Source organism: Nocardia sp. NPDC050713 (assembly GCF_040654315.1).
Lineage (GTDB): Bacteria > Actinomycetota > Actinomycetes > Mycobacteriales > Mycobacteriaceae > Nocardia.
The window spans coordinates 343,807-520,222 of sequence record NZ_JBFAHS010000004.1; the positions used below are offsets into that span (position 1 = coordinate 343,807).

Sequence of the window (176,416 nt, forward strand, 5' to 3'; positions counted from 1 at the left end):
AGCCGTTTCTTCGAATTCGCCGACCAGGCATTGCGCGAGCATATGACGACACAGAGATCACGAGTCGGGCGCCCGTCGACGAACTCGTGTCGATAATTCACTTCGGAGAAACCACCGATTCGTACCGTGCTGTTCGAAGCATCGATCGAAACCAGCGACGCGAGGCTCGGCCAAGTCAAGACATTGCGTGCACACTCGTTGGCATCCGGCCCGCCGAGCACGACCAGATCGTGATCACATTGACTGGCCAGCCGCGCGGACATTTCTACTCGAAAGTCCTTGCGCGGATACCATTTTCCCAAGGCCGTGCCCACAGCGGCCAAGCCGCGAACCTCCCCTTCGGGGGCCAGCGTTCTGTGCGCGGCCGAAGTACCCCACCTCGACGGCGCGCTCGCGCCGGTCGTGCAGACGATATCGACGCGGCACTTTTGACTGGAGTCGAAATCGATGAGCCTTCGCACACCGAAACCGCGAATCACCCGCTCGTAGAGAAGGGCGAGTACGGGCTGAAGACCAATGAATCCGAGGATAACCCCCAGGATCTCCAATACACACCTCCGCTGGACACCGACCGCGCGGCGATGGTAAAGTTTTTACCCACAATGCGTGACACAACTCAGGCGATCAATGTATGCGCTATGCCCGATGCGCATACAGCGGACAAGATCCTCGATCTTGCCCAATCACTGAACGCAGCTGGGCAACTTTTTCACGTCGATGGTACATCCCGCCATCCGCATCTGACAATATTCATGTCCCAGTTCGCAACGACGAATATCGACTCCTATCTCGATCACCTGAACAGATTGTCGATCGAGGGCCCTGTGCACGCTTCCGCCTTCGGCCTCACATTGTCCGCGAACGGATACCTGGAAATCGGGTACAACAAGTCGACGATTCTGGAATCACTGCAACGTCGAGTCGCAGAGGTCGCGAACGGCCTCTGGACGCCGAGCGGGGATCCGGAAGAATCCGGGGCCTCGGAGCTGGAGAACCGCTATGAACGGACAGCCGGGTACAAGTTGTTCGGTGATCTATACCGACCGCATATCACGTTGGCCGCCTACGCCCGCGTCCCCGAGTTGACTTTTCCGCCGCTCCGGGACTTCCGAGCGTTCGACTTCCGCTTCGACGAGCTCGTCGTGGGCCGAACCGATCAGTACGGCAGCGTGATAGCGGTCATCGATCGAATTCCGCTGCGATCCAAGCGATTCGGATACGGACCCTGATCGAATCGGTGCCCAGGCCGCTCCATCTCCGAAGCACTGACTCCCTGGACTTTCCGAAACGCTGGACGCATCGGGCCGTTGCCCTCAGCAGGCCTTCTGGGGACCGGTGAGTCGGTGTGCCATAAGGAAGTTCATCATCCGGCGCTGCAAGGTGAGTCCCGACGGTGACTGCATGAGCAGACCGCCGCCGATATGGTCCGGTCCGAGGGGTGTGACGAATTGTGCTAGCTCACAGTCGCTTTCGATGTAGTGCTCGATGGTCGCGGGGACCGGATCCGCGGTGGTGGTGACCGCGGTCGGCGTGTCGGCGAGGGTGAGGTTGCCCGCCAGCCGGTCGGCGCCGAGCCACTGCAGGATGTTGGCACGGCCGATCGGGTAGAGGCTGGTCTGATCCGCGAGGTCTTGCAGGAAGAAGGCCGGGACCGGGCGGGCCCGCGGGCCCATCGACGCGACGATGGTGGCGCCGGTGAGATCCGCTCCGGGCGGCTGCAGGCTCATGCCGTGCGGTCCACCCGCCATCGGGGCGATGGCGGCGTACAGATCCGGATACGCGGCCGCCATGACGGTGCTCATACCGCCGCCCGCGGAGTAGCCGCCGACGTAGACGCGGGCGCGGTCGATCCCGAACTCCTGGATCAGGGTTTCGGTGATGCCGGCGACGATCGAGGGCTCACCGGTGTCGCGCTCCTGGTTGGCGGGATCGAACCAATTCCAGCACCAGCGTTCGTTGGCCTCCCTGGTCTGGATCGGGTACGCGAGGACGAAACCGAGCTCGTCGGCGATCCTGGTCAGCGAGAAGCCGTTGTCGGCCAATTGCGCTTCGGGGTCGGTGCAGCCGTGCAGGTAGATCATCAGGGGTTTGCCTGCCGTGTCACCCGGCGGCACGTGCAGGTAGTAGCTGCGGGTGCCCGCCGCGTTGGTGTAGCTGCGTTCGCTGACATCGGCCGCGTACGCGCGTGGACTACCCAGCGTTGCCAGACTCGAGGCCAGGAGCAGGACGGCGATCATGGCCGCCAGCCGATTCCGAGAGATGACGCGGTCGATCAACTGCACTCCCCACACGAAAGCACCAACGACTCGCACCTCGGGCGATCCTTCGATGCGGGATCGGGCTCTGCCGAGCACCGGCTCCATCTGAAGGATAACCACTCCAAATGGGGCGGCCCGTGATCGGCGGGCCACGTCACCGGAACGAGTAACCGTTCCATTGCCCAGCCACCGATTTTCCGCGCCGAACCCACATCGGCCGCGTCGGCCGCAACGCCGCCCGAGAGCTTATACCTGGCCGTGGCGATTGCACGTTGCCCCGAAAACTACGGTCTCCTTGCGAATTCGAGGAAGTACCCTGCCCGGGTACGCTGCAGTGGCAGAGCGAGGAGAAGAGTGCGGATGACGTGGGTGGGTAGGCGGTTGCGGGCGGCGATGGGTGTGCTGCTGACCGCGGTGGCGCTGGTGCTGGTGCTGGCGTCGTGTACGTCGAAGGAATCGGACTCCGGTGCGTCGGCGTCGAGCACGGTGACCAAGTCCGCGGTGAGCGCGACGAAGACGGAGACGCCGACGAGTTCGACTGCGGCGCCGGGCAATCCGGGCGGAGTGCAGGGCCAAGACGGACCGCAGACGGGGTCCGGCAGCCCGGGGCAGATGCAGCCCAACGCCAACTCACCGCAGCCGAACGCACCGGGCACGGACAACTGTGGCGCGATCTACTGTGGCGCGCCCGGCACAGACAACTGCAGTACCGAGAACTGCGGCAACATCGGCGGCACCGACAACTGCGGCGCCATCTACTGCGGCGCACCCGGCACAGACAACTGCAGCACCGAGAACTGCGGCACGGGCGACTACGTGGAGTGCACGAACCGGATCGACTACGCGGGCGATCCCCGATCGAACGACGAGATCAACAGCATCGGCGTGCGAGAAGGCAAGTGCCCCGACCCGATTCGCCCCACCCCGAGCCCAACGGCGACCACGACGCAGCCGCCCACGACCACGTCCGAGGCGCCCACATCGTCTGCCACGCCGACGGTCACAACCACCACGGCGACACAGTGAACGCGCGCACTCGATAGCCCGCGGCGGGTCTACCCGGCGAGTTCCGACGCTGGCCGACGTCAGCGCCGCTCGAGGGCACCGGATGATGACATCATGGACGCTACGCAGATCACCGATGCCCTGGATGACATGTTCGATCAGGCCATCGTCTTCCACGGATTTACCGACTACATGCGTGACTACGACGTCTTCTTCTACGCCACCGCCGACCCTCGGACCGGCATACGGCCCGAGTATCTGCGGTACCGGTTCAAGTACTGCGTTCGTGCGACGGTCGATTCCGCTGTGCCGCCGGATGTTTGGGCGTGCTCACTCGACGAGCGCCTGCTCGACCATGAAACCGGTCGTGACCTCGATGGTTACGTCTGGGGCGTCCGATGGCAATGCCTCTACCCGGGTGCCGAGCTGGTGCGCGATTCCGTGGAAGCCGCAGCATGGTCGGCTCGACTCGGCTTGCCCTTCTACGAGGTGCGGATCGAGACGAACGGACACAACCTCACCGTGGTCTTCGCGGACCTTCAGGTCGATTCCGTCGAAGCGGGACTCGCGCCCTTCGTTGTGCCGGATGAGGACAGCACCGATGCGGAATCCCGGCAATGACGTTCGTGCCTGCCGCGAATCGTCGGCGTCACTGGAGTGCGGCGAGAACTGCGTCCACGCGCCCTGAGAGCGGGCCGGTCAGTTCGACAACAGGAAGCGACTCACACAGCTGCAGCGGATCGGCAGCCCCCGGCACTCGGTTGCACTGCGATTGCTGGACGGGTCTGGCAGCTGTTCGAAACAAGTAGTCGATTACTCGCGTCGGCGTGTCGCGAGCGGCGAAGGCTTGACCTCGAGCACGGATCGAGCATGGACGATCCGGGTTGCGGAGGTGGTGATGACAAGCGGGGCGCGAGCGTTCCTCGTCGCCGTGACGGCGGCGGGGGCGATCGGGGTCGGTCTGGCGCCGACGGCTGCGGCGACGCCCACTACCGACGCGCCCGTATCGCCGACGGAACAGTCCGGATGCTGTGAAACCTCCCCTGTCGAAACCTCCCCTGTCCCGCCGACGAGTTCTACCTCGGTCGTACCTCCGCCCACGTCGACGATCCCGCCGACGACTTCCGATCCTGTCTACGATCCGACTCTGACGGCGCCCGCGACCGCCGAGCGCGGCACCCAGATCTTCGTGCAGGGTTCCGGCTGGCCTTGTGCAGCGGTGCGCGTCTCCCCGAGCTGGTCCGAATCGGTGGACACGCAGGTCGGCGACCGTTCGTTCGGTATTCGCGTCGCCGTCTCCGAGGGGGCCGCACTCGGCGGTCAGACGATTCGGGTCGGCTGCGCCGCGAGCTCGTACGACCGTGTGGAACGGAGAACGGCGATCGAGATTCTCCCCGCGCAGATCGTCACGACACCGCCCACGACGGCGGGTCCGAGCGTCACGACCATCACTGAATCATTGGTCGATTCGACAAGCGCTACGAGTTCGCCGACCACTCTGCCGGACGGCACAGAGAAGCAGGACAGTCGCCTCGCCGACGCGCTGGGCCTCGGCGCGTTCCTCTTGGCACTCGGTGGGGCGGCGCTCGTCACGCATCGGCGGCGCGGACGTCCTGGCCGTTCATCGCCCGAGCACACCCGCGATGCGCTTCCGCCGCAGGTTCGTGTGCAGGTGGTCGGGGATATGAGGCCGTCTATCCACGTTCGCGAGGTCGCCGGGCCCGCCGACGCACCAGCGGTACGAGTTCGGCTGACCGTAGGCGAGCCGCGGCTACAGGTAAGGGAGGTTCCGCGATGACGAGTCCGGCAACGATCACGGCTCGGCTGGCGCTGTTCGGCGGCGTAGCCCGTGAGGTCGTCGAAGACGAGCTGGCCACGCGCCTGCGTACGAGCGGTGTCGAGGAGCTGGCGCTGCGGCGAACGCCGGTGGTCGCGGCGGGCCTGCGGTCCACGGCGCTGGGTGAGGTGGTCAGGACGGTCGACGAGCTGCTCGACATCGACCTCGGCGGGATCGCGGTCGCGGGGTGGCGCCGCTACGAACGGCTGCGCGACGCCGCGCTGCGAACCCGCGCGGGCGGAGTCGAGCGGGTCGAGTTGTCCGCACACGAAGTCACCCGGACCTGCTGCCCGCGCCTCGAGGTCGTCGTCGGTGAGAACCCGGTCGGCGAATTCTCGCTGGAACTCGATGTGGCAGTGCTTGTTCAGCCACTCGTGGCCATCGTTCGCAATGGCATGCTCTTGGCTTTGGGCCCCGGTGACTGCACCGTGACCGTGTCGCTCGGCGCGCCGGAAGTCGGGCCGATCATGAAGCGGGAACGCGTATTCAAGGTGGCGAACGTGGTCGATCTGCGACGGCCGATCCCGCTACTTCGCAACCACCCCGGACCGGCTCCCACATCGCCGTCCGGCGGTATGCCCCGACCGGTGTCGCATCACTGAGCCGGTCGACTCGAAGGACGGAGATTCGGCTACCGCGTTGTCCGCTTAGCCCTCACGACGTGGCCGCGACCGGCGCCGCCGCGATCATCCAGTTGCTGAACTCCACCGCCAGATGCCACTGGTGTTGGCGAATGAGCCTGGCGGGCACGCTGGCCGGGAATTGCACGGTCAGCAGGGCCTCGAGTGTGCCGTCGCGATCACGGAACTGATGGCGCACACCGCCGATGACAACACCGTCGTCGAGCAGGGCTTGGCCCGCGATCTGGATGGGGTAGCCGGGATCGATCGGGATGGTGAGGCTCTCGGTCTTCGCGTAGTCGATGAGGAACCGCGACACCGCCGGTGATCCGCCGGTTGTTTCGACGACTTCCTGACGTCCGTCGCGCAGGCCGCGCAACAGGTAGTGGTCGGGGCAGGCATCGATCATGTCGGTTTCGGCGTTGGCAGCGGTCAGATTGTCGAACCACGCGGCGAACCGCTCGACGGAGAAGCCCGGTACTTCCAGACGAGTGATGGCGTGTTTGGTCCGCCCCCGGCTCGCGGCGACACCGATCCGAGTCATCCGCTCGGAAAGAGCCAGCTCGCGCCCGACCATCGCGTAGACACCGGCATGACCCAGCCGCGTCTTCAGCGTCGTCAACGCGGATCGCCGCACGTCGAGAGGAGCGCCGCGCAACTCATCGAGGGCGCGGTCGGGCATGAGTTCGGCGATACCGCGATGTCCCACGCGTGCGGCGAACTTCTTCAGCACCGCGTCGGCCCGGCGTGATTCCCAGGCCCGCACCTGTTCGCGCGAGACCGCTTCCTCGCCCACGATCGCACGAATTTCGATGGACTCGACCATGGTGGTCCTGCCTCTCCAGCCCTGCATTAACGCTACCGATTCTGGCTTTAAGTATGGGAGCTAGTATCGACTAAACGCAAATCGAAATAGCTTTTAGTCGAGTGGACAGGGCCATGAACCAGCGCGGACACGATCCCGAGAACGAGCAACCCGTGACGCCACCGGTTCCGCGCAAGCGGACCGGGGGACGCTCCGCTCGAGTGCGGGAAGCCGTACTCACCGCGACCCTGGATCAGGTCGTCGAACACGGCATCGAGGGTTTGACCATCGGCGACGTCGCCGCCCGAGCCGGTGTCGCCGAGACAACGATCTATCGACGCTGGGGAACCCGCACCGCCCTGATCGCCGAGGCGGTCACCGAGATGGCGGCCGTGGGCAATCCCGCACCCGACACCGGAACTCTGCGCGGAGATCTCCAACAGCTCGCCGAGCAGATCTCAGACCTGATAACCCGCCCCGGCATCGCGCGACTGCTCGGCACCACCATCGCTCTGTCCGCCGACCAGGGCGTGGCCGCCGCGCGCCACCGCTTCTGGAACGAGCGCTTCGAACGGACCTCTCACGTCATCGGCAGGGCCGTCGACCGTGGCGAACTATCTGACGAGGTGGACCCCCGTGAGGTCCTCGAAACCCTCTCCGCCCCACTGTATTTCCGTCTCCTGGTCAGCGACCAACCCCTCGACAGCGCCTTCGTCACCCGCTGCATCGACCACACCCTGACTCTGTACAGCGCGTCGAAATGACGACACGCGCTCAGGAGACCTTCTCGAGCGCGGGCGGTTCCCATTTCCCCTCGACCGCTTCGGTTTTCGGGGCGTAGAGGCGCATGGTCAGTGAGAACTTTCCGGCGGCGGGGATCGGCAGCCAGTTGCCGGCGGGCACCGCGGGCCCGGGGTCGGCGTTCTGCACGGCGATGTCGGCCGATCCGTCGGCGTTCTTCGTGATCGGGATCTGATGGCCGACGAAGTAGATGTTCGCCGGGTTCGGGATCAGGAAGCTGTCGGCGCCGTAGGCGGTGATGGACCAGAATGCGTCGACCGGTGGGAGTTGGTCGGCGGAGAAATGCAGCCGGAATCGCTGGGCGGCACCGTCCGTGTCGGCCGTGCCGGTGAAGGTCGGATACAGCGCGTCCTCGGGGAGATTCGCGCCGAGGGCGAAGTACGAGGTGCTGGCGCGCAGCGGATAGTTCGTTCCGTAGTCGCCGAGGTCGGTGGAGTACTTCCAGCCGTTGGCGTTGTGGCTCCCCGGGTCCCGAAAATCGGCGATCTGCTTCTTGCCTGCCTGTACGCCCGCGTCAAGAACGCCCGCGTCGGCGGTCGGTGTGCCGCCCGGGGTGATGCCGAGGGTCGCGAAACGACGCACGGCGGGTTCGTCGTCCGGGGTGGGCGGATTGGCCGTCATCAGCGCGGAGAGCACGGCGAAGAAACTCGGCCCGTCCATGTCGGCGACCTCGCGGGACGGGTTGGCCGACAGCCGGCTCTCGTCGGCGACAATGCTCGGGGTGGCGAGGCCGGGGTCGGCCTGCCAGACGCTCAACGGCGCGAGTTTCATCTTCTCCTGAATCGCCCGCACCGCGGCGATGTCGGCGTCGCCGTCGACTTGCACGCGGCCGATCACCCAGACGGTATTGGTGGGCATCGTCAACCGCGTCATGCCGGAGGGAACCTCACCGGACCACTCCGGCCCGGTCAGCAGGTAGGTGAACGGCGGAGTCTGTTGCCCCGATTGCACGTCGGGCCGCACGCTGCTCGGATTGTGCACCGTGTTGGTCCAGGCGTCGAGTATCTGCATCAGCCAGTAACGATCCGGCTCCATCTCGGGGACCTGTAGCACCAGCGGCTCGGGCCGCAGATCCAGCCACGCCTGCGAATAGAGCGTGTCGAGATTCACCCGGACCACCAACCGGTCGTCGGGTGTCGGCAACTGATCAGCGTGGATGAAAATGTTCGGTGGGCCCGCCGCGGCACGTGTCGCGTCCATCAACACGAGCGGGTAACCGAACACGTAGGCGTCGGCCGCCACCGCCGTCGGATCATCCGATGGCGACGTGCCGGTCGTCGCGGTAGTTCCACTGCTCTGCTCGTCGGAATCGCATGCGCTCAACGCGACGCCCGCCGCGAGCGTCACACCGATTCCGAGGAGTGAACGACGGTTGACCACACCGAATCCATCCGACACGAACGCCTCCAACGATTCGTCGACAGCACTGGCACGTCACACGACACTCCGTCTAGCACACAACCGGCAATCGTCAGCGATTAGACGCTAACAAAGCCGACCGAGAACCGGCGGAGAATTCGCGACAGCGCGTGCAGCCCCGGTGGCCCGCCGGATGTCGGTGACACCTGGAAGGATTCCGGGCATGAGTGCCACCGGGGACGATGTCCGTACCTATGCCTTGTCATTGGCGGAGACGAGCGAGCAGTTCGCTTGGGGGATGCCGATTTTCCGGGTGGCGGGGAAGTTGTTCCTGACGTTGCCGGAGAACGAGACGTCGATGGCGGTGCGCTGCCCCGCGGTCGATCGGGACGAGCTGGTGGTGGCGGAGCCGGAGAAGTTCTGGATCGCGGCGCACGAGGCGAACAATCCGTGGATTCGGGTGCGGCTCGCGGCGCTCGACGATCGGGAGGAGCTGGAAGCCATCGTGCTCGACTCGTGGCGGCAGGCCGCGCCGCGGCACCTGCTCGACGAGGGGGAATGAACGACGGCGCCGCCGCCCAGCCGATGCCGGGCGGCGGCGCTCCTCGATCTCGAAGCCGATCAGCGACTTTCTCAGTGCCTGGTGAGCAGCTTGGACCGCACCGCTTCGAGGGTCGCGTTGTCGATGCCGAGTCCCTCGCTCAGGAAGCGATCGAAGGAACCGTAGGACTGCTGGACCTGGTCGAAGGCGGCGTCGAGGAAGCTGCGGTCGACGCCGACGATCGGCTCCCAAAGCGCCCGATCCTGGACGAGCCCCTGCTGGACGAGGGCGTCCAGCAGATGCTTGTTGCCCGCGGCGAGGTTGTCGTTGGACTCCAGGAAGTCGTTGTAGATCTGGCCCTTCGGCACATCGAGCGCGCTCATCAGGATGGCGGTCATCCAGCCGGTGCGGTCCTTGCCCGCGGTGCAGTGGTAGAGCACCGCGCCTTGGGCGCCCGCGATCTCGCGGAACGCGGTGGCGAACTGGCCGCGCGCGGTCGGGTCGGTGACGAACCAGCGGTAGTAGGTGCGCATGATCTCGGCGGCCTTGCCGTCGCCGAGCACCTCCTGCTGCTTGGCCGGACCGGCTTGGATCAGCCCGGACACCATGAGGAAGAAGTCGTTGGCCGGGTCGTAGACCGGCAGCTCGGTGCGGCGAATGCCGGACGGGAGCTTGTCGGGATCGCGGGACGCCTCGGTGGGGCTGCGGAAGTCGATCACCTGGGTGATGCCGAACTCCACCAGCTTCTGCTGTTCACCCGCGTCGAGCTTGGCGAGCGCGTCGGTGCGGTAGACGACGCCGTTGGCGACGCGGTTGCCGCGCTTGGCCGGGTAGCCGCCGATGTCGCGGGCGTTGGGCGCGTGCGCCAAGCCCATCGGGCGGTCGGCCTTGCCCGGCGATTCGAGGACGGGGACAGCCGGGCCCGCCAGGGCAGGGGCGACGGTGACCGGCAGGACTCCGAGCAGGACCGCGGCCGAGGCCGCTACGACACCGCGCATCGCGCGTGAAATGGTCACGGAAAGTGTTCCTTTCGTTCATGGACCCGGTTCTGCACGGTGGGCCCAAGTGAGCACGGCACCGCCCCCGCTCCGCTAACCCGGACGCGGCGGTACCGTCGTTTCCGCCCGAATCGCCTCCGGGACAGAGTTATTCGTGATCAGTCGGCGAGCAGCGTCACCGTGCCAGCCGCGCCGTCGACGCGCACGCGCTGCCCGTCGGACAGGCTGGTGGTCGCGGTCTTGGTGTCCACCACGCAGGGGATGCCGAATTCGCGCGCCACGATGGCCGCGTGCGAGGCGGAACCGCCGATGTCGGTGACCACCGCGGCGGCGTAGGCGAACATCGCGGTGTGTCCGGTATCGGTCACCGAGGCGACCAGGATGTCCCCGGGTTCGATGTCGTCGTCGAGCGAAAGCACCAGCTTCACGGTGCCTTCCACCACGCCGGGGCACACACCGATACCGGTGAGGCTCTCGTCGGCGGCGAGCGCGCCCGCGTCGGCGACCGGTTCCCACTGTCCGGCAACGACATCGGGCATCCGGATGTCGCGCAGGCGTTTGCGCTCGGCGCGGCGGCGCTCGACCCGTTCGGCCGCATCCGCAGGGAGACAGAAGATTTCGTCCAGGCTCAGGTAGCAGACGTCGTCGACCTCGCGCAGCTTGCCGGAGGCGATGAGCCGGTCGGCGCGTTCCCGCACCGCCATACGCAGGCAGTGTGTGATGCGGACGACGGCGTCGCGGGCCCGTTCCCTGGCGACCGTGGCGCCTGCCGCCATCCGGGCGGTGCGGCTCGGCGCGGCGTCCATGGGTTCGCGTGTGGGCGCGGGCATTTGGGCGGCCCGCGCGGCAGCGGTGACCAGCAACGAGGGACGGTCGCCGAAGGTCGGGTTGATCAACTCGCATTCGCCGGGGCCGCGGTGGCCGATGCGCGCCAGTTCCTCGTCCAGCGCCGCGGCGAACCCGGGCGAGGCGGCACGCGCCGCTGCGACGTCACCTGTGCCCGCGACCTCGAGCAGCGCCGAGTCGGCCCGGCAGAGGGCGGCGAGCCGTTCCACCGCGAGCATGGGCTTGGCCGACTCCAGCCGGTTCAGGTCGATCGGGACTTCGCCCGCGTTCTTGCCACGGGCGTGCACGGCGGTGGCCGCGCCGGTCATCATGACGCCGATGGAGGCCGCCTGCCAGGCCTGGTGCAGCCGGTCGCGCCAGAGCAGCGCGCGCACGTGCAGTTGCTCGTCGGTGAGTTCGGCGATCTGTTCGGCGGTCAGCGCCTCGGTGTGCGAGGCGGCGTTGATCAGTTCGGCGGTAGCGGCGAAGCGGCGTGCGGTGGCGATGACCCGGGACGTGGCCCGCGCGGTGGCCGCGGTGCTCGCCAGACCCGTTGGCATCGGCGGCTTCCCGTGCGGCTGGAGCGGGATCTCGTCGGGGATGTTGCCATAGGCGTCACGACGGATGCTCTCCTCGTCCCAGCCCGGCATGTTCTCGGCGGCGAGCACGCCGATCGAGGCGTTGATGTAGATGTGGTGGCCGAGCACGGTGGTCACCCGGCTCGTCCAGTGCTCCAGAGCGATTCCGTCGAGCGCGATCATGGTGCCCATCGCCTCGTTGGCGAGCCGGATGGCGCCCGCGTGCAGGTCGATGGTGAGTGGCGTCATCGGGCCGGGCAGCGCCTCGGAGGTGTTGGTCGCGGTGTGCACCGGATAGCGCGGGTCGACGCGGTCGTCGAACTCGCCCTCGAGGCCCTCGGGCGCGACGTCGACCAAGCGGTGCCGGTCCGAGGTGGCGGCACGCGAGGGAATCACGTGCGAGGGCAACGGAATCGCGCCACTGCGTGTCCGGAAGGAACCGCCCGACGGCTTGCGCCCGACCAGTCCGCGCACCAGATCGGCCGCCGTCTCAGCAGCGCTCCAGCCGCAGCGGAAGCCCCAGTCCTCCTGCGCCGCCGTGGAATTCAGTAGCGGCCTGCGCGCGGACCAGCCCGGCACCCAGGCGGAGTAGCGCACCTTGGCGGCGCGCATCATCGCGCGCACTTCGTCGGTGCTCACCAGGCCCGGCGCGGCGAGTTCGACGACGCCGAGCCGCGTCGAGGTCGCCGCGAGCACCAAGAAGCGGTCCAGATCGTCGCTGTGCAGCAGCTGGAAGCCGCCACCGGACTTGGCGCCGAGGATCGGTTCGAGCGCGCGCCGCGTCTCGTGACCGATGCGGCGACCGGCGACCAGCGCGGTGCGGATCAGCAGGTGGTCGGCTCCCGATACCCGAAGCCGCTCGGCGACGTCGGATTCCGGCACACCGGCCGAGCGCGCCCCCGCGACGACCGGAACCACCACGCGCGCACCGGCGTCCCGCGCCGCCGCGGCCACCGCGCCGACGGCGGGACCGGCCAGGTGGACGACGGTGTCGCACCCCGCGACGGCGCGGGCGCAGGCCGCGACGTCGGCCGGATCACCCGCGGTGAACCGCACGCGGGGGTCGACGAAGCGGTGCCACCGGCGATCCAGACCGGCCACGTCGTGCCCGGCGGCCAACAGCATGCGCGCCACCGCCCGACCGCTCGGTTCGGTGATTCCGGTGATCAGGACCCGCATCGATATCCTCTCCTCACTGCGCCACCCACAAACGTGACGCCGTTCACACACCTTTGCCAGTGCGTGACCGCCCCATCCGGTTCAGTCCCACTGAGCGGGAGGGGCCTATCGGCCACCGAGATGACCGGTGTCCGGGCGCCGGGCGAGGGGCGAACGTCGCAGGTATGAGGGAAACTCTGGGCGCGGCGGCCCGGTCGGTCGCACCGCGGGCGGCGGCGGAGGTCGGCGCCTACGACATCGACACGGACGTCCTCGTCGTCGGCTACGGATGTGCCGGAGCCGCAGCGGCTTTCGAGGCGGCCGAGGCCGGCGCGCGGGTGCTGGTGCTGGAACGCTCGGGCGGGCCCGGCGGCGCGTCGGCGATGTCGGGCGGCGAGATCTACCTCGGCGGCGGCACACCCATCCAGCAGGCCTGCGGCTTCACCGACACCCCCGAGCAGATGGCGGCGTTCCTGCGCGCCGCGCTCGGCCCCGGCGCGGACGAGGCGAAGATCGAACGCTACTGCGCCGACAGCGTCGCGCACTTCCATTGGCTCGTCGCGCGCGGCGTGCCGTTCAAGCCGAGCCTGTGGGACGCGCCCGCCTGGGTGCCGCCGACCGACGACGGACTCATGTGGCTCGGCGAGAACAGCTGGCCTTTCACCGAACTCGCGACGCCCGCCCCGCGCGGGCACCGGCCCGCCGCCAACGATTTCGGCGGCCGACTGCTGATGGAGGTGCTCACCGCGGCAGCCGAAAATGCCGGTGCGCAAGCGCGATTCGATAGCTACGCGACTAATCTGATCCGCGCCGAGGACGGCACGATCACCGGCGTCGTGGCGCGCCGCTACGGCCGCGAGTTCACCGTGCGCGCGCGGCGCGGCGTCGTGCTCACCACGGGCGGCTTCGTCGACGACGACCGGATGCTGGCCGCGCACGCCCCGCGGCTGCTGCACCACACGAAGGTCAGCGCGGGCACCGACGACGGCGGCGGCATCCGGATGGCGCAGGCAGTGGGCGCGGCGGTGCGCCACATGTCCGCGGGCCAGGTCGGCATCGCGTTGATTCCCGGTTTCGCGGCTCGCGGCATGGTCGTCAACGGCCGCGGCGCGCGTTTCGTCAACGAGGACACCTATCCCGGCCGTATCGGTCAGGCCGCGCTGTTCCGGCAGGACATGGACGTCTGGGTGGTGCTGGACGAACAGGCCTACGAGGCGGTGCCCGAACCGCAGCGCTGGGGCGTGCGTCCCACCCACGTCGCCGAGACCGCCGAGGAACTCGAACAGCTGCTCGGCACGCCGCCCGGCGCGCTCGCCGCGACCATCGCGCGATACAACGCATTCGCCGCGCGCGGAACGGATCCCGACTTCCACAAGGCGCCGCGCTGGCTGCGTCCGCTGACCCCGCCGCTGGCCGCCATCGACGTGCGCGCCGGTGTGCGCCCGCCCGCGGAGACCGGCGACCGGCGCGGCACCGGCGCGTCGGTGTTCACCCTCGGCGGCCTGCACACCACCGTGGACGGGGAGGTGCTCGATCTCGGCGGCACGCCGATCCCCGGCCTGTTCGCCGCCGGACGCGCCAGCTCCGGCCTGCACGGTGAGGGCTACATCAGCGGCACCTCCCTCGGCGACGGCATGTTCTTCGGCCGTCTCGCGGGCCGCGCCGCCGCCCGCTGAGTGCGGGGAACTCCAGCTCACACGGTTCCGATCACCGGGACTGACCCCACCGGACGAGGGGCGGACGGCCCTACCGTCACCACCATGGCGGGGCCGCGCAGGCGGTTCCCTGCCCGACGAAACACAGGAGGACACCCGTCATGACCAACAAGGTGCTCGATCGGGTCCGGGACCTGCTTCCGGCGATCCGCGAACGAGCCACGGACACCGACGCGCAGCGGCGGGTTCCGGTGCAGAGCGTCCGGGAGCTGACCGAGGCAGGCGTGTTCCGGATGCTGCAGCCCGCCCGGTTCGGTGGTGACGAGTCCTCCCCCGTGGCCTTCTACGAGGTGATCCGCACGATCGCCTCGGCGTGCCCGTCGACCGGCTGGGTGTCCTCGGTGCTCGGCGTGCACCCGTGGCAGCTGGCGCTGTTCCCGCTGGCGGCGCAGGAGGAGGTGTGGGGCGCCGATCCCGACACGCTGATCTCCTCGTCGTACGCGCCGACGGGCCTGCTCACCCCGGTCGAGGGCGGCTACGAGGTGAGCGGGCGGTGGAGCTTCTCCTCCGGCTGCGACCACGCGCAGTGGGCGTTCCTCGGCGCGCTCGCCCCCGACGAGAACGGCAAGCCGAGCGACTACCTGACGATCCTGGTGCCGCGCGCGGACTACGTCATCGACGACGTCTGGCACGTGGTCGGCCTGTCCGGCACCGGAAGCAACGACATCGTCATCGAGAAGGCGTTCGTGCCGCACCACCGCGCCTACAGCGCCACCGAGCAGTCGCAGCTGCGCGGACCCGGCCAAGAGGCGAATCCCGCCGCGCTGTACAAGATTCCATTCGCGGGTGTCTTCTCCAACACCATCACCGCGCCGATCATCGGCGCCGCGCAGGGGGCGTACGAGGCCCACATCGAGCGGATGCGCGAACGGGTGCGGCTGTCCTACGGCGGCCAGAAGGTGGCCGAGGATGCCTTCGCCCACGTCCGGGTCGCGCGCGCCGCCTCCGAGATCGACGCCGCGATCCTGCAGATGGAGCGCAACATCGGCGAGCAGCTGCGCTATGCCGAAGCGGGCGAACCGATTCCGGACGAGGTGCGCCTGCGCACCCGCCGCGACCAGGTGCGCGGCACCGAGCGGGCGATCCAGGCGATCGAGCTGCTCTTCGACAACTCCGGCGGGCATTCGATCCGCAAGCCGAACGCCATCGAACGGCATTGGCGCGACGCGCACGCGGGCAGCGTGCACGTCATCAACGACGTGGAGCGCGCGCTGGCCATGTTCGGCCGCGGCGAGTTCGGCCTGACGGTCGAAGATCGGATGGTGTGACGGTGACGCTCACCGCGGCGGACACCACCCGCTGGGTGGATGTCGACGGACTGAAACTCCGCTACCACGAGGCGGGTTCGGGTCCGCCGCTGGTGCTGCTGCACGGCTCCGGCCCAGGCGTGTCGGGCTGGGCCAACTTCGGCGGCAATCTCGCGACGCTGTCCGAGCGCTTCCGCTGCCTGGTCCTCGACCAGCCGGGCTTCGGCGCCAGCGCGCGCCCGGAAACGTACGACCGCAACTATCTTCGCATCGCGGCCGACGCGGTGCTCGGCCTGCTGGACAGCTTGGAGCTGCCGAGCGCGCATGTGCTGGGCAACTCGATGGGCGGTGCGGTGGCCACCCTCTTCGCCCTCGAGCACCCGACACGGGTCGACCGGCTGGTACTGATGGCGCCGGGCGGGGTCGGCGTCAACGTGCTGGGTCCCGAACCCTCCGAAGGCATTCGGCGGCTGCTCGACTTCACCGCCGACCCGACGCGCGAGCGGGTGCTGTCCTGGTTGCGCACCATGGTCTTCGACGAGCGGATCCTCACCGACGAGCTCGTGGACGCGCGCCTGGCCGCCGCGGCCGAACCCGCGGCCATCGCCGCCCTCCGTGACGCGTACGCGACGTTCGCCGATCCCGCACTGGCGGAACGGGTTCCGCTCTGGGCGCGGCTGCGCGGTCTGCGCAACGAGGTGCTGATGCTGTGGGGTCGCGACGATCGAGTGACCCCTGTCGAGGGCGCGCTGTTGCCCTCACGGCAGCTGCCGAACGTCGATCTGCGGCTGTTCGGGCGCTGCGGACACTGGGTGCAGATCGAACGCAAGGCGGCCTTCGAACGCGCCGTCACCGATTTCCTCCAGCACGGTCTGTAGTCCGGACGGTGCGGGCGTGCCCACACGAGCCGCCCGCACCGAAAATCGAAAGGCGTTCTCTCTCGCGGGGCGATAGCCTCGGCCCATGACGTGGACCGCCCCCGAGATCGAGCGGACGCCGACCCTGTTCGTCGCCGACGAGCGCCCCCTGCTGCAGAGCTGGCTCGACCGGCACCGGCAGACCCTGCTCTGGAAATGCGCCGGACTGGACGCCGAACAGCTGCGCTCGCGCCCACTCGCCCCGTCGCGCCTGTCGTTGCTCGGATTGGTCCGGCACCTGAGCGAGGTCGAGCGCGGGTGGTTCCGCATCGCCGCGGCGGGCGTGCCGCTGGACTATCTCTACTGTTCCGAGGACAACCCCGACGGCGATTTCGACGACATCGCCGACGCCGACCCCGCGGACGCCTTCGCCACATATCACCGCGAGGTGCGCGCCGCCGACGCCGCCGTCGCCGATCTGCCCTTGACGCACACCTTCGCTCGCCCGGTTCCCGACACCACTTTCAGCCTGCGCTGGGTGTATGTGCACATGATCGAGGAGTACGCCCGCCACAACGGCCGCGCCGATCTGCTGCGCGAACAAATCGATGACCGCATCGGCGACTGACAGCGCGGCTCGGGCTCGCACACATCGCTCCAGGCACATCGCCTCGGCACAGCTCGGATCGCCGCGCCGCACAATGCCTCGGCGAGTGGTGATTCAGGGCAGATGCTCGGCGACCCAGCCCGCGATCCGAGTCCGTGACTCGAATCCGAGTTTGGTCATGATGTGGTCGACGTGGCTTTCCGCCGTGCGGACCGAGATCACCAGTTCGGCCGCGATGCGCTTGTTGCTGTATCCCGCGGCGACCAGCTTGGCCACATCCTTCTCCCGGCGCGTGAGCACGTCGGCCGCAGCGGGTTTCGGCGCCCGTTCGACGACGAGCGGCGCCGTACCCAGCGCGTAGCGCACCGCCTCGTCGGTGCCGAGCGCGGCTCCGCTGTCGAACGCGGCGCGAAACTCCTTGTCCCCCATGGCCCGATGCACCTGGTCGCGCACCTTGTCGCCGACCACCTCGGTCATCGCGTGCGCGAGTCTTTGGGTGCTGCCGCGTCGCACTGTGGCCGCCGCGCCCATCAGGCGCGCCGCCCGCACCCGGTCCCCCTCGGTGGCCGACACCCAGGCCAGGCCGTCGAATCCCGAAGCGGTCCAGACACATCGGTCGAACAGCCGGAATTGCTCGACGGCGCGCCGCAGGTCGCCCGCGGCGCTCTCCGGCTCGCCGCGCCGCCAATGATTCGTGCCCACAGCCCAGTACGCGAGCCCGCCGAGCAGATGCGAACCGTGTTCGGCGGTCTTGGCCAGGAAACGTTCGGCGATGACGTCGGCGCGCTCGTCCTCGAGCACCAGCGCGCACACATAGGCGAAGGCGAAGCTCTCCATCTCGGTGCCGTGGTGGCCGACCTCGCTGGCGCGCTCGGCCGCGGTCAGCGCGATCTCCAGCGCGCGATGCGGATCGTTCTCGGTGAAGGTCAGCAGCGCCGAGAGCAACGTCGCCTCGACCAGGACCTCGGCGGCGTCGAGTTCGGCGGCCAGTTCGACGCATTCGCGTGCGTAACGCGTGGCCTCGGCGTTGTCCGACAGCATGGCCGCGATCACCGACGCAGCCGCCAGTGCTCGGGCCCGATCGACCGTGTGCGCCTTGTCCTTTCCGATCGCCTCCACCAGCCAGCGGTAGCCCTCCAGCAGGAACCGGTAGTGCTCCCAGAACGGACGAAGCTCGGTCGCGATCTCCAGCGCACGGTGCGCGCCGTCCGGATCGGACAGCGAGAACTGAAGGGCCGCACGCATATTCGCGTGCTCCCTGGTGACGTCGCGGAACCAGGCGACGTCCTCGCCGCCCCAATAGGCGGTGCGGCCCCGGCGGGCGATGCGGTGGTAGTGGTCGCGGTGGCGGATGCGCACGGCCCGTTCGTCTCCGGCGGCGGCCAGCTTGGCCAGCGCGAACTGCCGCAGCGGCTCGAGCATGGTGTAGCGGCCGCTGCCGTCGCTGTCGTGCCGGTGCCCGAGCACCGACTTCTCGACGAGTCCGGTCAGCGCGTCGACCAGCGCGTCGGGCGGATCGACGACGCACACCGCTTCGGCCGCGTCCAGGTCGAAGCCGCCCGCGAACACCGCGAGCTGCTCCCACAGCCGCTGCTCGTCGGGCGTGCACAGGTCGTAGCTCCAGCTGATCGCGGCTTCGAGGGTCTGCTGGCGGCGCGGCGCGGTGCGCAAGCCCGTGGTGAGCAGCCGCATGGCGTCGTCGAGGCGGGCCAGCACTTGGTCCGGTGTGAACATCCGCAGCCGCAGCGCCGCCAGCTCCAACGCCAGCGGGATACCCTCGAGGCGGCGGCAGATCGCCGCGAGGACACCGAGATTGGCCGCGCTGACCCGGAATTCGGGATTGGCCGCCGCAGCGCGATCGATGAGCAGGCGCAGCGCTTCGCTCTCGCCCGCGGCGATCTCCCCGGTCAGTTCGTCGGCCGCCGGGACGGGCAGCGGCGAGACCGGCATGACCTGCTCGCCGTCCACGCCGAGCGGCTCCCTGCTGGTCGCCAGGATCCGTACCCCGGTGGTGGCCGGGATCAACCTGTTCACCAGCGCCGCGCAAGCGTCGATCAGGTGTTCGCAGTTGTCCAGGATGAGCAGCAGGTTCTTGTCGGCGAGGAACTCGGTGAGCCCCGCGAGCGGCGCGCTGGTGTCGTCGCGCAGGCCGAGTGCCTGCGCGACGCTCAACGCCACCAGATCCCCCTCGTGGACGTGAGCCACCTCGACCAGCCACACGCCGTCGGGGAACGCCCGCCGCACCGACTCCCCCACCCGCCGTGACAGCCGGGTCTTGCCGACACCGCCCGGCCCGGTCAGGGTGAGCAGCCGCGTGGTGGCCAGCAGTCGCTTCGCCGCGGCGAGTTCATCACCGCGTCCGACGAAGCTCGTCACCTCCGCGGGGAGGTTTCCTGTCACGTGCCGCACCACGCCGAATACCTTCGCACGTACGGCCGACACGGCGGGCGTTTTGCCGCTATTCGGCGGACGATGCCGCCCGGTTCGCGGCACGGACCACCGCCGCGAGCGAGGCCTCGAGCACCGAGTCGGCGCGGCCGCAGCTCCAACCGGACCGCTCGCCCACCCGGTATTCCAGATAGGTGATCGCACTGCTGTCGCTGCCCGCGCCGATCGAATGCTGAGTCAGGCCGAGCACCCGCACCGGCAGCCCCGCCGCGGCGAGCGCCTCGGTGAGCGCTTCGACCGGCCCGACGTCACGGTGCTGGGTGGTCGACGTCGCGCCGTCGACGGTGAGCGTGATGTCCGTGCTCGCGGCGCCGGCGCGCCATTCCTTCAGCACCACCGGCGCGGGTCGCGGGTCGTCCAGGTACGCGGCGGTGAACAGCTCGTGCAGTTCGGCCGCGGTGATCTCCAGGCCGGTGTCGTCGGCGTGCGCCTGGACGCGGCGGGCGAACTCGATCTGCAACCGCCGCGGCAGGTCCAGGCCGTACTCGGTGTGCAGCAGGTACGCGATGCCGCCCTTGCCGGATTGCGAGTTGACCCGGACGACGGCGTCGTAGGAACGGCCGAGATCGGCCGGGTCGATCGGCAGATACGGTACCCGCCAGTCGATCTCGCGCTCCGGTCGTCCGGTCGCCGCGGCGCGGGCGCGGTGTTCGGCCATGCCCTTCTTGATCGCGTCCTGGTGGGTGCCGGAGAAGGCGGTGTGCACCAAGGCGCCGACGTAGGGGTGTCGTTCGTGGACGGGCATGCGGGTGCAGTACTCGACCGTGCGGGCGATCTCGTCCACGTCGGAGAAATCGATCATCGGATCGATGCCCTGCGCGTGCAGGTTCAGCGCCAGCGTGGCCAGGTCGACATTGCCGGTGCGCTCACCGTTGCCGAAGACGCAGCCCTCCACCCGCTGCGCGCCCGCCAGCACCGCCAACTCCGCGCAGGCGACGCCGGTGCCGCGGTCGTTGTGCGGGTGCACCGAGAGGATCACGCTGTCGCGGCGGGCCAGGTTGCGGTGCATGTATTCGATCTGGTCGGCGTACACGTTCGGGGTGGCCACCTCCACGGTCGCGGGCAGGTTCAGCACCACGGGTCGTTGCGGGGTGGCGTCCCACAGGGTCGTCATCCGGTCGCACAGATCGAGCACGAAATCGGGTTCGGTCAGGTTGAACACCTCCGGCGAGAACTCGAACCGCACCGACGGCAGATCACCGGCGAACTCGAGCACGTCGCGTCCGCCCGCCAGGATCAGCTCGCGCAGCGCGTCGCGGTCCTTGCCGAGCACCACCTCCCGCCAGGTCGGCGCGGTGGCCGTGTACATGTGCACGACGACCTCGTTGCGCAAGCCGCGCACCGACTCCACCGTGCGCTCGATGAGGTCGCGGCGGGCCGGGGTGAACACGACGATGGTCACGTCCTCGGGCGCGAGATCGGTCTCGGCCAGCAGCCGGACGAAATCGAAATCGGTCTGGGAGGCCGAGGGATAGCCGACCTCGATCTCCTTGTAGCCCATGGCGACGAGCAACTCGAAGAAGCGCCGCTTACGTTCGGGGTCCATCGGCTCGGCGAGCGCCTGGTTGCCGTCGCGCAAATCCACCGGAACCCAGAGGGGGGCCGTAGTGATTCGCGCGTTCGGCCAATCACGTTGTGTCAGAGGCACTTCCACGCGTTCGTGGACTGGCCGGTAGCGGTGCGACGGCATCGTCGAGCGCCGCTGCCTGTTCCAGTGCGGCGCATCGTCGGCGACGGGGCCCGCTGGGGTGTGGATGGTGGGGAAAACGCGCGTTGTCATGGTCTGCTTTCCGGCCGATACGGCCTGCGCATAGAAAAAGTGACCGGCCACGACGAAGCCCCACGGCGGGCGGCCGGTCGAATCAGGCCCCGCCGTGGCGGCTAAGCAGAAGCATGCGCGTCATGATGGCTAGACTCTACACAACTCCTCAGACAAGCAGAGAGGTTCGGATGGTCTCGCAGGTCCGCCGCCACCCGCTCGCCGCGCAGGCGGCCGAGTTGTTGCTCGCCCGCGTCCGCGCGGGCGAATGGCCGCTCGGGCACCGGCTTCCCGGCGAGACGACCCTGGCCGCGCAGCTCGGCGTCGGCCGCTCCACGCTGCGCGAGGCCATCCGAGAACTGGCGGGCAAGGGCGTGCTGGACAGTCGCCAAGGCGCGGGAGTGTTCGTCACCGCGTTGGATGTGACCGAGGAGTGGGACGCGGTGCTGCGCCGCGCCGCCATCGCGTCGGTGATCGAGGCCAGGATCGCCATCGAAGCCGAGGGCGCCGCGCTAGCCGCCGCCCGGCGCACCCCCGCCGACCTCCGCGCGATCCGCCGCGCCCTGGCGGCACGGGAGTCCCGAGGCGAACCGGTCGACGAGCACGTCGACGCGGACATGGCGTTCCACCGCTCGGTCATCGTCGCCGCGCACAACGACGTGCTGACCCAGCTCTTCGACACCTTCCTGCCGCGCCTGCGCCAGGCCATGATCGACATGCTCAGGATCCGCCCCGTGCCCTCCGAACCCGAGGACCATGAGGCGCACATCCGGTTGGTCGACGCCATCGCGCACCGAAACCCCACGGCCGCAGCCGAATTCAGCCGCGCCCATCTCACCGCCCTGAAAGCGGCGTTCTCGTGATCGTTCCGAGGGAGGAAACATTCGTGACCGTGCTCCAGCTGACCGACGTGACGTTCCGCCGCGAGGGCAAGCAGATCATCGACGGCATCTCGCTCACCGTGCGCGCGGGCGAACACTGGGCGCTGCTCGGCCCCAACGGCGCGGGCAAGAGCACCCTGCTCGGCTTCTGCGGCGCCGTCACCTTCCCGACCTCGGGCACGGTGCGCATCTTCGGCGAACGGATGGGGCGGGTCGAACTGGCCGCGCTGCGCCACGCGATCGGGCACGTGAACCCGCGACATCCGCTGCGCTACCCGCTCACCATCCGCGAGGTCGTGCTCACCGGCCTCACCGCGACCATCGACATCCCGATGCGCTGGACGCCCACCGCCGAACAGGTGCGCAGGGCCGACGCCATGATCGAGTCCGTCGGGCTGAAAGGTAAGGGCGACAATACTTGGCCGACCCTGTCGCAAGGCGAGCGCGGGCGCACGCTCATCGCCCGCGCGCTCATCGCCGAACCCCGGCTGCTGCTGTTCGACGAGCCGACCACCGGTCTCGACGTGGCCGCGCGCGAGCAACTGCTGGAGACGATCGACAACCTCGACCGCACTCACCCCGAGGTCGCCTCGGTACTGGTCACCCACCACCTCGAGGAGCTGCCGACCAGCACGACCCACGCCCTGCTCATCGCCGAGGGGCGCACCGTCGCCGCGGGCCCCGCCCGGGAGATCCTGACCACCGACACTGTGTCCACGACGTTCGACCACCCCGTCGAGGTCGCCTACGACCGCGGGCGCTGGACCGCGCGGGCCGAGGTCGATCCGTTGCGCACGTTCACGCCCTGACCGCTCACCGCGCCGAACGTGCCCGCCCCTGCGCCAGGCCCGTCATCGTCGTGACGACCAGGCGGGTCGCGTGCTCCATGACAGCTGGCAGTTCCACGCCTTGGCGCGAGCCAGCCGCGGAGCGGCGGCGCTGAACACTTTTCGCCGCCGCGTTGCGTTCACTCGGGCCCGGTGACCGCCCGCCGGGCTTCGGCCTCGGCCAGCTCGCGCAAAGTGAGCAGTTGCTTGCGGGTCATGAAGACATCACCGAAGGCGAGCAGCCGGTCGACGATCGGCGGTGTACCGAAACGCGCACGGACCACGAGCCGAGTGCCCGCGCCCTCCGGGCGCACGGCGTAGGTGACGGCGATCCGCCCGGAGACGAGCGTGATGTGGCGGCCGAGGACGAACGAGTCGAGCCGGAAGACCGACATGAACTCCTGGCCGATCTCGAGTTCGGTGAGGTGCGGGTCGCGTTCGCGCGGACTGCGGCGCCCCCAGTTGTCCAGCAGGTCGTAACTATATGGGGCGACCCGCAATTGACACAGCCAGCGGTACACCACCGTCGGCGGCGCGGCGATGCTGATGGCCCGATCCGCTTGCAGCCCGGTGGGTTCCAGCTCGTCGCAGGGTAGGGAGTCGTCGACTTCGGCTTCGGTTGCGCCCCAGCGGGTTCCGCGGATCATGCCGTGGCCGCGATTCGGCCGAGCATTCGCCGCACCACGAAGGCGTGGCCACCGCTGCCGATCACCAGCGCGCGATAGATCTTGCCGTGCAGACCGGGAAAATCCGCCCTGCTCGTGGCTCGCACCTTGGTTCGGCTCTGCCCCTCGTCCTCGAGTTCGAAGATCAGCTCGTAGCGGGAGAACCAGTGCTGCCCGCTCATCGCGAACCGGGCCGGTTCCTCGGCGGCGTCCAGCACGAATCCGGAGGGCACCGTGGCGGGGTCGTGCGGGTCCGTGCAGACGACTTTCAGCAGCGCTTTCCAGGTCCGATCGCGATTCGCGTCGACTTCTCTGGCATGCTGGTCGATATAGGACAATCGCTCCATATAGAAGGAACGTACTAGTAGATGGCGCCACCCCGCAAGCACGACACCGATGTGATCCTCGACGCAGCACGCGCTCTCGTGCTCGCCGACGGCCCCCGCGCGGCGAGCGTGGCGGCCATCGCCAAGGCCAGCGGCGCGCCGGTCGGCACGCTGTACCACCGCTTCGGCAACCGCAATGGCGTGCTCACCGCGGTCTGGTTTCGGTCGCTGGACCGCTTCCAGCAGCGGACCTTGGCGGCCGCGAACCACGCCGACGCCGTCGAGGCGGGTGTGGCCATGGCCGGTGCCGCCATTCGCTTCGGTCGTGAACTGCCCGAGGACGCCCGGCTGCTGCTCGAGCTGCGCCCGCGCGACCTGCTCGACGGCGGACCGGACGACGAGTTCCACGCCCAGCTCGAGGCCATGAATGCCCGGTTGTTCGAGCAGCTGCGCCGCGTCACCCTCGAGTTGCTCGGCGCGGACGGGCACCGGGAGATCGACGCGGTCAGCCGCGCGGTCGTCGACCTGCCGTATGCCGCGCTGCGCAGGCACGCGCACGCGCCCACGCTGCCGGACTGGCTGGACGACGACCTGGCCGCGGCCGCCCGCACTCTGCTCGAGTCGTACCGCCGCTGACCGGCGGTTCGCTCAGTTCCCCGCGACCAGCGCCGGGGTGAGTTCGTCGAGCCCGTCGATGACCTGATCGGCCAGCGCCCGCGCGTCGGGGTCGAGGGGATACTCCGGTCGCGGCGCGGCGATCACCCGCATTCCCGCGGCGTGCGCGGCGCGCAACCCGTTGCTCGAATCCTCCACGGCCGCACAGTCGGTCGACTTCTTGCGCAGGAATCCCGCGACCGCCACGTACACGTCCGGCGCGGGTTTGCCACGGTCGACCTCCTCGGTGGAGAACGTCACGTCGAAGAACTCGATCAGCCCCGTACGCCCGAGCACGGTGTCGATCAGCGTTCTCGGCGAGGAGCTGGCCACCCCGAGCGGCCAGTTCTCGCTCATCCGCTGCACCGCGGAGACCGCGCCGGGCAACAACGGCACACTCCGGTCGTACTGCGCGGCCATTCGCTCGATGACGTCGTCGGCCACGCGTTCGGGCGGCTCGCCGACCCCGAGTTCGCCGCTGAGGTACTCCGACCACTCCCCCGTGCTCATGCCCATCAGTCGCTTCTGCGTGTCCGGTAGCCAGCGACCGCCCTTCTCGGCGACGTACTCGCGCCGCACCCGCTCCCAGACCGGCTCGGAATCGATCAGCACGCCGTCCATATCGAACACGACTGCCGTAATACGCATCGGTGCAACGCCTTTCGCCGTTCGCGAGGGCACGACCGCAGGGCGGTCACGGACCGGCCGCGCCGAACTCGCGTGGTGTATCGGTAGACCTGATGGGTGATCGACTACCCAGCGTAGGGGCAGCGGATTCCGGTCACGGCCGGGGGCCGCCGGAACCGGACCGCCCGCGGTGCCGCCCCCGCCGCGGGAGCATCCGACGGGCAACCGATAACTTGTTCTCATGAACGAACAGCGGGCCGGCGACGCGCTGCCGAGCGAGCAGCTGCCGACCGAACAGCACCAGCTACCGACCGAGGAGCACCACGAGGGCGGATTCCGGCCGATGACCGAGCTGATCGACGCCGCGAACCAGGACGTCGACATCTCCCGCGGCGGGCCGCACTACGGCGCCTTCATCGAGCAGGTGCGCGGCCTGATGGACCGAGCGCGGTTGTCCTCGCCGACCGACGAGCTGGCGCTGGAGACCATCGCCATCCTCAAGGAGCTCAACGACAAGCTCGACGCCGCTGTCGTCGACGAGTGGTCCGCGCCCACCTGGACCCGGGTCGACCTGCCCGGCCGCGGTAACATCACGCTGCCGCCGTTCGTGGTGGACCGGGCGGACCGCGACGGCGTCGAGGCTCGTATCACGTTCCGCACCTACCACCTGGGCGGCAACCGGGCAGCGCACGGCGGCCAGATCGCGATCGGCTTCGACGACCTGCTCGGTATGGCGGCCGCGGTGCACGCGGGCGCCGTCACCCGCACCGCCTCGCTCACCGTCGACTACCGCTCGATCACCCCGTTGAACACCGAACTACGGCTGCACGCGTGGGCCGAGCGCCAGGAGGGGCGCAAGGTCTACGTGCGCGCCGCCCTGCACGACGGCGACCGGCTGTGCGCGGAGGCCAATGGCCTGTTCATCGTCCTGAAGCCGGGCCAGCAGTAGTCACCGCTCAGCTTCGCGCGCCCACGAAGCGGTAATTGGCCGGGTCCGGCGGTCGCTGCATGAGCGCGCGGTGGCGGGCGGGTGTCCACGGCCACAGTTCCGGATTGCCGTCCTTGCCGAGGTACCAGCTCTGGCAGCCGGTGGCCCACACCGTCTTGGGCAGCGCGGCGCGCAGTCGCGCGTAGTAGCGCTCGGTGGCGGCCTCGGTCGGTTCGACGGTGTCGAATTCTCCCGCCTGCCAGCGACGAATCCAGCCGAGGATGTGCTCGGCTTGGGTCTCGGCGATGAGGGTGAGCGGATAGTTCCCCACCGGGCTGTGCGGTCCGATCAGCAGGAACATGTTCGGAAAGCCCGGCAGCGCGACGGTTTCGAAGGCCCGGGGGCCGTCCGCCCAGGCCTGGTCCAGCGTCCGGCCGTCCGCGCCGACGAGGCCCATCGGGCGCATGAAGGCGTGCGCGTCGAAGCCGGTCGCGAGCACCAGCACGTCCAGGTCGTGCACGCGGCCGTCGGCCGTGACGACGCCGCGCGGCACGATGTGATCGACGGCGCTGGTCACCACCTCCACGTCGGGCCGCTGCACCGCGCGGTAGAAGCCGCCGGAGATCACCAGCCGCTTGCACATCGGCTCGTACTCCGGTGTCAGCGCGGCGCGCAGGGCGGGATCGCGCACCGAGCGCAGATTGGCCCTGCACAGTCGGCCGACCATCTCGCGCTTCGGTCCCGGCTCGATGAGCGCGCCCATCAGGAACTCGAAGATCCGGTGGGTCACCGCGTAGCCGAGCTCGTCGAGCATCGGGAAGCGCCGGTGCGCGGCCCGGGTGAACCGGGAGTAGCGGCGGTTCGGCAGCGGCGCGACCCACTGCGCCGTGCGCTGGAACATGATCAGCCGCTGCGCTTTTCCGGCCAGATCGGTGACGATCTGCACGCCCGTGGAGCCGGTGCCGAGCACGCCGACGCGCTTACCCGCCAGCTCGACGGTATGGTCCCAGCGCGCGGAATGGAAGGCCGCGCCCGCGAAGTCGTCCAAGCCGGGCAGATTCGGTGTGCGCGGATGGTGGAGGATGCCGGTAGCGCACAACACGAAGTCATAGCGCTCGCATGCTCCGTCAGCGGTCGTCACCGTCCATCGCCCGTTGTCGAACTCCGCGCCACACACCTCCGTGCCGAACCGGGTCCTGCCCAGCAGCCCGTACTCGCGCGCCACCCGCGTGAAGTACTCCTCGATCTCGGCTCCCGGCGCGAAGAATCGCGACCAGTCGGGGTTCTTCGCGAAGCGGAACTGGTAGAACCGCGACGGCACATCGCAGGTCAACCCGGGATAGGTGTTCTCGCGCCAGGTACCGCCGAAGCGATCGGACTTCTCGAAGATCGTGACATCGCGAAAACCCGCGCGCAGCAGAGTGATCGCCATACAGATGCCCGACATACCCGCACCGATCACCGCGACCGCGGGCTCGCGGTCCGCGCTCATTCGGCTCTCCGTTCGGCCGGACGGCAGTCGCGGCGTTGCTGCCATAACTCAACGTTATGACGCGCGACGGCCCGGCGGAAGGTCTCGAGACGACGGGAAGCCGATTCGCCAGGACAACGGCGCCGCCACGTCGGCTGCGGCAAGCGTCGAGCTCGGGTTCCACGGTGGTCGTTACTGTCGAGGGTGAAGTAGCTGTTCAGCGATGGCTCGCACGCGGGCGAGTGTGATGCCGGCTCGCTGTTCCAGGGCCAACGGGTGGTCGGTGGGTTCCAGTTCCACCGTCGGACGAATACCGACGGACTGGCTGTGCATCTTGGTTCTGCCGGCTACGTGTCGGAACGCAGTACGCGCAAGACTCGAGATGCGGACACGCGTTTCAACGGTGGCAGGTGGGCCATCGAGGCGGTACGGTCGTGGTACACGCGGCCACCGACGACGACATCACGCATGGATTGCACTTGGTGCAAGTGTGCGCCGGATATCTTATCCAGAATGGAATCCGGAGCCCGAAGGTGAAAAGCACTGCGCCACAGCTTGATTCGCAGATCTGCCGTACTTCTCTGCCGTAATTGCATGCGGTGCAACATTGCGGTGCGTGTCGGATTCGCCGGTCGACCGTACCGCCGACCGGCGAAACCCCGTCAGCGACCTGGGAAGTGCACCGCCCGGTACTCACCGAAACGTTCGTCGACCTGATCCGCCGTGAGGCCGAAATCGTCCAGCGAGTACCGGTGCGAGGGACGCGCCGCCCCGGACGTGCTCTCGGTGTGCAACGCCGCCATCGCCGCCTCGGCCTCCGGGCTCAGCGGAATGTCGAAGTGGCGGTAGACCGAGCCCACCGTGCCGATCGGGTCGGCCACGAAATCGTCGTAGTACACGTCGATGAACTGAGCGGCGTTGTGCCGCTCGCGGTCTCGCAGGAACCGCTGCGCGCCGCGCGCCCACAGATCCAGCTGCGTCCGGCCGACCACGGGACCGCGGAACTTCTCCGACCATCCCGCCGAGGCCTGCTCGTTGAGGCTGCACACCGACGCGATGATGGTGCGCGGGTCGCGGTGCATCTGGATGATCAGCGCGTCCGGGTACACCTCGAAGATGGCGTCCAACGCGAACAGGTGACTCGGGTTCTTCAGCACCCAGCGACGATTCGCGTCCGGCAGGCCGATCAGTTGCAGGTTGCGGCGGTGTCTGCGGTAGGCGTCGGTCCAGTCGCGGCCCGCCAGCCATTCCGAATACCCCGGCAGATAGGCCAGACATTCGTAGGACACCGACATCGCCGACTGCCGCAGCAGCTGCCAGCACTCCTCCACCTGATCGGCCGAGATGTGGTGCACGCCCATGAATTCCGGATGTTCCACGTGGTGCTTCTCGAACGCCGCCTCGATCCGCTGATACACCGGATTGTCGGCCCAGGTCTCGCGCGGCGGTCGTGGCTGCGGCATCTCGGTGAGCCACATCTCCAAGCCCTGGTGCGCGGGGTCGGCGTTGAGCAGCCGGTGCACGGCCGTGGTGCCCGAGCGCGGCAGACCCGTCACGAAGATGGGCCGTTCGATCGCCACCTTCGCGTGTTCGGGGTGGCGTTGCCAGGCGTTCTCGCTGAGCAGCCTGGCGATCAGCGCGCCGCGCAGAAAGGCGCGGTTGACCTTGTTGCCGAACGGCGTCAGCTCCGCATCCTTGGCATAGGACTCCAGAAGTACTTGCAGCCCTTCGCGATAGCCGTCGTCACCGAAGTCGTCGAGCCCGACCACCTTGGTCGCCGACGCGTGCAGATCCTCGACGCTGCCGACATCGTCCCTGCCGATCATGCTCTGCTCGCTCCTCATCAGTGGTGGTACTCGCCGCCGTTGACGTCCAGACACGCGCCGGTGATCGCGCGCGCCAGCGGCGAGGCGAAGAACACGACGGCGTCGGCGATCTCGTCCGGCTCGGGCAGCTTGCGCAGATCGATGGTCGAGGCGGTCTCGGCGTAGACCGCCTCCGGCGTGATGCCGCGCTGCTGGGCCAGGTAGTTGAAGTACCACTTCAGGTTGTCGGCCCAGATGTAGCCGGGGGCGACCGAATTCACCCGAATGCCCTTGGGTCCCAGCTCGGTCGCTAGGCTCTGGGCGAGCGCGAGCAGGCTGGACTTGGCCATCTTGTACGGGCCGAAGGTGCGCCGCGAGTGGCGCAGCACCGCCGAATTGATCATCACCACCGAGCCTTTCGTCTCGGTGAGCGCGGGAATGAACAACCGGGTCAGGCGCAGCGCGGCCAGCACGTTCGTCTCGAAACCCGCGCGGACCTGATCGAGATCCACCTCGGCCAGATCCGCCAGCGGCGGAATCGCGAAGGCGTTGTTCACCAGCGTGTCGACCCGGCCGAAGGCGCTGGCCGCGGTCTCGACGAGGTTGGTCACCGCAGCTTCGTCGTTGATGTCGGTGGGCACCACCACCGCGCGCCTGCCGATCTCGGCGATCTCCTTGGCGACCTCCGTCAGCCGCGATTCGGTGCGCGAGGCGAGCACCACGTCCGCGCCCGCCTTGGCCGCCTGCACCGCGATGGCTCTGCCGAGCCCCGGCCCCACACCCGAGACCACAACCACCTTGTCCTGCAACAACATCAGCCGAGCATCCTCTCCGCGACGGCGACCTGACGGGCCGCGATCCTTGCCTTCCACTCCTCCGGTGTCACGCGCGCCCGCTCGTAATACGGCAACCGCGTGGACAATTCGTCGAACTCCACGATCTCCACCGCCGGACCGTCCTCGGGTTTCAGATCCCTGGAGAGCCGCTGCCAACGGAACTGGAGATAGCCCCTGGCGTGCCCGGTGCGCTCGATCCAGTTGGCCAGCCCGGGGTCGCGCTCGCTGACCACCAGCCGGATCATCCCGTCCGGATCGACGCGCGCCTGGTCGGCGGTGAGGCTGGTCTGGTGGTTGATGTAGTCCAGCGACAGGTACCACATGCTGCCCAGCTGGAATCCCTGGTAGGGCGCGTCCGACTTGGGCACCGTGATGATCATGACCTGGTCGTCGGCGAGTTCGTAGTGCCCCGCCGAGGAGAACTGGGTGGTCAGCCCGCCGGGCGTGGACCTCGGTTCGGTCATCGTGTTCACCGGCAGGTTGAGGTAGAACCACTCCGGGAAGGCAAGGAACGTCTTCAGCCGCGACAGCAGCATCTTGCCCGCGATCCCGTAGCGCTTGGTCAGCAGATCCTTGGTCAGCGGCGGCGGCGCATCACCGATCGTGTCGACCCGCTGGATGCGCAGGGTGCCCGGCTTCTCGGTGGACCAGTCGCTGAACACCTCGCGCACCACCAGCATCGCCGAGTCGGGCGCGAGATGGACATAACCGGGGCGCGCCTCACCCGGTCCGAGCCGCAGCTCATAGGTGCCGTCGGGGGCGACGTCCAAGGCCCGGTCGTCGAAGGCGGTCTCACTGTCGGGCACGTCCACCGGCGAGTAGTTGCCGTTGAGCACCTGGAAGCTCAGGTCCCTTGTGGTGCCGCGGGTACCGGTGACCAGGTATTCCGCGTCCGGGCGCAGGTAGGAGTGGAAGTACAGGGTGTCGGGATTGTCCAGGCCCATCTTGGTGTACGGGCCGGTCGACTGGACGAAGAACGGAAAGTCCCGCTCGTAGGCCCACGCCATCTGCAAGGCCGCGCGAATGCTGCCCGCCAGGTAGTCGTAGCCCTCGACGAGATCCTGTTCGGTTCGGATATGTGGCGCTTCGGTGATGATCTGCTCGGCGGCGGCGATCGCGTCCGCGAACGGCTGGGTCAGCAAGAGGCTCTCCCGGGTGGTCCAAATATGTACCGCTCTGGTACATTTCGATACGAGCAAGATTAGAACGTGTTCTAGGAGTTGTCCATGGTCGCGCGCCGATCCGCCCCCACCGAACGGGTGGTCCAGCTGCTGGATTTCCTCGTCGAGCAGCGCGGCAAGCGCTTCGGGCTCTCCGAGCTGGCCCGCGAACTGGACATGGCCAAGCCCACCTGCCTGGGCATTCTCACCGAGCTGACCGCGGGCGGGTATCTGGTGCGTGACCCGCACACGCACGTCTACGGCCTCGGACCCGCCCTGATCGCGGCCGGTCGGGCCGCCCAGGACAGCTTCGCGATGTCGGCCATCGCCCGTGGCGAGCTGGCCGAACTCAGCGCCAGGTACCGCACGACCTGCACCGCGTCGGCGGTGGTCGGAGACCGGATCTCGGTACTGGAGAGCACGGGCCCCGGGATGGTGAAGATGGGCGCGTCGTACCACTTCGCGCCGCCCGTCGGCCTGATGTACGTGCTGTGGGACACCGACGCCGCGTTCGACGCGTGGCTCGCCACCCCGCCGACCGTCCCACTCCAGCAGGACGAGGCGCGGTTGCGCCAGGTGGTCGCCGAGTGCCGCGAGCGCGGCTACCTGGTCGAGAGCCTCACCGCGGCGGGGCGGCGGCTGTACTCGCTGCTGGCCGGCGTCGCCGCCCGCGATCTGCCCGACGAGCTGCGCGAACTGGTCGGCGAGCTGGTCACCAGCTTGGGCGAGCGGGTGTACCTCGGCGCCGATCTGCGCCCGCGCAAGGAGCACCCGGTGAGCCTGCTCGCCGCGCCGACCTACGGCGGCGACGGCAGGCAGAACATGGTGCTCACGATGTACGTCGGCGCGTCCATCACGGGGGCCGAGATCGCCCGGCGCGGAGCCGCTTTGGTGGCCGCGGCGGACGCGGTGACGAATGCGTCGGGCGGCCGCAAACCCGTCGAAGTCGCAACCGCGGTGCGATCGAACCGTTGACCGCACACCGAAACGTGTTCTAGTTTTGGGACGTGAGCCAGTACGCGAAGTCGACGGCGATCACCTACGAGCTGCCTCATCTGGACGCGCTCGAGGCCGAGTCGGCGCACATATTCCGTGAAGTGGCAGCCACCTTCGAACGCCCGGTGCTGCTCTTCTCCGGCGGCAAGGATTCGGTGGTGATGCTGCATCTGGCGGCCAAGGCCTTCTGGCCCGCGCCGCTGCCGTTCCCGGTGTTGCACATCGACACCGGACACAATTTCGACGAGGTCATCGAGTTCCGCGATCGCACTGTCGAGCGCCTCGGTCTGCGGCTGATCGTGGGCCGGGTGCAGGACGACATCGACGCGGGCCGGGTCGTGGAGGACACCGGTCCGCGCGCCTCGCGCAACCGCCTACAGACCGGCACCCTGCTGCGCAGCATTCGCGAGGGCCGCTTCGACGCGGTCTTCGGCGGCGCCCGCCGCGACGAGGAGAAGGCCCGCGCCAAGGAGCGGGTCTTCAGCTTCCGCGACGAATACGGCCAGTGGGAGCCGCGGGCCCAGCGTCCCGAGCTGTGGAACCTGTACAACGGCAGGCACCGGCCCGGTGAGCACATCCGGGTGTTCCCGCTCTCCAACTGGACCGAGCTCGACATCTGGAGCTACATCGCGGCCGAGCGGATCGAACTCCCTCCGCTGTACTACGCGCACCGCCGCCCTGTCGTGCAGCGCGACGGAATGCTGTTGGCGCACACCAGGTTCCTGAGCCTGCTCGACGGCGAACAGCCCTACGAGGCGACCGTGCGCTTCCGCACCGTCGGCGACGCGACGTGCACCGGATGCGTGGAATCCACCGCCGCGACCCCCGAAGAGGTGGTCACCGAGGTCGCCGCCGCGCGGGTCACCGAACGCGGCGCCACCCGCGCCGACGACCGCATCTCCGAGGCGGGCATGGAAGATCGCAAACGAGAAGGGTACTTCTGATGGCCACCACCCTGCTGCGTCTCGCCACCGCGGGCAGCGTCGACGACGGCAAGTCGACCCTGATCGGCCGTCTGCTCTACGACTCCAAGACGATCTTCACCGATCAGCTCGCCGCCGTGGAGCGCACCAGCCGCGAGCGCGGCGACGAGTACCCCGACCTCGCGCTGCTCACCGATGGTCTGCGCGCGGAGCGCGAACAGGGCATCACCATCGACGTGGCGCACCGCTACTTCGCCACGCCGCGGCGCAAGTTCATCATCGCCGACACCCCGGGCCACATTCAGTACACCCGCAACATGGTGACCGGCGCGTCCACCGCCGATGTGGCGCTCATCCTGGTCGACGCGCGCAAGGGCGTCGTCGAGCAGACCCGCCGCCACGCCTTCCTCGCCAGCCTGCTCGGGATCCCGCACCTGGTGCTGTGTGTGAACAAGATGGATCTGGTCGACTGGTCCCAGGAGCGTTTCACCGAGATCCGCGAGGAATTCGCCGGTTTCGCCACCAAGCTCGAGGTCGCCGATCTGTCCTTCTTCCCGGTCTCGGCGCTCCAGGGCGACAACATCGTGCACCGCGGCGCGAGCATGCCGTGGTACGAGGGCACTCCCCTGCTGCACCATCTGGAGGATCTGCACATCGCCTCCGACCGCAATCTCATCGACGCGCGCTTCCCCGTGCAGTACGTGACCCGCAGCCACGCCCAGGATTTCCGGGGGTACGCGGGCACCGTGGCGGGCGGTGTGTTCAAGCCGGGCGACGAAGTGGCCGTGCTGCCATCGGGTTTCACCACCAAGGTCGAGGCGATCTGGGGTCCCGGCGGCGTCGCGGTGGCCCAAGCCTTTCCGCCGCAGGCGGTCACCATGCAACTCGCCGACGAAATAGACATCTCGCGCGGCGATCTGATCTGCCGCCCGGCCAATCGACCACAGGTCGGCCGCGACATCGACGCGATGGTGTGCTGGTTCGCCGAGGACTCCGCACTGACCCCCGGCGCGACGTACTCGGTCCGCCACACCACCCGCGCGGCGACCGCCGAGGTCCGCAGCCTGGACTACCGGCTCGACGTCAATACCCTGCACCGCGACGAGCACGCGGAATCGTTGTCGCTCAACGAGATCGGACGCATTCAGCTGCGCACCCGCCAGCCGCTGCTGTTCGACCCCTACCGCCGCAACCGGTCCACCGGCAGCTTCATCCTGGTGGACGAGGCGACGAACAACACGGTCGCGGCGGGGATGATCACCGGCGCGACGCTGCCCGCTTCCCGGGTGGTCTGGCACTCGACCGCGGTGGAGCGCGACGAGCGCGCGACCCGCGGGGCGACTGTCTGGCTGACGGGACTGTCTGGATCCGGAAAGTCCACGGTCGCCGTCGAATTGGAGCGGCGGCTGGTGGCGTCGGGGCGCCCCGCCTTCCTGCTGGACGGCGACAACCTGCGCCACGGCCTCAACGCCGATCTGGGTTTCTCCGCCGAGGATCGGGTCGAGAACATCCGCCGCGTCGGTGAGGTGGCCCGGCTGTTCGCCGAAGCCGGTGTGGTGGCGGTGGTTTCGCTGATCAGTCCGTATCGCGCCGACCGCGACCGGGTACGCGCCGCGCACGAGTCGGCGGGGATCCCATTCGTCGAGGTGTTCGTCGACACGCCGCTGGAGATCTGCGAGGCGCGCGATCCGAAGGGGATGTACGCCAAGGCGAGGGCTGGTGAGATTCGCGGCTTCACCGGCATCGACGACCCGTACGAGGCGCCTACCGCGCCGGACGTGGCGCTGCGTCCCGCCGACGGCGATCCGGCCGCCATGGCCGCGACCGTTCTCGCCCTGCTGGACAATCTGGACCGGCCATGATCACCGATGCCCGTCTCGCCGCCGATCTCGCCGACCGCGCCGGAAGCCTGCTGAGTGCCCTGCGCGAGGAAGGCTTGCCCGATCTCGGGGCGCGCGGCGACGCGCTGTCCAACGACTTCCTGCTCACCGAACTGGCCGCGGCTCGGCCCGGGGACGCGGTCCTCTCCGAGGAATCCGCGGACGACCCGCGCAGGCTCACCGCCGACCGGGTGTGGATCATCGATCCGCTCGACGGCACCCGCGAATACGCCATGCCCGGCCGCTCGGACTGGGCCGTGCACGTCGCGCTGTGGGAGCGCGATCGCGGCATCACCGCCGCGGCGGTCGCGCAGCCCGCGCTGGGCAAGGTGCACGTCAGCGACCATCCGGGTTCGAACGACCCCGCACGGGACGAGCCACGGCTATTGGTGAGCGACTCGCGACCACCCGCGTGGGCGCGCGAGGTGGCCGACGCCGTCGGGGCGACGCTGGTCCCGATGGGTTCGGCGGGGGCCAAGGCCATGGCGGTGGTGCGCGGGGAAGCCGACGCCTACCTGCACGCGGGCGGCCAGTACGAATGGGATTCCGCCGCGCCCGTCGGCGTCGCGCTGGCCGCGGGGCTGCACGCCTCGCGCGTCGACGGCAGCCCGCTCGAGTACAACCGGCCCCGCCCCTATCTCCCGGATCTGCTGATCTGCCGCGCGGCGTGGCGAACCCCGCTCCTGGACGCGGTGGCCGCGGCCGGATCCGGATAGCCCTGTCCATTCGCGACAAATTGATAGTAACGTATCAAATGCCCCGGGGCCGTTCCGCGCCCCGGCAGTGACGTCGCGAGAGGATGGCCGTGCGCTCGAATCTGATCTCCCGGAGAGATCTCGACTTCCTGCTCTACGAATGGCTGCGGGTCGAGGAACTGACCGCGCTCCCCCGTTTCGAGGAGCATTCCAGGGAGACCTTCGACGGCTTCCTCGATCTCTGTGAGGATATCGCCACCCGGTACTTCGCGCCGCACAACAAGCGCAACGACAGCAACGAGCCGACGTTCGACGGCGAGCGGGTGACGATCATCCCCGAGGTGAAGACGGCCGTCGAGGCGTTCACCAAGGCCAACCTCGTCGGCGCGGGCATGGACGAGCAGATCGGCGGCCTGCAACTGCCCGCCGCGGTGGAGGCCGCCGGGTTCAGCTGGTTCCAGGCCGCCAACGTCGGCACCACCGGTTACCTGTTCCTGACCGTCGGCAACGCCAACCTGCTCGCCGCGCACGGTTCCGCGGAACAGATCGAGCGCTTCGTGCGGCCCATGGTGGAGGGCAGGTTCACCGGAACCATGTGTCTGTCCGAGCCACAGGCCGGATCGTCGCTGGCCGACATCGTGACCCGCGCCGAGCCGCAGGACGACGGCAGCTACCGGCTGTTCGGGTCGAAGATGTGGATCTCCGGCGGCGATCACGAGCTCACCGAGAACATCGTGCACCTGGTGCTGGCCAAGATCCCGGGCGGTCCGGCGGGCACCAAGGGCATCTCGCTGTTCGTCGTGCCCAAGTTCCTGGTGCGCGAGGACGGCACGCTGGGCGAGCGCAACGATGTCGTGCTGGCCGGGCTCAACCACAAGATGGGCTACCGCGGCACCACCAATACGGTGCTCAACTTCGGCGAGGGCGGGCACACCCCCGGCGGCGCGGCGGGCGCGGTGGGCTACCTGGTGGGGGAACCGCACCGTGGGCTGTCCTACATGTTCCACATGATGAACGAGGCGCGGCTCGGCGTCGGCCTCGGCGCGACCGCGCTCGGCTACACCGGCTACCTCAAGTCCGTGGAATACGCCAGGCAGCGGCAGCAGGGCCGCGCGGTGACCGCCAAGGATCCCGCCGCGCCGCAGATCCCGATCGTCGAGCACGCCGACGTGCGGCGAATGCTGTTGGCGCAGAAAGCCTATGTCGAGGGCGCGCTGGCGCTGCTGCTCTACTGCAACCGGCTGGTCGACCTGCAACGCACCGCCGCCGACGCGCAGACCGCCCGCGAGCACACACTGCTGCTGGAAATCCTGACCGGCGTGGCGAAGAGCTGGCCCTCGCAGTGGTGTCTCGAGGCCAACAGCCTCGCCATCCAGGTGCACGGCGGCTACGGCTACACCCGCGAGTACGACGTCGAACAGCACTACCGCGACAATCGCCTCAACCCGATCCACGAGGGCACCCACGGCATCCAGGGCTTGGACCTGCTGGGCCGCAAGGTGATCCAGTACGAGGGCGCCTCGCTGCGCCTGCTCGGCGAACGCATCGCGGCGACCATCGAGGCGGCCACCGAAAAGGGCGGCGACGCCGAGGAATTCGCGGTGGAACTCGACTCGTCCTGGCAGCGCCTGCTGCTCGTCACCGCGGGCATGTTCGCCGTAGGCGACCCGGCCGCGGCGATGGCGAACTCGACCATCTACCTGGAGGCGTTCGGCCACATCGTGGTCGCCTGGATCTGGCTGGAGCAGATGGTGGCCGCGGCTGACCACGAGGGCGACTTCTACGAAGGCAAGCGCGCGGCGGCCCGCTACTTCTTCCGCTACGAGCTGCCCAAGACCGGTCCGCAGCTGGACCTGCTCGACGCGCTGGACCGCACCACGCTGGAAATGCGCGACGACTGGTTCTGAGCGCGCTCGATCGATCATTCGAATCCGCGTGATCGAAACCCGACCCCGGGAAACAGGGTGGCGCAATAGCCCGTAGCCGCCCTGTTTTCCCTGGTCGGCGCCCGTCACCGCTGGCGAAGAAACATCCCTTGATTCGCGCGGTGCGCGAGCTCGATCTCGAGGCCCCTTTTCGCGTCTATCGTCGCTGTCCGTGCAGGTCAGCGAGAGAGAGGCGGAACGGATGGGTGCGGAACCGGCCCCGGTGCGGCAGCTGCGCGCCGATCAGGCGCGCCGCGTCGCCGACGTGCTGCGCCACCAGATCCACGCGGGCGCGTTCGACGAGGTGCTGCCCACCGAACAGCAGCTCGCCACAGAGCATTCCGCGTCACGCAACACCGTGCGCGAGGCACTGGCCCTGCTCAAGGACGAGGGCCTGATCTACCGCGCCCCGAAGGTCGGCACCCGAGTGGGGGCCCGCAAGTACGACCACGGCCTCGATGAACTGCTGGGACTTCAGGAGACCCTCAAGGGCCACGGCACGGTGCGCAACGAGGTGCGCACCGCCCAACACATCACCGCGCCGCCCGCGGTCGCCCGCAGGCTCGGTCTCGACCCCGGCGAGCGGGTCGTCTATCTGGAGCGGCTGCGCTACCTCGCGGACCGGCCGCTGAGCTTGGACCTGACCTACCTGGTCCCCGACATCGGCGCCGAAGTGCTCGCCAACGATCTCGAGAACACCGACATCTTCGTGTTGCTGGAGAAGATCAGCGGCCGCTCGCTCGGCCACGCCGATCTGGCGCTGGAGGCGATCGCCGCCGACCCGCACACCGCGTCCACGCTCGACACGCCCGACGGCGCCCCGCTGCTGATGCTCGAGCGGCTGACCCGCCTCGACGACGGCAGGCCGGTCGACCTGGAGTACATCCGCATGCGCGGCGACCGAATCACCATGCGCGGCAGTCTGTCCCGCGGCACACCCCAATGGAAGGTCCGATAGATGGCACTCGCGAACCAGCGCGCCGACATCCCCGTCACCATCGACGAATCGCTGTGCATCGAGGGCTGCACCCTGTGCGTGGAGATCTGCCCGCTCGACTCGCTGGCGATCAACCCCGACAACGGCAAGGCCTACATGCACGTGGACGAGTGCTGGTACTGCGGCCCCTGCGCGGCTCGCTGCCCGACCGGCGCGGTCACCGTCAACATGCCCTATCTGCTCCGCTGATCTGGAAAGTCACATGAAAGCACGTCTCGTCCCCGTCCTGCTCGCCGCCGCACTCGCCGCCGCGGGCTGCTCACTGGAGAACTCGAACGACGCCCCCGCGGGCACCGTCAAGGTGGTCGTCGGCTATCAGTCCAAGACCATCAACACCGTCACCGCGGGCACGCTGCTGCGCGCCCAGGGTTATCTCGAACAGCGGCTGCGCCAGATCACCGACAACGGCGGCGCGAAGTATCAGGTGGAGTGGCAGGACTACGACACCGGCGCGCCGATCACCGCGCAGATGGTGGCCGAGAAGATCGACATCGGGTCCATGGGCGATTATCCGTTGCTGATCAACGGATCTCGCACCCAGGCCAACGAACGCGCCGAAACCGCGCTGGTGTCGGTCACTGGTTACAACCCCAAGGGCGCGCTGAACATGGTTGTGGTGCCCAATGATTCGCCAGCTCGCGTGATCACCGACCTTGCGGGCCAGAAGATCTCGGCGAGCGTCGGCTCGGCGGGCCACGGCACGCTCGTGCAGGCGCTGTCGCGGGCGGGCATCGATCCGGCCAAGGGCGTCGAGGTGCTCAACCAGCAGCCGCAGGTCGGTGCGACCGCGCTGGAGTCGCATCAGGTCGGCGCGCTGTCGCAATTCGTCGCCTGGCCCGGACTGCTCGTCTTCCAGAACAAGGCCAAGCTGCTCTACGACGGCGCCGAACTGAACGTGCCCACCTTCCACGGCGTCGTCGCGCGCCGCTCGTACAGCGCCGAGCATCCGGAGGTATTGCAGGCCTTCCTCGCCGCGCAGCTCGATGCCACCAAGTTCCTCAACGAGCGCCCCTTCGAGGCCGCCAGGATCGTCGCGGAGGGCTCCGGTCTGCCACAGGAAGTCGTCTATCTCTACAACGGCCCCGGCGGAACGCATTTCGACACCACCCTCAAGCCGAACCTGATCACCGCGTTGAAAGGCGATGTGCCGTACCTGAAGTCGATCGGCGACTTCGCCGAACTGAACGTGGACGGTTTCGTCGACGCGGCGCCGCTGCGCAAGACCTTCGCCGAGACGGGTCAGCCCGACTACGACCGGGCGCTGGCCTCGACCGCCAACCCGAGCGCCATCACCGGCACCGACCCCGTCTGCGGCACCGCGGTCGCCGACCCGGCGCTGGCCGGTGAACTGTGGGTGGACGGCGCCGACCAGCCGCAGCCCGCGGCCGACCCCACCTGCCTGCTGCGCGCCGTGCAGGCCGCCAAGGCCCAGGGCAAGGTGATCCGCGCGGTCTACGTGCCCGACGCCGAGCTGGGCACCCGCTGGTTCGCCGACAAGGCGGTGTGGTTGCGCGACGGCGCGAAGTACCTGCCCTTCACCACGCAGGCCGCCGCGCAGCGCTACCGGCAGACCCATCCCACCGCCACGCCGGTCTCCTACGACCAGGCCGTCACGGAAGTCCGCGGATGACCGCCGTGGCCGTCGCCGCGGTCACCGAGGAGGAGACCGCGAAGGGGCGCGGCGCTTCCGAGTGGGGTTCGCGGGCCCTCCGCGTCGCCTCGGTGCTCGCGGCGGTCGGGTTGTGGCAGCTGCTCACCGTCAACGACGTGCGGGCCGGGTTGCGGTTCGACTCGCTGCCGACGGTGACCGAGATCGTGGCGGAGTTCGGCGAGCACCTCGGCAAGGACCAGTACTACTTGGATATCGCCCAGTCGCTGATCCGCATCGTCACCGGTTTCGGGCTGGCCGCGGTGGTGGGCGTGCTCGCGGGCATCGGGCTCGGGCGTTCCCGGCTGCTGGCCGACGTCTTCGGCACGCTCACCGAGCTGATCCGCCCGATCCCGGCGATCGCGCTGGTGCCGGTGGCGATCCTGCTGTTTCCCAGCGACGAGTCCGGCATCGTCTTCATCACCTTCACCGCGTCGCTGTTCCCCGTCCTGGTGAGCACCAGGCACGCGGTGCGGGCACTGCCGACGATCTGGGAGGACGCCGTGCGCACACTCGGCGCCTCGCGGCGAGATGTGTTGGTGCGCGTGGTGTTTCCCGGCATCCTGCCGGGGGTGTTCAGCGGCCTGTCGGTCGGCATGGGCGTCGCCTGGATCTGCCTCATCTCCGCGGAGATGATCTCCGGGCGGCTCGGCGTCGGCTACCGCACCTGGCAGGCCTACACCATCGTCGACTATCCGGCGGTGTTCGTCGGCATGATCACCATCGGTGTGCTCGGCTTCGCCACCTCCAGCCTCGTGGAGTTGGCCGGTCGCCGGATCACCCGCTGGCTTCCCAGGGAGGTTGCGGAATGACCACCACGACAACGGCTCCCGCCGCTCCCGCCACCGTGGGCATGCGGCTCACCCTCGACGGCGTGCGGATCGCCTACGGCTCCCGCATCGTCGTCGACCGGCTCGACCTGGACATCGCCGCGGGCGAAATCCTCGTCGTGGTCGGCAAATCCGGCTGCGGCAAGTCGACGCTGCTGCGCGCCATCGCCGGGCTGCGCAGTCCCGACGCGGGGACGGTGCGCGCGGACGGGTCCACGGTCACCGGGCCGTCGGCCGATCGCGCCCTGGTGTTCCAGGACGACGCGCTGCTGCCGTGGCGCACCGCACGCCAGAACATCGAACTCGCGCTGCACCTGCGCGGCACGCCACGCGCCGAACGCAAGGCGCTCGCGCAGCGCTGGGTCACCGAGGTCGGGCTGACCGGCTACGCCGACTACCTGCCGCGCGACCTCTCCGGTGGCATGCGGCAGCGAGTTCAATTGGCGCGCAGCCTCGCCGGGGCGCCGCGCGCCGTGCTGATGGACGAGCCGTTCGGCGCGCTGGACACCCAGACCAGGGCCACCATGCAGCGGCTGCTGATCGACACTTGGCGGGCCCATCCCACCACCATCGTCTTCGTCACCCACGACCTCGACGAGGCCCTGCTGCTCGGCGACCGCATCGCCGTGCTCGGCAGGCACGACGAGCGTTCCGCCGCGTTGCGCGCCGTCGTCGAGGTCCCCGCTCCGCGCCGGTCGGTGGACCGGCAGGCCGTGCGGGACGAGATCCTGGAGAAACTATGAACAACGCGCCCGGCCGGAGCGGAGGCGGAGGTACGCCCATTCCCGAGCTGTCCGAACGAATCCGGCTCGACTGCGATGTGCTGGTGATCGGTGGCGGCACCGCGGGAACCATGGCCGCGCTCACCGCCGCCGAACACGGCGCGAACGTGCTACTGCTGGAGAAGGCGCACGTGCGCCATTCCGGCGCGCTGGCCATGGGCATGGACGGGGTGAACAACGCGGTGATCCCCGGCAAGGCGACGCCGGAGGACTACGTCGCCGAGATCACCAGGGCCAACGACGGAATCGTCGACCAGCGCACCGTCTACCAGACCGCGACCCGCGGCTTCGCGATGGTGCAGCGGCTGGAGCGCTACGGCGTGAAGTTCGAGAAGGACGAGTACGGCGAGTACGCGGTGCGCCGGGTGCACCGCTCCGGGTCGTACGTGCTGCCGATGCCGGAGGGCAAGGACGTCAAGAAGGCGCTGTATCGCGTGCTGCGCCAACGCAAGATGCGCGAGAAGATCCGGATCGAGAACCGGCTCATGCCCGTTCGGGTGCTGACCGCCGATGGACGCGCGGTCGGCGCCGCGGCGCTGAACACGCGCACCGGGGAATTCGTCGCGGTCGGCGCCAAAGCGGTGATCCTGGCGACCGGGCCGTGCGGCCGCCTCGGGCTGCCCGCCAGCGGCTACCTGTACGGCACCTACGAGAACCCGACCAACGCGGGCGACGGTTACGCCATGGCCTACCACGCGGGCGCGGAGCTCTCCGGTATCGAGTGCTTCCAGATCAACCCGCTCATCAAGGATTACAACGGACCCGCCTGCGCCTACGTCGCGAATCCGTTCGGCGGCTATCAGGTCAACGCCGAGGGTGAGCGGTTCGTGGACTCCGACTACTGGTCGGGTCAGATGATGGCGGAGGTCAAGCGTGAGATCGAATCCGCGCGCGGGCCGATCTATTTGAAGGTCTCGCACCTGCCCGACGAGACGCTGTCCACGCTCGAGGGCATCCTGCACACCACCGAACGCCCCACTCGCGGCACCTTCCACGCCAACCGCGGCCACGACTACCGCACCCACGACATCGAGATGCACATCTCCGAGATCGGCTTGTGCAGTGGGCATTCCGCCTCCGGCGTGTGGGTGGACGAGCACGCTCGCACCACCGTGCCCGGCCTGTACGCGGCGGGCGACCTGGCCTGCGTGCCGCACAACTACATGATCGGCGCGTTCGTCTACGGCGACCTCGCGGGCGCGCACGCCGCTTCGACGCTCGCGGAACTCGATGCGCCGCAGGAGCTTCCCGAGGACCAGCTGGCCGCCGCGCACGAGCTCGTCTACCGGCCGCTGCGTCAGCCGGACGGTCCGCCGCAGCCCCAGGTCGAATACAAGCTGCGCCGGTTCGTGAACGACTATGTGGCACCGCCGAAAACGGCCACCAAGTTGTCCATCGCGGTGGAGACGTTCGAGCGGATGCGCGCGGAGGTCGAGGACATCGGGGCGCGCACCCCGCACGAGCTGATGCGCGCGGTGGAGGTCTCGTTCATCCGGGATTGCGCGGAAATGGCGGCACGCAGTTCGCTGACCCGCACCGAATCCCGGTGGGGCCTCTACCACGAGCGCGCCGACCTACCCGAGCGCGACGACAACGCCTGGCGCTACCACCTGAATCTGCGCAAGGACGCGAACGGGGAGATGGAGTTTCTCAAGCGGCCCGTCGCGCCGTATCTGGTTCCCGTACCAGGACTGGACGACGTGCCGTCGACCGATCCCACCATCGTCGGCGTCGAACAGCCCGAACTGCGATCCGGAAGGCCGCCCCAGCGCGAGGACACGGTGGTCGTCACCTCGTCTCCCGCAACTCCCCCTTCGCCCAAGCTGGTCACCCTGCTCGCCTTGGATTCGCCTGCACTTCAGGATCTTTCGAGTTACCTCGCCGATGACGACGCCGGTGTGCGGGCCGCGGCGATCTCGGTGCTGACCGAGCACACACCGGACGGGTTCGCGGCCGCCCTCGCAGACGCGCTCGGCGACACGGCCGCGTCGGTGCGGCGGGTAGCCGCCGAAGCTCTGCGGGAACTGGTGGAGATGTTGCCCGACGCGGCCGGACTGCCCGAACACCTGAAGTCCGCCGACCCGCTGGTGCGCGCCACCGTCGTCGACCTGCTGCGCGCTCTGCGCGCGGGCAACGCGGCGCAGTTCGGCGCGGCGTCTGGTGACGCCGACCATCGGGTGCGCATCGAGGCGGTGCGCGCGCTGGTCTCCCTCGACGATCGCACCGGGGTCGCCGCCTTGGCCGACGACCCGAACCGCGAAGTGCGCATCGCGGTCGCCAACGGCCTGGCCGCCATCGGCGACGGCGGCGTGGACGTCATCCGCGCACTGTCCACCGACCGCGATCCGCTGGTCCGCGCGGCGGCACTCACCGCCTTCGCCGCACTCGGCGCGGACTCCGAGGACGCCGCCAATCTCTCCGGCGCGCTGCGTGATTCGGCCTGGCAGGTCCGGGTCGGCACGGCCCGCGGCCTGGCGGGCGCCGCACCCGACCTCGCGGTTCCCCTGCTCGCCGAGGCCTTGCTCGACCCGCACTTGGACGTCCGCAAGGCCGCGGTCCTCTCCCTGAGCACCTGGCGCACGACCGAATCCGCCCGCGACGCCCTCGAACGCGCGATCGACGACACCGACGCCGACGTCCGCGCCTACGCCCGCCGGGCGGTCGACGCGTGATCGCCCTCTGTACCCACCGCTCGGCAACCCCCTCCCACCGCTTGCGCGCGGTGATGCCGAACCAGCCCGGCACGGCGTCCACCGCCCGTTCTGGTCCGCGCGCGGCGTGGACCATGACGTGCGGCCAGCGTCGGCTCGGGCCACGCCCATTCCGCCGCCCCGCCCCGTAGGCATTCGTCTGCACCGTCGGATTCGTGCTGGAGCGGCGACCGTTTCCGCGCGGCGGTAACCATTCGAACGCGGCGCGCGGCGCCGATGCCGGTGGCGATCTCCGCTGCCCCGGCACCGGCGCGGCGATCCCGCCTACCGCTTGTCGCGTTCGGCGACGACGGTGTCGAGGCGGGTGCCGAGGGCGGTGACCTGGTCGCGCAGGGCGGTCACCGTTTCGAGGGGGTAGCCGACCTCTTCCATGACCGCGCCGATCATCTGCCTGGCCTGTTGTTCCAGGGCGAGACCCGCCGGGGTGGCGCGGAGGTGCACCGCCCGGCGGTCGCGGGAACTGCGGACGCTCTCGACCAGGCCGCGGTTCTGTAGCCGTTGCACGAGCGGGGAGACGGTTCCGTAGTCGAGTCGGAGCCGGTCGGCGAGCTGTTTCATGGTGATGCCGGGGGTCTCCCAGAGCGCGAGCAGCGTCAGGTACTGCGGGTAGGTCACCTGCATGGCGTCCAGGTAGGGCCGGTAGGCCGCGGTCATCGAGCGCGAGGTCGAGTAGAGGGCAAAGCACAGTTGGGCCGCGAGCGAGAGCACGTCTTCGGTGCCCGCGGCGGCGGCCTCGACCGCGCCGGGATGCGCTTCTTCGGGCATATTCGCACTGTACGCATCCCGGCCGCACCGGGCGGGTCCTCGACGCTCTCGATCTCCGTTCGCGGACCGGCCGATTCACACCATCCGTGTCATGGGCAGTGGCAAGGCGGTGTGCGAGCACGATCTTCCGGTCATCATCGATCCATCCCGGAAGAACGAAGGGGGCGCACATGTGCGGCAGTAAATTGACAGCGAGCGCGGTCGCGCGGATCCGGACCGCCGCCGAGAACACCGAGGAGTGCGAGCAGGGTGCGCGCGCCGCGGACGACCCCGATCAGTCGCGTCCGACGCCCTTGGGCCGAGCCCGGTCCATGAAGCCGAACAGGTAACCGGCCACCCTGCGCATCTGGATCTCCTCCGCGCCTTCGGTGATCCGGTAGCGGCGGTGGTGACGGTAGATGTGCTCAAAGGGTGTGTGCCGGGAATAGCCCATGCCGCCGTGGATCTGCATGGCTCGGTCGGCGGCCTCGCAGCACAGTCTGTTCGCCCAGTAATTGCACATCGACACCTGCTCGGAGACCGCGAACGTGCCGTAGCGGTCCATCGACCACGCGGTCTTGTAGATCAGCGCGCGCAGCATCTCGCATTGCGTGTGTAATTCGACGAGCGGGAACTGGATCGCCTGATTGCGAGCCAACGGCACCCCGAAAGGCTTGCGCCGCTTGGCGTACTCGACCGACTCGTCGATGCAGTACTGGGCCGCACCCAAACTCGACGCGGCCTGCCGAATCCGGTTCTCGTTGAAGAAATGCTGCACGACGGCGAGCCCGCGGCCGACCTCACCGAACACCGCGCTGTCGGGCACCTCGACATCGGTCAGGGTCACGCGCGCGTGATCGGTCGGCATGTTGAACGTCCAGAGATACTCCTCGATCCGGAATCCGGGCGTCGTGGCGGGAACGAGGAAAGCCGTGATGCCCGCGCTGTCGCCGGGTTCGCCCGACGTCCGAGCGAAAATCAAATCGGCTGCCGCGGTGTGAATTCCGGTGTTCCATGTCTTCTCGCCATTGATCACCCACGTGTCACCGCGGCGCACCGCGACGGTCTCCATGTGCGTCGCGTCGGACCCGTGCTCGGGTTCGGTGATGCCGAAGGCGAACATCTTCGTGCCCGCCGCCAATTCGTCGACCCACTCGGCCTGCTGCGCGGGCGATCCGTATTCGAGCATCAGCAGCAAACCGACGTTGTTGCCGACGATCGCGTGCTCGTTCTGTAGATCGCAATGCAAGCCGAGTCCGCGGCGCGCCAAATGCTCACGGATGACGGCCATGCCGAGATCGGTGCCGTCCCGGCCGCCGTATCGGGCGGGAAACGGATAGCGGAAGTGACCGGCCGCGTCCGCGCGGCGGCGTGCCTCGGCCAGCAGCGCCTCCCACTCCGCGCTGGGCAGCCCGCCCCGGTGCCAATCGGTGCGCGCGTCCTCGCGGCGGTGGTCGAAGAAGCGCATGTTGTCGTCGGCCTGTTCGAGCGGAACGATCTGATCCTCGATGAACTCGTCGAGTTCGCGCAGGTAGCTCCGAAGTTCCTCGGGCAGTTCGAAATCCATCGATGCTCCTAAGCAGCCGCCGGTCGGATCTGCATCAGCAGGTCCCATTCGATTTCCGACACTCGCCTGCCGCTGGCGGCCATCACGATGTCGCGGGTCTCGCCGCTGAGATACGCGGCCGCTTGTCTGGCGAGCAGGACGCCCCACGCGACCGTCGACGCCATCTTCCACCAGCGGAACCGGTCGAGGTCGAAAGCGCCGCCCGCACGCTCGTAGGCGGTGACGTAAGCGGCGCGGTCGACGAGACCGCCGAACTCGCGGGCATCGTCGCCGAAGCGATCCGCCAGCAGCGCGTCGACGCCTTCGTGGATCTCGTGCAGCAGCGCTCGGGCGGGGTCGGCATCCGGCTCGCCGGGAAGGGCGCTCGGCGCGTGGACCGGGTCGATGGCGTGCAGGCGAGCCATCGCCTCGCCGAGCTGGCCCGCGACGCGCTCGGCGAGACCCCCGGTGCGGATCGAGCGGAGCACCCGACGCGGAACGGTCTCGCCCGCGATGCGCTCCGAGAGGAGAAACGGCGCGCCGAGAAAGCGGGGGTCGCCGCAGCAGGCGGGTCGGTACTGCGGCATCCTCGGTCCTTTCGGCGCGCTCACCCGCCCGCGAGGCGATGAGAGATGTAGGGAGACATACTCTCATCGCGAGTGTGCTAGGACAACACTCGTTTCGCTGTCACACCCGCGCGAGACCCTCCGCCACCGAGCGATACACCGGTGCCCATCCCAGCTCCCGCTTCGCCTTGGTGTTGTCGACGCGCAGCGTGGTGTCCGACATCAGGCAACCCAGGTAAGGCACGGCCAAGCGGAGGAGCCAGGTCGGCATGGCGATGGCGCGCGGGGTGCCGTGCGCGGCCGCGACGGTGTCGAGGAATCGCCGCCAGGTGATCGGTTCGTCGTCGACGATGTTGTAGGCGTGGCCCGCCTTTCCGCGCTCCAGCGCGGCGACGGTCGCGGCCGCCGCGTCGGCGACGTGGATCCAGCTGATCACCCCGCCGCCGCCCAGCGGAACCAGCGGAACGCGTTTGCGCAGCAGTCCGGCGAACAGGTCGCTGAAGGCGGCGGGACCGTAGAAGAGCCCGTAGCGCAACGAGATACCGTCCAGGTCCGCGGCGAACACCTGCTCCTCGGTGGCGCGGCAGCCCGCGATCACCGGATCGGCGTATCCGCCGTCCTCGATCCCGAACGGGTCGTCCTCGGTGACCCGCCGGGTGCCGTGGTCGACGTACCCGTACCCGGTGATCAGCGATTGGGTGAGGAACCGGCCAGCCCCGAGCTGGTCAGCGGCCGCGAGCAGATTCGCGGTCCCGGTGCGGCGCAGGGCGTTCGTGGGATCGTCGTCGGTCAGGTTGCGGCCTGCGCTCTTCAGCGCCGTCGCCTCGTGCAGCACCGCGTCGGCGGAGCGGCCGCGCAACGCGCGCAGCAGCCCCGCTCGATCCATCACGTCCGCGATGATCGGCTCGGCGCCGAGTTCGCGAATCGTCCCGTCGCTCTTCGGGTTTCGAGCGACGGCGAGCACCTCGTGACCGCCGTCGGCCAGTGCCCGGATGAGCGGCCGCCCGATCGCGCCCGTCGCGCCCGCCAGTAGTACCCGCATCTCGTCCTCCTTCTCGCCCGGTGGCTTTCACCGACTTGGACGAGCGAGCCGAAAACTTTGTGATGCGATGTGGCGCGAAACACGGCCGGGAGACCGCGCTCCCGGGTCAGCCCGCGGACACCTCGCTGCGGTCACCGCTCCACAGCGTGTGGAACTTGCCCTCGGCGTCGATGCGCTCGTAGGTGTGCGCGCCGAAGAAGTCGCGCTGCCCCTGGGTGAGCGCGGCGGGCAGGCGCTCGGCGCGCAGCGCGTCGTAGTACGACAGCGAGGACGCGAAGGCCGGGACCGGGATGCCGAGCAGGGTCGCGGTGGAAACCACGCGCCGCCAGCTGTCGATGGCGGTTTCGATCGCCTCGCGGAAGTACGGGGCGAGGATGAGGCTCGGCAGGTCGGGATCCTGGTCGTAGGCCTCCTTGATCCGGTTCAGGAACCGGGCCCGGATGATGCAGCCGCCGCGCCAGATCGTCGCCAGATCGCCGGGACGGAGGCCCCAGTTGTATTCGGCGCTGCCCGCGGCGATCTGATCGAAGCCCTGCGCGTAGGCGACGACCTTCGAAGCGTAGAGCGCCTGACGGATGTCCTCGGTGAACTGCTCGACGTCCGTGGGCTTTTCGGCCAGCGTGCCGGAAGCGAGACCGACCGCGGCCTTGCGCTGCGCTCGCGAGCCCGACAGCGCCCTGGCGAAAACCGCCTCGGCGATTCCGGTCACCGGCACACCGAGATCGAGCGCGGACTTGACCGTCCAGCGGCCGGTGCCCTTCTGCTCGGCGGCGTCCACGATGACATCGACCAGCGGGCGACCGGTCTTGGCATCCACCTGCGCGAGCACCTCGGCGGTGATCTCGACGAGGTAGCTCTCCAGATCACCGGAGTTCCACTGGGTGAACACGTCCGCGATCTGCTTGGCGTCGAAGCCGAGCGCGTCGCGGAACAGGTGGTAGGCCTCGCCGATGAGCTGCATGTCGGCGTACTCGATGCCGTTGTGCACCATCTTGACGAAGTGCCCGGAACCGTCGGGTCCGATGTGGGTGCAGCACGGGGTGCCGTCGACCTGTGCGGCGATCGACTCCAGCAGCGGGCCGAGCGATTCGTAGGACTCCTTCGGGCCGCCCGGCATGATCGCCGGACCGTTGAGCGCGCCCTCCTCGCCGCCGGAGATGCCCGCACCGACGAAGTTCAGCCCGCGCTCGCGCATGGCGGCTTCGCGGCGGATGGTGTCGGTGTAGAGCGCGTTGCCGCCGTCGATGATGATGTCGCCCGGCTCCATCGCGGAAGCGAGTTCCTCGATGACGGCGTCGGTCGCGTCGCCCGCCTTGACCATGATCAGCACCCGGCGCGGCTTCTCCAGCGCGGCGACGAACTCCTCGATGGTCTCGGTGCGCACGAAATCGCCGTCGCCGCCGTGCTCGGCGAGCAGCGCGTCGGTCTTGGCGACAGAACGGTTGTGCAGCGCGACCGTGTAACCGTGCCTGGCGAAGTTGCGGGCGATGTTGCTGCCCATGACAGCCAGGCCGGTAACACCGATGTGTGCACGCGCTTCAGAGGTCGGCATCGATCAGCTCTCTTCGTTCGTCAGGTCCGGTGGGGTGTGCGAAAACTGGTTCCGCGGCGGCCTCGTCGGCTCCTTCGAACCGCGGCCACCCTGCGTGCCAAGCTACTGGATGGCCGGTCGGCAGCGCGGACACGGGTGGGACGCGGCATGCCCTGTAGCTCATACCCGCGTCGGCTCGTCCGCGGATTCCGGCCCACTCGTCGAACGCGAACGGAACGCGTTGACGACGCCGAGCAGCAACCCGAGCCCGAGCAGGATCGCCCCGCGCAACCACACCTCCGCGCCGATGCGGGTGAACAGGAACAGACACGACGCGAGGCCCAACCAAGGCACCACCACCGGCACCTGGAAGTGCTCGGCGTCGACCGGCTCCCGGCGCAGGATCAGCACGGCGGCATTGACCGCGGTGAAGACGACGAGCAGCAACAGCACCAGCGTCTCGGCGAGCGATCCCACCTCACCGGTCAGCGCGAGCGCCAGCGACACGGCGGTGGTGGTGAGGATCGCTACCCACGGCGTGCGGCGGCCGGGCAACACCCTGGCCAGCGCGGCGGGCAGCAGACCGTCGCGCCCCATGCCGTAAGCCAGCCGCGAGGCCATGATGCCGGTCAGCAGGGCGCCGTTCGCCACGGCGACGAGCGCGATCACCGCGAACAGGCGCTCCGGCACGCCGCCCGCCACCCGGACCACCTCCAGCAGCGGTCCGCTGGATTCAGCGAGAACCTCGGTGGGCACGACGGCTCCCGCGACCGCACCGAGCAGCACGTACACCGCGCCCGCGGTGAGCAGCGCGCCGAACAGCGCCCGCGGATAGGTGCGGCGCGGATCGCGCACCTCCTCGGCCAGATTCACCGAGGTCTCGAAGCCGACGAACGAGTAGTACGCCAGCACCGCGCCCGCGAGCACCGCGCCGACCGCTCCCCGCTCGGCCGTCTCCACCTGGGTGAGCCTGCTCGGGTCGCCGTCGCCGCGCAGCAGCACCCAGGCACCGAGGCCGATGACGAGCAGGAGGCCACCGAGTTCGATCGCGGTGGCGACCACGTTCGCGCCGAGCGACTCCTTGATGCCGCGCAGATTCAGCGCGGCGAGGGCGGACAGAAAGACCACCACAACGGCGAGGGTCGGCAAAGTCACCAGCGCGGCGAGGTAGTCGGACGCGAACCCCCTGGCCAACGCGCCAACAGAGACGACGCCCGCGGCGAGCATGCAGAATCCGACGCAGGTGCCCGCCGCCGGACCGAGCGCCCGAGTCACGTAGTGCGCCGAGCCGCCCGCCCTCGGATATTTGGTGGCCAGCTCGGCGTAGGAGCCCGCGGTGAGGCAGGCCAGCACGAGCGCGGTGAGCAGCGGCAGCCAGAGCGCGCCGCCCGACGCCCCCGCGATCTCGCCGATCAACACGTACACCCCCGCGCCGAGCACGTCGCCGAGGATGAAGAAGTACAGCAGGGGCGTGCGGACGACGCGGTTCAACGCGACGGCCATGGACGGCTCAGTGCCGGTGCGGCAGCGGAGCCGCCGAGGCGACGCGGTTGGCCGCGGCCTTCACCGAATCGGGGAGGACGTGATTGATCGTCGTCAGCACCTTGGTGCCCAGCGAGGCGGCCGCCACCTTCTGGTCGCCGCGCAGCAACGCCTCGACGCCTTGGCGCGCCACGTCGGCGGGGTCGTCCTTGGGTCCCTTGCCGACCACGGTCTCCAGCATCTTGGCCCTGCGGAAGAAGTCGGTGTCGGTCGGACCCGGCATCAGCGCGGTGACCGTGATGCCGGTGCCGCGCGTCTCTTCGCGCAGCGCCTCGGCGAAGGACTGCACGAACGACTTCGACGCGTTGTACACCGCCTGCTTCGCGCCGGGCATCGTCGCCGCGATCGAGGACGTGAACAGCAGTTTGCCGGTGTCGCGCCGCACCATGTCGCCGAGCACGAGCTTGGCCAGGTGGACCGTCGAGCGCACGTTGAGGGCGATGGTGTCGAGTTCGTCGTCGAGGTCGGTCGCCACGAAGTCGCCGCCGCGGCCGACGCCCGCGTTCAACGCGACGGCGTCGAGCGGCCGCTCGTCCATGGTCGCCGCCGAGTAGAGCCGCTCCACGCCTTCGGGCGTGCGCAGATCCACTTGCACCGCGCGGACTTCCACGCCGGGACGGCGCACCTGATCGGCGGCGGTCTCGATGGCCGCGTCCTCCGCGGCCACCACCACGTCGTAGCCGTGTTCCACGAACTGCTTCGCGAGTTCCAGGCCGATTCCGCTGGAAGCTCCGGTGACAAGGGCGAGGGGGCGTGTCTGGGTCATACCGCCCGCCTACCCACGCCGCGCGAGTTGTATCCGACGCGGCCTCATCGGCCGTGCGACCAGACCAGGCAGAAAGGGTGCCCGACCGGGTCGGCGTAGACGCGGAACCGGTCGTCGTCGCTGGCCTGCACCGGACGCGCGCCGAGCGCCAGCGCCTTGGTCTCGGCGACGTCGATGTCGTCGACCAGGATGTCGAGGTGGATCTGCTGGGACGCTTCCGGATCCGGGAAGCGCGGCGGCTTGTAGCGCGGTGCGGTCTGGAAGGCCAGGCGCCTGCCGTCGGGGTCGACGACGACCACCCAGGTGTCGTCCTCGTCCTCCTCGTCGATGACCACCCCGCCGAGCAGCGCGGCGTAGAACTTCGCGAGCTCGCGCGGCTCCGGGCAGTCCAACACCACGCTGCGCAGCCGTCCGACCGCGGTATCCGCCGCCACCTCGGTCGCCACCGTGCTGTCCGATGTCATGAGCGCCTCCTTCGCCGGTAAGGGACGCTTCTCACCTACCCGCCGCGCGCACCGGACAAACCGGTGCGGGCGCGAGCGGGGCTCAGGCGCTTCGAATCTACTACGCGGACTTGCGGATTCAGGCGACGACCAGGTCGACGTCGATGTTGCCTCGGGTGGCATTGGAGTACGGGCAGACCTGGTGCGCCGCGTCGACCAGCGAGCGCGCCACACCGGACTCGAGGCCGGGCAGGTCGATGGTGAGGGTGACGGCCAGGCCGAAACCGTCGCCGTTCGGGCCGATGCCCACCGCGCCGGTCACCGAGGAGTCCGCGATCTTCACCTTCTCGCGGCGTGCGACCAGCTGCAGCGCGCTGTGGAAGCACGCGGCGTATCCCGCGGCGAACAGCTGCTCGGGGTTGGTGCCCGCGCCACCCGCGCCGCCGAGCTCCTTCGGCACGCTCAGTTCGAGGTCGAGCGCCTGGTCGGAGGAGCGGACCTGTCCGCCGCGTCCGGTGCCGGTCGCGGTGGCCTGTGCGGTGTAGAGGGTGTTCATGGGGTGCCTTTCTGGGAGAACCTGCCGTGCCCCATGAACAGTAGCGAGCAACTGAGTTGCGTACAACTAATAAGCGATGTGAAAAGGGTCGCACACCGCGGGCGGAGTCGGTTCCGTCCGCGGTGCGCGACCCTTCCGGCGGCTAGATCACCGCGTTCATGATCGTCCCCGCGCTCGTGGCGACAGCACCTCCCGCCATCGCGCTGGCGATCATCTTCGGCGACTGCAAACCGCCGCCGTTCCACTTCTCCCAGGCGAAACGGCCACCGCCGTAGGTGATGGCGGTGATCCCGGACAGCTGGACCAGCCAGGTGAAGTACCGACCCATCTGCATGAGCTTGTCCGCCAGCGGCGGCGCTTCCGGGGTCGGATTACTCACCTGCGCGAGGACTGTGTCGTGTAGCGCGCAGAGGATCGTGCTCACTGTCATGCTCCTTCGCGGATGCTGAGGTGATGCTGGGGATTCGTCTTCACGAGGGCGCGTTACTTCGAAAAACTCGTCGACCTGTTCAATTCAACCTCAGCAAGATCATGTGATGTGGCAGACACACCGAAATCGGCATGACCCGACTCACAGCTGTTCACCCGTGCCACACGAGCCCCGCAGTTCTAGGATTCGAAGGGTGCAGGGGGATGGAAGAAAGGGCACGGGCGCGACGCGGCGCCGTCCCTGTTTCGACGCCGACCTCACACCAATTCCGGGGAGGGCACATGGCTTTTCTGCTTCCACTGCTGTTGCTGATGCTCGTTGTGACCGCGTCCGTCGTCGTTGCCGCCTACGGCACGGTGTTCGCCACCTACTGGTTCGAAATGCGTCATCACCACACCGACCCGCCGGATCTGTCGGCCACGCGCTGACCGCTCGCGTTTGAGACCGGCCGGTCCGGCAACTCCGGTCACGGGTGTCGCCGACTCCCGTGACCGCGAGCGGAGGTGAGCCGGATGGTGAACGATGTCGAGAAGCGCTGGTCCGATCCGGAGGGGTTACGCCAGGCCGTCCGCTACGACCTCGCGATTCTCGGTACGACCGCACTCGTCGCTCTGGTTGCCGCGGTCTGGGCCGCCGGGCGGGACGAGTGCCTGTCCGGTCCCCTGCTGTGCGATGCCGCCTCGGGCATCGCGGTCCTGCTCGTCCCCGCCGTCATCCTGCTGGCCGGTGGGATCGGCGCGTTCGTGATCACCTATCTGCGCTGGCGGCAGGGCCGGGTCTGGCCGATCTGGCAGGGCGCGGGCTGGTTCCTGTTCATGGTGATGCTGGTCTACGTCTCGATCGGCGGCACCGCAATGTCCCAGTGACACGCGGGCACGCTCAACGGTTGTAGTCCCAGTAGTGCAGCCATTTCACCGTGGCGAACAGCAGCAACGTCAGTGCGTAGAGGACGACGACTATGGCGGCGCCGAGCGCGCTGATCCGCCATCCCGCGCCGTCGACCGGATCGAGCCAGCGCCGGAAACAGGCCGCGACCGCGGGCGAGAGGATGTAGCTCATCAGCGCGACGCTCACGATCTGGCTCAACCACATCGCCAGCCAGGGCGGCGCTCCGTTCTCGTCGAGCACCGGGCCGAGGAAACGGGACAGCGTCATCACCGTCGGATAGAGCACAAGAAGCACCAGCATCGCGATCTTCCAGGTGGGCGTCACCCGCGTCCGCCCGTCGACGGTGCGCAGCGTGGATCCGAACGGCGTGGTGTGCGCGACGACCGAGAAATCCTCGGTCAGTTCGGCGCGCAGTGCGGGCAGGGCCGCGGCCCGCTGCTCCGAGCGCATCCAGTCCGACAAATGCTGCGCGGTGCGGAATCGGAGCACCGAGAACCACCGGCCGGTGTCGCCGCGACAGAACAGCGCGACGCCCTCGAATCCGGGGAACGTGGCGCTCAAAGTGACCAATTCCGCTTCCGCCGCAACGAAATCGGCGGCCTTACCGTCGGCCACGCTGTGGTGGAACACCCCGACACCCGGCGGCGGCAACTCACCCTCGACGATGACCAGATCCGAGCTCTTCCGCTGGATCCCGAGCGCCTCGCCCTCGGCGAGCACCCGGGATCTCGCCGCCGAGTCCAGGAATTCGTTCACCAGCGCCTCGGAGCGGAAGGTGACGCTGAATCCGGGTTCCAGCGCGGGATCGTCGCTCACCGCACGACAGCACTCCACGAATCCCTCTGCGGCGAAGGCGGTTTCGCCCATCCAATCCAGCCAGGCTTCGAAGGACTCGGCGTCCGGTGGGCGGTGGAAGACCGTGACGGCGGTGGCGTTCATCGGCGGTCCGCTAACGGTCGTCGATGCGGCGACCCTGGACGTAGACCTGCGCGACCGCCGCCTCGCCCATTCCCATCAGCAACGCGAACAGCGTCTGATCGCGCGCCAGGACCGGGTCGTCGGACCGGATCCCTTGCGCCAGTGCGCTTTCCAGCGCCTGTTTGCGCGCCGGGTCGACCACGACGAAGTCGGCTTCCTTGCCGAGATCGAAGTTCCCGAAGCGGTTCTCCATGTCGAGGGCCCGCGCACCGGCCAGCGTTCCGGTGAACAACATCTCGGCCGGATGCATCGACACACCGTCCGCGCCCGATTCGGAGATGTGCACCTTGAACGCCGCCGCGAGCACCCGCGGAATCGACCATTCGTCGCCGCCGCCGTAGTCGGTGCCCGCCGCCACCGTGACGCCGGAGGCGATCGTCCGCTTCCATGGCATCGTCCCCGAGCCGAGGAACTGCTGGGACACCGGACAGTGCGCGATCGAACTGCCGGTCTGCTTCAGCCGCCGCAGTTCCGCGTCCTGACAGTGCACGCAGTGCGCGAGGATGCTGCGCCTGCCGAGCAGGCTCTTGCCGCCGACCTGCGAGCCGGGCAGGAACTTGCCGTCGTAGGTGTCGAGGTACGAATCCACTTGGTACGCCTGCTTGGTGCTGTCCACCTCGCCGGTGCCGGGACGGTTGTTCTCGTTCAGGTGGCTGTGGAAATAGACGCCGCGACCGCGCACCGAGTCGTAGAGCTCACCGAGGTTGTGCAGCGTCTCGCGGGTCACCGACAGCGAGAAGCGGGGCACGATCGCCACGTGCAGCAAAGCGGTGTCGACGTCGCCGGTGTCGGCGGCGTGCCAGGTGTCGATCTCCGCCTTGGTCAACTGGATCGCCTCGTCCTCGGAGGTCAACAGCGGTGCGACCGACTCCTCCTCCCCCGTGGTCTGAATACCGCGACCACCGACCATGCGCAGCCCCCGGCGGCGCGTCTCGCTGAACAGCGCGTCCTGCGCGTGCGGGAAGGCCGACCCGAACACCATCGCGGCGGTGGTGCCCACGGCGATGCGCCTGGCACAGAATTCGACGGCCGCCCGCTGTGCGTACATCGGATCGGCGAGCCGAGATTCCGCGGGATACATGCACAGCGTCAGCCATTCGAGCAGCTGGCCGCCACCGTAGGCGTCACCGGCGAAGGTTTGCGGGAAGTGGATGTGCGCGTCGACGAAACCGGGAAGCAAGAAGCCTGGGCGGTGGTCGAATTCGTCCGCACCGCGAAATTCGGCGGGAATCTCGTCGCGGCCGCCGCAGTAGGCGATCCGACCGTCGTCACCGACGACCAACGCGCCGTCCGGCACGGAGACCAGCGCGTCCGCCGCGTTCTGGACGGTGGGGCGCCCGGCGACGTGAAAGATGTGCCCCAAGTGCACTTGGCTCACCAGTCGAGCACAACACAGCGGACGGCGCCATATCGGCGATTCCCGGAAAAGGCGCGCCTACCTGCGGCTCAGTCGCTGTTCACCGCCTACCGCAACGGCTCCGCAAACCGCCGGTCACCTCGTGCCATACTCGATAGGCATGACCGCAGAAAACGCTCGTGCCGGATCTGCAGTTCCCGACGCATCGGCCGTCGCCGCCGCGCTGCAGATCGCTCGCCGCGCTCCCTCCCTGCACAACTCCCAGCCTTGGCGCCTGATCTTCGACGGCAAGCGGCTGCACCTGCACAGCGATCCCGATCGGTCGCTGCCGATGGCCGACCCGGACGGTCGCCAGCAGGTGATCAGCTGCGGCGCCATGCTGCACCACACCAGGACCGCCTTCGCCGCGAACGGCTGGCACACCGACGTCGTGCGCCTGCCCGATCCAGCGCGGCCGCGTTATCTGGCCGCGCTGGCCTTCCGGCCTTGGCCCGACCCGCCCGAACGCATTCGCACGCAGGCCAAGGTCATCGGTCGCAGGTACTCCGACCGGCTCCCGATGGACGAACCCGAGGGCTGGGACGCGCTGCTGCCCGGCGTCACCGAAGTGGCGCGAACGTGCGAGGTCACCCTCGACGATCTGCCCGGCTCGGTGCGCGAGCGGCTCGCCGCCGCCTCTGATCAGGCCGAGGCGCTGCGCCGCTACGACAAACCGTATCAGAGCGAATTGCGCTGGTGGACCGGTCATTTCGACCTTCCCGAAGGAATTCCGCCGACCGCGCTCGCCACCGCGGCCGAGGCCGGACGCGTGCCCGTGCGCCGCGACTTCCCCACCGCGCCGGGGACCACCCGCCGCGCGACGCCCGAGGATCGGGCCCGGCTGCTGACGCTGAGCTCGGCCGAGGACTCGCCCGCGCACTGGTTGCGGACCGGCGAGGCGCTGTCGGCGGTGCTTCTGGAATGCACCGGCGCCGGACTCTCGACCTGCCCGCTCACCCACATCACCGAGCTGCCCGCGGCGCGCCGCGTGATCGCCGGACTGCTACCCCACCACCTGCGACCCCAGGTCGTCGTCCGGGTCGGCTCCGCGCCGGAGCCCGATCCCATGCCGCCGACGCCGCGTTTGCCGATCGAGGACATCCTGACCGTCACCACCACGTAAGCCTCGGCGCGGATTCCCACCGGGACTCGGCCAAGCTCCGACGTGTACCACGACCGTCGAAGTGTCGAAGTGTCGAATACGAGAATCGGACGAGGTGCCCGTGCGAGCCGTGACCGCCGAGGCGTTGTCGACCGGAACAGGACGAAGCGGACGAGATCGCGCAGTCCGCTAACGACCGAGCGCGGATCGCCGATGGACCTCGTGTCGATGACCACACCGGCACCGGCGGTCCGGTGCCGCGTGTGCCGTCACTTCTCCGGCCGTGCGCAGGCCGGGGACGGATCTGGTCCCGCGCCGCCCAGTAGGCTGTCTTCGCACGTCAGCGCCGGGCGCGTCGCGCTCCCGGTCCGCCATCCGGTACCCACCTGTCAGGGAGTTCACTTGGCTCGGCAACGTCGCATCACCCGCCCGTCCGCTTCCCGTCGCGTCGCGCTCGTCACCGCCGCGCTGGCGGTCGCGCTCACCGCCGGCATCGGCGCCGCCACCGCGCGCCCGATCGGCGCCTTCGATGTCGGGGGCGCCATCGAGGTCGAATACGACCAAGCGGGCGGGCCCGCCGTCTTCGGCGACCCGGTCTCCCCCGAACTCGACGCCGGTCGCGGCGGCCGCTACCAGACCTTCGAGCGCGATGTCGCCATCTACTGGCATCCCGAGGTCGGCGCGCACGGGGTCGGCGGCTCGATCCGGAAGAAGTGGGGCGCGCTCGGCTCGGAGAACGGCGTGCTCGGCTACCCCGTCACCGGGGAACTCGCCACGCCCGGCGGGCCCGGCCGCTTCAACCACTTCCAAGGCGGATCCATCTACTGGTCGCTCGGCACCGACTCCCATCAGGTCGGCGGCGCCATCCGCGACAAGTGGGGCGCGCTCGGCTGGGAAAGCGGCGCCCTCGGCTTCCCCATCACCGACGAAGCCACCTCCGCGGGCAACGGCCGCTACAACCTCTTCACCGGCGGCGCCGTCTACTGGTCCCCGCGCACCGGCGCGCACGCCGTCTGGGGCGCCATCCGCGACGACTGGGTCCGCGCGGGCGCGGAGAACGGCCGCTACGGCTACCCCACCGGCGAGGAGTACGACTACGAAGGTGGCAAAGCCCAAGACTTCCAAGGCGGCCGGATCACCTGGCTGCCTTGAGCCGAGGCGACCCGACGAACTACCGGCCCACGGTCCCGCGCAGATCGTTTCTCGCGCTACAGGTTTCACGCCGATCCGGCTTGCCCGGACCCGCCCGTGAACTAATCTTGGTCGCATGCTGGTCGGCGTCTGCGATTTTCCGAGCAAGTACGCATTTCCGCCGACCGGCTATGCGGGCATCGAACGCTGGCTGTGGGCGGCGGCGGTCGGGGCGCGCCGCGCGGGGGCCACGGTGCATCTGATCGGCCCGCAGTGGCGCGGCGAACTCGCGGACGACTGGACCGTTCGGCCGACCCGACTCGAAATGCTCGGCGGCCCAGGCCGAGCCGAATTGCGCGCCACGGGATACGACCTGCTCGTGGCATGGCACGAATACCCGGCCATGCCCACGTGGCGGCACACGTGGGAAACACTGGATTGTGCCGTGGTGGCATTTCAGCACGGCGCCGACAAACCGCAGCCCGACGGCACGTTCGACGGTCGCCGATCACGGTTGTACTGCTATTCGCCGGAAATGATGGTGCGCTACGCGGGACAGCGTCCACGGGCGGAATTGGCGGTGCACCTCGATCTGGAGGCAGACGAGCCGTCGGCCGTCGACGGCTCCGATCTGGTCTGGGTGGGCCGCATCGAGCCCGTGAAAGCACCGCACCTTGCGATTCTGGCCGCACGCCTGCTCGGCAGGCGAATACGCATCGCCGGGCCCGTATTCGACGAATCCTACGTCCGGCAACACCGGGAACTGTTCGCCGCCGAGCACGTCGAATTCGTCGGTGAACTCGGCGGCGCCGCGAAAACGGCAGCGTTCCGCGAGGGCCGGGTGTTCGTCTATACCTGCGCCCGCGACTATGTCGAGGCCGGCGCGGCGGTATTCGGTGAATCATTACGTGCGGGTACGCCGGTCGCCGCACTCGCCTGGCGCGGCGGGACGTGCGCCGAAGCCGCGTTGTGTGACTCCTCCGGCCGTATCGCCGCCGTGGATCCCGGCGCGTGCGACGCGACAGCGGCGGCGGTTCTCGCGAATGCGATCGAGGAGGCCGCCACCCTGAAGGCCGCATCGGTGCGAGAACTGGGGCTCGCCCGGTTCGACCCGGTTCGACATTTTCGCGCACTGGCGGGGGCGGCATGAGCGAGTCGGTGGGACGACTGCTGAGCGCGGGACCGCGGGAGCGGTTTCTCGGCACGGCGTTCGCCGTCGACCACTCGACATTGGTGACGGCCTTTCACTGCGTCGGCGATCGCCGGACCGGCGAAATACATTTCCCGCAGACCGTGTGGAATATCGGCGATACCGCCCTCACCGCACGATTCGCCGCGGGTGATCCAGCCGCCGACTGCGCCGTCCTCCGGCTCGACGAGGCCAGGCCGGATCTCATCGATCCGCTCCCGTTGGCGACCCAGGTGACCGCACGATTCTGGCGTGCGACGGGTTTTCCGGCCAGCCTGTCCGATCTGGGCCGCGTCACTGTGTCCGGGACGATCACCGCGGTGGACGGGCAATTGCGTGGCGTACCGGCGATTCAGCTCTACGCCGAACAGGCGGTCGGCGGCCTCGCCCTCGGCGGCTTCTCCGGATCGCCGGTATTCGCGGGCAGTGCCCCCGGCGTGATCGGACTGATCAGGTACAACCCGCCGAATCCGGACGCGCCCGAGCGCGGTGTCGGCGGCATCGTGTTCGCCTGTCCACTCGCGGCGATCCGGGCGTTGCTCGACTCCGTCGGCGCGGCACCGGTACTGGACGCCACGGGAGTCGCCGTACCCGGCCTGGTCATCGGCGCGTCGGCCGCGGGCCGTCAGACGGCTCTACCGCCGGACCGGCGCGAATTCACCGGACGCAGCGCGGAGACCGAAGAACTGGTCGCCGCGCTGACCGCGCCGGGCGCCGCGCCGATCGTCGCCATCCATGGCCAACCCGGGGTCGGCAAGTCCGCGCTCGCCATCCACATCGCCCATCTCGTCGCCGACGCGGTTCCGGACGCCCGCCTGCACATCGACTTGCGCGGTGCGGATCAACGACCGATCGCCGTCGCCGATGCGCTCGAACGACTACTCGTCGCGCTCGGCTTGCCCGCCGACGCGGTGGCGGGCACCGTGGAAGCGCGCACCGAGCAATACCGAAACCTGCTGTCCGGCAAGCGAGCCCTGATCGTCCTCGACAACGCGAGTTCCGCGGCGCAGGTGCGAGCGCTGCTTCCGCACACATCGAGCTGCCGCGTCCTCGTCACATCGCGGCGGCCGATGGGAGCCATAGACGATGCGATCACAGTGCCGCTGGGCACGCTGTCTCCCGAGGACGCAACCGATCTGCTCGCGGCGATGCTCGGCGCCGATCGTCGGGCCACCGATCGCGCGGGCATCGAGGAGGTCGCGCGTCTGTGCGGCAATCTGCCGCTGGCGATCCGAATCGCCGCGGCTCAGCTGCGATCCCGTCCGCATTGGACCATCGCGCACCTCGCCGGCCGGCTGGCCGACGAGCGCCGCCGATTGTCGGTACTGGCTGTCGACGATCTCGCGGTGCGCGCGAGCTTCGACAGCAGCTACACAGCGCTCGATACCGAACTCGCGACCGCGTTCGCGGCGCTCGGCGCGATTCGCGCTCCCGACTTTCCCGCCTGGACGCTCGCCGGTTTGCTGGACATTCCGTTGTTCGACGCGGAGGAACTGCTCGACGAACTCGTCGACGCGCAACTGGTCGCCTTCGCCCGATTGGATCTCACCGGTGGTCACCGATTCCGCTGCCACGACCTGTTACGGGTGTACGCGAGCGAGAAAGCGGCCGAGCGCCTTTCCGATCACGAACGGTCGCAGGGCAGAAGCCGGCTGTTCAGCGGATACCTGACGCTACTGCTCGAGGCGATGGCGTCACTCGGGCCGGGCAAGGATCTCTTTCTCGCCGAGTCCGTGCCGATCGTGTGGCGTCCGCCCGCCGAGATACTCTCGTCGACCCGGAGCATCAGTGCCGCGGAGTGGTTCGCCGATGAGCGTCCCGGGTTGGTCGCCGCCGCACGCCAGGCTTACGACGATGAACTGTGGCCCTACGTCTGGGGTCTCGTCGACGTGCTGAACGGTCTGTTCGTCGCGCAGCGCCACGGCGAGGAATCGCTGGAAATGAAGGATCTGGCTCTCCGCGCCAGCCGCGCGGCCGCCGATACCGTGGCCGAGACCGGGGTCCTCTACTCCTACACCGGCTACTACATGGGCAAAGGCGCCTACGCGGAAGCGGTCGCGGGGCTACACGACGTCATCGACCGTTACACCGAACTGGGGATGTCCGATCGTCAGGCACGCGCCACACTCAGCCTCGCCGTGGTCGAACGAGACCGAGGCAGGCTGGCCGTGGCCAAGCCGCTGCTCGAGCAGTGCATAGACCTCTTCACCGGCGGAGACGACGAACTGGTGCTCGCCTCCACTCGACAGAACTACGCCGTCGTCCTCCGGGACCAGGGCTGGCTGGCCGCCGCCGACGCCAATCTTCGACTGTGCCTGCCGATTTTCCGTGCTCATGACGACAATTCCGCCTGCGGACGCGGACTGCACACCCGATCGGTGCTGCATCTGCAGCTGGGCCGCCTCACCGAGGCCGCAGCCGACCTGGACGAGGCGAGGCCGCTGTGCGTGAAGGCCGGCGACGCCAGGTGGACCGGGATCGTCGACCTGTTCAAGGCGCGCTTGCTCGGGCATCAGCGGCGGTGGCCGGAGGTGCTCGCGGCCCTGCCCGCATGCGAACGCATCTTCGACGACAGCGACGACGATCTCGGCCGCGCGCAGGTGTGGCGCACGCGGGGCAGCGCGTTGCGTGCGCTCGGCGACTTTCCCGCCGCACTGGCGGAATACGCGCGTGCGAACGAGATGTACGACGCGACCGGCGAGGACCGCATGAAGGCGAGACTGCGGTACGGCACGGCGCTGACCCGGCTCCGCGCCGGGAACGCGGACGAAGCGTTGTCCGGATTCACCTCGGCCGCGGCGATGTTCGAGGAACTCGACGACCAACCCTGGCTGCTGCGGACGCGACGGTGGCTCGCCACGCTGCGATCGGACGACGAATCGGCATCCGATTGGACGGAAGTACGACGCATCGCGGAGTTGTTGATCGACCGAGCCGGTCCCGGGTACTTCCCGGTCTGGCTGCGTCCGATCCTGGACGACGCGGTCGCGAAGGGGGGATAATGCGTATCGCATACGTATGCCGTGACCTCGCCATCGGCACGATGACGGGTCCGGACGCCCACGTCTTCGCCGTGGCCGCCGCCATGGCGCGGCACGGCCACGAGGTACACCTGATCAGCGAACGGCTCGCGGCGCCGTGGACGCGAATGCTGCGGAATATCGTTGGGCTGCACTGGCAACCGACGCTGCCGGAGCGAGAAGGGCATTGGTATTTCACCGACGAGCAGTCCTACGCGGATCGGGTGTACGACACGCTACGGCTGCTCCACGAGGGTTCGCCGCTCGATGTGATCGACTTTCTCGACGCCGGTGGTGAGGGGCTGACGGTGCTGCGCGCCCATCGGCTCCTCGGACAGTTCCACACCAGCCGCATCGTGGTGTCGCGACACCCCTGGGCGAGCGCGAGCGACGGTCCCCAGGTTCAGCGACCAGCGACATTCCACAGGGAACTGACCACGTTCGCCGAGCGGTACACGCGGCGGCACGCGGATCTCGTGTTGACCTGCGGCGGCAACGCGACCCGGCTCGACACCGACCACGGTGGCCGGGTCCGGGCGTACCCGCCTGCCCTGCCGGATCTCGATCCGGGGAACCGCCGTATCGCTTGGCGGGCCTCGGGCACGATTCTCTGGCTCGGAACACTCTGCCCTGGAGCGGGTATCGATACGATGATGCGGGCAATGGAGCTCGTTGTGGCGCGAATACCCGACGCGCGCTTGGTGTTACGTGGCAGCGATACCCCTACCGATCCGGTCGGTAGGTCCTATTGGCGGCACACCCATGCCCGCCTGTCGGCGGAGTTGCGCCGGGCCGTGACCTTCGCCGGGCCGATGCACCCGGACGCCGTTCGGGAACAATCAGCGATGCTCTGCGTGCTGGCCGCGGGTTCCGCGAGTACACCGGCAGATGCGTTGTGGGCCATGAGCGTCGGCTGCCCTCTCATCGTTCCCGACGACAGTGTCGGCGTGGGTTTCGTCGACGACGACCGAACCGGACGTATCGTCGCCGTCCGCGATGCCGACGCGCTCGCCGCGGCGATCATCGACGCGATGCTGGACGCGGAGGCCGCCGCACGACTCGGATCTGCCGCACGCGCGGCCGTCCGCACCGATCACGCCTGCGCTCAGATCGCGGAAAGTCTCACCGCCGCTTATCACTCGGCGTCGCCGCCAGCACGATTGCCGACGCCGACCGGGCTGGTCTCCGTGGTCATTCCGCTGTACAACTATGGCCGATTTCTGCCCGCGGCGGTGGCGTCGGTACGCGAATCCGGTTATGCGGATGTGGAAATCGTCGTAGTCGACGACGGATCGACCGACCCGGAGACCGCCGCGGTGCTGGACGACATGTCCGGCGTGACGAAGATCCGGCAGCCGAATCGAGGCCTCTCGGCCGCTAGGAACACCGGAATCCGCAGCAGCCGAGGTGATCTCGTGCTCGTCTTGGACGCCGACGACCGGATACGTCCCGGCTTCCTGTCCGCCGCCGTCGCCGCCATGCGGAGCGATGACACACTCGGCTACGTGGGTGGCTATGTCCGCTACTCGGGACTCCTCGACCTCGTCTACGTCCCGGCGGGCATGGTTCCCGAGCTCAACCTCGTCCTGCACACGCACCTCAAATCCATGGTGCTCTATCGCAAGCGGGCACTCGATGAGGTCGGCGGCTACGACGAGAACCTGCCGGCGTTCGAAGACTGGGAGCTACAACTGCGCATGGATCTTTCCGGCTACGCGTCCGATGTCCTACCCATCGTCGGCCAGCTCTACCGACGCCACGCCGAATCCATGTCGTTCCAGCACAGCAACGGGATGCGCAACGAACTCGTTCAATACCTGGTGAGCAAGCACGCGGGCGCACTCACGCCCGCGCGACTCACCGCACTACTGCTGATCCTGGTCGACATGTGGAAAACGGGTTATGAGCCGAGCACTTCGGTCATGCTGCAGCGCGAGCAGCACCCGGCAGACCGGTTACCCGACGGCGTTGTCGCGCCGTGACCAGGTCAGACTCGCCTGAAAGGTGCTGCCCGCCTTCGCCCTCGAGATGATGACACCGACCTCGGATTCCAAGTTCAGCGAGAACTGCAGGCTCGCTTCGGACAACTGCCATCCGCCCTCGGACGGCTCGTCGAGCTGACTCGCGAGGCTCTCGCGCAGTCGAGACGCGATACCCGCCAACGCCTCCCCCAGTTCTCCCACCCGATCACCGAACTTGTCCACCAGATCGGAGGGACCGAGATCCCCCGCGTATCCAGGCGGCGGCACGATCTCGACGCGAATATCGCCGTTGTCAGTCATGCCGACAAGTATCGCCGCCCGTTGTTTCGCCCGCAGCCGATGCGGACACGACCGTGCGGCTTGCTCGGTGGTCGGCGCGATGACAACCGGCTGGCTCGCCGTTCTCCACCACGACCGCCGCACGCAGAGTAGGACGCCCGCGCTGAACGCATGAACGCGTCGAAGACGGTCGCCGACCGCGACTACGTGCAGCAGTTCGGGTCCAGTACGACGCACAGCGCCGACAGCGCCTCTCGCCGCGCGCGGTGGTAGATGTTCATGCCGCGGCGTTCGGATTCGATGAGGCCCGCCTTCTTCAGCTGGCCGAGGTGGTGGCTGACGGTGGATTCGGCGAGGCCGACGACGGCGGCGAGGTCGCCGGTGTTCCGCTCGCCCGCCGTGGTGGTCAGCAGCAGCGACATCAGTTTGACCCGCACCGGGTCCGCGATCGCCTTGAGCCGCAGAGCCACCTCCAGCGCGGCAGCGTCGTCGATCGGCCCCGCGGCGACAGGTGCGCAGCAGACGGGAGCGGACATATCGATCACGGGCAGAGCCTTCGGCATGCGACCAATCCTACGCACCTTGTTGACATATGTCGAAAAGGGGACGAGACTTCAGGTCGGAAGTTCTTCGATATATGTCTCACAAGTGGAGGTGTCCGTCATGTCTCGCATCCAACTCGCCCTCAACGTCGACGATCTCGATCGGGCGGTGACGTTCTACTCGACCCTGTTCGCCACCGAGCCCGCCAAGCGCAAGCCCGGTTACGCGAACTTCGCTATCGCCGAGCCCCCGCTGAAATTGGTGCTCCTGGAGAACCCCGGCCACGGCGGCAGCGTCAACCACCTCGGCGTCGAGGTGGAATCCTCGGAGCGAGTGCACGCCGAGATCGCGCGACTCTCGGACGCGGGCGTGTTCACCGAGGAGGAGATGGCGACGACGTGTTGTTTCGCCACCCAGGACAAGGTCTGGGTGACCGCGCCGGACACCGAACGGTGGGAGGTCTACACGGTGCTCGCGGACAGCGAAACCTTCGGCGCCGCACCGCGATCCGCGAGCGAGGAACCGTGCTGCGGCACCACCGAGGAGGCGGTCGCCGAGGGCGCGTGCTGCGGCACGTCCGCCAAGCGGGATGCCGTCGCGTCGGGCGCCGCCTGCTGCGGATGACCCTGCGTTGCCCGGATCCGGCCTCCCCTCATGACGGCCGGAATCCGGGCCTTACCGCGCACTCGCGCCCACGACGCTGCCGCGAGTACGGCTCAGTGCGCCAGCACGCCGCTCAACTCATTCGGGCTGTCCGGCAGGGTGGCCGACGCGGTGACCGCGCCCGTGGCGAGGTCGACGCGGTGCACCTTCTTGGTGGCGGGATCGGAGACGTAGGCGACGCCGCCGCGGACGAACAGGGCCGGGCGGGCCTGCTGCCACTTCAACGGCTCCTGCCAGGAGTCGATGACCGGGATGGTGCGGGTGACCGTGCCCGCGACCGGATCGATGACGTGGATGCGGCCGTCGGTGCCGAGCACCAACGCCTCGCCCTGCGGGCCGCGGCCGAGCGAACGGAATGTGTAGCTGGTGCCGATCTCGACCAGGCGCAGGGTGCCGGCGGCCGTGTCGATCAGCGAGACCTGCTGCGGCCGTTCGAGTTCCGCGTCCTTGTCCTTCTTGTAGTCGCCGAGCACGATGGTCGATTCCGGGCTGCCCGCCTGGTTGCCGATGCGGCCGTAGGGTGTCGGGCTCGCCACCTTGGTGATGACGCCGCCGCGGTAGACCAGCGCGCCGGTCTGGCAGCCGACGACCACGGTGTCGCCCGCGGCGGTTGCCTCGCCGTGCACGCCGGGGCAGTCCTCGTTGCGGGCGATCTCCTTGCGCTGGGCGTCGAGCACCGCGATACCGGTGCGCTTCTCCTCGGTGCCGAGCGTGACGACCAGCGACCCGTCGGCCAGCTCGATGGCGACGCCGTGGTGCGGCGCGGCCGACTTGTAGACCTCGGTGGCGGGCTTTCCGTCGGCCAAGCGCGCCGGGTCGAAGGAGGTGACTTCGCCGGTACCGTCGGCGAACAGCACCGTCCGCCCGGCGTGCTGGACCACGTGACCCGGTTCGGCGCCGGAAAATTCGATCTCGGTGAACTCGGCCGCGACGGCGTCGTAGACGCGGAACCCGTCTTTGTGCGACACCATCAGATGCCGGTCGTCGCCCGCCGGGTTGAGGCGGTTGAAGCCGTCGAGCGCTGTGCTGCCGCGCAATTCGAGTGTCGCGCCGTCGAGCACGTGGATGCCGCCGTCGTAGGTGACCGCGATGGGCTCGGCGATCCGCTTGCCCGCGGGCTCGTCCTGGTCCGAGCCGCATCCGGCCAGCGCGAGCGCCGCGGTGAGCAGACCGGACAGCGCGAGCGCGGTGCCGTTCCGTGGCCGAAAGTGCATGTGGTGCTCCCTTTTTCGTTCCAACTCTGCGTTCATGGGGCCAGTCCGCGGGTGATCGCCTCGGTGTTGGCGCGCATCATCTCCAGGTAGGTCTCCGCGCCGCCGCCCGGCCCGGTGAGCGATTCGGAGTACAGCGGGACGACTCGGACGTGCACCCCGGCCTGTTCGGCGAGTACGCGGGCGAGTCGGTCGGGCTGGGCGGAGTCGGCGAAGATCGCGCCGACTCCCGCGCCGCGCACGGCTTCGGCGAGTCCGGCCAGATCCGACGGGCTCGGGGAGGCGAGCGTGGTGCCGCCCGGAATCACGGCGCCGATCACCTGGAAGCCGTAACGCTCTGCGAGATAACCGAATACGTGATGGTTCGTGACCAGCTTGCGCCGTTCGGCCGGGATGGCGGCGAACCGCTCGGTCATCCACCGGTCGAGCCGATCGAGTTCGCCGAGGTAGCGCTCGGCCCGCGCGCGGATCGCCGCGGCGTCCACGCCCGCGACGTGCGCGATCACCTCGTCGCGGATGATCTCGACGGCGCGGCGGACGCGCAGCGGATCGGTCCAGAAGTGCGGGTCGGGGCGGTCGGCGCCGACCTCGGGGCGATAGCGCAACGGATCGATCTGGTCGCCGACCGCCACCGTCGCGACACCGGCGTGCGCGGCGGCGTCGACGTGGCGCTGCACGCCTTCCTCCAGCCCGAGACCGTTGTGCACGATGAGCCCGGCCCGCTCCAGCCGCGCGGCCTGCTGCGCCGAGATCGCGAAGTAGTGCGGGTCGGCGTCGGGCCGCATGAGCACCGCCACCTCGGCGGCGTCGCCGACGATCGCCTCGGTCAGATCGCCGAGGATGTTCGTGGTCACCATGATCTCGCGGCGCTCGGCACCCGAGGACACGCATCCGGCGAGCACGAGCACCGCGGCAAGGAGCATCCCAAGGTGAGCCGACGCCCTCATTCGCCCGCCTCCGCCATCAGCGCGGGGGCGATGTCGAGCGCGAAGGTGCGAGCTATCCGCAAGTCCGAGTAGTCGATCTCCCATACTTTTCGTCCGCCGGGATCGTTGACGTAGGCGCGGCTCGAATCGACCACGATGTCCGCGGCGGAGCCGGGCGCGACGAGCTGCTTGCGGGTGCGTTCGGTACCCGTCGCGGGGTCGTAGGCGTGCAGCACGCCGTCGGCGGACAACGTGAGCAGCGGCGCGCCCTCCCCCGCCGTGTTCGTCGCGAGCACCGGCCCGGTCTCGACGAAAGTCCATGTCTTGCGGCGGGCGTCGAGCAGCCACGTCCCGCGCTCTCCCGCCCTGGCCGCCAGGGTGGCGCTGCCGGGGCGGTGCCGGAATTCGACAGCGCGCTCGGTCTGGGGAACCGGACGCGGGTACGCGATCTTGGTCGCGGTGGCGCTTCCCTCCCGGACGTTCACCACCAAAGCGCCGTCGGCACAACCGAAGACGACGCCGATCCGGGTCTGCGCCGTGCCGCGCGGTTCCGGGCACGGCTCCGCGACCGCGGCGACCACCGCACCGTCACGTCCGCGAACCTCCACCCGGCCATCGGTCCGGCGGGTCACCACCGTGTGTTCCCCCGACGGCACGGCCAGGCCGCCCGCGTGCGCGCCGCGGTCGGGTACCGAGCCCGCGTCCAGCGCGGCGCGGTCCAGCAGCGCGGTGTCGCCGCTGTCGAGCACGAGCGCGGCCACCGACGGGTCCGCGGCCGCGGCGATCACCGGCCCGGCGGAGTACACGCCGACGTCTCGGATGGGCGCCTTGTAGTAATGCACGTGGTCACCGTGATCCACCAGCCAGGCACCGGTGTCGACGATTCGAATCCCCTCCGGCGTGGCCAGATACGCGTAGCGACCGTCGGCCGCTACGCGGGTGACGCCCGCGGCGGGCGCGAGATCGGTGACCCGCTCCGAGAGCAGGTCCAGCACTCGCACCGCGCCGGACTCCCTGTCCGCCAGAACGAGTCGCGGCTGCGGTTCCGCGGCCTCCTCCGCGCCCTCGACGTAGCCGTGCGGCGCCGATTCGGCGTCGTCGGCAACCCGATCGGCGCCACAACCGACCAACGGCAGCACGGCTACCAGCGCCAAAGGCCCGAACTTTCTGCCCGAGAATCGGATTCGACTCCGCAACGCGGAGAACGACGCGGACACGAAGAACAGCGCCACCGCGACGGCGGCGATGGTTGCCCCCGCCGCCGTACCGAGGTGCCAGGAGATCAGCAGTCCGGTCACCGTCGCCAGCGCACCGAGCAGCGCGGCCACGGCCATGATCACCGGAAGCCGGTGCGCCCAGAACATCGCCGCGGCGGGCGGTGCGATGAGCAAGCCGAAGACCAGCAACGTGCCGACTATGTGGAACGAGGCCACGATGGCGAGCGTGATGAGACCGACCAGGGCCACCTGCGCGACCTTCGGCCGCAGCCCGAGCGTATGCGCGGTGCGCGGATCGAAGGCCAGCGCCACGAACGCCCGGTGGCCGAGCACCGCGACAGCGGCCGCACCCAGCAGTGCGACGACCAGGTAGACCAGATCCCGGTCGCGGATCGCCAGCACGTCGCCGAACAGGAAGCCGGTCAGGTCGACGGCGAAAGACTGTGCCCGCGAGACGATCACGACACCGATCGACAACATGCCGACGAACAGCAGTCCGATGCCGATGTCGGCCGAGAGCCGTGCGTTCCTGGTCAGCGCGGACACCCCGAGCGCCATCGCGCCCGCGCTGAACGCCGCGCCCACCAACAGGTTTCCGCCGAGCAGTGCCGCGATCGCGATGCCGGGCAACATACCGTGCGCCATCGCGTCGGCCAGAAAAGCCATGCCGCGCACCACGACCCAGGTGCCGGCGATGGCGCACAGGCACGAGACGAGCAAGCCGCCCCAGAGAGCCCGCTGCACGAACGACACCTCGAACGGGGCGATCAACCACTCCATGAGGCGACACCATAGAATGAAAACGGTTATCATTTCAAAATGAGTGACGGGAGACACAGTGTGAACCGAGCGGACCTGCGACTGGCCGGATTGTCGGCGGGCTACCGCGGCCGGGCCGCACTGGCGGATGTCACCGCGACCATCCCGGCGGGCCGGATCACTGTGGTGCTGGGGCACAACGGCTCCGGCAAGTCGACGCTGCTCGCGGCGCTCGCCGGGGTGCTGAAACCGCTGGCGGGGACCATCGAGCGACCGGGCATCCGGCGGACCGCGTTCGTCGTGCAGCACAGCGCGGTGCCCGCGACGCTGCCGATCACGGTGCGGGAGACGGTCGCCATGGGACGGTGGGCGCACCGCGGACCGTGGCGGCGACTGCGGCGAACGGATCGCGCGGTCGTCGCGGAATGCCTGGCGCGCATGGACATCGCCGACCTGGCCGACCGACGCATCGACACACTCTCCGGCGGGCAGCGACAGCGGGCGCTGCTGGCGAAGGCGCTGGCCCAGGAGGCCGACCTACTGCTCCTCGACGAGCCCACCTCCGGGCTGGATACCGAAGCGCGGCGACGGATCACGGATCTGCTCGAAGACGTCGCCAACCGCGGCGTCACCGTCGTCCACGCCACCCACCAGCGCGACGAGGCGCTACGCGGCGGCCATTGCCTGCTATTGGAGAACGGCAGGCTGCTCGCCGAGGGCGATCCGGTGTCGGCCCTCGCGCTCGGTTCCGCGTCTCGAGCGCGCTGCTAACGTCGATACAGTGTCCGACGCGCTGACTCGATTCCGCTCCGTTCTCCCGGCCGACACCGAGTGGGAGCCGGTCGAGGGTGGGGAGTCCGGGGCCGCCGTGTTCCGCGCCGCCGACGGCTCGCGGTACGCGAAATGCGTCGCGGAGGAGTTGGTGACCGAACTGCGCGAGGAGTGCGACCGGGTCGAGTGGTTCAGCGGCCAGTGCCTTCCCGGGCCGCATCCGGTCTTGTGGCGACGCACCGGCGAGGCCGCCTGCCTGGTGACGACGGCCGTGCACGGCGTGCCCGCCGCCCGCGTGTCCGCCGAGGAGCTGTCCGCCGCCTGGCCATCGATCACCGAGACCGTGCGCACGCTGCACGAAATACCCACGGACACTTGTCCGTTCGAACGCGACGTCACGAAGATGTTCGCCAAGGCCGAGGACGTGGTTGCCCGCGACGCGGTGAATCCGGAATTCCTGCCCGAGGAACAGCTGACCATACCGACGCGGGTCCTCTTGGCGCGGCTACGTGCTCAGCTGGACGTGCGGATCGCGCAGGAGGCCGCGGAATACGTGGTGTGCCACGGGGATCTGTGTCTGCCGAACATCGTCCTCGACCCGAACACCTTGTCGGTCACGGGATTCCTCGACCTCGGCCGTCTCGGCGTGGCCGATCCGTACGTCGACATAGCACTGCTGCTTGCCAATTCACGGGAAGTGTGGCCGGACGAGCGAAGCGCCCTGGACGCCGATCGGCGCTTCGCCGAGCGCTACGGCATCGACCTCGACGCCGACCGGCAGCGCTTCTATCTCCACCTCGACCCGCTCACCTGGGGGTGAGGCGAATCAGGCCATCGAGATGCCGGTGATCAGGGTGCGGCCGGTGACGGTCTTGGTGGTGATGATCTGGGTGAAGGTCTTCGGCTGCTGACCCGGATACTGCTGGGTGAGCCGGACTTCCCAGTGCGACTGCCCATCTCCCGCGCCGACGGCGGTGCGGGTGATCTGGACGCAGTAACGGGTCCCGACCGGCACCTGGTCGATGCCGCGCTGGATCTGCTCGGCGGGCGGAACCGTCGCGTCCGCGGCGACGACGGCGCGCGCCGCCGGACCCGAACGTTGCACGTAGTAGGCGCGTTCGAAGGCGAGGATCGCCGAGGGTCCGTCGGTGGTGCCGCCGATGCCGGTGCCCGAGACGACATCACCGGTGCGGCGCTGTTCGCACCCGGGAGTCGCTACCGCCGTGGGGGAGTCGGGTCCCGTCGGGGTAGGTGACGCGGGCGCCGGTGCGTCGTCGGCCGCGGGGACGGAGCTGGTCGGCGCCGTCACGGTGCGCGTTCCCGAGCTGGGCAACACCGCCCAGACGATCGAGCCGATCCCGACGAGCAGACCGAGGACGATCAGCACAGCGATGATCCTGTTGCCCCGTTCGGGTTGCTGTTCCTGCGGACGCGGGCGCGGACGGCGCAGCGCGGGACCGGGGTTGCCGCCGGTGCGGTCGATGATCGCGGGCACGAACGTGTTGCTGTCGTCGGTCCGGCGATCCGGTTCCGGCTCGTCGTCTACCGGTACCCGGATCTCGACCGTCGGCTGCTCGGGGAATTCCTCGGCGCGGGTCGGCGGGTCGAGCCATTCGGCCCACTCGCCCATCCGGCGCTGCGGCTTCCGTACCGGCGGCGCGGCGGGCGGCTCCAGCGGGTAGGCCTGTTCCGGTGTGCGCGGCGATCCGGAAACCAGCGGCAGTCCGGATACGTGCGGCGGTTCGGAAACGCTCGGTGGCTCGGATACGTGCGGCTCGGGTATCCGCGGCGGCTCCGGTGCGCGCAGCGGCGCGCTGTACGACGACCCGGGTCGACGTCCCGCGGGCCGCCGCCGTCGACGCTTGCCTGTGGGAGGCGCGGGCAAGCGCAACATCGGCAGACCCGTGTCGAACGGATTCGGCTGTCCCTGCTCCTTGTTCGACGGGCCCTGGTCAGGGCGCGTCATCGCCGAAGTCGCCGATCACGGCGGCTGGGACGGTGACCGATTCGGGGATCATCGCGGCCGCGGGCACCGTGACTCCGAGCTGGCCGTCGCGCGGCCTGCGGTCCTGATCGCCGCCGATCGGCGGCGGCATCGCGACGCCGCCGTGCGTGCCGGGCGGCCCGGTCGGTTCCGGCGCCGGCTTGGGCGGCGGCGCGTCCTGCGGCGCGGGCGTGGGCGGGATGATCGAGGCGGGCGGGGCGGGCCTGGCCTCCGGCTTCGGCGCATCCGGCTTCGCGCTCGGTCCGGTCGAGTTCTGCGCCGGATTCGAGGGCGTCGAGCCGCCGCCGAAGTCGATCACCTTCGACGGGGTGCCGGACGTGCCGCCGCCGTTGCCGTTCGTGGTGCTGCCCGGGTTGATCAGCTCCGGGATCGCCTTGTCGATCGCCTTGTCCGCCGAGGCGGCGACGGTGTCCATGGCGTGCGTGCCGACCTCGACGATCTTGTCGATGAGGTGCGTGCCGATGTCGACGCCCGCCGAGATGGCCGCGGTCCCGAGCTGCACGCCCGCCGAGATGAGCTGCTGCTGGAGGTGCAGCTGGGCGGCCTGCTGCGGGTCCAGCGGCTGGCCCTGCACCGTGGTGCCGGGGACCGTGGTCGTGGCGGTGCCGCCGATGGACGGCTGACTCGTGCCACCGATGCCGCCGGGCTGTGTGACGGTGAGCGGGCCCATCTCGTCCAAACGGCGGGTGTGGTCGTTCATCTCGGTGCGCGCGGTGCCGACCGTGGCGATCGCGTCGCGCAGCGCCTGGGCCGCGCGCTCGATGACCGCGTCGGTGTCGGGCGCGGCGGTCGCGTTGCCGAGGATCACCCGCGCGTCCCGGCGGAAGTCGGCGATGATCTGATCCACCCGGCGCGCGGCGCGTGCACTGGTGGCCTGGGCGTCGCCGAGCACCGACAGGTAGGCGGGGCCGCGATCGGTGATCTCGCCGATCTCGGTCTGGGTGGTGCGCAGCGCGGGTACGGCGGCGTCCGCGCCGCGCGAGGTCCAGGTGGACTCCAGCGCGTACAGACCGTCTCGGTGCGGGCCTTCGGAATCGGCGGCGTGCGTGGACGCCGCGGACAGCGCGCCGGTGATGGCGCGGTCGGGCAGGGTAACGCCGGTGCCGAGGGTGGCGCGCAACGAGAGCATCGGCTGCACGAGCGCCGCGACGATCGGCGGGTCCGAGGTCGGATCGTTGCTGACGACCGGCAGCGTGTCGGTGCTGGTCTGCTCGGTGGGTCGCCGTCGGCGTAGACCGCTGAGCCGCCTCATGCCAGCTCCTCCCCGGTCTTCGCCAGAGCGGCCGCGGTCTCCGCGTCACCGGTCCGCATGGCGGCATCGTAACCGCGCAGCACCTGACCGTAGGCGGCCACCAGCTGGCCCGCGGTGGACAATGCCTGGGTGTGCTCGGACACCGCGGCGGTGAACCGCGCCACGAACTCCGCGCCGACCATGCCGAGATCGGCGTCGAGCTTCTGCGGGTTCACCGCACCGGACGCGGCGGCCGAGGCCTGCGCCAACTGCTGCGCCACGGTCTCCGCTATCGCGGTGTAGGCGGCCATTGCCGCCGGGTCGAGCTTCAGCGTGTCCATCGTTCCCCCTTCACGGAAAACCAAACTCTCGCTGTCGCATCACGGTTGAGCCGAGCTTACTGGCCGGGTCCGACACCTGCGCCGGATCACCACGAAACACCGGCGGCACCGCCTGGCCGTGCCGTGCGGGTGTGCCCATCACCGATGATGTGCGCCCGCCCGGTTCGCGACCTTCGTCCAATAGTCGCACGACTCGCCCCGAGATCGTCGGTCTGTCTTGCAATCAGCGGCGCGGCGGGTCGGATGCCACACAGCTGGAACGCTTTCCACGACAGGCGACCTGGGTCTTTGCCGAAGCAGGTCGCGGTCTCAGCGGGACAGGTCCGGCCACGGCGGGCGCCGCACGATGGCGAGCAGGGCGAGCGTCGCCGACACCAGGCCGATCGCCTGGCCGAACAGCGCGATCCGAGTGGCGTCGACGGCGGGCGTCCAGGTGGCCTGGCCGTCCTTCACGACGTACACGCCGACCGGTCGCGCGGCCGACCGGAGAAGCCCACCGGCCCTGGCGACCGTGACGATGACCGACCCATCGGGAGTCTCCTGCGGGGTTCCATAGACGAGAGCACTCGCGTCGCCCGGCCGCGTCGCGCCGAATTGTTCCAGCAGTGACATTTCCGCCCCTTCGTTCCGTGGCCCGCGCCGCGGCGGAAGCCGAGCGCCCCGCCAGCCTAGTGAAGATGAGGCGCCCCAAGGCGCGAGAAAATTCCATGCGGGAATAGCCGAGGTGACGATACGTTCGATGAAGATGGTTAGTCGAACGAACGAAAGGGGCCGCCGGTGGCGACCGAGACAGCGCAGTCGTCCATCGGGCTCCGGTCCGAACGCGGAGCGATCCTCGGCTCGCTGATGCTGGCGACCGGACTCGTCGCCCTCGATTCGACCATCATCGCCACCGCGGTGCTGTCCATCACCGACAGCCTCGGCGGGTTCGCCCAGTTCCCTTGGCTGTTCTCGATCTATCTGCTCGCGCAGGCGGTGACGGTGCCGATCTACGGCAAGCTCGCCGACACGGTCGGACGCAAGCCGGTGATCATGTTCGGCATCGCGGTGTTCGCGCTGGGTTCGCTGCTGTGCGGGTTGGCGAGCAGCATGGTCGCACTGATCGTCTTCCGCGCGGTGCAGGGCATCGGCGCGGGCGCCATCCAGCCGATGACCATGGTGATCGCGGGCGACCTGTACACGCTCACCGAGCGGGCGCGGGTCCAGGGCTATCTGGCCAGCGTGTGGGCGATGTCCTCGGTGGCGGGTCCGCTGCTGGGCGGCGTCTTCGCCGACTTCGTCAGCTGGCGCTGGATCTTCCTGATCAACCTGCCGCTCTCCGCGATCGCCGCCTGGATGCTGGTGCGCAGCTTCCGCGAGGACTCGGTGCGGCGCAGCCAGGACATCGACTATCTCGGCGCGGGACTGCTGACGCTGGGCGCGGGCGCGCTCATCCTCGGCCTGCTCGAGGGCGGGCAGGCGTGGGCGTGGTCCTCCCCCGCGAGCATCGGCATCTTCGCGGGCGGCGGGCTGGTGCTCGTCCTCTTCGCGCTCGTGGAGCGACGCGCGACGAATCCGATTCTGCCGCTGTGGGTCTTCACCCGCCGGGTAGTGGTGGCGAGCAGCCTGGTGTCGGTGCTGATCGGCGCGGTGCTGATCGGCCTGACCTCCTATGTGCCGACCTTCACCCAGGGCGTGCTCGGTACCGGCGCGCTGGTCGCGGGACTCACCGTCGGCGCGCTCACCCTCGGCTGGCCGCTGGCGGCCTCCCAGGCGGGAAAGGTGTACCTGCGCATCGGCTTTCGCGGCAGCGCGCTGATCGGCAGCGGGCTCGCGACGTTGGGAGCCGCGTCCACTCTGCTCATCGACGAGCACTCCACGCTGTGGCAGATCGCCGCGTCCTGTTTCGTGATCGGCACCGGCATGGGCCTGGTCGCGACGCCGACCCTGATCGCCGCGCAGACCAGCGCGGAATGGCATGAGCGCGGGGTGGTGACCTCGGCCAACATGTTCGCCCGCTCGATCGGCAGCGCCGTGGGCGTCGCGGTGTTCGGCGCGATCGTCAACTCCCGGGTCGGCGAGACCGACCACCCCGCGCCGGACGTCCTCGCCCCGGCGGTGCATCTGGTCTTCGTGACCGTGGCGGTGATGGCGGCGGTCATGCTGGTGGCCTCGGCCATGATGCCGAGCCGCCGCGCCGACGGCACGATCTGAACTTCGGCGGTCACTCCGCGGCGCGGCGGCCTTCGATCTCGGCCAGAGCGCGATCACGCTGCGCCCCGGGCAAACCGGCCGCCGCCGCGCGCACGGACTCGACGGCGTCCGGGGAGAGCGCGGTCAAGGTGGTGTGGAACTCGGCCCACAGGTCGTGGTCGGCGGTGGCGCGCAGCATGTCCGCGAGTTTCGGCTCCGGCACCAGGCCGACGAAGCGTTCGAGCTGCGCGACTTCGTCGACCAGGAACGCCGTGCGGGTCAGCGCGAGGCCGTCCAGCGCCGCCGCGGTGACGCGCGCCGCGTCGTCGGAGACAGAGGCCATCAGGTCGCCCAGGGTGATCCAGTCGGCGCGCTCGGCAAGTACCTCGGCGACGTCCGCGACCGTGGCCGAGGGCAGCCCGGCGATGATGGTCGCCGCGCGCCGGGCGTCGAGCTGGGCGGCGATGTCGGCGAGGAAGTCGGCGGGCAGGCGTTTGGCCACCTCCACCGCGTGTCCGGGGTCGAGCACCGCCGACATCTTGGCGGCGAGCAGCGCGTTGTGGTGGTGGCCGACCAGCTTCGCGAGGATGGGCGTCGGAATGATCTTGGCGGCGCCCGCGATTCGGCGCAGCCCGACAGACTGGTGGTCGAAGAGCATGTCGGCGACCTGCATACGGAAAAGGCGCAGATCCGTGTCGGGCACCTCGGCCAGATATCCGAGATCGTCTACCGGGACTCGCAACGTCCTGGCCAGCTTGATCAGCTGCGGGTCGGTGGCCGCGGCGGTCACATCCGCACCGCCTTCTTCACCGCGCCGCGCAGCATCCGCGGCACCAGATCGAGCAGGGAGTTCGCCGCCGCCTGAAGGTCGTAGAACTCCTTGTGCTCCGCGCGCTCGACGGTCTCGGCCAGCTCCGCCTGACGGTCCGGCGGCAGCGCCGCGATGGCCGGGGGCAGATCACCGTCTATCAGTTCGGCCAGCGTCTTCTGCGCCATCGCTACCTCCGTGCGTCGGACGGAATCGGACTTGCGAACCTTCGATCAACGGTAGCGAACAGGTGCCGAAATGCGGATCGCCCCGCGCGGTGCGGGCGCGGAGCGATCGTTCCGATTCAGGACGGAAAGTGCCTACTGGCCGACCGAGACCTCTTCCTTCTCGCGGGCGCCGCCGCCGAGCTTCTCCATCAGCAAGTAGCCGCCGCACACCAGCACCGCCCACACCGCGCCGACGACGATCGCGGTGCGGCCGCTCTCGGTCCAGAACAGCAGCACCACGACGAGACCGAGGAAGGCGAGCGCCACGATCGAGGTCACCGGCGCTCCGGGCAGCCGGTAGTCGCTGGCGGGCAGCAGGCCGCGGGCGACCTTCGCGCGGTAGAGCAGATGGCAGACCAGGATCATGCCCCAGACGAAGATGATGCCGATGGTCGAGACCGAGGTGATGTAGGCGAATGCCTTGTCCGGCGAGATCACGTTGACCACCACGCCGATGACCATCGCCGCGGCCGAGGCGGTGATGCCGACGTAGGGCACCGAGCGTCCGCTCAGCTCGCCGAACCGGGCGGGCGCTTCCTGGCGCAGCGACAGGCTGCGCAGCATGCGGCCGGTGGAGTAGATCCCGGAGTTGCACGACGAGAGCGCCGCGGTGAGCAGCACGAAGTTGATGATGCCCGCGGCGGCCGGGATGCCGATCTGCTCGAACACCTCCACGAACGGGCTCTTGCCCGCGTGGAAGGACCGCCAGCTCGCCACCGACATGATGACCAGCAGCGCGCCGACGTAGAACAGGCCGATGCGGAAGGGCAGGGTGTTGATCGCCTTGCGCAGTGTGGTGCGCGGGTCGCGCGCCTCGCCCGCGGTCACGCCGACCAGCTCGACGCCGACGTAGGCGAACAGCACGATCTGCAGCACGAGCAGGGACTGGCCGAAGCCGTTCGGGAACACGCCGCCGTCGGCCCACAGGTTGGTCACCGTCGGGTCGGTCGCGCGGCCGATGCCGAAGACCAGCACGCCGATGCCGATGCCGATCATGGCCAGGATCGCGGTGACCTTGATGGCGGAGAACCAGAACTCGCCCTCGCCGAACAGCCGCACCGAGATCATGTTGGCCGCGAACATCACCGCCAGCACCACCAGCGCGGTGATCCACGGATCGATGTCGAACCAGTACTGCACGTACTTGCCCGCGACGGTGATCTCGGCCATGCAGGTCGCGACCCACACCGCCCAGTAGGTCCAGCCGGTCACGAAACCGGCGAAGCGGCCGAGGAACTCGTGCGCGTATTCGGCGAAGCTGCCGGAGACCGGGCGGTAGGTGAGCAGCTCGCCGAGCGCGCGCATGATCACGAAGATCGCCAAGCCCGCGGCCAGATAGGCCAGGATCAGCGCCGGGCCTGCCTGTTCGATGGCGCCGCCCGCGCCGTAGAACAGGCCGGTGCCGATGGCGCCGCCGATCGCGATCATCTGGATCGTGCGCGGGTTCAGGCCGCGCGAGTAGCCCTCCTCGCCCGGTGCCGCCGAGTCGGAGACCGCCGCGTCCGCTGGTAGCCGACGGTCGGAGCCTGTCATGAATTGCGGTCCTTCCCTCATCCGAAAGATCAGCACGTCACGGTACCGGCGGCCGCCGAGCCGCCGACGGGCACGGTCCGCCCGAAGTCGCTGTTGCCCGCTTGCCCGACCTCTGTCACCATCGATGTCATCAATGATGACAACAGCGGTGACGAGAGGGTGACCATGCCGGACAACAGCGCTCGACCGACCCGGCTGACCAGGGATCGCATCGTGGCGGCGGCGGTGCGGATCGCGGCGCGCGGGCGTCCCGACGGGCTCACCGGCCGCGCGCTCGGCGAGGAACTCGGCGTCGACCGCTCCGCCGTGTGGCGGCACTTCGCGGACAAGGACGCGCTGCTGCGCGCCGTCGGCGACCGGCTGCTGACCCTCGCCTACGAACAGGTGCCCGCCGGGCTCGATCCCAAGGCTCGGCTGGAGGCGCTGGCCAGGGCGGTCGTGGCGGTCTTCGTGGGGCACCCGTACGTCGGCTCGGCGATCGCCTCGCGCACGACGAGGGGGCCCGGCGAGTTCGCGGTGGTCGACATGATGCTCACGGCGTTGGCCGAGCTCGGCCTCTCCCCCGACGACGTGGTCCGCTACCAGCGCATGCTCGCCGTCAGCGTCTTGTCCTACGCCGGTGTCAGCGCGGGTTACGCGGTGTTGCCGCAGAAGGTCCGCGATGCCGATGAAAGGGCTTGGACGCGTGAGTATTTCGCCCTCGACGCCGAGGAGTATCCGGGCATCGCCGAATACTCCGCGCGGCTGGCCGACGTCGGGCCGGACGCGGTGCTGGACACCATGATCGAGGCTTTCTGGACCGCGGTCGACGCGCGCACCCTGTCGAACACCAACGAGCGGAACGATTCTCATGACTGACCAGCCCACCCCCTCCCGGCTGCGCCGTTACGCGCCGCGGATCGTCCTGGCCCTCGGTGTGCTCGTGGCCGTGGCGATCGGCGCCGTCTTCGCCGCCACGCCGCTGCTGCGCATTCCGGGGCCGACCACGCTCGCGCACCTGCTGAGCGATCCCCCATCCACGCAGGGCGGCCTGTTCGAGAGCCGGACCGTCCCGGCCGCACCGACCCCGCGCCCCTTCCCCGCCGCACCGGCGCCGCTGCCGGACACGGTGCCGTGGAAGGGTTCTCGCGTTCCGGTCGCGGAATTCCTCGCGGCCACCGGCACCAACTCGTTCCTGGTGGTGCGTGACGGCAAGCTGTCCACCGAGTGGTACCGCTCCGGCGTCGGGCCGACGACCAAGCAGTCTTCCTGGTCGGTGGCGAAATCCGTTGTGTCCCTGCTGGTCGGCCGCGCCGTCGAAGCGGGCGAGCTGCGCGAGGAGGACCGGCTCGTCGACATCCTGCCCGAGCTCGCCAACGGCACCGAGTACGACACCATCACCATCCGTCAGCTGCTGGACATGGCCTCCGGCGTCGACGTCTCCGAGAACTACAACCCGTACTGGCCGCTGACCGGCACGGCACGCATGTATCTCACCGAGGACCTGGCCGATTTCGTCAGCGACCACCGCGCCCTGCGGTTCGCACCGGGTAGCCGCGGCGATTACCGCAGTGTGGACACCCAGCTGCTCGGCATGGCGCTGGCCAAGGTCGAAGGCAAGCCGCTCGGTGAGCTTCTCGCCCAACAGATCTGGGCTCCGATCGGCGCCGAGGACGACGCGCTGTGGAATCTCGACAGGGCGGGCGGACAGGAGAAGGCGTTCTGCTGCCTCAACGCCACCGCCCGCGACTTCGCCAAGATCGGTCAGCTGGTGCTCGACGGCGGCCGGGTCGGCGCGACCCAGGTGATCCCGCCGGCGTGGATCGAGCGGATCTCCACGCCCGCGCCGTTGCCCGTCATCGACTGGGGCTACGGCGCGCAGTGGTGGCACCCGACGGGCGCCGAACCCGATCTCATGGCCATCGGCGTCTACGGCCAGTACATCTACGTCGACCCGCCGAGCCGCACGGTCATCGTCAAGCTCAGCGACCACGGCACCACCCAGGACGAAGCGGAGACGATCGCGGTCTTCCGCGCCCTCGCCGCCACGGGCTGACGCGCCGGAAATATGTCGGTGACGCGGGGCGTTCTGCAGTTGGCCGTCTACTTCGGAGGAGCCGCATGATCGACGTCCCGCTGTCCGTCCTGGACCTCGCGCCCGTGCAGACCGGCGCGAGCCCCGGCGAGGCGCTGGCCGCCACCACGGAACTGGCGCGGCGGACCGAGGCCTTGGGCTATCGACGGTTCTGGGTGGCCGAGCACCACAACATGCCGGGCATCGCCAGCTCGTCGCCGAGCGTGGTCATCGCGCACTTGGCGGCGGCGACAACGGCGATCCGGGTGGGTTCGGGCGGGGTCATGCTGCCCAACCACGCGCCGCTCGTGGTGGCCGAGCAGTTCGGCACCCTCGACGCCCTGCACCCGGGCCGGATCGATCTCGGCATCGGCCGCGCGCCCGGCACCGACCAGGCCACCGCGCTGGCGCTGCGGCGCACCAGCGAGGGACTGTCGGCGGAATCGTTTCCCAGCGAGCTGGCCGATCTGCTGCGGTACTTCCGCGGCGCGGGTCCCGGCGGCATCACCGCGACGCCGGGCCGCGGCGCGGAACCGGAGATCTGGTTGCTCGGTTCCAGCGGGTACAGCGCGCAGGTGGCGGCGGTGCTCGGCGTGCGTTTCGCCTTCGCCCACCACATCAGCCCGAACAACACTGAGGCCGCGCTCGCGCTGTATCGCAACAGCTTCCGGCCCTCCGAGCATCTCGAGCAGCCGTACGCCATCGTGGCCTTCTCGGCGATCTGCGCCGACACCGACGAACAAGCCGACGCCATGGCGCGTCCGCGCGATCTGGCCTTCCTGTCCCTGATGTCCGGGCGGCCGCGGGCGTTGCCCACGCCGGAGGAGGCTGCGGCTTTCCGTCCCTCCGAGCGGGAAAGTCACTTCATCGAACAGCGTCGCGCCGGTCAGGTGATGGGCTCGCCGGAGACGGTGCGCGGTCAACTCGACGATCTGCTGCGGCGCACCGAAGCCGACGAGCTGATGCTCAACACCCTCGTCTACGACATCGAGGACCGCGCCCGCTCCTTCGAGCTGATCGCCAAAGCCGCTGCTGTTTGACGGCTTTCAGTGCAACGGGAAGCCGTGACCGGCCAGCGCCTCGCGCAGCCGGTCGCGGCCGTTCAAGCTCCGGGCCGAGGCCAGACGGTCCAGCACGCGCTCGGTCCAGGAGTGCGTGAGCCCCTGCTCGGCGTAGAACTCGGCGATCCGTTCCTCGTACCGCGCGACGTGCTCGCGCTGGTCCGCCAGCTCGTAGGTTTCGTGGTGCAGCACCGCGGCCTGCGGCAAGCGCGGCTTCACCGCGGCCTGCTCGACCGGGTCCGGATGGCCGACCACCAAGCCGAAAACGGCGAAAACCTGTGGTGGCAGGCGCAATTCGGCGGCGACCAGTTCGGGTTTGTTGCGCAGCGCACCGATGTAGACGGTGCCGAGCCCGAGCGATTCCGCCGCGACGACCGCGTTCTGCGCGGCGAGTGCGGCATCGATGAAACCGACGTAGCTGGATTCGAGGTAGTCCGCGCCGTCCAGCGGGGCGTCGCGGTCGTCGGCGAGCTGGCGCAGCCTCGCGAAGTCGGCGGTCCACACCAGCAGCACCGGCGCCTGCTCGATGTGCGCCTGCCCGCCCGCCAGCGCGGCAAGGCGGGCCTTGCGCGCTTCGTCGCGGACCGCGATCACGCTCCACACCTGGAGGTTGGACGAGGTCGGCGCGGACTGCGCGGCGGAGATCAGCAGCCGCAGCGTGTCGTCCGACACCGGATCGGGCAGGTAGCGGCGCACCGACCGATGTTCGTGCAGCACCCGCAGGACCGGATTCCACTGGGCGGGTTCGACCGGGGCCGCGTCGCGGTAGCGCTGGCGCAGGGCATCGGTCGGTGTCGGCGCGATCTGGGTCATGCCCTCATCCTGGCGACGAATCGGCGGCGCGTCTGCGGTAACCCTCACTGTGAGCCGAACAGCACTCCGGCACTCCGGAAGGACATGTACGGTTGGTAAGGCATACCTAAATACCTACTCTCCGGGAGGTTACCTTGGCACGCCCCCGCACTACCCTCACCGTGCTGCGTACCGAATGGCTGACCCCGCATCTGGTCCGCGTCCACTTCGGTGGACCGGGCTTCGCCGCGTTCCAGCCCAGCGAGTGCACCGACTCCTACGTCAAGTTCATCTTCCCGCGCGACGGCGTCGAGGTGCTGCGCACCTACACCGTCCGTTCGGTGGACGTCGAGGCCGGAGTGCTCGCCGCGGACTTCGTCTTTCACGGTTCCGAGGGCATCGCGGGCCCCTGGGCGGCCTCGGTGCAGCCCGGCGAGACCATCGACGCCTACGGTCCCGGCGGGGCGTACTCGCCGCGCGCCGACGCGGACTGGCACCTGCTCGCCGGTGACGAAGCGGCGCTGCCCGCGATCGCGGTCGCGCTGGAGGCGATGGCCGACGATGCCGTCGGCCATGCCTTCGTCGAGGTGTCGGGACCGGACGACGAGCTCGAGCTGGACAAGCCCGGGGGCGTCGAGCTCACCTGGCTGCACCGCGGCGCGCGGCCGACGGGCGAACTGCTCGCCGAAACCGTGCGGGCTACGCCGTGGCGGGACGGCCAGGTCCAGGTGTTCATTCACGGTGAGGCGCAGGCGGTGATGCACGACCTGCGCCGCTACATCCGCAGGGAACGGCAGGTGCCCGCGGAGTGGGCCGCGTCGATCTCGGGCTACTGGCGCAGGGGCCGGACCGAAGAGGGTTTCCGCGAGTGGAAAGCCGATCTGGCCGCCAAGGAGACGGTCGGGTCGGCGCGCGCCTAGTCTCCCCAACCGCTCATGGCAAGGATCGCGTCCCAAGTCAGGTAGGGCAGCTCCGGATGCCGCTGCCGGAGGATTTCGCCCGGCAGCGAGCCGGGCGGCGCCTTGCGCGGATTCGCCAGCGCCTGTGTTTCGACGGAGTCGGCGAGTGCCCGGCTGCCGCCGAGCCTGGGGTAGCGCGCGTGCACCAGGTCGGCGTAGCCGGGTGGAAAATCGGCCGGACTTGCGCCGATGTCCAGGCCGATGCCCTCCACCGCGATCCAGATCTCCGGTCGGCGTCGGCGTCGGTAGACGGGCGAATCGCTGAGGCCCGAGGTGTGCGCGGCGATCGCATCCCACACGTCGTCGACCCGGTCGTCGGTGACGCCGTTGTCCTCCAGGAAGCGGGCGGCGTAGTCCGCGCCGTCGACCTCGAAACGCTGGTCGCCGTTGGCGATCTCACCGAGGCCGATGTCGTGCAGCGCGCAGATCAGATACATCAGCTCCTCGTCGTAGCCGGTTCCGGGCGCGAGACCGTGCTGGGCCGCGACGGCGCGGGAGAACAGAAATCCGCGCACGCTGTGATTGCGCAGGTGCGGCGCCAGCTCGCGGTCGATCAACTCGCTCGCCTTGCGTGCCAGCGGCGTGGACGGCAGCGCGAGCGGATCCGCCTGTGCCAGCGCGTGATCGGCGGACCACGCGAACGCGACGGCCGCCGAAGCGGCGCCGAGGGCGGTGCGACGTGACATGGACATGGGTCTCCCCTGGTTCGATGAAATACGCCGTCGCGCCGCGAAATACGGCGCACGGATGGGGATTCAGCGCGCTGCGGCGCGGAATCTGTTGCGGTAGTCGGTCGGCGTGACGCCGAGCCGTTTGAGGAAGGTGCGTCGCATGGTCTCCTCGGAGCCGAGACCGCTGCGGCGTGCGACGGTCGCCACGCCGTCGTCGCCCGCCTCCAGCAGGCGCTGGGCCGACTCGATCCGGGCCCGCTCCACGTACTGGGCCGGGGTCATGCCGATTTCCTTGCGGAACAGCCTGGTCAGGTGACGTTCGCTCACCGCGGCGCGCGCCGCGAGCGCCGCCAGGCTGTGGTCGGCCGCGGGGTCGGCGACGACGGAATCCACCGCCGCGCGCAGTCCGGCCGCCCGCGGCGTCGCGATGCCGGTGTGCAGGCTGAACTGCGACTGGCCGCCCGGGCGGCGCAGGAAGATCACGAGGTGCTTGGCGATCGAGCGCGCCGCCTCGGCCCCGTGATCCTCCTCGACCAGCGCCAGCGCCATGTCGATGCCCGCGCTCACACCTGCGGAGGTGACGATCCGGCCGTCGCGCACGTAGATCGCGTCCGGTTGCACGGCGACGCGCGGAAATCGTTGCGCCAGTTCGGCACACGCCAGCCAGTGCGTGGTCGCCCGCCGTCCGTCCAGCAGACCCGCCTCGGCGAGCACGAGGGCGCCGGTGCAGACCGACGCCACGCGGCGCGCGCTCGGCGCGGCGGCGCCGACCGATCGCACCAGGGCCGGTGGCAGTGGACCGTCGACCGCGTAGCCCGGCACGAGCAGGGTGTCGGCGTGCGAGGCGAGTTCGTCGATCGAGCCCTCGACTCCGAGCGGCACGCCGACATCGGCGCGCACCGGCGCGCCGTCCGGCGAGGCGAATCGGACCCGATGCCCCGCCCAGTGCAGGACCTGCACGGGTCCGGCGACGTCGAGCAGCAGCACGCCCTCCGCGATCGCCACCACCACGTCGCCCCGGTCCTGTTCCATACAGCCAGTCTGGGCGGGGGCGTGCCTGTCCACAAGGACACGTAACCCTCGGATCCGGACCTAGGCCCTGTCTCGTTCGGCTTCCAGGTGCGGGCCCCGATGGCGTCCGTCCCAGTCGATCCATTCGTCGGCGTGCAGCCATCCCGGCGGTTCGGCGATCTTGTCGCAGCCCCCGCGGTAGATGTCGCCGCACACGAAGGCGATCGGCCGCCCGTCCGCGAACGCTGTCTCGAGCCCATTGCCGAACCGATCGACAACTACCGCATCCGTCACGCCGCCACCCTGTCCTCGCGTGACCACACGCCGAAAGCGCTTCTCGCGCAGAGGAAGTCGACGCCACCTGCACAGGCCGTCCAGGGGTTGAACTCGTCGGCCGAGGTTGACTCCGCCGAATCGGTTCGACCGGCGAACCCTCAGCGATCCACTGCGGCGGGTTCGCCTATCGGGCTCTGCGCGGGGCGATGGACGGTGCGGAAGCCGGGGAGGTGGCGGTCGACGGCGGGGATCATCAGTTGGATCAGCGGGCCGATGCCGAAGGCGTAGACGAGGGTGCCGAGGCCGACGCTGCCGCCGAGGAGCCAGCCGGTGACGAGCACCGTCACCTCGATGGTGGTGCGGATCGCCCGGACGGACCAGCCGGTGCGGCGAACCAGGCCAGTCATCAGGCCATCGCGCGGGCCGGGGCCCATGCCCGCGCCGATGTAGGCGACGGTGGCGGCGGCGTTGAGCACGACGGCCGCGAGCATGGCGGCGATCCGCACCGGCAGTGACTCCCACGTGGGCAACAGCCACAGCCCGACGTCCACCGACAACCCGATCACCACGATGTTGCTGACCGTGCCGAGCCCGGGGCGCTGCCGCAACGGAATCCAGGCGAGCAGAACCACCGCGCCGGTCACCGCGGTCACCGCGCCGAAGCTGAGCGGGACGTGCTCGGCGACGCCCTGATGGAAGACGTCCCACGGGTCGAGCCCGAGCCCGGCGCGCACCATCACCGCCATGGAGAACCCGTACATCCACAATCCGCTGTAGAGCGCGACCAACCGCCGAAGAAGCATTGGCTCAGCGTGACGATCACTGGCCTGGAAAAACAGAGCCAGTCGCCAATAACTGGCCCACTATGTGTCCCGTACTACCAGTCCACCAAATCACCCCGCGCGCGCTCCCCGAACGGCCGCGGGTTGGTGTAGGCCGCGCACAGAGCCTGCGCGCCCTCGCCTGGATGTGTGATGCGCCGGGCAGCGCGACACTTCCGGGATCGTCTCCGCGGAGCCGGGGCGCCCGGCTCGAGACGCACGCCGATGACCGTTGACGCCAGTCGCTACGGTGCGTCGCGTTGGTCGGTGGTGTCGGAAGTCGCGGCCGGAAGATGCTGCGCGCACACCGCTTCGACGAACTCGCCGACCGTTTGGTCGGGCATGCGGCGCGCCAGGTCGGCTTCGGTGATGATGCCGACGAGGCGGCCGCGCTCGGTCACCGGCAGCCGCCGGATCTGGTAGCGCTCCATGAGCGCGAGCGCGTCGCCGATATCCGCACCCGCGTCGATGGTGTGCAGTGCTTCCGCGCCCTGAGCCAGCTCACCGGCCGTCGTGGTCCGCGGGGTCTGGCCGAGGGCTATGCACTTCACGACGATGTCACGATCCGTGACTATGCCGACTGGACGACCTTCCCCGTCGCAGATCGGCAGCGCGCCCACATCCAGTTGGTGCATCCGCTGAGCCGCGGTCTGCATGGTGTCGCGCACGTTGAGACAGGCCACTTCGGAGTGCATGATCATCTGCGCGGTCGTCATCGCAGGTCTCCCTTCTTTGCCTCGAGATGTAGACAGGCAGTCCGCAGGTCGCGGTGCCCAGGACCTCGATAGGGCATACCCCCGAATCGGGTACTCACCGGTCGCGGACGGCGTTGTTCCGGAGCGGGCATGCGGTCCCCGGTGCCGACCAGCCCGTATGCCGGTGCGGGGCGCGCATGGTCGTTTCACATCGAGCGGATCGGAAGCCCGTAGCTGGCTGGTATCCGCGAGCGTCCCCGATGATGGTCGACTGGCTTCGCAGTCGGCTCGCAGCGGCCTGATAGTTGCGCGTTCAGTCCCGGTTGGCGGGCGGGTTCAGCTTCGACGCCAGCACCGCGGCCTGGGTACGCCGCTCCACACCCAGCTTCGTCAGCAGCCGCGACACATAGTTCTTCACCGTCTTCTCCGCCAAGAACATTCGTTGCGCGATCTGCCGGTTGGTCAACCCCTCGCCGAGCAACCCCAGCAGAACATGCTCCTGATCGGTCAGCCCCGCCAGCGGACCCGACTTGGCCTCGGCCTCCTCACGCAACTTCGCCATCAACGCGGCCGCGGCCCGATTGTCCAGCAGCGATTTGCCCGCGCCGACATCCCGGATGGCATCCACCAGGTCCGTCGTTCCGATGTCCTTGACCACATAGCCACTGGCACCGGCCAAAATCGCGTCCAGCATGGCCTGCTCGTCGGTGAACGAGGTCAACATCAAACACCGCAACTCCGGCCGCTGATCGAGCAACTCACGACACAACTCGATGCCATTACCGTCGGGCAACCGCACATCCAGCACCGCGACATCCGGCTGCAACGCCGGAATCCGCGCCAATGCCTGGGAGATACTGCCCGCCTCCCCCACAACGTCCATATCGGACTCGGCGCCGATCAAATCGGCCACCCCGCGCCGCACGATGTGGTGATCGTCCACCAAGAACACCTTGATCATGTCCATCCACCTCCACCAGCCATGCTCTCAGCGTACGAAGCTATCCGCCGGATCGGGCCGAAGGTGGACCTCAGCCTGGTGACCGAAGGCCCTCGAGCCAGCCGGGCGTCGGGTCAGACGCCTGCCCCGCGCCAGTTCAGCACCTCGAGCGCCACCGCGACGGACACGACGTTGTCGTCCAGTGGTCGCGGGAGGAGCTCTTGGGCACGGGCGAGTCGACGCAACAGCGTGTTGCGGTGCGTGTACAGGCGTGCCGCGGCGCGTGCGGCGTTGCATCGTTCCTGGATGAAGACCAGCACGCTCGCGCGCAGATCCGGATCGGCGAAGGCGAGGTCTCCCAGGGTGTTCCGGACGAATTCGTCGGCGTGGTCGGCGTCCTGGGTGAGCAGGGAAACCATTTGAACTGCCTCGAAACTGACCACGCGTTGCGCTGAATGCAGGCGCGCCACCATGCGCTGGGTGGTCAGCGCGTCCAGGTGGCTGCGCCGGAAACCGTCGAGCCCTTGTCCGAGGGGACCGATGGCGACGCGGACCGCCGGGATCGTCTCCATCGCCGCCTGTAATCGGCTCGGGTCGGGGGCGTGGGGGCCGGGAATCCAGACCCACAGGGTCGCGGCGCTGGCGATCACGGTCAGCGGACGCGAGGCTCCGGCCGTGCGGGCGAGGGCTTCGGCGGCGCGTTCCAGGTCACCCGGATCGGCGGTGGGGTCGGGGTTCCAGACGACGGCCGCGGTGTGGTGCTGATCGAGGTGGTAGCCGAGGCGGGCCTCGGCGCGCTGACGCGTGATGGGGGCGCCGTCGAGGATCAGCGCGACGGTCTCGCGTCGCTCGGCGTGGTTGCCGCGGGTCAGCTCCTCGCGCTCGAGCCGCATCTGTGCCCACACGGCGGCGATCGTCGTGTCGAGGAACCCGAACACCGACCGGGCGGAAACGTCGAGCAGTTCGCACAACTCCTCGTGGTCGGACGTCGCTTCGAAAGCGAGGGCCATCCACTTCCGCCATGCGGTGTTCTGGCCCATCCGATAGGCGTCCAGCGTCGACTCGTTGAGTCCGCGGCGCACCAGGTCCCGGGCGATACGCAGGGGTTCGGGATCGAGGTTGGGCGACACCGGCATCCCCGGATCGCGGATGTTCGCCGTCACCCAGTGCAGGAGGTTGGCGCGGTTCAGCCGACTCACCGTGGCACGTAGCTCGGGGTCGTCGGCGAACGCTCGCATGTTCACCGCCGACAGCGTCGCGTTGTCCATGTCGGTGATCCACTCCGGTGCGGCGTTCAGGGCGGCCTGAGCGCATCGGCTGATCAACTCACGCACGCGTTCGGACGGTTCTGGCCAGGACATGCGGCCATCGTACGACGTGGTCGATGGTGCGGATAGCACCACATATCGATGAATCTGGTGCTGATCGCCCTTGCGACAGTGAGCCCAGTCACAGGATTCTGTTTGACGGATCACCTACCGAAACAATCACGGAGTTCACCGATGCTTCGCTTTCCCGTCACAGCAGAGTTCGACCACGTCGACGTGTTGGTCGTCGGCGCCGGAATCTCCGGCATCGGCATGGGCCGCTATCTGGCGACCGAGCAACCGGGGCGGACGTTCGCGATCGTCGACGGTCGCGACGCGATCGGTGGGACCTGGGACCTGTTCCGCTACCCGGGCATCCGGTCGGACTCCGATCTGCACACCTTCGGATACGAGTTCAAGCCGTGGACCAGCGACAACGCGATCGCCGACGCGGACGAGATCCTCGACTACCTGCACGAGGCGGTCGCCGAGAACGATCTCGCTCGCCGGATCCACCTGGGGCACAAGGTGTTACGCGCGGACTTCGCGTCCGAGGACGCCCGGTGGACGGTCACCCTGCGGCGCACCAGCGACGGCGAGCAGTTCGACGTCACCTGCGACGTCTTGTTCAGCGCCGCCGGTTACTACGACCATTCCGGCGGGTACACACCGCGATTCGAGGGCACCGAGGACTTCGGCGGTCTGATCGTTCATCCTCAACAGTGGCCGCGGAATCTCGACTATTCCGGCAAGAAGGTCGTCGTCATCGGTAGCGGCGCGACAGCCGTGACGCTCGTCCCGGCGATGGCGGACCGCGCCGCCCACGTCACGATGCTGCAGCGCTCCCCGTCCTATGTCGTGCCGGTCCCGCGCCGCGACCCGATCGCCAACGCTTTGCGACGCCTGCTTCCGGACACCGTCGCCTACCGGATCACGCGCCGGATGAACACCGCCCGCCAGTCGCTGATCTACCACGGCAGCCGCCGCTATCCGGCCCTGGTCCGGCGCCTGATCCGCGGTCTCAACGCCCGCGCCCTGCCCGCCGGGTACGCGGTCGACACGCACTTCAGCCCGACCTACGACCCGTGGGATCAGCGGATGTGCATGGTCCCCGACTCCGACCTGTTCACGGCGATCTCGCGGGGCGAGGCGTCGGTCGTCACCGATCGCATCGCGCGGTTCACCCCGCGGGGAATTTTGCTCGAGTCGGGCACCGAACTCGAGGCCGACGTCGTCGTCACGGCCACCGGCCTGCGATTGCTGGCATTCGGCGGGATCGAGCTCCATGTCGACGGACGACAGATCGACATCCACGACAGCCTCGTCTACAAGGGCATGATGCTCGCAGGCGTCCCGAACTTCGCCTTCGCCATCGGGTACACCAACGCGTCGTGGACGCTGAAGGTCGACCTGGTCTGTGACCATCTGTGCCGGATGCTCGCCCACATGGATCGCCACGGCTACACCGCCGTCACCCCGCTCGGGGACCCGGCCACGCCGCGGCGACCGCTGTTCGACATGGCCGCCGGCTACATGCGACGCTCGGTGCGGCTGTTCCCACAGCACGGCTCGGACGGACCGTGGACGCTCGCGCCCAGCTACGCCGCCGATCGCGCCCGGTTGCGCAACGCTCCGGTGGAGCATCCGGCATTGCGTTTCACCACGGCACGCGCCGCGGCGGACGGCCCGGCCACCGAGGCAGCAGCGATCGCATGAGCACGCCCGCCTATCTCACCGTCGACGGCCTGCGCACCCGCGTCCGCGTCGACGGCGATCCCGACAACCCGCCCGTTCTCTTGCTGCACGGCATCGGGCGCAGTCTGGAGGATTGGGCGCCCCAATTCCAGCGGTTGGGCGGTGCCCACCGGGTGATCGCGGTCGATCTCCCCGGCTTCGGATTCTCCGACCGTCCACACGAGCCCATGACGCTACCGGTGCTCGCACGCGGGGTGGCCGACCTGCTCGACACCTTGGGTGAACGGCGGCCGGTGCACGTCATCGGGAATTCGCTCGGTGGTGCGGTCGCGTTGCGGCTGCTCGCGTCTCGCCCCGAACGCGTGGCGAGCCTGGTTCTCGTCGACAGCGCGGCCTTCGGCTCGGAGGTCACCGCCCTGCTCAAACTTCTGGCCCTGCCGCGCATCGGCAGGATCGCCACTCGCCGCACCACCCGCGCCGCCGCCGTCTTGACCGAACGCGCCATCTTCGCCGATCCGTCGTTGGCGACCAGGGAGCGAATCGACCACGCCCTCGCCATAGCCCGCCAACCCGACCGTGGCACCGTCATGCACGAGACAGCGCATGCGCTCGCGACCGGTCGGGGAGTCAGAGCCGAGTGGCGAGCCGAGCTGATGGCGGAGGTGGCCGCGCATCCCCGCCCCACCATGATCGTCTGGGGAGATCGCGATCGGATCCTTCCCGCGCATCACCTGACAGCGGCCCGCCGATTGATCCCGCACGCCGAGACCTTCCTGTTCGAGGGAATCGGCCACATGCCGCAGATCGAGTGCCCGGACGAGTTCGCCGCACTGGTGCTGGACTTCCTCGCCCGCACTACCAATCGCTGACCGCACCCGATCCCGCCGACCAGGCCCGGTAGCGCCGCTCCACCGCAGTGAAATCACAACCAATCAACCGAAGGGAATACCTATGTCCGTTCTCGACGAAGTCGCGGTGCTCGGCGCCGGAGTACTCGGCGGGCAGATAGCCTGGCACTCGGCCTTCAAAGGGAAAACCGTTGTCGTCTACGACATTTCCCAGGAGGCGCTGGACCGATGCCGGGTCGCTCATGAGCAGTACGCGGCGATCTACCTCGCCGAGGTCGGCGCGTCGGAGAGCGACATCGCCGACACTCGCGCGCGGCTGACCTACACGACCAGCCTCGCCTCGGCGGTGTCCGCCAAGGATCTGGTGATCGAAGCCGTCCCCGAGATCCCCGAAGTCAAGACCCAGGTGTATCGCGATATGGCGGGTTTGCTGGATCAGCACACGCTCATCGCTACGAACTCCTCGACCCTGCTGCCACGCGATTTCGCCGAGGCCACCGGCCGTCCCGACAAGTACTGCGCGCTGCACTTCGCCAATCTGATCTGGGCGCTCAATGTCGCCGAGGTCATGGCGCATCCCGGCACGGCCGACAGCACACTGGTCGCGATCACCGAATACGCGATCGAGATCGGGATGCTGCCGATACCGGTCGGCAAGGAACAGAACGGCTACGTCCTCAACACCTGGTTCGTGCCACTGCTGCACGCCGCACAAACGTTGGTCACCAACGGCGTCGCCACCCCGGAAGACGTCGACCGATCGTTCCTGATCGCGAATCCGGGAGCTTCGCGCGGCCCGATGGCGATGCTCGACGTTGTCGGCATGAAGACCGCGCACGACGTGATGCGCTATTGGGGCGGCGTACACGGGGATCGGCAAATGATCGCCAACGCCGACTATCTCGCGCAGAACTTCCTCGACCGGGGCCTGCTCGGCATACAGACCGGCCGGGGTTACTACAGCTACCCCGACCCCGCCTACAGCGATCCCGGATTTCTTGCCGTCCCCGACATCTCCGACGCCGTCGAAATCGCCACTCGCGCTCGGCTCACCTAGCAGCGACGTCAGGACGGCTGCGGCGACCAGCCAACCCCATCACCTCGTCCCGACCCATTCTCGATCGAGAGGTACTCCGACAATGTCGACGAAGACAGTGCCAACCCTCGCACCAGCCGGTGAGCGCGTCGTACGCCTCGATCCGGTTCGCCGAGTCCCTCGAAAACGTGGGCCGCACGGCACGAGGAAGGTGAACGGCGTGATGGGCAGAAACCTGGCGAGTGTAGTCGCCGTCCTCGCTCTGCTCGTCGGCATGCTTTCCGCGTGCGGCAAGAGTGACAGCACCGAGACGGGCGAGCGCTCCGCTGCCGAGCTCGCGGCGGCGGCCGTCGATGCCTACATCTACGCGTACCCGCTGGTGACGATGGAGTACACCCGACGGGGGTTCACCAACGTCGCGTCTCCCGACGGCAGCCACGCGCCGCAGGGGCAATTCGTCCGCAAACGCGAATATCCGGACGCGCAATTCCGGGGTGTCACCGCCCCCAACGCCGACACCCTGTACACCACGGCATGGTTCGATGTAGCCAAGGAACCGTGGATCGTCAGCGTGCCCGATATGGGTGACCGTTACTACCTGTTGCCGATGCTCGACGGCTGGACCAACGTGTTCGCCTCTCCGGGCAGCCGCGCCACAGGCACCAGGGCCCAAACCTTCGCGATCACGGGGCCGAACTGGAAAGGCACCCTGCCCGCCGGTGTCACCGAGTACAAGTCGCCGACCGACATGGTGTGGCTACTCGGTCGTATCTACTCCACCGGCACCCCCGAGGACTACGCGGCCGTGCATGCGTTGCAGGACCGGATCACCGCGGTGCCGCTGTCGTCCTACGGGCAGCCGTACACCCCGCCGCTCGGCACGGTCGACCCGGCGGTCGACATGAAGACCGCCGTCCGCGATCAAGTCAACGCGCTGGACGGGGCGTCCTTCTTCGAACTGTTCGCCGACCTGCTCGCGACCAACCCGCCGTCCTCCGACGACGCCGCGATGCTCGCCACACTGGGCGAACTGGGCATCGTGCCCGGCCGGGACTTCGACGCCACCACACTCGATCCGGCGGTGACCAAAGCCATCGCCGACGCACCGCAATCCGCGCAGGCCAGAATCATGGCCTGGACGAAGGACGGCGTGGCCGCCGGTGACATCTCGTTCCAGAACGGCTGGCTGTTCACCACCGAAACCGGCCAGTACGGCACGAACTACGTCCACCGCGCCTACATCACCGCCATCGGACTGGGTGCCAATCTGCCACAAGACGCCATCTATCCCGTGTCGGAGGGGCCGAGCCCGACGCAGACGTACAGCGGCGCCAACAAATACGTCATGCACTTCGACAAGGGACAACTGCCGCCTGCCAAGGGCTTCTGGTCGCTGACGATGTACGACGCCAACTACTTCTTCGTCGCCAATCCGCTCAACCGATACACCTCGAGCGCGCGCGACCCGCTGAAGGTGAATCCGGACGGTTCGGTCGACCTGTACATCCAGGCCGACTCCCCGGGTGCGGACAAGGAATCGAACTGGCTCCCGGCGCCCAAGGATCGGTTCAACCTCATGTTGCGGATGTTCTGGCCGACAGAGAATTCGCCGTCACTGCTCGACGGAAGCTGGAAAATTCCGGCGGTCGTCCAAGTCGCCGCGTAATCGCTCGCCATACACATCCCCTCGGTAGCTGGATCCTCTACCGGCACCGAGGGGGTACACCCAGAACTTCCTTTCGGCCCGCATCCCACGCGGGCCGACGCTCAACCCTGCCCGAAACCGCAGAAAGAACAATAAAAGCAATGCGCGTCAAGAAGATTCTGCCCGCCGCTCTTATCGCAGGCACGATACTGACGTCCGCGCCAGCGGTCGCAGCACCCGCCGGCGACATGTCCACGGATCTCGGACCCGGTGTGCACTACACCGCCTACCGGGAGGGGAACGCCGCGGTCATCGCCATCGACAGCGGCAGCCTCGTCATCGAGGACGGCCGATTCCAGATCCGGTCCGACAAAGGCGATCTGCTCGCCGGTATTCCGCTGGAATTCAACCTCGACGACATCGCCTTCCCCATCGACGCCCGAATCGACGGCCGCACAGCCACACTCACACCCGCGCTGGATCCCGCTCGCGCGCATTACAAGCCCGCCGCCGTGCCCTTCGAGGATCAGGCCCCCTGGAAAACGCCCTACGACAGGGAAGTCGCGGCCTGGGCCCGGATGACATCCACCATCACCATGGGAGCAACCGCCGGTGCGATCGTCGGTGCCGTCGGCGCCGGTGCGATCGGCTGTCTCCTCGGCGGCGTCACCGCTGGGGTCGCGACCGGGCCGCTGGCCCTGCTGTTCGGCGCGGGACCACTCGCGGGCTGCCTCATCGGCGCGGCCGCGCTCGCCCCCCTCGGAGTCCTCGGCGGAGCGATCTTCGTCGGCGCCCCGGTCGCGACGGCAGCAGTCATCCAATACCTCACGACCGTCAACTCGCCCTTCCCCGCCCCCGCCGCCCCCAAGTAGCACACTCCGGGTCCGAGGATTCGTACCGGCGTCGACGGGCAGTCGGCGTCGGTACAACTCGCTCGCCAACAGCGGAGCAGAGTGAAGTGAACGGTAGAGACGCGACGAGCCTGGACGATTCGAGGCAATCGTGATTCCCGGCGCGGGGCCGGAGTCACTAGGGTCCTTGGTCGTAGCGGTTCGAGAGTGCGGCCGGACGGCCGGGGAGGAGTACTACCGATGGGGAATCCGATGCCGCCGGGTCAGCCGGGTGGGTACGGGCCGCAGGGCCAGTCGAATCCGAATCAGGCACACGTGAATCCGCAGCAGAGTCAACCGCATCCCTACGTCGGTCAGCCGTATCCCTACGGCGCACCGCCGCCCGGCGCACCCGCTCCGGTGCCGCACGTACCCGGTTACGGTCCACCGGGCCGACCGGCGAGCGGCGGCGCGATGGAGCGGGTCGCGGGCGGTCTGCTGCTGGTCACCGCGTTGCTCGCCATCGTCTTCCGCGTAACCAACGCGTTCTCCTCGAGTTCACGTTTCTTCTGGTCCGACATCATGCTCGTGCTGATGATCCTGCTCGCGATCCTCACCGGTATCTGCGCGCTCGCCGGGATGGGCGCGCGCTATCCCGTGCTGCGCGCGCTCGCGGCGGTGGCCGCGGGCATGCTCCTGTCCGGCACGGTGGAAGCGACTCTCAACGCCGCACAATTCGAATTCCTCTTCGAGGACACCGTCTGGTTGTCCATCCCGTGCGCGCTCGCCGCCTTCGCCGCCACCCTCGCGACGGTGATCGCCGCCGCGACGTCGCGAACGCCGCCCACACCCGGAATCCCCGGCGGCCAGGGACCGCACCAGTACCCGCCCCCGCGCTAGCGTCAGTATCCGGTGTCGCGGCGACGGAACCCGGCGAATCCGGCGACCAGTCCCGCCGCGGCCACCGAGGTGATCGCCAGTATCGGTGCGGCGGTGACCGTTTCGAGTGGCGCCTTCGGAATGTGTGTGAACGGCGATGCCTTGTCGAACCAGGCGGGTAGGTCGAAGGCCGCCGTGAACAGGAGGGCCACCGCACAGTAGGCGAAGACCGTCCACGCCAGCGGGACAGCCGCCTTCGGCAACCAGCCGCAGCCGATCGTCGCGATCGCGACGATCGTCCAGACCGCGGGCAGGTAGACCAGCGCCGCCCCGGTCATCCGTAGCGGCTGGACGGCGTCGGCGATCGTCAGACCGTAGGACAGCCCGACGCCGAAGCCACCGCAGGCCAGCACGAATCCACCGCCGACCGTCGCGACGGTGAGGTGGCTGGTCAGCCAGTGCGCTCGGCTCACCGGTGCGGCCAGGATCGGCTCCGCGCGGCCCGCGGTCTCCTCCCCGCGGGCACGCAGCACACTGGTGATGCCGAACGCGGCGGCGAGCAGCGCGGTGATCGAAACCGCAAGGGACAGATAGGAATCCACCGCTTCGGTCGCGCCGCCAGGAAGATACGCGGCGATTTCGGGGTTGTCGGTGAGATAGTCCTCGATACTCTCGGCGAACGAACCGTAGGCCGTGCCCAGCGCGAAAACACCTACCGTCCATCCCGCCAGTGACCCGCGTTGCAGCCGCCACGCCAAACCGAGCGGTGACCGCAGCGCCCAGGAGGCACTCGCACGCCCCGTGCCGTAGGGCAGTAGGCCCGCGCCGAAATCACGCCGGTCGAGCAGCAGGAACGCGACAGCGGTGAGTATCGCGGTCGCGGCGGCGAACAGCAGTACCGTCCACCACCGGTCGCCCGCGTACGGGTAACTGCGCTGGCCCCATCCAATGGGCGAAGTCCAGGAGGCCACACCATTGCCGACATCGCCCACGGCACGCGCCACGTACGCGGCCGCCAGAGCGAGCCCGACCGCCCCGTAAACACTGCGCGGGTTCTCGAATACCTGCGCGGCGACGGCGGTGACAGCGGCGAAGGTGACACCGATCCCCGCGGTGACGACCCCGAGCAGCAGCGACCCAGCAACCGGGAGCCCGGTCCCCGCCGCGGCGGCGAAGACCACCAGCGCCACGGCGATATCGGCCAGCCCGGCCACACCGAGCGCGGCGACCGGCGGCGCCCAGCGTCCCACCGGCGCCGAACGCAGCAATTCCGCCCGCCCGGTTTCCTCCTCGGAGCGAGTGTGCCTTCCGATGAGGAACATGTTCAGCAACGCGACCACGACCGCCAGGTAAGCGAAGATCTCGAACACGATTTCCCCGCCGATCGTGTCCAGCAGCCGGGTCGGCCCGGCCATGGCGATGGTGGCCGCGCTGCCGCTCATCGTCTCGCGCAGCTGAGCGAGCTTCTGTGGCGTGTCGTAGAAGCGCTGGCTGGCCAGGGACTGAAAGGCGAGGAGCGCGCCAACGCCGAGCAGCCAGCACGGCAGCGACAGTCGCTCGCGCCAGAGTGCGAACCGCACCAACGTCCCCACACCGGAGATGTTCCTCTGCGGTGTCGCGGAGGCGGTCACGGCTCGTCCTTTCCAGGCTGCACCGGGGCGGGGCCGTAGTGACGCAAGAAGATGTCTTCCACGGTGGGGGGTGTGCTGGTGAGACTGCGCACGCCCAGCTCGGCGAGTATCCGCATCACCGTCTCGAGGTGCGCGGCGTCGACGGCGAGCTTGGTCCGGGTGCCGTTGCGAACGAGATCGTGCACACCCGGTACCGCCTCCAGATCCGTTGCCGCCCTGATGGTCTCGACAGTGATGATGGTGCGGGTCAAATGCCGGAGTTCGGACAGCGTGCCGGATTCCACCGTGCGCCCGCGGCGGATGATGCTCACCCGATCACACAACGCCTCCACCTCCGCGAGAATGTGGCTGGACAGCAGCACGGTCCGGCCCTCGTTCTTCGTCTCGGCGATACAACGCTGGAACTCGGCCTCTTTCAGCGGGTCCAGGCCGACGGTCGGTTCGTCGAGCAGCAGCAATTCCGCATCGGAAGCCAGCGCCGCGACGAGCGCGACCTTCTGCCGGTTGCCTTTGGAATAGGCACGCGCCTTCTGCCGGGGATCGAGATCGAACCTGTCCAGCAGTTCGGCACGACGCCGCGGGTCGATGCCGCCGCGCAGGCGCCCCATCAGATCGATGACCTCGCCACCGGTGATCCCCGGCCACAAGACGACCTCACCGGGCACATAAGCCAGGCGAGCGTGCAGCGCGACCGCGTCGGTCCACGGATCGCCACCGAGCATGCGCACCCTCCCCGAGTCCGCGCGCAACAGCCCCAACAGGATCCGGATCGTCGTCGTCTTGCCCGAACCGTTCGGCCCGAGAAACCCGTGAATTTCACCGGTGCGCACGGTCAGGTCCAAGCCGTCGAGAGCTTTGGCCGCACCGAACGATTTCGTCAAGGCTGTGATCGAGATAGCGGCCTCGGTCATAGCGACATCCGCATCGGTCGCGGCGCCGACAGAGACACGGTCTTGCGCAAAGTCAGCGGCATCAGGTCGAAGTGCATCGCCGTCCTCCCGGTGCGGGCCTCGCGTAGGAACACAATTCTGCCCGTTTCGAGGCCCCGCCGACCCGAATCGATCCGGAAGGCGCCGCCGCGAAGGCAGCAGTTCCGTCCGGAATCAGCGTTCTGTCGTGTCGTCCGGTGTCGTGGGTCGCGGGTTACCGGCGCCGTTCACCGATACCACGGGCAGCGGTACCGACCACCGGATGACGGTGCCGCCGCCAGAGGCTTTGTCGGCGCTGAAGCTGCCGCCTTCGCGGGTCCGGGCGGCCATGTTCGCCAGGCCGCTCCGGCGGGAGAGTTCGTCGGGCAGGCCGATGCCGTTGTCGGTGACTTCCAGGACGACGTCGTCGCCGATGGCGATCTTGACCGACACTGCCGTGGCTCGGGCGTGGCGCACCACATTGCTCAACCCCTCGCGCAGCACCGCTTCCAGGTCGTCGAACATGGCGGGGGTCAGTACCGATACCGGTCCGGCCATGCGGATGGAGGTGCGCAGGTCGGTGTCGGCGGTCATTTCCGCGACCACGGCGTGCAGGCGTTTGCGCAGGACCGGCGCCTCGGCGGCGGTGCTGGAGTGCAGGTCGAAGATCGAGTGGCGAATGTCCTGGACGATGGTTTGGACATCGTTGATGGTGTCGGTGAGGCGGGCTTTGATCTCTGGCGTGCGGGCGCGGGCCACGGTGCCTTGCAGGGAGAGCCCGACGGCGAAGAGCCGCTGGATGACGTGGTCGTGCAGGTCGCGGGCGATGCGGTCGCGTTCGGAGACCACGTCGAGTTCGCGCATGCGGCGCTGGGTGTTGGCCAGCTCCAACGCCAGCGCCGCCTGGTCGGCGAAGCCGCTCATCATCGAATGCCCCGCCGCGTCGAGTGCGGGCACCTCGGCCGAACGCAGGATGGTCAGCACGCCGATGACCGACTGCCCCGCCCGCAGCGGCAAGGTCAGCGCGGCACCGTACTTTCCTGGCGAATCGAGCTCCGCGACACCGCCGGGTTCCGCGGCGGGCACGTACTGCTGGTCACGGAACGCCGCGCCCGTGCGGGACCCGTGCACCGGAATCCGCTGTCCGACGAGTTGCTGGGCGTCGAGCCCGGCCGCCGACACGACCACCAGTTCGCCGACGTCCTCCGAGGGCATGTCCGGGTCCTCGGGCAAGGCGAGATAGGCACACGCCGACGCGGTCACCGTCAACGCGCGTGCGGTGATCAGTTCGAGGACTTCGTCGGGGTCTCCGCCGGCCAGCACGACCGTCGCCACATCCTGCGTCGCTTCCAACCATTGCTGGCGGATCCGCGATGCCTCGTAGAGGCGGGCGTTGGCGATGGCGATGCCCGCCGCGGCCGCCAACGCTTGCACGACGACCTCGTCGTCCTCGGTGAACTCCAGGCCACCGGCCTTCTCGGTGAGATACAGGTTGCCGAAGATCTCGTCACGGACCTGGACCGGGACGCCGAGGAAGGTCTTCATCGGCGGGTGATGAGCGGGGAAGCCCACCGAGGACGGATGGGCGGACATGTCCGCCAACCGGATCGGTTTGGGCTGTTCGAACAACAACCCCAGCACCCCGTGCCCGCGCGGCAGATCACCGATCAGCACGCGCGTGCGGTCATCGATGCCTTCGTAGACGAACTCCACCAGCTGGTGGGAGTTCTTGTCGGTCTCGCGGACACCGAGCGCACCGTAGCGGGCATCGACCAACTCGATCGCGGCGTGCACGATCGTGCGCAGCGTGTTGTCCAGGTCCAAGCCCGCGGTGACCACCAGCATCGCCTCGATGAGCCGGTCCATCTGGTCACGCACACCCACGATCTCCGCGATGCGCTCCTGGACCTCACCCAGCAGCTCCCGCAGCCGTGATTGGGCCAGGGCTCCGATGACGGGAGACCTGTCGTCGGAGCCGTCGTCGGCCGATGGACCTCGCATACCCAGCATTCTGGCACCCCCGCACCACCGCGATGGCGCGATACCCACCACCGCCTACGCCGGGGCGGCCGCCCAGCTGTCCGGCCCGAAGACTTCGTAGTGGATGTTCCCGGCGGCGACGCCCTTGCCCAGTAGCGCCTCGCGCATGCCGAGCATGAAAGGCAGTGGCCCGCAGAGGTATACGTGGGTGTTCTCGGCGATGGTGATCTCGCCGAGGTCGGCGCGGCCTTCCCGGAGTCCGTCTTCGGGGCGGCGGGCGCCGAGGTCCTCGTACCACCGGTGCATGATCGCCAACGGCAGCCGGTCGACGAGCTCGGCCAGCTCGGCGCGGTGGGCGTGGCTGGCGGGCGCGCGATCGGCGTGGATCACCGAGATCGAGCGCGGGTCGGCGGTGTCGGCGAGGTGGCTGAGCATGCCCATCATCGGGGTGCATCCGATACCCGCCGAGATCAGCAGCAGCGGCGCGTCGTCGTCTTGCAGGACGAGATCACCGAACGGGGTGGTGACGTCGAGCACGTCGCCTTCGAAGACGTTGCGGTACAAGAAGTTCGACACTTCACCGGCCGGGGCGACCGAGCCGTCCGGCAGAGTGTGCGCGTCGACCCGCTTGACGGTGATGCGCCAGTCCCCGCTCGACGGCGCCGAGGACAGGCTGTACTGACGGATCTGACGCGCACCGTCCGCAAGGTGAACGCCCACCGACAAGTACTGCCCCGGCGAAAAGGACGGCAGCGGCGCGCCATCGAGGGAGGTGAGCACGAAAGAGACCGCGTCGGCCGACTCGTGGCGACGCTCGCGCACACGCACCTGCCGCCACACGTCACCGTCGGCGACACCCGCGGCCCGGTACAGCCCGGCTTCCATCGCGATCAGCGTCTCGGCCATCAGCCAGTACACCTCGTCCCACGCCGCGGCGACCTCGGCGGTGACAGCGTCACCGAGAACCGCCACGATGGCCTCGAACAGATACTTGTGCACGATCTGGTACTGCGCGGGCTGAATTCCCAAGGAGGCGTGCTTGTTCGCGATCCGCGACAAGATCAGGTCGACACGAGCCTGATCGGGTTCCAGTTGCAGCGCGGCGAAGGCCGCGATGGCGCCGGCGAGCGCCTTCTGCTGCCCGCCCTGCTTCTGGTTGCCGCGATTGAACAGGTCGCGTTCGAGTTCGGGATGGGCGGCGAACATCTTGCGGTAGAACAGCGTCGTGATGTCCTCGATAGCGGCGCCCACCGCGGGCAGGGTGGCGCGGATGGTCTCCGTCGTGGTCGCCGAGAGCATGTCATTCTCCATTCGTCGCGGAAATCTCGGAGCTCGTCTCGCCCACCCGAGGTAGAGCGAGAAGTACTGTGCGCGTGGGAGTTCGGGTGAGGTCTTCGATGGTGAGGGCGTCGAGGGACTCGAAGAAGGCTTCCTGGGCACGGCGCAACGCCGAGCGCAGCAGGCAGCCCGCCCGCAGCGGACACGGATGGGCACCCTCGCATTCGACGACTTCACCCTCGCCTTCGAGACGACGCACCAGCCAGCCGACCGAAGCGGTGCGCCCGAGCTCGGTGATGGCCAGACCGCCGCTGCGCCCGCGGCGCGCGTCCACGACCCCGAGTTCGCCGAGCCGGGTGATCACTTTCGCCACGTGGGCGTAGGACACCGCCAGCTCGTCGGCGATCTCGCGACTACCGGGACGATCACCATCGCCGACCACCGCGAGTCGCATGACGACTCGCAGTCCGAGGTCGGTGAACCGGGTGAGTTGCATGCCCCGAACCTACGATAATTCGCATCCTGGATACCAATTTTGTGAGCGGGATAACCAGGGGGTCCCCGGCGCAGTGGTGCGAGTCGCACTCGTGTGCCGCCGGTCGGGTAGCGGGGTGATCGGGAGGGCGCGCAGCAGCCATAGTGCTTAGAGGATGGTCTTGCGCGGCTGTGGGTGACCAGAGCCGGGATGCCCCACCGCGAAGGACTTTGTGCCCGGATGGCCGTCAGCCCAGTGGCACGGCTTCGAGAGCATCGCGAAAGGTCGCGAGCGCGCCGGGTAGCTAGCCGGCCGGGTCAGCCCCGAGGTGTGGCGCCGGTCCGATCTCGCGGATCTTGTTCTCCGTGGATCGAAAGACCAAGGGCGGTCGGGAGTTCGGTCACGACGGCGAGCCCCGCGACGACGATCGCGGCTCCGACGACGAGCAGCGCGACCCGGAGGTCGAATGCGCCGGTCAGTGCGCCCGCGATCGCGGGACCAGCCATGAGCCCGGCACCGTAGGCGAGATTGAACAAGGTGTAGGCGCCGCCAAGGGCGGGTGGCTGGGTCTGCTGTCCTTGGAACCCGATCAGGGTCGTGCCCGGCGCCGAGAGCAACGCCGTCGCCGCTCCGAGCAGGATCATCGCGACGATCACCTGCCATCGCTGGGCGCCGAGGGCCAGCAGCGCCAAGCCCGCGGTGGCGACGAGGATGCCGGTGGTGACGAGCAAGCGGGCGTCGATCTTGCCGATCAGCGCACCGACGATCGGGTTGAGGGTGGCGCCGACGAGGACGGTCAGCCCGAACAACAGACCGATGCCCACCGGGCCGGTGTCGAAGGATCGGGTCAGGTGCAGCGGGAGCACCGGCTCGACCGCAGCGATCATCGCGGCGCTGATCAGCACCACCACGACGACCGGAATCGTGCCGGGTACCCGCAGCACCGCCAGCGGCCCGGTGGGATCGTCGGTCCCGACATGATCGACCCGGACGAACACCACGCGCGCGATACCGTCGACGACCGCGAGTCCAGCGGCGAGCAAGAACGGAACAACGGTGCCGAAGTGCTCGACCAGCAGCCCGCCGACCGGGGGCCCGGCGAGGATGCCGACGCTGATCATGCTCATCGCCGCGCCCATCACCGGTCCGCGTTTGGCCAACGGCACCGTGGCGGCGATCAGCGACAGGCTCGCCACCCATGCCATGCCCGCGGCCAACCCTTGCAGCGTGCGGCCGACGAGCAGCAACCAGAACGGCGCGCCGAACGCGAAAAGCACTGTGGCAGCGGCCAGCCCGAACAAGCCGATCAACAGCGGCATACGCGGACCGTGCCGGTCGACGAGCGCTCCGGCCACCGGTGTGGCCAACAGCATCGCGGCGGCGTAGCTGGCGAACAGCAACCCGGTCGCCGCCGGGCCGGCGTCCACGGTCGCCGACAACAGCGGCAATACCGGGATCGCCAGGCCGTAGATGAACATATCGGTGAACAAAGCAAGGCACGCGACGATCACCGCCGCGGTCGAAGAATTATCGCTCGGACGAGCAGACACTGAAGTTGCCTTCCTGCAACGCGACCCGCTTCCGGCGGGTCGCTCGAATCCGGCGCGCGGATGCGGCCGGATGGGTATGGGGTCCGGTCGGTTCAGGCCACCAGACCGTGGACGCAGGCGGTGGCCAGCCCGTGCGCGCCCGCGGCATCGGCGGGTAGCGACTCGGGTTGGGTCGCCGCGGTCATCGTCAATCCGTGGATCAGGGTCACGAGCGCGATCACCGCGACATCGGCGGTGACGCCGGGGCGAAAGGCCGTGTCGGTCAACGCCTCCCGGATCCCGTCCTCCCACGCCGACATCCCGCGCCGCTTGGCCGCCAGCCCCGCTTCGAGCGCGACCGCCTGGGGCGCCACGATCGTGGACACGATCGCCAACCGCCGGAACCGGTCGTCACCGGTCAACGCGAGCACATAACCGGACACGAATCCGACCAGCCGCTCCGCTCCCGGGATGTCGGCGGCGGCGAGCGCTCCCAACAACGGCGCGGCGGCATCGGCCCAGCCTTCGTCCAGCGCCGCCGTCAGCAACGACACCTTGTCGGGAAAGTGGTGATGAACAGCGCCGCGGGTCACCCCCGCCCGCGCTCCGACGCCGACGAATGTCGTTCGCTCCCAACCGAGCTCGGCGAACGACGCCAAGCCCGCCGCCAGAATGCTCGCCCGCGTCTCCCGTGCTTCGACCACCGATCGCTTCATGGGATACATGTAAGCATGTATGTATAACTTGTCAAGAGCTTCACCGCGTGGTCCCCGGTAGGCGCGGGTTGGCTGCTGTTTGTGGCGGTAGCGTCGGGAGGATGAGCAGCCTGGAGGTGGCAGTCGTCGGATACGGCTTGGCCGGTGCGGTGTTCCATGCGCCGCTGATCGCCGCGGAACCCCGGATGCGGGTGGCGGCGGTGGTCACCGGGTCGGCGGAACGCGCCGAGCAGGCCCGCCGCGCGCACGACGGGGTGCGGGTCCTCCCCGATGTCGACGCGCTGTTCGAGGACATCCGCGGCATCGACCTGGTGGTCGTCGCGACGCCCAACCGCACCCATGCGCCGCTGGCCGCGCGGGCGTTGGACGCGGGGATTCCGGTGGTGGTGGACAAGCCGTTCGCCGTCACCGTCGACGAGGCCGAGGCGGTGGTGGCGCACGCCGAACGGGCGGGTGTCGCGCTGTCGGTCTTCCAGAATCGGCGCTGGGACGGCGATTTCCGGACGGTCCGCGAGCTGGTCGAGAGCGGCGGGCTCGGCGCGGTGCGGCGCTTCGAGTCTCGGTTCGAGCGGTGGCGTCCGGTGCCGAAGGGCGGCTGGCGTGAGATCGGCACCGCCGCCGATGGCGCGGGAATTCTCTTCGATCTCGGCAGTCACCTGGTCGATCAGGCGCTGACGCTGTTCGGCCCGGTCCGCTCGGTGTACGGCGAGCTGGATCGTCGCCGCCCCGGCATCCAGACCGACGACGACGTCTTCCTCGCGCTGACCCACGAGAACGGTGTTCGCTCGCACCTGTGGATGAGCGCGGTTGCGCCCCAGCTCGGTCCGCGCTTCCGGGTGCTCGGCGCGGACGCCGGATACGTCACCTACGGTCTCGACCCGCAGGAAGACGCGTTGCGCGCGGGTCGCGACCCGCGCGAGGACGATTGGGGCACGGTCGAATCCGAGCGGTGGGGATTGCTCGGCGCCGAACCGGATCTCGCACCGCACCCGACGCTGGCGGGCGACTACCCGGCCTTCTACGCCGAGATGGCCGCCGCGATCCTGGACGGCGCGCCGGTCCCCGTCGACCCGCGCGACGCCGTCGCGGCGCTTCGGGTGCTCGCGGCGGCCCGCCGATCGGCCGAGTCCGGGACCGCGCGACTCCTCTGAACACCGCCGAGGGGCATTCGTCCCCGATGCGGTCGCGGCGCGCGACCGATAGGGTGCGGCGGTGAACACCGCCGAACTGGTCGACCGCGGCGCCTCCATCGCGGATCGACTCACCACCACGCAGACCCCACCACCTTGGCAATTGGTCGTCGTCACGGGGGTGGCGGCGCTGGTGCTCGTCGGCTACGGACCGCTGTGGCGGCTCACCCGCAACGTCGTCACCATCGCGCACGAGGGCGGGCACGCGTTGAGCGCGCTGCTCACCGGCCGCAGGCTCAACAGCATCACGCTGCACTCCGACACCTCGGGGCTGACCGTCTCCAGCGGAAAACCCTACGGCCCCGGCATGATTCTCACCGCCATGGCGGGCTACCCCGCGCCGCCGCTGCTCGGATTGGGTTTCGCCGCGCTGCTCGGCGCGGATCGCATCACGCTGATGCTGTGGACCTCCATCGCGCTGCTCGCCGCCGTGCTGATCAAGGTCCGCAACATCTACGGGCTTTTCACGGTCTTCGCGGTGGGCGCGACGGTGTTCGCTGTGTCCTGGTTCGGCACCGACACGGTGCAGGCCGCGTTCGCCTATCTCGCCGCGTGGTTCCTGCTGCTCGCCGGTCTTCGTCCGGTCATCGAGATGCAGCGCGGGCGAGTGCACCGCTGGCGACAGCCGGGGAACGTCGACTCCGATGCCGATCAGCTGGCCCGGCTCACCCACCTTCCCGGGCTGCTGTGGGTGCTGTTCTTCGGAATGGTCGCGGTCGCCGCGCTGGTCGTGGGCGGTGGGCTGATGCTGTCGGACGCGACGGGGATCTGTCTGCCGGTGGTGTCGGGGGAATGCGCGCCGCCCGCCGTGCGCTAGGCGGGCCGACCGCTGTCCAGGACCGCGATCGTCTCCCGGACCAGGTCCGCGGGCGCGCGGGTCGCGTCGACGACGATGCCGCGCTCGTCGGCGGCGAGCGGTTCCAGGGCGGCGAGCTGGGAGTCGAGCAGGCTCGGCGGCATGAAATGGTCGCGGCGCGTGGACATCCGGCGGGCCAGCTCCTCGCGGGTCGCCGTCAGGTGCAGGAACAGAACGTCGGGCGCGGCCGCCCGCATCCGATCCCGATAATCGCGCTTCAGCGCCGAGCAGCTGACTACGCCGCCGCGGCCCGACTGTTCGGCCAGCCAGGCGGCGATGCGGTCCAGCCAGGGGGCGCGGTCGACGTCGGTGAGCGGTTCGCCCGCCCGCATCTTGGCGACGTTGGCGGGCGGGTGGAAGTCGTCGCCCTCGGCGAACTCGACGCGCAACGCGTGCGCGAGCCGGTCACCGACGGTCGACTTGCCGGATCCGGCGACGCCCATGACGACGACGCGCGGGGCTCGGGCTTCGGTCACGGATGTCCTCCTCGACGACGCGGCGGCTCGCAGCCGACCCTAGTGGCATCGACCACTCCCGGGGGTCCGCGGTCCGAGGCGCGCACATGCCTCGGGCACGATGGATGTCATGAAACTGCGCATCTTCACCGAGCCGCAGCAGGGCGCGGACTACGACACCCTGCTGAACGTCGCGAAAGCTGCGGAGGACTTGGAGTTCGACGCGTTCTTCCGCTCCGACCACTATCTGGCGATGGGCGACTCCGACGGTCTGCCCGGTCCCACCGACGCCTGGATCACCCTCGCCGGTCTGGCCAGGGAGACCCGCCGGATCCGCCTCGGCACGCTGGTCACCGCGGCCACCTTCCGGCTGCCCGGCCCGCTGGCGATCCAGGTCGCGCAGGTGGATCAGATGTCCGGCGGCCGAGTCGAGCTCGGGCTCGGCAGCGGCTGGTTCGCCGAGGAACACGCCGCCTACGGCATCCCGTTCCCGTCGGACAAGTTCGCGCGCTTCGAAGAACAGCTCGCGATCGTCACCGGTCTCTGGGCGACCAAGCCCGGTGACACTTTCAGCTTCGAGGGCAAGCACTACCAGCTCACCGACTCCCCCGCGCTGCCCAAGCCGGTGCAGGATCCGGTGCCGGTGCTCATCGGCGGCCACGGCGCCACCCGCACGCCGCGGCTGGCCGCCCAGTACGCGAGCGAGTTCAACATGCCGTTCGCCTCGCTGGAGGACAGCGCCCGCCAGTTCGAGCGGGTCCGCGCCGCGGCGGAGACCTACGGGCGGCGCGCCGACGAGCTGGTGTATTCCAACGCGCTGGTTGTCTGCGTCGGCGCGAGCGATGCCGAGGTGGCCCGCCGCGCCGCGGCCATCGGCCGCGAGGTGGACGAGCTGAAGACCAACGGTCTGGCGGGCTCGCCCGACGAGGTGGTCGACAAGATCGGCCGCTACGCCGAGATCGGCGCGGGCCGAATCTATCTACAGATCCTGGATCTCGACGACCTGGCGCACCTGGAACTCATCGCGGACAAGGTCAAGTCCCAGCTCTGATACCCGCGCGGCGCGGCTGCCCGTCGAAATGGGGTTGCCGCGCCGTTCGGGTTGCCGGGTGACGGTCGGTAGCCTTTCGATGTTCGACCATTCGAAGGGAACCGACTTCGCGATGCAACCGCTCGGCATGGACGATCCGCGACGGATCGGCGACTACCGGCTCCTCGGCGTGCTCGGCGCAGGTGGAATGGGCCGGGTCTATCTCGGGCGCAACGCGGGCGGGCGCACCGTCGCGGTGAAGGTGATCCGACCGGATCTGGTGGGCGGCGACGAATTCCGCACCCGGTTCCGGCGCGAGGTCGCGGCGGCACGGCGGGTCGGCGGACAGTTCACCGCACCGGTGCTCGACGCCGACGTGGACGCCGACCCGCCCTGGCTGGCAACGGGATACGTCGCGGGGTTCGCGCTGTCGGAGGCGGTGGAACGGTTCGGCACTTTCACCGAGCCCACTCTGCTGGTGCTGGCCCGCGGCCTGGCCGAAGCGCTGATCGCGGTGCACGAGGCCGGGGTGGTCCATCGCGATCTGAAGCCTTCCAACGTGCTGCTCGCGGTGGACGGGCCGAAGGTGATCGATTTCGGTATCGCGCGCGCCGTCGAGGACACCGCGCTCACCACCACCGGAAAGGTCATCGGCTCACCGGGTTTCATGTGCCCGGAGCAGGTGACCGGCGAACCGGTCGGTCCGGCGAGCGATGTCTTCGCGCTCGGCGGCGTGCTGGCCTTCGCGGCCGCCGGACACGGGCCGTTCGGCACGGGCGAGACGGTGCACATGCTGTGGCGCATCGTGTACGAGGACCCGCGGCTCGACGCCGTGCCGGAGCGGGTCCGGCCGCTCGTCGCGGCTTGCCTCACAAAGGATCCCGCCGCCCGGCCGACGCCCCGGCAGCTGCTGGACGAATTGGCCGCGCTCGGTGTGCCGGAGCGGGCCGGGTGGTTGCCTCCTCCGGTGCTGGAAGAGGTGAGCGTGCGCGCGGTGCGGTTGCTCGATCTGGATTCCGGGCCGGTGCAGTTGGGTGAGTGGTCGCAGACCGCACTGTCGTCGGAAGGCGGGCAAGGTTTCGGCGGCTGGCGGCAAGGGGATTCGGTCGTGCGCGGGGATGCGTCGTCGGCCGGCTCGTATCCGCAAGCCCCTGGGAGTCGACAGCCTTGGCAGTATTCCGGACCGAGCGACGCCGCTCCTGCGCAGTGGCAGCACCCGGCGACGCCTGCGCCGCAGTGGCAGCGCATGGATTCGTCACCGCATCGAGTGCACGGGGATCACGCGGAATCTCGGTCGCACCAAGGTTGGCAGCACGCCGCCTCACGACCGGGGCCCGCTCCGGCACAGAGTTCGATTCCGCACCGGCAGCACACGGGCGCCAATTCGGGAGGCGCGCGGGTTAGCCGCCGCGGTCCACTGCTGGCCGGACTGTTGGTGGTTTGCGTGGTGGTCGCGATCGGCGCGTTCGTCATCGGTGGTCAGCTGCGCGGGAACTCCGACACCGGCGGTGGCGGCACGACCACGGTCGCAAGCGGAACCACCGAGGCGGGGGCCTCCGTATCGAATGTGCCCACGGCCTTCGTCGGCGCCTGGCGCGGCAGCGCCGCGGACGGCCTCATCACCTTCGACATCGAATTGACCATCAAGGAAGGCGAAGTCGGCGCGGAGGTCGCCACCTCGTCGAACACCGGCAAGGTGTCCCGGCAGCGCTGCGGGCGGATCGAACGACTCACCGCCGCCACCGAAACTCAGCTCACCTTCGTCGCGCGGCTCAGCGCCGACAGTCCCACCGACTGCGTCGACGACGGCTCCACCTCGACGGTGCGGCTGCAATCGGACGGTTCGCTGTCCTACAGCACGCCCGGCGTGTTCGGCGGCACCATCGCGGGCACGCTGCACAAGGGCTGACGCAATCCGCTTCGGTGGGCTGTTTCGGTTAGGCTTTGGGCTGCTCCAGCTTTGACGGAGGACGAATGAATTCGCCGAGCACGCGTGTCGTCGACCGGATCGTTCCCTTGCGCGCCTTGGTGTTCGCGCTGGCGCTCGTCGCCGCATTGGTGGCGGGCCTGCCAACGCCGTCGGCCGCGCACGCGAACCCGCTCGACACCGCCTGCGGCACACCGTTGTCCGCCGACGCGATCGACACCATCATCGAACTCTCCGAAACGACCGCGTTTACCGGTACGTCCATGCAACGGCTGGAAGCGGCGGTCGACAACCATCACCGCATCGCCGAGATCCTCGTCGAGCACGGGGACCGGCGCGGACTGCTCGCGCTGGGACTCGACATCGTCGAGCAGTCCGCGGTGATGCCGCTGCAACGCGACCCCGCCGCCTTCGACGATCGCGAGTGGGCGCACAACATCAGCCTCGACCTGCTGTCCCGCTTCCTGCGCGCCGTACACGCCGAATTCACCGGCGCCGCAGCGGAACCGCAGTGGGCGCACTACTTCGCGCTGACCAAGCAGTGCCACCTGTCCGCGGCCCGGGTGGCGATGGCGGGCTACAACGCCCACCTCACCGTCGACCTCTCACTCTCCGTCGCCGCGGTGCGCGGCACCACCGCCAACGGCCCCGACTACTTCCGCATCGTCGACGCGATCGCGACGAACGGCTTCCTCCTCGTCGACGCCACCAAAGCGACCTACGGCGGCGACCTCGGCCCACTCTGGCGCTTCTACTTCCTCGGCGAAGGTCTCGACGCCGTGCTCGGCGCGGGCGTGGCGACCGTCCCCCTTCTTCGCCTCGCCGACGCCGGCGCCAACGTCGTCATCTTCGGCAACGGCCTCGCCCTCCAAGACCCCGCCCTCGCCCCCACCGTCCGCACCGAGATGGACCTCCTCTGGCGCACCGCCGACACCGCCTTCGAAGTCCTCGCTGCCCTCAACGCCCTTTGACCAGATTGAAAGCCGGTCTCGTACAAGGTCCACACACTTCGCGGTGGTTACCGAGCAGTGCGGCGAATCCGTCGGCTACCGCGACGGGGCCGTGGTCGGCGCAGAGTCCCAACGGCGGAGCGCACCGGGATCGGCGGCGAACTCGTCGACCGTCGACAGCGCACGTCCCTCGAGGAGATCCAGCTCGAACGAGCCGGGTTCCACCCCGGCCAGAGTCGAAATCATCTGGCGGGCAATCCGCTTGATGGACGACTTCTCGGTGACCAGGGTCCAGCGGTCCAGAGCAGGAACATGCACGATCCAGCGGGTGCCGCAGCAGTGCACCTTGACCAGGTAGCTGCGCATGAGTCCTCCTCGACCACTTGGGCGTTTCCAGTTGGATCGCATCCGTGCGGGTCGGATCGCCCGGCACCCTGCTTCCACAGGACGTTAGACACCTCGCAGGCAGCGAGACCAGGAGTGTGCTCGAGTTTGCAAAAATTCGGTTTTCGCTGGACAGCGCGCTTCACCGGGTGGATCGTGAACCACGCATGAGAAGACTCGTGCACAGAACTGAGCAGGGGGTCGACACAATGCGCCTACAGTTCCTCGGCAAAGGCGGATCGGACAGCGGGGGTTGTCCGTCCTTGTTCGCGACGGACCGGGAGTCATATCTCGTGCAGGGATGGCAGACGAACCAGGACGGCACCGTCGAAATCCCGCATCTGTTGCCCGGTTTCGCGCAGCCGGACACGTTCATCGGTGCGACCATGACCGACACTGGGCGGGGCACGTTCCTCCTCTCCGGCAGGCCGATCACCGAGACCGAGACGCTGGCCCAACTCGACCTGGCCGAGGACGAGACGGCCATCGAGGTGCCCAAGCTGGGAAGGACGTTCTACGGTGCGACTGCGGCCCACAGATGAACCGGAGCTGTGGCAGAAACTGTTCCGCGAGGTCGAGCGGGACGCGTTCCATCTGGAGGTCCGGGACACGTACGCCGTGCCGGACGAGTCCGAGAGGTTGCGCCGGTTTCTCGACGGCGAGCCGCCGGTGGATCCGCGTACTCCGTGGCAGGACCTCATGCGGGAAACCACCGGCCGCGGCGTCTCGGTGAGCCGGGTCCGTGTCGTCACCGTCCCGCACTCGGAGTATCAGCGTTGGCTGTTGTCGGTGACCGTGCACAATGTCGATGCGGGGGAAGACATTCGGTACCTCCCCCGCCACGTCGCCGGAGAAGTGCCCCCGGATGATTGGTGGCTGATGGATGGCGAACGCGTCGTCTACAACCTGACGGACGCGGCAGGAGCGCCGGCCGGTCTCGGCGTGACCACCGATCCGCGGATCGTCGAGTACTGCCAAGGCGTGCGTAGGCGACTGTGGGCGCAAGCGATCCCGTACCAGGAGTATGCCGACCGGTGACGAACAGCGTGCACGACGCGCGGGAAGCTCTCGGAGCGCGGCTTCGGGAGCTTCGCCGTACAGCGGGGCTCACCAACCGGCGGCTCGCGACCCTGTCCGGGTGGCACGAGTCCAAGGTTTCCAAGATCGAGTTCGGCCGGATCAGCCCGTCCGACGACGACATCCGTGCCTACTGCCAGTTCTGCGACGCCGCTGATCAACTCCCGGATCTGCTGGCCACCCTGCACGACATCGACGTCGCCTATCTCGAGTGGCGCAAGATTCTCAGCACCGGAACCAAGCGGCGACAGCACGCGGCGGTGAGGATGGCGGAGGCGTCTCGAATGATGCGCATCTTCCAGCCGCACATCGTCCCCGGCATCTTGCAGACCGCGGAGTACGCCGAGGCCGTATTGAGCAAATACATCGACTTCTTCCGTGTCCCGGACGATCTCGACGAAGGCGTATCCAAGCGCCTGGAGCGACAGCAGCTTCTGTACAAGGGAGACCGCCGGTTCCACATCCTCGTCGCCGAGCAGGCGTTGTCGACCACGGTCGGCGGTGATTCGGTGATGGTCGGCCAGTTGGACCGGCTTTCGGCGGTCATCGGCCTGCCTCGCGTGCTGCTCGGCATCATCCCGGCGAACGCCGAATTGCCCATGCAGGTGACGAATTTCGTCATGTTCGACGAGCGAATGGTGCTGGCGGAGGCGATTACCGCGGAGTTGACGATCACGCAGCCGCGCGAGATCGCGATCTACGCCCGGATGTTCGCGGAGCTGGCCGCACTGTCGGTGACCGGCGAAGGGGCGCGACGGTTGATCTACGGCGCGCTGGAAAAGCGGCAGGCTCGGCTCTAGCCTCTGCGCGAGACTACAGAGTACGGCTCTTCGATCCCGCGTGGCGTAACGGGCGTCGCCGCGAGGTCGGGGCAGGATGAGGGCGGCGTTCTCCGAGCGGTCCTGGCTCGGGGGCGACGCGCATCAGCGGAGAATGGACTCGATTCGGTGGGTGATGGTCGACGACCATGCCCACCGGGCGGACAGGGAGCAACGAGTGATGGGACCTGTGCGAACGAATCGGCGGACGGCGGTCTGCGCCGCGCTGCTCGTCTTGGCGGCGGTGAGCGGGTGTGGAGGGGAGCGTTCCGAAACGGACCGGGGGTCTTCGCCGGTCGTCACGACCACCGTCGCGAGCAGTCCGTCGGGGGTGCCCGATCTCGCCGCTCCCGAGGAAGTGGCGCAAGGGATCGACGTCCCGTGGGGGCTGGCATTTCTGCCCGACGGCGCCGCGCTGGTCGCCGAGCGCGACACCGCGAAGATCATGCGGGTGGTTCCCGGCCGGGCGCCGGAAGAGGTGTACGAGGTGCCCGGCGTTGTCGCGCGCGGAGAAGGCGGTCTGCTCGGCCTCGCAGTGTCGCCGCGGTACTCCGAGGACCGTTACGTCTACGCCTATTTCACCGCGGACACGGACAACCGGATCGTGCGCTTCCGGCTCGACGGTGCACCGGAGGTCGTCTTCGAGGGAATCGCGAAGGCGGGCAACCACAATGGTGGGCGGATCGCGTTCGGCCCAGACGGCATGCTGTACGTCGGCACCGGCGACGCGGCGCGCAGCGCGCTGTCGCAGGATCCCGCCTCGCCGAACGGCAAGATTCTGCGTCTGACGCCCGAAGGCGAACCGGCGCCGGGCAATCCGAACCCGGGCTCACCGGTCTACAGCCTCGGTCACCGCAACGTGCAGGGCCTCGCCTGGGATCGCGCGGGACGGTTGTTCGCCGCCGAGTTCGGCCAGAATCGTTTGGACGAGGTCAATCTCATCGAACCGAACCGCAATTACGGCTGGCCCGCGGTCGAGGGTGGTGGCGGCGCGGGACGCGGCTACGTCGACCCTGTGGTCACCTGGACCACGGCGGAGGCGTCCCCGTCCGGTATCGCGATCGCGGGCGAGACCCTGTACGCCGCGGCGCTGCGCGGCGAAAGGCTGTGGACCGTGCCGCTGGTGAACGGCTCGGTCGGCGAGCCGCGCGCGATGTTCGAGGAGCGCTACGGCCGACTGCGCACCGTCGAGGTCGCCGCGGACGGAGCGCTGTGGATGACCACCTCGAACACCGACGGCCGCGGCGACGCGCGCGGAGGCGACGATCGCATCCTGCGCTTCCCCGCTCGCTGAATTCAGTCGTTGCCCGGCAACGGAATTCGCAACCCCTCGGCGTCCGCTATGGACCGCGCACGCTCGTACCCCGCGTCCACGTGCCGCAGCACACCCATCGCCGGATCGTTGGTGAGCACCCGCTCGAGCTTCTGTGCGGCCAGCTCGGTGCCGTCCGCCACGCACACCTGCCCGGCGTGGATCGACCGGCCGATGCCGACGCCGCCGCCGTGGTGGATGGACACCCAGCTGGCGCCGGAGGCGGTGTTCACCAACGCGTTCAGCAGCGGCCAGTCCGCGATGGCGTCGGAACCGTCCGACATCGCCTCGGTTTCGCGATAGGGCGAGGCGACGCTGCCCGCGTCGAGATGGTCGCGCCCGATCACGATCGGTGCGCTCAACTCACCGGCGGCCACCATCTCGTTGAACCGCAGACCCGCACGGTGCCGCTCGCCATAGCCGAGCCAGCAGATCCGCGCGGGCAGCCCTTGGAACGCGACGCGTTCACCGGCCAGGGCGATCCACCGGCGCAGGGATTCGTTGTGCGGGAACAGATCCAGGATCGCGCGATCGGTGGCGGCGATGTCGGCGGGATCGCCGGACAGCGCGGCCCAGCGGAACGGCCCCTTGCCCGCGCAGAACAGCGGCCGAATGTAGGCGGGCACGAAACCCGGGTAGTCGAAGGCTCTGGCGCAGCCCCCGAGCCGCGCCTCGCCGCGCAGCGAGTTGCCGTAGTCGAAGACCTCCGCGCCCCGGTCCAGGAAGCGCACCATGGCGTCGACGTGTTCGACCATGGATTCCCTTGCGCGCTCGGTGAATTCGTCCGGCTTGCGGGCCGCGTAACCGGGCCAGTCGGCCAGCTCGACTCCGCGGGGCAGGTAGGACAACGGATCGTGCGCCGAGGTCTGGTCGGTGACGATGTCGGCGGGCAGGTCCGCCGCGGCCAGGCGCGGCAGCACCTCCGCCGCGTTGCCGATCAGCCCGACGGACAACGCCTTTCGCTGCGAGCGGGCCGCCGTCACCCGGCGGATCGCGTCGTCGACATCGTCCGCGATCTCGTCCAGGTAGCGGTCCTTCAGCCGCCGCCGCGCCCGCGCTGGATCGCATTCGACGATCAATGCCGCACCGCCGTTCATGGTGACGGCCAGCGGTTGCGCGCCGCCCATTCCGCCGAGGCCGGCGCTGAGCGTCAGCGTGCCCGCGAGCGTGCCGCCGAACCGCTTGTCAGCGATGGCGGCGAAGGTTTCGTAGGTGCCCTGCAAGATGCCCTGGGTACCGATGTAGATCCAGGAACCGGCCGTCATCTGCCCGTACATGGTCAGCCCCAGCGCCTCGAGCCTGCGGAATTCCGGCCAGGTCGCCCAGTCCCCCACCAGGTTCGAGTTGGCGATCAGCACCCGGGGCGCCCATTCGTGCGTGCGCACTACCCCGACCGGCTTGCCCGACTGGACCAGCAGCGTCTCGTCGGGCGCGAGGGTGGTCAGGGTGCGGGTGATGGCGTCGAAACTGGCCCAGTCCCTGGCCGCCTTCCCGGTGCCGCCGTAGACGACCAGGTCTTGCGGGCGTTCGGCGACCTCGGGGTCGAGGTTGTTGTGCAGCATGCGCAGCGCGGCCTCGGTCTGCCAGGTGCGGGCCGTCAGGCGGGTGCCGCGCGCCGCCCGCACGGTCTGGTGCTCTGTCGTCATCACTGCCTCCGTTCGCCGGGCGCCGGGTCCGCGGCCACCTGCGGTGCGACCGCCCGCAGCAGCGCACCCTCGCGGATCAAGTCCGCGGCGGCCGCGATCTCGGGAGCCAGATGCCGGTCCGGGCCCGGCCCCTCGACTCTGGTGCGCAACAGCGCGACGGCGGCGGCGGTGGCGGGCGCCGGGCGCAGCGGGGCGCGCAGATCGAGGGCGCGGGCCGCGGTGAGGTACTCGACCGCGAGGACGGTGGTCAGCCCGTTCACCGCGACGCGCAACTTGCGTCCGGCCGACCAGCCCATCGACACGTGGTCCTCCTGCATGGCGCTGCTCGGGATGGAATCCACCGAGGCGGGCACGGCGATCCGCTTCAGTTCGGCGACCACGGCCGCCTGGGTGTACTGGGCGATCATGTGCCCGGAGTCGACGCCGGGGTCTGCGGCGAGGAACGCCGGAAGTCCATGGGAGCGAGCGACATCCAGCATGCGATCGGTGCGGCGTTCGGCCATGCTCGCGACGTCGGCGACCGGAATGGCCAGGAAGTCGAGCACGTAGGCCAAGGGCGCGCCGTGGAAATTGCCGTTGGATTCCAGGCGGCCGTCGGCCAGCACGACCGGATTGTCGATGGTGGCGGCGAGTTCTCGGTCGGCCACCGTCTCCGCGTGCGCGACGGTGTCACGGGCCGCGCCGTGCACCTGCGGCGCGCAGCGCAGCGAATAGGCGTCCTGCACCCGATGGCATTCCCGGTGACTGGCCACGATCTCGGAACCGGCGAGCGCGGCCCGCATGCGCGCCGCCGCGTACGCCTGACCCGGATGGGGGCGCAGCGCTTGCAGGTCGCCCGCGAAGACGCGATCGGTGCCGAGCAGCGCCTCCACGCTCATCGCGGCGGTGATATCGGCGACGTCGAGCAGTCGGTGCAGGTCGGCCAGCGCGAGCACCAGCATGCCGAGCATGCCGTCGGTGCCGTTGGTGAGGGCGAGTCCTTCCTTCTCCGCCAGGATGACGGGCGTTATTCCGTTGTCGTGCAACGCTTTTTCCGCGTCCACCAGGTTTCCCTCGGCATCGGTCACGGTGCCTTCGCCCATCAGCGTGAGCGCGACGGCGGCCAGTGGCGCGAGATCGCCGGAGCAGCCGAGCGAGCCGAACTCGTGCACCACGGGCGTGATGCCCGCATTGAGCAGGGCGGCCAGCGTGTGCGCGGTCTCCGGATGGGCTCCGGTGTGGCCGGAGGCCAGGGTGCGCAGCCGCAGCACCATCTGCGCGCGCACCACCTCCCGTTCGACCGCGTCGCCCGCGCCCGCCGCGTGGGAGCGGATCAGCGATCGCTGCAACGCGGCGCGGCGCGACGGGGGGATGGGGCGGATCGCCAGCGCACCGAATCCGGTGGACACGCCGTAGGTCGGGGTCGACGCCTCGGCCAAGGCGTCGACGTGCTGACGGGCGGCGATCAGCCGCCGTTCGGCGGCCGCGCTCAGGCTCACCCGAGCGCCGTCGCGCGCGACCGCGACGACCTGCGCCCTGGTCAGCGGCCCGTCGATCACCACGGTCGGCAGCTGCGCGATATCCGGCATGGTTTCCATTCCACAACCGCGACGGCCGGTGGAGAATGAGGCCACGCCGGATTCGGTCTGATATCCCAGACAAGCCGAGGAGGCACCGTGGGCGCGAGCAGCGACATTCCCGCACTGCGCCGCGGGCTCGCGGTGCTTCGGCTACTCGCGGGCAGACCCGGTCCGGTGTCGGCGGCCGCCATCGCGCGCGAGCTCGGGTTGCCCCGCTCGTCCACCTATCACCTGCTCGCCGAGCTCGCCCAGGCCCGCTTCGTCACGCACCTGCCCGCCGAGCGCCGTTACGGACTCGGCATCGCCGCGTTCGAGCTCGGCGCCGCCTATCTCCGGCACGATCCGCTGGAGCGCCTCGCCGGTCCGCTGCTGCGCGAACTCGTCGAGCAGGTCGGGCACAACGCGCATCTGGGCGTGCTACACGGCAACGAGCTGTTGTACCTCGTCAAGGAGCGCCCGGCACGGCCGGAAACCCTGGTCACCGACGTCGGGGTCCGGCTGCCCGCGCACCTGACCGCCTCGGGTCGCGCCATCCTCGCGCACCTGCCCGCCGCGCACGTGCGCGCCCTCTTCCCCACCGCCGCGTCCTTCGTGACCCGCACCGACCGCGGTCCGGCCGGTCTCGCCGCGTTGCGCCGTGTCCTCGCCGAGGAACGCCGTCGCGGCTGGGCCTGCGAGGACGGCCACGTCACCCCCGGCTTCGCCTCCGTCGCCTACCCCGTCTTCGATCACGATCACCACCCCATCGCCGCCGTCAGCGTGACCCTTCGCCACCGGTGCGCCCGGCGCCCCTGCGACGCCGACTGGACCGCGCTGGCCGCCCGCGTCCGCGCCACCGCCGACACCCTGACCCGCCGAATCGGCGGCCGCACCGAATAGCCCGCGTCATCGTCGGCCGTGCACGGCCGTCGGCACGATCGTAGCGAAGAGAGCCAGCGTCTCGCGGACGAATTCACCTCGGGGGCAACCCAGTTCGCGCAGTGCGGGACCGTGGTCGTGGACGACGACGAGGGTCGCTCCGACCAGCACGGTCCACCAGAAGGCGCGCACCGCGAGGCGAGTCGGCAGACGCGCGTCCGCGAATGCCGCGCGCAGCCGCTGGGTGTGGAAGGGCACGTGCCGACGTTCGTCGTCCAGGATCAGCGTGGCGACGCGGGTGGTGAGCGGATCGTCGGATCCGTCGCGCAGCGCCCGGTAGTACTGCACCGCGACGACTTCGGCGACCATCAGCACCATCAGTTCCAAACGCAGACCCAGCGCTCGGCGCAGCCGCACGAACACGGCGTCGGTCCAGTGGTGCGCGATGGTCGGTCGGCCCGCAGCACGCAGCAGGTGGGCGAGCAGCCGGGCGTGGTTGCGTTCCTCCTCGACGAACAACCGGACCGCCGCGGTGTACACCGGATCACCGGCGCGTTCGGCTTTCGCGACCAGGTCCGCCCCGTCCCCGCTCTCGCCGACCTGGAATCGCTGCACACTGCGCACGATCGCGGGATGTAGGCGGGCGCCGCGACTCCAGTCCGGGTCGCCCGCCGCCGCTCTCGCGCGCGCCTTGGCCTCGAATTCCCCCACCCACCGGACGAATTCGTTCGTTCCGAGCTGTTCGATCACCATGCAGGCAACCTTACGAACGAGTTGCGCCGATTCCCGGTCGAGCCGGTGGAGATTCGGTGTGGATGCCGAGCGTCACGGCTTGCGGCCGACGCCGCCCCACGCCGAGGCGCCGCGCACGCCCTCGGCGGCGGCGTCGGTGCGCCAGTGGTTGATCGGCACCACGCCGGGATCGACGAGCTCCAGACCGTCGAAAATGCCGGTGATCTCGGCGGAGCTGCGCGGGAAGTACGGCACCCCACCGGTTTTGGCGTAGTTCTCGCACATCCGCACGTACGCCTTGTCGTCGGTGGCTCCGTCGCAGAGCGCGAGGTAGCTGCCCGAGGGCACACCGTCCATCATGGTGTTCACCACGCGCCGCACCTGGTCGTAGCTGCGCGCGTGCCCGAGCACGCCGATGTACATGATCGCGATCGGCTTGCTGAAGTTCAGCACGTGACGCGCGTCGGCCAGGATCGCCTCGGGGTCGTTGAAATCGGCCTCGAGATAAGTGGTCACGCCCTCGTCGGTGGTGTTGACCAGCAGCGCCCTGGCGTGCGCGAGGACGAGCGGATCGTTGTCCACGTAGACGATCCTGGAGTCGGGGGCAGCGGACTGTGCCACTTCGTGCGTGTTCTGCATGATGGGCAGCCCGGTGCCGATGTCGAGGAACTGACGGACGCCTGCTTCCGCCGCCAGATACCGCACCACCCGGATCAGGAACTGCCTCGATTGCATCGCCAGCGTCCTGATCTCGGGATACCCCGCGACACCGGCTTCGCCGGCTAGCCGATCCGCCTCGTAGTAGTCGCGGCCACCCAGCCAGTAGTTCCAGATTCGCGCCGAATGCGGGACGTCGGTACGGATGGGGCGCTTGTCTGCCATGGTGGCTCCTGAGCAAAAAACGGCTGCGTCGCGGTGACTGTACAGCCGATGGTGTTGCGGTATCCGATGGTTCGCTGATGTGCGGCCGGGACCGGTGATCGCGGGCAGCTGGGCGAGGGTCGCTGGAAAATATCCGGCGGACGCGCCCGGGCGTGTCACGACTCGAGGACGGCCCGCGCGGCATTGTGCCCGGGGATGCCGCTGACGCCGCCGCCGCGCACCGCGCCCGAGCCGCACAGAAACACGTTGTGCACCCCGGTCGCGACGCCCCAGCGTCCGGCCGGATCCGTCGCGCTCTCGTCCTCCCGATAGGGAAAAGCCAGATCGCGGTGGAAGATATGGCCGCCGGGCAGCCCGACCTCGCGCTCCAGATCGAGCGGGGACTTCACCTCCAGGCAGGGCGCGCCGTCGGCGTCCTGCGCCAGGCACTCGGCGATGGGCTCGGCCAGCACCCGGTCCAGTTGCGCGAGCACGCTTTTCGCCGCGGCGGCACGGGCAGCATCCGGATTGTCATGGAAAAGCCGTGCGGGAGTGTGCAATCCGAAGAGCGTGAGCGTGTGCATGCCGCGGGCCGCGATGTCGGCGGACAGGATCGACGGGTCGGTCAGGGTATGGCAGTAGATCTCCGATGGCGGCGCCGATGGCATCCGCCCGGCCTCCGCTTCACGGTAGGACTTCTCCAGTCCCGCATACGATTCGGCGATGTGGAAGGTACCGGCGAAGGCCTCGGTGGGATCGACCGCGGTGTCCCGTAGGCGCGGCAGTCGCCGCAGCACCATGTTCACTTTCATTTGGGAGCCTTCGGGTTTCGGCTCTTCCGGTGCGCCGAGCAGGCGCGCCAGCTCGTGCGGCGCGGCGTTCACCAGGACGTGCCGCGCGCCGACCGCACCGCCCTCGTAGCGCACCTCCGCGGCGACGCCGTCGCTGTCGACGCCGGTCACCGCGCAGTTCGTGACCAGTTCGGCGCCCGCGGCGCGCGCCGCGTCCGCCAGCGCGTCGGTGAGCGCGCCCATGCCGCCCACCGGCACATCCCAGTCGCCGGTGCCACCGCCGATCACGTGGTAGAGGAAGCAGCGGTTCTGCCGCAGCGAGGGGTCGTGCGCGTGGGCGAAGGTGCCGATCAGCGCGTCGGTGAACACCACGCCGCGCACGGTGTCGTCGGTGAAGGTCGCCTCGATCGTCTCGCCGAGCGGCCGTTCGAAGACCGCGTCCCACAGCGCGTCGTCCGCGACGACGCGCCGCAGTTCGGTCCGGGTCGGCAGCGGTTCGGTCAGGGTGGGAAACACCCGCCGCGCCATCCGTCCAGTGCTCGTGTAGAACCGCTGCCACGCCTCGAAATCGCGGTCGGAGCCGGTGAGACGTTCGAAGCTCGCCCTGGTGCGCGCCTCGGATCCGGTGTCGACGAGCAGCCCCCCGTCGCCCACCGGCGTATAGGAGGAGATCCGCCTGCGGCGGGTCTGGAACCGCAGGCCCAGATCGCGCACGATGCTCGCGGGCAGCAGGCTGACCAAATACGAATACCGGGATACCCGAGCGTCGACACCGGGGAACGGGCGTTCCGACACCGCCGCGCCGCCCGTGTGCGACTGCCGCTCGAGCAACAGCACCGAGCGGCCTGCTCGCGCCAGGTACGCGGCGGCGACCAAGCCGTTGTGGCCGCCGCCGACGATCACGACATCGTAGGAAGAGCGCGTCGGTGTCATCCGTCCTCGATACCACGGCCGCGCCGCGAGCAGCCGCCCCGACGCGCCGCCGGGGCGCTCCTCACGGGTTCCCGCGGACCCGGGCGCAGCGTCGCCCAGCGGCAGATTAGCAGCCCCTACCGACAACTTCATCGATACCGAAACCGGTTGCGGGACAGAGGTTGTCGCTGTTCACAAGATCGACAAGCGGGCCCCGAACTTGTCGGTGGGTTCGCGTAGGTTTTCGGTCATGGAGAGAAACGGGAGGGAACGCGATGGACTCGGGTGACCGCGAGTGGGAGCGGGCGGCGGTGGTGCAGACGCTGCCCGTCGTGGCGCCGCGCAAACTGGCCAAGGTGCCCTTCGTCGAGATGGCGGACGGGCGGTTGCAGGGCGTGGTGTCGAGCGGATCGGATATCGCGCGGGTGTACGTCTCGTCGGTGTCGGCGAAGACGCACGGACTCAGCTGTAGCACCAACAACAATCGGCCGTGCGGCGGACTGCGCGGACCCTTTCCGTGCAAGCACATCGACGCGCTGCTGGACGAGGCTGTGGTGCAGTACGGCGCCGGGCAGGTGGCCCGCTACCTGGGCTTGGAGATCGCCGAGGGCGCGAGCCTGCGCGCCGCGCTGAACTGCGCGCACGAACCCGCGCCCGCCGCCGTCGTATTCAGCCGCTTCCTGCGCCATCTCGCGTATCTGGAGCTGCCCGGCGCCACGGCGCCGATTCCCGAGTTGCAGTGGTTTCCCGCGACGGGGGTGAGCCGCTGATGCTCGGCGTGCATTTGGCCGAACTGCTCGAGCCGCCGGCGGGTGTGCCGGAAACGCTCGATGTGGTGACCGGATTCGACACCGCGCTGGTGCACGGATTCGCGCGGCTCACCGACGAACACACGGCCGCGCTGGCGAGCCTCGCCGCCGCGCTCGGCGGATCCCCGCTCGGACCGTCGATCGCCGAGGCGGTCGCGAAACTCGGCGCGGGCTCGATCGGTCCCGAGGAGCTGTCCGCGCTGGCGGGCGGACGCGCCGCGTTGCTCGGCGCCGTACACGACGCGGTGCTGGACCGGGTGGACACCGCGCTGGGGCGCGAACGCGCCGCGTGGGAGCAGCCCGAGGCGCCGCACACGCCGCACAACCTGGCGGCGGGCACTCGTTCCTGGTTGCAGGAGGTCGCCATCACCGGTTGGCGCGGCGTCGACCACGACCTCGTCTCGGCCGCCGATCAGACGGTCGAAGCGTTGCTCGCCGAACCGGCCTTACGCAGGCTCGCCGTCCTGCTCGACGGCCTGACGGCCGAGCTGCGCGCCGGCTCTCCGGTGGCGACGCTGGACCGGCTGCCCGCCCGGCGCTGGGCGGACCTGTGGGCGCGCGCGCTGCTGTTGTCCTGGCGCACAAGCGGTTTCGCCGAGACGGCCGCGGTCTCCGGGCGGCTGCTTCCGCTGGGCGTCGACGTGCACGAGCACGGCACCGCGGTGCAGGCTCAGCTGTACGCGCTGCTGGAGACGGCGGGCGGGCAGACGCGGCGGGTGCGGGTCAGCATCGCCGCGGCCAAGGTCGACACGATCGTCGGGCCCGCGATCTGGCAGCTGTTCCCCGAGCATCCGCAGCTGCTGAAAGCGATGGCCGAGCGGCTCGGTCTCGACATCGACGGCATGCCGATGACCGCGAGCGGCGACCTGATCTGGCACGACGAGTCGGCCCGCCTCGGCGCGAGCGCCGATCCGTTCGCCACGGCACGCATCGGTCTGGCGAGCGCGCTGGCCCCGGCCACTCCCCCGCTGGATCGCGATCCGGTGCACCTGTCCGAGCCGGTCCTGGTGGAGGGCTACAAGGTCGAGGACGGCGCACTCGAGCTGGACGGGCACCGGCTCGCCCTCGAACTCGACCGGCTGCCGACCTGCGGCCCGCTGACGCCCGCCGCGGTGAACGGCTCATCGACCTGCCTCGGCCTGCTGCGCTGGGACGCCGGGCGCTGGTCGCTGCGGCCGCTCGCTGTGCGCAAGAAGACCAAAGGCGTGGAGGTCGACGTGCACGGCGGCGACTGGGCCTGCGGCGTGACGGACCCGAAAGCGGCCAAGTCACAAGCGAAGTCGGGCGACGCGGTCGCGGTGCTCAGGGAACGAGCGGGACGGCTGCTGAGAAAATGACCGACAGCAACGAGACTCGACGGCAGATCCTCTACTGGCGCCTGCTCGCGGGCATTTTCGACAGCGAGGCGCAGCCCGCGCTGGAGACGTCGAGCGTGGCGATCGTCGACGACCTCGGCCTGCCCGCGGTGCTGCTCGACCCCGGTGTCTCGATCGACAACGTGGTGCAGCGGTTCCCCGATCTGGGGGCCGACTTCGACGGGCTCGGCGCCCACGTGCGGGCGGCCGAATCGGCGGACGGCGCACTGGAATCGGCCGAGCAGGACGCGGACGAGACTCTGGTGCGGCCCGAGGAGACCGAGGCCGATCCGACCATCGGCTCCGGCGAAGTGCGTTCGGCCGCTCTGATATCCAAGCTGTTGCTGAACGTCTTCGCGACCGGCGGCGGCACGGTCAGCGCGACCCAGCTGGCGGGCTGGCAGCGCGATGCGGGCTGGTTGCGGCGCATGCTCGGCGAGGACTGCGGCGCAGATGTGCGCGCCGTGCTCGGCGACCTCGAGGCCGACCTGGTCTCGCGGATGCGGCTGCGCGAGGTGCTCGCCGATCCCGCGCTTTCAGCGCAACTGACGCCGAGCATGTCGCTGATCGAACAGCTGCTGCGCGACAAGACGAACCTGTCGGGCGTCGCGCTGGCCAACGCCAAGTCGCTCATCCGCCGCTACGTCGACCAGGTCGCGGAGGTGCTGCGCACCCAGGTGCAGCAGACCACCGCGGGCACCGTCGATCGCTCGGTGCCGCCGAAACGCATCCTGCGCAATCTGGATGTCGATCGCACGATCTGGAAGAACCTCACCAACTGGAATCCGGAGGACGAGCGCCTCTACGTGGATCGGCTGTTCTATCGGCAAACCGCCAAGCGCACCGTGCCCGCCCGGATGATCGTGGTGGTCGACCAGTCCGGTTCGATGGTCGACTCGATGGTGAACTGCACCATCCTGGCCTCGATCTTCGCCGGATTGCCCAAGGTCGACGTGCACCTCATCGCCTACGACACCCGCGCCATCGACCTGACGCCGTGGGTGCACGACCCGTTCGAGGTGCTGCTGCGCACCAACCTCGGCGGCGGCAACGACGGCCCCGTCGCCATGGCGATGGCCCAGCCGAAGATCGTCGACCCGACCAACACCGTGCTGGTGTGGATTTCGGACTTCTACGAGTTCGACCGCTCCCAGCCGCTGTACGAGAGCATGCAGGCCGTGCACCGCAACGGCGTGAAGCTCATCCCCGTCGGCTCGGTGAACAGCTCCGGCCAGCAGAGCGTGAATCCCTGGTTCCGGGAACGCTTCAAGGCCATGGGCACACCGGTGATCTCGGGCCGCATCCAAAAACTCGTGTTCGAACTCAAGAACTTTCTCGACTAGGAGACCTCGCAAAAATGACCGACACCGCGCTGCGCGCCCCCGCCGAAATCAAGTACGCCGAGGAGCTGGACTGGCTCGAGTCGATCGACGACGGCCCCAAGCCTTTCGCTTGGCGCCTGAGCCCGAAGATGGTGCGGCTGTTCATCCTCGGCTCCGAGCGCGCCGACGGCCTGGACCGCCAGATCGACCAGAAGTGGTTCGGCGACCGCAGTTTCGTCGAGCGCAGCATCGTCACCCTGGCCTCCGACCGCGGGCTGCTGCTGATCGGTGATCCCGGTACCGGTAAGAGCTGGCTGGCCGAGCTGCTCTCCGCCGCCATCAGCCGCAACTCCACGCTCGTCGTGCAGGGCACCGCGGGCACCACCGAGGACCACATCAAGTACTCGTGGAACATCTCCATGGTCATCGCCAAGGGCCAGTCCAGGGAGTCGATGATCCCGTCCCCGATCATGACCGCGATGGAGCAGGGCGTGATCGGCCGCTTCGAGGAGCTGACCCGCTCCACCAGCGACGTGCAGGACGCGCTCATCTCGATCCTGTCCGAGAAGTACGTCTCCATCCCCGAACTCGACGACGACAACGTCGTGTTCGCCAAGCCGGGCTTCTCCATCATCGCCACCGCCAACAGCCGCGACCGCGGTGTGAACGACCTCTCCTCGGCGCTGAAGCGGCGCTTCAACTTCGTGCGCATCCCGGTGGTGACCAACAAGCGCAGCGAGGCCGAGATCGTGCGTTTCCGCACCGCCGAGCTGCTGCGCAGGCACGAGATCGAGCTGGAGCTGCCGCCCACGCTGCTCGACATCCTGCTCGACAGCTTCGCCGATCTTCGCTCCGCGGCCGCCGCCGCGACCAGCGACGACGAGAAGCTGGAGTCGGCGCTGTCGACCGCCGAACAGATCGGCGTGCTGGAAGACGCGATCCTGCACAGCCAGTTCTTCGGCGACCGCACACTGCGCGCGGAGACCCTCGCCGGGTCGCTGGTCGGCTCGCTGGCCCGGCGGGCGCCGGAGGACCTGGCGATCCTCAACAAGTTCTGGCACGGCGTGGTGGAACCGCGCAGCAAGGACGCGGGCGGCGACTGGTCGCAGTTCCTCGAGGGCGGCCGGGCGGCGATCGCGAGGCTCTCGTGACCGGAGCGTTCGGCGCGCTGCGCGAACAATTGGCCACGGCCGCGGAGCGATTCGCGACCGAGCCGGGCGCGGTCGCGGAGATCCTCGCGGGCATCGTCGACGACGTCGACCGCGCGCTCGCGGTCGAGCTCGAGATCTTCCCGGTCTGCCACCATTCGCCCGCCTCGGGGCTGGCGATGGTGCGGCGGCTGCACGAGAAGCGGCCCAAGGTCGTCTACCTGGAGCTGTGCGAGGACCTGCGCCCGATCCTGGACGAGCTGCGCAACTGCAGGCTGCCGGTGGCGGTGCAGGCGTGGGCCGGTGAACTCGACGGATTCCCGGCCGCGTGGGCGCCGCTGTCGGTGGTCGCGCCGATCACCGAGGCGTCGGCGGAGTACCAGGCCATCGCCTACGCGCTCGACACCCCCGGCGTCGAGCTCGTGCTCGTCGACCGTTCCTCCGACCACGTCTTCCAGTGGGCGCCCGACCGCGACGCACCGAAGGGCGAGGCACCCGCCGACGAAACGCCGGAGCCCGCCGAGGGCGGGGCACTGCACGGAGAGGCGGTCGGCATCGAAATAGGTGATCTGCGACCGGGTTTCGCCGAACTCGAGGAGCACCTGCTGCACCACGGGAAGGTGCGGCACTGGTCGGAGTGGTGGGATCAGTACGTCGAGCAACCGCTGGCCGGCGCCGATTACGACACCTACCGCCAAGTCATGGTGCTGATCGGCAGCCTGTTCCGTCGCCTGCGCCGCACCGGCGTCGAGGAGGACGAGAACCGTGAGCGCTACATGTGGACGCGGATGCGCGAACACCTGGACGCGACCGGCGTCGACCCGGCCGACTGCCTGTACGTGTGCGGGGCGTTCCACGCGGCAAGTCACGTCGAGCAGTTCGGGCTGCCCGCCGACGCGGCGCCCTACGAGATCACGCCGCGGTCGAACACCACTTGGCAGTACGGGCTGATCCCGTCCAGCCACTCGGCCATCGAGGAGCAGTTCGGGCTGGCCTCGGGGTCGGTGTCGATCGCGGCGGCGACCTGGTCGAAGGGACTGCGGCGCGGCGGTGTGAAGCCGTTCCAGCTCGCGGGCCAGAAATCCACGAGCAAGAAGACGAGCAAGCGCACCCCGCCGGTGGTGACGGCCGCCGCCGTGACCGACCAGCTGACGGGGTTCCTGTCCACGCCGCCGCGGCTGGACTCGCTCGACGAGGCCGAGCTGCTCGACTGGTCGGTCGACATCGTCCGGTTGGCTCGGCGCAACGGCTATCTGGCCAGCACCGCCGACGCGATCGCGGTGTTCGAGACCTCGATCCTGTTGGCGGGCATGCGCAATCGCGCCCGCCCGACGCCGTACGACTTCCAGGACGCGGCGATCACCTGCATCGAGAAGGACCACGTGCCGGGTCGCCGGGACGTGCGCAGACTCTGCGAGATCCTGCTCGGCGGTGACCGTATCGGTCAGGTGGGCTACGCGGCGCTGCCGCCGCTCGCCCGCGACGTGCTCGACCGGCTCGCGCCGCTGGGGATCGACACCAGCAAGCGCACCGTGCAGCGTTCGCTGCTGGACCTGCGCGCCGACCCGCACCTGCGGCCGTGCTCGGATCTGCTGTGGATCCTGCGCAGGCTGCTGCCTTCGGACGCGGTGCGGCCGATCATGGGGTCGCGGGCGCTCGGCGAGAGCTCCATTCAGGAGAGCTGGGATCTGGCGCTCGGCAAGCACCAGCGCGCCCTTGTCGAGCTCGGCTACGAGGGCGTGACCATCGAGCAGGTGCTCGAGCAGCGGCTGCGCATGGCGGTGTCCGCCGCGGACGCCACCGCCGCGGTGGCGCTGGCGGCGGTGGAAGACGCCTTGGTGTTCCTGAACTCGCCGCGCCTGGCCGACGAGCTGGGTCACCGCGCCGTCGAACTGCTCGCCGCCGAACGCTCGGTCGACGACGCGCCCGAGGTGCTGCGCCGAATCCGGCTGCTGCTCAATTACTTCCGGTCGACCACCGACGGTCTGCCGGAGTGGTGCGGCCGGTTCGTCACCGCGGGCTACGCGCACTACTGCACGCTGCTGCCGACCGCGTTCACCGACGAGAACACCGGAGTGCGGCCGATCGCGGCCATGCTCGGCTTCCTGTTCGGCATGGAGAACCTGGCGCTTTCGCTCGGCTGCGACCACACCCAGCTCGAACTCGCGGTGTTGCAGTCGCATCCGGAGGCGCCCGCCAAGGTCGCGCTGCTGTGGGCGACGCGCATGCAGCTCGGTCTGCTGACGCTGCCGGAACTGCGCACCCGCTGCGACGACATGCTGGCCAACCCGCTCGTGGTCCCCGCCTTCCCGCACTACCTGAGCGGTTTCGTGCAAGCCATGGATCCGGTGCCGTCCTTGAAACCCTTTGTGGTGGAGCTGCTCTCGAAGGCGTTCGGCCGCCTGCCGGACAGCGTGCTGCTGCCCTGGCTGCCGAAGCTGATCACCACCCTGCGCGGCCAGGCCGGTGAACTGATTCCGGCGCTCACCAGGGAGGCCGGTCGCACGTTCCCGTCCGGTCTCGCGGCGGTGGACCGCTGGACTCCGCCGTGGACGGGCACACCGCAGCCGACCGCCGCGCCAGTCGCCGCAGTGGCGGGCGGACCGGTCGGCGACCTGCTGTTCGCCCATCCGGCGAGCTGCGACGCGCTGGCCACGCTGCTCGGCCACGGCGGCGAGTGGCAGCGTCCGGCGGCAGCTCCGCACACCGAGGTCGCGGCACTCGTGACCCGGCACCCGGACTCGGCGGTAGCGCTCGCCGCGCTGGTACCAACGGCAGCTGGCTGATTCGGAACAGAAGACCACAGCGGCGTCCGGCACCGTCGAGCAGCGGCGCCGGACGTCGCGGTCGCGGGGCGCTGGTGGCCCGGCACCAGATCGGCGGCGCTAACCGAAATTGCGCTCGAACCACTCGAGCAACTCGGCTTCCGACCTCGGGCCTCGGTCGGGGTCGTCCTTGCTCAGCGCGCACACGTCGACGACGAGCCGGAATTCGTCGTGCATCGCCATCAAGCACTCTCGGGTGCCGAGCACCGCGTTCTCGTCGGTGTAGCAGAAGAGGCGGCCGACGGGTCCGGAAGCCTTGCGCCACACGTCGTCCGCGCCGCCGCTGCTGCCACCGCACGCGTGACCGCGCGTCTGCCCCAGTGCCGCTTGATATCCCAGGCTCATCGAGCGGTGGTCGGGGAAGCCGAGGAACGTCGGCGAGGGCACACCGCGAGGACTGCCGCAGCCGACGACCGCCTCCACCGTGCCACCGGGCGTGTCGACGTGTTTGCACGTCGAGGGCCCGAAATCGCCGGTCAGGTGGTCGAGGACGCGACGGTCGGCGGGGGTGAAGAAGTCCGGGTCGACGGCCTTGTCCTTCGGCAAGAAGTGGAAGAGGTGGTGGGAGGCGACGTAATCGCGCTCGGCCTGGGCCTCGGGGCCGTCCCACACGTAGATCCCCAGCGCGAGCTGATCCTCGTCGGCCACGGCCAGCACCGGCTTGGGCGTCGCGGGATCCTCGACCCGACTGGTCAGGCACGCGTCGCGCCCGGCGGGCTTGCCGTCCACCACCAGGGGGCCGTCGACGCCCGGCGGATCGCCGGGGCAGTTGGTGGCGTCGTAAGCCTCGACCACGTAGTTCTGGTAGTAGTCCCGCAACCACTCGAGGCTGCTGAACCGGAACAGCCGGGCGGTGGGCGTGCCGGTGCGATCGTTGGCGTCGCAGTAGACGACCGCCTCGGTGCCGACGTCCGGTTCGCGGTGCGCGCAATTCGCGCGCTTGTAGCCGATCAATCCGGCGCTCGCCACCAGCTCGACGTCCGCCGGTCGCAAGGCGGCGTCATCGGCGACCGCGGTGCCCTCGGCGGGCCGCCCCGACACCACCCAGGCGGCCAAAACCGTTGCCGCCGCGAGAATTACGGCGGCGACAAGAGCCGGAACCGCCATCCGATCCGCCACCCGCCGCAGCGTCCGCTCCGGCGGCCCGGACGCCCCCGCGCCACCATCCTCCGCAGGTGACGGCCGTTTCGGCGGACCCGCCGCCGAGTCGCCGGTCTCGTCCGTTGCCCCCACGCCACCCGCCCCGCGCACCCCGGAACTCCGCGCGGAGCCTTCCACCGCGTCCCCCAGATCGGTCGCGAATGGACGCGGAGTCGCCGCCGTATCAGCGAGAACTTCCATCGACGCTTCGCCGGTCGGAGGTGCGAACGCAGCAGGCGATTTCTCGATCCTCCCCGTACTCGTCGCCGTAGCACCTTCTGGCACAGAAACTTCCGCGCTGGTGACGGTGTCCGCCGCTTCGCTCGGCGGCGCAGCACCCTTCGAACCAAGCAACGCTGCCCGCGCCGCGGCTGCGAACTCCCCCGCGCTGCCATAGCGCGCGGCGGGCTCCTTCGCCAGCGCCCGAGCGATCACCGCGTCCATGGCGCGCGGAATCGCGGGGCGCAACCGACTGGGCCGCGGCGGCGATTCCACCAGGTGCGCCCGCATGACCTCGCCATCGGTGTCGGCAGGGAACGGCCGAGTGCCGGTGAGACATTCGTAGAGCACACAGCCGAGCGCGTAGATGTCCGCGGCCGGTGTGACCACACGCGAGGTGAACCGCTCCGGCGACATGTAGTGGAAGGACCCGATCGCCGAACCGGCGCCCGTCAGCCCCTCGGCGGTGCTGGAATGCGCGATGCCGAAATCGACGAGATAGGCGAACCCGTCGGGCGTGGTGAGGATGTTGTCCGGCTTGATGTCGCGGTGCACCAGGTCGTCGGCGTGCGCGGCGTCCAGGGCGGCCGCCACCTGTCTGATCAGTTCGACGGCGTCGTGCGGGTCCAGCGGCGCGCTGGCCCGCAGCAGCGCGCGCAGATTCTCGCCCTCGACGAGGCGCATATCGATGTAGAGGTGCCCGTCGATCTCCCCGTAGTCGTGGATCGGGATGACGTGCGGTTCCTTGAGCCGGGCCGCGGCGTGCGACTCGCGCCGGAACCGCTCGCGGTAGACGGGGTCCTCGGCCAGCCGCTCCGGCAGCACCTTGATGGCGACGACACGGTCCTTGCCGATGTCGTAGGCCTCGAACACCTCGCCCATGCCGCCGCGGCCGATCAGCCGGACCAGCCGGTACGGCCCGAATTCCGAACCGGCCTCGAGTGGTCTGCGCTGGGTCGTCATATCGATCCTCCGTGACGCGAACCGCCTCCCGGACGGTGGCGCGGCCCTGGCCGCGTGGTACTCGGATCAGCCGCCGAACACCGCGCACCCGTGCCCGATGTGCATGCCGGTGCCGACGGGCACCGCGGTGGCCGCGGTGATGGCATGGTCGGGAACCTGCGCCACGCTGATCGTGTGCACGCCCGGCGTCGCCGGCACCCACTTCAGCAACGCGACCCCGCCGGTCGGCGCCACCGTGGCGAGCGGAATCCCGTTGTCGTAGAAGGACACCGGCGAGACGGCGTCGGTCACGAAGGCCTGGATCGTGTAGCCGCAGCCGGTTCCGAAATTGGTCGCGAGGCCGAAACCCAGGTCGGGTAGGACTGCGATCCGCGTGGCGGTGGCCTGCGCGCCGGGCGCGGCGGCCAGTGCGATCGCGGCGGCGCCCGCGCAGGCGCTCGCCACCACGGTGGCGCGGACCCGCCGCCGTCGAGCATTCCGGTCAACGTGCATTCTTTACCCCTTCCGGGACGCCGACCCCTCCGATGGTATCGCTACCGACCCGACGGCTCGAGCCATCCGCCGATCATGGTCGCCGTTTCGGTGATCACCAGTTCGCGATCGGCGGTCGCGGCGGGCCCGAGGGTGATGCGCAAGGCGGCGGCGAGGCCGGTGGTCACCATGACCAGCGCCTTCGCGTCGAGCTCGTCCTCCGGACACGGCCCGAGCCGGTGCAGCAGATAGGCCCGGGTGAGGACGAGCAACCTGCGCTCCAGCCCGAGCAGCCCGAATCCGGGCACGGCGGCGGCCGCCGACAGCGCGCGTACCAGACCGTCCCGCGCCGACACCACGTCGACGATCGCGTGCAGGCTGGCCGCGACCGATTCGCGCGTGGACAGCGTCATTCCCGCCCGCACCGTCTCGGCGAAGCGATCCTCGAGTTCGGTGAGCAGCCGATCGCGCAGCACCCCGACGATCTCGTCCTTGTCCGCGAAGTACCGGTACAGAGACCCGATGCTCATGCCCGCGTGCGCGGCGATGCGATTGGTGGAGGTGTCCACGATGCCGCGCTCGGCGAAAAGCTGAGCGGCGGCGGTCAGGATGCGTTCCCGCGACTCCCTCGCGCGCGGCTGCTTGGGTGCTTTCCGCCGGTTCGGCGCGGTGTTCCCGGTCATCGATCGACCGGCCGCAAAAGCGAGTAGAAGGTGAGCATCAACTCACTTTAGTGTTTCGACATGGCTATCGATACCGTGGACGAGGCCGAACCCGCCGCCCCGACCGAATTCCGCTACTGGCAGCGCGTCGAGGATCCGTCGATCCAGCGGATTCGGCGAATCATGAAGCGCGCTTTGCGATTCGATCCGCAACCGTCGGACGATCTGGTCCGTTCCTTCGCGGCGGCCTACTTCGAGGCCGACCCGGTGGCCGAGGCGTTCGTCGACGAGGTCTATCTCGGCGAACCCGGCCCGAAAGCGGGACGGGCCATGCTCGACCGAGCGCTGACGCACGGCGTCGGCGCGGTGCCGGACGCGCCCGCATCGCTGGTGCGGCTGTTCGAGGAGTTCGAGACGCCCCCGCCATGGCTGGACCGCGAGCTGGTCGAACGGGGCGCGCGGGTGTTCCGCCGGTGGGGCACTTCGGTGTTCAGCTTCGCCACGACCAGCACGCTCGAGATGTACTCGGAGAGCTCGATCGCCAAACCCCTGTCCTACACCGGCGGCTACGCGGGACAGCGTGCGCACAAACGCCAGCTGGAGACCGTGCGCTTCTGGATCGATGTGTCCGAACCCGGCGGCTTGTCGCCCGGCGCGCGCGGACGGCAGACCGCCATGCGGGTGCGAATCATGCACGTGTTCATCCGGCGCAAGCTGCTGAGCAGGCCGGAGTGGCAGCGCGCGGCGTGGGGTGTGCCGATCAGCGTCGGCGACGCCACGCTCACCCTGATGGCGGGCAGCGTGGTCCCCGGACTCGCGCTGTGGAGCGCGGGTTTCCAGACCACGCGGGCGGAAATCGAAGCCACCATGCATTTCTGGCGCTACGTCGGGCACTTGCTCGGCGTGCAGCCGGATTGGTATCCGACCGATCTGCGCACCGGCGCGCAGCTGATGTTCGCCGCCTTCGTCAAGCGGGCGCACACGGCGGGCGCCGACGGAGCCGAACTCGTCGAGTCCTACCTTCCGGCCTTCCGGCCGAAGCCGGAAACGCCGTGGCGCAAGCGAATCCGCGACGAGCTCAACTACCGCGCGCAGATCGGCTACACCGGCTTCTGGCTGCCGCCCGCCACCTACGCCGCGCACGTCATGCCACGGCGCTTTCCGTGGATCCTCTACCCGATCCTGCGCACGCCGGTGATCTTCGGTCTCGAGACGCTGCGCCGCACCGTTCCCGGACTGGACGACCTCGCCGACCGGTTTCAGCGCGACCGCCGAGAAGCGTGGTACCGCAACGAAGTCGGCGACCGCGCCGCCGAGTTCACCCCCGTCGAGGAATTCCGACGGTGAGCGCCCGGCGGCGCGGGCGTCTCACTCCACCAGCACCGACAGCGATTCGGCGACGCCGTGAAAGACCCGCATAGCAATTCCCTTCACTCAGGCGGTCGGTCCGCCGGCCACGTAGATGACCTGACCGGAGACGAATCCGGCGCCCTCGCCGACCAGGAAGGAGACCGTGTTGGCGATGTCTTCCGGCTTGCCGGTGCGCCCGACCGGGATCTGCTTGGCGGCCGCCTCGACGAACTGCTCGAAGCTCACGCCGATCCGCTCGGCGGTGGCGGCGGTCATGTCTGTCTCGATGAAGCCGGGGGCGATGGCGTTGACCGTGACGCCGAACTTGCCGAGTTCGATGGCCAGCGTCTTGGTGAAGCCCTGCAGGCCCGCCTTCGCCGCCGAGTAGTTGGCCTGGCCGCGGTTGCCCAGCGCGGAGGTGCTCGACAGGTTGACGACGCGGCCCCACTTGGCCTCGGTCATGTACTTCTGGGTGGCGCGGCTCATCAGGAACGAGCCGCGCAGGTGCACGTTCATCACCGAGTCCCAGTCGGCGACGCTCATCTTGAACAGCAGGTTGTCGCGGGTGATGCCCGCGTTGTTCACCAGCACCGTCGGCGCGCCCAGCTCGTCGGCGACCCGCTGCACGGCGGCGCCCGCGGACTGCTCGTCGGAGACGTCGACGCCCACCGCGAGCGCCCTGCCGCCCGCCGCCTCGATCTCCTCGACGACGGGCTTGCACGCGGCCTCGTCCAGGTCGAGGACAGCGACCGCGAAGCCGTCGGCGGCGAGCCTGCGGGCGGTGGCGGCGCCGATGCCGCGGGCGGAACCGGTGACGATGGCCGTGCGGGAAGTCGGGGCGCTCATGGTTCTCCTGACTGTCGAGGATGGTCCGTTTCGAGGGACACCCCATAAAATACAACTAAGCCCCTACGTCTCCAATAGGCGCGGCCATCCGGTCCATCGGCTGTACGATTCACCCGGTGACCACTCCCTCGCGGCCCGCCGCCACTCGCTCTCCCGGACGTCCGGCTTCGGCCACCCGCGAACAGGTCATCGAACTCACCCGCCGCGCCTTCCTGGCCGGTGAACGCGTCGACGTGCAGGCCATCGCCGCAGAGCTAGGACTCAGCCGCGCGTCGATCTACCGCTGGTTCGGCTCGCGGGACGGCCTGCTCGGCGCGATGCTCGTCCAGGAGTACGAGCAGATGATCGCCCGCGCCGACGCCAAGCGACGGTCGCGCGGCGCCGAACGCATCCTCGAGGTGCTCGACCGCGTCGCACGCTGGGAGGCGGTGAACGAGCCATTCCGGCTCTACTTCGAGAACGAACCGATCTCGGGCTTACGCATCCTCACCGCCAGCGACGGACCGGTCCAGCCGCGCGCGGTCGCCGCCGTCGCCGAACTCATCGCCCGTGTAGAGGAAGAGGACGGCTACCAACCGCCACTGGAGCGAGAACTGTTGGCCTACACGCTGGTTCGGATCGGCGAGGCGTTCCTCTACACCGACACCGCGGCGGGCATCCGCAACGACGTGGACCGGCTGCGCGAGGTGCAGTCGGTGCTGCTCGGCATCACCGCGCAAGACGGCTCCGCCTGACCGGGCCGCCGAGTTCGCCGGGGCCCGCGCCGAATCTCGCGCGGACAAAGCACGGTCCGCGGCGGTCGGTGTGTGGCAATCTAACAACCCGACATTCGCACCGACGACCTTCGGGAGCCGATCGCATGGCAGCACTTCGCCAGTGGCCCACCGCATTCGGCGCGATCGATTACGATCAGCTGCCCGTCGCGCTCGAGGAACTCGCGCGGGCGCACGCGCGCCGCGCGTTGGCCTGCACCGGATCTCGCGAACCGCTCGCGCTGATCGACCAGGCCGTCTCGATCGGCGCGTGTGCCGAGTCGCTGCTCAAAGCCGTACTCGCCGGAATAGACATCCACCTGGTCCGCGGGCACATGGCGGGTCTCGAGACGACGCTGACGCTGGCCGGGCGGCCGGAGAATCCGGACCGACCGCTGCCCGACCTGTGGACGCTCGGCGGGCTCGAGGCGGCCCAGGTGCTGAACCGGGTCACGCCCCCGGACATCCACTTGCCCGAGGCGCTGCTCACGCGGATCGTCACGGTGCGCGACTCCGCCATCCACATGGGTTTCGTGAATCGCGACGAGAGCGAACGGGCTCTCGCCGATCTGGTCGTTCTCGTCGATCGGGTGCTGGCCATCCGCCGCGTGCTCGGCCAAGACGCCGACTGGGCCGCGTTCTGGTCGCCGATCCATCTGGAGCGCGCCGACGCCCTCTTGCGCCAACGCGCCGAACCGGTCGTCGAGCTGATCGAACTGAGCGAGCAGAGCCTTCCGCTGCTGCTCGACGCGGCGGTGACCGACGCCGACCCGCTCGAGGTCATGGCGCCGGTGGCCGGACCGCCGGGCTGGACCGCGGTGCGCAAGGAGGCGTTCCTGGCGTTTCACCGCGACCGCGCGCTGCATCCCACCTGCCCGAACGAACGCACCTTCGTCATCACGGTCGAGGGGCGGGTCGTCGGCGCGGCCCGGCTCGAACCGCACGGCGACGAGGTGGAGGCGGGCGTGTGGATCGGCCGCTCGCACCGTGGGCGCGGCATCGGCGGCCGCGTCGCCACCGAGTTGCGCGCGCTCGCCACACGATCCGGAGCCCGCCGCATCACCGCCGTGACCACGCCGGACAACATCGCGGCACGGCAGCTCATCGACACCGGACTCGGCGCGCGACCGCACGTGCGAGGCGACGAGGTCATCGGCACCGCGGAGCTGGGCTGACCGAGCGATCGTCCTCAGTCACCGCGCAGGTGGTCGAGCAGCACCGCGACGTGGCTGTGCTCGGGATCCTTCGCCGCGGTCACCAGGGTCACGGGATGCTCGGCCGCGAGCTCGCGCAGTTCGCGAAGACCCCGCCGCTGCGCGTCGCCGGACAGCTCGGCCTCGTAGCGCCTGGCGAACTCGGTGAAGTCGGCGGCGGAGTCGTGGTGGAACCAGGTGCGCAGGTCGTTCGAGGGCGTGATCTCCTTGTCCCACAGGTCGATTCGGGCGCGCTCCTTGCTGATGCCGCGCGGCCACAGCCGGTCGACGAGCACCCGGCGGCCGTCGTCGTCGCTGGGGTCGTCGTAGATCCGCTTGGTCCGGAATTCACCCACGATCGTGTCCTTCCGATGCGTCCCTGTTCACTGCACGACGAGCACGACCAACCGGCGCGGGCCGTGCACACCGGGCGTCGCCGCGTCGGCGGTGGCCGACGGGCCGCCGACCAGGATGGTTTGCCGACGCGGATCGAGCCGGTCCATCACCTCCGGCAGCGAGGCGAGGAGCTGTTCGGCTCGCACCACGCAGACGTGGCAGTCGGGCGCGAGCGTGGCGGGGCGGCGACTCTGTCCCTCGCCGCCGTCGAGCACGAGGATGCCGGAATCGGCGGCCGCGGCCGCGCAGGTGGTGACCACCGCGTCGACCTGCTCCATCTCGCCGGTCGTCGCCAGCGGGCTATCGGGGACGATGCGGTGGCCAACCTCGGCCGCCCATCCGGCCAGCCATTCGGCGGGCAGTCCGTCGGGTGCGATGACCGAGCGCGCACCGTGCTCGCGCAGCGCGGCGCGCACCTGATCCGGGATGTCCGCCCCGGTGATCCGGCGCAGCCGCGCACCGTGATGTTCCATGCGTTCGGCGAACAAGTCGACCAGCGCCGCGAGATCGCCGGGCTCGACGCCGGTTCCCTGGCGGGCGACCGCGTTCGGCACCGGCACGACCCGTTCGTCGTCGGGTAGCTCGACCAGCGCGTCCCTGATCCGGCGCAGCAGGTCCTCGCGGGAATTCACGTGCGCCACCACCCGCTCGCGTTCACCCAATACCCCACTCCCCCAGCGGTTTCCACCGCCTCCCCGAGCATTTCCGGACAGGCGTCGCGATCGTACCGCAGGATCGGCGGCACCGCTCAGACTCCAGCTTCGACGGTTTGCTCGCCCCGGTGCACGAGCGCGCCGAGGATCAGCCCGTTGTCGTCGGCGTCGACGCGCACCGTGTCGCCCGAGCCGAACTGGCCATCCAGCGGCAACCGGGACAGCGCGATGATGCCGCGCCCCGGTTCCGCCTCGGTGACCGAGTGCAGCAGGCGCTCGGAACTGGAGAACCGCTCAGAGATGTCGTCGAAGGAACGGATCGAACTCGGCCAACCCTCGGTCATGTTCACCTCACTGCGTCCTGCGCACCCGGTGCGCCAACGGGATCACGGACGGCGCCGGACGAGACGGCGCCGGAACTGCTCACGGTTCACGCTCGTGCATATCGCATGGCCGACGCCGTGCGACCACGGGAGATCGCCTCCCGCTCCATCGCAACGTACCGCCGTGTCGCCCGGGGTGGCAACCAATCGGTTCGTGATCGACTCGATACTGGCTAACCAGCCGCTACCGGTACGGGCGCTGGCCTATCCTGCAAGGCATGTCCACCGGCACCGGCCCTGTTCCGCCGCGGCCGGGCGACGGTCGTGATCGAGTGGTACCCATGTGCCGCACCCTCGCCGAACTCGACGCCTCCGTCGCCGATTGCTTCGCCTGCCCGCGTCTCGTGGCGTGGCGGGAACTGGTCGCGCGCGAGAAGCGCGCCGCGTTTCGCGACGAAACCTATTGGGGCCGACCGGTTCCCGGCTTCGGGCCGCCCGACGCCAGGCTGCTGATCATCGGGCTCGCCCCCGCCGCGCACGGCGGCAACCGCACCGGGCGCATGTTCACCGGCGACCGCAGCGGTGACGTGCTCTACGCCGCCATGCACGCCGTCGGCCTCGCGAACCAGCCGACCTCGGTGCGTCGCGGTGACGGCCTCGAACTGCTCGGCGCCCGGGTCACCGCGCCCGTGCACTGCGCGCCGCCGGACAACAAACCGGCTCCCGACGAACGCGATCGGTGCCGCGGCTGGCTGGACATCGAACTCGGATTGCTGGCCCCGACGGTCCGGTCGGTCGTGGTGCTAGGCGCGTTCGGCTGGCAGGCCGCGCTGCCCGCGCTCGCCGAGGCGGGCTGGGTGGTGCCGCGCCCGCGCCCGAAGTTCGGGCACGGCGTGCGGGTCACGCTGGCGCCCGCTGTGGCGGGTCGCGCGGAACTGAAGTTGTTCGGCTGCTACCACGTCAGCCAGCAGAACACCTTCACCGGACGATTGACCCCCGCGATGCTCGAACAGGTACTCGCCGACGCGGCGACAGCGGCGGGACTGCATCCACGCACGCCGCGCTGACACACGCGGGTGCCACCGGGACACCCCGGTCGACGTCATGCCGGGCTGGTGCGGCGGTGGAGGGCGAGTTGGAGTTCCAGTAGGAGGCGGTTCGCGGGGTCGGCGAGGGCGACACCGGTGATGGCCTCGGCGCGGCGCAGCCGGTATCGCAGCGTGTTCGGGTGCACCCGCAGGGTCGAGGCCGCGCGCCGCACGTCGCCGTGCTCGCGTAGGTAGCCTTCGACGCTCTCGCCGAGATGTGCGCCGTGGTCGCGGTCGTAGTCGAACAGCGCCCGCAGCCGCGGGTCGTGCAATTCGGCTCGGGTGGCGAGCAAATCGAGGATCTCTCCGAGCAGCACGGCGGTGCGGGATTCGGCGAGGGTGGTCACCCGGCCGTGCGGGAAGGTGGCCGCGGTGCTGTCCAGCACCCGGTCGACCTCGGCGCGCGCGGCGGCCACCTGGGTGAGGTCGGCGACCGGAATGGCGATGGCCGCGCGCAGGATCGCGCCGCGCCCGGTCTCCAGCTGGTCGACCAGCTGCCGGGTCCACGCGGTGACCGACGGCGCGGACCGATACCCGGGCAGCAGCACGTAGACGCGGTCGCCGAGCACGGTCGCGATCGAGTCGGCCCGAAACGAGCTCGCGTGCAAGCGGATCACACTGCCGATCTCCGAATGCTCCGCGCCCGCGGGCGCGTTCAAGGCGAATCCGACGACGGCCGCCGGTCCACGCACGGGAATGCGCAGTGCGCCCGCCACGGACGGAATGTCGACGCCCTCACCGTGCGCACCGAAAAGCCTATGCAACAACAAGGTTTCGGTCGACGGCGCGTCCAAGGCCCGCGCGATGATGCGGGCGGCGACGGCGGCCGCGCCGCGCAGCACCTCCGCGGCATCCGGCTTGAACGGCCGGTCCCCCTGCTGCAACCAGATCGAGCCGAGCGTGCGCGACCGGCCGTCGGCGGCCGTGGCGTGAATGCCGACGACCAAGCGGCGCTTGATGTTCAGCTCCGTGCGGGCGGGCAGGTCGATCACCTCGTCGCCGCGGCGCAGCCGGTCGAACACGCCCCAGTCCTGGAGCACCCGCAGGTAGTCGCGCGGTCCCTCGCGGCCGAGGATGGACAGGATGCGCAGTTCGTCGGCCGATTCGTCGGAGGCGGAATAGGCCAGCACGTGCGAATGCGCGTCCTCGATCGAGACCATGCCGCCCGCGTTCTGCGCGACGATCTGGGCCAGCCCGAACAGGTCGGTATCGGTGGTCAGCGGGTCCTCGGCCGGTCCGCCGCGGCCCGCCCGGTCGAGGACGCGGCGCACCAGCGCGAGCACCGTGTCCCAGCGGGCCCTGCGGTCGACGACGACCACGGCGACCCGCGAGCGCCGAGCGGCCGCGCGCACCGCGGCGGATTCCGCGGTCGACTTGAGCAGCACCGCCCGCGGACGCCGCTCGGGCGGTCGGGCGGCCAGCTCGTCCAGCCAGGCCAGCACCGCGGACTCCGGCACGCCGACCAGCAACGACATATCCGCCGGAACCGAAGGCGACTCGCCTAGGTCGTCGCCGTCCAATAGCGCCACCGAGCGGATTGGGACCGCGTCACCGTCGGGCGCTTCGACCGGATCGGTGACGGTGCTGTCGAGCGCGTCGAGCAGTTCGCGCAGCGGCACACCCGCCGGACGGTTCGGTTCCTCGGTGACCACGCTCACACCTTCCCGCCCGATCGGCTTCGGCCGACCGGACAACAACTCCACCCCATCTTTGTCCCATCGGCCGATCCGGCGCGGGGCTTTCGCGGAGTTGACTGCGCTGACCAGCTCCGACCAGGCAGGAGGATCCATGGACGCCATCGCGACCACACCCACGCCCGTCAACGAACCCGTCGGCAGCTTCGCCCCCGGCACACCCGAACGGGGGCGGCTGCGTGCCGAACTGACCGAGCTCGCCGCGACGCCGACCGAGGTACACCACGTCATCGGTGGTAAGCATCGCCGCACGGCCGGACCGGTCGTCGAGGTGGTGCAGCCGCACCGGCACGCCGCGGTGCTCGGCACCCTCACCTTCGCCGAGGCCCGCGACGTCCAGGACGCCATCGAGGCAGCCACCGCGGCCGCACCGGGCTGGCGTGCGCTCTCGTTCGAGGACCGGGCCGCGGTGTTCTTGCGCGCCGCCGATCTGCTCGCCGGGCCGTGGCGGGAAACCCTCGCCGCGGCGACGATGCTCGGTCAATCCAAGACCGCGTACCAGGCCGAGATCGACGCGCCGTGCGAACTGGTCGACTTCTGGCGGTTCAACGTGCACTTCGCGCGCCAGATCCTGGCGGAGCAGCCGATCTCCACGCCGGGCGTGTGGAATCGGCTGGAGTACCGGCCGTTGGAGGGCTTCGTCTACGCGATCACCCCCTTCAACTTCACCGCCATCGCGGGCAATCTGCCGACCGCGCCCGCGCTGATGGGCAACACCGTGCTGTGGAAGCCCGCGCCGACCCAGGCGGTGGCCGCGTACTGGACGATGAAGCTGCTGGAGGCGGCGGGGCTGCCGCCCGGCGTGATCAACCTGGTGCACGGGGCGGGTCCGGAGGTCTCGGACGTGGCGCTGGCCGACCCGCGCCTGGCCGGTGTGCATTTCACCGGATCCACCGCGACCTTCCGCCACCTGTGGCGCACCGTGGCGACGAATCTCGATCGCTATCAAGGCTATCCGCGTCTGGTGGGTGAGACCGGCGGCAAGGACTTCGTGCTCGCGCACGCCTCCGCCGACCCGGACGTGCTCACCACGGCGCTGCTGCGCGGGGCGTTCGACTACCAGGGCCAGAAGTGCTCGGCCGCCTCGCGCGCGTTCATCCCGAAATCGGTGTGGGCGAGGATGGGCGCCGACCTGGTCGACAAGGCGAACGCGCTGACCTACGGCGACGTCACCGATTTCGGCAACTTCGGCGGCGCGCTCATCGATCGCCGCGCCTTCGACAAGAATGCCGAGGCCATCGCCCGGGCGAAGGCGACGCCGGGTCTGACCATCGCGGCGGGCGGCCGCACCGACGACAGCGTCGGCTATTTCGTCGACCCGACCGTGCTGCTCGGCGACGATCCCACCGACGAGGCGTTCCGCACCGAGTACTTCGGACCGATCCTGGCGGTGCACGTCTACGACGACGCGGCGCCCGGATCCTTCGCCGCGGCGATGGAACTCGTCGACCGTGGCGCGGCCTACGGGCTCACCGGCTCGATCGTCGCCGACGACCGCGCCGCCGTGGCGGCGGCCACCGACCGGCTGCGCTTCGCCGCGGGCAACTTCTACGTCAACGACAAACCGACCGGCGCCGTGGTCGGCCAGCAGCCGTTCGGGGGGTCTCGCCTGTCGGGCACCAACGACAAGGCGGGCTCGCCGCAGAACCTGCTGCGCTGGGTCTCGCCGCGCACCATCAAGGAGACCTTCGTGCCGCCCACCGACCACCGCTACCCGCACCAGGCCGCGGCTGCTCCCACGTCCGATGCCGAGACGGAGCTGCGGTGATGCCCGCCGGACTGCTGCGGCCCGCCCTGCTCGCGGCGGCCCGCTCCCCCAGGCTGGAGCGCGGCGTCACGCGGATGCGCGCCACCCGCTCGCTGGTCGACCGCTTCGTCGCGGGCTCGACCGAGCCGCAGGCCATCGCCGCCACCGGAGCGCTGCGGAGTACCGGCCGATTCGTCACCATCGACTACCTCGGCGAAGACACCACCGACCTCGCCCGGGCACGCGACACCGTGGCGCACTACCGCGCACTGCTCACGGCGCTCGCCGAACTGCCCGACGCCACCGAGCCGGGAACCGTAGGTGCGCTGGAGGTTTCGCTGAAACTCTCGGCGCTCGGCCAATCCCTGCCGCGCGACGGGCACCGGATCGCGCTCGACAACGCCCGCGAGATCTGCGCCGCCGCGCACGACGCGGGGGTCGCGGTCACGGTCGACGCCGAGGACCACACCACCACCGACTCGACGCTGTCGATCGTGCGGGATCTGCGGGTGGACTTCCCCGGCACCGGCACCGTGCTCCAGGCCTACCTGCGGCGCACCGAGGCCGACTGCCGCGACTTCGCGGGCCCGGGGTCGCGCATCCGGCTGTGCAAGGGCGCGTACCGGGAGCCGGAGTCGGTGGCCTACCAGTCGACCGCCGAGGTGGACGCCGCCTACCTGCGGTGCCTGCGGATCCTGATGGACGGCGCGGGCTATCCGATGGTCGCCACCCACGACCCGGCGATGATCAAGGCGGCCCAGCGCTACGCCGACGAGGTCGACCGGAAGGCGGACGAGTTCGAGTTCCAGATGCTCTACGGCATCCGCGACGCCGAGCAGCGCCGCCTCGCCGCGGACCGCCATCGTGTGCGGGTCTATCTGCCCTACGGCGACCAGTGGTACGGCTACTTCATGCGCAGGCTCGCCGAACGGCCCGCCAACCTGGTGTTCTTCCTGCGCGCCTTGGCGCCCGCCAACCGGCGCTGACCATCGAACCGACCGCCCGGGTTGTCCAGTCGGACAACCCGGGCGGAACATTATTTATCCAACTCACCGATCACACCGTGTTCGTGGTCCGATTAGCTGACTGCCACCAGTGTGATCTGCGTTACCGCGCGTGTCCCGCGACCCGGGCGCGCCGAAACGCAGCGGAGAAAGGAACCCGCATGTCCCTCGCGGAGTTGCGCCACCAGATGTTGCGCCGCAAACCCCTCGTCGAAGTCGAGGACGAGACGCCCACCGACGAACGGTTGGCCAAACACCTCGGCGTATGGCAGCTCACCGCGATCGGCGTCGGCGGCATCATCGGCGCGGGCATCTTCACCCTGGCGGGCAGCGTCGCGAACAAGACCACCGGTCCGGCCGTGCTGCTGTCCTTCCTGGTCGCGGGCCTGGCCAGCGCGGCGGCCGCGCTGTGTTACGCGGAGTTCGCCGGCATGGTGCCGAAGGCGGGATCGGCCTACACCTACGGCTACGTCTCGCTGGGTGAGTTCGTCGGCTGGTTCATCGGGTGGGATCTGCTGCTGGAGTACATCGCCGTCGCGGCGGTCGTCGCGATCGGCGTCTCCGGGTACTTCGGGTTCCTGCTCGATCAGGTGGGCCTCACGCTGCCCGACTGGATGCTCGGCGCCTCCGGCACCGGCGAGGGCCACGTGGTGGACGTGTTCGCGATGGTGTTCTGCCTCGGCACGGCGTGGGTGCTCTCGCGCGGCATCCGCAGCGTCGGCCGGTTCGAGACGGTGGCCGTCGGCATCAAGGTCGCCCTTGTCCTGCTGATCATCGTGCTCGGCGTCTTCCAGATCGACAGCTCGAACTACACCCCGTACTTCCCGTACGGCACCGGCGCGGTGATGACGGGCGCGGCCACGGTGTTCTTCGCCGTGTTCGGCTACGACGCGATGAGCACGGCGGCCGAGGAGTCGGTCGACGGCAAGAAGCACCTGCCCAAGGCGATCCTGTACTCGCTGGCCATCGCGATGGTGCTGTACGTGCTGGCGACCCTGGTGCTCACCGGCATGCAGAAGTACACCGAGATCGACCCGGAGAGCGGCTTCTCCAGCGCCTTCGAGGCCGTTGGCATGCCGGGCATCGCCAACATCATCGCGGTCGGCGCCATCGTCGGCATCATCACCGTGGTGCTCACCTTCATGCTCGGCGTGACCCGGGTCTGGTACTCGATGAGCCGAGACGGCCTGCTGCCCGAGTGGTTCGCCAAGACCCATCCGGAGCGCAAGGTGCCGACCCGCGTGACGTGGATCGTCGGCATCGGGTCGGCCCTCCTCGCGGGCCTGCTGCCGATCAACCTGGTCGCCGAGCTGACCAACATCGGCATCCTGAGCGCATTCGTGGTGGTCTGCGTGGCGGTGCTGGTGTTCCGCTACACCCGGCCCGAGGTGCCGCGCACCTTCCGGCTGCCGTTCATGCCGGTGGTGCCGATCGTCGGCATCGTGTTCTCGGTGTGGCTGATCCTGTCGCTGCCGTGGGAGACCTGGGCGCGCTTCGGGACCTGGTTGGTGGTGGGCCTGGTGATCTACATCGGGTACTCGCGCACCCACTCCAAGCTCCAGCAGACCGCTCCCGGCGCGCACAACGCGGTCGGCTCGGTGCGCGAATGAGGGGCGGCGCGGCGAGGCCTCGAGGATTGTTCGGATGAACACTTCCGAATCGAATTGGATTCGCTACGGTGAGCCGGTGACCAGGAAAGATTCACCAGCACCACCACCTCAGGCCCCGCCGCGCCGTAGTCGCACGCCGGTCCCCCTGGACGACATCGACCGCGTTCTGCTCGACGAGCTGGCGCGCGACGGCCGCATGACCAACAACGCGCTGGCCGCCGCGGCCGGTATCGCGCCGTCGACCTGCCTCGGGCGAGTGCGGGCCCTGGTGGAGCGCGGCGTGATCCGCGGCTTCCACGCCGACATCGACCCGTCCGCGCTCGGCCGGGGCTTGCAGGCGATGATCGCCGTGCGGCTGCACGGTAATTCGCGCAAGCACCTCGCCGAGTTCGGCAGGCGGCTCGCTACGCTCGTCGAGGTGCTCAACGTGTACTTCATCGCGGGCGCCGACGACTACCTCGTCCACGTCGCCACCGCGGACACCGACGAGCTGCGCACTTTCGTGCTGAAGCACCTGAGCGCGAATCCCGCGGTGTCCTCGACGGAGACGATCCTCATCTTCGAGCACCTGCGGCCGCAGACACCGGCGCACTAGTCGTCGAGCGCTCGGCGTCGTCGAACGCTCAGCCGCGACGAGCCGTTCCGTGTCGGCTACACCGACACGCGGTCGCTTTCCGGCGCGCCCGCGATCCCGCGCGAGTCGGGCGCGCTGAGCCGGACCACGTCGGCCGACCGGTCGTCGGGCTGCTCGTTGGCGCGCAGTTCGGCCTCGACGCGCACCCGGTAGGTCTCGATCTCGCGCTCGATCCGCTCCTCGTCCCAGCCGAGGTACGGGGCGACCAGGCGCGCCACCTCGGCCGCGACCAGCACGCCGCGATCACCGGTCTCCACCGAAACCCGGGTGCGGCGGGTGAGGATGTCGTCGAGGTGCAGCGCGCCCTCGTGGGTCACCGCGTAGACGAACTCGGCCCGTAGGTAGCGGGAATTGCCCAGCGGCGCACCGAGTTCCGGCTGCGCGAGGATGATCTCGCGCAGTTCGCCGACGGCGCTGCCATAGCGGCCGAGCAGGTGCTCGACCGTGGCCAGATCGACGCCGAACTCGTCGGCGAGGCGGGCACGGGACAGCGAGAGCTCGCGGTACCCGTGCGCGCCGACCAGCGGCACCCGCTCGGTGCACGACCGGGCGACCCGCCCCGGCAGATCCGCGACGGCCGCATCGATGGCGTCCTTGGCCATCACCCGGTAGGTGGTGTACTTGCCGCCCGCGACGATCACCAGGCCCGGCACCGGCGTCGCCACGGTGTGCTCGCGCGAGAGCGCGCTGGTCTGCTCGGAGGCGCCCGCGAGCAGCGGCCGCAGCCCGGCGTAGACGCCCACGATGTCGTCGTGGCCGATGGGCTGCTCGAGCAGCCGATTCACCTGGGCGAGAATGTAATCGATATCGGCGCGGGTGGCGGCGGGGTGGGCCAGATCGTGGTCCCAGTCGGTGTCGGTGGTGCCGATGACCCAGTGGTCCTCGCTCCACGGGCACGGGATCACGAACAGCAGGCTCTTCTCGGTCTCGGTGATCAGGCCGGTCTCGGAGTCGATGCGATCGCGCGGGACGACGATGTGCACGCCCTTGGAGGTGCGAATACGGAAATCACCCGCGCCGCCGAGCATTTCCTGGATCTCGTCGGTCCACGGCCCGGCCGCGTTGACGGTGCGCTTGGCCCGCACCGGGATGTGCCGACCGCTCTCCAGGTCGTGCACCAGCGCGCCGACGATCCGGCCGTCCTCGCGCAGGAAGTCGACGACCCTGGCGCTGGAGGCGACAAGCGCGCCGTGGCTCGCGGCCGTGCGCGCCAGCATCATGGTGTGGCGCGCGTCGTCGAGCTGGCCCTCGTAGAAGCTCACACCGCCGCGCACGGTCCCGCGCTTGGCGCCGGGGAAACGCTTCAGCGTCGCCCGCCTGCCCAGGTGCCGATGATGCTGCGGCACACCGCGTCCCGCGCCGAGCACGTCGTACACGCCGACGCCCGCGCCGACCCAGGCCCGGTCCAGACCGGGACGCTCCAGCGGGTAGACGAACTCGACGGGCTTGGCCAGGTGCGGCGCGAGGGTTTCCAGGATCAGCGAACGCTCCCGCAGCGCCTCGAAGACCAGGGCGAAGTTGAGCTGCTTGAGGTAGCGCAGGCCGCCGTGGACCAGCTTCGACGACCGGCTCGAGGTGCCGGAGGCGTAGTCGCGGGCCTCGACGAGCCCGACGCTGAGCCCACGGGTCACCGCGTCGAGCGCGGCGCCCGCGCCGACCACGCCAGCGCCGATGACCAGCACGTCCAGTTCGGTGCTCGCCATGGCGTCCAGGGCGCGGGTGCGCTCGGCCGGACCCAGTGCGACGGGGGCGGTGAGAGAACGGTCGACCATGTCGGTCTCCTTCTGTTCGAATCGTGGTGCGCGCGTGCGCATGTGGTCTGTGTGGGCGGGCGGCTCAGTGCGCGGGCGCCCAGTCGAGGGTGCGGCCGATGGCCTTGCGCCAGCCCTCGTATCCGGCGGCCCGCTGCGGCTCGGCCCATTCCGGTCGCCAGCGCCTGGATTCACGCCAGTTCTCGCGCAATTCGTCTGTGCCGCCCCAGAACCCGACCGCCAGCCCCGCGGCGTAGGCGGCGCCGAGCGCGGTGGTCTCCGCCACCACCGGACGGCTCACCGGCACCCCGAGCACGTCGGCCTGGATCTGCATGCAGAGGTTGTTGGCGGTGACTCCCCCGTCCACCTTCAGCACCTCCAGCGCCACACCGGAGTCCTTGAACATCGCGTCGGCGACGTCGCGGGTCTGGTAGCAGATCGCCTCGAGGGTGGCGCGGGCGATGTGGGCGTTGGTCGCGTACCTGGTCAGCCCGACGATCGCGCCGCGCGCGTCGGAGCGCCAGTGCGGCGCGAACAGGCCGGAGAACGCCGGGACGAAATACACCCCGCCGTTGTCGGCGACCTCGCCGGCCAGCGTCTCGCTCTGCGAGGCGCCCTGGATGATGCCGAGTTGGTCGCGCAGCCACTGCACCGCCGAGCCGGTGACGGCGATCGAGCCCTCCAGCGCGTAGACCGGGTCCTGTCCGGCGAATTGGTAGCAGACGGTGGTGAGCAGCCCGTTCTTCGACCGAACCGGTGTGCCGCCGGTGTTGAGCAGCAGGAAATTGCCGGTGCCGTAAGTGTTCTTGGCCTCGCCCGCGGACAGGCACACCTGCCCGATCATGGCCGCCTGCTGATCGCCGACCGCCGCGGCCACCGGGATCTCGCCCGCCAGCGGGCCGTGCGCGGTGGTCCGGCCGTAGCCCGCGGGATCCGACGACGGACGGATGGACGGCAGCATGGCGCGCGGAATGTCGAACAGCGCGAGCAGTTCGTCGTCCCAGTCCAACGTTTCCAGGTTCATCAGCATGGTGCGGCTGGCGTTGGTCACGTCGGTGACGTGCACACCGCCGCGGGTACCGCCGGTGAGGTTCCACAGCAGCCAGGTGTCGATGGTGCCGAACAGGGCCTCGCCGCGTTCGGCCGCCGCGCGCAGGCCGTCGACGTTCTCCAGCAGCCAGCGGATCTTGCCGCCAGCGAAGTAGGTGGCTGGCGGCAGCCCGGTGCGGTGGCGGATCAGTTCGCCCGCACGGGATTCCAGCTCGGCGGCGATCCGGTCGGTGCGCGTGTCCTGCCAGACGATCGCGTTGTGGTACGGCCGTCCGGTGCGGCGGTCCCAGACCACGGTGGTCTCGCGCTGATTGGTCACGCCGATCGCGGCCAGGTCGGCGGCGCGCAGGCCGTGCGAGTTGAGCGCCGTCTGGATGACGGCCGACGTGCGTTCCCAGATCTCGACCGGATTGTGCTCGACCCAGCCGGGCCGCGGCAGGATCTGCTCGTGTTCGAGCTGGTGCTGGGCGACGACCGCGCCCGCGTGGTCGAAGACCATGAAGCGGGTGCTCGTGGTCCCCTGGTCGACCGCACCGATGAGGTCAAGCATGCGTCTCTCCGTTGCTCCGTTGTCCGGCGCGCGCGGCGGCCGGTACGCCATGCCGAAGGTAGGCAGCGGCGGAGTCCGCGACAACGGTCCGTGTTCGACAATGTCGAACGTTCTAGGTTTCCGCAGTACAGTCGAGTCCGTGCCGGGACCGATTCAGTCGATCGAACGGGCCGCCGCGATCCTGCGGGTGGTCGCCGAGGCGCCCTTCGGCGTCGGCGTCGGCGAGCTCGCCGGCGCGCTCGGCCTGCCCAAGGCGACGGCGCACGGTCTGCTGCGCACCTTGCAGCGAGTCGGCTACATCGAGCAGGACGACGCCACCGGCAAGTACCTGATCGGCGCCGCGGCCCTCGGGCTCGCCGACGCCCGGCTCGACACCAACGTGCTGCGCTCCTACGCGATGAACTGGGCCGACACCCTGGCCGCGCGGTCCGGCGAGTCGGTGCGGATCGGCGCGCTGCGCGGCGAGGGCGTGTCGATCGTGCACCACGTGTTCCGGCCCGACGGCACCGAGCAGACTCTGCGCGTCGGCATCGAACTCCCCCTGCACGCGACCGCGCTCGGCAAGGTATTGCTCGCCTACACACCGGGTTTGACCGAACGCGTCGCGAGCGCGCCGCTGCCCGCCTACACCCGGCGCACGGTGACCGCCCCGCGCGCCGTGCACGCCGAGATCGCGCGGGTGCGCGCGCAGGGCCACGCCGAGGACGTCGCCGAGTTCGCCTTCGAGCGAGCGTCGGTGGCGGCGCCGCTGCGCGACGCGGGCGGACGGGTGGTCGGCGCGCTCGGCGTTGTCGGCGCCGTAGACCGGGTGACCGATCCCGGCGTCCGTCCCAAACTCGTCGAGCTGGTGCGCGCGACCGCGGGCGCCATCTCCCGTGACCTGGGCGCCGACCGTCCACGGGTGCGCCCATGAGTGAGCGAATCGTGTGCCAGCGCGCCTCGCGCATGCCGGAGCCGAGCGCCAGCGAGGCGAAGGCATGAGCGCCGAACGGGGCCGCAACCGCTACGTGATGGCCATCGACCAGGGCACGACGTCGAGCCGCTCCATCCTGTACGACGCTGCGGGACAACTGGTTTCGATCGCCCAGCGCGAGCACCGGCAGCTGTATCCGGCGGCGGGCCGGGTCGAGCACGACGCCGCGGAGATCCGCCGCAATGTCGCGACGCTGGTCGATCGGGTGATCGCCAAGGCGGGCGTCGCCGCCGACCAGGTGGTGGCGATCGGCATCGCCAACCAGCGCGAGACGACGGTGCTGTGGGACAGGGAGACCGGCGCGCCTGTCGGCAACGCGATCGTCTGGCAGGACACCCGCACCGAGGAACTCGTCGCCCGGCTCGCGCGCAGGCCAGAGGCCGAGGAGGTGGTCCGGCGCTGCGGATTGCCGCTGCTGAGTTACTTCGCGGCCCCGCGCATTCGGTGGCTGCTCGACCGCGACGAGCGGCTGCGCGAACGCGCCGAAAAGGGTTCGGTGCTGTTCGGCACGATGGACAGCTGGCTGATCTGGAACCTCACCGGCGGCCCGCGCGGCGGTGTGCACGTCACCGATGTCACCAACGCCGGGCGCACCATGTTGATGAACCTCGCCACCCTGGACTGGGACGACCGGCTACTCGACTTCTTCGGCATCCCGCGGGCGATGCTGCCCGAAATACGGTCCAACGCCGAGGTATACGGCCACACGGCGGCAGGCATCCCGATCGCGGCCGCGCTCGGCGACCAGCAGGCGGCGCTGTTCGGTCAGACCTGCTTCGCCGCGGGCGAGGCCAAATGCACCTACGGCACCGGCAGTTTCCTGCTCAGCAACACCGGGACCACGCCGGTGCGCTCCACGCACGGGCTGCTCACCACGGTGGCGTTCCGGATCGACGGCGAACCCGCCAGCTACGCGCTGGAAGGTTCGATGGCCGCCACCGGGACGCTGGTGCAGTGGCTGCGCGACCGGCTCGGGCTCATCGACGCCGCGCCCGAGATCGAAACGCTCGCAAGCACTGTCGAGGACAACGGCGGCTGCTACGTGGTGCCCGCGTTCTCCGGCCTGTTCGCGCCGCGCTGGCGATCCGAGGCCCGCGGCGTGATCGCGGGGCTCACCTCCTACATCACCAAGGGGCATCTGGCCCGCGCGGTGCTCGAGGCCACCGCGTGGCAGACCAGGGAGGTGGTCGACGCGATGAACGCCGACACCGGCTACGCCCTCACCGAACTGCGCGTCGACGGCGGCATGACCTCGAACAACCTGCTCATGCAACAGATCTCGGACGCGCTGGGCGTGCCGGTGGAGCGGCCGCTGTTCTCCGAGACGGTGTCCCTCGGCGCGGCATACGCGGCGGGTCTCGCCGTCGGGCTGTGGCCCGATATGACGGGTCTGCGCAGCAACCGCCGCACCGCGAGCCGGTGGCTGCCGACCATGCCGGACGAGCGCCGAGATCGGGAGTACCGCCGCTGGTCGCGGGCCGCCGAACTCACCTACAACTGGAACGAACCTGGCGAGTCGTGAACCGCGCGCGTGGCGCGACGGCGCGTCGGTGGGACGTTCGCCGTACCGGCGCTACGGTGCTGGAAGCACAAGGCTCGACTACATCCGGTACATCGCGTCGCCGCATCGGCGCCCACCGAGGAGGGGCAGTTGCTCACCGTCCAGATACTCGCCGTGCTCGCGGCGCTGCTGCACGGCTACATCTTCGTGCTCGAATCGCTGCGATTCGCCGAGCCGAAGGTGTACGCGGGGACGTTCTACGTCGAGCGCGAGGATCTGGGGGCCGTCCAGCCCTGGGCCTTCAACCAGGGCTGGTACAACCTGTTCCTCGCGATCGGCACGTTGATCGGCGCGCTGCTGCTGCCCACGCTCCCGCAGGCGGGCTGGGCGCTGCTGCTGATCGGTTGCGGTTCGATGATCGCCGCGGCGGGCGTCTTGGTGGCGAACGACCGGCGTTTCGTCAAAGCCGCCCTGATCCAGGGGACGCTGCCCGCGCTCACGCTGATCGCGGGCCTCATCACCCAGCTCTGAACGCGGGGAGGGTCGCCGAAGCGGCCCTCCCCCACCCGGTTACGGGTTCAGGTGAACCGGCAGGCGGCGGTGGCCGTTGGAGATGAAGCTGGGCACCGAGCCCAGCTCCCCCGGCTCGGCGGCCAGTTCCATCTTCGGGAACCGCGCGAAGATCGCGGGCAGCGAGACGGCGGCCTCCATGCGGGCCAGCGGAGCGCCCAGGCAGTGGTGCGCGCCGTAACCGAAGGCGAGGTGCTCCTTGGTGGCGCGGTGCACGTCGAATTCGTCGGCGGTGTCGCCGTGCAGCTTCGGATCCCGGTTGGCCGCCACGTAGGACGCCAGGATCGGCTCGCCCTTGGCGATGCGCGCACCGTCGAGTTCGATGTCGTCGACCGCGAAACGCAGCGGCAAGTGCGCGACCGGAGCCTCGAACCGCAGCGCCTCCTCGATCAGATCGCTCCACGCGGCCCGCTCCTCGACCACGTCGGCGCGCTGCTCCGGCCGGGTCAGCAGCGCGAAGATGGCCTGGTCGAGCAGGTTCACCGTGGTCTCGTGGCCCGCGCTGATGACGAGCAGCAGCGTGTCGATCAGCTCCTGCTCGGTGAGCTGGGCGCCGTCCTCCTCGTCGCGGTGCGAGATGAGCAGGCTGGTCATGTCGTCGCCGGGGTGCTCGCGCCGGTAGGCGACGAGTTCACCGAGGATCCGGTACATCTCCATGTAGTTGGCCTGCGACTGCTCGGGAGTGAGCGAGGTGTCGAAGATGCCGTCCACACAGGTGCGCAGTCCGGCGTTCAGCGCCTCCGGCACGCCCATCAGTTCCGAGATCACCTGGATCGGCAGCGGATACGCGAAACCCTCGCGCAGGTCCACCGGTTCACCGGCCGGGGCGGCGGCGAGCTCGTCGAGCAGCGCCGCGGTGATGGCCTCGATGCGCGGGCGCATGGCCTCGGTGCGGCGATGGGTGAACGCGGGCGCCACCAGTTTGCGTAGTCGCCGGTGGTCGGCGCCGTACGCGGTGAACATGTTGTTCACGGCGACCCACAGGAACAACGGCCAGTCCTGCGGGATCTCGCCGTTGATGAACGGGGGCCAGTGCTGGCGCGCGTCCTTGGACACCCGGGGGTCGACGAGCAGCTTCTTCAACAGTTCGGCATCGGTCACCGACCACGCCCGCACACCACCGGGCAACTCGACGAGCACGACCGGCCCGCGGGCACGGATACGCGCGGACTCACCCTGGATATCGGCGCCGGTGGGATCGAGGACAAGGGGCTGACTGTCCATCGGGGCACTCTCCTTAATACAGGTTCAGCGGAGGGGATTTCGGGAAGGTGACCGGAAGGGACACCAGAGCTCGATGGAAAGGCCCAGGGCGGTAGGTCAACTGATCGACGGGCACCGCGAGCCGCATCTCGGGCAGCGCGTCGAGCAGCTGGTCGATCGCGTCCTGCGCGATCAGATAGGCCGCCGACTTCGCCGGGCAGGCGTGCGGACCCGCGCTCCACGCCAGATGCGAACGGTTGTCGGTGTAGTCGCCCGCGTCGATCGCCGGATCGTTGTTGCACGCCGACATGCTGATCACCACCGGCTGGTGCGCGGGCAGCCAGGCACCGTCGATCAGGATGGGCTGCTTCGGATACGAGACGCAGTAGTTGGCCATCGGCGGGTCGGTGAACAGCACCTCGTCCAGCGCGTCGCGGGTGGACAGGCTGCCGCCCAACAGGTTTCCGGCGAAGCGGTCGTCGGTGAGCATGAGCAGCAGCGTGTTCACGATCAGGTTTTGCTCCGGCTCGATGCCCGCGCCGTAGAGGGTGACCAGCTGGTGGATCATCTCCACGTCGTCGAGTCCGGCCGCGTGGCCGAGCAGCCGGGAGACGATGTCGTCGCCGGGCTCGTTTCGTTTGCGGGTGGTCAGCTCGAGCAGGGCGTCGGTGAGCATGGCGTTGCCCTTGTCCGCGTTCACGCCCTCGAAGATGGCGGCCATGCCGGTGGCCACCTGCTGGCCGATATCGGCCGGGCAGCCGAGCATCTCGTTGAGCACGGCGAACGCGAGCGGGAAGGCGTACTGGCTGATCAGGTCCGCCGCCCCGTCGGCGCAGAAGGCGTTGATCAGCGGGACGGCGACCCGCTCGATCGTGGCGTGCATGGCGTGCAGATCCACCTCGGCGATCGCCGCGAGGTTGGCCTGCCGGTAGCGCGTGTGCTCGAGACCGGCGCTGCGCAGCGCGTTGGGGCGCCATTCCAGCATCGGCAGGATCGGGCATTCGCCGGGAACGTTCTGCTGCCAGGCCCGCGGATCGGCCGGAAAGTGCTCGGGATCGTTGAGGATTCGCAGCGCGGTGTGGTATCCGATCACCAGGGTGGCGGGGATGCCAGGCGCCAGATCGACCGGCGCGAGCGAGCCGAACTGGCGGCGCATCTGCCGGTAGGCGCGGTGCGGGTCGGCGGCGAACTCCTCGGTGTACAGCGGCACCCGCGGGCCGTCGGTGTCGATCGGCGAACCGTGCGGAACGGGGCAGACACCCGCGGGCGCCGTGTGCGGAGGCATTGTCAAAGTCGGGACTCCAGACGGTGGAACAGGAATTCGACGAGTGTGATGAGCGATTGCAGACACGTGCCTCGATGCCGCGCGTCCAACGTGGTCAGTGGTGTGCCCTCGGCGAGATCCAACGCGTCGCGGACCTCGTCGAGGGGGTACTGCTTGGCGCCCTCGAACTGGTTGACCGCCACCGAATACGGCACGCCGCGTTCCTCCAGCACCGAGAGCACCTCGTCGGCCTTCTCGATGCGCCGGGTGTCGACCAGCACCAGGGCGCCGAGCGCGCCGCGGGCCAGCTCCTCCCACAGCGGCACGAAGCGCTGCTGACCCGGTGTACCGAAAAGATACAGTGCCAGTTGCGGATTCAGCGTGATACGGCCGAAGTCCATCGCGACGGTGGTCTGCGTCTTGCCGGGCAGACCGGCCATGTCGTCGACGCCGATGCTCGCCTCGGTGATGGTCTCCTCGGTACGCAGCGGCTTGATCTCCGAGATGCTGCTGACGAAGGTCGTCTTGCCGACACCGAAATTGCCTGCCACCAGCAATTTGACCGATCGGGTCACGGTCTCCGGCACATAGTCGACGACTCGTTCAGGCCGAGAGAGCGCGGAGCCCATTCAGTACCTCCTCCAAAAGGGCTATCTCCGGCAGGTTCTCGGCCGGGGTTGGCGTGGTGAGATGGCCGCCGTCCATGAGATCCGATACGACGATCTTCACCACGGACGGCGGCAGGTCCAGATAGGCCGCGATCTCGGCGATGGACAGCACGCCGCGACCGCTGCACAGGTTCATCACGCGGCGTGCGTCCGGGCTCGCGCCGGGCGCGGGAGCCAGCGCCGCGACGACGAGCGTGACCAGATCCAGTTCGCGAGTGGCACGCGAACGCCCGCCGGTGCGCACATAAGCCCGAACCAGGTCGGGGTCGCGGCGGGACCTGGTCATGACAGGCCGCTGTCTGTCCTCTGCCGCGATTGGCTGCCGAGTTCGTGCCCGACGCGCCCGGCCAGTTCGTTCATCCGGTGCGCGATGAGGCTGACGTCGATGTCCGCGGTGGTCGAGACGCCGAGCAGGGCGCCCTCCCCGGCGGCGGTGATGAAGATCATCCCGTCGTCGTATTCGGTCATGTTCTGACGTAGGCCCGTTTCCGGTCCGCCGCAGAACTCGCCTAGCGCCTTGCCCAGAGACCGCAGGCCGGAGGCGGCCGCGGCGAAGCGTTCGGCGTCGTCGCGGGCGATGCCCTTCGAGTGCGCGATCCGCAGCCCGTCATCGGACAGCAATACCGCGAACCGGACGCCTGGAATGCTGAGATCCTCGAGTAGCCAGCCGAGCTTGTTGCTGCTGTCGGCCACGGTGGTAGTCGGTGTGCCCATCAAGGTGTCATCCCTTCCGTGTGTTCGGCGGCGGCGGCGCGGCCGCTCTTGGAACCTGTGTGCCATGCGGCGGCGATATCCGGCCTCGCGGGCTCGCCGGAAGTCCTTGCGCGCGTGCCGATCGCGGGCGCCACCTCGCGGCGGCGCCGCTTCGGCAGGCCGCCCTCGGTGATCTCGTGCACCGCGAACGCGCTGTCCTCCGGCTCCTTTTCGCGCGGTGCGGGCGCCGGTTGGGGCGCGGGTGCGGGCGCGGGAGCCTCGACCGGGGTGGCGGCCGTCGTCGTCTTGTCGCCCCCGCTCGGTGCGGCGAGCAGGGCCTCGGGGATGTACACCATCGCGCGCATGCCTCCGTAGGCGTTGGGCCCGTCGATGTAGACCGTGAACCCGTAGCGACGCGCGAGGGCGGCGACACCGGGGAAACCGACCTTCGGCGACGGACCGAGCTGGTGGATGTCGACCGGGCGCTCGTTGGCGAGCACCTGCCTGGCCTCCTCCATCTGCTCGGCGTTCATCCGCACGCCCGCGTCGTCGATGATGACGGTGACGCCGTGATGTCCCTCCTGGAAGCTGACGTCCACGAAGGAGGTCGGCGGCGAGTAGCGCAGCGCGTTGTCGAGCAGGGTGGCCAGGGTGTGCACGAGCGGTTCCACCGCTCGGCTGACGACCACGCGGTCCAGCTGGGTGGTGCGCACCCGCAGGTAGTCGCGCACGCGGCCGGTGGCGCCGCCGACCACGTCGGTGAGCGACTGCGCGGGCCAGCGCCTGCCGGGCAGGCCGCCACAGACGATCACGTAGGACTGCGCCTGGCGGATCATCTGCTGGACGGTGTGGTCGATCCGGGTGAGCGTGGCGTAGACGTCGTCGTTGCGGTGCTGGCGCAGCGCGGCGCTGACCACCTGGCTGACGTCGGCGCCGAGGCTCACCACGGAGGTGCCGAAGGAGCGGACCGCGCCACTGGTCGCGTCGCGGGCAGCGGCTCCGACCTCGGCGCGCACCGCCTCCTCGGCGGCGTTGATCGCCTGCCTGGCGTGTGCCTCGGCGTCGACCATCGTCCGTTCCCTCGACTCGGACTGCACGAGGCGCAAGTCGTCGGCGTAGCGATCGCCGATCCACTGCAGGCACTGGGCCAGTCGCGAATTCTGCAGTCCCGTAGGCACTTCGATCGTGTTGGTCGGCGGCTCGTAGCGCCGGACGGCGTCGGTGATCGCCGGCATGGTCTGCCCGGCGAAACGCTCCAGCGCCTCGTCACGTTTGCGCTGGTCCTCCAGCAAAGACTCGGCTCTGGCCCGCTCTCGGCGCAGCGCGGCGATCGTGTACCCGACCGCGACGACAAGCACCGTGGCGAGGATCCATGGAAGTAGTACGGCGATATCCAGATTCATCAGTTCTCTCGTCGTTGACGGGATCGAGCCTCCCCCCGATGCACCGCCCCCGTTAAGGTCCCCGTCCGAACCCGCACCCTGCCACCACAGATCTCCGTCTTGTCTTTCCGAACGACACCGATCGTGTGACGCCTGATCGGATCCATTGCGCGTCGGAGGATCTGGCGCTCGCGGACAAGCACCACCGGAGGCTCACCGCTCACCTCACAGTGCCCGCAGCGCAGGCGATCAGCGAATCGATCACCGACCGACCGGAGCCAGTCCGACACGCCCAGAACCCGACGACTCGCCCACCCTAGCAGCATCACAGCGAAGTCACGACGGATCCTGATGACCGGCTTCGCAATTCGTAGCAAAATCCAAACGGGCACAGGAAAACCCAAGCAGCGCAGTTCATTGCGGCCGCCGAGAAGTGGCTGTTCGGAGTGAAATCGAACAGTCGGGCTGCCATTGTTCGCCGAATTCGCAACGGTGCCAGGGAACCGCTCCGCGACCGACGTCGCGGCGCGCACGGTCGGGCGCCGTGGCGGCTGCCGCCGGGCCGCCACCGGTGCCGAAGCCCGTCTGTCCAGCGGTTACGCTGGCTCCATGACGGCCCAGACGGATTCCACTTCCGCTGCACGGGAAAGGATCCTCGCCGCCGCCTACTCGCTGTTCACTCGCCGCGGTATCCGCGATGTCGGCATCGACGAGGTGATCGCTCGCGCGGGCATCGCCAAGGCGACGCTCTACCGGCACTTCCGCACCAAGGACGATCTGGTGCTCGCCGTCCTGCGGCGCAGGGAGAAGCTGTGGACCTTCGGTTTCGTCGAGGAGCGTTCCCGACTACTCGGGCAGACCCCCGAAGAGCGGTTGCTCGCCATCTTCGATGTCTTCGACGAGTGGTTCAACGGCCCGGATTTCGACGCGTGCACGTTCATCAACGTGCTGCTGGAGATGGGCGCCGAGCATCCGGCCGGGCGCGCGAGCATCGAACACCTGGACAACATCCGCGGTGTGGTGCGGGCCCGCGCGCACAGCGCTGGTCTCCGCGAACCCGACGAGTTCGCCAGGTCATGGCACATCTTGATGAAGGGCTCGATCGTCTCCGCGGCGGAGGGCGATCGACAGGCCGCGCGCCGCGCTCGCGAGATGGCGCGCGCCCTGATCGCCGCCCACCGGCCGGGGCAGACCTCGACCTAGCTCTGGAGACCGGCCTCGATCTCCAGCGTGAGGGTCACCTTGTCGCCGATGACCGCGCCACCATCGGGCAGCGGCATATCGATGTCGAGGCCGAACTCGCGGCGGGAGACCACGGTCTTGGCCTCGAAGCCGGCGACCGGGCCGTTGCCCATGCCGGGGTTCACGCCGAGGAACTCCACGTTCAGCGAGACCGGCTTGGTGTTGCCGCGGATGGTGAACTCGCCGTCGACGACGAATTCCTCGCCGTTCACCCGGAATCCGGTCGACTTGAAAGTCATCAGCGGGAACTGCTCGGCGTGGAAGAAGTCGGCGGTGCGCAGGTGGGCGTCGCGCTGTTCGTTGTCGGTGGTCAGCGAGGTCACCCGGATCTCGGCCTCGGCCGACGCGGCGCCGTCCTCGCCGATGACGAGCTTGCCCTCGAAGTCGGTGAACCGGCCGCGGACCTTGCTCACCATCAGGTGGCGTACCGAGAAGCCGACGGTCGAGTGGGTGGGGTCGATGACCCAGGTGCCCGCGGTCAGTCCCTTGGCGATTGCGGTGGTCATGATGTTCTCCTTCGGTTGGTAGAAATTTCAACTAGTACGGCGCTCGGGTGCGACGTCCTCGGCGTCACCCGGTGTTCTTGCGCACCCGGCCGGTGCGCGGCTTTCCTCCGGTCAGCCCGGCAGGCGTCCCGCGGTCACGAGACGGGCTCGGTCGCGGTGCGCGCGGCGAGCAGTGACGCGTGCGTCGGTGCGTCCGGCACGTGCGCGGGCTTGCGCGCGGCGAATTCCCTGCGCAGCACCGGAACCACCTCCTCGCCGAGCAGGTCCAGTTGCTCCAGAACGGTTTTCAGCGGCAGCCCGGCGTGGTCGATCAGGAACAGCTGGCGCTGATAGTCGCCGAAGTGCTCGCGGAAGGTCAGCGTCTTGTCGACGACCTGCTGCGGGCTGCCGACGGTGAGCGGGGTCTGTTCGGTGAACTCCTCCAGCGAGGGGCCGTGGCCGTAGACCGGCGCGTTGTCGAAGTACGGGCGGAATTCGCGCACCGCCTCCTGGGAGTTCTTGCGCATGAACACCTGTCCACCGAGACCGACGATGGCCTGATCGGCGGCGCCGTGCCCGTAGTGCTCGTAGCGGCTGCGGTACAGCTCGATCAGCCGCTGGAAGTGCTCCTTCGGCCAGAAGATGTTGTTGGCGAAGAAGCCGTCGCCGTAATAGGCGGCCTGTTCGGCGATCTCGGGGCTGCGGATGGATCCGTGCCAGACGAACGGCGGCACGTCGTCGAGCGGGCGCGGGGTCGAGGTGAAGGACTGCAGCGGCGTGCGGAACTTGCCCTCCCAGTCCACCACGTCCTCGCGCCAGAGCCGGTGCAGCAGATGGTAGTTCTCGATGGCGAGCGCGATCCCGTCGCGAATGTCCTTGCCGAACCAGGGATACACGGGTCCGGTGTTGCCGCGGCCGAGCATCAGGTCGACGCGACCGTCGGCCAGATGCTGCAGCATCGCGAAGTCTTCGGCGATCTTGACGGGATCGTTGGTGGTGATCAGCGTGGTCGCGGTGGACAGCTGGATGCGGTCGGTGCGCCCGGCGATGTAGCCGAGCATGGTGGTCGGCGAGGACGGCACGAACGGCGGGTTGTGGTGCTCGCCGGTCGCGAACACGTCCAGGCCCACTTCCTCGGCCTTCTGCGCGATCGTCACCATCGCCTTGATCCGCTCGGCCTCGCTGGGGGTGCGGCCGTTCGTGGGATCCGCGGTGACGTCACCGACGGTGAAGACTCCGAACTGCACGAGGCCTCCTCGGACTAATTGGTTGACTTGGCAACCATAGTAACTCCGCTGCGGCGTCGCCTATTCCGACGTGACAGGGCTCACAGATCGCCACCGCGATCGGAGTCAGGTCGAACCGCCGGTACCGGATACCATGCGCGGCATGGCAAAGCTCAAGGTCTCCGTCGACGTCCCGATCAGCCCGGAAGAGGCGTGGTCGCACACCTCCAACCTCGCCGAGCTGGACAAGTGGCTGACCATGCACGAGTCGTGGCGCGGCGAGGTGCCGGAGACGCTGACGGTGGGAACCGAGCTGGTCGGCGTCGCGTCGGTCAAGGGCATGCGCAACCGCGTGACGTGGAAGGTCAAGACCGCGGAGCCGCCGCGCAAGCTGGTGCTCAGCGGCGCGGGCAAGGGCGGCACCAAGTTCTCGCTGGGACTTCTGGTCGCCCCCAAGGGCTCTGGATCCGAGGTGACCGTCGACATCGAACTCGGCGGGGCGCCGCTGTTCGGCCCGATCGGCTCGGGCGTGGCGCGCGCGGTGAAGGGCGACATCGAGCGCTCGCTGGACAAGTTCGTCACGCTCTACGCGTAACCGCTGCCCGATCACGGCCGGAGCGAAACGATTCGGGTCCACGGCGTATTCGCCGCGGACCCGAATCTGTCGCCCTGACGCCGGACTCAGTGCACGAGCACCTTCGCGTCGGCGTCCTGGGTGTTCGCCGGTTTGGTCCGCGGCAGGAAGAACGCCGGGACCAGGGTCAGCACGATGAGGACCAGCGCGACGATGTAGGTGTCGCTGAACGCCTGCGCGGCCTGGTCCAGACCGGTGGCGATGGCCTGCTGTCCGAGCTGCTGCGCGATGGCCGGATCGGAATTCGCGGCGATCGCCGGGCCCGCCAGGGTCTGGTCCTTCAGCAGGTTGGTCAGCACCACCGACATGGTCGCGGTGCCGATCGAGCCCGCGGTCTGGTTGATGATGTTCATCAGCGTCGAACCGCGCGCCACCTGCTGGTGGGTCAGCGTCTGGATGGCGGCGGTCATGATCGGCATCATGGTGCAGCCCATGCCGAGACCCATCACGAGCAGCGCCAGGCACATGATCACGTACGACGTGTCCGCCTCGAGCTGGGTGAAGAAGGCGGTGCCGACCGCGAGCAGCACGATGCCCATCATGACGATCTTGCCGGGACCGTACTTGTCGACGAACCTGCCCGCGATCGGCATGGTGAGCATGGCGCCGAGACCCTGCGGCGCGATCAGCAGACCCGCCGCGAGCGCCGACTCACCGCGCACCTGCTGCAGGTAGCTCGGCAGCAGCAGACCCGCGCCGAAGAAGGCGATGGCGAACAGCACCATGGTCAGCACCGAGGCGGTCAGCGCCTTGTTGCGGAACAGGTGCAGGTCGATGAGCGGATGCTTGGTGCGCAGCGCGTGGAAGACGAACGCCACCAACAGCACGAGGCCGATCGCGGCCGGAATCAGCACCTTCTTCGCGGTGACCGTGCCCGCCTCCGGAATCGTGGAGACGCCGTAGAGGAACAGCGCCAGACCCGGCGAGGCGAGCAGCATGCCGAGGAAGTCGAACGACTCCGAGGGCTCCGGCTCGTCGGCCGGGAACACGAGGTAGGCCAGCGCCAGCGCGACGATGCCGATCGGCAGGTTGATCAGGAAGATCCAGTGCCAGCTGAACGCGTCGATCAGCCAGCCGCCGAGGATCGGGCCGCCGATCGGGCCGAGCAGCATCGGCACGCCGAGCACCGCCATCACCCGACCGACCCGCTGCGGGCCCGCCGCGTGGGTCATGATCGTCATGCCGAGCGGCATCAGCATGCCGCCGCCGATGCCCTGGATGACGCGGAAGGCGATCAGCGACTCGATGTTCCACGCCGTACTGCACAGCAGCGAACCGAGCACGAAGAACGTCAGCGCGGCCATGTAGAGGCGTTTGGTGCCGAACCGGTCCGCCGCCCATCCGGTGAGCGGGATGACGGTGGCGAGCGCCAGGGTGTAGCCGGTCATGGTCCACGCGGCGATCGCGTAGCTGGTGCCGAACTCGATCTGGAAGGTAGGCAGCGCGACGGTCACGACGGTGATGTCGAGGATCGACATGATCGCGCCGAGCACGACCACGCCCGCCACCTTGAACACGGCGGCGTCCAATGTGTCCGAGGACGGATCTTGTCCCGCCGCCTGAATATCCGGAGGTTGTGTCACCGGTTAAGAGTGGCACTTTCTCGCCCGAAGAACCAGACGATTTCACTCGCGTCGCGGGACCGAAATCGCCGCGACGTGAGTAGTGCGGACGCGGTTTTGGCGTAGTCGCCTACGCGTGGCGCGCAGGGCGCACCGGCGGAGACTTCTAATCGCACGCCCTCCGGGGAGCGCGAATTCCAATCTTTCGATTCAGGGGCCCGACATGCCGCGCAGTCTTCGTTTCACCGACCCACCCAGCACTCCCGAGCAACTCGCCGCGACGCCGCCCGATCGCGAGGCCGAGCCCGCGGACGGCCTCGTCTTCGAGACGACTGTCGACGTCCCGGCCGACGGCGCCGACATCGAGCAATCCTCGGTCGTCGTCCGCGGCTTCGACGCGGGCGCCCCGACGGAGCAACCCGCGACCGAGGTCCGAATCAGCTACCGGCCGAGCCGGATCGGCGCCCGCGCCATCCCGCCCGCGGTGCCCGCGGAGCGAGTCGATCCCCCGGACGCCGAGATCGTGGCGCGCGAAGAAAAGCGCCTGGAACGCGAACTCGACGGCAAGGTCGCGACGCCCGAACAGCTCGCCGACCTGGAATCGGCCATCGCACGCGCCACCGCCGAGTTGCCGCGCGTCAGCACCGACGCCGGGGTGCCCAAGCACCTCGCGGTGCGCTCGGTTCCCGAGCCGATGCCCGAGGAGGTGCGGGCGACCCGCTTCCCCACCGCCCCGGCGAACCCGTCGCTCGACGCGCCCCGTCCGACGACGGTCTTCCTCCCCGAGAACCGCCAGGTGCTGTGGGACACCGCCTACCCGTGGGGCTGCAACGGCCGGGTGACCACCGGTAACGGTGCCGGTTCCGGCGTCATGGTCGGTCCGAGGCACCTGCTGACCGTTTCGCACGTGATGGTCTGGAACAACGACGGATCGGTGGGCTGGCTGGAGTTCGTGCCCGCGTTCTTCGATCGCGAGCCCGGGCCGTTCGGCAAGGCGCACGCGATCCGGACCTACTACCACCGCAAAGTCACCGGCGGTCTCGACGAGGACGAGCGGCGCCACGACTACGTCGTGGTCGTGCTGAACTGGCGGATCGGTGACCGGACCGGGTGGCTGGGGTCCAAGTCGTACACCGACGCGTGGGACGGCCAGACGTGGTGGAGCCACGTCGGCTATCCCGCCGACTTCGGCGGGCTGCGCCCCACCTGGCAGAGCAGCATTTCCCTCGACGGCCACAACTCGCAGGCCGACTCGAACCAGGAGATGCACCACTGGGGCGATGTCGCGGTCGGCCAGTCCGGCGGCCCGTTCTTCGCCTGGTGGGACGGGGTTCCGCACGCCGTCGCCGTGCAGAGCTCGCACGACAGCGGACGCAACTACGCGAGCGGAGGTTCCTACATCCCGAACCTGATCAACCGTGCTCGTACCGAATTCCCCTGACAAGCAGTCCTTTTAGCAACGAAGGGAAACGATCGTGACCACACGCCGCAACTGCATCATCCCGCCCTATCTGCTGGATCTTCTGCTCCAGAGCCCGAATCCCGACGTCCGCGGCGCCGCGATCGAAACCCTCGTCTCGGACACGCGCATGCGTACCGAGCGTCGCCTGACCGCGGTGTTGCCCCTCGCGGCTCCGCCCACCGACGCCGCCCGTACCGTCTTCGACTGCCGTTCGTCCCGCAATCTCGCCGCGGCCCGCCAGGTCCGCGGCGAATCCGGCGCGGCGGTCGCCGACGCGTCGGTGAACCGAGCCTTCGACGGTCTCGGCACGACGCGCTCGTTCTTCTCCGAAGTGCTGCAACGTAAGTCGATCGACGACCGCGGCATGCAGCTGCACGGCTACGTGCACTACGGTCGCCGATACAACAACGCGCTGTGGGACGGCAGCCGGATGATCTTCGGCGACGGCGACGACCGGGTGTTCACCGATTTCACCAAGTCGCTCGATGTGATCGCCCACGAACTCGCGCACGGCGTCACCCAGTTCACCGCGGATCTCGTCTACGAGAGCCAGCCCGGTGCGCTCAACGAGTCGATGTCCGACGTGTTCGGCTCGCTGGTGAAGCAGTGGAACGCGAAGCAGACCGCCGACCGAGCGGATTGGCTGATCGGCGCGGACGTCTTCACCCCCGCTGTCGCGGCCGACGCGTTGCGCTCCATGAAAGCGCCGGGCACGGCGTGGAACGAAGCGTTGTTCGGCAAGGATCCGCAGCCGGGCCATATGGACGACTACGCCGATCTGCCCGTCTCCGAGGACGGTGACTGGGGAGGCGTGCACATCAACTCCGGGATCCCCAACAAGGCGTTCTACCTGGCCGCCGTCGAAATCGGCGGCTACGCGTGGGAGGCGCCGGGGCACATCTGGTACGAAGCGTTGCGCAACGCCCACGGCCGGACGGAATTCCAGGAGTTCGCCGAGCTGGCCGTAGCCGGGGCCGGGCGCCTGTGCGGCGCGGGCAGCAGGGAGCAGGATGCGGTGCGGTCCGCGTGGGCGCAGGTCGGCGTCGACGTCGCGGAGCGACGGGACGTGGGCAACGGCGCGGCGGTGGACCAGATCGCCGATCTGACAGCGCAGATCAAGCAGCTGTGCGACCGGGTCGACCTGATCTCCCACGAGCGGCGCTGATCGGGCGTGGTTGCCGTGAGAGTCACGCTGACCACCTCGGGTGGGCACGTCCCCGGCCTGCCCGCCCGGCCGACGATCGTCGACTCCGCCGCGCTCGCGGCGGCCGACGCCGATCGGCTGGCGCGTGCCGTCGCGGCGGCGGTCAGCGCGGACGACACCGCACTGCGGACGTTTCGCGCACCCGATGCCGCGACCTATCGCCTGACGATCGAAACCGCTGACGGCACCGATGTTCTGGTCGGCTCCGACGGTGCGCTGAGCCCGGCGCTCGCCGAGTTGCTCGATGTGGTCGAGCAACTCGGCGAGCCCTCCTGACCCACATACGTCGGCGCGAGATCACCAGTCCCGCGCGGCGAGCAGCAGATGGCGGCGCACCCGTTCGACGTGGCGACGCGGCGAACTTCCGGGACGCCGGGCCAAGAAGGCGGTGTTGATCGGCGGGTCCTCCGGTTCGAGCAGCGCCGTCACCGCACCGGAAGCGAGTTCGCGCGCACACAGGTAGCGCGGCACCACGCTGACGCCCGCGCCCGCGACCACCCCCGCGAGCACCGCGCGCAGATCGCCGACGATCAACGCGGGCTCGGCCGTGAGGCGGGTGTCGAAGACGTGGCGCCAGTAGCGGCGCAGGATCGGCAGGTCGGCGGCGTAGCTGAGCAGCGGCAGCCCGGCCAGCGCCGTGGGATCTCCGGCGCGCAGCCGCGCGGTGTCGACGCGCCGCGCCACGGCGGGGGCGGCGACGAGGACGAATTCCTCGTCGGCGAGCGGTTCCGCGAGCACTGTGCGCCCGCGCGGGCGGGTGGTCGCCACGACCAGGTCGTAGGTTCCGGCCCGCAGACCGGCGAGCAGGTCGTCGGTGAGGCCCGCGGTGAGTGTCAGCCGGACGCCGTCGGCCACGAGCGGCGCCAACGCGGGCACCACCATGGCGGCAAGCAGTTCGGCGGGCCCGGCCAGCAGCACCGGCGGTTCGGGCTGCGCGGCCTCCGGCTCGGCGCCGCCCGCGATCGCTTCCAGCGCGTCCATCGGTCCCGCCAACCGAGCGGCCAGCTCGTGCGCCGCGGCCGTCGCCGCCACGCCGCGCGGCAGCCGATCGAACAGCGGACGACCCAGCCGCCGCTCGAGAATCTGCAATTGCGTGGTCACCGTCGGCTGCGACAGCCCGACCTGCGCGGCGCCCGCCGTGATCGACCCCGCGCGGTACACGGCGAGGAAGGTCCGCAGGTGCGCCAGCTCCGCCACGCCATGGGTCCGCCGATCCGCCACGGCGAAAGTCTATTGCCCCGCCGATAGCACCCGTCGCTAAGCTGTTGCTCCTATGGCTCTCAGCGCGACACTGCACACGTTCACCGTTCATCTGGCCGATGTCGATCGCGGCGTCTACGAGGAGCTGGAGTTGCGGGTGGCGCGCCACCCGTCGGAAACGGCCGAGTTCATGCTGACGCGGCTACTGGCCTACTGCCTCGAGTACGAGGAGGGCATCGCCTTCAGCGACGGCGGCGTGTCCTCCACCGACGAGCCCGCCGTGCTGGTGCGCGACCTCACCGGCCGCCGCACCGCATGGATCGAAGTCGGCGCACCCGACGCGGACCGCGTGCACCGCGGCAGCAAATCGGCCGAACGCGTCGCCATCTACACCCACCGCGACCCCGCCAAGGTGCTCGCTCAACTCACCGGCAAACGCATCCACCGCGCCGCCGACATCCCCCTCTACAGCTTCGACCGCGCTTTCATCGACGCCGCCGTCCCCGTCATCGACCGCCGCAACACGATCACGCTCTCTGTCACCGAACGCCTGCTCTACCTCGACCTCAACGGAACGATCCTGAGCACCCCGATCGAAGAACACCGCCTCACCTGACCGCGGTGTGCGGCGGTGCGGCACGCGGTAGAGAGAAAGGTTGGGCCGCAACCGATTCGGTATCCGTGCGAGGCTCGCTGTGACCGATGCGGATCGAAGGACGACAACGGCCCTCCGCGCGCTGGGCAGCGGAGGGCCGTGGTAAGCGAGGGCGGAACGGTTACCTGCACACCCCGTCGAAGGCGGTGCCCTCGCGGGTGACGACGCCGTCCAGGATCGAGCACGCCGTGCCGTCAGCGACGGGCACCCGCACGACCGCCAGCGTGCGCGGATCCACGCACGGCGCCTTCGGCGAACGGAAGCCCGCGGCCGCCAGGCTCGTGTTCAGCTGGTAGCCCGCGGACTCGCAGGCCTCCTTCGCCGCATGCAGGTAGGCGTCGGTGGCGGGGTCCGCGGCGGCGTACCCGGCCCCCACCACGGGGAGCACGGCGGCGATGGCGGCTCCGGCGAGGAGGGTGATCCGGCGGTGTGCGAGTTTTGTCATGGCCGAGATCTTATGGGCTGAAGTCGGTTTCATGAACAATTCGGCCTGCGAAATCGCATACCGGGTCCTGCAGGGCGGGACGGGCGAGCGTTCGGCGCACCCGAGGCCGCACCGACGGGGTGCGTCCGGCCGGACACGAGCAGCTAGACAGTAGCCGATCGCACTTTTGCCGAGCGCCGAACGGGGTAGAGCGGAAGGGCGGGCGCGGCGAACGCGCCCGGGGCAGCCGAGGGAGGTCGGTCGCATGCGATTGCGACGCAGTACACCGTACGGCCCCGGCCTGCGCCGGATCGGCCGCGGCCGCGGGTTCTCCTATCTCACTGCCGAAGGCGAGCCGGTGTCCGACCGGGAAGAACTGGAACGCATTCGCGCCCTGGTCATCCCGCCCGCATGGCGGAAAGTGTGGATCTGCCCCTACCCGAACGGACACATCCAGGCGGTCGGCGTGGACGCGGCCGGCCGCAGGCAGTACCTGTACCACGAGCAGTGGCGGCGCGAACGCGACGAGGAGAAGTTCGACCGCGTACTCGAGCTGGCGGCCCGGCTGCCGCAGCTCCGGGAGCGGCTCGGCGCGGACCTCGACCGCCGCGGCCTCGATCGGCACCGGCTGGAGGCGCTCGCCATCGGACTGCTGGACCGCGGGGTGTTCCGCATCGGCGGCGAGGAGTACGCCGAGGAGAACGGGACGCGCGGCGTGGCCACGCTGCTGAAGGAGAACGTGGAACTGCACGGCGACGAGCTGGTGTTCGATTTCACCGCCAAGGGCGGCATCCGGCGACAGGCCCGCCTCCGCGACGCGCGATTGGCCAAGGTGGTGCAGACCGTGCGGCGCAGCCGTACCCCGTCGAAGCGGCTGCTGACCTACCGAGACAAGACGGGCTACGGCGAACTGCACGCCGACGACATCAACGCCCGCTTCCGCGAACTCACCGAATGCGAGTGCAGCGCGAAGGATCTGCGCACCTGGCAGGGCACCGTACTGGCGGCCGTCGGCTTCGGACAGGCCGATCCGCCGTCCTCGCAGCGCGGCCGCAAACGCGTCGAGCGCGCGGTGACCGAGCGCGTCGCGGCGGAACTCGGCAACACACCCGCGGTCGCACGCAGCGCGTACATCGATCCGCGGGTGGTCGAGGCGTTCGAGGACGGCGTCACGATCTCCGACGCGCTGCGGCGGGCCGCGCGCCGCGAGTCGGAGGACGAGCGCAGGGAGCTGACCGAGCGCGCTGTCATCCGCCTGCTGCGCCGCCGCGCCGGATAATCGGCGCCGGATAGCCGGGTGATCGACGCCAATGCTCGGCACACCGCCGCCCCCGGGTTCAGACCTGCCGCCACTTCTCGTCGTCGAGCATCACGCTGGCCTGCGGTCCCATCAGCAGCATCCCGCCGTCCACCACGAACGACGCGCCGGTCACGTATCCCGCGGCGGGTGTGGCCAGGAACGCGACGACGGACGCGACCTCCCGCGCGTGGCCAGGACGGCCGAGCGGTACGCCGGGGCGTGGCTGCGAGCGCGGGTCCACATCCTCCTGACCTGTCATCGGCGTCGAAATCTCCCCCGGCGCCACGGAATTCACCGTGATGTCGTATTCGGCGAGTTCCAGGGCCAGCACTTTGGTCAACGCGCCCAGCCCCGCCTTGGCCGCGCAGTACGGCGCCGCGCCGACCAGCGGCGCGTGCTCGTGCACGCTGGTGATGTTGATGATGCGGCCGCCGTGCCCGCCCTCGATCATGTGCTTGGCGGCGCGCTGCGAACACAGGAACGCACCGTCCAGATCGACCGAGAGCACGTGGCGCCAGGTGTCGAAATCCATGTCCATGGCCTTCTGCGCGGAACCCGTCCCCGCGCAGTTGACCAGGACGTCCAAGCCGCCGAGTTCGTCGGCCAGCTCATCGATGACCGCGGCGGAGGTGGGCAGGTCGCCGAGGTCGAGCTGTCGCACGGCCGCCGAGACGCCGCGCTCGCGCGCCTCCTCGGCGGTCCGTTCTGCGCCTTCGGCGTCGGTGTGAAAAGTGATGCCCACGTCGGCGCCGCCACCGGCCAGCGCGACGGCCACCGCCGCGCCGATACCGGAGTCCGACCCGGTCACCACGGCGCGCAGCGGCGCGCCCGCACGTTCTTCGGGAAGCGGAGCTGTAGTAGCCATGCTCGCGGCATACCCGACCGCCCTGCCGTCACACTCCGATCACGAGACGACGGCGTCGACGGCCTTCTTCAGCGCCGAGGGCTGGGCGGGCGAGGTGGGCGCCTTCTTGCGCAGCTCGATCATCCGCGCGCCGAGTTCCTGCAACTGCTTGCGGCCGAGGTGTTCGCGCACCTGCGGGAACCACTCGTTCTCCTCTTCGTCGATGTGGTGGTCGACGTTCTCGATGAGCACGGTGGCCTTGGCGGTGAAGTGCTCGTCTTCGGGCTTCATGGCGGCCAGCTCCATGACGAGCACGTCGGCCACGTGGTGCTCCTCGTAGGACTCGAGGATGTCGTCCTCGAGTTCGGGGACGAGCTTGCGCACTTCGGGATACATGCACTCGTTCTCGAGATAGGTGTGCACGGTCAGCGCCTCGATGATCTTGTCGACCACTCGCGCCTTGGTGGTGTGCGCGTCCGACCCCGCTTTCTCGAACTCGCGGAACAGTTTGCGGATCGCCTTGTGATCCTCGCGCAACAGCACGATCGCGTCGGTGCTCATCGGTGACTCCTCCATCGGGACAACGGCTACCTGACTTCGCTGCCGTCATTCCCGTTCGCCGCGCGCCGAAACCGGCTTCGGCCTCGCCTCCTTCGATCAGCCGAACCGGTACGGCGTCAGATACTCGGGCACGATCACCTCCGTCTCCGGGCTCGCCGCGCGCACCGCGGCGATCAGCGTGTCGCGGCGCTGTGCGCTCTCGTCGTCGGTGCGCGGCGGGTTGGCCAGCGGGGATTCGAAATCGTCCCAGTGCACCGGAACCACTGTGCGCGGGTGATCCAGCGCGCGCATCAGCCGCGCGGCGTAGTCGTGCGTGGCGTCGCTGCTGTTGACCGCGATCACGGCGACGTCGGGCGCGGCGCCCGTCAGGTTGCGTTCGACGAAATCGCTTGCGCCCATGAAGAACACCGACGGCCCGCCGTCGACGCGCAGCAGGAACGCCAGCGTGTCGCCCTCGGGCAGATCGGCGATGGTCGCGGGGCGCTCGGGACGGCTGGTCCGCACGCCGGGGAAGGTGAGCGAATACCGGCCGGTCCGGCTGTGCAGCGAACCGACGATCTCCACGGTGTAGCCCCCGAAGTCGAGCACCTCGCCGCCGCGCACCACGCTCAGCTGATCGGACGGCACGTCACAGGCCTGCGCCACGTGATAGGTCGTCAGGGTGCCGAAGACTCGTGCGCCGCTGCGCGCGGCGATGTGCGGCACGTCGTTGAAGTGGTCCCAGTGGGTGTGCGTGACGAACACGTACTTCGGGTTGCCGATGTGCGGATCGATCGCCGCGGGATCGACCCGCAGCGGCGCGTTCGCGTCGAAGGCGCCCGCGGCGAGACCGACCGGATATCTGCTCAGGTACGGGTCGATGAGCAGCGTGTCGCCGCCGATGTCGACGCGCCAGCCCGAGACGCCGAGCCAGCGGAATTCCGCGTTCCCAGCACCGGGCAGGCGGACGGGTTCGCCGGAATCCCGGCTCGAAAGGAACGCGCCCGCGCCCGCCGCGCCGACGGCCGCGACTCCGGCGCCCGCGGCGGTGGTGCGGAACAGGGTGCGTCGGTTGATCCGTGGAGATGTCATGGCGACGAGACAAGCAGGCCGCCGCGGGTCACGTCCAAGATCGAAAACCCGCCATGCCGATACGCGATCGGATATCAGACCTGGTCAGAACTATCGCGGAGAGCGTCGACGGCGAGCCGCGCCGATCGCGCCATGGCCAGGTCGACGTCGATGCGTCGAGTGGCGAGCTCGTCGCTGCGCGCGAACACCGCCACGGCGTAGCGCCCGCCGTCCGGGTACTCCAGGACGCCCGCCTCCATGTGCAGTCCGGGCAGCGTGCCGGTCTTCGAGGCGACCAGCACCTCGTCCGGGAACGCAGCCGCCAGCCGGGTCCAGAACATCTGGCGCCGCAATAGATCTCGGGTAGCGGCGCAGGCCGCCGGACTGCCCGCCTCGTCGCGCCAGATCATGCCGAGTAGCCGGGTGATCTCCCGCGCGGTGCTGGAGGTGGTGTGTTCCGGACGAAAGACCCGCATGTCCGCCACCCGCCCCCTGGGCAGGCTCGGGAAGATCGCGGCGAATTCGCCGGCGGTGCGCGCGCCCGCGTCGGCGAACATCGTCTCCAGCAGCTGGCGCGGTCCGCCGATCACCCGGGTCGCGCCGAGCCCCAGCTCGGCGGCGAGCAGCGCGGGCGTGTCCGGTCCGATCCGGCGCAGCAGCAGGTCGGCGGCCGTATTGTCGCTGACCGACATGGCGAAGTAGGCCAGATCGCGCAGCGACATCTCCACGTCGTCGGCGCAGCCCGCGGTGCCCCAGCCGCCGAGCCGGTCGGCGGCGCGCACCAGCACGCGTTCGGTCGGGTCGAGCTGACCCGCGCCGACCTGCCTGCTGAATTCCAGGATCAGCAAAATTTTGAAGATGGAGGCGATCACCACCTGGTCGTCGGCGTCGACGCCGATCTCGCGCCCGTCGGCGAGGTCGACGGCATGGAACCGGCCGCGCACCGGCAGCTCGGCAAAGATCTCACGGATGTGCTCCTCGGGTGACACAGCGGCCACGCTACGCATTCGCTCCGGCCCTCCGCGGGGCCGATGACGAACGTCGTCCGACAGCGCCCATCGACCGGCCCGCGCCCGAGCGCCCGATATCCGATCGCATATCGTCGGCCGATGGATCTCACGCGACACCTGCGCCATTTTCTGGTGGTGGCCGAGGAGATGCATTTCGGCAGGGCGGCCGAGGTCCTCGGCATCGCGCAGCCGCCGCTGAGCCAGTCCATCCAGCGGCTGGAACGCGAACTCGGCGTCGCGCTGTTCGACCGCTCCCGGCGGGCCGTGCAGCTGACGACCGCAGGGCAGCTGCTGATCGAGGAGGCGCGCGCACTGCTCGCGGCGGAACAGCGGTTGCGCACGGTGGCGCGCAAGGCGGGCGACGGCAGTCTGGGAACGCTGCGCGCGGGTGTCCCACCGGACACACCCGCCGCCGTGCTGCACCGCCTGCTTCGCGAACTCGCCGAGCATGCCGCCGGACTCACCGTGGACCTGCACGAACTCACGACCGCCGAACAGCTCCGTCTGCTCGCCACCGCGGAACTCGACGTCGGACTGGTCGAGCATCCGGTCGACGCGCCCGACCTGCGATACGGGCCGACCGCCGAACTACCCCTCGGCGTCGCGCTGCCCCGCACCTCGCCGCTGGCCCGCCTGCACGAGGTGAGCCTCGCCGACCTCGCCGGACACGAGCTGATCCTCTTCCCTCGGGCCACCGCTCCCGGCTGGCACGACGCATTGCTCGAGGTGTGCCACACACACGGATTCGTTCCGGGCCTGGTCCGGCATGCCCGGAATCCCGAATTCCTGCTCGGCCTTGTGCTTTCGGGCAACGGTGTCGCGCTCACCCGGGAGGCACTGGCCCGACGCGAGCCGAGGGTGGCCTGGCGTCCCCTCGTCGACAAGCCGCTGCGGCTGCGCGTCGGCGCCGTGTGGCCCGACACCTCGCCGCACCCGGCCGCACCGCGCTTCGCGCAGGTCGCCGCCGAAGTTCTGAGCGAAGGCGCCGGGCCACTTCCGGTGCCCGCACCGGAGACGCCGACCGGACCGTGGTCTTTGGTCTACACCGTTCACCCGGCGCAGCAAAAGCGTTTCGCGAGTGGAGATTTCGCAAAACCGCCCGTTTCGCACGGTGGGACGCGAGAATGAGTACGGCCGAGAACCGGCCTCTTGGGGACGCATCGGCTGTCTTGCCCGAACGACACACGTAGGGAAACACGATGAGAGTCAATCAATTCGCCGCTTCCGCCCTGCTCGCGATCGGGGCCATCGGCATATCCGCGGGCGCCGTCAACGCCCAGCCCACCGGTCCAGCCGCCGAGGTGTCCGTGCGCGGCGCCGACCAGGGCATCGGCTACACCGCCGGGCCGACCTCGGACGGCAGCGGCATCGTCACCACCGTCGAGGGCGGCGCGTTCACGCTCGCCGGTGACGCGCGGACGGTCACCCTCGCCGACGCCTCGGGTCACATCGTCGCGACCCTGCCGATGGGCTTCACCGCCCACGGCCAGACCTTCGGCCTGACGCCGCGCATCACCGACGCGGGCCGGACCCTCACCCTGACGCCGGTCGGCGCCCCGGCCGCGACGACGCAGCACCTGCGCCAGCTGGTCGATTACGACGAGACGGTCGCGCGCAAGCAGCACAACGCCGTGGTCGGCGCGCTCATCGGCGCGGGTATCGGCGCGGTGCTCGGCTTCTTCCTCGGCGGTGTCGGCGCGCTGGTCACCGTTCCGATCGGCGCGGGCATCGGCGCACTGATCGGCTTCTCCACGCCCTGACCGACATTCGCGGCGCGCCGTCACCGAGCAAGATCGGTGATCTCGATCCGCGGTTCGGTCATGAAATCGAC

The 176,416-nt window shown here is 69.3% G+C and carries 166 protein-coding genes and 1 pseudogene (1 of these 167 cut by a window edge); 81 read left to right on the plus strand and 86 right to left on the minus strand.

Annotated features, from left to right (window positions below):
• Positions 1-548: the 5' portion of a hypothetical protein gene (locus AB0H49_RS10540; RefSeq protein ID WP_357249695.1), read on the minus strand. The gene continues 199 nt to the left of window position 1, outside the view; only the first 548 of its 747 coding nucleotides appear in the window; its start codon is at positions 546-548; the stop codon falls past the left edge of the window.
• 90 nt (positions 549-638) lie between these two features.
• On the opposite strand from AB0H49_RS10540, the gene AB0H49_RS10545 reads away from it, so the two are divergent.
• Positions 639-1,229 (plus strand): hypothetical protein, encoded by a 591-nt coding sequence (locus tag AB0H49_RS10545; protein ID WP_357249698.1) that lies wholly within the window; start codon positions 639-641, stop codon positions 1,227-1,229.
• Positions 1,230-1,313: 84 nt separating this feature from the next.
• Here the strand turns inward: AB0H49_RS10545 and AB0H49_RS10550 are convergent, their stop codons facing one another.
• The gene (locus AB0H49_RS10550; RefSeq protein WP_357249701.1) at positions 1,314-2,312 is read right to left on the minus strand and encodes a PHB depolymerase family esterase; all 999 of its coding nucleotides are present in this window, start codon (positions 2,310-2,312) and stop codon (positions 1,314-1,316) included.
• 306 nt (positions 2,313-2,618) lie between these two features.
• On the opposite strand from AB0H49_RS10550, the gene AB0H49_RS10555 reads away from it, so the two are divergent.
• From AB0H49_RS10555 to AB0H49_RS10565, 3 genes are all read left to right on the plus strand, one after another.
• Positions 2,619-3,284 (plus strand): hypothetical protein, encoded by a 666-nt coding sequence (locus tag AB0H49_RS10555; protein WP_357249704.1) that lies wholly within the window; start codon positions 2,619-2,621, stop codon positions 3,282-3,284.
• A gap of 93 nt (positions 3,285-3,377) precedes the next feature.
• Positions 3,378-3,884, plus strand: coding sequence for a hypothetical protein (locus AB0H49_RS10560; RefSeq protein WP_357249707.1), 507 nt, complete (start codon positions 3,378-3,380; stop codon positions 3,882-3,884).
• Between the two features lie 1,173 nt (positions 3,885-5,057).
• Entirely contained in the window at positions 5,058-5,702 is a 645-nt protein-coding gene (locus tag AB0H49_RS10565; RefSeq protein ID WP_357249710.1) for a hypothetical protein, read from the plus strand.
• A 52-nt stretch (positions 5,703-5,754) separates the two neighbouring features.
• Here AB0H49_RS10565 and AB0H49_RS10570 read toward each other — a convergent pair whose 3' ends face one another.
• Entirely contained in the window at positions 5,755-6,546 is a 792-nt protein-coding gene (locus AB0H49_RS10570) for a hypothetical protein (protein ID WP_357249711.1), read from the minus strand.
• Between the two features lie 113 nt (positions 6,547-6,659).
• On the opposite strand from AB0H49_RS10570, the gene AB0H49_RS10575 reads away from it, so the two are divergent.
• Positions 6,660-7,289 carry a TetR/AcrR family transcriptional regulator gene (locus AB0H49_RS10575; RefSeq protein WP_357249713.1) on the plus strand — a complete coding sequence of 210 codons (630 nt, stop codon included), beginning with the start codon at positions 6,660-6,662 and terminating at the stop codon, positions 7,287-7,289.
• A 10-nt stretch (positions 7,290-7,299) separates the two neighbouring features.
• Here the strand turns inward: AB0H49_RS10575 and AB0H49_RS10580 are convergent, their stop codons facing one another.
• Positions 7,300-8,724: a DUF1254 domain-containing protein gene (locus AB0H49_RS10580; RefSeq protein WP_357249715.1), complete on the minus strand. Its 1,425-nt coding sequence runs from the start codon at positions 8,722-8,724 to the stop codon at positions 7,300-7,302.
• Positions 8,725-8,908: 184 nt separating this feature from the next.
• Between AB0H49_RS10580 and AB0H49_RS10585 the strand changes: the two genes are divergently transcribed.
• On the plus strand, positions 8,909-9,247 hold the full coding sequence (locus AB0H49_RS10585) for an MmcQ/YjbR family DNA-binding protein (RefSeq protein ID WP_357249718.1): 339 nt from the start codon (positions 8,909-8,911) through the stop codon (positions 9,245-9,247).
• Between the two features lie 71 nt (positions 9,248-9,318).
• Here AB0H49_RS10585 and AB0H49_RS10590 read toward each other — a convergent pair whose 3' ends face one another.
• Both AB0H49_RS10590 and AB0H49_RS10595 read right to left on the minus strand, forming a co-directional pair.
• On the minus strand, positions 9,319-10,242 hold the full coding sequence (locus AB0H49_RS10590) for a tyrosine-protein phosphatase (protein WP_357249721.1): 924 nt from the start codon (positions 10,240-10,242) through the stop codon (positions 9,319-9,321).
• Positions 10,243-10,382: 140 nt separating this feature from the next.
• Positions 10,383-12,806, minus strand: a complete 2,424-nt coding sequence (locus tag AB0H49_RS10595; protein ID WP_357249725.1) for a PEP-utilizing enzyme — start codon at positions 12,804-12,806, stop codon at positions 10,383-10,385.
• 164 nt (positions 12,807-12,970) lie between these two features.
• Between AB0H49_RS10595 and AB0H49_RS10600 the strand changes: the two genes are divergently transcribed.
• The 4 genes from AB0H49_RS10600 to AB0H49_RS10615 all read left to right on the plus strand — a co-directional run bounded on the left by AB0H49_RS10600 (position 12,971) and on the right by AB0H49_RS10615 (position 17,232).
• Positions 12,971-14,461, plus strand: a complete 1,491-nt coding sequence (locus AB0H49_RS10600) for an FAD-dependent oxidoreductase (RefSeq protein WP_357249728.1) — start codon at positions 12,971-12,973, stop codon at positions 14,459-14,461.
• A gap of 140 nt (positions 14,462-14,601) precedes the next feature.
• The gene (hsaA, locus tag AB0H49_RS10605) at positions 14,602-15,768 is read left to right on the plus strand and encodes a 3-hydroxy-9,10-secoandrosta-1,3,5(10)-triene-9,17-dione monooxygenase oxygenase subunit (protein WP_357249731.1); all 1,167 of its coding nucleotides are present in this window, start codon (positions 14,602-14,604) and stop codon (positions 15,766-15,768) included.
• 2 nt (positions 15,769-15,770) lie between these two features.
• Positions 15,771-16,625, plus strand: a complete 855-nt coding sequence (locus tag AB0H49_RS10610; protein ID WP_357249734.1) for an alpha/beta fold hydrolase — start codon at positions 15,771-15,773, stop codon at positions 16,623-16,625.
• 85 nt (positions 16,626-16,710) lie between these two features.
• On the plus strand, positions 16,711-17,232 hold the full coding sequence (locus AB0H49_RS10615) for a DinB family protein (RefSeq protein ID WP_357249737.1): 522 nt from the start codon (positions 16,711-16,713) through the stop codon (positions 17,230-17,232).
• A gap of 93 nt (positions 17,233-17,325) precedes the next feature.
• Here the strand turns inward: AB0H49_RS10615 and AB0H49_RS10620 are convergent, their stop codons facing one another.
• Entirely contained in the window at positions 17,326-19,611 is a 2,286-nt protein-coding gene (locus AB0H49_RS10620) for a LuxR C-terminal-related transcriptional regulator (protein ID WP_357249740.1), read from the minus strand.
• Between the two features lie 58 nt (positions 19,612-19,669).
• Positions 19,670-21,349, minus strand: a complete 1,680-nt coding sequence (locus tag AB0H49_RS10625) for a 2-isopropylmalate synthase (RefSeq protein ID WP_357250075.1) — start codon at positions 21,347-21,349, stop codon at positions 19,670-19,672.
• A gap of 260 nt (positions 21,350-21,609) precedes the next feature.
• Between AB0H49_RS10625 and AB0H49_RS10630 the strand changes: the two genes are divergently transcribed.
• Both AB0H49_RS10630 and AB0H49_RS10635 read left to right on the plus strand, forming a co-directional pair.
• Positions 21,610-22,281 carry an FCD domain-containing protein gene (locus AB0H49_RS10630; protein ID WP_357249742.1) on the plus strand — a complete coding sequence of 224 codons (672 nt, stop codon included), beginning with the start codon at positions 21,610-21,612 and terminating at the stop codon, positions 22,279-22,281.
• Positions 22,282-22,304: 23 nt separating this feature from the next.
• Positions 22,305-23,108, plus strand: coding sequence for an ATP-binding cassette domain-containing protein (locus AB0H49_RS10635; protein ID WP_357249745.1), 804 nt, complete (start codon positions 22,305-22,307; stop codon positions 23,106-23,108).
• Between the two features lie 158 nt (positions 23,109-23,266).
• Here the strand turns inward: AB0H49_RS10635 and AB0H49_RS10640 are convergent, their stop codons facing one another.
• Together AB0H49_RS10640 and AB0H49_RS10645 are read right to left on the minus strand one after the other, a co-directional pair.
• Complete coding sequence (locus tag AB0H49_RS10640; RefSeq protein WP_357249748.1) at positions 23,267-23,773, minus strand: hypothetical protein; 507 nt, start codon at positions 23,771-23,773, stop codon at positions 23,267-23,269.
• Positions 23,770-24,138 (minus strand): hypothetical protein, encoded by a 369-nt coding sequence (locus AB0H49_RS10645; protein WP_355002847.1) that lies wholly within the window; start codon positions 24,136-24,138, stop codon positions 23,770-23,772. The genes AB0H49_RS10640 and AB0H49_RS10645 overlap by 4 nt, the downstream gene beginning before the upstream one ends.
• 21 nt (positions 24,139-24,159) lie before the next feature.
• Between AB0H49_RS10645 and AB0H49_RS10650 the strand changes: the two genes are divergently transcribed.
• Positions 24,160-24,753: a TetR/AcrR family transcriptional regulator gene (locus AB0H49_RS10650; RefSeq protein ID WP_357249752.1), complete on the plus strand. Its 594-nt coding sequence runs from the start codon at positions 24,160-24,162 to the stop codon at positions 24,751-24,753.
• Positions 24,754-24,765: 12 nt separating this feature from the next.
• Here AB0H49_RS10650 and AB0H49_RS10655 read toward each other — a convergent pair whose 3' ends face one another.
• Complete coding sequence (locus AB0H49_RS10655) at positions 24,766-25,419, minus strand: HAD family phosphatase (protein WP_355002849.1); 654 nt, start codon at positions 25,417-25,419, stop codon at positions 24,766-24,768.
• Between the two features lie 220 nt (positions 25,420-25,639).
• Between AB0H49_RS10655 and AB0H49_RS10660 the strand changes: the two genes are divergently transcribed.
• Positions 25,640-26,347: a PaaI family thioesterase gene (locus AB0H49_RS10660; RefSeq protein ID WP_357249755.1), complete on the plus strand. Its 708-nt coding sequence runs from the start codon at positions 25,640-25,642 to the stop codon at positions 26,345-26,347.
• Between the two features lie 7 nt (positions 26,348-26,354).
• Here AB0H49_RS10660 and AB0H49_RS10665 read toward each other — a convergent pair whose 3' ends face one another.
• The 4 genes from AB0H49_RS10665 to AB0H49_RS10680 all read right to left on the minus strand — a co-directional run bounded on the left by AB0H49_RS10665 (position 26,355) and on the right by AB0H49_RS10680 (position 31,580).
• A complete protein-coding gene (locus AB0H49_RS10665; RefSeq protein ID WP_357249758.1) occupies positions 26,355-27,818 on the minus strand; it encodes an NAD(P)/FAD-dependent oxidoreductase in 1,464 nt (487 codons plus the stop codon).
• 641 nt (positions 27,819-28,459) lie between these two features.
• Positions 28,460-29,623 carry a sulfotransferase gene (locus AB0H49_RS10670; protein ID WP_357249761.1) on the minus strand — a complete coding sequence of 388 codons (1,164 nt, stop codon included), beginning with the start codon at positions 29,621-29,623 and terminating at the stop codon, positions 28,460-28,462.
• A gap of 17 nt (positions 29,624-29,640) precedes the next feature.
• A complete protein-coding gene (locus tag AB0H49_RS10675) occupies positions 29,641-30,417 on the minus strand; it encodes an SDR family oxidoreductase (RefSeq protein ID WP_357249764.1) in 777 nt (258 codons plus the stop codon).
• Positions 30,417-31,580 carry a hypothetical protein gene (locus tag AB0H49_RS10680; protein ID WP_357249767.1) on the minus strand — a complete coding sequence of 388 codons (1,164 nt, stop codon included), beginning with the start codon at positions 31,578-31,580 and terminating at the stop codon, positions 30,417-30,419. Before AB0H49_RS10680 ends, AB0H49_RS10675 begins: the two co-directional genes overlap by 1 nt.
• Positions 31,581-31,664: 84 nt before the next feature.
• On the opposite strand from AB0H49_RS10680, the gene AB0H49_RS10685 reads away from it, so the two are divergent.
• From AB0H49_RS10685 to AB0H49_RS10735, 11 genes and pseudogenes are all read left to right on the plus strand, one after another.
• On the plus strand, positions 31,665-32,573 hold the full coding sequence (locus tag AB0H49_RS10685; RefSeq protein ID WP_357249770.1) for a helix-turn-helix domain-containing protein: 909 nt from the start codon (positions 31,665-31,667) through the stop codon (positions 32,571-32,573).
• 32 nt (positions 32,574-32,605) lie between these two features.
• The gene (gene cysD, locus AB0H49_RS10690; protein ID WP_355002856.1) at positions 32,606-33,538 is read left to right on the plus strand and encodes a sulfate adenylyltransferase subunit CysD; all 933 of its coding nucleotides are present in this window, start codon (positions 32,606-32,608) and stop codon (positions 33,536-33,538) included.
• Complete coding sequence (cysC, locus tag AB0H49_RS10695; protein ID WP_357249774.1) at positions 33,538-35,379, plus strand: adenylyl-sulfate kinase; 1,842 nt, start codon at positions 33,538-33,540, stop codon at positions 35,377-35,379. Before cysD ends, cysC begins: the two co-directional genes overlap by 1 nt.
• Positions 35,376-36,059 (plus strand): annotated as a pseudogene (locus AB0H49_RS10700) (3'(2'),5'-bisphosphate nucleotidase CysQ); the annotation flags it as partial. The gene cysC and the pseudogene AB0H49_RS10700, both read left to right, overlap by 4 nt.
• Positions 36,060-36,202: 143 nt before the next feature.
• A complete protein-coding gene (locus tag AB0H49_RS10705) occupies positions 36,203-37,999 on the plus strand; it encodes an acyl-CoA dehydrogenase (RefSeq protein ID WP_357249777.1) in 1,797 nt (598 codons plus the stop codon).
• Positions 38,000-38,219: 220 nt separating this feature from the next.
• A complete protein-coding gene (locus AB0H49_RS10710) occupies positions 38,220-38,975 on the plus strand; it encodes a GntR family transcriptional regulator (protein ID WP_357249780.1) in 756 nt (251 codons plus the stop codon).
• Positions 38,976-39,203 (plus strand): ferredoxin family protein, encoded by a 228-nt coding sequence (locus AB0H49_RS10715; RefSeq protein ID WP_355002860.1) that lies wholly within the window; start codon positions 38,976-38,978, stop codon positions 39,201-39,203.
• Between the two features lie 13 nt (positions 39,204-39,216).
• Entirely contained in the window at positions 39,217-40,644 is a 1,428-nt protein-coding gene (locus AB0H49_RS10720; protein WP_357249783.1) for an ABC transporter substrate-binding protein, read from the plus strand.
• Positions 40,641-41,474 carry an ABC transporter permease gene (locus AB0H49_RS10725; protein ID WP_355002862.1) on the plus strand — a complete coding sequence of 278 codons (834 nt, stop codon included), beginning with the start codon at positions 40,641-40,643 and terminating at the stop codon, positions 41,472-41,474. Before AB0H49_RS10720 ends, AB0H49_RS10725 begins: the two co-directional genes overlap by 4 nt.
• Positions 41,471-42,235, plus strand: a complete 765-nt coding sequence (locus tag AB0H49_RS10730; RefSeq protein WP_355002863.1) for an ABC transporter ATP-binding protein — start codon at positions 41,471-41,473, stop codon at positions 42,233-42,235. Before AB0H49_RS10725 ends, AB0H49_RS10730 begins: the two co-directional genes overlap by 4 nt.
• A complete protein-coding gene (locus AB0H49_RS10735) occupies positions 42,232-44,946 on the plus strand; it encodes a fumarate reductase/succinate dehydrogenase flavoprotein subunit (RefSeq protein ID WP_357249788.1) in 2,715 nt (904 codons plus the stop codon). Before AB0H49_RS10730 ends, AB0H49_RS10735 begins: the two co-directional genes overlap by 4 nt.
• Before the next feature lie 303 nt (positions 44,947-45,249).
• Here AB0H49_RS10735 and AB0H49_RS10740 read toward each other — a convergent pair whose 3' ends face one another.
• The 10 genes from AB0H49_RS10740 to AB0H49_RS10785 all read right to left on the minus strand — a co-directional run bounded on the left by AB0H49_RS10740 (position 45,250) and on the right by AB0H49_RS10785 (position 54,145).
• Entirely contained in the window at positions 45,250-45,750 is a 501-nt protein-coding gene (locus AB0H49_RS10740) for a MarR family transcriptional regulator (RefSeq protein ID WP_355002865.1), read from the minus strand.
• Between the two features lie 274 nt (positions 45,751-46,024).
• The gene (locus AB0H49_RS10745) at positions 46,025-47,296 is read right to left on the minus strand and encodes an acyl-CoA dehydrogenase family protein (RefSeq protein WP_357249791.1); all 1,272 of its coding nucleotides are present in this window, start codon (positions 47,294-47,296) and stop codon (positions 46,025-46,027) included.
• Between the two features lie 8 nt (positions 47,297-47,304).
• Positions 47,305-47,886, minus strand: a complete 582-nt coding sequence (locus AB0H49_RS10750; protein WP_357249794.1) for a phosphotransferase — start codon at positions 47,884-47,886, stop codon at positions 47,305-47,307.
• A 76-nt stretch (positions 47,887-47,962) separates the two neighbouring features.
• Positions 47,963-48,883, minus strand: a complete 921-nt coding sequence (locus tag AB0H49_RS10755; protein WP_357249797.1) for an NAD(P)-dependent oxidoreductase — start codon at positions 48,881-48,883, stop codon at positions 47,963-47,965.
• Positions 48,884-48,989: 106 nt separating this feature from the next.
• Positions 48,990-50,435, minus strand: coding sequence for an NADP-dependent phosphogluconate dehydrogenase (gene gndA / locus AB0H49_RS10760; RefSeq protein WP_357249800.1), 1,446 nt, complete (start codon positions 50,433-50,435; stop codon positions 48,990-48,992).
• 159 nt (positions 50,436-50,594) lie between these two features.
• On the minus strand, positions 50,595-51,917 hold the full coding sequence (locus tag AB0H49_RS10765; RefSeq protein WP_357249803.1) for an APC family permease: 1,323 nt from the start codon (positions 51,915-51,917) through the stop codon (positions 50,595-50,597).
• Between the two features lie 7 nt (positions 51,918-51,924).
• The gene (locus AB0H49_RS10770; protein WP_357249806.1) at positions 51,925-52,722 is read right to left on the minus strand and encodes an SDR family NAD(P)-dependent oxidoreductase; all 798 of its coding nucleotides are present in this window, start codon (positions 52,720-52,722) and stop codon (positions 51,925-51,927) included.
• A gap of 44 nt (positions 52,723-52,766) precedes the next feature.
• Positions 52,767-53,186, minus strand: coding sequence for a VOC family protein (locus AB0H49_RS10775; RefSeq protein WP_355002872.1), 420 nt, complete (start codon positions 53,184-53,186; stop codon positions 52,767-52,769).
• Between the two features lie 118 nt (positions 53,187-53,304).
• Positions 53,305-53,721 (minus strand): organic hydroperoxide resistance protein, encoded by a 417-nt coding sequence (locus AB0H49_RS10780; protein ID WP_357249809.1) that lies wholly within the window; start codon positions 53,719-53,721, stop codon positions 53,305-53,307.
• A 142-nt stretch (positions 53,722-53,863) separates the two neighbouring features.
• Complete coding sequence (locus tag AB0H49_RS10785; protein ID WP_355002873.1) at positions 53,864-54,145, minus strand: hypothetical protein; 282 nt, start codon at positions 54,143-54,145, stop codon at positions 53,864-53,866.
• Between the two features lie 287 nt (positions 54,146-54,432).
• Between AB0H49_RS10785 and AB0H49_RS10790 the strand changes: the two genes are divergently transcribed.
• Together AB0H49_RS10790 and AB0H49_RS10795 are read left to right on the plus strand one after the other, a co-directional pair.
• Positions 54,433-54,579 carry a hypothetical protein gene (locus AB0H49_RS10790; protein WP_355002874.1) on the plus strand — a complete coding sequence of 49 codons (147 nt, stop codon included), beginning with the start codon at positions 54,433-54,435 and terminating at the stop codon, positions 54,577-54,579.
• Positions 54,580-54,663: 84 nt separating this feature from the next.
• On the plus strand, positions 54,664-55,017 hold the full coding sequence (locus tag AB0H49_RS10795) for a hypothetical protein (RefSeq protein WP_355002875.1): 354 nt from the start codon (positions 54,664-54,666) through the stop codon (positions 55,015-55,017).
• Between the two features lie 13 nt (positions 55,018-55,030).
• On the opposite strand, the gene AB0H49_RS10800 is transcribed toward AB0H49_RS10795, so the two are convergent.
• Both AB0H49_RS10800 and AB0H49_RS10805 read right to left on the minus strand, forming a co-directional pair.
• Positions 55,031-55,978 (minus strand): antibiotic biosynthesis monooxygenase, encoded by a 948-nt coding sequence (locus AB0H49_RS10800; protein ID WP_357249812.1) that lies wholly within the window; start codon positions 55,976-55,978, stop codon positions 55,031-55,033.
• Between the two features lie 10 nt (positions 55,979-55,988).
• Positions 55,989-57,398, minus strand: coding sequence for an amidohydrolase family protein (locus tag AB0H49_RS10805; protein WP_357250078.1), 1,410 nt, complete (start codon positions 57,396-57,398; stop codon positions 55,989-55,991).
• 136 nt (positions 57,399-57,534) lie between these two features.
• Between AB0H49_RS10805 and AB0H49_RS10810 the strand changes: the two genes are divergently transcribed.
• From AB0H49_RS10810 to AB0H49_RS10830, 5 genes are all read left to right on the plus strand, one after another.
• Complete coding sequence (locus tag AB0H49_RS10810; protein WP_357249815.1) at positions 57,535-58,536, plus strand: hypothetical protein; 1,002 nt, start codon at positions 57,535-57,537, stop codon at positions 58,534-58,536.
• 381 nt (positions 58,537-58,917) lie between these two features.
• Positions 58,918-59,667, plus strand: a complete 750-nt coding sequence (locus tag AB0H49_RS10815; protein ID WP_357249818.1) for a hypothetical protein — start codon at positions 58,918-58,920, stop codon at positions 59,665-59,667.
• A 115-nt stretch (positions 59,668-59,782) separates the two neighbouring features.
• Complete coding sequence (locus AB0H49_RS10820; RefSeq protein WP_357249821.1) at positions 59,783-60,796, plus strand: glycosyltransferase; 1,014 nt, start codon at positions 59,783-59,785, stop codon at positions 60,794-60,796.
• The gene (locus AB0H49_RS10825; protein WP_355002880.1) at positions 60,793-63,837 is read left to right on the plus strand and encodes a trypsin-like peptidase domain-containing protein; all 3,045 of its coding nucleotides are present in this window, start codon (positions 60,793-60,795) and stop codon (positions 63,835-63,837) included. The genes AB0H49_RS10820 and AB0H49_RS10825 overlap by 4 nt, the downstream gene beginning before the upstream one ends.
• Positions 63,837-65,837, plus strand: a complete 2,001-nt coding sequence (locus AB0H49_RS10830) for a glycosyltransferase (RefSeq protein WP_357249824.1) — start codon at positions 63,837-63,839, stop codon at positions 65,835-65,837. The genes AB0H49_RS10825 and AB0H49_RS10830 overlap by 1 nt, the downstream gene beginning before the upstream one ends.
• Here AB0H49_RS10830 and AB0H49_RS10835 read toward each other — a convergent pair.
• Complete coding sequence (locus tag AB0H49_RS10835; RefSeq protein ID WP_357249827.1) at positions 65,811-66,137, minus strand: CU044_2847 family protein; 327 nt, start codon at positions 66,135-66,137, stop codon at positions 65,811-65,813. The two genes, AB0H49_RS10830 and AB0H49_RS10835, sit on opposite strands and share 27 nt — an antisense overlap.
• Before the next feature lie 182 nt (positions 66,138-66,319).
• Complete coding sequence (locus AB0H49_RS10840; RefSeq protein ID WP_355002883.1) at positions 66,320-66,679, minus strand: Rv2640c family ArsR-like transcriptional regulator; 360 nt, start codon at positions 66,677-66,679, stop codon at positions 66,320-66,322.
• 100 nt (positions 66,680-66,779) lie between these two features.
• Between AB0H49_RS10840 and AB0H49_RS10845 the strand changes: the two genes are divergently transcribed.
• Positions 66,780-67,283, plus strand: a complete 504-nt coding sequence (locus AB0H49_RS10845) for an ArsI/CadI family heavy metal resistance metalloenzyme (RefSeq protein ID WP_355002884.1) — start codon at positions 66,780-66,782, stop codon at positions 67,281-67,283.
• Between the two features lie 92 nt (positions 67,284-67,375).
• Here the strand turns inward: AB0H49_RS10845 and aztD are convergent, their stop codons facing one another.
• From aztD to aztB, 3 genes are read right to left on the minus strand one after another with little or no spacing between them, the layout of a single operon-like run.
• Positions 67,376-68,536, minus strand: a complete 1,161-nt coding sequence (aztD, locus tag AB0H49_RS10850; RefSeq protein WP_357249832.1) for a zinc metallochaperone AztD — start codon at positions 68,534-68,536, stop codon at positions 67,376-67,378.
• A 32-nt stretch (positions 68,537-68,568) separates the two neighbouring features.
• Positions 68,569-69,480, minus strand: coding sequence for a zinc ABC transporter substrate-binding protein AztC (aztC, locus tag AB0H49_RS10855; protein ID WP_357249835.1), 912 nt, complete (start codon positions 69,478-69,480; stop codon positions 68,569-68,571).
• Complete coding sequence (gene aztB, locus AB0H49_RS10860) at positions 69,477-71,456, minus strand: zinc ABC transporter permease AztB (RefSeq protein ID WP_357249838.1); 1,980 nt, start codon at positions 71,454-71,456, stop codon at positions 69,477-69,479. Before aztB ends, aztC begins: the two co-directional genes overlap by 4 nt.
• A 39-nt stretch (positions 71,457-71,495) precedes the next feature.
• Between aztB and aztA the strand changes: the two genes are divergently transcribed.
• The gene (gene aztA, locus AB0H49_RS10865) at positions 71,496-72,206 is read left to right on the plus strand and encodes a zinc ABC transporter ATP-binding protein AztA (protein WP_357249841.1); all 711 of its coding nucleotides are present in this window, start codon (positions 71,496-71,498) and stop codon (positions 72,204-72,206) included.
• Positions 72,207-72,216: 10 nt separating this feature from the next.
• Positions 72,217-73,026, plus strand: a complete 810-nt coding sequence (locus tag AB0H49_RS10870; protein ID WP_357249844.1) for an APH(3'') family aminoglycoside O-phosphotransferase — start codon at positions 72,217-72,219, stop codon at positions 73,024-73,026.
• 6 nt (positions 73,027-73,032) lie between these two features.
• Here AB0H49_RS10870 and AB0H49_RS10875 read toward each other — a convergent pair whose 3' ends face one another.
• The 4 genes from AB0H49_RS10875 to AB0H49_RS10890 form a co-directional block, all read right to left on the minus strand.
• Positions 73,033-74,172 carry a hypothetical protein gene (locus AB0H49_RS10875; RefSeq protein WP_357249847.1) on the minus strand — a complete coding sequence of 380 codons (1,140 nt, stop codon included), beginning with the start codon at positions 74,170-74,172 and terminating at the stop codon, positions 73,033-73,035.
• Positions 74,159-75,463 carry a hypothetical protein gene (locus tag AB0H49_RS10880; RefSeq protein ID WP_357249850.1) on the minus strand — a complete coding sequence of 435 codons (1,305 nt, stop codon included), beginning with the start codon at positions 75,461-75,463 and terminating at the stop codon, positions 74,159-74,161. The genes AB0H49_RS10875 and AB0H49_RS10880 overlap by 14 nt, the downstream gene beginning before the upstream one ends.
• Complete coding sequence (locus AB0H49_RS10885) at positions 75,460-75,783, minus strand: hypothetical protein (protein WP_355002892.1); 324 nt, start codon at positions 75,781-75,783, stop codon at positions 75,460-75,462. The genes AB0H49_RS10880 and AB0H49_RS10885 overlap by 4 nt, the downstream gene beginning before the upstream one ends.
• 309 nt (positions 75,784-76,092) lie before the next feature.
• Positions 76,093-76,395, minus strand: a complete 303-nt coding sequence (locus AB0H49_RS10890; RefSeq protein WP_355002893.1) for a hypothetical protein — start codon at positions 76,393-76,395, stop codon at positions 76,093-76,095.
• A 165-nt stretch (positions 76,396-76,560) separates the two neighbouring features.
• Here AB0H49_RS10890 and AB0H49_RS10895 point away from each other — a divergent pair, with 165 nt between their 5' ends.
• The gene (locus tag AB0H49_RS10895; RefSeq protein ID WP_357249853.1) at positions 76,561-77,976 is read left to right on the plus strand and encodes an MDR family MFS transporter; all 1,416 of its coding nucleotides are present in this window, start codon (positions 76,561-76,563) and stop codon (positions 77,974-77,976) included.
• Between the two features lie 10 nt (positions 77,977-77,986).
• Here the strand turns inward: AB0H49_RS10895 and AB0H49_RS10900 are convergent, their stop codons facing one another.
• The 3 genes from AB0H49_RS10900 to AB0H49_RS10910 form a co-directional block, all read right to left on the minus strand.
• Entirely contained in the window at positions 77,987-78,745 is a 759-nt protein-coding gene (locus tag AB0H49_RS10900) for a hypothetical protein (RefSeq protein ID WP_357249856.1), read from the minus strand.
• A complete protein-coding gene (locus AB0H49_RS10905) occupies positions 78,742-78,951 on the minus strand; it encodes a hypothetical protein (protein WP_355002896.1) in 210 nt (69 codons plus the stop codon). The genes AB0H49_RS10900 and AB0H49_RS10905 overlap by 4 nt, the downstream gene beginning before the upstream one ends.
• Before the next feature lie 132 nt (positions 78,952-79,083).
• Complete coding sequence (locus AB0H49_RS10910) at positions 79,084-80,523, minus strand: amino acid permease (protein ID WP_357249859.1); 1,440 nt, start codon at positions 80,521-80,523, stop codon at positions 79,084-79,086.
• 3 nt (positions 80,524-80,526) lie between these two features.
• Here AB0H49_RS10910 and AB0H49_RS10915 point away from each other — a divergent pair, with 3 nt between their 5' ends.
• The 3 genes from AB0H49_RS10915 to AB0H49_RS10925 all read left to right on the plus strand — a co-directional run bounded on the left by AB0H49_RS10915 (position 80,527) and on the right by AB0H49_RS10925 (position 83,616).
• Entirely contained in the window at positions 80,527-81,381 is an 855-nt protein-coding gene (locus AB0H49_RS10915; RefSeq protein ID WP_357249862.1) for a helix-turn-helix domain-containing protein, read from the plus strand.
• Positions 81,374-82,558, plus strand: a complete 1,185-nt coding sequence (locus AB0H49_RS10920; RefSeq protein ID WP_357249865.1) for a serine hydrolase — start codon at positions 81,374-81,376, stop codon at positions 82,556-82,558. Before AB0H49_RS10915 ends, AB0H49_RS10920 begins: the two co-directional genes overlap by 8 nt.
• Positions 82,559-82,623: 65 nt before the next feature.
• Positions 82,624-83,616 carry an LLM class flavin-dependent oxidoreductase gene (locus AB0H49_RS10925; RefSeq protein ID WP_357249868.1) on the plus strand — a complete coding sequence of 331 codons (993 nt, stop codon included), beginning with the start codon at positions 82,624-82,626 and terminating at the stop codon, positions 83,614-83,616.
• A gap of 6 nt (positions 83,617-83,622) precedes the next feature.
• Here AB0H49_RS10925 and AB0H49_RS10930 read toward each other — a convergent pair whose 3' ends face one another.
• Complete coding sequence (locus AB0H49_RS10930; protein ID WP_357249871.1) at positions 83,623-84,450, minus strand: NADPH-dependent oxidoreductase; 828 nt, start codon at positions 84,448-84,450, stop codon at positions 83,623-83,625.
• A 134-nt stretch (positions 84,451-84,584) separates the two neighbouring features.
• Between AB0H49_RS10930 and AB0H49_RS10935 the strand changes: the two genes are divergently transcribed.
• Positions 84,585-85,349 (plus strand): siderophore-interacting protein, encoded by a 765-nt coding sequence (locus tag AB0H49_RS10935; protein WP_355002902.1) that lies wholly within the window; start codon positions 84,585-84,587, stop codon positions 85,347-85,349.
• On the opposite strand, the gene AB0H49_RS10940 is transcribed toward AB0H49_RS10935, so the two are convergent.
• The 7 genes from AB0H49_RS10940 to AB0H49_RS10970 form a co-directional block, all read right to left on the minus strand.
• Positions 85,346-86,080 (minus strand): HD domain-containing protein, encoded by a 735-nt coding sequence (locus AB0H49_RS10940; protein ID WP_357249875.1) that lies wholly within the window; start codon positions 86,078-86,080, stop codon positions 85,346-85,348. The genes AB0H49_RS10935 and AB0H49_RS10940 overlap by 4 nt on opposite strands.
• A gap of 63 nt (positions 86,081-86,143) precedes the next feature.
• On the minus strand, positions 86,144-87,091 hold the full coding sequence (locus AB0H49_RS10945) for a DJ-1/PfpI family protein (RefSeq protein WP_357249878.1): 948 nt from the start codon (positions 87,089-87,091) through the stop codon (positions 86,144-86,146).
• A 60-nt stretch (positions 87,092-87,151) separates the two neighbouring features.
• Positions 87,152-87,364, minus strand: coding sequence for a hypothetical protein (locus AB0H49_RS10950; RefSeq protein ID WP_357249881.1), 213 nt, complete (start codon positions 87,362-87,364; stop codon positions 87,152-87,154).
• 140 nt (positions 87,365-87,504) lie between these two features.
• Complete coding sequence (locus AB0H49_RS10955) at positions 87,505-88,149, minus strand: hypothetical protein (protein WP_357249884.1); 645 nt, start codon at positions 88,147-88,149, stop codon at positions 87,505-87,507.
• A gap of 263 nt (positions 88,150-88,412) precedes the next feature.
• Positions 88,413-88,883, minus strand: a complete 471-nt coding sequence (locus tag AB0H49_RS10960; RefSeq protein WP_355002907.1) for a CBS domain-containing protein — start codon at positions 88,881-88,883, stop codon at positions 88,413-88,415.
• Positions 88,884-89,175: 292 nt separating this feature from the next.
• Positions 89,176-89,823: a response regulator transcription factor gene (locus tag AB0H49_RS10965; RefSeq protein WP_357249887.1), complete on the minus strand. Its 648-nt coding sequence runs from the start codon at positions 89,821-89,823 to the stop codon at positions 89,176-89,178.
• Between the two features lie 113 nt (positions 89,824-89,936).
• On the minus strand, positions 89,937-91,163 hold the full coding sequence (locus AB0H49_RS10970) for a PucR family transcriptional regulator (RefSeq protein ID WP_357249890.1): 1,227 nt from the start codon (positions 91,161-91,163) through the stop codon (positions 89,937-89,939).
• 141 nt (positions 91,164-91,304) lie between these two features.
• Between AB0H49_RS10970 and AB0H49_RS10975 the strand changes: the two genes are divergently transcribed.
• From AB0H49_RS10975 to AB0H49_RS11000, 6 genes are all read left to right on the plus strand, one after another.
• Positions 91,305-92,825 carry an NAD(P)/FAD-dependent oxidoreductase gene (locus AB0H49_RS10975; RefSeq protein WP_357249893.1) on the plus strand — a complete coding sequence of 507 codons (1,521 nt, stop codon included), beginning with the start codon at positions 91,305-91,307 and terminating at the stop codon, positions 92,823-92,825.
• Positions 92,822-93,673 (plus strand): alpha/beta fold hydrolase, encoded by an 852-nt coding sequence (locus AB0H49_RS10980; RefSeq protein ID WP_357249896.1) that lies wholly within the window; start codon positions 92,822-92,824, stop codon positions 93,671-93,673. Before AB0H49_RS10975 ends, AB0H49_RS10980 begins: the two co-directional genes overlap by 4 nt.
• Before the next feature lie 82 nt (positions 93,674-93,755).
• Positions 93,756-94,709, plus strand: coding sequence for a 3-hydroxyacyl-CoA dehydrogenase (locus AB0H49_RS10985; protein ID WP_355002912.1), 954 nt, complete (start codon positions 93,756-93,758; stop codon positions 94,707-94,709).
• A 202-nt stretch (positions 94,710-94,911) separates the two neighbouring features.
• On the plus strand, positions 94,912-96,354 hold the full coding sequence (locus AB0H49_RS10990) for a DUF1254 domain-containing protein (RefSeq protein ID WP_357250081.1): 1,443 nt from the start codon (positions 94,912-94,914) through the stop codon (positions 96,352-96,354).
• Positions 96,355-96,581: 227 nt separating this feature from the next.
• Complete coding sequence (locus tag AB0H49_RS10995; protein ID WP_357249899.1) at positions 96,582-97,205, plus strand: hypothetical protein; 624 nt, start codon at positions 96,582-96,584, stop codon at positions 97,203-97,205.
• A 219-nt stretch (positions 97,206-97,424) separates the two neighbouring features.
• Positions 97,425-98,063, plus strand: a complete 639-nt coding sequence (locus AB0H49_RS11000; RefSeq protein WP_357249902.1) for a hypothetical protein — start codon at positions 97,425-97,427, stop codon at positions 98,061-98,063.
• A gap of 2 nt (positions 98,064-98,065) precedes the next feature.
• On the opposite strand, the gene AB0H49_RS11005 is transcribed toward AB0H49_RS11000, so the two are convergent.
• The 7 genes from AB0H49_RS11005 to AB0H49_RS11035 form a co-directional block, all read right to left on the minus strand.
• On the minus strand, positions 98,066-99,673 hold the full coding sequence (locus AB0H49_RS11005; RefSeq protein ID WP_357249905.1) for an ABC transporter permease: 1,608 nt from the start codon (positions 99,671-99,673) through the stop codon (positions 98,066-98,068).
• Positions 99,670-100,584, minus strand: a complete 915-nt coding sequence (locus AB0H49_RS11010) for an ABC transporter ATP-binding protein (RefSeq protein WP_357249907.1) — start codon at positions 100,582-100,584, stop codon at positions 99,670-99,672. The genes AB0H49_RS11005 and AB0H49_RS11010 overlap by 4 nt, the downstream gene beginning before the upstream one ends.
• 192 nt (positions 100,585-100,776) lie before the next feature.
• Positions 100,777-102,582, minus strand: coding sequence for a GAF domain-containing sensor histidine kinase (locus AB0H49_RS11015; protein ID WP_357249910.1), 1,806 nt, complete (start codon positions 102,580-102,582; stop codon positions 100,777-100,779).
• A gap of 54 nt (positions 102,583-102,636) precedes the next feature.
• Positions 102,637-103,860 carry a globin domain-containing protein gene (locus AB0H49_RS11020; protein WP_357249913.1) on the minus strand — a complete coding sequence of 408 codons (1,224 nt, stop codon included), beginning with the start codon at positions 103,858-103,860 and terminating at the stop codon, positions 102,637-102,639.
• Position 103,861: 1 nt separating this feature from the next.
• Entirely contained in the window at positions 103,862-104,335 is a 474-nt protein-coding gene (locus AB0H49_RS11025) for an Rrf2 family transcriptional regulator (RefSeq protein WP_355002919.1), read from the minus strand.
• A gap of 296 nt (positions 104,336-104,631) precedes the next feature.
• Positions 104,632-105,864, minus strand: coding sequence for an MFS transporter (locus tag AB0H49_RS11030; protein ID WP_357249917.1), 1,233 nt, complete (start codon positions 105,862-105,864; stop codon positions 104,632-104,634).
• A 92-nt stretch (positions 105,865-105,956) separates the two neighbouring features.
• Positions 105,957-106,559 (minus strand): TetR/AcrR family transcriptional regulator, encoded by a 603-nt coding sequence (locus AB0H49_RS11035; protein ID WP_357249920.1) that lies wholly within the window; start codon positions 106,557-106,559, stop codon positions 105,957-105,959.
• 101 nt (positions 106,560-106,660) lie between these two features.
• Between AB0H49_RS11035 and AB0H49_RS11040 the strand changes: the two genes are divergently transcribed.
• Together AB0H49_RS11040 and AB0H49_RS11045 are read left to right on the plus strand one after the other, a co-directional pair.
• Positions 106,661-107,710, plus strand: coding sequence for a Gfo/Idh/MocA family oxidoreductase (locus AB0H49_RS11040; protein WP_357249922.1), 1,050 nt, complete (start codon positions 106,661-106,663; stop codon positions 107,708-107,710).
• Positions 107,711-107,771: 61 nt separating this feature from the next.
• On the plus strand, positions 107,772-108,566 hold the full coding sequence (locus AB0H49_RS11045) for a M50 family metallopeptidase (protein ID WP_357249925.1): 795 nt from the start codon (positions 107,772-107,774) through the stop codon (positions 108,564-108,566).
• Here the strand turns inward: AB0H49_RS11045 and AB0H49_RS11050 are convergent.
• A complete protein-coding gene (locus tag AB0H49_RS11050) occupies positions 108,563-109,048 on the minus strand; it encodes a gluconokinase (RefSeq protein ID WP_355003091.1) in 486 nt (161 codons plus the stop codon). The genes AB0H49_RS11045 and AB0H49_RS11050 overlap by 4 nt on opposite strands.
• 142 nt (positions 109,049-109,190) lie before the next feature.
• Between AB0H49_RS11050 and AB0H49_RS11055 the strand changes: the two genes are divergently transcribed.
• From AB0H49_RS11055 to AB0H49_RS11065, 3 genes are all read left to right on the plus strand, one after another.
• Positions 109,191-110,111: an LLM class F420-dependent oxidoreductase gene (locus AB0H49_RS11055; RefSeq protein WP_355002924.1), complete on the plus strand. Its 921-nt coding sequence runs from the start codon at positions 109,191-109,193 to the stop codon at positions 110,109-110,111.
• A 79-nt stretch (positions 110,112-110,190) separates the two neighbouring features.
• Positions 110,191-111,999, plus strand: coding sequence for a protein kinase (locus tag AB0H49_RS11060; protein ID WP_357249928.1), 1,809 nt, complete (start codon positions 110,191-110,193; stop codon positions 111,997-111,999).
• Positions 112,000-112,064: 65 nt separating this feature from the next.
• Positions 112,065-112,988, plus strand: a complete 924-nt coding sequence (locus tag AB0H49_RS11065; protein WP_357249931.1) for a DUF5995 family protein — start codon at positions 112,065-112,067, stop codon at positions 112,986-112,988.
• Positions 112,989-113,063: 75 nt separating this feature from the next.
• Here AB0H49_RS11065 and AB0H49_RS11070 read toward each other — a convergent pair whose 3' ends face one another.
• Positions 113,064-113,333 (minus strand): hypothetical protein, encoded by a 270-nt coding sequence (locus AB0H49_RS11070; RefSeq protein WP_357249934.1) that lies wholly within the window; start codon positions 113,331-113,333, stop codon positions 113,064-113,066.
• Between the two features lie 311 nt (positions 113,334-113,644).
• Here AB0H49_RS11070 and AB0H49_RS11075 point away from each other — a divergent pair, with 311 nt between their 5' ends.
• The 4 genes from AB0H49_RS11075 (at position 113,645) to AB0H49_RS11090 (ending at position 116,540) form a co-directional block, all read left to right on the plus strand.
• Positions 113,645-113,893, plus strand: a complete 249-nt coding sequence (locus tag AB0H49_RS11075; RefSeq protein ID WP_357249937.1) for a hypothetical protein — start codon at positions 113,645-113,647, stop codon at positions 113,891-113,893.
• The gene (locus AB0H49_RS11080; protein ID WP_355002929.1) at positions 113,871-114,389 is read left to right on the plus strand and encodes a DUF6879 family protein; all 519 of its coding nucleotides are present in this window, start codon (positions 113,871-113,873) and stop codon (positions 114,387-114,389) included. The genes AB0H49_RS11075 and AB0H49_RS11080 overlap by 23 nt, the downstream gene beginning before the upstream one ends.
• On the plus strand, positions 114,386-115,228 hold the full coding sequence (locus tag AB0H49_RS11085) for a helix-turn-helix transcriptional regulator (protein ID WP_355002930.1): 843 nt from the start codon (positions 114,386-114,388) through the stop codon (positions 115,226-115,228). The genes AB0H49_RS11080 and AB0H49_RS11085 overlap by 4 nt, the downstream gene beginning before the upstream one ends.
• 199 nt (positions 115,229-115,427) lie before the next feature.
• Positions 115,428-116,540: a PQQ-dependent sugar dehydrogenase gene (locus tag AB0H49_RS11090; protein WP_357249940.1), complete on the plus strand. Its 1,113-nt coding sequence runs from the start codon at positions 115,428-115,430 to the stop codon at positions 116,538-116,540.
• Positions 116,541-116,542: 2 nt separating this feature from the next.
• Here AB0H49_RS11090 and hutU read toward each other — a convergent pair whose 3' ends face one another.
• Entirely contained in the window at positions 116,543-118,204 is a 1,662-nt protein-coding gene (gene hutU / locus AB0H49_RS11095; RefSeq protein ID WP_357249943.1) for a urocanate hydratase, read from the minus strand.
• Positions 118,204-119,772 (minus strand): histidine ammonia-lyase, encoded by a 1,569-nt coding sequence (gene hutH / locus AB0H49_RS11100; RefSeq protein ID WP_357250084.1) that lies wholly within the window; start codon positions 119,770-119,772, stop codon positions 118,204-118,206. Before hutH ends, hutU begins: the two co-directional genes overlap by 1 nt.
• Before the next feature lie 87 nt (positions 119,773-119,859).
• Here hutH and AB0H49_RS11105 point away from each other — a divergent pair, with 87 nt between their 5' ends.
• Positions 119,860-120,642 (plus strand): IclR family transcriptional regulator, encoded by a 783-nt coding sequence (locus AB0H49_RS11105; protein WP_355002933.1) that lies wholly within the window; start codon positions 119,860-119,862, stop codon positions 120,640-120,642.
• A 6-nt stretch (positions 120,643-120,648) separates the two neighbouring features.
• On the opposite strand, the gene AB0H49_RS11110 is transcribed toward AB0H49_RS11105, so the two are convergent.
• From AB0H49_RS11110 to AB0H49_RS11120, 3 genes are all read right to left on the minus strand, one after another.
• Positions 120,649-121,374: a ferritin-like domain-containing protein gene (locus AB0H49_RS11110; RefSeq protein WP_357249946.1), complete on the minus strand. Its 726-nt coding sequence runs from the start codon at positions 121,372-121,374 to the stop codon at positions 120,649-120,651.
• 72 nt (positions 121,375-121,446) lie between these two features.
• The gene (locus AB0H49_RS11115) at positions 121,447-122,235 is read right to left on the minus strand and encodes an SAM-dependent methyltransferase (RefSeq protein WP_355002935.1); all 789 of its coding nucleotides are present in this window, start codon (positions 122,233-122,235) and stop codon (positions 121,447-121,449) included.
• Positions 122,236-122,390: 155 nt separating this feature from the next.
• Entirely contained in the window at positions 122,391-123,938 is a 1,548-nt protein-coding gene (locus AB0H49_RS11120; protein WP_357249949.1) for an NAD(P)/FAD-dependent oxidoreductase, read from the minus strand.
• Positions 123,939-124,192: 254 nt separating this feature from the next.
• Between AB0H49_RS11120 and AB0H49_RS11125 the strand changes: the two genes are divergently transcribed.
• From AB0H49_RS11125 to AB0H49_RS11145, 5 genes are read left to right on the plus strand one after another with little or no spacing between them, the layout of a single operon-like run.
• Positions 124,193-124,687, plus strand: a complete 495-nt coding sequence (locus tag AB0H49_RS11125; protein WP_355002937.1) for a hypothetical protein — start codon at positions 124,193-124,195, stop codon at positions 124,685-124,687.
• Positions 124,687-126,063 carry a hypothetical protein gene (locus AB0H49_RS11130; protein ID WP_357249952.1) on the plus strand — a complete coding sequence of 459 codons (1,377 nt, stop codon included), beginning with the start codon at positions 124,687-124,689 and terminating at the stop codon, positions 126,061-126,063. Before AB0H49_RS11125 ends, AB0H49_RS11130 begins: the two co-directional genes overlap by 1 nt.
• Positions 126,060-127,424, plus strand: a complete 1,365-nt coding sequence (locus tag AB0H49_RS11135; protein ID WP_357249954.1) for a VWA domain-containing protein — start codon at positions 126,060-126,062, stop codon at positions 127,422-127,424. Before AB0H49_RS11130 ends, AB0H49_RS11135 begins: the two co-directional genes overlap by 4 nt.
• Positions 127,425-127,438: 14 nt before the next feature.
• Positions 127,439-128,554: an AAA family ATPase gene (locus AB0H49_RS11140; RefSeq protein ID WP_355002940.1), complete on the plus strand. Its 1,116-nt coding sequence runs from the start codon at positions 127,439-127,441 to the stop codon at positions 128,552-128,554.
• Positions 128,551-131,337 (plus strand): DUF5682 family protein, encoded by a 2,787-nt coding sequence (locus AB0H49_RS11145; protein ID WP_357249957.1) that lies wholly within the window; start codon positions 128,551-128,553, stop codon positions 131,335-131,337. Before AB0H49_RS11140 ends, AB0H49_RS11145 begins: the two co-directional genes overlap by 4 nt.
• 99 nt (positions 131,338-131,436) lie before the next feature.
• Here AB0H49_RS11145 and AB0H49_RS11150 read toward each other — a convergent pair whose 3' ends face one another.
• The 3 genes from AB0H49_RS11150 to AB0H49_RS11160 form a co-directional block, all read right to left on the minus strand.
• The gene (locus AB0H49_RS11150) at positions 131,437-133,698 is read right to left on the minus strand and encodes a protein kinase (RefSeq protein WP_357249960.1); all 2,262 of its coding nucleotides are present in this window, start codon (positions 133,696-133,698) and stop codon (positions 131,437-131,439) included.
• A 66-nt stretch (positions 133,699-133,764) separates the two neighbouring features.
• Entirely contained in the window at positions 133,765-134,190 is a 426-nt protein-coding gene (locus tag AB0H49_RS11155) for a hypothetical protein (protein ID WP_357249963.1), read from the minus strand.
• 41 nt (positions 134,191-134,231) lie between these two features.
• Positions 134,232-134,852, minus strand: a complete 621-nt coding sequence (locus tag AB0H49_RS11160) for a TetR/AcrR family transcriptional regulator (RefSeq protein WP_357249966.1) — start codon at positions 134,850-134,852, stop codon at positions 134,232-134,234.
• A 60-nt stretch (positions 134,853-134,912) separates the two neighbouring features.
• On the opposite strand from AB0H49_RS11160, the gene AB0H49_RS11165 reads away from it, so the two are divergent.
• Complete coding sequence (locus tag AB0H49_RS11165; RefSeq protein WP_357249969.1) at positions 134,913-136,178, plus strand: oxygenase MpaB family protein; 1,266 nt, start codon at positions 134,913-134,915, stop codon at positions 136,176-136,178.
• Positions 136,179-136,265: 87 nt separating this feature from the next.
• Here AB0H49_RS11165 and fabG read toward each other — a convergent pair whose 3' ends face one another.
• Complete coding sequence (gene fabG / locus AB0H49_RS11170) at positions 136,266-137,027, minus strand: 3-oxoacyl-ACP reductase FabG (protein WP_355002946.1); 762 nt, start codon at positions 137,025-137,027, stop codon at positions 136,266-136,268.
• 116 nt (positions 137,028-137,143) lie between these two features.
• On the opposite strand from fabG, the gene AB0H49_RS11175 reads away from it, so the two are divergent.
• Both AB0H49_RS11175 and AB0H49_RS11180 read left to right on the plus strand, forming a co-directional pair.
• Positions 137,144-137,761, plus strand: coding sequence for a QsdR family transcriptional regulator (locus AB0H49_RS11175; RefSeq protein WP_355002947.1), 618 nt, complete (start codon positions 137,144-137,146; stop codon positions 137,759-137,761).
• Positions 137,762-137,886: 125 nt separating this feature from the next.
• A complete protein-coding gene (locus AB0H49_RS11180; RefSeq protein ID WP_357249974.1) occupies positions 137,887-138,954 on the plus strand; it encodes a GNAT family N-acetyltransferase in 1,068 nt (355 codons plus the stop codon).
• 14 nt (positions 138,955-138,968) lie between these two features.
• Here the strand turns inward: AB0H49_RS11180 and AB0H49_RS11185 are convergent, their stop codons facing one another.
• The 3 genes from AB0H49_RS11185 to AB0H49_RS11195 all read right to left on the minus strand — a co-directional run bounded on the left by AB0H49_RS11185 (position 138,969) and on the right by AB0H49_RS11195 (position 140,365).
• Positions 138,969-139,328, minus strand: coding sequence for a DUF488 family protein (locus AB0H49_RS11185; RefSeq protein ID WP_355002949.1), 360 nt, complete (start codon positions 139,326-139,328; stop codon positions 138,969-138,971).
• Between the two features lie 27 nt (positions 139,329-139,355).
• Positions 139,356-140,030, minus strand: coding sequence for an LUD domain-containing protein (locus AB0H49_RS11190; RefSeq protein WP_357249977.1), 675 nt, complete (start codon positions 140,028-140,030; stop codon positions 139,356-139,358).
• Between the two features lie 86 nt (positions 140,031-140,116).
• Positions 140,117-140,365, minus strand: a complete 249-nt coding sequence (locus tag AB0H49_RS11195; RefSeq protein ID WP_357249980.1) for a hypothetical protein — start codon at positions 140,363-140,365, stop codon at positions 140,117-140,119.
• Between the two features lie 320 nt (positions 140,366-140,685).
• Between AB0H49_RS11195 and AB0H49_RS11200 the strand changes: the two genes are divergently transcribed.
• Positions 140,686-141,411 (plus strand): uracil-DNA glycosylase, encoded by a 726-nt coding sequence (locus AB0H49_RS11200; RefSeq protein WP_357250087.1) that lies wholly within the window; start codon positions 140,686-140,688, stop codon positions 141,409-141,411.
• 35 nt (positions 141,412-141,446) lie between these two features.
• Here AB0H49_RS11200 and AB0H49_RS11205 read toward each other — a convergent pair whose 3' ends face one another.
• Complete coding sequence (locus tag AB0H49_RS11205; RefSeq protein WP_357249983.1) at positions 141,447-143,084, minus strand: helix-turn-helix domain-containing protein; 1,638 nt, start codon at positions 143,082-143,084, stop codon at positions 141,447-141,449.
• 136 nt (positions 143,085-143,220) lie between these two features.
• On the opposite strand from AB0H49_RS11205, the gene pruA reads away from it, so the two are divergent.
• The 4 genes from pruA (at position 143,221) to AB0H49_RS11225 (ending at position 148,082) form a co-directional block, all read left to right on the plus strand.
• Positions 143,221-144,894, plus strand: coding sequence for an L-glutamate gamma-semialdehyde dehydrogenase (pruA, locus tag AB0H49_RS11210; protein WP_357249985.1), 1,674 nt, complete (start codon positions 143,221-143,223; stop codon positions 144,892-144,894).
• Positions 144,894-145,859, plus strand: coding sequence for a proline dehydrogenase family protein (locus tag AB0H49_RS11215; protein WP_357249988.1), 966 nt, complete (start codon positions 144,894-144,896; stop codon positions 145,857-145,859). Before pruA ends, AB0H49_RS11215 begins: the two co-directional genes overlap by 1 nt.
• Before the next feature lie 179 nt (positions 145,860-146,038).
• A complete protein-coding gene (locus AB0H49_RS11220; RefSeq protein ID WP_355002955.1) occupies positions 146,039-147,487 on the plus strand; it encodes an amino acid permease in 1,449 nt (482 codons plus the stop codon).
• A 34-nt stretch (positions 147,488-147,521) separates the two neighbouring features.
• Positions 147,522-148,082 carry an Lrp/AsnC family transcriptional regulator gene (locus AB0H49_RS11225; protein WP_355002956.1) on the plus strand — a complete coding sequence of 187 codons (561 nt, stop codon included), beginning with the start codon at positions 147,522-147,524 and terminating at the stop codon, positions 148,080-148,082.
• 56 nt (positions 148,083-148,138) lie between these two features.
• Here AB0H49_RS11225 and AB0H49_RS11230 read toward each other — a convergent pair whose 3' ends face one another.
• Together AB0H49_RS11230 and glpK (AB0H49_RS11235) are read right to left on the minus strand one after the other, a co-directional pair.
• A complete protein-coding gene (locus tag AB0H49_RS11230) occupies positions 148,139-149,824 on the minus strand; it encodes a glycerol-3-phosphate dehydrogenase/oxidase (RefSeq protein WP_357250090.1) in 1,686 nt (561 codons plus the stop codon).
• A 133-nt stretch (positions 149,825-149,957) separates the two neighbouring features.
• Entirely contained in the window at positions 149,958-151,472 is a 1,515-nt protein-coding gene (glpK, locus tag AB0H49_RS11235) for a glycerol kinase GlpK (RefSeq protein ID WP_357249993.1), read from the minus strand.
• Between the two features lie 139 nt (positions 151,473-151,611).
• On the opposite strand from glpK (AB0H49_RS11235), the gene AB0H49_RS11240 reads away from it, so the two are divergent.
• The 3 genes from AB0H49_RS11240 to AB0H49_RS11250 all read left to right on the plus strand — a co-directional run bounded on the left by AB0H49_RS11240 (position 151,612) and on the right by AB0H49_RS11250 (position 154,477).
• On the plus strand, positions 151,612-152,385 hold the full coding sequence (locus AB0H49_RS11240; RefSeq protein WP_357249996.1) for an IclR family transcriptional regulator: 774 nt from the start codon (positions 151,612-151,614) through the stop codon (positions 152,383-152,385).
• 64 nt (positions 152,386-152,449) lie between these two features.
• A complete protein-coding gene (gene glpK / locus AB0H49_RS11245; RefSeq protein WP_357249999.1) occupies positions 152,450-153,967 on the plus strand; it encodes a glycerol kinase GlpK in 1,518 nt (505 codons plus the stop codon).
• A 129-nt stretch (positions 153,968-154,096) separates the two neighbouring features.
• Positions 154,097-154,477, plus strand: a complete 381-nt coding sequence (locus tag AB0H49_RS11250; protein WP_357250002.1) for a DUF1304 domain-containing protein — start codon at positions 154,097-154,099, stop codon at positions 154,475-154,477.
• Positions 154,478-154,516: 39 nt separating this feature from the next.
• Here AB0H49_RS11250 and AB0H49_RS11255 read toward each other — a convergent pair whose 3' ends face one another.
• From AB0H49_RS11255 to AB0H49_RS11280, 6 genes are read right to left on the minus strand one after another with little or no spacing between them, the layout of a single operon-like run.
• Positions 154,517-155,740 (minus strand): cytochrome P450, encoded by a 1,224-nt coding sequence (locus AB0H49_RS11255; protein ID WP_355002961.1) that lies wholly within the window; start codon positions 155,738-155,740, stop codon positions 154,517-154,519.
• Positions 155,741-155,753: 13 nt separating this feature from the next.
• A complete protein-coding gene (locus AB0H49_RS11260) occupies positions 155,754-157,004 on the minus strand; it encodes a cytochrome P450 (RefSeq protein WP_357250005.1) in 1,251 nt (416 codons plus the stop codon).
• A gap of 2 nt (positions 157,005-157,006) precedes the next feature.
• Complete coding sequence (locus AB0H49_RS11265; protein ID WP_355002963.1) at positions 157,007-157,612, minus strand: ATP/GTP-binding protein; 606 nt, start codon at positions 157,610-157,612, stop codon at positions 157,007-157,009.
• Positions 157,587-157,937: a DUF742 domain-containing protein gene (locus tag AB0H49_RS11270; RefSeq protein ID WP_355002964.1), complete on the minus strand. Its 351-nt coding sequence runs from the start codon at positions 157,935-157,937 to the stop codon at positions 157,587-157,589. The genes AB0H49_RS11265 and AB0H49_RS11270 overlap by 26 nt, the downstream gene beginning before the upstream one ends.
• Positions 157,934-158,365 carry a roadblock/LC7 domain-containing protein gene (locus AB0H49_RS11275; protein WP_355002965.1) on the minus strand — a complete coding sequence of 144 codons (432 nt, stop codon included), beginning with the start codon at positions 158,363-158,365 and terminating at the stop codon, positions 157,934-157,936. Before AB0H49_RS11275 ends, AB0H49_RS11270 begins: the two co-directional genes overlap by 4 nt.
• A complete protein-coding gene (locus AB0H49_RS11280; protein ID WP_357250009.1) occupies positions 158,365-159,747 on the minus strand; it encodes a sensor histidine kinase in 1,383 nt (460 codons plus the stop codon). Before AB0H49_RS11280 ends, AB0H49_RS11275 begins: the two co-directional genes overlap by 1 nt.
• A gap of 588 nt (positions 159,748-160,335) precedes the next feature.
• On the opposite strand from AB0H49_RS11280, the gene AB0H49_RS11285 reads away from it, so the two are divergent.
• The gene (locus tag AB0H49_RS11285) at positions 160,336-160,929 is read left to right on the plus strand and encodes a helix-turn-helix domain-containing protein (protein WP_355002967.1); all 594 of its coding nucleotides are present in this window, start codon (positions 160,336-160,338) and stop codon (positions 160,927-160,929) included.
• Here AB0H49_RS11285 and AB0H49_RS11290 read toward each other — a convergent pair.
• Positions 160,926-161,474, minus strand: a complete 549-nt coding sequence (locus AB0H49_RS11290) for a YceI family protein (RefSeq protein ID WP_357250014.1) — start codon at positions 161,472-161,474, stop codon at positions 160,926-160,928. The genes AB0H49_RS11285 and AB0H49_RS11290 overlap by 4 nt on opposite strands.
• A 134-nt stretch (positions 161,475-161,608) precedes the next feature.
• Entirely contained in the window at positions 161,609-162,700 is a 1,092-nt protein-coding gene (locus tag AB0H49_RS11295; protein ID WP_357250017.1) for an LLM class flavin-dependent oxidoreductase, read from the minus strand.
• A gap of 142 nt (positions 162,701-162,842) precedes the next feature.
• Between AB0H49_RS11295 and AB0H49_RS11300 the strand changes: the two genes are divergently transcribed.
• The gene (locus AB0H49_RS11300) at positions 162,843-163,274 is read left to right on the plus strand and encodes an SRPBCC family protein (protein ID WP_357250020.1); all 432 of its coding nucleotides are present in this window, start codon (positions 162,843-162,845) and stop codon (positions 163,272-163,274) included.
• Between the two features lie 86 nt (positions 163,275-163,360).
• Here the strand turns inward: AB0H49_RS11300 and AB0H49_RS11305 are convergent, their stop codons facing one another.
• Complete coding sequence (locus AB0H49_RS11305; RefSeq protein WP_357250023.1) at positions 163,361-164,896, minus strand: DHA2 family efflux MFS transporter permease subunit; 1,536 nt, start codon at positions 164,894-164,896, stop codon at positions 163,361-163,363.
• A gap of 202 nt (positions 164,897-165,098) precedes the next feature.
• Here AB0H49_RS11305 and AB0H49_RS11310 point away from each other — a divergent pair, with 202 nt between their 5' ends.
• Genes AB0H49_RS11310 through AB0H49_RS11320 form a run of 3 tightly spaced genes read left to right on the plus strand, consistent with a single transcriptional unit; the run spans position 165,099 to position 167,817 of the window.
• Entirely contained in the window at positions 165,099-166,316 is a 1,218-nt protein-coding gene (locus AB0H49_RS11310) for a hypothetical protein (protein WP_355002972.1), read from the plus strand.
• A 34-nt stretch (positions 166,317-166,350) separates the two neighbouring features.
• Entirely contained in the window at positions 166,351-167,502 is a 1,152-nt protein-coding gene (locus AB0H49_RS11315) for a M4 family metallopeptidase (protein ID WP_357250027.1), read from the plus strand.
• 6 nt (positions 167,503-167,508) lie between these two features.
• Positions 167,509-167,817: a protealysin inhibitor emfourin gene (locus AB0H49_RS11320; protein WP_357250029.1), complete on the plus strand. Its 309-nt coding sequence runs from the start codon at positions 167,509-167,511 to the stop codon at positions 167,815-167,817.
• 21 nt (positions 167,818-167,838) lie between these two features.
• Here the strand turns inward: AB0H49_RS11320 and AB0H49_RS11325 are convergent, their stop codons facing one another.
• Positions 167,839-168,762 (minus strand): LysR family transcriptional regulator, encoded by a 924-nt coding sequence (locus AB0H49_RS11325; RefSeq protein ID WP_357250032.1) that lies wholly within the window; start codon positions 168,760-168,762, stop codon positions 167,839-167,841.
• A gap of 52 nt (positions 168,763-168,814) precedes the next feature.
• Here AB0H49_RS11325 and AB0H49_RS11330 point away from each other — a divergent pair, with 52 nt between their 5' ends.
• Positions 168,815-169,357: a YaeQ family protein gene (locus AB0H49_RS11330; RefSeq protein WP_355002976.1), complete on the plus strand. Its 543-nt coding sequence runs from the start codon at positions 168,815-168,817 to the stop codon at positions 169,355-169,357.
• Between the two features lie 160 nt (positions 169,358-169,517).
• Here AB0H49_RS11330 and AB0H49_RS11335 read toward each other — a convergent pair whose 3' ends face one another.
• Positions 169,518-169,841 (minus strand): hypothetical protein, encoded by a 324-nt coding sequence (locus AB0H49_RS11335; RefSeq protein WP_355002977.1) that lies wholly within the window; start codon positions 169,839-169,841, stop codon positions 169,518-169,520.
• 244 nt (positions 169,842-170,085) lie between these two features.
• On the opposite strand from AB0H49_RS11335, the gene AB0H49_RS11340 reads away from it, so the two are divergent.
• The gene (locus tag AB0H49_RS11340; protein WP_355002978.1) at positions 170,086-171,099 is read left to right on the plus strand and encodes a DNA topoisomerase IB; all 1,014 of its coding nucleotides are present in this window, start codon (positions 170,086-170,088) and stop codon (positions 171,097-171,099) included.
• A gap of 58 nt (positions 171,100-171,157) precedes the next feature.
• Here the strand turns inward: AB0H49_RS11340 and AB0H49_RS11345 are convergent, their stop codons facing one another.
• From AB0H49_RS11345 to AB0H49_RS11360, 4 genes are all read right to left on the minus strand, one after another.
• Complete coding sequence (locus tag AB0H49_RS11345) at positions 171,158-171,985, minus strand: SDR family oxidoreductase (protein WP_355002979.1); 828 nt, start codon at positions 171,983-171,985, stop codon at positions 171,158-171,160.
• A gap of 39 nt (positions 171,986-172,024) precedes the next feature.
• Positions 172,025-172,525 (minus strand): hemerythrin domain-containing protein, encoded by a 501-nt coding sequence (locus AB0H49_RS11350; protein ID WP_355002980.1) that lies wholly within the window; start codon positions 172,523-172,525, stop codon positions 172,025-172,027.
• A 96-nt stretch (positions 172,526-172,621) separates the two neighbouring features.
• On the minus strand, positions 172,622-173,596 hold the full coding sequence (locus AB0H49_RS11355; protein ID WP_357250037.1) for an MBL fold metallo-hydrolase: 975 nt from the start codon (positions 173,594-173,596) through the stop codon (positions 172,622-172,624).
• A 74-nt stretch (positions 173,597-173,670) separates the two neighbouring features.
• Entirely contained in the window at positions 173,671-174,564 is an 894-nt protein-coding gene (locus AB0H49_RS11360; RefSeq protein WP_357250040.1) for a serine hydrolase, read from the minus strand.
• 120 nt (positions 174,565-174,684) lie between these two features.
• Here AB0H49_RS11360 and AB0H49_RS11365 point away from each other — a divergent pair, with 120 nt between their 5' ends.
• Both AB0H49_RS11365 and AB0H49_RS11370 read left to right on the plus strand, forming a co-directional pair.
• A complete protein-coding gene (locus tag AB0H49_RS11365) occupies positions 174,685-175,713 on the plus strand; it encodes a LysR substrate-binding domain-containing protein (RefSeq protein WP_357250043.1) in 1,029 nt (342 codons plus the stop codon).
• A 71-nt stretch (positions 175,714-175,784) separates the two neighbouring features.
• Positions 175,785-176,345 (plus strand): hypothetical protein, encoded by a 561-nt coding sequence (locus tag AB0H49_RS11370; protein WP_357250046.1) that lies wholly within the window; start codon positions 175,785-175,787, stop codon positions 176,343-176,345.
• The last annotated feature ends 71 nt before the right edge of the window (positions 176,346-176,416 follow it).

Bases quoted from the DNA above. Each gene is read 5' to 3' on its own strand.
- AB0H49_RS10545 (WP_357249698.1), top strand. From the start codon at position 639: ATGCCCGATGCGCATACAGCGGACAAGATCCTCGATCTTGCCCAATCA.
- AB0H49_RS10555 (WP_357249704.1), top strand. From the start codon at position 2,619: ATGACGTGGGTGGGTAGGCGGTTGCGGGCGGCGATGGGTGTGCTGCTG.
- AB0H49_RS10560 (WP_357249707.1), top strand. From the start codon at position 3,378: ATGGACGCTACGCAGATCACCGATGCCCTGGATGACATGTTCGATCAG.
- AB0H49_RS10565 (WP_357249710.1), top strand. From the start codon at position 5,058: ATGACGAGTCCGGCAACGATCACGGCTCGGCTGGCGCTGTTCGGCGGC.
- AB0H49_RS10570 (WP_357249711.1), bottom strand. From the start codon at position 6,546: ATGGTCGAGTCCATCGAAATTCGTGCGATCGTGGGCGAGGAAGCGGTC.
- AB0H49_RS10575 (WP_357249713.1), top strand. From the start codon at position 6,660: ATGAACCAGCGCGGACACGATCCCGAGAACGAGCAACCCGTGACGCCA.
- AB0H49_RS10585 (WP_357249718.1), top strand. From the start codon at position 8,909: ATGAGTGCCACCGGGGACGATGTCCGTACCTATGCCTTGTCATTGGCG.
- AB0H49_RS10595 (WP_357249725.1), bottom strand. From the start codon at position 12,806: ATGCGGGTCCTGATCACCGGAATCACCGAACCGAGCGGTCGGGCGGTG.
- AB0H49_RS10600 (WP_357249728.1), top strand. From the start codon at position 12,971: ATGAGGGAAACTCTGGGCGCGGCGGCCCGGTCGGTCGCACCGCGGGCG.
- hsaA (WP_357249731.1), top strand. From the start codon at position 14,602: ATGACCAACAAGGTGCTCGATCGGGTCCGGGACCTGCTTCCGGCGATC.
- AB0H49_RS10615 (WP_357249737.1), top strand. From the start codon at position 16,711: ATGACGTGGACCGCCCCCGAGATCGAGCGGACGCCGACCCTGTTCGTC.
- AB0H49_RS10625 (WP_357250075.1), bottom strand. From the start codon at position 21,349: ATGCCGTCGCACCGCTACCGGCCAGTCCACGAACGCGTGGAAGTGCCT.
- AB0H49_RS10630 (WP_357249742.1), top strand. From the start codon at position 21,610: ATGGTCTCGCAGGTCCGCCGCCACCCGCTCGCCGCGCAGGCGGCCGAG.
- AB0H49_RS10640 (WP_357249748.1), bottom strand. From the start codon at position 23,773: ATGATCCGCGGAACCCGCTGGGGCGCAACCGAAGCCGAAGTCGACGAC.
- AB0H49_RS10645 (WP_355002847.1), bottom strand. From the start codon at position 24,138: ATGGAGCGATTGTCCTATATCGACCAGCATGCCAGAGAAGTCGACGCG.
- AB0H49_RS10650 (WP_357249752.1), top strand. From the start codon at position 24,160: ATGGCGCCACCCCGCAAGCACGACACCGATGTGATCCTCGACGCAGCA.
- AB0H49_RS10655 (WP_355002849.1), bottom strand. From the start codon at position 25,419: ATGCGTATTACGGCAGTCGTGTTCGATATGGACGGCGTGCTGATCGAT.
- AB0H49_RS10660 (WP_357249755.1), top strand. From the start codon at position 25,640: ATGAACGAACAGCGGGCCGGCGACGCGCTGCCGAGCGAGCAGCTGCCG.
- AB0H49_RS10665 (WP_357249758.1), bottom strand. From the start codon at position 27,818: ATGAGCGCGGACCGCGAGCCCGCGGTCGCGGTGATCGGTGCGGGTATG.
- AB0H49_RS10670 (WP_357249761.1), bottom strand. From the start codon at position 29,623: ATGATCGGCAGGGACGATGTCGGCAGCGTCGAGGATCTGCACGCGTCG.
- AB0H49_RS10675 (WP_357249764.1), bottom strand. From the start codon at position 30,417: ATGTTGTTGCAGGACAAGGTGGTTGTGGTCTCGGGTGTGGGGCCGGGG.
- AB0H49_RS10685 (WP_357249770.1), top strand. From the start codon at position 31,665: ATGGTCGCGCGCCGATCCGCCCCCACCGAACGGGTGGTCCAGCTGCTG.
- cysC (WP_357249774.1), top strand. From the start codon at position 33,538: ATGGCCACCACCCTGCTGCGTCTCGCCACCGCGGGCAGCGTCGACGAC.
- AB0H49_RS10710 (WP_357249780.1), top strand. From the start codon at position 38,220: ATGGGTGCGGAACCGGCCCCGGTGCGGCAGCTGCGCGCCGATCAGGCG.
- AB0H49_RS10715 (WP_355002860.1), top strand. From the start codon at position 38,976: ATGGCACTCGCGAACCAGCGCGCCGACATCCCCGTCACCATCGACGAA.
- AB0H49_RS10720 (WP_357249783.1), top strand. From the start codon at position 39,217: ATGAAAGCACGTCTCGTCCCCGTCCTGCTCGCCGCCGCACTCGCCGCC.
- AB0H49_RS10725 (WP_355002862.1), top strand. From the start codon at position 40,641: ATGACCGCCGTGGCCGTCGCCGCGGTCACCGAGGAGGAGACCGCGAAG.
- AB0H49_RS10730 (WP_355002863.1), top strand. From the start codon at position 41,471: ATGACCACCACGACAACGGCTCCCGCCGCTCCCGCCACCGTGGGCATG.
- AB0H49_RS10735 (WP_357249788.1), top strand. From the start codon at position 42,232: ATGAACAACGCGCCCGGCCGGAGCGGAGGCGGAGGTACGCCCATTCCC.
- AB0H49_RS10740 (WP_355002865.1), bottom strand. From the start codon at position 45,750: ATGCCCGAAGAAGCGCATCCCGGCGCGGTCGAGGCCGCCGCCGCGGGC.
- AB0H49_RS10745 (WP_357249791.1), bottom strand. From the start codon at position 47,296: ATGGATTTCGAACTGCCCGAGGAACTTCGGAGCTACCTGCGCGAACTC.
- AB0H49_RS10755 (WP_357249797.1), bottom strand. From the start codon at position 48,883: ATGCGGGTACTACTGGCGGGCGCGACGGGCGCGATCGGGCGGCCGCTC.
- gndA (WP_357249800.1), bottom strand. From the start codon at position 50,435: ATGCCGACCTCTGAAGCGCGTGCACACATCGGTGTTACCGGCCTGGCT.
- AB0H49_RS10765 (WP_357249803.1), bottom strand. From the start codon at position 51,917: ATGGCCGTCGCGTTGAACCGCGTCGTCCGCACGCCCCTGCTGTACTTC.
- AB0H49_RS10770 (WP_357249806.1), bottom strand. From the start codon at position 52,722: ATGACCCAGACACGCCCCCTCGCCCTTGTCACCGGAGCTTCCAGCGGA.
- AB0H49_RS10775 (WP_355002872.1), bottom strand. From the start codon at position 53,186: ATGACATCGGACAGCACGGTGGCGACCGAGGTGGCGGCGGATACCGCG.
- AB0H49_RS10780 (WP_357249809.1), bottom strand. From the start codon at position 53,721: ATGAACACCCTCTACACCGCACAGGCCACCGCGACCGGCACCGGACGC.
- AB0H49_RS10790 (WP_355002874.1), top strand. From the start codon at position 54,433: ATGGCTTTTCTGCTTCCACTGCTGTTGCTGATGCTCGTTGTGACCGCG.
- AB0H49_RS10795 (WP_355002875.1), top strand. From the start codon at position 54,664: ATGGTGAACGATGTCGAGAAGCGCTGGTCCGATCCGGAGGGGTTACGC.
- AB0H49_RS10800 (WP_357249812.1), bottom strand. From the start codon at position 55,978: ATGAACGCCACCGCCGTCACGGTCTTCCACCGCCCACCGGACGCCGAG.
- AB0H49_RS10810 (WP_357249815.1), top strand. From the start codon at position 57,535: ATGACCGCAGAAAACGCTCGTGCCGGATCTGCAGTTCCCGACGCATCG.
- AB0H49_RS10820 (WP_357249821.1), top strand. From the start codon at position 59,783: ATGCTGGTCGGCGTCTGCGATTTTCCGAGCAAGTACGCATTTCCGCCG.
- AB0H49_RS10825 (WP_355002880.1), top strand. From the start codon at position 60,793: ATGAGCGAGTCGGTGGGACGACTGCTGAGCGCGGGACCGCGGGAGCGG.
- AB0H49_RS10830 (WP_357249824.1), top strand. From the start codon at position 63,837: ATGCGTATCGCATACGTATGCCGTGACCTCGCCATCGGCACGATGACG.
- AB0H49_RS10835 (WP_357249827.1), bottom strand. From the start codon at position 66,137: ATGACTGACAACGGCGATATTCGCGTCGAGATCGTGCCGCCGCCTGGA.
- AB0H49_RS10840 (WP_355002883.1), bottom strand. From the start codon at position 66,679: ATGCCGAAGGCTCTGCCCGTGATCGATATGTCCGCTCCCGTCTGCTGC.
- AB0H49_RS10845 (WP_355002884.1), top strand. From the start codon at position 66,780: ATGTCTCGCATCCAACTCGCCCTCAACGTCGACGATCTCGATCGGGCG.
- aztD (WP_357249832.1), bottom strand. From the start codon at position 68,536: ATGCACTTTCGGCCACGGAACGGCACCGCGCTCGCGCTGTCCGGTCTG.
- aztC (WP_357249835.1), bottom strand. From the start codon at position 69,480: ATGAGGGCGTCGGCTCACCTTGGGATGCTCCTTGCCGCGGTGCTCGTG.
- aztB (WP_357249838.1), bottom strand. From the start codon at position 71,456: ATGGAGTGGTTGATCGCCCCGTTCGAGGTGTCGTTCGTGCAGCGGGCT.
- aztA (WP_357249841.1), top strand. From the start codon at position 71,496: ATGAGTGACGGGAGACACAGTGTGAACCGAGCGGACCTGCGACTGGCC.
- AB0H49_RS10875 (WP_357249847.1), bottom strand. From the start codon at position 74,172: ATGACGCGCCCTGACCAGGGCCCGTCGAACAAGGAGCAGGGACAGCCG.
- AB0H49_RS10880 (WP_357249850.1), bottom strand. From the start codon at position 75,463: ATGAGGCGGCTCAGCGGTCTACGCCGACGGCGACCCACCGAGCAGACC.
- AB0H49_RS10885 (WP_355002892.1), bottom strand. From the start codon at position 75,783: ATGGACACGCTGAAGCTCGACCCGGCGGCAATGGCCGCCTACACCGCG.
- AB0H49_RS10890 (WP_355002893.1), bottom strand. From the start codon at position 76,395: ATGTCACTGCTGGAACAATTCGGCGCGACGCGGCCGGGCGACGCGAGT.
- AB0H49_RS10905 (WP_355002896.1), bottom strand. From the start codon at position 78,951: ATGGCGCAGAAGACGCTGGCCGAACTGATAGACGGTGATCTGCCCCCG.
- AB0H49_RS10910 (WP_357249859.1), bottom strand. From the start codon at position 80,523: ATGACAGGCTCCGACCGTCGGCTACCAGCGGACGCGGCGGTCTCCGAC.
- AB0H49_RS10920 (WP_357249865.1), top strand. From the start codon at position 81,374: ATGACTGACCAGCCCACCCCCTCCCGGCTGCGCCGTTACGCGCCGCGG.
- AB0H49_RS10925 (WP_357249868.1), top strand. From the start codon at position 82,624: ATGATCGACGTCCCGCTGTCCGTCCTGGACCTCGCGCCCGTGCAGACC.
- AB0H49_RS10930 (WP_357249871.1), bottom strand. From the start codon at position 84,450: ATGACCCAGATCGCGCCGACACCGACCGATGCCCTGCGCCAGCGCTAC.
- AB0H49_RS10940 (WP_357249875.1), bottom strand. From the start codon at position 86,080: ATGTCCATGTCACGTCGCACCGCCCTCGGCGCCGCTTCGGCGGCCGTC.
- AB0H49_RS10945 (WP_357249878.1), bottom strand. From the start codon at position 87,091: ATGGAACAGGACCGGGGCGACGTGGTGGTGGCGATCGCGGAGGGCGTG.
- AB0H49_RS10955 (WP_357249884.1), bottom strand. From the start codon at position 88,149: ATGCTTCTTCGGCGGTTGGTCGCGCTCTACAGCGGATTGTGGATGTAC.
- AB0H49_RS10960 (WP_355002907.1), bottom strand. From the start codon at position 88,883: ATGACGACCGCGCAGATGATCATGCACTCCGAAGTGGCCTGTCTCAAC.
- AB0H49_RS10965 (WP_357249887.1), bottom strand. From the start codon at position 89,823: ATGATCAAGGTGTTCTTGGTGGACGATCACCACATCGTGCGGCGCGGG.
- AB0H49_RS10970 (WP_357249890.1), bottom strand. From the start codon at position 91,163: ATGTCCTGGCCAGAACCGTCCGAACGCGTGCGTGAGTTGATCAGCCGA.
- AB0H49_RS10975 (WP_357249893.1), top strand. From the start codon at position 91,305: ATGCTTCGCTTTCCCGTCACAGCAGAGTTCGACCACGTCGACGTGTTG.
- AB0H49_RS10980 (WP_357249896.1), top strand. From the start codon at position 92,822: ATGAGCACGCCCGCCTATCTCACCGTCGACGGCCTGCGCACCCGCGTC.
- AB0H49_RS10985 (WP_355002912.1), top strand. From the start codon at position 93,756: ATGTCCGTTCTCGACGAAGTCGCGGTGCTCGGCGCCGGAGTACTCGGC.
- AB0H49_RS10990 (WP_357250081.1), top strand. From the start codon at position 94,912: ATGGGCAGAAACCTGGCGAGTGTAGTCGCCGTCCTCGCTCTGCTCGTC.
- AB0H49_RS10995 (WP_357249899.1), top strand. From the start codon at position 96,582: ATGTCCACGGATCTCGGACCCGGTGTGCACTACACCGCCTACCGGGAG.
- AB0H49_RS11000 (WP_357249902.1), top strand. From the start codon at position 97,425: ATGGGGAATCCGATGCCGCCGGGTCAGCCGGGTGGGTACGGGCCGCAG.
- AB0H49_RS11010 (WP_357249907.1), bottom strand. From the start codon at position 100,584: ATGACCGAGGCCGCTATCTCGATCACAGCCTTGACGAAATCGTTCGGT.
- AB0H49_RS11015 (WP_357249910.1), bottom strand. From the start codon at position 102,582: ATGCGAGGTCCATCGGCCGACGACGGCTCCGACGACAGGTCTCCCGTC.
- AB0H49_RS11020 (WP_357249913.1), bottom strand. From the start codon at position 103,860: ATGCTCTCGGCGACCACGACGGAGACCATCCGCGCCACCCTGCCCGCG.
- AB0H49_RS11025 (WP_355002919.1), bottom strand. From the start codon at position 104,335: ATGCAACTCACCCGGTTCACCGACCTCGGACTGCGAGTCGTCATGCGA.
- AB0H49_RS11035 (WP_357249920.1), bottom strand. From the start codon at position 106,559: ATGAAGCGATCGGTGGTCGAAGCACGGGAGACGCGGGCGAGCATTCTG.
- AB0H49_RS11040 (WP_357249922.1), top strand. From the start codon at position 106,661: ATGAGCAGCCTGGAGGTGGCAGTCGTCGGATACGGCTTGGCCGGTGCG.
- AB0H49_RS11050 (WP_355003091.1), bottom strand. From the start codon at position 109,048: ATGGGCGTCGCCGGATCCGGCAAGTCGACCGTCGGTGACCGGCTCGCG.
- AB0H49_RS11055 (WP_355002924.1), top strand. From the start codon at position 109,191: ATGAAACTGCGCATCTTCACCGAGCCGCAGCAGGGCGCGGACTACGAC.
- AB0H49_RS11060 (WP_357249928.1), top strand. From the start codon at position 110,191: ATGTTCGACCATTCGAAGGGAACCGACTTCGCGATGCAACCGCTCGGC.
- AB0H49_RS11065 (WP_357249931.1), top strand. From the start codon at position 112,065: ATGAATTCGCCGAGCACGCGTGTCGTCGACCGGATCGTTCCCTTGCGC.
- AB0H49_RS11070 (WP_357249934.1), bottom strand. From the start codon at position 113,333: ATGCGCAGCTACCTGGTCAAGGTGCACTGCTGCGGCACCCGCTGGATC.
- AB0H49_RS11090 (WP_357249940.1), top strand. From the start codon at position 115,428: ATGGGACCTGTGCGAACGAATCGGCGGACGGCGGTCTGCGCCGCGCTG.
- hutU (WP_357249943.1), bottom strand. From the start codon at position 118,204: ATGACGACAGAGCACCAGACCGTGCGGGCGGCGCGCGGCACCCGCCTG.
- hutH (WP_357250084.1), bottom strand. From the start codon at position 119,772: ATGCCGGATATCGCGCAGCTGCCGACCGTGGTGATCGACGGGCCGCTG.
- AB0H49_RS11110 (WP_357249946.1), bottom strand. From the start codon at position 121,374: ATGGTGATCGAACAGCTCGGAACGAACGAATTCGTCCGGTGGGTGGGG.
- AB0H49_RS11115 (WP_355002935.1), bottom strand. From the start codon at position 122,235: ATGGCAGACAAGCGCCCCATCCGTACCGACGTCCCGCATTCGGCGCGA.
- AB0H49_RS11120 (WP_357249949.1), bottom strand. From the start codon at position 123,938: ATGACACCGACGCGCTCTTCCTACGATGTCGTGATCGTCGGCGGCGGC.
- AB0H49_RS11125 (WP_355002937.1), top strand. From the start codon at position 124,193: ATGGACTCGGGTGACCGCGAGTGGGAGCGGGCGGCGGTGGTGCAGACG.
- AB0H49_RS11130 (WP_357249952.1), top strand. From the start codon at position 124,687: ATGCTCGGCGTGCATTTGGCCGAACTGCTCGAGCCGCCGGCGGGTGTG.
- AB0H49_RS11135 (WP_357249954.1), top strand. From the start codon at position 126,060: ATGACCGACAGCAACGAGACTCGACGGCAGATCCTCTACTGGCGCCTG.
- AB0H49_RS11140 (WP_355002940.1), top strand. From the start codon at position 127,439: ATGACCGACACCGCGCTGCGCGCCCCCGCCGAAATCAAGTACGCCGAG.
- AB0H49_RS11150 (WP_357249960.1), bottom strand. From the start codon at position 133,698: ATGACGACCCAGCGCAGACCACTCGAGGCCGGTTCGGAATTCGGGCCG.
- AB0H49_RS11155 (WP_357249963.1), bottom strand. From the start codon at position 134,190: ATGCACGTTGACCGGAATGCTCGACGGCGGCGGGTCCGCGCCACCGTG.
- AB0H49_RS11160 (WP_357249966.1), bottom strand. From the start codon at position 134,852: ATGACCGGGAACACCGCGCCGAACCGGCGGAAAGCACCCAAGCAGCCG.
- AB0H49_RS11165 (WP_357249969.1), top strand. From the start codon at position 134,913: ATGGCTATCGATACCGTGGACGAGGCCGAACCCGCCGCCCCGACCGAA.
- fabG (WP_355002946.1), bottom strand. From the start codon at position 137,027: ATGAGCGCCCCGACTTCCCGCACGGCCATCGTCACCGGTTCCGCCCGC.
- AB0H49_RS11180 (WP_357249974.1), top strand. From the start codon at position 137,887: ATGGCAGCACTTCGCCAGTGGCCCACCGCATTCGGCGCGATCGATTAC.
- AB0H49_RS11195 (WP_357249980.1), bottom strand. From the start codon at position 140,365: ATGACCGAGGGTTGGCCGAGTTCGATCCGTTCCTTCGACGACATCTCT.
- AB0H49_RS11200 (WP_357250087.1), top strand. From the start codon at position 140,686: ATGTGCCGCACCCTCGCCGAACTCGACGCCTCCGTCGCCGATTGCTTC.
- pruA (WP_357249985.1), top strand. From the start codon at position 143,221: ATGGACGCCATCGCGACCACACCCACGCCCGTCAACGAACCCGTCGGC.
- AB0H49_RS11215 (WP_357249988.1), top strand. From the start codon at position 144,894: ATGCCCGCCGGACTGCTGCGGCCCGCCCTGCTCGCGGCGGCCCGCTCC.
- AB0H49_RS11220 (WP_355002955.1), top strand. From the start codon at position 146,039: ATGTCCCTCGCGGAGTTGCGCCACCAGATGTTGCGCCGCAAACCCCTC.
- AB0H49_RS11225 (WP_355002956.1), top strand. From the start codon at position 147,522: ATGAACACTTCCGAATCGAATTGGATTCGCTACGGTGAGCCGGTGACC.
- AB0H49_RS11230 (WP_357250090.1), bottom strand. From the start codon at position 149,824: ATGGCGAGCACCGAACTGGACGTGCTGGTCATCGGCGCTGGCGTGGTC.
- glpK (WP_357249993.1), bottom strand. From the start codon at position 151,472: ATGCTTGACCTCATCGGTGCGGTCGACCAGGGGACCACGAGCACCCGC.
- glpK (WP_357249999.1), top strand. From the start codon at position 152,450: ATGAGCGCCGAACGGGGCCGCAACCGCTACGTGATGGCCATCGACCAG.
- AB0H49_RS11255 (WP_355002961.1), bottom strand. From the start codon at position 155,740: ATGGACAGTCAGCCCCTTGTCCTCGATCCCACCGGCGCCGATATCCAG.
- AB0H49_RS11260 (WP_357250005.1), bottom strand. From the start codon at position 157,004: ATGCCTCCGCACACGGCGCCCGCGGGTGTCTGCCCCGTTCCGCACGGT.
- AB0H49_RS11265 (WP_355002963.1), bottom strand. From the start codon at position 157,612: ATGGGCTCCGCGCTCTCTCGGCCTGAACGAGTCGTCGACTATGTGCCG.
- AB0H49_RS11270 (WP_355002964.1), bottom strand. From the start codon at position 157,937: ATGACCAGGTCCCGCCGCGACCCCGACCTGGTTCGGGCTTATGTGCGC.
- AB0H49_RS11275 (WP_355002965.1), bottom strand. From the start codon at position 158,365: ATGGGCACACCGACTACCACCGTGGCCGACAGCAGCAACAAGCTCGGC.
- AB0H49_RS11280 (WP_357250009.1), bottom strand. From the start codon at position 159,747: ATGAATCTGGATATCGCCGTACTACTTCCATGGATCCTCGCCACGGTG.
- AB0H49_RS11285 (WP_355002967.1), top strand. From the start codon at position 160,336: ATGACGGCCCAGACGGATTCCACTTCCGCTGCACGGGAAAGGATCCTC.
- AB0H49_RS11290 (WP_357250014.1), bottom strand. From the start codon at position 161,474: ATGACCACCGCAATCGCCAAGGGACTGACCGCGGGCACCTGGGTCATC.
- AB0H49_RS11300 (WP_357250020.1), top strand. From the start codon at position 162,843: ATGGCAAAGCTCAAGGTCTCCGTCGACGTCCCGATCAGCCCGGAAGAG.
- AB0H49_RS11310 (WP_355002972.1), top strand. From the start codon at position 165,099: ATGCCGCGCAGTCTTCGTTTCACCGACCCACCCAGCACTCCCGAGCAA.
- AB0H49_RS11330 (WP_355002976.1), top strand. From the start codon at position 168,815: ATGGCTCTCAGCGCGACACTGCACACGTTCACCGTTCATCTGGCCGAT.
- AB0H49_RS11335 (WP_355002977.1), bottom strand. From the start codon at position 169,841: ATGACAAAACTCGCACACCGCCGGATCACCCTCCTCGCCGGAGCCGCC.
- AB0H49_RS11340 (WP_355002978.1), top strand. From the start codon at position 170,086: ATGCGATTGCGACGCAGTACACCGTACGGCCCCGGCCTGCGCCGGATC.
- AB0H49_RS11345 (WP_355002979.1), bottom strand. From the start codon at position 171,985: ATGGCTACTACAGCTCCGCTTCCCGAAGAACGTGCGGGCGCGCCGCTG.
- AB0H49_RS11350 (WP_355002980.1), bottom strand. From the start codon at position 172,525: ATGAGCACCGACGCGATCGTGCTGTTGCGCGAGGATCACAAGGCGATC.
- AB0H49_RS11355 (WP_357250037.1), bottom strand. From the start codon at position 173,596: ATGACATCTCCACGGATCAACCGACGCACCCTGTTCCGCACCACCGCC.
- AB0H49_RS11365 (WP_357250043.1), top strand. From the start codon at position 174,685: ATGGATCTCACGCGACACCTGCGCCATTTTCTGGTGGTGGCCGAGGAG.
- AB0H49_RS11370 (WP_357250046.1), top strand. From the start codon at position 175,785: ATGAGAGTCAATCAATTCGCCGCTTCCGCCCTGCTCGCGATCGGGGCC.